Origin of the sequence: Anaerococcus sp. Marseille-Q7828 (genome assembly GCF_949769285.1) — a bacterium.
Taxonomy (GTDB): domain Bacteria; phylum Bacillota; class Clostridia; order Tissierellales; family Peptoniphilaceae; genus Anaerococcus.
Genome location: NZ_OX458331.1, coordinates 519,041 through 749,726 on the forward strand (window position 1 = coordinate 519,041; position 230,686 = coordinate 749,726).

At 34.5% G+C, this 230,686-nt stretch carries 221 protein-coding genes, 1 pseudogene and 2 other annotated features (1 of these 224 only partly in view); of the genes and pseudogenes, 166 read left to right on the forward strand and 56 right to left on the reverse strand.

The features are described from left to right. Nucleotides 1-11: 11 nt before the first annotated feature. Entirely contained in the window at nucleotides 12-2,195 is a 2,184-nt protein-coding gene (locus QNH69_RS02500; protein WP_282929039.1) for an ABC transporter substrate-binding protein, read from the reverse strand. 180 nt (nucleotides 2,196-2,375) lie between these two features. Beyond that, nucleotides 2,376-4,343 (reverse strand): peptidoglycan amidohydrolase family protein, encoded by a 1,968-nt coding sequence (locus QNH69_RS02505; RefSeq protein ID WP_282929040.1) that lies wholly within the window; start codon nucleotides 4,341-4,343, stop codon nucleotides 2,376-2,378. 224 nt (nucleotides 4,344-4,567) lie between these two features. Here QNH69_RS02505 and QNH69_RS02510 point away from each other — a divergent pair, with 224 nt between their 5' ends. Further along, nucleotides 4,568-5,539: a hypothetical protein gene (locus tag QNH69_RS02510; RefSeq protein WP_282929041.1), complete on the forward strand. Its 972-nt coding sequence runs from the start codon at nucleotides 4,568-4,570 to the stop codon at nucleotides 5,537-5,539. 101 nt (nucleotides 5,540-5,640) lie between these two features. On the opposite strand, the gene QNH69_RS02515 is transcribed toward QNH69_RS02510, so the two are convergent. Then, entirely contained in the window at nucleotides 5,641-5,946 is a 306-nt protein-coding gene (locus QNH69_RS02515; RefSeq protein ID WP_282929042.1) for a type II toxin-antitoxin system RelB/DinJ family antitoxin, read from the reverse strand. A gap of 120 nt (nucleotides 5,947-6,066) precedes the next feature. On the opposite strand from QNH69_RS02515, the gene QNH69_RS02520 reads away from it, so the two are divergent. Continuing rightward, nucleotides 6,067-6,306, forward strand: coding sequence for a type II toxin-antitoxin system Phd/YefM family antitoxin (locus tag QNH69_RS02520; protein ID WP_282929043.1), 240 nt, complete (start codon nucleotides 6,067-6,069; stop codon nucleotides 6,304-6,306). A gap of 156 nt (nucleotides 6,307-6,462) precedes the next feature. Here QNH69_RS02520 and QNH69_RS02525 read toward each other — a convergent pair whose 3' ends face one another. The 8 genes from QNH69_RS02525 to QNH69_RS02560 all read right to left on the reverse strand — a co-directional run bounded on the left by QNH69_RS02525 (nucleotide 6,463) and on the right by QNH69_RS02560 (nucleotide 13,867). After that, on the reverse strand, nucleotides 6,463-7,134 hold the full coding sequence (locus QNH69_RS02525; protein ID WP_282929044.1) for a hypothetical protein: 672 nt from the start codon (nucleotides 7,132-7,134) through the stop codon (nucleotides 6,463-6,465). A gap of 69 nt (nucleotides 7,135-7,203) precedes the next feature. After that, nucleotides 7,204-7,983 (reverse strand): arginine deiminase-related protein, encoded by a 780-nt coding sequence (locus tag QNH69_RS02530; protein ID WP_282929045.1) that lies wholly within the window; start codon nucleotides 7,981-7,983, stop codon nucleotides 7,204-7,206. Between the two features lie 124 nt (nucleotides 7,984-8,107). Further along, the gene (locus QNH69_RS02535) at nucleotides 8,108-8,788 is read right to left on the reverse strand and encodes an RraA family protein (RefSeq protein WP_282929046.1); all 681 of its coding nucleotides are present in this window, start codon (nucleotides 8,786-8,788) and stop codon (nucleotides 8,108-8,110) included. A gap of 16 nt (nucleotides 8,789-8,804) precedes the next feature. After that, a complete protein-coding gene (locus tag QNH69_RS02540; RefSeq protein ID WP_282929047.1) occupies nucleotides 8,805-10,124 on the reverse strand; it encodes a sodium/glutamate symporter in 1,320 nt (439 codons plus the stop codon). A 9-nt stretch (nucleotides 10,125-10,133) separates the two neighbouring features. Further along, nucleotides 10,134-10,784 (reverse strand): RraA family protein, encoded by a 651-nt coding sequence (locus QNH69_RS02545; protein ID WP_282929048.1) that lies wholly within the window; start codon nucleotides 10,782-10,784, stop codon nucleotides 10,134-10,136. A gap of 129 nt (nucleotides 10,785-10,913) precedes the next feature. Further along, complete coding sequence (locus QNH69_RS02550) at nucleotides 10,914-11,537, reverse strand: GntR family transcriptional regulator (RefSeq protein WP_282929049.1); 624 nt, start codon at nucleotides 11,535-11,537, stop codon at nucleotides 10,914-10,916. A 145-nt stretch (nucleotides 11,538-11,682) separates the two neighbouring features. After that, nucleotides 11,683-12,186 carry a GNAT family N-acetyltransferase gene (locus tag QNH69_RS02555; RefSeq protein ID WP_282929050.1) on the reverse strand — a complete coding sequence of 168 codons (504 nt, stop codon included), beginning with the start codon at nucleotides 12,184-12,186 and terminating at the stop codon, nucleotides 11,683-11,685. Between the two features lie 85 nt (nucleotides 12,187-12,271). Beyond that, nucleotides 12,272-13,867: an ABC transporter ATP-binding protein gene (locus QNH69_RS02560; protein ID WP_282929051.1), complete on the reverse strand. Its 1,596-nt coding sequence runs from the start codon at nucleotides 13,865-13,867 to the stop codon at nucleotides 12,272-12,274. Nucleotides 13,868-14,365: 498 nt separating this feature from the next. Between QNH69_RS02560 and QNH69_RS02565 the strand changes: the two genes are divergently transcribed. The 5 genes from QNH69_RS02565 (at nucleotide 14,366) to QNH69_RS02585 (ending at nucleotide 17,951) form a co-directional block, all read left to right on the forward strand. Then, complete coding sequence (locus QNH69_RS02565; protein ID WP_282929052.1) at nucleotides 14,366-14,809, forward strand: hypothetical protein; 444 nt, start codon at nucleotides 14,366-14,368, stop codon at nucleotides 14,807-14,809. A 172-nt stretch (nucleotides 14,810-14,981) separates the two neighbouring features. Further along, complete coding sequence (locus QNH69_RS02570) at nucleotides 14,982-15,275, forward strand: metalloregulator ArsR/SmtB family transcription factor (RefSeq protein WP_282929053.1); 294 nt, start codon at nucleotides 14,982-14,984, stop codon at nucleotides 15,273-15,275. A gap of 9 nt (nucleotides 15,276-15,284) precedes the next feature. Next, complete coding sequence (locus tag QNH69_RS02575; protein ID WP_282929054.1) at nucleotides 15,285-15,509, forward strand: cation transporter; 225 nt, start codon at nucleotides 15,285-15,287, stop codon at nucleotides 15,507-15,509. Nucleotides 15,510-15,512: 3 nt separating this feature from the next. Continuing rightward, entirely contained in the window at nucleotides 15,513-17,360 is a 1,848-nt protein-coding gene (locus QNH69_RS02580) for a heavy metal translocating P-type ATPase (RefSeq protein WP_282929055.1), read from the forward strand. Nucleotides 17,361-17,567: 207 nt separating this feature from the next. Continuing rightward, the gene (locus QNH69_RS02585; protein WP_282929056.1) at nucleotides 17,568-17,951 is read left to right on the forward strand and encodes a hypothetical protein; all 384 of its coding nucleotides are present in this window, start codon (nucleotides 17,568-17,570) and stop codon (nucleotides 17,949-17,951) included. A 301-nt stretch (nucleotides 17,952-18,252) separates the two neighbouring features. On the opposite strand, the gene QNH69_RS02590 is transcribed toward QNH69_RS02585, so the two are convergent. The 16 genes from QNH69_RS02590 to dnaA form a co-directional block, all read right to left on the reverse strand. After that, complete coding sequence (locus QNH69_RS02590; RefSeq protein ID WP_282929057.1) at nucleotides 18,253-19,983, reverse strand: ABC transporter ATP-binding protein; 1,731 nt, start codon at nucleotides 19,981-19,983, stop codon at nucleotides 18,253-18,255. After that, nucleotides 19,976-21,595, reverse strand: coding sequence for an ATP-binding cassette domain-containing protein (locus QNH69_RS02595; protein ID WP_282929058.1), 1,620 nt, complete (start codon nucleotides 21,593-21,595; stop codon nucleotides 19,976-19,978). Before QNH69_RS02595 ends, QNH69_RS02590 begins: the two co-directional genes overlap by 8 nt. A 308-nt stretch (nucleotides 21,596-21,903) precedes the next feature. Next, a complete protein-coding gene (locus QNH69_RS02600) occupies nucleotides 21,904-22,143 on the reverse strand; it encodes a helix-turn-helix transcriptional regulator (RefSeq protein ID WP_282929059.1) in 240 nt (79 codons plus the stop codon). A 353-nt stretch (nucleotides 22,144-22,496) separates the two neighbouring features. Continuing rightward, on the reverse strand, nucleotides 22,497-24,077 hold the full coding sequence (locus QNH69_RS02605) for an ABC transporter ATP-binding protein (RefSeq protein WP_282929060.1): 1,581 nt from the start codon (nucleotides 24,075-24,077) through the stop codon (nucleotides 22,497-22,499). Between the two features lie 74 nt (nucleotides 24,078-24,151). Then, on the reverse strand, nucleotides 24,152-24,328 hold the full coding sequence (locus QNH69_RS02610; protein ID WP_282929061.1) for a hypothetical protein: 177 nt from the start codon (nucleotides 24,326-24,328) through the stop codon (nucleotides 24,152-24,154). A 4-nt stretch (nucleotides 24,329-24,332) separates the two neighbouring features. Further along, nucleotides 24,333-25,343 (reverse strand): radical SAM protein, encoded by a 1,011-nt coding sequence (locus QNH69_RS02615; RefSeq protein WP_282929062.1) that lies wholly within the window; start codon nucleotides 25,341-25,343, stop codon nucleotides 24,333-24,335. 868 nt (nucleotides 25,344-26,211) lie between these two features. Continuing rightward, nucleotides 26,212-27,108: a helix-turn-helix domain-containing protein gene (locus QNH69_RS02620; protein ID WP_282929063.1), complete on the reverse strand. Its 897-nt coding sequence runs from the start codon at nucleotides 27,106-27,108 to the stop codon at nucleotides 26,212-26,214. A gap of 70 nt (nucleotides 27,109-27,178) precedes the next feature. Continuing rightward, complete coding sequence (locus QNH69_RS02625) at nucleotides 27,179-27,961, reverse strand: SigB/SigF/SigG family RNA polymerase sigma factor (protein ID WP_282929064.1); 783 nt, start codon at nucleotides 27,959-27,961, stop codon at nucleotides 27,179-27,181. Next, nucleotides 27,961-28,296: an anti-sigma regulatory factor gene (locus QNH69_RS02630; RefSeq protein ID WP_282929065.1), complete on the reverse strand. Its 336-nt coding sequence runs from the start codon at nucleotides 28,294-28,296 to the stop codon at nucleotides 27,961-27,963. Before QNH69_RS02630 ends, QNH69_RS02625 begins: the two co-directional genes overlap by 1 nt. A gap of 3 nt (nucleotides 28,297-28,299) precedes the next feature. Then, the gene (locus QNH69_RS02635) at nucleotides 28,300-28,602 is read right to left on the reverse strand and encodes an STAS domain-containing protein (RefSeq protein WP_282929066.1); all 303 of its coding nucleotides are present in this window, start codon (nucleotides 28,600-28,602) and stop codon (nucleotides 28,300-28,302) included. Nucleotides 28,603-28,611: 9 nt separating this feature from the next. After that, nucleotides 28,612-31,074 carry a DNA gyrase subunit A gene (gene gyrA, locus QNH69_RS02640; RefSeq protein ID WP_282929067.1) on the reverse strand — a complete coding sequence of 821 codons (2,463 nt, stop codon included), beginning with the start codon at nucleotides 31,072-31,074 and terminating at the stop codon, nucleotides 28,612-28,614. An 8-nt stretch (nucleotides 31,075-31,082) separates the two neighbouring features. Then, a complete protein-coding gene (gene gyrB, locus QNH69_RS02645; protein ID WP_282929068.1) occupies nucleotides 31,083-32,984 on the reverse strand; it encodes a DNA topoisomerase (ATP-hydrolyzing) subunit B in 1,902 nt (633 codons plus the stop codon). Between the two features lie 26 nt (nucleotides 32,985-33,010). Further along, the gene (gene recF, locus QNH69_RS02650; protein ID WP_282929069.1) at nucleotides 33,011-34,093 is read right to left on the reverse strand and encodes a DNA replication/repair protein RecF; all 1,083 of its coding nucleotides are present in this window, start codon (nucleotides 34,091-34,093) and stop codon (nucleotides 33,011-33,013) included. Next, entirely contained in the window at nucleotides 34,093-34,299 is a 207-nt protein-coding gene (locus QNH69_RS02655; protein ID WP_282929070.1) for an RNA-binding S4 domain-containing protein, read from the reverse strand. Before QNH69_RS02655 ends, recF begins: the two co-directional genes overlap by 1 nt. 9 nt (nucleotides 34,300-34,308) lie before the next feature. Continuing rightward, nucleotides 34,309-35,421: a DNA polymerase III subunit beta gene (gene dnaN / locus QNH69_RS02660; RefSeq protein WP_282929071.1), complete on the reverse strand. Its 1,113-nt coding sequence runs from the start codon at nucleotides 35,419-35,421 to the stop codon at nucleotides 34,309-34,311. Nucleotides 35,422-35,650: 229 nt separating this feature from the next. Next, nucleotides 35,651-37,051 (reverse strand): chromosomal replication initiator protein DnaA, encoded by a 1,401-nt coding sequence (gene dnaA, locus QNH69_RS02665; protein WP_282930184.1) that lies wholly within the window; start codon nucleotides 37,049-37,051, stop codon nucleotides 35,651-35,653. Nucleotides 37,052-37,750: 699 nt separating this feature from the next. Between dnaA and rpmH the strand changes: the two genes are divergently transcribed. The 10 genes from rpmH to QNH69_RS02715 all read left to right on the forward strand — a co-directional run bounded on the left by rpmH (nucleotide 37,751) and on the right by QNH69_RS02715 (nucleotide 46,039). Then, entirely contained in the window at nucleotides 37,751-37,885 is a 135-nt protein-coding gene (gene rpmH / locus QNH69_RS02670; RefSeq protein ID WP_044567037.1) for a 50S ribosomal protein L34, read from the forward strand. 47 nt (nucleotides 37,886-37,932) lie between these two features. Then, nucleotides 37,933-38,283, forward strand: a complete 351-nt coding sequence (rnpA, locus tag QNH69_RS02675; protein ID WP_282929072.1) for a ribonuclease P protein component — start codon at nucleotides 37,933-37,935, stop codon at nucleotides 38,281-38,283. Continuing rightward, entirely contained in the window at nucleotides 38,273-38,488 is a 216-nt protein-coding gene (gene yidD / locus QNH69_RS02680) for a membrane protein insertion efficiency factor YidD (RefSeq protein ID WP_073998672.1), read from the forward strand. The genes rnpA and yidD overlap by 11 nt, the downstream gene beginning before the upstream one ends. A gap of 21 nt (nucleotides 38,489-38,509) precedes the next feature. Beyond that, nucleotides 38,510-39,262, forward strand: coding sequence for a YidC/Oxa1 family membrane protein insertase (locus QNH69_RS02685; RefSeq protein ID WP_282929073.1), 753 nt, complete (start codon nucleotides 38,510-38,512; stop codon nucleotides 39,260-39,262). Further along, complete coding sequence (locus QNH69_RS02690; RefSeq protein WP_282929074.1) at nucleotides 39,228-40,412, forward strand: protein jag; 1,185 nt, start codon at nucleotides 39,228-39,230, stop codon at nucleotides 40,410-40,412. Before QNH69_RS02685 ends, QNH69_RS02690 begins: the two co-directional genes overlap by 35 nt. A 164-nt stretch (nucleotides 40,413-40,576) precedes the next feature. Next, entirely contained in the window at nucleotides 40,577-41,941 is a 1,365-nt protein-coding gene (gene mnmE / locus QNH69_RS02695; protein WP_282929075.1) for a tRNA uridine-5-carboxymethylaminomethyl(34) synthesis GTPase MnmE, read from the forward strand. Next, nucleotides 41,928-43,823, forward strand: a complete 1,896-nt coding sequence (gene mnmG, locus QNH69_RS02700) for a tRNA uridine-5-carboxymethylaminomethyl(34) synthesis enzyme MnmG (protein ID WP_282929076.1) — start codon at nucleotides 41,928-41,930, stop codon at nucleotides 43,821-43,823. The genes mnmE and mnmG overlap by 14 nt, the downstream gene beginning before the upstream one ends. A 7-nt stretch (nucleotides 43,824-43,830) precedes the next feature. Then, nucleotides 43,831-44,454, forward strand: coding sequence for a 16S rRNA (guanine(527)-N(7))-methyltransferase RsmG (rsmG, locus tag QNH69_RS02705; RefSeq protein WP_282930185.1), 624 nt, complete (start codon nucleotides 43,831-43,833; stop codon nucleotides 44,452-44,454). Nucleotides 44,455-44,604: 150 nt separating this feature from the next. After that, nucleotides 44,605-45,105, forward strand: coding sequence for an IS200/IS605 family transposase (gene tnpA / locus QNH69_RS02710; protein WP_084593708.1), 501 nt, complete (start codon nucleotides 44,605-44,607; stop codon nucleotides 45,103-45,105). 175 nt (nucleotides 45,106-45,280) lie between these two features. Beyond that, nucleotides 45,281-46,039 (forward strand): type II CAAX endopeptidase family protein, encoded by a 759-nt coding sequence (locus tag QNH69_RS02715; RefSeq protein WP_282929077.1) that lies wholly within the window; start codon nucleotides 45,281-45,283, stop codon nucleotides 46,037-46,039. Between the two features lie 16 nt (nucleotides 46,040-46,055). Here the strand turns inward: QNH69_RS02715 and QNH69_RS02720 are convergent, their stop codons facing one another. Continuing rightward, entirely contained in the window at nucleotides 46,056-47,003 is a 948-nt protein-coding gene (locus tag QNH69_RS02720; protein ID WP_282929078.1) for a nitronate monooxygenase, read from the reverse strand. Nucleotides 47,004-47,088: 85 nt separating this feature from the next. Between QNH69_RS02720 and QNH69_RS02725 the strand changes: the two genes are divergently transcribed. The 32 genes from QNH69_RS02725 (at nucleotide 47,089) to QNH69_RS02880 (ending at nucleotide 80,406) form a co-directional block, all read left to right on the forward strand. After that, the gene (locus QNH69_RS02725) at nucleotides 47,089-48,303 is read left to right on the forward strand and encodes a nicotinamide-nucleotide amidohydrolase family protein (RefSeq protein ID WP_282929079.1); all 1,215 of its coding nucleotides are present in this window, start codon (nucleotides 47,089-47,091) and stop codon (nucleotides 48,301-48,303) included. Next, nucleotides 48,281-49,240, forward strand: a complete 960-nt coding sequence (locus QNH69_RS02730) for an AAA family ATPase (protein WP_282929080.1) — start codon at nucleotides 48,281-48,283, stop codon at nucleotides 49,238-49,240. The genes QNH69_RS02725 and QNH69_RS02730 overlap by 23 nt, the downstream gene beginning before the upstream one ends. Continuing rightward, a complete protein-coding gene (locus QNH69_RS02735; RefSeq protein WP_282929081.1) occupies nucleotides 49,233-50,138 on the forward strand; it encodes a ParB/RepB/Spo0J family partition protein in 906 nt (301 codons plus the stop codon). Before QNH69_RS02730 ends, QNH69_RS02735 begins: the two co-directional genes overlap by 8 nt. Then, nucleotides 50,113-50,676, forward strand: coding sequence for a cyclodeaminase/cyclohydrolase family protein (locus tag QNH69_RS02740; RefSeq protein ID WP_282929082.1), 564 nt, complete (start codon nucleotides 50,113-50,115; stop codon nucleotides 50,674-50,676). Before QNH69_RS02735 ends, QNH69_RS02740 begins: the two co-directional genes overlap by 26 nt. Continuing rightward, nucleotides 50,673-51,149, forward strand: a complete 477-nt coding sequence (locus QNH69_RS02745; RefSeq protein ID WP_282929083.1) for a DUF4446 family protein — start codon at nucleotides 50,673-50,675, stop codon at nucleotides 51,147-51,149. Before QNH69_RS02740 ends, QNH69_RS02745 begins: the two co-directional genes overlap by 4 nt. Nucleotides 51,150-51,254: 105 nt before the next feature. After that, the gene (gene pta / locus QNH69_RS02750) at nucleotides 51,255-52,244 is read left to right on the forward strand and encodes a phosphate acetyltransferase (protein WP_282929084.1); all 990 of its coding nucleotides are present in this window, start codon (nucleotides 51,255-51,257) and stop codon (nucleotides 52,242-52,244) included. A gap of 123 nt (nucleotides 52,245-52,367) precedes the next feature. Further along, nucleotides 52,368-53,711 carry a DUF1538 domain-containing protein gene (locus QNH69_RS02755; RefSeq protein WP_282929085.1) on the forward strand — a complete coding sequence of 448 codons (1,344 nt, stop codon included), beginning with the start codon at nucleotides 52,368-52,370 and terminating at the stop codon, nucleotides 53,709-53,711. Then, entirely contained in the window at nucleotides 53,711-54,316 is a 606-nt protein-coding gene (locus QNH69_RS02760; protein ID WP_282929086.1) for a transcriptional regulator, read from the forward strand. The genes QNH69_RS02755 and QNH69_RS02760 overlap by 1 nt, the downstream gene beginning before the upstream one ends. A gap of 172 nt (nucleotides 54,317-54,488) precedes the next feature. Next, complete coding sequence (locus QNH69_RS02765; RefSeq protein ID WP_282929087.1) at nucleotides 54,489-54,797, forward strand: thioredoxin domain-containing protein; 309 nt, start codon at nucleotides 54,489-54,491, stop codon at nucleotides 54,795-54,797. Further along, nucleotides 54,797-55,681, forward strand: coding sequence for an NAD(P)/FAD-dependent oxidoreductase (locus QNH69_RS02770; RefSeq protein WP_282929088.1), 885 nt, complete (start codon nucleotides 54,797-54,799; stop codon nucleotides 55,679-55,681). Before QNH69_RS02765 ends, QNH69_RS02770 begins: the two co-directional genes overlap by 1 nt. 113 nt (nucleotides 55,682-55,794) lie before the next feature. Beyond that, nucleotides 55,795-56,265: a MarR family transcriptional regulator gene (locus QNH69_RS02775; protein WP_044565051.1), complete on the forward strand. Its 471-nt coding sequence runs from the start codon at nucleotides 55,795-55,797 to the stop codon at nucleotides 56,263-56,265. Next, nucleotides 56,266-58,230 carry an ATP-dependent zinc metalloprotease FtsH gene (ftsH, locus tag QNH69_RS02780; RefSeq protein ID WP_282929089.1) on the forward strand — a complete coding sequence of 655 codons (1,965 nt, stop codon included), beginning with the start codon at nucleotides 56,266-56,268 and terminating at the stop codon, nucleotides 58,228-58,230. A 189-nt stretch (nucleotides 58,231-58,419) separates the two neighbouring features. Continuing rightward, nucleotides 58,420-59,403 (forward strand): Ldh family oxidoreductase, encoded by a 984-nt coding sequence (locus QNH69_RS02785; RefSeq protein WP_282929090.1) that lies wholly within the window; start codon nucleotides 58,420-58,422, stop codon nucleotides 59,401-59,403. Beyond that, nucleotides 59,393-60,352 (forward strand): signal peptide peptidase SppA, encoded by a 960-nt coding sequence (gene sppA, locus QNH69_RS02790; RefSeq protein WP_282929091.1) that lies wholly within the window; start codon nucleotides 59,393-59,395, stop codon nucleotides 60,350-60,352. The genes QNH69_RS02785 and sppA overlap by 11 nt, the downstream gene beginning before the upstream one ends. Beyond that, a complete protein-coding gene (locus QNH69_RS02795; RefSeq protein WP_282929092.1) occupies nucleotides 60,345-60,809 on the forward strand; it encodes an RDD family protein in 465 nt (154 codons plus the stop codon). The genes sppA and QNH69_RS02795 overlap by 8 nt, the downstream gene beginning before the upstream one ends. Nucleotides 60,810-60,974: 165 nt before the next feature. Then, nucleotides 60,975-63,503 carry a ribonucleoside-diphosphate reductase subunit alpha gene (locus QNH69_RS02800; RefSeq protein WP_282929093.1) on the forward strand — a complete coding sequence of 843 codons (2,529 nt, stop codon included), beginning with the start codon at nucleotides 60,975-60,977 and terminating at the stop codon, nucleotides 63,501-63,503. Nucleotides 63,504-63,570: 67 nt separating this feature from the next. After that, entirely contained in the window at nucleotides 63,571-63,831 is a 261-nt protein-coding gene (locus tag QNH69_RS02805) for a type II toxin-antitoxin system RelB/DinJ family antitoxin (RefSeq protein ID WP_282929094.1), read from the forward strand. Nucleotide 63,832: 1 nt separating this feature from the next. Next, complete coding sequence (locus tag QNH69_RS02810) at nucleotides 63,833-64,093, forward strand: Txe/YoeB family addiction module toxin (protein WP_282929095.1); 261 nt, start codon at nucleotides 63,833-63,835, stop codon at nucleotides 64,091-64,093. Between the two features lie 11 nt (nucleotides 64,094-64,104). Continuing rightward, a complete protein-coding gene (locus tag QNH69_RS02815; protein WP_044565082.1) occupies nucleotides 64,105-65,163 on the forward strand; it encodes a ribonucleotide-diphosphate reductase subunit beta in 1,059 nt (352 codons plus the stop codon). Nucleotides 65,164-65,441: 278 nt separating this feature from the next. Continuing rightward, a complete protein-coding gene (locus QNH69_RS02820; RefSeq protein ID WP_282930186.1) occupies nucleotides 65,442-65,984 on the forward strand; it encodes a TetR/AcrR family transcriptional regulator in 543 nt (180 codons plus the stop codon). Between the two features lie 14 nt (nucleotides 65,985-65,998). Next, nucleotides 65,999-68,053, forward strand: coding sequence for an MMPL family transporter (locus tag QNH69_RS02825; RefSeq protein ID WP_282929096.1), 2,055 nt, complete (start codon nucleotides 65,999-66,001; stop codon nucleotides 68,051-68,053). 10 nt (nucleotides 68,054-68,063) lie between these two features. Continuing rightward, entirely contained in the window at nucleotides 68,064-70,370 is a 2,307-nt protein-coding gene (locus QNH69_RS02830; protein ID WP_282929097.1) for a hypothetical protein, read from the forward strand. A 195-nt stretch (nucleotides 70,371-70,565) separates the two neighbouring features. After that, a complete protein-coding gene (locus QNH69_RS02835) occupies nucleotides 70,566-70,889 on the forward strand; it encodes an ATPase V (protein WP_282929098.1) in 324 nt (107 codons plus the stop codon). Then, a complete protein-coding gene (locus tag QNH69_RS02840) occupies nucleotides 70,876-72,810 on the forward strand; it encodes a V-type ATP synthase subunit I (RefSeq protein ID WP_282929099.1) in 1,935 nt (644 codons plus the stop codon). Before QNH69_RS02835 ends, QNH69_RS02840 begins: the two co-directional genes overlap by 14 nt. Then, complete coding sequence (locus tag QNH69_RS02845) at nucleotides 72,810-73,283, forward strand: V-type ATP synthase subunit K (protein WP_282929100.1); 474 nt, start codon at nucleotides 72,810-72,812, stop codon at nucleotides 73,281-73,283. The genes QNH69_RS02840 and QNH69_RS02845 overlap by 1 nt, the downstream gene beginning before the upstream one ends. Nucleotides 73,284-73,298: 15 nt before the next feature. Then, a complete protein-coding gene (locus tag QNH69_RS02850; RefSeq protein WP_282929101.1) occupies nucleotides 73,299-73,850 on the forward strand; it encodes a V-type ATP synthase subunit E in 552 nt (183 codons plus the stop codon). A 10-nt stretch (nucleotides 73,851-73,860) separates the two neighbouring features. Beyond that, nucleotides 73,861-74,925, forward strand: a complete 1,065-nt coding sequence (locus QNH69_RS02855; protein ID WP_282929102.1) for a V-type ATPase subunit — start codon at nucleotides 73,861-73,863, stop codon at nucleotides 74,923-74,925. After that, nucleotides 74,918-75,229, forward strand: coding sequence for a V-type ATP synthase subunit F (locus tag QNH69_RS02860; RefSeq protein ID WP_282929103.1), 312 nt, complete (start codon nucleotides 74,918-74,920; stop codon nucleotides 75,227-75,229). The genes QNH69_RS02855 and QNH69_RS02860 overlap by 8 nt, the downstream gene beginning before the upstream one ends. An 11-nt stretch (nucleotides 75,230-75,240) precedes the next feature. Then, the gene (locus tag QNH69_RS02865) at nucleotides 75,241-76,998 is read left to right on the forward strand and encodes a V-type ATP synthase subunit A (RefSeq protein WP_282929104.1); all 1,758 of its coding nucleotides are present in this window, start codon (nucleotides 75,241-75,243) and stop codon (nucleotides 76,996-76,998) included. Continuing rightward, on the forward strand, nucleotides 76,998-78,365 hold the full coding sequence (locus tag QNH69_RS02870; protein WP_044565096.1) for a V-type ATP synthase subunit B: 1,368 nt from the start codon (nucleotides 76,998-77,000) through the stop codon (nucleotides 78,363-78,365). Before QNH69_RS02865 ends, QNH69_RS02870 begins: the two co-directional genes overlap by 1 nt. Before the next feature lie 9 nt (nucleotides 78,366-78,374). Then, the gene (locus tag QNH69_RS02875; RefSeq protein ID WP_084593723.1) at nucleotides 78,375-79,067 is read left to right on the forward strand and encodes a V-type ATP synthase subunit D; all 693 of its coding nucleotides are present in this window, start codon (nucleotides 78,375-78,377) and stop codon (nucleotides 79,065-79,067) included. Nucleotides 79,068-79,083: 16 nt separating this feature from the next. Beyond that, the gene (locus QNH69_RS02880; RefSeq protein ID WP_282929105.1) at nucleotides 79,084-80,406 is read left to right on the forward strand and encodes a hemolysin family protein; all 1,323 of its coding nucleotides are present in this window, start codon (nucleotides 79,084-79,086) and stop codon (nucleotides 80,404-80,406) included. Between the two features lie 59 nt (nucleotides 80,407-80,465). Here QNH69_RS02880 and QNH69_RS02885 read toward each other — a convergent pair whose 3' ends face one another. The 3 genes from QNH69_RS02885 to QNH69_RS02895 form a co-directional block, all read right to left on the reverse strand. Next, the gene (locus QNH69_RS02885) at nucleotides 80,466-81,785 is read right to left on the reverse strand and encodes a sialidase family protein (protein WP_282929106.1); all 1,320 of its coding nucleotides are present in this window, start codon (nucleotides 81,783-81,785) and stop codon (nucleotides 80,466-80,468) included. Between the two features lie 9 nt (nucleotides 81,786-81,794). Continuing rightward, complete coding sequence (locus tag QNH69_RS02890; RefSeq protein ID WP_282929107.1) at nucleotides 81,795-83,453, reverse strand: FAD-dependent oxidoreductase; 1,659 nt, start codon at nucleotides 83,451-83,453, stop codon at nucleotides 81,795-81,797. A gap of 140 nt (nucleotides 83,454-83,593) precedes the next feature. Continuing rightward, on the reverse strand, nucleotides 83,594-84,067 hold the full coding sequence (locus QNH69_RS02895; RefSeq protein ID WP_282929108.1) for a PTS sugar transporter subunit IIB: 474 nt from the start codon (nucleotides 84,065-84,067) through the stop codon (nucleotides 83,594-83,596). 261 nt (nucleotides 84,068-84,328) lie between these two features. Here QNH69_RS02895 and QNH69_RS02900 point away from each other — a divergent pair, with 261 nt between their 5' ends. The 9 genes from QNH69_RS02900 to QNH69_RS02940 all read left to right on the forward strand — a co-directional run bounded on the left by QNH69_RS02900 (nucleotide 84,329) and on the right by QNH69_RS02940 (nucleotide 97,843). Then, nucleotides 84,329-86,077 (forward strand): ABC transporter ATP-binding protein, encoded by a 1,749-nt coding sequence (locus QNH69_RS02900; RefSeq protein ID WP_282929109.1) that lies wholly within the window; start codon nucleotides 84,329-84,331, stop codon nucleotides 86,075-86,077. Further along, nucleotides 86,077-87,798 carry an ABC transporter ATP-binding protein gene (locus tag QNH69_RS02905; protein WP_282929110.1) on the forward strand — a complete coding sequence of 574 codons (1,722 nt, stop codon included), beginning with the start codon at nucleotides 86,077-86,079 and terminating at the stop codon, nucleotides 87,796-87,798. The genes QNH69_RS02900 and QNH69_RS02905 overlap by 1 nt, the downstream gene beginning before the upstream one ends. Before the next feature lie 15 nt (nucleotides 87,799-87,813). Further along, nucleotides 87,814-88,395, forward strand: coding sequence for an MptD family putative ECF transporter S component (locus tag QNH69_RS02910; protein WP_282929111.1), 582 nt, complete (start codon nucleotides 87,814-87,816; stop codon nucleotides 88,393-88,395). Further along, complete coding sequence (locus QNH69_RS02915) at nucleotides 88,396-89,091, forward strand: energy-coupling factor transporter transmembrane component T (protein WP_282929112.1); 696 nt, start codon at nucleotides 88,396-88,398, stop codon at nucleotides 89,089-89,091. Next, nucleotides 89,085-90,491 carry an ABC transporter ATP-binding protein gene (locus QNH69_RS02920; protein WP_282929113.1) on the forward strand — a complete coding sequence of 469 codons (1,407 nt, stop codon included), beginning with the start codon at nucleotides 89,085-89,087 and terminating at the stop codon, nucleotides 90,489-90,491. The genes QNH69_RS02915 and QNH69_RS02920 overlap by 7 nt, the downstream gene beginning before the upstream one ends. Beyond that, nucleotides 90,481-91,440 carry an AraC family transcriptional regulator gene (locus tag QNH69_RS02925; protein ID WP_282929114.1) on the forward strand — a complete coding sequence of 320 codons (960 nt, stop codon included), beginning with the start codon at nucleotides 90,481-90,483 and terminating at the stop codon, nucleotides 91,438-91,440. Before QNH69_RS02920 ends, QNH69_RS02925 begins: the two co-directional genes overlap by 11 nt. Further along, nucleotides 91,430-94,042 carry a hypothetical protein gene (locus QNH69_RS02930; RefSeq protein ID WP_282929115.1) on the forward strand — a complete coding sequence of 871 codons (2,613 nt, stop codon included), beginning with the start codon at nucleotides 91,430-91,432 and terminating at the stop codon, nucleotides 94,040-94,042. Before QNH69_RS02925 ends, QNH69_RS02930 begins: the two co-directional genes overlap by 11 nt. Before the next feature lie 140 nt (nucleotides 94,043-94,182). Next, nucleotides 94,183-94,369: a binding site (T-box leader), on the forward strand. Nucleotides 94,370-94,422: 53 nt separating this feature from the next. Further along, nucleotides 94,423-96,345 (forward strand): threonine--tRNA ligase, encoded by a 1,923-nt coding sequence (thrS, locus tag QNH69_RS02935; RefSeq protein ID WP_282929116.1) that lies wholly within the window; start codon nucleotides 94,423-94,425, stop codon nucleotides 96,343-96,345. A gap of 127 nt (nucleotides 96,346-96,472) precedes the next feature. Then, nucleotides 96,473-97,843 (forward strand): MATE family efflux transporter, encoded by a 1,371-nt coding sequence (locus QNH69_RS02940; protein ID WP_282929117.1) that lies wholly within the window; start codon nucleotides 96,473-96,475, stop codon nucleotides 97,841-97,843. A gap of 57 nt (nucleotides 97,844-97,900) precedes the next feature. On the opposite strand, the gene QNH69_RS02945 is transcribed toward QNH69_RS02940, so the two are convergent. The 3 genes from QNH69_RS02945 to QNH69_RS02955 are packed head-to-tail and all read right to left on the reverse strand — an operon-like array spanning nucleotide 97,901 to nucleotide 101,409. Continuing rightward, nucleotides 97,901-98,638, reverse strand: a complete 738-nt coding sequence (locus tag QNH69_RS02945) for a hypothetical protein (RefSeq protein ID WP_282929118.1) — start codon at nucleotides 98,636-98,638, stop codon at nucleotides 97,901-97,903. Continuing rightward, a complete protein-coding gene (locus tag QNH69_RS02950; protein WP_282929119.1) occupies nucleotides 98,628-99,497 on the reverse strand; it encodes a hypothetical protein in 870 nt (289 codons plus the stop codon). The genes QNH69_RS02945 and QNH69_RS02950 overlap by 11 nt, the downstream gene beginning before the upstream one ends. After that, nucleotides 99,484-101,409: a hypothetical protein gene (locus tag QNH69_RS02955; RefSeq protein ID WP_282929120.1), complete on the reverse strand. Its 1,926-nt coding sequence runs from the start codon at nucleotides 101,407-101,409 to the stop codon at nucleotides 99,484-99,486. The genes QNH69_RS02950 and QNH69_RS02955 overlap by 14 nt, the downstream gene beginning before the upstream one ends. A gap of 216 nt (nucleotides 101,410-101,625) precedes the next feature. Here QNH69_RS02955 and QNH69_RS02960 point away from each other — a divergent pair, with 216 nt between their 5' ends. After that, nucleotides 101,626-101,811, forward strand: coding sequence for a hypothetical protein (locus QNH69_RS02960; protein ID WP_282929121.1), 186 nt, complete (start codon nucleotides 101,626-101,628; stop codon nucleotides 101,809-101,811). 73 nt (nucleotides 101,812-101,884) lie between these two features. Here the strand turns inward: QNH69_RS02960 and QNH69_RS02965 are convergent, their stop codons facing one another. Beyond that, nucleotides 101,885-102,814 carry a haloacid dehalogenase-like hydrolase gene (locus tag QNH69_RS02965; RefSeq protein WP_282929122.1) on the reverse strand — a complete coding sequence of 310 codons (930 nt, stop codon included), beginning with the start codon at nucleotides 102,812-102,814 and terminating at the stop codon, nucleotides 101,885-101,887. Nucleotides 102,815-102,934: 120 nt separating this feature from the next. Here QNH69_RS02965 and QNH69_RS02970 point away from each other — a divergent pair, with 120 nt between their 5' ends. Next, nucleotides 102,935-103,294 (forward strand): hypothetical protein, encoded by a 360-nt coding sequence (locus QNH69_RS02970; protein WP_282929123.1) that lies wholly within the window; start codon nucleotides 102,935-102,937, stop codon nucleotides 103,292-103,294. 49 nt (nucleotides 103,295-103,343) lie between these two features. Here QNH69_RS02970 and nagE read toward each other — a convergent pair whose 3' ends face one another. After that, entirely contained in the window at nucleotides 103,344-104,867 is a 1,524-nt protein-coding gene (gene nagE / locus QNH69_RS02975) for an N-acetylglucosamine-specific PTS transporter subunit IIBC (RefSeq protein ID WP_282929124.1), read from the reverse strand. A 98-nt stretch (nucleotides 104,868-104,965) separates the two neighbouring features. After that, nucleotides 104,966-105,829: a hypothetical protein gene (locus QNH69_RS02980; RefSeq protein WP_282929125.1), complete on the reverse strand. Its 864-nt coding sequence runs from the start codon at nucleotides 105,827-105,829 to the stop codon at nucleotides 104,966-104,968. Nucleotides 105,830-105,899: 70 nt separating this feature from the next. On the opposite strand from QNH69_RS02980, the gene QNH69_RS02985 reads away from it, so the two are divergent. From QNH69_RS02985 to QNH69_RS02995, 3 genes are all read left to right on the forward strand, one after another. Next, nucleotides 105,900-106,550 (forward strand): hypothetical protein, encoded by a 651-nt coding sequence (locus QNH69_RS02985; protein ID WP_282929126.1) that lies wholly within the window; start codon nucleotides 105,900-105,902, stop codon nucleotides 106,548-106,550. A 26-nt stretch (nucleotides 106,551-106,576) separates the two neighbouring features. Continuing rightward, the gene (locus QNH69_RS02990) at nucleotides 106,577-107,482 is read left to right on the forward strand and encodes a CPBP family intramembrane glutamic endopeptidase (protein ID WP_282929127.1); all 906 of its coding nucleotides are present in this window, start codon (nucleotides 106,577-106,579) and stop codon (nucleotides 107,480-107,482) included. 93 nt (nucleotides 107,483-107,575) lie between these two features. After that, nucleotides 107,576-108,550: a CPBP family intramembrane glutamic endopeptidase gene (locus QNH69_RS02995; protein ID WP_282929128.1), complete on the forward strand. Its 975-nt coding sequence runs from the start codon at nucleotides 107,576-107,578 to the stop codon at nucleotides 108,548-108,550. Between the two features lie 76 nt (nucleotides 108,551-108,626). Here the strand turns inward: QNH69_RS02995 and uraA are convergent, their stop codons facing one another. Next, a complete protein-coding gene (gene uraA, locus QNH69_RS03000) occupies nucleotides 108,627-109,892 on the reverse strand; it encodes a uracil permease (RefSeq protein ID WP_282929129.1) in 1,266 nt (421 codons plus the stop codon). Nucleotides 109,893-110,027: 135 nt separating this feature from the next. On the opposite strand from uraA, the gene QNH69_RS03005 reads away from it, so the two are divergent. The 6 genes from QNH69_RS03005 (at nucleotide 110,028) to QNH69_RS03030 (ending at nucleotide 116,162) form a co-directional block, all read left to right on the forward strand. After that, nucleotides 110,028-111,257 carry a dicarboxylate/amino acid:cation symporter gene (locus QNH69_RS03005; protein ID WP_282929130.1) on the forward strand — a complete coding sequence of 410 codons (1,230 nt, stop codon included), beginning with the start codon at nucleotides 110,028-110,030 and terminating at the stop codon, nucleotides 111,255-111,257. 315 nt (nucleotides 111,258-111,572) lie between these two features. Next, on the forward strand, nucleotides 111,573-113,444 hold the full coding sequence (locus tag QNH69_RS03010; protein WP_282929131.1) for a PTS sugar transporter subunit IIA: 1,872 nt from the start codon (nucleotides 111,573-111,575) through the stop codon (nucleotides 113,442-113,444). 13 nt (nucleotides 113,445-113,457) lie between these two features. Beyond that, the gene (locus tag QNH69_RS03015; protein WP_282929132.1) at nucleotides 113,458-113,892 is read left to right on the forward strand and encodes a PTS sugar transporter subunit IIA; all 435 of its coding nucleotides are present in this window, start codon (nucleotides 113,458-113,460) and stop codon (nucleotides 113,890-113,892) included. A gap of 1 nt (nucleotide 113,893) precedes the next feature. Beyond that, the gene (locus QNH69_RS03020; RefSeq protein ID WP_282929133.1) at nucleotides 113,894-114,169 is read left to right on the forward strand and encodes a PTS sugar transporter subunit IIB; all 276 of its coding nucleotides are present in this window, start codon (nucleotides 113,894-113,896) and stop codon (nucleotides 114,167-114,169) included. Between the two features lie 2 nt (nucleotides 114,170-114,171). Next, complete coding sequence (locus QNH69_RS03025) at nucleotides 114,172-115,410, forward strand: PTS ascorbate transporter subunit IIC (protein ID WP_282929134.1); 1,239 nt, start codon at nucleotides 114,172-114,174, stop codon at nucleotides 115,408-115,410. Between the two features lie 8 nt (nucleotides 115,411-115,418). Further along, nucleotides 115,419-116,162: an SIS domain-containing protein gene (locus QNH69_RS03030; RefSeq protein WP_282929135.1), complete on the forward strand. Its 744-nt coding sequence runs from the start codon at nucleotides 115,419-115,421 to the stop codon at nucleotides 116,160-116,162. Nucleotides 116,163-116,288: 126 nt separating this feature from the next. On the opposite strand, the gene QNH69_RS03035 is transcribed toward QNH69_RS03030, so the two are convergent. Beyond that, nucleotides 116,289-117,194, reverse strand: a complete 906-nt coding sequence (locus QNH69_RS03035; RefSeq protein WP_282929136.1) for an L-lactate dehydrogenase — start codon at nucleotides 117,192-117,194, stop codon at nucleotides 116,289-116,291. Between the two features lie 88 nt (nucleotides 117,195-117,282). Continuing rightward, nucleotides 117,283-118,554 (reverse strand): glucose-6-phosphate isomerase, encoded by a 1,272-nt coding sequence (locus QNH69_RS03040; RefSeq protein WP_282929137.1) that lies wholly within the window; start codon nucleotides 118,552-118,554, stop codon nucleotides 117,283-117,285. A gap of 242 nt (nucleotides 118,555-118,796) precedes the next feature. Between QNH69_RS03040 and QNH69_RS03045 the strand changes: the two genes are divergently transcribed. From QNH69_RS03045 to QNH69_RS03115, 15 genes are all read left to right on the forward strand, one after another. Then, the gene (locus QNH69_RS03045; RefSeq protein WP_282929138.1) at nucleotides 118,797-120,260 is read left to right on the forward strand and encodes a carbohydrate ABC transporter substrate-binding protein; all 1,464 of its coding nucleotides are present in this window, start codon (nucleotides 118,797-118,799) and stop codon (nucleotides 120,258-120,260) included. A gap of 67 nt (nucleotides 120,261-120,327) precedes the next feature. Beyond that, nucleotides 120,328-121,221: a sugar ABC transporter permease gene (locus QNH69_RS03050; RefSeq protein WP_282929139.1), complete on the forward strand. Its 894-nt coding sequence runs from the start codon at nucleotides 120,328-120,330 to the stop codon at nucleotides 121,219-121,221. Nucleotides 121,222-121,230: 9 nt separating this feature from the next. Beyond that, nucleotides 121,231-122,103 carry a carbohydrate ABC transporter permease gene (locus QNH69_RS03055; protein WP_282929140.1) on the forward strand — a complete coding sequence of 291 codons (873 nt, stop codon included), beginning with the start codon at nucleotides 121,231-121,233 and terminating at the stop codon, nucleotides 122,101-122,103. Then, nucleotides 122,100-124,265, forward strand: a complete 2,166-nt coding sequence (gene gnpA, locus QNH69_RS03060) for a 1,3-beta-galactosyl-N-acetylhexosamine phosphorylase (RefSeq protein ID WP_282929141.1) — start codon at nucleotides 122,100-122,102, stop codon at nucleotides 124,263-124,265. Before QNH69_RS03055 ends, gnpA begins: the two co-directional genes overlap by 4 nt. 191 nt (nucleotides 124,266-124,456) lie before the next feature. Then, nucleotides 124,457-125,566 (forward strand): sn-glycerol-3-phosphate ABC transporter ATP-binding protein UgpC, encoded by a 1,110-nt coding sequence (gene ugpC / locus QNH69_RS03065; protein WP_282929142.1) that lies wholly within the window; start codon nucleotides 124,457-124,459, stop codon nucleotides 125,564-125,566. Between the two features lie 10 nt (nucleotides 125,567-125,576). Next, nucleotides 125,577-126,605, forward strand: a complete 1,029-nt coding sequence (gene galE / locus QNH69_RS03070) for a UDP-glucose 4-epimerase GalE (RefSeq protein ID WP_282929143.1) — start codon at nucleotides 125,577-125,579, stop codon at nucleotides 126,603-126,605. Then, nucleotides 126,602-127,522, forward strand: a complete 921-nt coding sequence (locus QNH69_RS03075) for a sugar phosphate nucleotidyltransferase (RefSeq protein ID WP_282929144.1) — start codon at nucleotides 126,602-126,604, stop codon at nucleotides 127,520-127,522. Before galE ends, QNH69_RS03075 begins: the two co-directional genes overlap by 4 nt. A 1-nt stretch (nucleotide 127,523) precedes the next feature. Beyond that, entirely contained in the window at nucleotides 127,524-128,954 is a 1,431-nt protein-coding gene (locus QNH69_RS03080; protein ID WP_282929145.1) for an arylsulfatase, read from the forward strand. A 127-nt stretch (nucleotides 128,955-129,081) separates the two neighbouring features. Next, nucleotides 129,082-129,615: a MarR family transcriptional regulator gene (locus tag QNH69_RS03085; protein WP_282929146.1), complete on the forward strand. Its 534-nt coding sequence runs from the start codon at nucleotides 129,082-129,084 to the stop codon at nucleotides 129,613-129,615. A 147-nt stretch (nucleotides 129,616-129,762) separates the two neighbouring features. Beyond that, a complete protein-coding gene (locus QNH69_RS03090) occupies nucleotides 129,763-130,986 on the forward strand; it encodes an aminotransferase class I/II-fold pyridoxal phosphate-dependent enzyme (RefSeq protein WP_282929147.1) in 1,224 nt (407 codons plus the stop codon). Nucleotides 130,987-131,022: 36 nt separating this feature from the next. Beyond that, nucleotides 131,023-132,438, forward strand: a complete 1,416-nt coding sequence (locus QNH69_RS03095; protein WP_282929148.1) for an APC family permease — start codon at nucleotides 131,023-131,025, stop codon at nucleotides 132,436-132,438. A gap of 193 nt (nucleotides 132,439-132,631) precedes the next feature. After that, the gene (gene rbr / locus QNH69_RS03100) at nucleotides 132,632-133,225 is read left to right on the forward strand and encodes a rubrerythrin (protein WP_282929149.1); all 594 of its coding nucleotides are present in this window, start codon (nucleotides 132,632-132,634) and stop codon (nucleotides 133,223-133,225) included. A gap of 136 nt (nucleotides 133,226-133,361) precedes the next feature. After that, entirely contained in the window at nucleotides 133,362-134,084 is a 723-nt protein-coding gene (gene nagB / locus QNH69_RS03105) for a glucosamine-6-phosphate deaminase (RefSeq protein WP_282929150.1), read from the forward strand. A gap of 117 nt (nucleotides 134,085-134,201) precedes the next feature. Then, nucleotides 134,202-134,411, forward strand: a complete 210-nt coding sequence (locus QNH69_RS03110) for a helix-turn-helix transcriptional regulator (protein WP_282929151.1) — start codon at nucleotides 134,202-134,204, stop codon at nucleotides 134,409-134,411. Further along, nucleotides 134,404-135,102: a DUF3169 family protein gene (locus tag QNH69_RS03115; protein ID WP_282929152.1), complete on the forward strand. Its 699-nt coding sequence runs from the start codon at nucleotides 134,404-134,406 to the stop codon at nucleotides 135,100-135,102. The genes QNH69_RS03110 and QNH69_RS03115 overlap by 8 nt, the downstream gene beginning before the upstream one ends. A 65-nt stretch (nucleotides 135,103-135,167) precedes the next feature. On the opposite strand, the gene brnQ is transcribed toward QNH69_RS03115, so the two are convergent. Then, nucleotides 135,168-136,511: a branched-chain amino acid transport system II carrier protein gene (brnQ, locus tag QNH69_RS03120; RefSeq protein WP_282929153.1), complete on the reverse strand. Its 1,344-nt coding sequence runs from the start codon at nucleotides 136,509-136,511 to the stop codon at nucleotides 135,168-135,170. Between the two features lie 64 nt (nucleotides 136,512-136,575). Next, nucleotides 136,576-136,803 (reverse strand) — a binding site (T-box leader). 119 nt (nucleotides 136,804-136,922) lie between these two features. Beyond that, on the reverse strand, nucleotides 136,923-138,155 hold the full coding sequence (locus tag QNH69_RS03125) for an aminopeptidase (RefSeq protein ID WP_282929154.1): 1,233 nt from the start codon (nucleotides 138,153-138,155) through the stop codon (nucleotides 136,923-136,925). 195 nt (nucleotides 138,156-138,350) lie between these two features. On the opposite strand from QNH69_RS03125, the gene pepF reads away from it, so the two are divergent. From pepF to QNH69_RS03195, 14 genes are all read left to right on the forward strand, one after another. Continuing rightward, entirely contained in the window at nucleotides 138,351-140,150 is a 1,800-nt protein-coding gene (gene pepF, locus QNH69_RS03130; RefSeq protein WP_282929155.1) for an oligoendopeptidase F, read from the forward strand. 32 nt (nucleotides 140,151-140,182) lie between these two features. Then, nucleotides 140,183-140,848 carry a formate/nitrite transporter family protein gene (locus tag QNH69_RS03135; RefSeq protein WP_282929156.1) on the forward strand — a complete coding sequence of 222 codons (666 nt, stop codon included), beginning with the start codon at nucleotides 140,183-140,185 and terminating at the stop codon, nucleotides 140,846-140,848. Nucleotides 140,849-141,065: 217 nt separating this feature from the next. Further along, nucleotides 141,066-142,547, forward strand: a complete 1,482-nt coding sequence (gltX, locus tag QNH69_RS03140) for a glutamate--tRNA ligase (protein ID WP_282929157.1) — start codon at nucleotides 141,066-141,068, stop codon at nucleotides 142,545-142,547. Nucleotides 142,548-142,549: 2 nt separating this feature from the next. Beyond that, on the forward strand, nucleotides 142,550-143,971 hold the full coding sequence (gene cysS, locus QNH69_RS03145) for a cysteine--tRNA ligase (RefSeq protein ID WP_282929158.1): 1,422 nt from the start codon (nucleotides 142,550-142,552) through the stop codon (nucleotides 143,969-143,971). Further along, complete coding sequence (rlmB, locus tag QNH69_RS03150; protein WP_282929159.1) at nucleotides 143,971-144,675, forward strand: 23S rRNA (guanosine(2251)-2'-O)-methyltransferase RlmB; 705 nt, start codon at nucleotides 143,971-143,973, stop codon at nucleotides 144,673-144,675. The genes cysS and rlmB overlap by 1 nt, the downstream gene beginning before the upstream one ends. Continuing rightward, a complete protein-coding gene (locus QNH69_RS03155) occupies nucleotides 144,662-145,189 on the forward strand; it encodes an NYN domain-containing protein (RefSeq protein WP_044565162.1) in 528 nt (175 codons plus the stop codon). Before rlmB ends, QNH69_RS03155 begins: the two co-directional genes overlap by 14 nt. Before the next feature lie 37 nt (nucleotides 145,190-145,226). Beyond that, the gene (locus tag QNH69_RS03160; RefSeq protein ID WP_282929160.1) at nucleotides 145,227-146,300 is read left to right on the forward strand and encodes a sigma-70 family RNA polymerase sigma factor; all 1,074 of its coding nucleotides are present in this window, start codon (nucleotides 145,227-145,229) and stop codon (nucleotides 146,298-146,300) included. Nucleotides 146,301-146,531: 231 nt separating this feature from the next. Continuing rightward, nucleotides 146,532-146,909 carry a GntR family transcriptional regulator gene (locus tag QNH69_RS03165; protein ID WP_282929161.1) on the forward strand — a complete coding sequence of 126 codons (378 nt, stop codon included), beginning with the start codon at nucleotides 146,532-146,534 and terminating at the stop codon, nucleotides 146,907-146,909. After that, complete coding sequence (locus tag QNH69_RS03170; RefSeq protein WP_282929162.1) at nucleotides 146,902-147,768, forward strand: ABC transporter ATP-binding protein; 867 nt, start codon at nucleotides 146,902-146,904, stop codon at nucleotides 147,766-147,768. Before QNH69_RS03165 ends, QNH69_RS03170 begins: the two co-directional genes overlap by 8 nt. Continuing rightward, nucleotides 147,749-148,378: an ABC-2 transporter permease gene (locus QNH69_RS03175; RefSeq protein ID WP_282929163.1), complete on the forward strand. Its 630-nt coding sequence runs from the start codon at nucleotides 147,749-147,751 to the stop codon at nucleotides 148,376-148,378. Before QNH69_RS03170 ends, QNH69_RS03175 begins: the two co-directional genes overlap by 20 nt. Before the next feature lie 71 nt (nucleotides 148,379-148,449). After that, complete coding sequence (locus tag QNH69_RS03180) at nucleotides 148,450-148,677, forward strand: type II toxin-antitoxin system RelB family antitoxin (protein ID WP_282929164.1); 228 nt, start codon at nucleotides 148,450-148,452, stop codon at nucleotides 148,675-148,677. Next, the gene (locus tag QNH69_RS03185) at nucleotides 148,670-148,933 is read left to right on the forward strand and encodes a type II toxin-antitoxin system RelE/ParE family toxin (protein ID WP_282929165.1); all 264 of its coding nucleotides are present in this window, start codon (nucleotides 148,670-148,672) and stop codon (nucleotides 148,931-148,933) included. Before QNH69_RS03180 ends, QNH69_RS03185 begins: the two co-directional genes overlap by 8 nt. 146 nt (nucleotides 148,934-149,079) lie before the next feature. Further along, entirely contained in the window at nucleotides 149,080-149,910 is an 831-nt protein-coding gene (locus QNH69_RS03190; RefSeq protein WP_282929166.1) for a nucleoside hydrolase, read from the forward strand. Next, on the forward strand, nucleotides 149,907-150,410 hold the full coding sequence (locus QNH69_RS03195) for an FUSC family protein (RefSeq protein ID WP_282929167.1): 504 nt from the start codon (nucleotides 149,907-149,909) through the stop codon (nucleotides 150,408-150,410). The genes QNH69_RS03190 and QNH69_RS03195 overlap by 4 nt, the downstream gene beginning before the upstream one ends. A gap of 163 nt (nucleotides 150,411-150,573) precedes the next feature. On the opposite strand, the gene QNH69_RS03200 is transcribed toward QNH69_RS03195, so the two are convergent. Next, nucleotides 150,574-152,100 (reverse strand): chloride channel protein, encoded by a 1,527-nt coding sequence (locus QNH69_RS03200; protein ID WP_282929168.1) that lies wholly within the window; start codon nucleotides 152,098-152,100, stop codon nucleotides 150,574-150,576. 136 nt (nucleotides 152,101-152,236) lie between these two features. Here QNH69_RS03200 and QNH69_RS03205 point away from each other — a divergent pair, with 136 nt between their 5' ends. The 7 genes from QNH69_RS03205 to QNH69_RS03235 all read left to right on the forward strand — a co-directional run bounded on the left by QNH69_RS03205 (nucleotide 152,237) and on the right by QNH69_RS03235 (nucleotide 158,073). After that, nucleotides 152,237-152,749 (forward strand): aromatic acid exporter family protein, encoded by a 513-nt coding sequence (locus QNH69_RS03205; RefSeq protein ID WP_282929169.1) that lies wholly within the window; start codon nucleotides 152,237-152,239, stop codon nucleotides 152,747-152,749. Between the two features lie 80 nt (nucleotides 152,750-152,829). Beyond that, a complete protein-coding gene (locus tag QNH69_RS03210) occupies nucleotides 152,830-153,552 on the forward strand; it encodes an ABC transporter ATP-binding protein (RefSeq protein ID WP_282929170.1) in 723 nt (240 codons plus the stop codon). Next, a complete protein-coding gene (locus QNH69_RS03215) occupies nucleotides 153,545-155,203 on the forward strand; it encodes a hypothetical protein (protein WP_282929171.1) in 1,659 nt (552 codons plus the stop codon). Before QNH69_RS03210 ends, QNH69_RS03215 begins: the two co-directional genes overlap by 8 nt. 81 nt (nucleotides 155,204-155,284) lie before the next feature. Next, nucleotides 155,285-156,280: a hypothetical protein gene (locus QNH69_RS03220; protein WP_282929172.1), complete on the forward strand. Its 996-nt coding sequence runs from the start codon at nucleotides 155,285-155,287 to the stop codon at nucleotides 156,278-156,280. A gap of 200 nt (nucleotides 156,281-156,480) precedes the next feature. Further along, entirely contained in the window at nucleotides 156,481-157,152 is a 672-nt protein-coding gene (locus QNH69_RS03225; protein WP_282929173.1) for a hypothetical protein, read from the forward strand. Between the two features lie 194 nt (nucleotides 157,153-157,346). After that, nucleotides 157,347-157,556: a hypothetical protein gene (locus QNH69_RS03230; RefSeq protein ID WP_282929174.1), complete on the forward strand. Its 210-nt coding sequence runs from the start codon at nucleotides 157,347-157,349 to the stop codon at nucleotides 157,554-157,556. Between the two features lie 223 nt (nucleotides 157,557-157,779). After that, complete coding sequence (locus QNH69_RS03235) at nucleotides 157,780-158,073, forward strand: hypothetical protein (RefSeq protein WP_282929175.1); 294 nt, start codon at nucleotides 157,780-157,782, stop codon at nucleotides 158,071-158,073. Between the two features lie 152 nt (nucleotides 158,074-158,225). Here QNH69_RS03235 and QNH69_RS03240 read toward each other — a convergent pair whose 3' ends face one another. Further along, the gene (locus QNH69_RS03240; protein WP_282929176.1) at nucleotides 158,226-158,897 is read right to left on the reverse strand and encodes a hypothetical protein; all 672 of its coding nucleotides are present in this window, start codon (nucleotides 158,895-158,897) and stop codon (nucleotides 158,226-158,228) included. A 67-nt stretch (nucleotides 158,898-158,964) separates the two neighbouring features. Here QNH69_RS03240 and QNH69_RS03245 point away from each other — a divergent pair, with 67 nt between their 5' ends. From QNH69_RS03245 to QNH69_RS03255, 3 genes are read left to right on the forward strand one after another with little or no spacing between them, the layout of a single operon-like run. Then, nucleotides 158,965-159,510, forward strand: coding sequence for an ECF transporter S component (locus tag QNH69_RS03245; protein ID WP_282929177.1), 546 nt, complete (start codon nucleotides 158,965-158,967; stop codon nucleotides 159,508-159,510). 41 nt (nucleotides 159,511-159,551) lie between these two features. Next, nucleotides 159,552-159,971, forward strand: a complete 420-nt coding sequence (locus QNH69_RS03250; RefSeq protein ID WP_282929178.1) for a PPC domain-containing DNA-binding protein — start codon at nucleotides 159,552-159,554, stop codon at nucleotides 159,969-159,971. 10 nt (nucleotides 159,972-159,981) lie between these two features. Continuing rightward, nucleotides 159,982-160,611 carry a CpXC domain-containing protein gene (locus QNH69_RS03255; protein ID WP_282929179.1) on the forward strand — a complete coding sequence of 210 codons (630 nt, stop codon included), beginning with the start codon at nucleotides 159,982-159,984 and terminating at the stop codon, nucleotides 160,609-160,611. 11 nt (nucleotides 160,612-160,622) lie between these two features. Here QNH69_RS03255 and QNH69_RS03260 read toward each other — a convergent pair whose 3' ends face one another. After that, nucleotides 160,623-161,120 (reverse strand): hypothetical protein, encoded by a 498-nt coding sequence (locus QNH69_RS03260; protein ID WP_282929180.1) that lies wholly within the window; start codon nucleotides 161,118-161,120, stop codon nucleotides 160,623-160,625. A 9-nt stretch (nucleotides 161,121-161,129) separates the two neighbouring features. Then, on the reverse strand, nucleotides 161,130-161,570 hold the full coding sequence (locus tag QNH69_RS03265; protein ID WP_282929181.1) for a LytTR family DNA-binding domain-containing protein: 441 nt from the start codon (nucleotides 161,568-161,570) through the stop codon (nucleotides 161,130-161,132). A 98-nt stretch (nucleotides 161,571-161,668) separates the two neighbouring features. Between QNH69_RS03265 and hemZ the strand changes: the two genes are divergently transcribed. Continuing rightward, on the forward strand, nucleotides 161,669-162,973 hold the full coding sequence (hemZ, locus tag QNH69_RS03270) for a coproporphyrinogen dehydrogenase HemZ (protein WP_282929182.1): 1,305 nt from the start codon (nucleotides 161,669-161,671) through the stop codon (nucleotides 162,971-162,973). Nucleotides 162,974-163,003: 30 nt separating this feature from the next. Here the strand turns inward: hemZ and QNH69_RS03275 are convergent, their stop codons facing one another. Further along, nucleotides 163,004-163,864: a C39 family peptidase gene (locus QNH69_RS03275; RefSeq protein WP_282929183.1), complete on the reverse strand. Its 861-nt coding sequence runs from the start codon at nucleotides 163,862-163,864 to the stop codon at nucleotides 163,004-163,006. 174 nt (nucleotides 163,865-164,038) lie between these two features. On the opposite strand from QNH69_RS03275, the gene QNH69_RS03280 reads away from it, so the two are divergent. From QNH69_RS03280 to QNH69_RS03320, 9 genes are all read left to right on the forward strand, one after another. After that, nucleotides 164,039-164,962 (forward strand): glycosyltransferase family 2 protein, encoded by a 924-nt coding sequence (locus tag QNH69_RS03280; RefSeq protein WP_282929184.1) that lies wholly within the window; start codon nucleotides 164,039-164,041, stop codon nucleotides 164,960-164,962. A gap of 33 nt (nucleotides 164,963-164,995) precedes the next feature. Then, nucleotides 164,996-166,408, forward strand: coding sequence for an aminoacyl-histidine dipeptidase (locus QNH69_RS03285; RefSeq protein ID WP_282929185.1), 1,413 nt, complete (start codon nucleotides 164,996-164,998; stop codon nucleotides 166,406-166,408). A gap of 121 nt (nucleotides 166,409-166,529) precedes the next feature. After that, entirely contained in the window at nucleotides 166,530-166,799 is a 270-nt protein-coding gene (locus tag QNH69_RS03290) for an HPr family phosphocarrier protein (protein WP_282929186.1), read from the forward strand. A gap of 139 nt (nucleotides 166,800-166,938) precedes the next feature. Beyond that, nucleotides 166,939-167,670, forward strand: coding sequence for a Fe-S cluster assembly ATPase SufC (gene sufC, locus QNH69_RS03295; protein WP_282929187.1), 732 nt, complete (start codon nucleotides 166,939-166,941; stop codon nucleotides 167,668-167,670). A gap of 3 nt (nucleotides 167,671-167,673) precedes the next feature. Then, on the forward strand, nucleotides 167,674-169,086 hold the full coding sequence (gene sufB / locus QNH69_RS03300) for a Fe-S cluster assembly protein SufB (RefSeq protein WP_282929188.1): 1,413 nt from the start codon (nucleotides 167,674-167,676) through the stop codon (nucleotides 169,084-169,086). Further along, nucleotides 169,086-170,126: a SufD family Fe-S cluster assembly protein gene (locus QNH69_RS03305; protein ID WP_282929189.1), complete on the forward strand. Its 1,041-nt coding sequence runs from the start codon at nucleotides 169,086-169,088 to the stop codon at nucleotides 170,124-170,126. The genes sufB and QNH69_RS03305 overlap by 1 nt, the downstream gene beginning before the upstream one ends. A 1-nt stretch (nucleotide 170,127) precedes the next feature. Next, complete coding sequence (locus tag QNH69_RS03310) at nucleotides 170,128-171,348, forward strand: cysteine desulfurase (RefSeq protein WP_282929190.1); 1,221 nt, start codon at nucleotides 170,128-170,130, stop codon at nucleotides 171,346-171,348. Between the two features lies 1 nt (nucleotide 171,349). Continuing rightward, a complete protein-coding gene (sufU, locus tag QNH69_RS03315) occupies nucleotides 171,350-171,769 on the forward strand; it encodes a Fe-S cluster assembly sulfur transfer protein SufU (protein WP_282929191.1) in 420 nt (139 codons plus the stop codon). 1 nt (nucleotide 171,770) lies between these two features. Next, a complete protein-coding gene (locus QNH69_RS03320; protein ID WP_282929192.1) occupies nucleotides 171,771-171,956 on the forward strand; it encodes a hypothetical protein in 186 nt (61 codons plus the stop codon). 390 nt (nucleotides 171,957-172,346) lie between these two features. On the opposite strand, the pseudogene QNH69_RS03325 reads toward QNH69_RS03320, so the two are convergent. From QNH69_RS03325 to QNH69_RS03350, 6 genes and pseudogenes are all read right to left on the reverse strand, one after another. Continuing rightward, a pseudogene (locus tag QNH69_RS03325) lies at nucleotides 172,347-173,216 on the reverse strand (IS3 family transposase); the annotation flags it as partial. Continuing rightward, complete coding sequence (locus QNH69_RS03330; RefSeq protein WP_282929193.1) at nucleotides 173,204-173,743, reverse strand: helix-turn-helix domain-containing protein; 540 nt, start codon at nucleotides 173,741-173,743, stop codon at nucleotides 173,204-173,206. The gene QNH69_RS03330 and the pseudogene QNH69_RS03325, both read right to left, overlap by 13 nt. 55 nt (nucleotides 173,744-173,798) lie before the next feature. Next, nucleotides 173,799-174,068 carry a hypothetical protein gene (locus tag QNH69_RS03335; RefSeq protein ID WP_044565193.1) on the reverse strand — a complete coding sequence of 90 codons (270 nt, stop codon included), beginning with the start codon at nucleotides 174,066-174,068 and terminating at the stop codon, nucleotides 173,799-173,801. 10 nt (nucleotides 174,069-174,078) lie between these two features. Beyond that, entirely contained in the window at nucleotides 174,079-174,348 is a 270-nt protein-coding gene (locus QNH69_RS09315) for a YbaK/EbsC family protein (RefSeq protein WP_349252253.1), read from the reverse strand. Then, complete coding sequence (locus QNH69_RS03345; RefSeq protein ID WP_282929194.1) at nucleotides 174,246-174,563, reverse strand: YbaK/EbsC family protein; 318 nt, start codon at nucleotides 174,561-174,563, stop codon at nucleotides 174,246-174,248. Before QNH69_RS03345 ends, QNH69_RS09315 begins: the two co-directional genes overlap by 103 nt. Then, entirely contained in the window at nucleotides 174,563-175,036 is a 474-nt protein-coding gene (locus tag QNH69_RS03350; protein ID WP_282929195.1) for a dihydrofolate reductase, read from the reverse strand. The genes QNH69_RS03345 and QNH69_RS03350 overlap by 1 nt, the downstream gene beginning before the upstream one ends. 189 nt (nucleotides 175,037-175,225) lie before the next feature. Here QNH69_RS03350 and QNH69_RS03355 point away from each other — a divergent pair, with 189 nt between their 5' ends. From QNH69_RS03355 to fsa (QNH69_RS03470), 24 genes are all read left to right on the forward strand, one after another. Next, complete coding sequence (locus tag QNH69_RS03355; RefSeq protein WP_282929196.1) at nucleotides 175,226-176,350, forward strand: galactose ABC transporter substrate-binding protein; 1,125 nt, start codon at nucleotides 175,226-175,228, stop codon at nucleotides 176,348-176,350. Between the two features lie 63 nt (nucleotides 176,351-176,413). Next, the gene (locus QNH69_RS03360) at nucleotides 176,414-177,910 is read left to right on the forward strand and encodes a sugar ABC transporter ATP-binding protein (protein ID WP_282929197.1); all 1,497 of its coding nucleotides are present in this window, start codon (nucleotides 176,414-176,416) and stop codon (nucleotides 177,908-177,910) included. An 8-nt stretch (nucleotides 177,911-177,918) separates the two neighbouring features. Then, on the forward strand, nucleotides 177,919-178,950 hold the full coding sequence (gene mglC / locus QNH69_RS03365; protein WP_073998524.1) for a galactose/methyl galactoside ABC transporter permease MglC: 1,032 nt from the start codon (nucleotides 177,919-177,921) through the stop codon (nucleotides 178,948-178,950). 71 nt (nucleotides 178,951-179,021) lie between these two features. After that, nucleotides 179,022-180,338, forward strand: a complete 1,317-nt coding sequence (locus tag QNH69_RS03370; RefSeq protein ID WP_282929198.1) for an alpha-L-fucosidase — start codon at nucleotides 179,022-179,024, stop codon at nucleotides 180,336-180,338. A 16-nt stretch (nucleotides 180,339-180,354) separates the two neighbouring features. Then, a complete protein-coding gene (locus QNH69_RS03375) occupies nucleotides 180,355-181,278 on the forward strand; it encodes a BadF/BadG/BcrA/BcrD ATPase family protein (RefSeq protein WP_282929199.1) in 924 nt (307 codons plus the stop codon). 158 nt (nucleotides 181,279-181,436) lie between these two features. Then, nucleotides 181,437-181,889: a galactose-6-phosphate isomerase subunit LacA gene (gene lacA, locus QNH69_RS03380; RefSeq protein ID WP_282929200.1), complete on the forward strand. Its 453-nt coding sequence runs from the start codon at nucleotides 181,437-181,439 to the stop codon at nucleotides 181,887-181,889. Between the two features lie 10 nt (nucleotides 181,890-181,899). Further along, nucleotides 181,900-182,430 carry a galactose-6-phosphate isomerase subunit LacB gene (gene lacB, locus QNH69_RS03385; RefSeq protein ID WP_282929201.1) on the forward strand — a complete coding sequence of 177 codons (531 nt, stop codon included), beginning with the start codon at nucleotides 181,900-181,902 and terminating at the stop codon, nucleotides 182,428-182,430. A 92-nt stretch (nucleotides 182,431-182,522) separates the two neighbouring features. Next, complete coding sequence (locus QNH69_RS03390) at nucleotides 182,523-183,272, forward strand: DeoR/GlpR family DNA-binding transcription regulator (RefSeq protein ID WP_282929202.1); 750 nt, start codon at nucleotides 182,523-182,525, stop codon at nucleotides 183,270-183,272. Nucleotides 183,273-183,303: 31 nt separating this feature from the next. After that, on the forward strand, nucleotides 183,304-184,563 hold the full coding sequence (locus QNH69_RS03395; protein WP_282929203.1) for a Gfo/Idh/MocA family oxidoreductase: 1,260 nt from the start codon (nucleotides 183,304-183,306) through the stop codon (nucleotides 184,561-184,563). 86 nt (nucleotides 184,564-184,649) lie between these two features. Next, nucleotides 184,650-185,783 carry an SIS domain-containing protein gene (locus QNH69_RS03400; protein ID WP_282929204.1) on the forward strand — a complete coding sequence of 378 codons (1,134 nt, stop codon included), beginning with the start codon at nucleotides 184,650-184,652 and terminating at the stop codon, nucleotides 185,781-185,783. A 20-nt stretch (nucleotides 185,784-185,803) separates the two neighbouring features. Then, nucleotides 185,804-186,931, forward strand: a complete 1,128-nt coding sequence (nagA, locus tag QNH69_RS03405) for an N-acetylglucosamine-6-phosphate deacetylase (RefSeq protein ID WP_282929205.1) — start codon at nucleotides 185,804-185,806, stop codon at nucleotides 186,929-186,931. Continuing rightward, nucleotides 186,928-187,857 (forward strand): hexose kinase, encoded by a 930-nt coding sequence (locus QNH69_RS03410; protein ID WP_282929206.1) that lies wholly within the window; start codon nucleotides 186,928-186,930, stop codon nucleotides 187,855-187,857. The genes nagA (QNH69_RS03405) and QNH69_RS03410 overlap by 4 nt, the downstream gene beginning before the upstream one ends. Continuing rightward, on the forward strand, nucleotides 187,854-188,840 hold the full coding sequence (locus tag QNH69_RS03415; protein ID WP_282929207.1) for a tagatose 1,6-diphosphate aldolase: 987 nt from the start codon (nucleotides 187,854-187,856) through the stop codon (nucleotides 188,838-188,840). Before QNH69_RS03410 ends, QNH69_RS03415 begins: the two co-directional genes overlap by 4 nt. A gap of 180 nt (nucleotides 188,841-189,020) precedes the next feature. Next, complete coding sequence (gene fsa / locus QNH69_RS03420; RefSeq protein ID WP_282929208.1) at nucleotides 189,021-189,674, forward strand: fructose-6-phosphate aldolase; 654 nt, start codon at nucleotides 189,021-189,023, stop codon at nucleotides 189,672-189,674. A gap of 289 nt (nucleotides 189,675-189,963) precedes the next feature. Next, nucleotides 189,964-190,692, forward strand: coding sequence for an amidohydrolase family protein (locus QNH69_RS03425; RefSeq protein ID WP_282929209.1), 729 nt, complete (start codon nucleotides 189,964-189,966; stop codon nucleotides 190,690-190,692). Nucleotides 190,693-190,699: 7 nt separating this feature from the next. Continuing rightward, the gene (locus QNH69_RS03430; protein ID WP_282929210.1) at nucleotides 190,700-191,074 is read left to right on the forward strand and encodes a PTS sugar transporter subunit IIA; all 375 of its coding nucleotides are present in this window, start codon (nucleotides 190,700-190,702) and stop codon (nucleotides 191,072-191,074) included. 13 nt (nucleotides 191,075-191,087) lie between these two features. Further along, on the forward strand, nucleotides 191,088-191,573 hold the full coding sequence (locus tag QNH69_RS03435; protein ID WP_282929211.1) for a PTS sugar transporter subunit IIB: 486 nt from the start codon (nucleotides 191,088-191,090) through the stop codon (nucleotides 191,571-191,573). 17 nt (nucleotides 191,574-191,590) lie between these two features. Beyond that, the gene (locus QNH69_RS03440; RefSeq protein ID WP_282929212.1) at nucleotides 191,591-192,349 is read left to right on the forward strand and encodes a PTS sugar transporter subunit IIC; all 759 of its coding nucleotides are present in this window, start codon (nucleotides 191,591-191,593) and stop codon (nucleotides 192,347-192,349) included. 1 nt (nucleotide 192,350) lies between these two features. Then, the gene (locus QNH69_RS03445; RefSeq protein ID WP_282929213.1) at nucleotides 192,351-193,163 is read left to right on the forward strand and encodes a PTS system mannose/fructose/sorbose family transporter subunit IID; all 813 of its coding nucleotides are present in this window, start codon (nucleotides 192,351-192,353) and stop codon (nucleotides 193,161-193,163) included. 10 nt (nucleotides 193,164-193,173) lie between these two features. Continuing rightward, nucleotides 193,174-193,890 (forward strand): amidohydrolase family protein, encoded by a 717-nt coding sequence (locus QNH69_RS03450; RefSeq protein ID WP_282929214.1) that lies wholly within the window; start codon nucleotides 193,174-193,176, stop codon nucleotides 193,888-193,890. A gap of 3 nt (nucleotides 193,891-193,893) precedes the next feature. Then, entirely contained in the window at nucleotides 193,894-194,859 is a 966-nt protein-coding gene (locus QNH69_RS03455) for a hypothetical protein (protein WP_282929215.1), read from the forward strand. Then, entirely contained in the window at nucleotides 194,852-195,637 is a 786-nt protein-coding gene (locus QNH69_RS03460) for a BtpA/SgcQ family protein (RefSeq protein ID WP_282929216.1), read from the forward strand. Before QNH69_RS03455 ends, QNH69_RS03460 begins: the two co-directional genes overlap by 8 nt. Before the next feature lie 21 nt (nucleotides 195,638-195,658). After that, nucleotides 195,659-196,369 carry a GntR family transcriptional regulator gene (locus QNH69_RS03465; protein ID WP_282929217.1) on the forward strand — a complete coding sequence of 237 codons (711 nt, stop codon included), beginning with the start codon at nucleotides 195,659-195,661 and terminating at the stop codon, nucleotides 196,367-196,369. A gap of 90 nt (nucleotides 196,370-196,459) precedes the next feature. Continuing rightward, entirely contained in the window at nucleotides 196,460-197,113 is a 654-nt protein-coding gene (gene fsa, locus QNH69_RS03470; protein WP_282929218.1) for a fructose-6-phosphate aldolase, read from the forward strand. 28 nt (nucleotides 197,114-197,141) lie between these two features. Here the strand turns inward: fsa (QNH69_RS03470) and QNH69_RS03475 are convergent, their stop codons facing one another. Continuing rightward, the gene (locus QNH69_RS03475) at nucleotides 197,142-197,789 is read right to left on the reverse strand and encodes a hypothetical protein (protein ID WP_282929219.1); all 648 of its coding nucleotides are present in this window, start codon (nucleotides 197,787-197,789) and stop codon (nucleotides 197,142-197,144) included. A 126-nt stretch (nucleotides 197,790-197,915) separates the two neighbouring features. On the opposite strand from QNH69_RS03475, the gene tkt reads away from it, so the two are divergent. The 4 genes from tkt to QNH69_RS03495 all read left to right on the forward strand — a co-directional run bounded on the left by tkt (nucleotide 197,916) and on the right by QNH69_RS03495 (nucleotide 202,052). Next, nucleotides 197,916-199,907: a transketolase gene (tkt, locus tag QNH69_RS03480; protein ID WP_282929220.1), complete on the forward strand. Its 1,992-nt coding sequence runs from the start codon at nucleotides 197,916-197,918 to the stop codon at nucleotides 199,905-199,907. Between the two features lie 107 nt (nucleotides 199,908-200,014). Then, nucleotides 200,015-200,575 (forward strand): chromate transporter, encoded by a 561-nt coding sequence (locus tag QNH69_RS03485; RefSeq protein WP_282929221.1) that lies wholly within the window; start codon nucleotides 200,015-200,017, stop codon nucleotides 200,573-200,575. Then, a complete protein-coding gene (locus QNH69_RS03490) occupies nucleotides 200,565-201,122 on the forward strand; it encodes a chromate transporter (RefSeq protein WP_282929222.1) in 558 nt (185 codons plus the stop codon). Before QNH69_RS03485 ends, QNH69_RS03490 begins: the two co-directional genes overlap by 11 nt. A 12-nt stretch (nucleotides 201,123-201,134) precedes the next feature. Continuing rightward, entirely contained in the window at nucleotides 201,135-202,052 is a 918-nt protein-coding gene (locus QNH69_RS03495) for a DMT family transporter (protein WP_282929223.1), read from the forward strand. Nucleotides 202,053-202,091: 39 nt separating this feature from the next. On the opposite strand, the gene QNH69_RS03500 is transcribed toward QNH69_RS03495, so the two are convergent. Then, nucleotides 202,092-203,312 carry a diphosphate--fructose-6-phosphate 1-phosphotransferase gene (locus QNH69_RS03500; protein WP_282929224.1) on the reverse strand — a complete coding sequence of 407 codons (1,221 nt, stop codon included), beginning with the start codon at nucleotides 203,310-203,312 and terminating at the stop codon, nucleotides 202,092-202,094. Next, complete coding sequence (locus QNH69_RS03505; RefSeq protein WP_282929225.1) at nucleotides 203,312-204,133, reverse strand: Cof-type HAD-IIB family hydrolase; 822 nt, start codon at nucleotides 204,131-204,133, stop codon at nucleotides 203,312-203,314. Before QNH69_RS03505 ends, QNH69_RS03500 begins: the two co-directional genes overlap by 1 nt. A 256-nt stretch (nucleotides 204,134-204,389) precedes the next feature. Here QNH69_RS03505 and QNH69_RS03510 point away from each other — a divergent pair, with 256 nt between their 5' ends. The 20 genes from QNH69_RS03510 to QNH69_RS03605 all read left to right on the forward strand — a co-directional run. Further along, entirely contained in the window at nucleotides 204,390-205,052 is a 663-nt protein-coding gene (locus QNH69_RS03510) for a hypothetical protein (RefSeq protein WP_282929226.1), read from the forward strand. Nucleotide 205,053: 1 nt separating this feature from the next. Continuing rightward, nucleotides 205,054-206,745 (forward strand): DUF4091 domain-containing protein, encoded by a 1,692-nt coding sequence (locus QNH69_RS03515; RefSeq protein ID WP_282929227.1) that lies wholly within the window; start codon nucleotides 205,054-205,056, stop codon nucleotides 206,743-206,745. Next, entirely contained in the window at nucleotides 206,742-208,622 is a 1,881-nt protein-coding gene (locus QNH69_RS03520; protein WP_282929228.1) for a PRD domain-containing protein, read from the forward strand. The genes QNH69_RS03515 and QNH69_RS03520 overlap by 4 nt, the downstream gene beginning before the upstream one ends. A 2-nt stretch (nucleotides 208,623-208,624) precedes the next feature. Continuing rightward, nucleotides 208,625-209,935 (forward strand): maltose-6'-phosphate glucosidase, encoded by a 1,311-nt coding sequence (locus QNH69_RS03525; RefSeq protein ID WP_282929229.1) that lies wholly within the window; start codon nucleotides 208,625-208,627, stop codon nucleotides 209,933-209,935. Continuing rightward, nucleotides 209,935-211,119 carry a PTS transporter subunit EIIC gene (locus tag QNH69_RS03530; RefSeq protein ID WP_282929230.1) on the forward strand — a complete coding sequence of 395 codons (1,185 nt, stop codon included), beginning with the start codon at nucleotides 209,935-209,937 and terminating at the stop codon, nucleotides 211,117-211,119. Before QNH69_RS03525 ends, QNH69_RS03530 begins: the two co-directional genes overlap by 1 nt. A 13-nt stretch (nucleotides 211,120-211,132) precedes the next feature. Continuing rightward, nucleotides 211,133-211,465, forward strand: coding sequence for a PTS lactose/cellobiose transporter subunit IIA (locus QNH69_RS03535; RefSeq protein ID WP_282929231.1), 333 nt, complete (start codon nucleotides 211,133-211,135; stop codon nucleotides 211,463-211,465). Further along, the gene (locus tag QNH69_RS03540) at nucleotides 211,462-211,779 is read left to right on the forward strand and encodes a PTS cellobiose transporter subunit IIB (RefSeq protein ID WP_282929232.1); all 318 of its coding nucleotides are present in this window, start codon (nucleotides 211,462-211,464) and stop codon (nucleotides 211,777-211,779) included. The genes QNH69_RS03535 and QNH69_RS03540 overlap by 4 nt, the downstream gene beginning before the upstream one ends. A gap of 10 nt (nucleotides 211,780-211,789) precedes the next feature. After that, nucleotides 211,790-212,923 carry an ABC transporter ATP-binding protein gene (locus tag QNH69_RS03545; RefSeq protein WP_282929233.1) on the forward strand — a complete coding sequence of 378 codons (1,134 nt, stop codon included), beginning with the start codon at nucleotides 211,790-211,792 and terminating at the stop codon, nucleotides 212,921-212,923. Between the two features lie 28 nt (nucleotides 212,924-212,951). Then, nucleotides 212,952-214,004, forward strand: a complete 1,053-nt coding sequence (locus QNH69_RS03550) for an ABC transporter permease subunit (RefSeq protein ID WP_282929234.1) — start codon at nucleotides 212,952-212,954, stop codon at nucleotides 214,002-214,004. 22 nt (nucleotides 214,005-214,026) lie between these two features. Beyond that, the gene (locus QNH69_RS03555) at nucleotides 214,027-215,748 is read left to right on the forward strand and encodes an extracellular solute-binding protein (protein WP_282929235.1); all 1,722 of its coding nucleotides are present in this window, start codon (nucleotides 214,027-214,029) and stop codon (nucleotides 215,746-215,748) included. 10 nt (nucleotides 215,749-215,758) lie between these two features. Then, complete coding sequence (locus tag QNH69_RS03560; protein ID WP_282929236.1) at nucleotides 215,759-216,667, forward strand: carbohydrate ABC transporter permease; 909 nt, start codon at nucleotides 215,759-215,761, stop codon at nucleotides 216,665-216,667. A 1-nt stretch (nucleotide 216,668) separates the two neighbouring features. After that, nucleotides 216,669-217,544, forward strand: a complete 876-nt coding sequence (locus QNH69_RS03565) for a metallophosphoesterase family protein (RefSeq protein WP_282929237.1) — start codon at nucleotides 216,669-216,671, stop codon at nucleotides 217,542-217,544. Between the two features lie 8 nt (nucleotides 217,545-217,552). Beyond that, a complete protein-coding gene (locus QNH69_RS03570) occupies nucleotides 217,553-219,673 on the forward strand; it encodes a GH92 family glycosyl hydrolase (RefSeq protein WP_282929238.1) in 2,121 nt (706 codons plus the stop codon). 46 nt (nucleotides 219,674-219,719) lie between these two features. Next, on the forward strand, nucleotides 219,720-223,208 hold the full coding sequence (locus QNH69_RS03575; RefSeq protein ID WP_282929239.1) for a glycoside hydrolase family 2 TIM barrel-domain containing protein: 3,489 nt from the start codon (nucleotides 219,720-219,722) through the stop codon (nucleotides 223,206-223,208). Nucleotides 223,209-223,332: 124 nt separating this feature from the next. Next, the gene (locus QNH69_RS03580) at nucleotides 223,333-224,814 is read left to right on the forward strand and encodes a PTS transporter subunit EIIC (protein WP_282929240.1); all 1,482 of its coding nucleotides are present in this window, start codon (nucleotides 223,333-223,335) and stop codon (nucleotides 224,812-224,814) included. Continuing rightward, nucleotides 224,783-225,955 carry an N-acetylglucosamine-6-phosphate deacetylase gene (nagA, locus tag QNH69_RS03585; protein WP_282929241.1) on the forward strand — a complete coding sequence of 391 codons (1,173 nt, stop codon included), beginning with the start codon at nucleotides 224,783-224,785 and terminating at the stop codon, nucleotides 225,953-225,955. The genes QNH69_RS03580 and nagA (QNH69_RS03585) overlap by 32 nt, the downstream gene beginning before the upstream one ends. A gap of 140 nt (nucleotides 225,956-226,095) precedes the next feature. Beyond that, nucleotides 226,096-226,968 (forward strand): alpha/beta hydrolase, encoded by an 873-nt coding sequence (locus QNH69_RS03590; protein ID WP_282929242.1) that lies wholly within the window; start codon nucleotides 226,096-226,098, stop codon nucleotides 226,966-226,968. A gap of 1 nt (nucleotide 226,969) precedes the next feature. Then, entirely contained in the window at nucleotides 226,970-228,304 is a 1,335-nt protein-coding gene (locus tag QNH69_RS03595) for an acetyl-CoA hydrolase/transferase C-terminal domain-containing protein (protein WP_282929243.1), read from the forward strand. A 185-nt stretch (nucleotides 228,305-228,489) separates the two neighbouring features. Next, nucleotides 228,490-230,364: a BglG family transcription antiterminator gene (locus tag QNH69_RS03600; protein ID WP_282929244.1), complete on the forward strand. Its 1,875-nt coding sequence runs from the start codon at nucleotides 228,490-228,492 to the stop codon at nucleotides 230,362-230,364. A gap of 2 nt (nucleotides 230,365-230,366) precedes the next feature. Beyond that, nucleotides 230,367-230,686, forward strand: partial view of a PTS lactose/cellobiose transporter subunit IIA gene (locus tag QNH69_RS03605; RefSeq protein ID WP_282929245.1) — the 5' portion only. It continues 10 nt past the right edge of the window; 320 of the gene's 330 nt are visible here — the first part of the coding sequence; it begins with the start codon at nucleotides 230,367-230,369; its stop codon lies off the right edge, out of view.

Genomic DNA, 230,686 nt, shown 5'->3' on the forward strand with positions numbered 1-230,686 from the left:
TTTACTAGGTGTTATTCTCCTAGACTTATGGCGTTGATTTGGTCGTTTAGGTGCCATACTGGACTCATGATATCAAATCCCTTTACTCTGTTTGAGTATCCTGTGTGGTAGATATTTGAGTATAGTGGAATTTCTGGTAGGTAGTCATTGTACCAAATTTGGAATTCTACCCACTTGTCTAGGAAGCCTTCTACATCAGATGGATCTGTTTTTCTCAAATCTTCAGTGATTTTGTCAGCTTCTGGGTCATTTGTTCTTGTCTTGTTAAAAGGACCTTCTTGTGAGTAGTATAGCCATGGGTCAAATGGTACACCGAAGTCTGATCCCATGTTGAATGCTGTGTAGTCTGGGTCTTCTTTTGGATAGTTGTATAGCTCTATTAATGTTGAGAAGGAACCAGATGTTACATTGTATTCCATACCAGCTTGGGCTGCATTTATTGGTAGTTGGTTGGAAATAAGGGTTGTGATTGGTGATTGGTCTGAGCCATATTGGTTTACTACCAATCTCTTACCATTTTCATCGTATCTGTAGTAGTCAAATCCTTCTAGGTCTCCCTTGAAGTTTTCTTCTAGTTTTGCCTTATCCCAAGGTGTTTTGCCATCTTTTTCATATTTGTATGGAGTTTGGTCTAGTAGTTCATTAGCCTTGTCTATATTTAATGTGTAGTTGATCATTTCGCCTTCTACATCAGCTCCACGTTCCTTATACATCCATTGGCTTTGACCGTACATACCATTGGTTACAACACCATAGCCACCTGCATATGATGCAACGAATTCGTTTCTATCCATTAGGTAAGCTATAGCTTGGCGGACTTCCTTGTATTGAGTTGGTCCCCTATCTGTTAGGAAGGTGATGTTACCATAACCATTTCTTTCAAAAGATCCTATTTGGATTTTGCCTTCATCAGCAGCCTTTCTCATTTGGTCGATTTTTCCACCGGTGTTTTCATCTTCCCAAACGTCTATATCTCCATTTTCTAGTAGGTCTACTGCTATGTTATCGTTTATTACTTGGAGGATGATATTTGGAATTGTAGCCTTATCTCCTCTGAAGTTGCCAGGATAATTTTCATTTAGGCTAAGTTTTGTCATATTGTTTTTAAATGATTCGAACTTATATGGTCCTGGCGTAACTTCTGGCTTAAATCTATATTCTTCTGTTTCAAAGATAGCTGCCTTGTCTATTAGTAGGCGAGTTGGGTCTATGTCACCTTCCTTGCTGGCTTCAAGTTCTGCTATTTTTTCGTCACGATCTTTGAGGTCTTGGTCGTATTCTTCCTTTTCCTCGCTACCATCTTCTGGCACTTCTGGGTAATATTCTTCAAATTCTTCCTTTAGTTTTCCAATTCTTGTATCTACTGATTGGATAAACTCTTCTTTATCTTGATCTGTCACTTCATAGCCATCTTTTACTTTTAAGCTCTTACCATTTTCAGCTACTTGAAGATTTGGAGCTATGTAGTGAAGTGGTCTAGCTCCCTCATTTGATAGGGATTGAACGTCAAAGTATGGTAGTTCTTTTGCATCTATAGTCACGCTAAAGCTATAATCATCTATTTTTTCTAGACCTTCTAGTTCATTTGAATCATTATTGTGGAAGGCCTCATAACCTACTAGTCCATCGTCACCTATTTGTAGAGAACCAGTCATGGAAATGTAGTTGTAATCAGATTGTAAAAGTGTCAAAAATAAGAAATCATCAGCTGTAAGTGGCTCTCCATCTGACCATTTTACATCATCTTTTAGCTTAAATGTTACTGTCATTGAACCATCGTCATTGTTTACACTTGTTGGTTCTTCAGCTAAAACTGCCTTGTTCCATTGCCATTGTCCGTTTTCATCTTGGACATAGGTTGTGAAACCATTGTTGCCCTCTATACCTAGAAGTCTACGAGTTTTAACGTCGTTGGCGTCATTACCAAATCCTTGGATGAAATCACCATTCATTGATCCAACACCAACTACTAGGGTGTCGTTTGATGTTTGGCTTTCAAAGTTATCCAAATCTTCTTTGGCATCTTGGTCAAGCTCATTTTCTTCTTGGCTATCAGTTGATTCATCTGTACTTTCCTTGCTTGTTTGTACATCTTCGCTTGGGTTAAGAGAATCTGTATCTGATCCTCCACAGGAAGCAAGGGTTAGAGAAAGGCCTAGGGCCATTACAGATGAAAATACTTTTTTTATTTTCATTATTATTTCTCCCTTAAATTGTTTTTCTACGACTTATAGTATACGATAAATATAAATATTATCAATTTTTGTAAATTTATGAATATAAATGAATATTTATTTTCAATCTTTTACACATTTACAATTCGACAAAAAAACACACCCTAAGAATTACTCCTAGAGTGTATTGATATGATTATATTATTTCTTATTAAGATAGGTGTTTGCAGAGCTTCCACCTACAAGTCTAAAGTATTTTACAGGAAGTCCTCTAGAATCGCCCATGTAGCCCTTACGAGGTGTTACTGCTACACCATTTTTACTGTAGGACATATGTATGATTGTATCATCTGTTGGGTTTAGGATAAATCCAGTGTGGCCTGCTGCTCCTGCAGATCCACCTGGCGTACCTGCAACGAAGATGTCACCATACCTGATGTCAGATTCTTTTACTTCATACATTACCTTGCCCTTTGCTCCCATTTGGAATAGGGTTTCGGTATTGCCTACCCATGCGTTCTTATCTAGGAATCCACCGTATATTAGTGACCTATATACTGCTGATGAGCAGTCTGCTTGGCTGGCTGTATTTCTGCCTGCACCCATATTGTAGGTTAGCTTGTTAGCTCTGGCATTGAACATCCATTCTATAACTTTATCAACAGATTTTTCACCTGGGATGTTGTTATCTTCTTTTGTAGCTATACCATTTTCATCGACATTGTATACTACACCTTGTTGTGTAATTGTCTTGTTAGCGGTTAGGCCATTTGATGTGAAATAGTAGTATTTGTCATCTATCTTCCATACGCCTTCTTTTACATATCCATTTTCGTTAGTGTGGTATTTTTGACCATTGTATGTTACCCATGAATTCTTAGGATTTTTTACTAGGCCGTTCTTGTCGATATTATAGTATTTTCCACCAGCAATTATAGATGTATTTTGGAATAGAACACCTTGGTCATCAAATACGTATGTATTTTTGCCTTCGCTAAATAGACCCTTTATAATAGAGCCGTTTTTATTTGTTCTATATGTCTTACCACCAAGGTTGAACCAATAATTCTTTCTATTAGTTGCTATACCATTTCCATCTACTGTGTAGAATCTTGATTCTGTTAGAACTTTTTTATTTGTTTTTAAAACTCCGTCGTTGTCAAAGTAATATGTTTTGTCGGCAATCTTAGCTATACCTTTTAATAATTTTCCATTATTATCGTTATAGTATTTTTTCTTGTTGATTGTTACCCATTTATTTTTTGGTGCAACCATCTCGCCTTCGCTTCCAATATCATAATGAGATTCATTTGTTACTAGAAGTCTGTTTAATTGTAAGATACCATCGTTGTTAAAATAGTATTTTTTGTTTTTGATTTCTTTGATACCTCTTACAATATGACCAGTTTCATCTGAATAGTATAGGTTTGCGCCCATTACTGTCCAGTATGCCTTTGGATTTGTAGCATTACCCTTGCTGTCGATATTGTAGAATCTATCATTAACTATAACTTGTGCATTTGTAACTAACTTATTGTTTTCGTAATATTTTGTTGTATTCTTTTCCTCAACTATAACACCTGTTGCCTTTGGAGCATAGTAAACTTTTTGATCAATATTTGTTTCTTCTGTGACAGTTTGATCTTCAGTATTTTGATTGTCAGTAGTTTTATTATCAAGGGATTGACTATTTTCGCTTGTTTTAGCATCAACATCGTCAATCATTGTTAAAATTTCGTCAAGATTTGTATCGTCATAGTAAACTAGGTCATTTCTTTGTTCTTGATCTTCTGATTCTTCGTTGATTTCATCAGTTAATTCTTCTTGCCTAGTTTCAGCTTCTTCGTTTTCTTCGTTATCGATACTTGTATTTTCTTCTTTTTCTTCTAATTCTAGCTCTGGCTCTTTATTTTCTGAGATAGCTTCTTCATTCTCATCAAGACTTTGGCTACTTAGCATGATATCTTCATTGCTATCTTCATAGCTATCTACTTGATCTTGGCTGATTGGTTGTACTTGATCATTTAAGCTAGCATCAGAACTTTCCTCAGTGCTTAGTTCAACATTCAGATCGTATCCTTCATCAGCATATGCATTTTCAGAAAGAGTTACAGCTTGAGATACAAATAATGTTGAGGCAAGCAATAATGTTTTATTAATTTTCTTCATATTTTATTACCTCACTTTTATTACAATATAATTACAATAAGTCTATTTTTTTAGTTTACAGACCTATTATAAACCATTTAAAATCTAATTGCAACAAAAAAGTTACAAATATTTGCGTAATTTATATTTTTTACCCAAAAAAATTAAAAAATAATTACAAATATGTATTTAACTACAAAAAAATAAAGAAACGTGATAGAATTATAATAACTTAAGGAGGCCATATGACTTACAAAAAAATACTAGCAAGCCTTGCACTAATAGCTGTTTTAAGTGCTTGTAACAATAAAGAAGCAAAAAATGTCCAAAATGTAGCAAATGATGAAGAAATATCTCAAGCTCTTGAGGATAATAATACAGAATCTACAGCAGAAGATAAAAAAGGTGAAGAAAAACCTATCACAGAAAAAGAAGCTGACACAATCGACTATGATAAGTGGAGAGATATGATAGTCGAGTTTGGTGAATTTGACCAAGATTTTGCCGATGAGCTATCTGATGAAGAAATTGATACAGTAGTAGGAAAAGCAAAAGAACTAGCAGAAGAAACTGGCTACTGGGATCAAAAGGACTTTGTATTCCAAGAATTAGCAATTGAAAATCCATACCAATCTAGCAAATTCCCTCTAGATTCAATATCAGCTAAATACAACCAAGAAGCTGCCGAAGAAGGAGAGCTTACAGATAGGTTCAACTACGAGAGAACTTTGATGGGAACCTGGGGCTATCCAGCAGATAAGGTTTGGGCAACAGATGATTATTACATCCAAGAAGCTCTAAAGATTGCCTATATGGAAAATGAAAAATTATACTTTGACGATTATATAAAAAGAGCTGCAGATATCCTATTTTTGAATAAACTTTCACCAGAAGAAGAAAGCGATGAAAGTACCGAGGCAGAAAATACTGAAGATTCATCCGACACTTCAAAAGAAGAAGACGAAAAACCTAAAAAACCAACTATGAGAAGATTTGGCTCAAGCCAAACTGACTACGATGCCATCAAAGCAGCAATGGTACAATACTATGAATTTTCTCCATCTGTAGTAAATCAAATGACAAATGAAGATATAGACAAGGCCTACACCCGTGCCATGGATAGGCTAGAAGAAACAGGATTTGGCGATATAGGACTAATATTTGACGAACTAGGCAAGATGTACCCAGGTGCATCAACCATGTATCCAGGTGAATAAAAATTAGGGGCTAAAAGCCCCTTTTATAATTTCTAATATTCTAAAATAGTCTTGTTTTGCATTGAATATTCTAATTCGCCACTAAAATTCAACTTCAAAACTCATAGATTGTACTTTCTATAAAAATCTTCAAAAACTTCACTGGTAGGTACAGTTTTCCCATTTTCTATATCTCTATAACCTTTTGCTAATTCTTCAAGTAAGTCTTCCTCACTCATATCCTCTACAATAGGTAAGTTAGGTCTAGTAAGCTTTACTTCCATAGGAATCCCATTCTTCTCAACTATTTGCCTGTAGTACATATTGATAGCAGTAGAAACAGGTATGCCTAGCTTTGCCAAAATTTCCTCAGCTTGTTTCTTAATTTCCGGTTCAATTCTTACATTAATAGTATCAGTTTTGCTCATAAACTCATCTCCTTATAAGGATAATACTATCTGTAATGCAATTTGCAATACATTTTTATAGGATGTATAATAGTATATATTTATCCTATTTGTGGTATAATAAATGTAAGGAGATTAAAAATGAAGATAGATACAAAAACAATGGTTTCTATAACAGAAGCAAATCAAAATTTTTCCAAAGTAGCAAGATTAGTTGATGAAAAAGGCTCTGCAGTTATTTTTAAAAATAATGAACCTAAATATATAATGGTTCCTTATGAAGAAGACGAAGAAGAATATATATCTGAAGATGAATTAAAGAAAATTTCAGATAAATTTTTAGAAAAAAATAAAAAAGCCTATAAAAAGTTGGCTGAATAATTAGATTTTTTAAAGAAGATATAATATTTCTAGGCGAGCAACTCACTAACAAAATAGCGGAGATAAGTCTATAAGAGTTCTATTATTTTTTATCTGTAAATTCTCCTTACAAAACATTCGAGCTAATAATCATATCAATAATACAAAAGCATGAGACTAGGAAAACTTATTAGACTCATGCTTTTTATAATATTTGATGTAAGTATCGTAAGAACTTTTAATATTTATATCAAACATATCCTTTAATTCTGTGGCAAAGTAGTCTGTGTCGTCTGCCTCAAAGAATATTTTATCATATTTGTCAAAAAGGAAAGTTAATAAGGCACTGAGGAAGGCTCTTCTGCTTTTTGAATCGGATTTGCTATTAGCTAGGTAGGCAATTTCATTTTCTTCTACAAAGGCACAAATTGTTATGACCCCATCTTCTCTCATATAGATTGCTTCCTTGGGAAGAGTACTTACAAAGTCATCAAAACTTGCAGTTAGTGGACTAATATCATAGTGAACTAGAGCGTAATAATCATAAAGAATTTGGCAACATTTCTTGTATTCCAAACTCCCATATTGACATTGGCAAATATCAACCTTTTTAAGAGGATATTTAAGATTCTCCTTTGTAACTTCGACTTCATAGCACTTTCTCTTTAATATAAAATCATTTTTTTCCAATAGATCAATCAAATTATCATTATCAGAATCCACTCCTATTTGTAGGGGCTTTTTGTATTTATCCAGCAAATGATCAAAATCATTGATAGTGGATATCTCTGAATTTTCTATATTTAAATATGTATGTTTATTGTGAAATTTATTAGTATAAGTTTTCATATTAGATCCCACTTCTATAGTACTTTAAAAAAACTGATAGATCCAAAAACACTACTATCAGTTCTTAACTTAGAATCTCAATGATAAGCAAGTCAAAGATCCATCTATTTTCTTAAATTCATCAGTATTAACAACTTTAACAGGATATCCTAGAGATTTGATGTGTTCAAGTGTTTTTGGGAATCCATCTGGTACTAGGACTGTGCCGTTGATATATAGGCTGTTGATGGCATATAGTTCTTCTTTTGGAACTACAAAACGGTTGAAGTCTTTGAAAGCTTCTTCTTCATTCATCTTTTCGCTTACAAGCATATTGTTATTTTCTAGATAAATAGCAAAGTCTTTCAAGTGTAGGCCTTCTGTTACAGGAACTGTAGAAGTAGTATAACCATACTTTTCAACAATTTGGCTAAATTGCTTAGCACCCTCAGCATTGGTTCTATCAGATTGGCCGATGTAAATATGTTTATCAACAACCATAACATCTCCACCTTCCATTGTGCCTGGAGCTTCGATGTAGAATATTTGATCATCTGAATAATATTTCTTGATAGCTGGCTCTATCTCAAATTTTTCACCATTTCTGCTTTCTCTAGGAGAATTGGTAATAATAGCACATTCCTTCAAAACTACAGCAGGGTCTTCAACAAAGCAAGAATCAGGATATTCTTCCAAAGCTTCCAAAACAAGAGCCTTGACACCCAAACTTTCAATAGTCTTTACGTATTCAGCATGTTGGTTGATAGCATCCTCATAAATAGGCTTATCCTCACTAAACATACCAGTACTAATACCCTCTATCATAGACTTACTTGGTTTTCTTACAATTATATTTTTAAATTCTAGCATGGTATCCTCCGTATTTAAAATTATATCTGAGGTTAAATAATATTATACCCAATACTAGAATATTAACTTTTAAAGTTTATACTTTCAAAAAAAGATAATGCCATCGCTAGCATTATCTTTTCAACTAATCAATAACTTTAACTCCAAGATTTTTTAGGGTTTCATCAACCCATGGTCTGTCGTAAGTTCCATCAGTTTTCATAGTTTCAAGGATTTTTTCTTCCTTTTTGTTTATTTCCTTTACTTTTTTTATTACTTCAGTTACATCTTCTGGTTTAATTACAACTATACCGTCACTATCTCCTACTAAGATATCCCCTGGTCTTATTGCTTGGCCCCCTAGAGATATTTCTGTCCCTATTTCTCCAGGACCATTTTTGTATGGGCCGTTTGGGGAGATTCCTGTTGCATAGATTGCCATATCATCCCATTTTTCTAGCTCATCACTATCTCTAACGCAACCATCTGTTACCATTGCAGTAACTCCCCTAAGCTTACAGTAGTTTGCCATTAGTTCACCAAAAATCGCTCTATTTGTTGTTCCTAGGGAGTCTATTACTATTACATCTCCTGGATTTGCTAGATCCATGGCTTTGTGTAAGAATAGATTATCTCCTTGTGCAACTCTTACTGTGAATGCCGGACCTATTAATCTAGTTTTATTTAATGGTCTAATGCTTTGATCCAAAGATGATGTTCTTCCCATTGCATCATCAAGATTTGCTACTGGGAAATCTTTTAATTGGTCTATTAATTCTCTTTCTGGTCTTTCAAATTTTAGATTAATTATATTATTAAAACTCATTTTCGCTCTCTTCTATTTATTTTCTATCAGCACTTCTTCTAAATATAAATGCTATTGTATAAAATACGAGCATTATTCCTAATCCTATCCCTAATAGTTTGATTGCTCCATTTTCCCCCATAGCAAGTGCTGGACCTAGTGTTATCATTCCTACCCAGATTGGCATAAAGAAAAATAAGAACATTCCTGATGAGTCACCTGATGCTGATTGACCTTTTGAGTCTACGCATCTTAAAAGTGTCATTCCTGTTGCAGCATTTCCTGTACATTGGCCAAACATATTTACCATTTTTTCAAACCACTCATCTTTACAAAAAAATTTACAACCAAAAATATAAAGTGGTGTTAGAATTGCAAACATCACTACACAATAGATTATAATTGGTACTATGTATGACACCATAGCGGCTGAATTTATTGTTCCTACTGCTGCTACAATTAGATATTCTAGGGCAAATCCTGATATATTTGTAACTGTTGTCTTATCTACATATTGGTCAGCTCCTGTTTTTACCATTAATGGCCAAATTATGATGGCGCCAATAATGCCAAGAACTATATCATTCACTTTGCTAAATCCTTCAGTGATGTATGTTGCTCCTAATTCTCTAATAGCATATCCGAGCATTATACAAAGTGCTATAAAAGCCATTTGTAGAGCAATTGGGTTGATTCCTGCTGTTGAAGTTTTTACTCTACCAATTGGAACTTGCTTTTCAACTGGTTTTACACCACCAAAATAATCGGCTGGTAATTTTTCTGGTTTATCAACGTATTCAGTATAACCTTTTCTTATACCCCAGTTTACTATTGGCATTCCTATTGATAGGGCTGATACAAGACCAATTGTAGATGTTATCATGGCAATACCCATAAAGTCGGGATATCCACCTTCTATGAATAATTGAGCTGCTGATCCTGCTGCACCGTGACCTGCAAAAAATGAATAGATTGAAACCAATCCCCAGTTTGGTGGTAAACCTTTCCATATTTTAGAAAGTAACAGTCCAACTAATACTCCGAAAAACAATTGAGCTCCATATGTAGCTGCACCCACAAAGGTATAATCAGCATAAGATCTTGCTCTTTTGACATTTAAATCAGCACCAAACACTAAACAGGTAAGTATAATTATTATTAAAAAAGATGGATATTTCGATACTCCTTCAGATATAGGTACCACATTTAATATTTGTGGACCCATAATTAGCAAAAGTAAACCACCAATTACTGAAGATGGTATAAAAACTTTTTGTAATATTGTAACTTTTTCTCTTATGAACCATCCTAATAGCAAAAACAAGCTCAAGTACATAAAGTCTAATATTAATTTCATTGATTTCTCCTAATTTTCTTTAGTTTGTAATTTGTGGTAGCCAAATTTTTCTCTTGCTTCTTTTAAGCTAGAGCCATTTTTTATAGCTGCTTCGATTTGAGATTCTTTTTCGTGGATACTGTTAGCAATTTCTAGTACTTCTTCACACTTTTCAAAAGGAATTACTATAACACCAGAAGCATCACCTAGAATTATGTCACCATTCTTAACTCTAATATCAGATATTTGGATATCTTCATTTACAGCTCTTACTTCAACTCTATCTTTTCCGGTTCTCATATAATAACCTTTAGAATATATAGGATAATCAAGTTCTCTTATAGTAGGAACATCTCTACAAACCCCGTCTATAACCGTTGCTTCTATATTATGTTCTTTAGCATAGAATGACATAATGTCTCCCCAAACTGTACAGTCGGTTCTACCGTCATTGTCAATTACAACAACTTCTCCTTCTTTTACATCATCAATAAAATCTCCAACAGTGCCTTTAACTAATCCACAAGGCATATATGCTACTGTAAACGCTTTTCCGCATATCTTATGTTTATGGTCAATAGGTTTAATACCATGCAATGCGCATTCTATTCCTATCTTATCCATTGCATCAGAAACTGTAGCAGTATCTAATTTTCTAAACTCCTCTACAAAATCTAACATCAAATACCTCCAATTCAAAAATATTGTGTATACATATTGTATACAATCAGTATACCAAAGGTGCTATTTATTGTCAAATAAAAAACTAATGATATAAATATCATTAGTTTAAATAAAATTATAATATTTTTACATTAATGAAGCTTCAATTGCACTCTTCTTAACACTATCTAAATGAATTTTCAACGCTTCTATGGCTAAATCCTTATCTTTTCTACTAATTGCTTCTATTATTTTCATATGCTCATTTATAGTTTTTTCCGATCTATTAGGATCTTTGGAAGCAATAGTTCTATATACGCTAACTTGTTTATTAAGTTTAATTAATATTTCCGATAGAGTTTCATTATTAGCCTTGTTAATAAAATAATTATGGAAATCTTCATCTAATTTTCTTGCTATTTCCCATGAAAAATTTTTTTCTAAATTAATATACTTTTCTTTTAAGTTTAATAAAATATATTCATCTAAAGAATCGAAAGATTTCTCTAAAGCTAATACTTCTAATGACGACCTAACGTCGTAAATGTTTTCTATATCTTTTGTAGTAATTTGTCTTACAAACGTACCCTTACCAGGATAACTTATTACAAAACCATCATTTTCTAGATCTTTTAGTGCTTCTCTAACTGGAGTCCTGGATACATGTAATCTTTCAGCAAAAACAGTTTCGACAATGGGATCTCCACTTTTTAACTTTCCATTTGATATTAGTTCTTCAATATATAAATATACTTTATCTTTTAATCTCATTATAACTCCCACAAGACTCTTTTATAATTATATTTATCTTAATACTCTTATTCATTCTACCTCAAATCACGATTATCAGCAGTTCATATATATAATACAAACTAAAAATATTATAAATCCAAATATATTATCGTAGAATAAAAACCTATATTTGATAACTAATATTTCTCTTTATAAAATACATATTCAAATCGTCATCATTAATGCAAGTATCTCCAGCTTTTACAATTTCACCCTTGTAGTAAATTCCTTTGCCATCGGGAATAAATCCATTTTTGATGTACATTCTTTGTGCTTTACCATAGTCTGGATTAAGTCCAACGCCGATACCCACTTGTGAACCATTTGCTTTTTTGATTATAGCATCCAAAAGTTCCTGACCTATGCCTTTATTTTGATATTTTTCGAAGACGTTAAAGTCTTTGATTTCAGGGATTTTGGCATTCTTAAATGGACCTGAACTTGGATTTTTTACTAGAGTGATATATCCTTTAACTTGGTCATCATTTTCATACACTAAAACTATACGATCCCCCTTGTTTTGTTCTTGTAAATATGTATTTAAAATGTCAGTTCTCTCATCCCAACCTTGGTCGGCAAAATTCTTGTTTATTTGCCCTATGTGGTCTACTGTCATTTTTACTATCATAAGCTCCCCCTTTATTACTATTATATTAGTTTAATGTTTCACATGAAACAAAAAAGCCACGATTTTTATCGCGACTTTGGAAGTTTTACATTTTCCCATATACTTTCATTCTCCCCTCATCCATATGTATTAATTCATCAAATCTTGATAGATTCTCTTCTGATAGATCGTGGGTGATTTCAATTATTATCTTATCTTGTAAGTTTAATAGATAATCTTTTATTATATTGCTTGTTTTGTGGTCAATACTAGCAAAGGGCTCATCTAAAAGTATTATTGGTCTATCGGCTACTAGCATACGTACTATGCCTACAATTTGCTTTTCTCCTCCACTTAGCTTATTTATATCCTCATAATTTATGATTTTGTTTCTCATTTTTTCGTTTAGGACCATCAAGAAATTGTTTACTAATTTCGTATCGGTCTCCATACTTTTGAAAATACTAATGTTGTTTATAAAATCTGTTCTAAATAGATATTCATATTGTTTGAGAGAGAATATGTATTCGTCCAAATCGTCTATAGGATTCCCATCTATATAAATTTCCCCAGTTTCTGCTTCTAGGCTTCCATCAATGAGTTTTAATAGGCTAGATTTGCCAGATCCGCTATGTCCAAGAATAGCATATCTTTTATTTTTCTCAAATACATAGTTTACCTTATCTAAGGAAAAATTATCAAATGTGATAGATAAATTCTCTAAGCTTAGCTTATCGACTTTCTTATCTTCCCATTTGTCTTTTTCTTCTATTAGGTCTCCATTAATGAAATCCATAGTTTCATCAACTAATTCTTGGGTAGAATTTATAAGATTTATGCAACTTAGAATATCATTAATAGGATCTAGGAAACTAGTAGTGTATCCAAAAGCTGCTATTCCAACTCCAACAGTGATTTTCCCTTGAGCCAGAAGTATAGCTACTATAACAAAGGTATTAAATTCTACTAGAAATATACCAAAAGCTCCTGCTAAATCTGAAATAGTTTTAAACTTACCAAACTTATATCTTTTGTCCTCACTATCAGTAAGATATGACCTATGCTCGTTATTAATATTCTTAAAAGTCACTCTATTGATTCGTGATTTACCAGATAATAAGTCAAGAACCTTATCAAAGTATCTCTTTATGCTAGCTATTTGCTCTCCCCTTAAAAATGACAATCTCTTTTTGAAGATTTTAGGGATAAATACAATTAAGACAGAAGATAATAGGACAACTATACTTATCCTATAATCTACAAAAACAAGCAAGGTTGTTAAAAATACTATAATATTTAGTATAGATTTATAGAGATCTATGTAGGCACTTAGATAATCCTCGTCTATTGCTTCCACATTCTCAGTAAAAATCACTAAGTAGTCAGCAACTTTTCTTTTGTTAAATTCGTGGATGTCTAAAGAAGAAATATGCTTAAACAAATCATCTTTAATCTTTACAAAAAACAACTTAGAAACTTTCCACTCGTATAACCTAGATATGTATTGGAAGAATAAATTTAGAAGAATCAATAATACATAAATGCCAATAAGTTTAAAAACAAGACTTAAACCTTCTTCTAAAATATAATCAAATAAATATTTGTTAACCAATGGAAATATTGCCACAGTAATTGAGTACAATAAAGTAAATATGATTTGTATTATAATTGGAATTTTCAATTTTCGTATATATTTTTTCATTATTTATTCTCCGATAATAATTATTTAACTTTATTTTAATCGGTAAATAAAAAACATGCAAACAATTATAATTGCATTCATATTTTTTATACTATATGTCTTTCATAATTTTAATTTGTAATTCTAGATATACATACAGGTGTTTATCTGATACAAGCATAATTTACTAGTTGACAATACATTCCTACTACTTTTTAACAATTTCCTCTTAAAAAAGATAATCTCTTTTTAAATATTTTAACTATAGATACTTATAAAGATGGCAAAAAAATCATAGATATCAGAGACTTAAAAAAGCTTAAAAAAAGCAAAGTCCCTATAAGCATAAAGACCAGCACTAAAGTGCGTAATCTTCTCAGATACTGCGACCGCTACTCAGATGGTAAAGCTATCAGTATATACCGAGGACATCAGCCTTATGATGATACAGAGCTACGCACCGTAAAAGGCTGGAGGAAGATATATAGAAAGCCTATATCTGACGATTATATCTTTTATATGCGTGCAAACAGACAAGGCGGAGAGTGGTGTGATTACTGCTTTTATGAGGATACTGTAGAGCTATCAGAAGACGAAAAAGAGCTTATAAGAGCAGAAAGACGAGAGGAAAGAAGACTACGAGAAGCTCGTAAAAGGCGAGAAGAGTATCAGTGCAAAAGGGCAGAGGGCTACTGGAAAACAGCTTGGCAATGGCTTTCTGAGGATCAAAGAAAAGTCGAAGATGACTCTTATCCTGAGGAAAGATATAACTTGCTCTATGATGAAGCTGCAAACAGCTTTGAGCAAGCAAAAAAGCCTTTCTATTACTATAGTGAGTATGACACGGTAGAGGTAAGCGAAGAAGAGTATGAAGAGCTTAAAAACCAATATATATCAAGGTTTGGCGGCTGGGAAAAGATAGACCTAGAGCACACAGAATACAATGGAAAAAAATTGTATTAATTAGACGGGGGATTCTGTCTTTTTTGTTAAAGAGTAAAAATCCCGCTTGGAAAGGTAAAAAAACAGAAGTCAAATATTCATATATTAAAATTATTCACATATAAATTTGACATTAGAAAGACATATGCTATAATGTTCATATAAACATATGCTCATATGAACGGAGGTGATAATGATAACTATCAAAGATGAAGAAATTTTATTTGATTTAGCTGATCTTTTTAAGGTTTTTGGTGATTCGACTAGGATTAGAATCATGAATGTGCTTTTTAGTGGACCTACTTCTGTAGGCGAAATTGCAGAAGTCTTGGATATGAGCCAGTCAGCTATAAGCCACCAGCTAAAGAGCTTGAAGGATAACAATTTGGTCAGTTCCAAGAGAAGTGGCAAGTCAATATACTACGAACTTGCCGATGACCACGTCAAGACAATTTTTATGACAGGATTAGAACATATTAATGAATAGGAGAATATAATGAAAGTTAAATATAAAGTAGAAAGTGATAACCTATGTCCAAATTGTGCAGCGAAGATTGAAGAGGCTGTTAAGAAAATTGATGGAGTGAATGATGCCAACCTATCATTCCTAACTTTGAAGCTAAAGATGGAATTAGCTGATGATGCTAATGAAGATGCCATTTTTGATGAGGCAAATAAACTAGCTGATAAACTTGAGCCAGGGACTGTCTTAGTGAGGTAGGATATGTTTGAGTCTATGACAGATGCTCACAAAAAGGAGCTGAGTAAACTTATAGCTATAGGTATTTTTACTGCTATATTAGCAGTATTAAGTAATACTATAGGTGAAAATATATGGATTGTGGGTGGGTTTTTATTAGCCTACTTGCTATCCGCATGGCATGTTTTGATAAAAGGGTTTAAGGGAATCATCCGTGGCCAGGCCATGGGTGAGGACTTCCTTTTGTCTATAGCATCAATTGCAGCCTTCATCCTAGGCCAATATATAGAAGCAATTGCTGTAATACTTTTTTATAATTTTGGTGATTTATTTGAAAATATAGCAAGCCATAAGTCCCGCCAAAACATAGAAGGACTCCTAGACTTAGTGCCTGATGTGGCCAATAAGGTAAACCCAGATGGTTCTACTACAGAAATCGACCTAGATGATGTAGAAGTAGGAGATATCCTCCTGGTTCGTGATGGTGAGAAAATTGGTGTGGATGGTGTCGTTATAGAAGGTCATGGCCTCCTTGATACATCCTCTGTCACTGGAGAATCCATGCCAGTAGAAGCCGAAGTAGGGTCTGAGGTTATATCTTCATCGCTTCTTACTGAGGGTATTATCAAAATACGCGCCCAAAAAGAATTTGATGATTCTGTTGCAGCAAAGATTATGGAGATTATAGAAGATTCCGCAGAAAGTAAGTCTGAAAGTGAAAAGATGGTAACAAGATTTGCCAAAATCTATACCCCAATTGTTGTAGCTATTGCGCTTATAGTAGCTATCATCCCTCCCCTATTTTTTGGAGGAGATTGGTATGACTCTATATTCTTGGCAGCTACATTTTTAGTAATATCATGCCCATGTGGCCTAGTATTATCAGTCCCACTAAGCTTTATGTCAGGCCTAGGACTAGCTAGTGAAAATGGAATCCTTATAAAAGGAAGCCAGTATTTTGAAGGACTAAAAAATGCCAAAGTCCTATTATCAGATAAGACCGGAACCCTTACTACAGGGAATTTCAAAGTAAAAGATATAGAATATTTTACTGACCATGATAAGGAAAAAATACTCGATTATATATACAATATCGAGCTAATGAGTACCCATCCTATCGCAAAAGGGATAGTAAAAAGTCTAGACCGTGATGAAAAACATGATTTGTTTGAAGAAGTGACCAATGAAAAGGGCCTTGGTGTAAGAGCTACTAGCAAGGATGGAGACCTAATCAAGATAGGTTCTGCTAGATTTATTGGCTATGATGGAGAAGAAAATGACAGGGCAATCTATGTATCTATAGATGACAAGCTTGCTGCAAAAGTAATAATCGAAGATGAAATCAAAGACCAATCATTTGAAACTATAGAAAATCTTCACAACCATTTTGAAAATATAGCTGTAGTATCAGGCGATGGCAAAAATGCAGTTGAAGAAACAGCCAAAGAACTTGGCCTAGATGACTACTACGCAGAAGTCATGCCAGACCAGAAGCTAGAAATTATGAAAGGCTACCAAGATAAAGGACTTCCTACAGTCTTTGTAGGAGATGGTATCAACGACGCCCCAGTCCTTACCAATGCAGATGTTGGTATATCAATGGGAGAAACAGCATCTGACCTTGCTATAGAATCATCCGATATACTCGTAGTTAACGGAGAGTTTAGCCAGATGAGCAAGCTAATGAAAATCTCAGACCTTACCAATAGGACAGTAAGGCAAAACGTGATTTTCATAATGGCTGTCAAAATAGTAATCCTAATAGCAGGACTACTAGGATATGCAAATATGTGGCTAGCAATATTTGGAGATGTTGGAGTTACAATAATAGCAGTCCTATGGGCAATGAGGATACTAAAAAAGAAAATATAAATACATTCCCTAGGAAAGTCATGAACTTAACTAGGGATTTTTTTATTGCAAAAATAGCTTAAAACGATAAAAAAATAAAGACAAATGCCAGTTTATGCTGGGATTTGTCTTCGGTCTGATCAGACAACTTTGTCTGAAGACAAAATTATGATAAAATATAAAATCGAGGTATAGTTCAGGAGTAGAAATGAATAAAGGGAGAAATATATGAATAAAATATTTGCAATATTATTAGCAACAAGCCTAGTAGGCGGTGCGGGATATGCTAAAAACATGGACAATACGCAAAATGAAACTGAATCAAATATATGTATAAATGAAGATTCTTATTATCACAATCACATGCACAGAGACTGCGAAAACCATATGGCAGACTATTGTGATGAAACATACAAAAGTGAAGGCTACCAAGCTTGCAAAGATTTTATGAACGAAAACTACATGGATATGCAAACATGCAAGCACTCCACCAATAAAAACTCTTATGATACTTGCCATAGAGTAGGAGAAGAGAAAAGAAATAAAAACCATCATCATATGTCAAGGAAATTTTCTAATAGAAATGATGAATGTAAGAAACATATGAGATAATCTAGAACCCACAGTATTAATTGTGGGTTTTTTATTTGGAAAATTAGAGGAAAAAGTAAAACGAAGTGGACTTCCTTGAGCGGAGCAATAGCGAAGTCGAAAGGTCTAGCTTTTTACCTCCGTTCATTACAATTATAACCTATTTTACTCGATTTTAATACACTTGTGACTAAATAGGGTATAATGCAATTAATACAGAAGATAAAAGGACAACTATGCTTATCCTATAATCTACAAAAACTAGTAAAGTTGTTAAATATACTATAATATTAAGGATAGATTTATTTATATAGTGCCTAGATTAGTTAACTTTTGAATAATTATCATAATAATTAGTGTACAAGTCTCTATATATTTCTGAATTTTTCATCGCATCTTTATGAGAAGTAAATATCTCTAATTTACCATCATTTATAAACCATATCTCATCTGCTTGATGTACTGAAGATAGTCTGTGGGAAACTAAAAAAACTATATTATTATCCCTAAGCTTTGTAACCGCTTTATAGATATCCCTTTCTTTTTCCAAGTCTATTGACGCCGTTGGCTCATCCAAAATTATTATATTGCGTTTGTTATAGATAGCTCTTAATATAGCAACTTGCTGACCTTGACCTCCTGATAATTCTACATAATCTTCACTAAGTTCTTTTCCTATCCTTTTTCCCAAATCAAAATTAAGTTGCCAGTTTAATAAATCAAGTAGCCAAGGCATTTTATTATCATAATCTTTTCCTACTTCTGTTCTTATATTTTCAAGACTAGTAAAGTCTTTTATTAGCTTAAAATCTTGGAAAACAGGACTTATATGTGAGTAATTTATTCTATCTGTATCATAGCCATTATAAGAGATGTAACCTTGATTTGGCGTATACATTCCTGCTATAAGTTTTACTAAAGTAGATTTCCCACAACCATTTTCACCTATTATTACTATTAATTTATTTTCATTTACATCAAAATTTATGTCTTCTAAGACATTCTTATGATTATATGCAAATTTTAAGTCCTTTGAAGTTAAATGGATTTCCTTAGTGTTTATGATTTCTAAAGGTGATTCACTAGGGTCTGGGAGAGACAAAAACTCTATAATAGGCTTAGAAAATAGAGAATATCTCCAAAAATCAATCAATGATTCTGAAATATCTTTTATAGCATTTGTTATCTTAAATATTGCCATAATAAGTATTGCAAAATAATCTATATTAAATTTTCCATTATAAAGCTCAACTACACCAGTAATTAAAACAAAAAAGTATATAAGGATATCAGTAAGATCTGATAGTGTATCCCTAATGCCCATTCTATTATAGAAGTCAGTAAATATTTCTATAGTTTTGTCAATATAAATCTTGCTTGATTTAATAATATTAGTTTCCATAGCATTTGCTTTAATATCAATAAATCTATCATCTTCAAGTGGTATATATTGGTAGTACCATATCCAGTTGTTGATAGGTGCAAGCTTATTATAAAATTCTTCATCTTTCTTTGAATATAATAACCTTATGTAAAAGTTTATAAAAACCAATATCAATACTACAAATCCTGTCCAAAAAGATATGCTAGAAATTATAAATGAAGTTACTATGATAATACTGATACCTTGGATAATATTTACCAATGCCTCTATCATATTCTCTAAGGCATACTGATTACGCAAGGAATAATTAGCTCTCTGTTGAAGGTCATAAAAATCCTTTGATTCGGTTACTTTATAAGATATCGACATTGATTTATCGATTAATTCTTCCTCAACTTGATATATAAATTCATTTCCAATCTTTACAGATTGTGTACTAATATAAGCATTTATTAACTTCAACAAGCACAAAAATATAAAAACATAAATAGCTTTATCAAGTGAATCTTTATTAGCTATAAAATTGGTAATAAGTTCTATAAATTTGAAAAATCCATAAGCCTCAATAGAACTTATTACAACATTTAATATCAAAATTCCTATAAATTTCTTATTAGTCTTACTAGCTCTCCTTATGAGCGATAATGAAGTTTTTATACTATCAATCATCTATTGCTCCTTTCATTAGCTCTTCAGATATATCTAGTAAGTGCTTAAAATAAGGAGAATTTTCTTTAAGATAATGATAAGTCCCAGAATTTTCTACCTTTTTATCTCTAATAACTATTATTCTATCTACTACATTAGTTATAGATATCCTATGTGATATTATTATATATCCTCTATCTTCAAATTCAGAAAGAATATTATAGAATTTAATCTCTTTGTCAATGTCTAAGTTAGATGTAGGTTCGTCAAATATTAACATCCTTTTATTAGATAAAAGTGCTCTTAGTGTTACAATTAGTTGCTCTTGTCCACCTGAAGGTATGAAAGCATCATCAAAAAACTCGTTACCTATATGATCTTCAAGTTCAAGGTATCTAAATTTCGACTTATTTTCAATCTTATTTTTATGTATGTAAGATTTTATAAACTCTATATCTCTATTTTGCTTATTATTGAAAAAAAGATTATCCGCTAGGCTACCAGGAAATAATTTAGATGTTTGGAATGTTGACGCGAAATAATTAATCCTATCATCAGCTGATATATTTTTGCCATCAAATAATATTTGCCCGCTAGTTGGCTCAAGCAATCCTATTAATAACTTTATAAATGTTGTTTTACCAGCACCATTTTCTCCAATAATAGCTATTTTCTCATCAGAAGTGAAGCTCACACTTAAATTTTCTAAAGCAAAATCACTAGATCCTGGATACTTGTAAGATACATCAATAAAATCAACCTCAAACTTATTTGTTATATCTAATTCATTGAAAACTTGAAGATTTTTATTTAAAACTTGATCATACCTTTCAAAAAGATTAGAGTTTTTCTTAATAGATGAATAGCTCTCTAATACTTTCATAATAGACTCACTAAATAGGTAATACATATTTAATATAATTACGAAATCACTAACTAAAATATTTTTATGTCTTAATAATAGTATTGCTAGAATAGATATATCATTTAAAATTAGAAGCAAACTAATATATATCTTAACTTTAAGACTTAGTTTTGATTTTCTATCAAAAATATCAAATAAGTCATCAATTACATTCCTATATCTTTTAAGAATCATATCTTTAAGGTGAAAAACCCTAATATCTTTGCTATATTTACTATTAGTAGTAAGTGAGTGGTAGTAATCTTTTCTATTTTCTATATCTCCTAAATCTTCATCTTCAAGTAAATCAAAGCTATTGATCTTATCTTTAATTGGGAAAACTAAAATCGCTATAATTATACTTATAAGAAGAATTAATATAGAGTATCTTCCTATAAAAAAGCCACTAAATACTGTTAATATAAAAAAAGGAACTATCTCAATAAATCCATTTATTGCTTCTTGATATCCTTCTATATCAGAAGAAAAAAAACTTAGCGTCCTTTGGTAGCTACTTACAAATTTTTCGTCTTCAAAAGACCTATACCTATTATTTATAGCTTTCGAATTTATATCAAAAAGGTAGTTCATTCTAGACTCAAAAGAAAGAAAGGAAACCTTACTACTAAGCATATTATAAGCTACTTTACTTATGCACATTATAAGTCCAATAATTATAATAATCCTAATTAGCTGGTTCAAATCAAAACCAGCCTCAATTTGTTTCATTACATATCCCAATACATAAGTATCTAGAAAAAAACTAATAATATTAAAAATCCAAAAAACTACAATATAGAAAAAATTACATCTAAAAAATTTATTAATAAGATTTTTCATTCTATTACCAGCTCATACTTTTCACAATATTCTAAGTCACTAAACTTACCCATATCCGCCATGTACGATAGATTTTTAATACTAGAATAATGAATTTCTAGTATATATTTCTTATTTTCATAATGAACGAGAAAACCAGCTGTATTTTCAATACCATCATCAATAAATTTGATAAACGAAGAATTATTATTTAGCATTTATAATTTATAAGATGGTGAGTTTGGATAATCAAAGAATATTCTACTTATATCAATTGAAAGTTCCCTACAAATAGGGATTAGTGTTGAAACATTGGGATCACACAGATTTTTTTCTATTTTTCTTATAGTTTCTACTGATACTAAAGATATGATTGCTAATTCTTCTCTAGAAATATTTTTCTCTTGACGTTCATATCTTATTCTTTTACCAATATAGGAAAAATCATAGTCATTCATTTTCCACCTCACTTAAACTATAAACTTAGCTTTTGTTTATATTATAGCATATGGTATCAGAATAATGAAAACCTTTTATTGATGGTTATTTTAAATACAGATATAAGAAAGGACTATGTAAAAATTTTATTGTCTATGCTTACAATTTAATCTGTGTACCATTTTGATTTAGAATTATAAAGTCTGATATAATCTGAATTATTTAACTTTTTTTAATCCGTAAATAAAAAACATGCAAACAATAATAATTGCATGCATATTTTTCATAATTTTAATTTGTAATTCTAGATATACATACAGGTGCTTATATGATACAAGTATAATTCGCTAGTTGACAATACACGCCCACTACTTTATAACAAATTCCCCTCATCCATTTGTATTAATTCATCAAATCTCGATAGGTTTTCTTCTGATAAATCATGGGTGATTTCAATTATTATCTTATCTTGTAAGTTCAGAAGATAATCTTTTATTATCTTGCTTGTCTTGTAGTCGATGCTAGCAAATGGCTCATCTAAAAGGATTATTGGTCTATCGGCTACTAGCATACGTATTATGCCTACAATTTGCTTTTCTCCTCCACTTAGCTTATTTATATCCTCATAGTTTATGATTTTGTTTCTCATTTTTTCGTTTAGGACCATCAAGAAATTGTTTACTAATTTCGTATCGGTCTCCATACTTTTGAAAATACTAATGTTGTTTATAAAATCTGTTCTAAATAGATATTCATATTGTTTGAGTGAAAATATGTATTGGTCCAAATCATCTATAGGGTTACCATCTATATAAATTTGTCCAGTATCTTTTTCTAGACTTCCATCAATGAGTTTTAATAGGCTAGATTTTCCAGATCCGCTATGTCCGAGAATAGCATATCTTTTATTTTTCTCAAATACATAGTTTACATTATCTAAGGAAAAATTATCAAATGTGATAGATAAATTCTCTAAGCTTAGCTTATCGACTTTCTTATCTTCCCATTTATCTTTTTCTTCTATTAGGTCTCCATTAATGAAATCCATAGTTTCATCAACTAATTCTTGGGTAGAATTTATAAGATTTATGCAACTTAAAATATCATTAATAGGATCTAGGAAACTAGTAGTGTATCCAAAAGCTGCTATTCCAACTCCAACAGTGATTTTCCCTTGAGCCAGAAGTATGGCTACTATAACAAAGGTATTAAATTCCACTAGAAATATACCAAAAGCTCCTGCTAAATCTGAAATAGTTTTAAACTTACCAAACTTATATCTTTTGTCCTCACTATCAGTAAGATATGACCTGTGCTCATTATTAATGTTCTTAAAAGTTACTTTATTGATTCGTGATTTACCAGATAATAAGTCAAGAACCTTGTCAAAGTATCTCTTTATGCTAGCTATTTGCTCTCCCCTTAAAAATGATAATCTCTTTTTGAATATTTTAGGGATAAATACAATTAAGACAGAAGATAATAGGACAACTATACTTATCCTATAATCCACAAAAACTAGCAAGGTTGTTAAAAACACTATAATATTAAGGATAGATTTATAGAGATCTATGTAGGCACTGAGGTAATCCTCGTCTATTGCTTCCACATTCTCAGTAAAAATCACCAAGTAATCAGCAACTTTTCTTTTATTAAATTCGTGGATATCTAAAGAAGAAATATGCTTAAACAAATCATCTTTAATCTTTACAAAAAATAACTTAGAAACTTTCCACTCATATAGCCTAGATATATATTGAAAGAATAAATTTAGAAGAATCAATAATACATAAATGCCAATAAGTTTAAAAACAAGACTTAAACCTTCTTCTAAAATATAATCAAATAAATATTTGTTAACCAATGGAAATATTGCGACAGTAATTGAGTACAATAAAGTAAATATGATTTGTATTATAATGGGAACTTTTAATTTTCGTATATAATTTTTCATTATTTATTCTCCGGTAAGAATTATTTTTTTAATAAGGACTCTTTGTTAAAAGGGTCCTTATTAATAAAAATAATCTATCCAACTTTCTTTTCTTGATTAACAGATTTTATTTCCAGTGGATTATAATATGGTGTTGATGAGTTTTTTCCTCTACATTGTCCTCTACAAGCGGATATAACCAGTATTTCACCTTTTTTAAGTACTGGAATCGATAGTTTTTGGACACCATTTTCTAATTTTTTATTATCCATAAATTTATCTCATTTCATAATATTTATTGTAACGTGCTAAGGCAACTGATTTGCACATAGCAGAACAACCATAGATATTTCCTGTTTCTGATAAAACAGTTCCTGGACATCTTTCACATAAATTTTCTAATTTACAATCGTTACACTCATTATTTTTTGATTTCTTTTGATTTCTTACATATCTAAAATAATTTGAATTCCAAATATCTTGGATACTATTTTTATATATATCACCAACTTCAAGGTAATATCCATTACAAGGATATACCTTTCCGTTACTTGATATAAATAAGCTATGTCTTAGTGTAGGGCACATATATTCATCAGTATTATTTATAAACCTAAAATTAGCAGCTTTATCAATTTCCTCAATTATATGTATCAATTTATTTTCAGGAATGAAATATTGTAAAGGAGTTTCTTCGCCATTAGATTTAGTAAATATTGATGGTGAAGTAGTAAATGAAAATCCCATATCATCACAATAATTTTTTACTTCCATAAAATCCTCATAATTGTATTTTAGTATAGGAGTTTTTATTTCTATTGGGATTTTGTATTTATTAAGATTATTCACACCATTCAGAGCTGCTTCAAGTGACCCTTTTACTTGAGTAATTCTATCATGCACTTTTGCATTCATAGAAAAAATAGTGAGTGAAAAATCAGTAATATAAAGCTCAGAAAGATCTTTAGCAATCTTTTCAGTAATTAAGGATGCATTGCTCAAAATATTAACTCTAAAACAAAGATCTCTAGCGTACTTTACAATTTCCATAAAATCTTCTCTTTTAAAACATTCTCCACCTGTAAATACAATTTGGTGAACGCCCATTTGTCTAAGATTTAATAATATTTTCTTTATTATATCTATTGGAATTCCATACTCAGTATATGATGGAATATAGCAATGTTTACATCTCCAATTACATAAAGAAGTTATTTCAATAGTGCAGCTAATTGGAATTTCATTTAGAAATGCATCATTAATAACTTTTTCATAATTAGCTTTCATAAATGAGTTCCTCTTCTAATAACTTATTAATGAAATCATACACTAATTTAGTTATACTTATTGAAGTATCATTACAATATTTTGCATCAATACTAAGGATTATATCATTTATATTTTTCTCATCAGATATTCCGATCCATATGTCTACAGCAATACCCTCTATAAAGTACAATTCGTTTTTTCTTTCATCCACTATATAAATATAATTATTCATATATTGCCAAGAAATATATCTCTGAATGTGATACTTTTTCAATATAATACTATTGGTCAGAGAAATCATTTATTATATCCTTTCTCTTTCAGATTGTTTAATTAAATTTTTAGTCATTTGATTCTCATTAGTTTGGCTTTTATTTCTAAAAACTCTTTACTAGTTAGGGTTTCAAATAACATTTTGTTTTTACACAATTATTCGCACTTTATCATTAAATATCTTAGTTTACACTAGTCCATTTCGACTTAACTTAATAAAAAAAATTCTATACGATAACTGACAATTGCCCTGGAACTAGAATATAGAGTCTATTGAAAGACCCTAGTTTAAAACCGTTTTAGGATTTATAATTAATATCTACATAAATTGAATAATATGTAGTTCTAATTTATCTTGTCAAATGCAAGAATAATAGTTAGTATCAATTCCATATGTAAACACAGGTTTAGCAGTATCGCTATCGTCTTTGCTCATTGGGAAAATTATTGAAAATACTAACAATAAACTTAATATTTTTTTCATAATACCATCCTTAATATTAGCTTTTCAATTAATCATGATTAATTTGTCCGTTTAATTAGATATCTTAATATAATTATAAATAATTTCTCCATAATAGAAAACCTGCACTTGTGCAGGTCTAAGCAGGTATTATTCTTGTAAAATTTCATCAATACTTAAAATTAGAACTTTCTTTAAATCATTTTTTAATAATAAATCACACAATTTTAGTGAGGAATCTAAATAAAATCTATAGTCAAGTTCTCCAATTTTATATTTAGATATTCCTATCATATAGTATAGCAATGGGAAGCTATTATAATTACTTATTTTTGATCCTTCTTCTATCCCAACTTTGCACAAAAGTATGGTATTGGTATACTTTTTTTCAATATAGTAGTATCTAGCCAAATTATAACAAATCTTTGGAAATAGTTTTGATTCTGTAGGAGTGACTTCTTTTAAATGATTTAATATTTTAAACGCTTTTTCATTATCTTCTATATCTATATAATATTCAGATAGAGATTGAAGAATTCTTATTTCTAGTTCATTATAATTTGAGCTCTCACTTAATAAATCTTCTGATTTTATAGTCAAGCTCAGTGCATCTTCTAAATATTTTTTATATAAATTTAAATTTTTATCTTTAGATCTTGACAAACAAGCTTGGAAAAACAATAGATACTGGTCTAATTTGATTTTATAGCTAGTAGGTAATGTATCTCTGTAATAAGTAAGTTGACTAATGTATTCAAAAATATTATCTAAATTATTTTGATCAAGTTCTTGGCTTGCTTTCTCTAAAATGTTCTGTAGATCTTGCCAAGATGACCCTTTTTTTGTTTTAAGTAGCAATTCCCACTCTATACCTAAAACTTTAAAGATTGGGACAATTGAATCTAATCTAGGTAAGTTGTAGCCATTCTCAAGCCTCCTGATTGTGTCAATAGAAACATTGGACTTTTCTGCGAGTTCAGCTTGTGAAATCCCCATTTCTTTTCTAATTCTTTTTACTTCACTTCCTATGTAATCATATTCTGCCATTTGATTTTCTCTTTCTACTACTTGTTTGTATTAAAAACCACACCATAGCTTAATTGCTTGGTGTGGTTTCTTAGATATTTTCCATTTTTTCTAGTTCCATGGTGAATTTTTGTAGGATCTTTTTTTCTATTCGACTTACTGTCATCTGGGAGATGTCTAGGGTGTTGGCTATGTCTATTTGGGTTCTGCCCTCGTAGTATCTTAGTTCTAGAATCTCTTTTTCCAAATCGTTTAGCCTTGCTGTTGATTTTTCTATAAGATCTGATAGTTCTATGGAGTCGAAGTTCCTGTCTTCTTCTCCTATCATATCAGCCAAGTCTATGGAGTTTTCTCCTTTTTGGACTTGGTATTTCATATCAAGACTTTGTGGAGCGTAAACTTTGCTTGCTTCCATGGTTTCTAGTATGGTTTCTTCGTCTTCGCCCAAGTAGTCTGCTATGTCTTTTACTGTTGGGGTTCTTTGCAGTTCTTGGGGTAGGACTTTTTTGGCGTTATTTATTTTTTTGTAGAGGTTTTGGATTCTTCTTGGGACTCTGATGACCCAACCCTTGTCTCTAAAGTAGCGTTTGAGCTCACCCATTATTGTCGGTGTTGCAAATGAAGAAAATTCGTAGCCCTTACTTGGGTCAAATCTTTCTACTGCAAAGATTAGTCCAAGGCTTGCTACTTGGTAGAGGTCTTCTTTTTCGATGCCCTTTCCTACGTATTTGTTGGATAGGATATCTACTATATACATATGCTCTTCTATTAGTTCATCGCGAAGTTTTATATCACGAGTTTGGTAATACTCCTCAAATTTCTTCTTGATTTGCTCTTTGTATTCTTGATCAGTTAGATCTTTTTGCTTTGTCATTAGCTTGCCCTTTTTATGATTTTAATTTCTCCGCTTGTGATTTCAACTTCATCTGCAAGTTCTTGTAAAATTAAATCACGCATTTTTAGTGCACGTTCGTCTAGGCTCTTATCCTTGCCTATAACTTTGATTTGAAGGTTTTTATCTTCTGGCAAAAATTCTATTTTTATGTCCTCATCGCTAAGCTTGTAGTTGATTGCCTCGCTTACTACAACTCTAAGGTCTTCAACTTCTTCTATATTAAATCCTAGATCACTTGCAAGGGAAGCGGTAAATAATCTTATGGATTTTAGATAGATTTTGCGAGCTGGGATTGTTATGGTAATTTTATCCATGATTTACTCCATATCAAATAGATCGGATAGATCAGTAATTTTGAATAATTTTTTGATATTTTCTTTTGTATTTATTATTTTTACTGATTTGCCATTTTCTTTTTGTTTATTGTAGATAAGCATAAACATACCAAGGCCTGTTGAGTCTAGGTAGTCTAGGTCTTGTAGGTCAAATACTAGGTCTTTGTTGGCATCTATTTTTTCTTCTATGAATTCTTTGAAGTCTTCTTCTGAATAGACATCTAGGTCACCAACAAGTTTTACTGTCTGAATATCATCTTCAATTTTTATTTCTTTATCAAACATTTTCTTCCCCTATTTAATATCTTCTCTTTGGACATCGTATGCGCCATCGTCGTATTTGGTTACTGATACTATTCTATCTTTATCGTCTTTCATATTTTTGAGGGTGACTCCCATGGTGTTTCTTCCTGTTGTAGAGACATCTTTTGCTCTGATTCTTATTATATCACCTCTTAAGGAAACCATCATTATGTCTTCGTCTATATCTACTGGGATAGTGTCTACTACAAAGCCTGTCTTTTCTGTTACTTTGTGGCATCTGATTCCCTTGCCGCCTCTGTTTTGGTTTTTGAAGTTGTTAAATGATGTCTTCTTGCCAAAGCCATTTTCTGTTACAACTAGTAGGTAGGTTTCCTCACCTCTGATGTTCATTGCTACTACTTCGTCATCTTTGGCTAGTTTTATAGCACGGACTCCACGAGCTTGGCGGCCCATACTTCTCACATCTTCGGTGTTAAATTGGATGGTCATACCGTTTTTAGTTGATATTATTAGTTCTTCTTCTTTTTCTATGTGGCGGGCAGATATTAGCTTATCGCCTTCTTCAAGGCCTATAGCTATGATTCCATTTCTTTGGATAGATGTGAAATTATTTGCATCAGTTTTCTTAATTTTACCATTTTGTGTTTGAAGTACAATCTGATCGTCTTCTTTTAGCTCAGATAGAGGCATAATCTCTGTTATTTTCTCTCCTGAGTTTAGGGATAGAATATTGATTATGGCTTGGCCACGGCTTGTCCTAGATCCTTCTGGGATAGCATAACCCTTTAGGCTATAGACTCTACCAAAAGATGTGAAGAATAGTAAGTCTTCGTGGGTGTTTGTAGTCATGATGCGTTTGATATAGTCATCTTCCTTGGTATTTGCCGCAGAAATTCCCTTGCCTCCCCTGTTTTGTACCTTGTAGGTATCTACTGGTAGGCGTTTGATGTAGCCATCATTTGTTAGGGTGATTAGTATGTCTTCTTCTTCTATAAGCTCTTCTATATCTATATCGCCTTCATCAGCTACAAGCTTGGTGCGACGTTCATCTCCGTATTTTTCCTTAATCTCATTTAATTCTGTTTCGATTAGGTCTATAAGCTTCTCTTCTGAATTTAGGATTGATAGAAGATAGGTAATTGTCTCTTCAAGTTCCTTGTTTTCGGCATTGAGTTTTTCAATTTCTAGTCCTGATAGACGTTTCAATCTCATATCTAGGATAGCTTGAGATTGGAGGTCTGTTAGGCCGAATCTTTCTAAAAATATCGCCTTAATCTCGTTGTCATCATAGGAAGAACGGATGATTTTGATTATCTCATCGATATTATCTATAGCTATTATCAATCCTTCTACTATGTGCTTGCGAGCCTTTGCCTTGTCTAGGTCAAATTGTGTACGTCTGGTTACTACATCTTTTTGGTGGTCGATATAGTATTTGATTAATTCCTTTAAGGTTAGAATTCTTGGTATACCATCAACTAAAGCAAGGTTTATGATACCAAATGTTGTCTCTAGTTGGGTGTATTTATAGAGGTTGTTTAGAACAATATTAGCATTGTAATCGCGTTTGATTTCAATTACAATCCTCATTCCCTTTCTATCTGATTCATCACGGATATCAGATATACCATCTATTCTTTTTTCTTTTACAAGGTCGGCAATCTTTTGTATGAGTTTAGCCTTATTTACTTGGTAAGGGATTTCTGTAACGATAATTCTCTCGCGGTTTTTCTTGAAAGGTTCAATACTAGCTATACCACGAAGTTTAACCTTACCACGACCTGTTTCGTAGGCATCCTTGATTCCTTTTTTGCCAAGGATCTTTGCCCCTGTTGGGAAGTCCGGTCCCTTGATAATTTTGTTTAATTCTTGGATGCTTATCTCAGGGTTTCTCATGTAGGCAATAGAAGCATCTATGGCCTCATTAAGGTTATGTGGAGCCATATTTGTAGCCATACCTACGGCTATACCGTTAGAGCCATTGACCAAAAGATTTGGAAATCTTGATGGTAGGACCACCGGTTCTTTTTCTTCTTCGTCGAAGTTTGGTACAAAGTCTACAGTATTCTTATTGAGATCTCTTAGCATTTCTTTGGCGATTTTTGACATACGGACTTCTGTATAACGCATAGCCGCTGGATCATCACCATCTACAGAACCAAAGTTACCTTGACCTTGGGCTAGGGGATATCTGGTTGAGAAATCTTGGGCAAGACGTACTAGGGCACCATAAAGTGCTGTGTCACCGTGAGGGTGATACTTACCCATTACCTCACCAACTACTCTGGCAGATTTTCTGGTTGGTTTGTTTGGATCAAGACCTAGACCTTCCATACCATAGAGGATTCTTCTGTGTACTGGTTTTAGTCCATCACGTACATCTGGAAGTGCACGAGATACTATTACAGACATAGAATAATCCAGGTAGGCATCCTTCATCTTTTCTTCTAGGTCTACATTTATAATATTGTGTTCATTGTTAATTTCAGTCATCTTGCCTCCTATACGTCAATATTATTTACGTATTTGGCGTTTTCTTCTATGAATTCACGTCTTGGTTCTACCTTTTCTCCCATAAGTAGGCTAAAGGTGTCATCTGTACTTGTTGATTCTTCGTTTTCCAAGACCCTAAGCAATATCCTGTTGTCTGGATTCATGGTTGTTTCCCAAAGTTGCTCAGCATTCATCTCACCAAGACCCTTGTAGCGGTTGATCTTGTAATTTTCGCCTTTGATATCTCCTAAGACCCTATCTCTTTCGGCATCTGAGTATACATAACGTTCAGACCTACCGTGGGTGATTTTGTATAAAGGTGGTTGGGCAACATAAACATGGCCATCATCTATCAACTCTTTCATATACCTATAGAAGAAGGTCAATAGTAGGGTTCTGATATGAGCACCGTCGACGTCGGCATCTGTCATGATGATTATCTTGCCATAGCGAAGTTTTGATATATCAAATTCCTTGCCAACTCCTGTACCAAAGGCTGTTATCATTGCCTTAATCTCTTCTGAATTTAATATGCGGTCTATATTTGCTTTTTCTACATTTAGGATCTTACCACGAAGAGGAAGTATAGCTTGGATGCGATTATCACGTCCACCCTTTGCTGAACCACCAGCTGAGTTACCTTCGACTATAAATATTTCATTTTCGGCAATATCTGTAGATTGGCAGTCAGCCAATTTTCCTGGAAGTGTTGCACTATCAAGTATAGAACGCTTGCGGGTTAGGTCTCTTGCCTTTCTAGCAGCTTCCCTTGCTCTTCTTGATTGAAGAGCCTTGTCAAGGATGGTTTGGGCAACTTTTGGATTTTCTTCTAGGAAGCTTTCTAGCTTGGATGAGAAGAAGCTATCCACAGCCCCACGAACTTCAGAGTTACCAAGTTTTGCCTTGGTTTGACCCTCAAATTGTGGTTCAGATATCTTTACTGATACTATGGCTGTCATACCCTCTCTGACATCTTCACCTTGGAGGTTTTCTTCGTTTTCTTTGATAAACTTATACTTTCTAGCATAGTCATTGACTCCACGAGTTAAGGCAGACCTAAAACCTGATAGGTGGGTACCTCCTTCTGGAGTAAGGATATTATTTGCAAAAGTTAGGATATTTTCAGAATATGAGTCTGTGTATTGGAAGGCAATCTCTATTTCTGTATCTTCTTGACTTCCAATAAAGTGTGGGATTTCTGGCATTATAGAGTCTTTGTTGCGGTTTAAGTAGCCAACAAATTCACTAACTCCACCGTCGTATTTGAATGTTTGGGAAGATTCATCTCTTTGATCTTCAAATATGATTTGTACGCCAGAATTTAGAAAGGCCATTTCGCGGAATCGGCGTTCTAGGGTCTTTTTGTCATATACTGTTGTATCAAAGATTTCTGGGTCAGCCTTAAAGCTTATAGTTGTACCAGTTTCGTTAGTTTCTCCCAAGACTTCCAAATCACTCGTAGCAACTCCACGTTCAAAGGTCATGCGATATAGGTGACCATCTCTTTTGACTTCTGCTATAAGGTATTCTGATAAGGCGTTTACTACAGAAACACCTACACCGTGAAGTCCACCTGAAAAATGATAGGCTGATGAGTCAAACTTACCACCAGCGTGAAGAACTGTAAGAACAGTCTCTAGGGTTGATTTGTGAGTTTGTGGGTGTTCTTTTACTGGTATACCTGATCCGTCATCTTCTACTGTTATAATATTATCTTCTGATACGGTCACTTTTATGTAATCGCAACGGCCGGCAAGAGCCTCGTCTATAGAGTTGTCTACAACTTCATAAACTAGGTGGTGTAGACCTTTTTCACTAGTTGAGCCTATATACATACCAGGTCTTAGTCTAACTGGCTCTAGTCCCTCTAAGACCTTAATATTACCGGCATCGTAATTATTTTCTGTCATAATTTTCCTTTCTAAAATCTCCCTTATCATAAGTTTTGATAGATTTTGCCATTATTTATGTATCTAAGGGAAGACTTATCCACCATATCCAAGCTCTTGGTATTGGTAGCTGTAATAATTGTCTGGTAGCCCTCTAGGTTTTCTAAGAGGAAGTGGGATCTTTTTTCGTCAAGTTCTGAGAAAACATCATCAAATAAAATGACAGATTTATCACCTGTCACTTCCCTTATCAATCTTACTTGGGCTAGTTTTATATTTAGTATTGCTGATCTTTGCTGGCCTTGAGATCCAAAATTTTTGATTAGCTTATCATTTATGGTGATTTCTATCTCGTCTTTGTGGATGCCAGCTTTTGTCGTCTGATACTTTTTGTCTAGGTCATAGGATTTTATAAACTTTTGGTAATAATCTTCTTGGCTAGTGGCCATTATATCAGGCCTATAGTTTATTTTTAAATCCTCTTTGCCTTCTGAGAGCAAATCATGATATTCATTAGCAAATCTTCCTATAAGTTCAGTAATCTTAGCCCTCTTCTTATAGATCCTATAGCCAAAACGGCAAAGATTTTTGTCGAAGGCTCCTACTTGGTCCTCAAAATATGGACTTTTTTGGTTTTTCAAAAGTTTATTTCTCTGAAAAATAAGCTTATCATATTGTTTTTTGATCTGCTTATAGGAAAAATCTACACTTATTATTATATCATCAATTAGGTCTCGCCTTAAATTTGGTCCCTCTTTTATTATAAGCAAATCTTCTGGTGTAAAAAGCACCAAGGAAAAGAGGGCCTTTAAGTCTTTGTTTCTCTCATATTTTACTTCATTTACATAGATATTCTTATTGTTTTGGTCAACATTTATGTAAACGTGCTTAAAATACTTATCTTTTCTAATAATGCCTTCAAGGGACATCCTCTCCTTATCAAAGGAAATAATGTCCTTATCTCTAATCTTCTTAAAGCTTGTAGCATTGGCCAGATAATAAAGGGATTCCAACAAATTTGTCTTGCCCTGGGCATTATCGCCTATAAAGATATTTATATCCTTAGAAAATTCTACATCTGCCTTATCATAATTTCTAAATGAATCTAAGCTTATATTTTTAATCCACATTATAAAATAGTAATTTTGACATCATCAAAGATTAGCCAGTCGCCTTTGTAGAGTTTTTTGCCTGGAGAAAAGCAATCTTCTCCATTTACTATTACTCCCTCATCTTTGATCACTGCCTTGGCAATACCACCAGATGGGAGCAATTGGGTAACTTTTAGCAAATCTTTTAATGTTATCATTTCTGTTTGAAATTCTAATTCTTCCATAGTTTTTTCCTAATTTGCTAGCCTTACTGGAAGAACTAGGTAGGTAAATTCTTCATCTTCGTATTTGCTGTCAACTGGATCTATCAAGCATGGATTTAGGGAAGATTTGAAATTAAGTTTGATCTTGTCGCTGTCAAAGGCTCTGACACCCTCTTGCATATATCTAGCATTGAAGGCTATGTTAAGGTCTGGCCCTTCTTGGTCTATTTCTATAACTTCTTTTACATCTCCTATTTCAGAATTTGATTTGATAATCATGTGGTTTTCGGCAATTTCTATTCTGATAAGATTTGCCCTACCTGGGTCTGACAAAACTTGGGCACGGTCTAGGGCAGATACTAGCTTAGCCTTGTCAACTATAACACTCGTTTCTGATGTTTTATTAATGATATTTCTGTAGTCTATATAGTTTTTATCTATTACTCTGCAATACATAGTAGTGTTTTCAGCTTGGAAAACTAAGTCATTTTCATTTTTATATATTTTGGTAATAGAATCATCAGCTATAATCCTTGACCATTCCATAAGAGATCTCTTTGGTATGATAAATTCGCTATTTTCGTATTCTGATTGGTAGTCCATAGAGTTTTTCTTTAAGGCTACCCTGTAGCCATCAAGAGCCACCATATTTAGACTAGCATCTTTTAGCTCAAATAGAATTCCTGTAAGAGCTAGCTTAGTTTCATCTAAGCTTGTAGCAAATTCTGTTTGTAGAATTGATCTTTTTAATTTATCATTTGATATCTCTAGTGGTGATGTATCTGGAAGTTCTAGGTCTTGTTTTTCAAAATACTCAAAGGCAAGAAGGTTGAAGTTAGAATTTTGACTTCTTATAGAGATTTTGCCATCCTTACTTTCTATCTTTACAATGTCATTAGGAAGTTTTCTAATGATATTAGTAAATAGATTTGCCTTTAAGGCCATCTCGCCTTCTTCCATTACTCTTGCTTCTATAAAGGTCTTGATTGTGATTTCTCCATCAAAAGCAGTCAGTGAGAGTCTATCTTCTTTTGCTTCAAAGTATATTAATTCATGAATTTGTATATTGGTGTTTTTGGATACTGCCCTGTTGGCAATATTGATAGCATTTATCAGCTCATTTTGTTTAACTTCAAATTTCATGGTGTCTCCTCATATAACTATATATATTTAGTAGTATTAGTAGTAGGGCCTGTATATATGTGGAAAAGTCAAGTAAAGCTTTATATCAAGCCATTACTTATACAAAAGATCCTGTGGATAAACCAAGTATAAGTTGGGACTTTATCCACATATCATTTTGAGATTATTTTTATAAATTTTAAATTTACTTATCCACAAGCTTATCCCAAAAGTTATGCACATTTTGCCCTTAGTCAGTCAAAGAATTTCTCAAATCTTCTACTTCTGTTTTAAAATCTTCGTCGCTTTCCATCTGATCTTTTACCTTATCTATGCCATGCATGATGGTAGTATGATCTCTTTCAAAAGCATTTGAAATAGTAACAAGGGATGAATCGGTCAAATCTCTTGATAGGTACATGGCTATATGCCTTGGATTGACTATCTCCTTTTTCCTGCTCTTGCCCTTTAGGTCGGAAACTTTTATAGCATATTTCTCTGCTACCTTTTTTTGTATATCGCCTATATTGATGTGCTTTCTCTTGTGGATGGACCTTGTATTGATCCCCTTTGTCGCATCTTCAAGGTTTATGGTATTTCTCCCATCTCCCTTGGCGTAGGCAATGGCTGTTGATAAAGCACCTTCCAAATCTCTAATGTTTGTATCGATATTTTCAGCTATATAGGTCAATATTTCATTATCTATAAAGGCACCTAATTCATCAGATTTTTTCTGGAGTATGGCAACCCTTGTCTCAAAATCTGGTTTTTGTATATCAACGGTAATACCCCAAGAAAACCTTGAAAGTAACCTATCTTCCAAGTCTTTGATCTCAAGAGGAGGTCTATCTGATGATAGGACTATTTGCTTATCAGCATAGTATAGGTCATTGAAGGTGTGGAATAATTCCGTTTGTGTACCTTCCTTATTAGATAGAAACTGGATGTCGTCTATAAGGAGGATATCTGCTGACCTGTACTTGTCCCTAAATTCTTGGTTTAAATTTTGGTTTTTGGACCTGCTAGTTGGCTGGATACTTGCTATAAGCTCATTTGTAAAGCGTTCACTAGATATATACATGACATATAAGTCGTCGCGTTCTTCAAGGATCTTATGGGCTATGGCCTGCATCAAGTGAGTTTTGCCAAGGCCCGAATCTCCATATATAAATAGAGGGTTGTAGACCTTATTAGGGTGGCCATTTATGATATTTTCAGTAACTGCACTGGCAACAGCTAGGGCGTATTGGTTGGATTTGCCTTGGATGAAGTTTTCAAAGGTGTAGTTCCTATCCAAAAGTGGCTTTGGATACTTGTTTACTCCCTTTATCCTCATCTGCCCATCGTCATCAAAGTTATTGCCCAAGGTCAAGATTCTAGAATATGAATCAGAATCCCTTGCAACAACCACGACCTTATAGTGGCCAGGCTCATCTTTTGTAATCCTATCCAAGCTTTCTTGGAGGGACGGGGTCCATATCTTATCGTAAACGAAAATCATATTGGACTTTGGTATTTCCAAATACAGAGTATTTTCATAGAGATTTAATGGTTTTAAAATATCTATCCATGTGTAATATTGACTCTCATCTGGAATATTCATTTTCATTTCATTTTTTAATTCATCTGTAATGTATTCTAAATTGATCATCATCAAGCCTTTCTTAGTAAAAATCTTTCCACAAGTATAAAGACCTATATTTAAAGGATTAGACCAAATAATAGGACTTATCCACTAATGTGGATTAAATTGTGGATAAGTTGAAAAATTTTAAATAAAGCTCTATTTTATGAGATTAAAATTATAAAAAATCGAGAAAAATAAAAAAAATTAAAACTTTTCCACAAAAATATAACCTATGAAAAGCAAAAACTGGCTTTTCCATATATTTTTACACCTCAAATTATACTATAAAATAGAGATTTGTACAAGTTATCCACATCTTGTTAATAAGTTTTGGGAAAACTCCCCAAGAAAATTATTATTTAAGATTTTTAATTGTTGATATGTGGATAAGTCTGTGTATTTATTTATAGTTTTTATAATTTTATTTTGATTTTGTCCATATAATGGGATTTTGATTTTTTTATACTCACATATATTAATTTTTTTTCATTTGGATAAGTGTTCAAATATTGTTGATAAAAATTCTTCCCAAAATATTTATCCACATTGAAAAAATATAAGAGAATTCTCTAAAATTTGGTATATTTATAAGGAAAATCCAAGAATTTTTATTCATGGCAAATATTCATAGCTAATTTAGGATTAAAAGAGCTAAAAAACCTTGACAGAATAGCTATTTCTACATATAATAATATGAGTCAAAATTTATGAGGAGGTGTAATAATGAAAAGAACCTATCAACCAAATAGAAGAAAAAGAGCTAAAGATCATGGTTTTAGAAAAAGAATGTCAACACCAGGTGGCAGACGCGTTATTAAAGCTAGACGTAAGAAAAACAGAAAAAGACTTTCAGCTTAATTTATAAGCCATAAGTTTTGCTTTTTTACTTAGATTTAAGGACATAGATGGAAAAGCGAATAAGTTTAAGAAAAGATACTGACTTTCAGAGAGTATACAAAAAGAATCAAGCTTTTTTTAATAGAGACTTTACTGTATTGATCAAAAACAATGGCCTCTCCCATCCCCGCTTTGGTTTTCCTATAAGCAAAAAGATTGGTAAGGCCAACCAAAGAAATAAACTTAAGAGAAAACTACGCGATATAGTAAGGAATAATTACAAAAATCTCAATGGAGTTGATATTGTTATCATTCCAAAAAAGCATGTCACAGAATTTGACTACATCAGACTTAAGAAATCTCTAGGTCACGTACTTAGCAAAGCATTTAAAAAGAATAAGATTTTTTATGTTAAATAAAATTTTTATAAAAATCATTATATTTTATCGAAACTACATTTCTCCACAACTTGGCTTTGGAAAGTGCAAATATCATCCAACCTGTTCTAGCTACGCTATTGAGTGTTTTAGAAGGTATGGATTTGTAAAAGCATTTTTGATGTCTGTGTGGAGAATTTTACGATGCAATCCTTTTTCCAAGGGTGGATATGACCCTGTCCCTTAATTTATATTATATGGAGAGATTATGATAAATTTTTTAGCTAGCATTTTGGGCAAGCTAATGAGATGGATATATGATTCGCTATCAGCAACCGGTGTAGAACCAGAAAACATTTCTTATTATGCCATAGCAATCATTATTATGACTCTTTTAGTTTCCCTAATCACAATACCAGTTACAATTTCCAGCCAAAAACAGGCTGAACAAACTCAAAGAATAAAACCTAAGATGGATGAAATCCAAAAGAAATATTCCTATGACCAACAAATCATGCAAAAAAAGATGCAAGAGCTATATAAGGAAGAGGGTGTCAATCCAGGTATTTCATCTTGTCTTATGATGATTTTTCAACTTTTAATCCTCTTTGGATTATTTAGAGTTATGAACGATACAAAAACCTTTGTCTTCCCTGAGGGCATAGAAAATCTTAGAAGAGATTTCTACTGGGTGCCAGATCTAACACTTGCAGACCCACTATGGTTCGGTTTGCCATTACTTACAAGTATATCCCAATTTTTGGTAACCCTATTTTCAATGAAGACTAACCCTCAAATGAGTGAAGGACCAATGAGTGCCATGAATAAATCTTTTTTATTTATGCCACTAATTTTCTTTATGACCTTTATCAGACTACCAGCTGGTCTTCCACTTTACTATACAATGAGTTCTCTTATCAGACTTATTATTATGGTAATAATGCATTACACAGTTAAAAAACCAAAACAATTAAATGAGGTAAAAGATGAAAAAGTCAATAATAAAACAAGCAAAAAATAAAGAAGAAGCTATCAGATTAGCCTTAAATGAAATTGGTAAAGACAGATCAGAAGTTGAAATAGAAGTCATAGAAGAAGGATCTGCTGGATTTTTGGGCCTTGGCAGCAAGGATGCTGTTGTAAAAGTAATATATGATGAGAGTGTAGAAGAAAGCTTATTTGATTTTGAAGAAGAAATCAAAAGAGATAGCTCTAAAGGAAATTCATACAATATTTCTAAAAGATCAGAGTATTACAAAAACGAAGCTTCTGCAAATTACAAAAGTGATGATCAGCCAGAAATCCCTAGCCAAAAGGAAGACTACCAATATGATTCTGCTGCCTTTGAAGATTCTATAAAAAGCATCAGGGGCGAGGAAGAAGACTTAGGAGAATACTCTAGACTTCAAAAAATCAATTCTTACCAAGAGAATTCATCAAAAGAAAAAAAGGAAAATCCAGACTTATCCCAAGTTTTGGACCACAACATTGACTCTATAACTAATGATGGCTACAAGATAGAAAGACGTCCAGAGCCAGTTTTTGAAGAAGAAAAACCACAAGACGAATCTAGTGAAGATTTAGCAGAAGATTCAATAGAAGAATCAAAAGAAGAAAGCAAAGATGAGTCAATAGCAAGAGTATTTACTGCAGGTGCAGATTCTTCTAAGGTGAATATTGCCAAGGAAAAACAACAATCTGACATTGACAAGTACTACAAGGCCAAGGAATTTTTAGAAGAAATCTTAGAGCAAATGCACTTCGAAAATGCTACAGTTTATGGCAACTTAGAAGGATCAATCATCAAACTTGATGCCAAGGTTGATGAAAATGACACAGGCATTGCCATAGGTAGAGGCGGCCAAACTCTAGATGCCATAGAGCTTTTGATTAGAAAATCTATTGATTCAAGGGCAAACAACCTCAGAGTAAATGTAGATATCAATAATTACAAAAAACGTAGAGATGAAAAAATTGTAGAACTTGCAGCAGACACTGCAAGAAAAGTTCAAAGAAGCAAGAAATCTTGGAACTTAAAATACATGAACTCCTACGAAAGAAGACTAGCCCACGAAGAAATTAGCAAACATGAAAATGTAACTAGCCACTCAGAAGGCATAGAACCAAAACGTTATGTAGTTGTTTCTTACCTAGAAGATGAAGAAGAATAATGCTGGACCCAGAGGGGTCCTCTTTTTTTGCCTGTAAAACACTAAAGCAAATCGCCATAAATTTATAAAAAGCCTTACAAACATTGACATTTTAATATTTTCGCTTATAATCTTTATGTTACAAACCACGGGTCAAAGACGTGGATATACGAAAAGGAGAATATATGAGTGAAGCTACTATAGCAGCAATTTCCACTCCAACTGGTACCGGTGGTATATCCATTGTTAGGATGAGTGGAGATAAGAGCAAAGAAATAATTGATAAAATTTTCTCTCCCCTTGCTGGTGGTCCAATAGATAGAAAAAAGGACAACCGCAGGATGAGATATGGAAATATTGTGGACGGCGATGAAGTAATAGATGAGGTTATGGTTTCCTTTATGGCAGGGCCTGCCACCTACACACGCGAAGATATCGTAGAAATCAATTGCCATGGTTCCTTTATTTCTGTCAAAAAGATATTAAACCTGGTTTTGGATTCTGGAGCAGTTTTGGCCGAGCCTGGTGAATTTACTAAACGTGCCTTTTTAAATGGTAGGATAGACCTATCCCAAGCTGAGGCAGTTTTGGATATTATAAATTCAACCAACGACATGAGCCAAGCCCAAGGAATCAACCAACTTCGTGGGTCACTAAAAGACGAGATTGAGAAAATAAGACAAGTCCTACTTGAAGCCCTATCACGTCTGGAATACTCCATAAACTTCACAGAAGATGGTGAAGACCTAGAACCAGATGAGATAATAGCTTATATGGACCAGGCCAAAGCTCTAATTGATAAATTATTAAACACTTCCAATAAGGGAAAAATTATAAAGGATGGTATAAATACAACTATTATTGGCAAGCCAAATGTGGGCAAGTCTTCCCTATTAAATGCCCTCTTAAAAGAAAATCGCGCCATTGTTACAGATATCCCTGGTACTACTCGTGACTTGATCAGTGAATATATCAACCTTGGATCTTTTACCCTGAAGATAAACGATACAGCTGGTATCCGTGATACAGAAGATATTGTAGAAAAAATTGGCGTAGATAAGTCAATAGAGCTTTCCCAAGCTAGTGATCTTATAATAGCTATTTTTGATGCATCAAGAGAATTTGACCATGAAGATGAAAAAATCCTAGACCTTATCAAGGATAAAAACACTATCATAATCTTAAACAAACAAGATTTGGATACTAAATTTGATAAGTCAAAATTTGCTCTGGACCTTCCTATAATAGAAGCTTCCATGACAGAAAATATAGGCATAGATAAGCTGGAAGAAACTATAACAGATATATTTGATACTAGTGAAATCAATCGCGAGTCAGTTTTGATTACAAACACTCGACATGAAAGACTTTTAAATTCTGCAAGAGAAAAATTAGCCTCTTCACTTAAAGATATAAGGATAGGCATACCTCTTGATGCAGTAGAAGTTGACCTAAGAGGATCATATGACGACCTGGGTCTAATAATAGGTCAATCAGTTTCAGATGAGATAATGGATAAAGTATTTAAGGAGTTTTGTGTTGGAAAATAAATATGTACAAAAATCCTATGATGTAGTTGTAATTGGTGCAGGCCATGCAGGTTGTGAAGCAGCTCTAGCCTCTGCTCGCTTGGGTATGTCTACCCTAATCCTTACAACAAGTCTAGAGTCAATAGCAGATATGCCATGCAATCCAAACATTGGTGGAACAGGCAAGGGTCACTTGGTACGTGAAGTTGATGCTTTGGGTGGACAAATGGCTAAGATTATTGATGAGACCTTCATACAATCTAGGATGCTAAACACCAGTAAGGGTCCAGCTGTTCACTCACTTAGAGTTCAAGCTGACAAGAGAAAATATCACGAAGTAATGAAAAAGGTCCTAGAAGATCAAGAAAACATTGACATCTTCGAGCAAGAAGTTGATAAGATAAATTATGAAGATGGCAAAATTGTTTCATGTGAAACAATTCAAGGGGCAATCTTTCCATGCAAGGCTGTCATAGTTTGTACAGGAACTTACCTCAATGGAAAGATTCTAATAGGAGAATTTGAAAAAGTTTCTGGCCCTCATGGTCTTTCTGCAGCAACACATCTATCTGATTGCTTAGAAGAAATGGGATTTTTTCTAAGACGTTTTAAGACAGGAACCCCAGCTAGGGTTGACCGCAAGACTATAGACTTTTCGAAAACAGAAGTTCAAGCAGGTGATGGTGAGATTGTTCCATTTTCTTTTGCTAACGAAGATTTAGATTTTTCTGGAGCAAAACAAGAAAATTGTTATCTAACCTACACAACGCCAGAGACGAAGAAAATCATCATGGATAACATCGACCGCTCCCCTATTTATGGTGGCAAGGTAAAAGGAATTGGACCTCGTTATTGCCCATCCCTTGAAGATAAGATGATTAGATTTGCAGATAGGGATACCCACCAGATTTTCTTAGAACCAGAGTCTTTGTCAACTGATGAAATCTACGTTCAAGGTGCATCTTCATCTATGCCTCAAGAAGTTCAGATGGAATTTTACAAAACTATCATTGGTCTAGAAAACGCCAAGATAATGAGACCAGCCTATGCCATCGAGTACGATATGATTGATACACGCGAGCTTAACCTTACTTTGGAATCAAAGGCTTATTCTGGCTTATATTTTGCTGGCCAAATCAATGGATCTAGTGGCTATGAAGAAGCTGCCAGCCAAGGTCTTATGGCAGGAATAAATGCAGCACTTAAAATCAAGGGCCATGATCCATTTATCCTTGACCGTTCAGATGCCTATATTGGTGTTCTTATAGATGACTTAGTGACTGAGGGAACTAATGAACCTTATCGTATGATGACAAGTAGGTGCGAATATCGTTTAACCTTGCGCCAAGACAATGCTGATCATAGGTTGACTGAAAAAGGCTACAAGATTGGTTTGGTAGACGAAGAACGCTATCAAAAAATGCTTAGCAAATACCAAGCCATTGAGAATGAAAAAGCAAGACTTAAAAAAATAATGATGACGCCAACCAAAGAAACCAATCAAAAGTTAGAAGAACTAGGATCAAACCCACTTGTAACTGGAGTTTCTTTATACGATTTAATAAAAAGACCAGAACTTGATTATAAAACTCTCGCAGTATTTGACCCAGATAGACCTGAGCTTCCAAAATTCCAACAAATTCAAGTTCAAACTGAAATCAAATACGAGGGTTATATTGCCAAACAAATGGCTGATATAGAGAAATTTAAAAAACTTGAAGCAAAGAAATTGCCAGAAGATATCGACTATGAAAAGATTGCAGGACTTAAAAAAGAAGCGGCTATAAAGTTAAATGATATCAAACCAGATTCAGTTGGACAAGCTAGTAGGATTTCTGGAGTTAGCCCTGCAGATATAAATGTACTGCTCATTAGATTAAAGACAGGAGAAGTTAGTGGATAAGGAAAAAATGTATAAAATTTATACTGACTATTTATTGGAAGTAAATTCTCATACCAATTTAACAAGTATTACAGATCCAAAAGAAATTGAGATTAAACACTACCAAGATTCACTTTCTGTATTACCTTATATAAAGGAAGGTTCTAAAGTATTAGACATAGGAGCTGGTGCAGGATTTCCAGGCATACCATTACGTATAGAAAAAGACATAGACCTAACTCTTATAGATAGCGTTAACAAAAAAGTTAACTTCATGAATGAAGTAATTGAAAAGCTTGGTCTTGATAAGGCCATTGCTATTCATACAAGGGCAGAAGATTTTGCTAAGGAAAAACGTGAAACTTACGATGTAGTTGTAAGTCGTGCTGTAGCAAATATGTCCACCTTAACAGAATACTGCCTACCTTTTTTAAAAACAGGCGGTATATTTATAGCATTAAAAGGTCCTAAGGCTGATGAGGAATTAGAACAAGCTAAAAACGCTATAAAGGTCTTGGGCGGCAAGGTTAAAAAGATTGACCGATTTGACCTAGATGGCAACGAGAGAGTAAATATAATCGTCGAAAAAGTTCATCCAACAAAAAAACAATATCCAAGGGGAAAGAATCTCCCTAAAAAGAATCCTTTGTAAAATTCAAAGGATTTTTTGTTGCGTTCACTTAAGTGAGTTGAGCGAACGAATGTGAGCGAAACAAAAAACCACCTGCTATGCAGGTGGAGGGATTAAGCTTTAGCTTCAAGACCAAAAAATTCTCACTTGTAATATAATTGTGATAACCACATGCACAATAAAAACAAGGAGAATAAATTGGACAACAATAGTTTATCACATACAAAATGGAGATGTAAATATCATATAGTATTTGCCCCGAAATTTAGAAGACAAGAAATATATGGGAAACTAAAAAAAGACATAGGTCAAATACTACGAGAACTATGTCAAAGAAAAGGAATAAACATAATAGAAGCGGAGCTGTGCCCAGATCATGTCCATATGCTTATAGAAGTACCACCAAAATATAGTATCTCAGAAATAATGGGATATCTAAAAGGAAAAAGTTCACTAATAATATTTGATCGACACGCAAACTTAAAATATAAATATGGAAACAGACATTTCTGGTGTAGAGGTTATTACGTAGATACAGTAGGGCGAAATGAGAAAATGATAAAAGAATATATACAAAATCAACTAAAAGAAGACTATTATGCGGATCAAATAAGTATCAAGGAATACTATGACCCGTTTACGGGAGAGTCAGTAAAAAGAAGCAATAAATAAACTGCTTAAGCAGAAGCTGAGAAAGTGGTGCATGTGGAGATAATACTCGGAGCCCCAATAGGGGCGTGCCGGTATTCGCGCCTTCTAGGCGCTGTGGAAACTACCAGCTAAGCTGGTAGTTCTGATTTCACATGAAACATTTGGGTATATATGTAAAAAAGATGAAAGGAATATTATGAGTAAAACAAAGGAATTTTTAAAAATTATTGGAAGCCTAGTCTTGCTTATTATTTTAACGGCACTTGTTGGAGTTTTTCTAGGTTTAGCAGGATTTAATCCTAATACTTCCGGTGCAGGGATTATCGTCGTACTACTCTCACAACTTGTATTTGGAGTTTGCACTTATTTGATTATTAAGAAAAAAAATCTATATATAAACGACAGGGGTATTTTAAAAGACTCTTGGAAGATGATAATTATTGGTCTTGGAACAGCTGGTTTTGGAAATATACTTTTAAGCCAGGTAGTAATGGCCCTTGGTGAAGATAATGCCTTGGTAAAAAATTCATATGACATGCTAAACACAGCTTTTGGCACAACCAATACTTTTGAAACAGTAATTCAAATACTAGTATTAGTTATCGTAGCACCTATAGTAGAAGAGTATCTTTTCAGAGGATATGTATTTGCTGAGTGTAAGAAGATGTTTTCTTTACCAGCATCACTTATTTTAAATGGTTTGCTTTTTGGCCTCTTTCATATGAACCTATTGCAAGGTATTAATACATTTTTCCTAGCAATTGTTCTATCACTAATTTATTATCATAGGGCAAATATAAAGGATAATATTATAGTTCATATGAGTAATAATGCAGTGGCTGTTTTGCCAGCCTTTTTTCCAAAAGCACTTACAGTCATATCTGCCATCACTATCATTTCTATAATATTTGGACTTTACTTTTTGGTAAAAATTTGCAGAGAAAAATCAGCCTAAGGGCTGATTTTTTATCTTAGAAAAACTTCTTTGCTTTTTCTATATCTTCTAAAGCTTTATTGTATTCTTCTTTTAGTTCTTCAAATATTTCTGCAACACTTTGTTTTTCATCTACAAGACCAATAGAAGTACCAGCCATCATAGAGCCTGTTTTTCTATCGCCCTCAAAAACTGCACGTTTTAAAGTACCTGTATAAAGTTTGATAAACTCTTCTTCATTTGCCCCACGTTTTTCGTATTCCAAACTTTGTTTGGTCATATCATTGGCGATTTGTCTTACTGGATCTCCTGCCAATGTTCCTGTGATATCTGTTTCGTATTCTTTGGCTTCTATTATAGCTTCCTTATAACCATCGTGAACTTCACACTCATCAGCTACTAAAAATCTTGTTCCCATTTGTACTCCAGCTGCTCCCATAACTTGGGCTGCAAGTACTTGAGCGCCATCAGCGTACCCTCCTGCAGCTACTACTGGAAGTTTGGTAGCCTTGATAGTTGGTATAAGGGAAGCCATAGATGTTGCTTTAGATAAGTGACCTCCTGCTTCAAGACCTTCTAGTATTACACCATCTGCCCCAAGGTCTTCACATTTTTTGGCCATTTTTGAATTACCAATCAAACAGTATACTGTTTTACCCGCTTCTTTTAATATAGGAACATATTTGGCAGGATTTCCACCAGAAATAGTCACAAATTTTACATCAGAATTTTTGATAAATTCTAATTTCTCTTCTCTGTCTGGCTCTATCAATACTAGGTTAACACCAAAGTACTTGTCATCATCTATCAATTCTTTGGCAATTTCATATTCTTTTATAAATTCATCGGTAAAAAGTCCGCCTGTTCCTACTAGGCCTAGACCACCTGCATTTGAAACTGCTGCCGCCAATTTGCCACGCGATATGCGCGCCATCCCACCTTGTATGATAGGATATTTTATATTCAATAATTCTGCTATATTCATATATTTCTCCTTTGATAAGTTTATACCCTATTATATTTTTTCATATCATATCTTTGTGGTATACTATATTAGAAATGGAGTAATTATGGATGCACAAATTTTTTCAATAGGAACAGAAATATTACTAGGAAATATAGTAGATACAAATTCAAAATTCATAGCAGAAAAATTAAGAGAATTAGGAATAAACTTATACAAGATGGAAACCATTGGTGATAATTTTGACAGACTTGTAGAAGCTTTTAAAGCTTGCGATGGCAAAGTAGATTTTGTTATAAGTAGTGGCGGACTAGGACCAACGCCAGATGATTTGACCAAGGAAGCTGTAATCAAAGCCTTGGGATTAGAGTCTGACCTTCATAAAGAATCATATGATGCCTTGGTAGATTATTTTAATGGAAGTAAGAAAAAGGCATATGAGAATATCAAGCAAGCTATGTTTCCAAAAGAAGCAATAGTTTTGAAAAATCCTGCTGGCACAGCTCCCGGAGGAATTTTTACTTCAAAGACAGGTACAAAATATATAATTATGCCAGGTCCACCAAATGAGATGGAGCTCATGTTTACAAATGAAGTAGTGAAATACCTACCCCATGATGCATATATGAAGTCAGTATTTGCTCAAATTGCACTATTGGGTGAATGGGAAATGGCTCGAAAAATAGATCTTGATAGAGAAAAACCTACTATTAGCCCATACATAACAAGCGAGGGACCAGTGTTAAGAATTACTGCCAAAGATAAGAGTGAATCTGAAGTTGATAGGCAGATTAATAAGGGAATAGCAATAGTAGAAGCAAATCTTTCTCCCTATTTGATTACCTGTGAAGATATAAAAAAAGAAGAAGTGCTAATTAATTTGCTAAAAGAAAGAGAAGAATGCATATCAACAGCTGAATCAATTACCGGTGGTCTCATTGCGTCATCAATTATCGATATCCCTGGTGCAAGCGACGTGCTAAAAGAATCTTATATAGTATATTCCAACCAAGCAAAAGAAAAACTATTAAATGTTTCATGTGAAACAATTAAGAAGTATGATGTAGTGAGTGAAGAAGTTTTAGTTCAAATGTTAGATGGCCTGTACCAAATAAGTCAAAGTGAACTTAGCATTGCAACTACAGGCTATGCCCACACAGGAGAGGTATTTTTAGGGGTCTTATATAAAGGAAAGAAATACATAAAACATTTGCAACTTAATGGTGATAGAAACAGAGTAAGACTAAGAACAAAGAATCATGCAATAGATATGGCGATTTTAATTATGAGAGGTGTATATGAAAGTAATATCAGTATTTAATCAGAAGGGGGGAGTTGGAAAGACAACCACTGTTGTAAACCTAGCAGTAGCCCTTGCAAACTTATCTAAAAAAGTCTTGGTAGTAGATATAGATCCTCAAGCTAATACAACTTCCGGATTGGGTCTAGATAAGTACAATATAGATACTTCTTTGTATGACTTATTTTATGCTAATGAAGAAGTTGAAATGGTAGAGGATAATGAAACTTTAGAAGAAGTTGATGTTCTTTCTGATGATGGAACTGAAGAAGAAAATGACCAAGTAAATATAGAAGAAGTAAACAAAGAAACCTATGAAGTAGAAGAAGGTGATTCTAATGAGGAAAAATCTGATAATTTAGAAGAGATAGAAGAACCGGAATCCATTGACATTAATGAATACATAAGTCAGACAAAATCAGGTGTAGATATTATCCCATCTGAAGCAGCTCTTTCTGGTCTAGAAGTAGAATTGGTAGCCCTTGATCCAATAGAGCGAACCCAACAATTAAAGGGATTGCTAAAAGATGTAGAAGGTTATGATTATGTACTAATCGATTGTCCTCCATCCCTAGGTCTTCTTTCAATCAATGCCCTAGTTGCTAGTAATTCAATTGTAATTCCTGTTCAGGCAGAATATTATGCCCTCGAGGGAATATCTGAATTGATGAATACCTTTAATCTTGTAAAAAAACAACTTAATACAGACTTAGAAATAGAAGGTGTCCTACTAACTATGTTTGATAAGAGAACATATCTATCCTATGAAGTTGTTGAAGAAGTTAAATCATATTTTAAAGATAAGGTATTTAAGGTAATGATACCTAGAAACCCAAGACTTGCTGAGGCACCAAGCCACGGTCTATCAACTATTGAATATGACATAAAATCACCTGGTGCTTATGCCTACCAAATCCTAGCTAATGAAATAAATGAAAGTGAGAGTGTAAATGAGTAATAGAAGAGCCTTAGGTAGAGGTCTTAATTCACTGATTCCAGAAAACAACAAGGAATTAAAACCAGTATTTAATTACAACAAAAAACCAGATGAAAATAAACAATCATCAAAAGAAATATCATCAAACGAAATTACTAGAATACCACTTAATAAAATCAAAGCTCGTGAAAACCAACCAAGAAAGTCATTTGATGATGAAAGTCTTAATGATTTAGCTTCTTCTATAAAAGAATACGGCCTACTTAACCCTATTGTAGTAACTAAAAAAGATGACCACTACGAAATCCTTGCCGGTGAACGTAGGTACAGGGCTAGCAAACTTGCTGGTTTAGAAGAGATAGATGCTATTGTTAAAGAATTTGATCAAAAAGATGTTGATGTATTGTCATTAGTCGAAAACATTCAAAGGGAAGATCTTAAGGCACTTGAGGAAGCACAAGCATACCAAAAACTATCCAAGGACCATAAGATGACCCAAGAGCAGATAGCAAAAACCGTAGGTAAATCTAGATCTTATATAGCAAATACTTTAAGGCTATTAAACTTATACGATATAGAAAAAAGAGCCTTAAATGATGGAAAAATATCTCCAAGCCAAGCTAGAACTCTTCTATCAATAGAAGACCCTAATCAAAGAAGCTTAACATTGAATGATTTTATCAATGGTAGCACCAATATAAGAAAAGTTGAAAGAAAGGTTTCGACAAAAACTGAAAAGAAGGAATTAGGCCCAAACATTGATGATATATTGTTTGAAGATTTGAAAGAAAAGTTTATGGAAAAACTTGGTTCAAAGGTCAATGTCAAGAAATCTGGCAAGGCTTACAAGGTTACTATCGATTGTTATTCTATAGAGGATGTAGAAAAGATCTATGACAAACTTACAAAAGCTAATTGACATGGATATTCCGACTCTCATCAAGCAAACAAGAGCCAAAGAAGCTAATCCTGGCGGAGGAGCAATCTTAATATTAATTTCAAATCTCGCCATAAATCTAATGCTTATGATGGATAAAAATGATTGGAGAGAGTATAAAGAATTAGCTGATGTTTCACATGAAACAATTTTAAAATCTTCTGATAAACTTTCTATCTTAATGCAAGATGATGTAGATAATTTTGATTCGCTTATGAAAGCATACAAAGATGGATCTATAAACGATCAAAATTATGTAGATGCATCTAGGCCTTTATTAGATATGATAGATATTAATCGACAGGCTTTGGAAGTCTTAGCATTTTATTTGACATATGGCAAGAAATCTACCCTTACTGATGGACAGATTGCAAATGACTTGTTAAGAACGGCTAGCTTAGCTGGTCTTCCAACCATTAAGATAAATCTAGGTCAATTTAAAGAAGAGGAAGTTATTAAAGAAAAAATCGAAAATCTTTATCAAAAGAATAAGTTAATAATTGAAAGAAGGAATAAATGACACTAGTATATGTTATTTTAGGAATCTTAGCGGTTCTAGTAGTTGTAGAATTTGCTATGATTCAGTCTATGAACAATAAACTTAGACGACAAAAACAAAGATACGACCACCTACTTAGAGGTTCAAGTGAAGATGTAAATTTGGAAGAATTACTATTGACCTTAAATGATCAGATAGAGTCATCCAATAAACAATTGAGATCTGTTGACCAAAGATCTATTGAAGCCAAAGATACAACTATGGGAGCTATATCCAATATGGCCGTTGTCCATTACAATGCCTTTGAGGGTCAGACTTCTGAACTATCTTTTTCCTTATGCTTATTAGACAATTTCCATAACGGAATAATTCTTACCAATCTTTATGGCAATGATGGATCTAATATATATTTAAAAGAAATTACCAACGGACAAACCAAGGTTGATTTATCAAAGCAAGAAGATGAGGCTTTAAAAAGAGCAAAAGGAATGTGAAAAGATTAACTATTATTTGTTTTATCTTTTATTTATAAATCAAGGCTTGTTAATTACTAGCAATTGGGTATAAAATATAATAAGACTTTATAAATAGGAGGAATTATGTCAAATTCATCAATATTAGAAATGGCTACAAAGGCTATTGATGGTAAGAATCTAAAAATCGTTTTTCCAGAAGGTACAGATAAAAGAATCCTGGAAGCAGCTATCAAACACAAGGAAGATGGACTTATCCACCCAATTGTATTAGGAGATAAGGGCCAAATACAAAAAGTTGCCGATGAAAACGGTCTTCATCTAGCAGATCTTGAGATTATAGATCCACAATATGACGAAAACTTTAATTTCCTAGTAGAAAAATTTGTTGAAGCTAGAAAAGGTAAAGCTACAACAATGGATGCTGAGTATATGCTCAAAAAAGATAACAACTACTATGGGGTTATGTTGGTAAAAGCAGGTCTTGCAGATGGTATGGTATCAGGTGCTATAGGTACAACAGGTGATACAATCAGACCAGCCCTACAACTTATCAAGACTAAACCAGGAGTATCAAGAGTATCTGGAATCATGGTTATGATAGGACCAAATGGAGAACAATTAATATTTGCAGATACAGCAGTAAATATTACCCTTGAATCTCAAGAAATGGCAGAAGTTGCAGTAGAATCTGCAGAAACTGCTAGAGGATTTGGCATGGATCCAAGAGTTGCTCTACTATCATTCTCTACAAAGGGATCTGCAAAACATGACCTAGTAGATAAGGTAGTAAAAGCTACTAAAAAAGCTAAGGAACTTGCACCAGATTTACCACTTGATGGAGAATTACAATTTGATGCTGCAATAGATCCAACTACTGCAAAAAATAAAGCACCAAAATCAGATGTAGCTGGTACAGCAAATGTATTTGTATTCCCAGACCTACAAGCAGGTAATATTGGTTACAAGATTGCCCAAAGACTTGGTGGTTACAAAGCTCTAGGCCCAATACTTCAAGGATTAAATGCACCAGTAAACGACCTATCTCGTGGATGTTCCGCTCAAGACGTTTACGAAATTGCAATAATCACAGCAAGCCAAGCAGTAAATAAATAAATTTATTAAACTTTGGATAGACGATACTATTAAGGAGACAATCAATTTGATTGCCTCTTTTTTTAAAAACAAAAGGAGCAATATATATTTTTTGAAAACATAAAGGAAAATACCAAGGCAGTTTTGCCTATAGTAATTTTGGTATACATATTAAATATTTTTGTTGGCCTTTCGACATATCTTCTTATTAAATTTACCCTTGGAGCGCTTGGAGTAATTATAGGCCTATCTATATTCCTATCTGGGGTGGATCTATCTGTTTCAAAGATAGGTACTATTATGGGTGATTTTTTGGGAAGATTTGATAAAATTATAAAAGTTATAATATTTGGAATCTTTATTGGTTTTATAATTTCTATTGCTGAGCCAGATCTATTAATACTTGCCAATCAAGTAAGCCAAGCAATAGGAATATCACCATTTCTTATAGTAATAATCATATCTCTAGGTGTAGGGCTTATGATTTCCATAGGCTTATACAGGATTTTTAAGGAAATCTCTATTTCATTGCTAATGTGGATAGTATACACGATAGTGTTTATCCTAATGATTTTCACAAGCGATACTGGTCATGCTATAGCCTACGATGCTTCTGGGGCAACTACTGGCGCTATGACAACTCCATTTATAATTGCTCTGGGCCTAGGAGTTGCCAACCTAAAGGGAAATCTAAACGAAGATAACTCCTTTGGCTTAGTTGGTATAGCTTCAGCGGGACCAATTCTTGCAGGACTTGTGATGAGTTTGTCTATAGGAGATAAGCCAATGGAGATAGCTGATATCGCCCATGCATCCGCCCTAGTATCGGGACTTAAAAACTCTACTTTTGCAATACTTCCGATTGCTATAGTGTTTTTTTCCGTGAATGCATTTTATTTTAAACTATCAAAAGATGAGCTAGTAGAAATAATATTGGGACTTTTATACACCTACATTGGTCTAATAATATTTTTGACCTCGGTAGAAGGAGGCTTCATGGACTTGGCTAGAGAACTTGGCCAGGGACTAAGTGATTCTAAATTCTTGCCAATAGTAGCTTTTGTCATGGGCCTAGTAGTAGTCCTTGCAGAGCCGGCAGTGGCAGTATTGGCCGAGCAAGTAGAAGATGTTACAGCAGGTTCCATACCTAGAAAGAATATTTTACGTGCCCTATCCCTTGGTGTTGCCTTTGCGGTAATGCTTGCTATAATTAGGATAAAATCTGATGGCTTTGCCCTATGGATGGTCATAGTACCAGGATTCTTACTAAGTTTGATCATATCAAGGAAAGTCCCACAGATATTTGCTGGAATTGCCTTTGACTCAGGTGGAGTAGCATCTGGACCAATGACAGCAACCTTTATCTTAGCCTTTTGCCAGGGAGTTGCTGGAAATGTTGCAGATGGATTTGGGGTTATATCATTTGTAGCAATGATGCCAGTACTTACAATTATGATAATGGGATACCTATACAAAGGAGGACATTAATGCAGCTTTTAAGAGTAATAATGCCACGTGGAAAAGGCAGTGAATTTATGAAAATATTAAAGGATGATGGAGCCATGGGAATTGCTTGTTTCTATGGTTATGGATCAGCCACCAGTGCTATATTAAACGCCCTCCATACAGATAGAATAAGAAAAGAAATCGTTATGGCCATCATGGATGAAGAAAAAAGTAAGAAAATCTTGGATGATATAAAGGAAAAATTAAAGCAAACAAACACAGCCATAGCATTCACATCGCCACTTGATTACAAAGGAGAAGATGAATTGAATATAGAATATGTAGCCATGTATGTAATAGTAGATAGGCAAGAAGGACAAAAAGCAGTAAAAATCGCCCAAGATAATGGAGCAAAGGGAGCAACCTTAGTCCACGGACGAGGAGCTGGCAGACAGCAAAAGTCTATACTTCTAAATATGAACATAGAACCAGAAAAAGATATTGTAATAATGTTAGTTAAAAAAGAACTAATGGGCCCAATAAAAAACGCCATATATGAAGAAATGAATTTAGAAGATGAAAATAAGGGTATAATATATTCACTACCAGTAATGGAAGTCAGGGGACTAATAGAACAAGGAAGCTAGACTAAAATATCCCTACTAGGCTAATAGTTTTTTCATCTAAATATGCCTATAATGGCCTATTTACTATTTGATGGAAAATTTAGCTAGCATAGTAGATAGCTTACTAAAAAAGATCAAACAAGCAACTATGGTTGATTGCCCCAAACTCATAGATAAACATAAGGAGAAAAAAATGCGTGAATTAGACTCAATGGAATTTGTAAATTTAGTAGAAAATGGATCTGGACTTGCTTTAGTTGATTTTAATGCAACATGGTGTGGACCATGCAAGATGCAAGCACCAATTCTTCAAGAACTTTCTGAAGAAGTATCATATGATATCTATGGTATAGATGTAGATAATTCATCCGATATAGCATCAAAATACAATGTAAATGCAGTACCATCACTAATGATTTTCAAAGATGGAGTCCTAAAAGAAACTCTAGTAGGTTTCCAAGCCAAAGATGTCCTAGAAAAGGCAATGGGAAAATACTTATAATGAGATATGACTTAGCAATTATAGGCGCTGGTCCAGCAGGACTGAGCGCCTTATTGAATGCAAAAATAAGAAATAAATCCGTAATAATATTTGGCACAGATTCGCCTAGCCTAGAAAACAGCGAATCAATCAAAAACTATCTGGGCTTTGGAGATGTATCTGGCAAAGAATTAAATGATGCCTTCAAAAAATCTCTAGATCCCTATGATTACGAAAAATCAGATCAAAAAGTCCAACAAGTATATGCCATGGGCGATTATTTTGGCCTTATGCTAAAAAATAATGACATGGTAGAGGCCACATCAGTCATAGTTGCAACTGGTATAGAACTTAAGAAAGATTTGATCAACGAAGATAAGTTTTTTGCCAAGGGAGTTTCCTATTGTGCGACCTGTGATGCTGCCCTTTATAAGGGGAAGAAAGTTCTAGTCATTGGCTACAATGAAGAAAGCCTCGAGGAAGCAAACTTTACATCAGAGATTGTAGATGAGCTTATTTTTGTAAATATGTACAAAGATGATATCAAGCTAAATGATTCTATAGAAGTCATAAGTGGAGAAGTTCCAGTAGAATTTATTGGAGAAGATAGGGCAAGTGTTTTGAAATTTAAGTCAGGAAAAGAGATATCTGCTGATGGATTTTTTATAATAAGAGATTCATCAAAGCCATCCCGTCTAGTTCCATCTATAGAAACAGATGATGAACATATAATAGTCCATGACAATTGCAGAACCAATATCCGTGGCCTATATGCAGCAGGAGATGTTGCTGGTAGACCTTATCAAATAAATAAGTCAGTTGGCCAAGGTCAAGTTGCAGCCCTTGATGCAGCTAAATACATTAGCCTTCTCAACAAGGATAGCTTCGATAAATCTACTTGGTAAGCATAAAAAACTTTTTTAAAAAGAAGTCGTTTTATAAATAATATTTTATATTTGAAAATAATGAAAAATTATGTAAAATATAGCTAGATGAATATTTTTATCTAGGAGGAAGTATGGCTACAGAACATATTGATTTTTTTGAATTTAACAATTCTATATTCTCGATGATAAGAGAAATATCTCACAAAATAGATATATTATTACAAGACACTGCAACAGAGCTAGGAATAACAACCCTACAACTAAAGATGCTCATAACCCTATATTCAGCAGGAAAAGAAGTATCTATAGGAAACTTGGGCAAGGCCATTGGAGTGACTGGTGGAAATATATCAAATATATGCAAAAAATTAGAAAAACAAGGGTTCGTTGAAAGAATAAGATCTGTCGACGATGAGAGAGTTGTAAATGTTATTTTAACTGACAATGGAAAGTCAGCAGCAGAAAAAGTTGGTGTATACTTTGATCAAATCAGATCAGACATACCAAAAGATAATATAAATGTAAACTTGCAAACTATTGTTGATGAACTAGATGCTCTGGATGAACTACTTGATAACTATATCTCAAGGAGCGGATTATAGATGAACGATAAGAAAAATAAATCCAATAAACCCTTTTTATATTATTGGATTGTAGCGGTAGTATTATTTGTTATAATACGCTATGCCCTAAACCCAATTGCCGCAAAAGATGGAGCCAAAGAAGTATCTTACAGCCAATTTGTGTCAATGATTGAAAAAGACCAAGTAACAGAAGTATATAAGGACGACACCAAGTATACCTTCAAAGCTAAGGTTGATGGTGAAGAAAAGACTTACGAAACTGGTCTATGGGCAGATACAGACCTAACAGATAGACTACTTGACGCCAAAAAAAGAAACGATAAATTGACCTTTGGCAAAAAAATAGAAACATCCATGAACCCATGGCTAACACTATTTATAACCTCAATATTGCCATTATTTTTAATCTGGGGGATATTCTGGTTTGCATCAAGGTCACTTACAAAGACAATGGGTGGCCGAGGCGGCGCCGACTTTATGAACTTTGGTAAGTCAAATGCCAAGGTATATGTAGAAAATAAAACCGGTAAGACTTTTAAGGATGTAGCAGGCCAAGAAGAAGCTAAGGATTCTCTATTTGAAATAGTAGATTTTCTTCACAACCCAGGTAAGTACAAAGAGATTGGTGCCAAGGTTCCAAAGGGAGTGCTACTAGTAGGACCTCCAGGAACAGGTAAAACTTTATTAGCAAAAGCTGTAGCTGGTGAAGCTAATGTACCATTTTTCATCATCTCTGGATCAGAATTCGTTGAGATGTTTGTAGGACTTGGTGCAAGCAAGGTTCGTGACCTATTCAAACAAGCCAAGGAAAAGGCACCATGTATAGTATTTATAGACGAGATTGACGCTATAGGTAAAAAACGTGATGTATCTGGTTATTCTGGCAATGACGAACGTGAGCAAACTCTAAACCAATTGCTAAACGAAATGGATGGATTCGATGCCACAGAGGGAGTAGTTCTTCTAGCAGCAACAAACAGACCAGAAATCTTAGACCCAGCCCTAACTCGCCCAGGACGTTTTGACAGACAAGTTCAAGTAGAACTTCCTGACAAAAAAGGCCGTGAGGACATATTAAAAGTACACGCAAAAGTTGTAAAACGTGAAGACGATATAGACTATGAAGAGATAGCAGCAAGAACAGCTGGTACAAGTGGTGCCGATCTTGCCAATATAGTAAACGAAGGTGCCCTACGTGCAGTTCGTGAAGGCCGCAAAAAGCTAAGCCAAGAAGACTTGGAAGAATCTATAGAAGTAGTAATAGCTGGCCAACAAAAGAAAAATGCAGTTATTTCTGATGATCAAAAGAAAATCATTGCCTACCATGAAGTAGGACACGCCCTAGTAGCAGCAATTCAAACTCACAAGACACCTGTTACAAAAATAACAATTGTTCCAAGAACAGGTGGAGCTTTGGGCTACACTATGACAGTAGACAAAGATGAAAAATACATCATGACCAAAGAAGAAATCTTTGATGAGATTTGTACCTTGGCAGGTGGACGTTCTGCAGAAGAGCTTATATTTAACACCAAGACTACCGGTGCAAGCAACGATATAGAACGTGCCACAGCTATGGCAAGATCAATGGTAACTATCTATGGTATGGACGAAGACTTCGACTTTATGCAATTAGAACAAATCCAGGGCAGATACCTAGGAGGCGAGAGAGGACTAATAGTCTCAAGTGGTACTGGAAATAAAATTGACGAAAAAGTTCAAAAAATTATTTCCGCAGCCCACATGAGAGCCATAGAAATCCTAAAAGAAAATATGGATAAGCTTCACGAGATTGCAGACTTCTTACTAAAAGAAGAAACAATCACTGGTGAACAATTTATGGAAATCCTAAATCGCAAAAATATTGCTCAAGTAGATCAAGCAGAAGTAATAGAAAATACTGATGTGGATGTAAATGACTTGGACGACGGCGAAAGCCCAAAAGAAGATTTGCCACCAATAAGTAGCGAAAGCGAAGAATAAACAAAAAACTGCCCCAATAAGGCAGTTTTTAATTTATGTAAATAGGCCACTATGGACCTATACATTTCAATTATTTTTTAGTGTTAACGATAATTGTCATGCACTAATATTATACTTATCAAATAAATTGTGGCAACGATAATTTCATATTGATAAAATATCTGATATACTCTTACAAAGGAGCTAATGATGAAATTTGATGATTTAAAAAAACTAATTAAAGATGCCCTCCTAAAGGCGGGCTTGTCCGAAGAGGATGCTGAGCTTTTGGCCCAAGTTCACACAGAATCTTCAAGAGATGGTGTTTATTCTCATGGACTAAATAGAGTACCCAAATTTATAGAACTTGTAGAGGATGGTTCCATAGATATACATCAAAGACCAACCTTGCTAAAGTCTATGGCAATGGTCGAACAATACGATGGCAACTTTGGCATGGGAGTAAAGAATGCAATCTTTGCATCAAATAGGGCAAAAACCTTGGCAAAGGAATATGGACTGGGTCTAGTTAGCCTAAGAAATACCACCCACTGGCAAAGAGCAGCTACATACACTATGAATATTTGTGAGGATAATCTCATAGGAATAGCTTGGTCTAATACTGACTCCAATATGCCAGCTTGGGGATCAGATAAGATCAATATAGGTAACAATCCTCTTTCTATTGCAGTACCCTATGGTGATTTTGTTTTGGATATGGCTATGAGCCAGTATTCTTTTGGCAAGCTCCAAGTTACTGCGTCAGCAGGAGAAGAACTAGCCTATATTGGTGGCCTAGATAAGGATGGCAATGAAACTAAAAAACCAGAGGATATTATTAATGGAGGCCTTGCCTATCCAATGGGATATTGGAAAGGATCTGGACTTGCCATAGCCCTAGATATACTGGCAGCAATCCTAGCTGATGGGAACACCACCTATGATGTGGACAAGATGGATAAGGGTATGTGTATAGGGATTAGCCAAGTATTTATCGCCATAGACCCGAAGAATTTTACTGAAGATTTTAAGGGGAAAATGAGTGATACTATTGCCTACATCAAGGATGGGTCAAGCAAGACTACTTATCCGGGAGAAAGAATGATAAGAAAGAGAAAAGAGTCCTTAGATCAGGGCATAGAAGTTGACGAAGAATATGTGAAAAAGTTAAAGGATTATATAAATGGAAAATAAAAAAAGATGGTTAGCAGCAGGATTAGCCTTATTAGTTTTACTAGTTTCCTTATTTACTGAGGGAAACAAGATTGATGAAAATAAAGTCAGAAAAGATGCCTTGGATAAATTTTACCAAATGGAAGAGGAAGTATTATACGGTTCTAATCCTATGGAAAAAATCTCTATAATAAATGTTGACGGAGTTATTGCCAATGATAGCAATAACGATACAATTGTAGATCAGCTAGAAGATGCTCGCAAGGATCCAAGTGTAGTTGGTGTTATCATGCACATAAATTCCCCAGGCGGATCTGTTTATGCTAGCGAGAAGATATATAAGGAAATCAATAAACTTAAAGAAACAAACAAACCTGTCTATGCAGTAATGCAAGAACTTGCAGCAAGTGGTGGCTACTATATATCTGCTCCATGCGATAAGATTTTCGCATCAAATGAGACCTTTACAGGTTCAATAGGAGTTATAATGCAGTCATATTCTTTAGAAGGATTATTTGAGAAATATGGCATCAAGGAACAAAATATCACAACCGGCAAGATGAAAGATGCAGGCTCTCCTGGCAAAGCTTTGGATAAGGAAGAAAGAGAATATTTACAAAATCTTGTCGACTCAGCCTTTGCTCGCTTTGTAAAAGTTGTTGCTGATGGTAGAAATATGTCAGAAGCTGATGTTAGGAAACTTGCTGACGGTAGAATCTATGATGGAAGCCAAGCTGTAGAAAATGGATTAGTTGACTCTATAGGAGATTTGGAAGCTGCCTATAAGGAAATGGCAAAAGAATACAATTTGTCAGATCCACTTGCGGTAGAAAAAGTTGATGTATTTTCAAACTTTAGCAAATACTTACCAGGATTCAAATCAAATAAATCAGACCTAGAAGTATTGGAAGAAATGATGAAGGCTGAAGGGCTAAAGCCAATGTATCTTTATGGAGGTTCTTATGAATGAGAAACCATCCTTTGTCTATGCTGGATTTTTCATAAGACTAGTAGCCTTTGCCATTGATATGGTTGTTGTTTACGCTTTGAAAAGAATTGTCACAAGTTTTGTTGACCCAAACACTACAATTGCCTTTAATTTACACGTAGAAGTCTTAGTGTATTGGGTAATCACTCTGGCGTATTTCACCCTCACCACATATTTTAATAAAGGCCAAACACTGGGCAAGATGATTACAAACATTCGAGTTGTTTCCATAGACGGAAGCGATTTAAATTTCCTACAAATTGTTTCACGTGAAACATTTGGAAGATATGTTCAAAACAAGTTTATGTTTTTGTATTTGATAGTTGGCTTTGCTCCTATGAAACAGTCACTAATGGATATACTTTCAGACACTGTTGTAGTAAGGGAAAATGTTAGTTCGTATTTCACCAACAAAGATTTAGAAATAGTCACAAATTAATATAAAATTAAACTGACAAACGCCTTAAAAATTGGCAAAGATTGAAAACAAGGCCTTATCCTAAATTTTCAAAAGCATACTATATGTGGTATAATTTAATAAGAAATCTAGAAATAAACACTATATCTAGTGTTTATTTTTCTTTGTTAAAATTGAGGAGTAATAATGGAAATAATTAAAAGGGATGGGACCTATGTTCCGTTCGAACAAGAAAAAATTGAGCTAGCCATAAAAAAATCTTTTGCTTCTGTAGATTCTATGGTTACTGACGAAAAGCTAAGGTATATGTCAGACAAAATCGTAGCAACTATCAAGGAAAAATATCCCAAAGACCACACAGTTACAGTAGAAGAAGTACAAGATTTAGTTGAGCTAACTCTCATAGATGAAAATTATTACAGAGAAGTAAAATCTTACATCCTATACAGGGCCAAACACAATATGGATCGTAAGGTTATTACTGATTTTGAAAACTTTATTACTGATAAAGAAGTTCTAAGAATACTTGAAGAAATCCAAGAAGAGTTTGACAACCAAAGATATCCTATCGAATCTTTATATTTGAAATTTGAATCTTTCACCAAGGCAAATATGACAGAAATGGACCACTTAAAAGCCCTAATCCGTGCTGCAAGTGAACTTACAAGCAAAGAAGGTCCAGATTGGGAAATCATTGCAGCTAGGTTTTTGATGCACGAAATCAACCTAGAGATCGAAAGAAACGAAGAAAGATTTGATATCTATGACTTCAAATCCAAAATTGAATACCTCACTCAAGCAGGTCTTTATGGAGAATATATCTTAGAAAACTACAGCTCTGACGACCTTGATGAACTAGGAAGCTACCTTAACAAGGACCGCGACAAGTTGTTTACATTTTCAGGTCTAGACTTAGTAAAGAAAAGATATCTTATAAAGACCTTTACTGGGGACATCATAGAAAGTGTCCAAGAAATGTTTATGGGCATTGCCATGCACCTAGCCATTCCAGAAAAAGACAGAGTGGCCTTTGCCAAAAGACTTTATGATATTCTATCAAGCCTAAAAGCAACTATGGCAACCCCAACAATGACCAATGCTAGAAAGCCATTTAACCAGCTTTCAAGCTGCTTTATAGACACAGTTCCAGATACTTTAAAGGGAATCTACCGTTCTATAACAAACTTTGCCGAAGTTTCCAAACATGGTGGAGGTATGGGACTTTACTTTGGTAAGGTTCGTGCCAATGGGTCTGATATCCGAGGTTTTGAAGGAGTTGCAGGTGGGGTTATCCGCTGGATAAGACTTGCCAATGACACAGCTGTTGCTGTAGACCAACTAGGAGTACGCCAAGGCGCTGTTGCCTGCTATCTAGATATCTGGCATAAAGATATACCAGAATTCTTGGCCCTAAAGACCAACAACGGAGATGACCGTATGAAAGCTCATGACATCTTCCCGGGCGTATGTGTACCAGATTATTTCTGGGAACTTTGTAGGGATGATATAAACGCAACCTGGCATATGTTTGACCCACACGAAGTGGACAAGAAATATGGTAAGGCCCTAGAAGATACCTATGGAGATGAGTGGAAAGAATTCTACCTAAAACTTGTTGAAGACAAAAATATTTCTCGCCGTACCATGCCTGTAAAGGAAATGGTAAGATTACTAATCAAATCATGGACAGAAACAGGTACACCATTTGTCTTTAATAGAGATGCAGTAAATAGGATGAACCCTAACAAACACAAGGGCATGATTTATTCATCAAACCTATGTACAGAAATCGCCCAAAATATGAGCCCATCAGAGACAGTTTCAACAGAAATAGTAGATGAAAATGGCGATTCAATCATAGTAAACAAGACAAAACCTGGAGACTTTGTTGAATGTAACCTAGCAAGTCTAACACTTGGAGCTCTTGACGTAAACGATCAAGCAGAGCTTGAAGAAACTGTAAGAACTGTAGTCCGTGCCTTGGATAATGTAATTGATTTAAACTACTATCCAACACCTTATGCAGAAGTAACCAACAAGAAATACCGTGCCATTGGCCTTGGAACAAGTGGCTACCACCACATGCTAGTAAAAAATGACATCAAATGGTCAAACAAAGAAGCTCACGGAGCCTTTGTCGATAGGGTCTATGAGGATATCAACTACTATGCAATCAAAGAGTCCATGGAAATAGCCAAAGAAAAAGGATTCTACAAAGAATTTGAAGGATCTGACTGGCAAAATGGTGATTACTTCAAACTTAGAGACTATAAGAGCGATAGATGGGAAGAACTAAAAGCAGAAGTTGGCAAAAACGGCCTCAGAAATGGCTATCTAATGGCCATAGCTCCAACAGGATCAACATCAATCATATCCGGCACATCAGCAGGAGTTGACCCAATCATGAGCCGCTACTTCCTAGAAGAAAAGAAGGGTGCCATAGTACCAAGAGTAGCACCAGGGCTTACAACCAAAACCTTCTGGCTCTACGAAAACGCCCACGACATTGACCAAAACATCTCAATGGAAATGGCAGGAGTAAGACAAAGACACATAGACCAAGCCCAATCAATCAATATTTATATAACAACAGAATACACCATGAGACAAATTCTAAATGTCTACATCAAAGCATGGGAATCAGGAGTAAAATCAATCTACTATGTAAGAGGCAAGAGCCTAGAAGTTGAAGATTGTGATTCTTGTGCAAGCTAGGAATAATATCCTTTGATAATATACTTATACATTGTATAGTATTTGTATATAAAAAGGAGAATTATTTATGGCGCAAACACAAATAAACGTACGTGTAGATTCTGACACAAAAAAAGATGCTGAAAGAGTATGTTCAGATATAGGCATTTCCTTGTCATCAGCAATTAACATATATTTAAAGAAAATTGTAAGGGAAAATAAAATACCTTTTGAGTTAGAAGCAGATCCATTTTATAATCCAAAGAATCTAGAAAAACTTGAACAATTAATAGATGATTATGAAAATGGAAGGTTAGATATTGTAAATCATGGACTAATAGAGGAGTGATTTGAGAAGTATTGAGTGGATTTTGCCAGCTTGGGAAGATTACCTGTCACGGCAAAAGCAAGATAAGAAAATATTTAAAAAGATAAATGAGCTAATAAAAGTTAGTTTAAGAACGCCTTTTGAAGGAATTGGAAAACCAGAACCACTTAAGTCAAACTATGCAGGTTATTGGAGCAGGCGAATAAATCAAGAGCATAGAATGGTTTATAAAGTTTTGGATGATAAAATAGTAATTATTGCATGTAAGGGTCATTATATATAAAGGAGCATCAAATGGAAGAAAGTAAAAACAGAGAAGTTGGTAAGCGTGGGATTTTTAATGAGGATGGGGATATTGATCTTTCTAAGAGAAAGATTATCCAAGGTAATACCACAAATCTAAACGATTTTAATAATCTAAAATACACCTGGACTAGCGATTGGTATAGGCAAGCTATGAACAATTTCTGGATTCCAGAGGAGATCAATTTAAATCAAGATATCAAAGACTATCGCAATCTTGACGAGCACGAGAAGTTTGCCTTTGATAGGATAATTTCATTTTTGACCTATCTAGATTCTATACAAACAGCAAATCTACCAAATCTACAGACCTACATTACCGCAAATGAGATAAATCTTTGCCTATCAATTCAAACCTACCAAGAGTCTATCCACTCTCAATCATATTCATATATACTAGATACAATCTGTTCGCCAGAAGAGCGCAGCAAGATCTTATATATGTGGAAAGATGACGAGCATTTGCTTCACAGGAATGAATATATAGGCGACCAATACAATCATTTCCTAGAAAGAGATGATGAGTTTAACTTTATGAAGGCCATCATTGCAAATTATATCCTTGAGGGTATATACTTCTATTCAGGATTCTCATTTTTCTACAACCTAGGACGTAACGGCAAGATGCCAGGAACTGTCCAAGAGATAAGATACATCAACCGTGATGAAAATACTCACTTGTGGTTGTTTAGGTCATTAATCAACGACCTTAAAAAAGAAAGACCTGACTTATTTACAGAAGAGCACATCAAATATTACACAGAGATGCTAAAAGAAGGTGTAGAAGAAGAGATTGCTTGGGGCAAATACGCTATTGGCGATAATATTGCCGGCCTCAATGGCAAGATGATTGAAGATTATATCAAATACCTAGGAAATCTTAGGGCAAAGGGCTTAGGCTTTGGACCAATCTATGAAGGATATAAAGAAATACCAAGCTCAATGAAATGGGTAGATGAATACTCAGATCCAAACCAAGTGAAGACAGATTTCTTTGAAGCAAAAGTATCTGCTTACTCTAAATCATCAGTAATAGAAGATGACCTATAAAATCTAAAATTTTATTTCTTATAAAAGACTGGACACAAAATCCAGTCTTTTATTGTGTCCAAAATGATTGAAGTCTATCATTTTGGTCAAAAAATATACATCAACTATAGTCAAATACAAGCTTTATCAAAATAATAAAAAAATTTTTAAAAAAAGTTGAACAGTGTTCATTATGCCGGTATCATACTTTTATAACAACAAATGAACATTGTTCATTTATAAAAAAAGGAGGGATTGGATTGGTAATTTATAAATCGAATGATAAGAAAGCGTTGATTATGGATGCGGCTATTAGAGTTTTTCAAAGAAAGGGTCTGGAGAAGACTTCTGTTAGAGACATTATGAAAGAAGCCGGCTTTGGACTTGGAACTTTTTATCTTTATTATAAGGACAAAAACGACCTTAAGGAGAAATTAGTTTTAGATTTGGCTAGCTCTATTATTATCAATGCTGAGAATTCTTGCATGGGCGAGGATCCGATCGAAAGATATATATCTTTTGTCGATTATATTATCGATTATCTGATTGCCAATCCATTCGAACTAGACCTTCTTAGCAAAAATATTACTTGGGCACTTTATACCGAGATTGAAAATGATCAGAAGTTAAGGGAAGCTGACTCGACTCTGAAATTTATCCTAAACAAATATGAGAATTTATTTTCGCACTCATTTACAGAGCCCCAACAGCTTTACATACTTTCTCTTACTATAGAAAACATCATTTCCACTTGCAAGAGTGCCTTGATGGAAGAATCCGTTCTTTCAATTGATGAGATGAAACCAGTTTTGTTTGCTGTTATTAGAAAAATATTTAAGTAAACGGGAGATTAATAATGAAAAGAATTGCAAATTATATTTCACATCATGCAAAGTTAGTCCTCTTGATAATGACATTGTTGCTTATCCCATCATGGATAGGCTACAAAAACACTGGTGTGAACTACGACATTCTCTCCTACTTGCCAAGTGACCTTGAGTCTACCCAAGGCCAAGAAATTCTAGATAAAGATTTTAAAAATGCTGCTACTGGCATGTTGATCCTAAAGGGGTCCGACCACGATGCAGATAAGCTTAAGAAAGAAATTCTAGAAATTGATGGTGTTGAGGATGTCATTTCAAAATCCTCTATTGTGGGGGATACAGTACCAAATGATTTTTTGCCTGAGGATATAAGAGATGCCTTTTATGCAGAAGATTCGACTCTTTTGATGATCAAATTCGAGGAATCATCATCTTCATTTAAGACTATGGAGGCCATTGACCAAATCAAGGCTATTGAATCAAAGGAAAAATACCTATCTGGTATGTCTTCATTAGTAAAAGATACTAAGGAATTGATCGACCACGAAACTCCTATATATGTAGGGTTGGCAGTTGCTCTTGCCCTTGTTGTTTTAAGTTTGGCAAATGAATCAACTATCATACCTTTCCTATTTATGTTAAATATCGGCTATGCTATATTGTATAACTTTGGTACAAACATATTTTTGGGAGAGATTTCATATATTACAAAGGCAATTGCAGCAGTATTGCAACTAGCTGTAACCACAGACTATTCAATATTCCTTTACCACAGATATGTCGAAAAGAAAAAGACTACAGAAAATAATGAAGATGCCATGGCAAAGGCAATACAATCAACTGTTGCATCAATATTTGCATCTTCTCTTACTACCTTTGCAGGATTCTTAGTCTTGCTTTTGATGAGACTTACTCTTGGTCGTGACATTGGTCTTGTAATGAGTAAGGGTGTGCTTTTGGGACTAATATCAACAGTAGTAGTACTTCCACCAATGCTATTGCTATCAGAAAAATTGGTCAACAGATTTAACCACAAGGTCCTATTGCCAGAATTTGATAAGACTTCAAACTTTACCTTAAAGTACAGAAAAACATTATTTATAGTTTTCTTAGCCTTATTTATACCTGCAGTATATGGTTCAAATCATACCGACCTTTATTACAACTTAGACAGATCCTTGCCACAAGATTTGGATTCTATAGTAGCCTTAAACAAGATGAAAAAAGACTACGATATGGCTTCAACTCACTTTATAGTAGTAAAAGAAGACCTAAGCAAGCAATCTATCAACAACATGGTTGAAGAGCTGGAAGATGTCGATGGTGTGAACAACGTCCTTAGCGTAAACTCTGCTACAGGCTTAACTCTACCATCAAGTGTCTTGCCAGATAAGTTACAAGACAACTTTGTGAAAAATGGCTACCAGATGATTATGCTAAACTCCAAATACCAAACAGCTTCACCAGAGGTAAATAAGCAAATAAGTGAGATTAAAAAGATTGTAAAAGCTCACGATCCTGATGGATATTTGACAGGCGAAGCAGTCCTAACTAAGGATCTGACAGAAATATCTGACCGAGACTTCAAGATGGTAAATATTGCATCAATTGCAGTTGTATTTGTCATAATAGCCATAGTATTTAAGTCATTTGCCATACCAGTTATACTAATAGCAGCCATAGAACTTGCCATATTTATAAACATGGGAATTCCTTTCTACACAGGAAAGACAATACCATTTATAACATCAATCATAATTGGTGTAGTACAACTTGGTTCAACAATCGACTATTCAATATTAATGACAGACAGGTTCTTGTTTGAATACAAAAAAAGAAAAGATAAGAACGAGGCCCTAGCTGTTGCAACAAAAGAGACAGCAAAATCAATAGTAACATCTGCCCTATCATTTTTTGCGGCAACTATCGGCGTAGGTATATATTCAAAAATGGAAATAGTATCAACTATATGTATATTTTTGGCAAGAGGAGCTATAATTTCAATGCTTGTAATTATAATCTTCCTACCAGCAATCATTAGTATTACATTCCCATTTATCAAAAAGACTACTAAAGGCTTAAACTAGGAGGAAATTAATGAAAAATAAATTCGTCAAAGCACTTGCAGTTCTAACAGTATCTTCAGTCTTGGGAACAAATGTATCCTATGCTGCAAGTGATAACTTAAAGAAAAGTGAAACAATATATGTCACAGTGGAAGATGGCAAAATTACAGACCAAACAGCATCTGTTTGGCTAAACTCAGATAAAAATATCAAGGCAAAGGATAAATCAAATCTAAAAGATATCAAAAACCTTGAAACAGACCAAGAAGTCAAGACAAATGATGGCTACATCAACTGGAATGAAGAAGACGAGGATATCTACTACCAAGGCAAATCTGATCAGAAGCTTCCAGTAGATGTAAAGGTGACCTATTATCTTGATGGCAAAGAAATATCATCAAAAGACCTAGAGGGCAAAAGCGGTCATCTAAAAATAGTAGCAAGCTCTACAAACAATATCAGCAGCCAAGCTGTCATAGACGGCAAGGAGAAAAAAGTATACTCTCCATATGCAGTTGTAACTGTGATGAGCTTTGATTCTGACAAAGTTACAAATATACAAGCTGCTGATGGCAAAATTGTAAAAGATGGCAAAAACGACATAGTAACAGGTCTTTTAACTCCTGGTCTAAGGGAAAACTTAACAGATGTCCTAGAAGCTGACAAACTTGATAGATTCAAAGAAAGCCTAGAAATAGAAATGGATGTCACAGATTATAAAGTAAGTGAAATCTATGCAGTAATTACTAACGAATTCTTCCAAGAAGACAACAATCTAGCTTCCCTAGATGACCTAAATGATGGCATAGGAGAATTAGAAAGCAATATAGATAAGCTAGTAGATGCTGGAGATAAACTAAATGACGGTGGCCAAAAATTAAACGATGGCCTAGGCAAATTTGCTGATGGAAGCGAAAAACTTAGCGATGGCTCAACAAAACTAGTAAACTCTTACGAAAAATTTGCCAATGCCTTTAAAGATTTGCCAGCAAAAACTCAAGAAATCTCAGGAGCTGTAACAAAGCTTAACCAAGGTGGCTCTTCACTAAATGCTGGCATAGGCCAATACACCGAAGCTGTTAGCCAGATCAATGCAAACATGGATAAGCTAAATAAGGGTGCAAATGACCTTGATCAAGGTGCAGGCAAACTTGACGCAGGACTTGGTGAGTTATCAGAAGCTACAGGAATGCTAAGAGAAAAGACATCAGCTATCTCTGGAACTGAAGGCATAGCAACCCTAGGTAAGTCATTAGCAGATCTCCAAATTGGCCTAGATGACTTTGGCAAAAATGTTAAGCCACTAGCAAATGGCGTAAGTGAACTTGACGGTGGTCTAGGCAAACTAGAAGAATCATCAGCTTCCCTAAGCCAAGGAATAGAAAAACTAAATCAAACAGCTCAAAATGCACCAAGTGTATCAGCTTCAGTAGAAGACATTATAGCTAAGGCAACTGCCATAGAAGGTATTGCAGCAAGTCTTGAAAGCAAAGATGTTGATGGATTATATGCTGATGAAATCTATACCCTAAGACAATTAGAAAGTGGCCTATACGCCCAAGCTGAAAACCTTAAAGCAAGTGCCCAAGTAAACGGAGCTATTAGTCAAGGCTTGGCAGGTCTTGACCAAGGATCCAAAGAATTAAATGCAGGAATCAGCCAAGCTCATAAGGGAAGTGCTGAGCTAAGTCAAAAATTAAATGCAGCTAGTGGACAGCTAGAAGAAGCATCAGGCAAACTTGCAGCAGGAGTGGGTAAGCTAGACAAAGGCCTATCAAACTCTGACTTGGTAAAACTAGGCCAAGCTATAGGTCAAATGGACGATGCAACTAAAGAATTAAAACAAGGTTCAGAAAAGTTAAAAGCAGGAACTAGCCAAAACAAAGAAGGTGTAGCAAAACTTGCTGGCGCTATGGACCAACTAAATGGAAAATCATCCGACCTAAAAGATGGATCACAACAACTATCTGACGGCCTAGCACAATTTGAAGAAAGATCAAAAGCTTTATCCAGCCTTGGAGATATCAATGAAAAAGCTATTGATCCAATGGGCAAGGGAATAGGCGACCTAAACAATGGTATCCAAGAGCTAAGAAATGCAGCCCTACAAATCAAGGAAGGTTCAGACACCTACCAAGCAAATTACCAAGAATTTAACCAAGGTCTAAAGGATTACAAGACTAAGGGAATAGATGAACTTTCAAACAAAACAGGAGATGTCCAAAAAATCTCAGATATCCTAGATGAGATGTCAAAACTATCCAAAGAAAACAATGCAATCTCTGGCTCAACAGAAGACTTTGAAACAAGATCTAGAATTATAGAAAAGATTAAGTAGAAAAACACAAGTGAATCCAGATTGATTTGGATTCACTTATTTTTTTCAATATATAAGTTAAGAAAAATAAAAAAGGGAAAACATTTTATATTTTTACAAAAAATAGAGGTTGAATATTGATAAATCTTAATCAAAGCCTATTTTAGACTATATATTTATGGTATAATTTAATTAATGTTATTTAGGGGGTGAAAAATGGCAGACGATATATTACTTAAGATCAAAGAAGCTGAAGAAAATGCAAGCTTAAGTGTCAGCAATGCCAAAGATCAAGCAACGCAAATGGTAAAAGATGCCAAAGATCAGGCAAATGCTGAATACAAGAGAATAATCTCTGAAGCCAATGCAAAAAAAGCCAAATTGATTGAAGATGCAAATAAAAAAGCTCAACTAGACAAAGAGCCTATACTAGAAAAGGCCAAGGCTAGTTCCAAAAGTATTATTGACAATCAAACTAGTGATATAGATCAATTAATAAGTGAGCTTACAGAAAGGATAATTAGAGATGGCAATAGTTAAAATGGATAAGTTTAACTTGCTAGCCTTTGACTCTGATAGAGAAAATCTTTTAAATATCCTACAAGACTTTAACTACGTTCATTTTAACGATTTGGTCCTAGAAAATGATGAAGACTATTTGACCGAAATTAGGGCGACAAAAGAACTTGCTCAAATAGACGAATCTATCAACAAGGTAGATTATGTTATAAAACTAATAGAAGACTATAACAAGAACTTGCCAGAAGAACTCAATACCGAGACAAGTGAGATGTCTATAGAGGAAGTCAACAAAAAGGGCTCAAACTTCGGTTTCGATTTAATTTATGAGAAATTAAGAGACCTAGTAACCAGTCGTGAAAAACTAGTTAATGCCAAAGAGAACTTATCTTCTAGAGTAAACGACCTATCCCCTTGGAAAGATATAGATATAAATATCAACAAGCTTTATAATTCCGATAGGTTTTTCCTAGAAACAGGAACAATTTCATCTAGATTTTACCAAAGCTTGCAAGAAGCCTTGGTAGAGCGTGGTCTTGATGGAAGCCTTGTTTATAAGATTAGCGAGCGCGATGGAAACTACTATGTAGTAGCTGTCTCAACTCTAGCTTGTAAGGAAGAATTTGAAGATGTATTAAGAGAATATGGCTTTAGCAAAGTTAAAATTGGTGCAGATGATAATATAGCAACCTACCTAACTAGCCTAAACGAGCAAAAAGATGAAAAAAACACTGAGATTGAAAAAATAGACGAGCAAATCAGAGGAATGGCAAAATATTTGCCTGACCTATACGTCTACCAATCTTATGTAAGAAACCAAAGAAAAAAGGAAGAATCTAGCGAAAATTTCCTAAAAACTCGCCAGATGAATATCATAGAAGGCTATGTGCCAAGTGATATGACAAGTGCCTTTAAGGCTGATTTGGACAAAACTTTGGGCGAAAAATACATATTAGATGTAAAAGAAGCCGAAAAAGAAGATCCAAATGTTCCAATCATCTTAAAGAACAACAAGCTCATAGAGCCTTATGAAGGCGTGGTTGAAACCTATTCTTTGCCAAAGTATAGCGAGCTAGACCCAACAGCTATAGTAGCACCTTTTTATACAATATTTACAGGCTTTATGATAGGTGACTTGGGATATGGACTTCTCGGAGTAATAGCAATATTACTAGCACTTAAACTTAAGAAGTTCCCAAAAAGCACTGAACAAACCCTAAAGCTTTTCCTTAGAATCTCAATATCAACTTGTGTATTTGGATTTCTATTCGGATCAGTCTTTGGTGGAATAATCGATGTGCCATTTGGCTGGATAGATACGACAAAAGACATCAACACCCTTATAGTTATGTCCTTAATTATTGGTGGCATAAGTTTATTCTTTGCCCTTGGCGTTAAAGGATATATGGCCATACGCGATGGACACCCAGACGGTCTATTTTTTGATGTAATAAGCTGGTACATGGCAGTAGGTGGAGCTATAGCTCTAGCCCTTACAAAAAGCCCAATAGCAAAATACGTCATGATAGCAGGCATGGTAATAATAGTTCTATTTGCAGGACGTGCTATAAAATCATGGGGCGGAAGAATAGCTTCCGGTGCCTATGAACTTTACGGAATAACATCTTGGATAGGAGACTTTGTATCTTTCCTAAGACTTATGGCCCTAGTATTATCTGGTGGTTTTGTAGCTTATTCTGTAAACTTAATTGTAAAGATGATGGCAGGCAGTGGCATAGGCGGACTTATTGGAGGAATCATAGTATTTGTAGTATTCCAACTATTTAATATGTTCCTATCATACTTATCAGCTTATGTACACTCACTAAGATTAATTTATGTAGAAATGTTTAACAAATTCTACGAAGGTGGCGGAATCAAGTTCCGTGAGATGGTCGAAGACACAAAATTTATTAATATCATTAGAAAAGGAGAAAAATAATGAGTGAATTTTTTATTGAAAACGGTGGAATAGTATTTGCAGTATTGGCAGCAGCTCTTGCAACACTTTTATCAGGTATGGGATCAGCAAAGGGTGTAGGTATGGCAGGTGAAGCTACAGCAGCTTTGACAGTAGACCAACCAGAAAAATTTGGTAAAGCCCTTGTACTACAACTTTTACCAGGTACCCAAGGTCTTTATGGCTTTGTAATTGGATTCTTTATCTACCAACAAATTACAGGTGGGGACGCTATTACATTTGAAAAAGGCCTTTACCTATTAATGGCAGCTCTTCCAGTAGCAATCGTAGGTTATGCATCAGCACAAAGACAAGCACGTGTTGCTATCGCAGGTGTAAACATCCTTGCTAAAAACGAAGATGAATTCGTAAAAGGTGTTGTTTATTCTGTAATGGTTGAGTTATACGCAATCCTAGGCTTTGTAATCTCTCTACTTCTAGTACTAAACGCATAATATTAGGAAAAGATTATGAATAATCTTGAAGTAATATTAGAGTCAATTATTAACGAAGGAAATACTAAAAGAGATCAAATCTTAAGAGAGGCCCAAGAAAAGGCTGACGAAATCATATACCAATCGAAAAACGAAGCAGAGATCAAAGCACGTGAGATTATCGATAAGGCAAATAGAGAAGCAGAAACTATCCTAGCAAATGAAAATGTTTCAGCAAAAAGAGAATCTAGAGATATAGAAATTTCTGCAAAAAACAAGGTTATAGACCAAATAGTAGATACGCTTTTAGAAAATCTAAAAAATATCGACGAATCTTCTTACAAAAACTTTGTTTTAAATACTATAAAAAACTCTGATATCAAAAGTGGGGACCTGCTTTTGGCAAAAAACTACAAGAATGCCTTAAAAAACGAAGATTTCCATGGCTTTAAAGTATCAGATGAAAGCGTAGAAGATGGTTTTGTGATCAAATCTGGAAAGATTGAATACGACAACAGATTTTCTTCAATAATAAAATACAATATTGACGATATAAGAAAACAAATTTCAAGTGAAATTTTTAAATAAGGAGGGCTAAATGAACAGAGATAACTATATAGGTGGATCTATCTCAACAAGAATATACGAAAATAACCTCCTTAGCCAAAATGACTTGGAAAGACTAGTTGACTATGACTCTCTAAGCGAAGTTTTAAACGCCCTAAGCGATTCTTCTTATAGGGAAAGCATTCAAGCCCTTAGTAGGGATGAAGAATACGAGAAAATCCTAGATGATGAGCTTAAGAAATCCTACAAATTAATCGAAAATACAGCTAGCGATAGCAATATTTTGGATTATTTTAGGGAAAGATACAACTTTCATAACCTAAAGGTCCTATTAAAGGAAATTATCCAAAAGGAAAACTATGCAAATCTTTATAGCGACCTAGGAAATATAGACTTAGCCTACATCAAAAAGGAACTTCTAAATGAAGATGCTATAGAAAAAGATTTCTTGGAAACACTAGATATAGAAGGCTATGAGCCTTTCAACAAATCGGACAACCCAAGCGAATCTTACCTAGAAGATGCCAAGAAAGCATTGGCTATATTTGATGAGAGCAAAAATCCAAAAGACTTGGAAATTAGCCTTGATAAGGCTTATTACGAGAAGCTTTTAGAAGATGCCAAGGCAATTGAGCTTAAAGAGTTGACTCGCTTTACCAAAGAGAGAATTGACCTTATCAATCTAAAGACAATGCTTAGAGTAAAAAGCAAAAATTCTGACATTGAGGAACTTAATAGCGCTCTCATTGATGGAGGCTATATAGAAAAAGAAAGATTTGATGAGATTTTCCCACAAGAAATAGATCAAATCGTGGTAAGTCTTTCTAATGAAAATATCAACAAGTACGTAGTTAACGCCATAGATGGCGATAAGACTATGGATCAAAACCTACTTGACCTTGAAAGATCAATTGATGACCATCAAATGGACTATTCAAGGCTGGCCAAACAAATGACCTATGGACCAGAAGTTTTGATGAACTATATAATTTCAAAAGAAGCAGAGATTAAAAACTTGAGGATTATACTCGTATCAAAGTTAAACAATCTGCCAAAAGACTTTACCCTAGAAAGGTTGCGTGAAACATATGTATAGAGTAGCGGTAATCGGAGATAAGGACTCAGTTCTAGCCTTTAAGGCACTCGGTGTAGAAGTATATACAGTTATAGATGGAGATGAGGCAAGTGAAAAGATTAAAGACCTTGCCAAAGAAGAAGTTGGCGTGATTTTTATCACAGAAAAATTTGCCCAAGAAATTCCATCTACAATTGACAAATATAGAGATCAAATGACTCCAGCAATTATCCTAATCCCAGGAAACACAGGTTCCATGGGCATAGGCCTTGCTGATATCAATAAGTCAGTAGAAAAGGCTGTTGGAGCCAATATTTTAGACTAAAGGAGCTTAATTTGAAAGAAGGTAAAATTACTAAAGTATCAGGACCATTGATAGAAGCTAGCGGCCTATCTGATGCTAACATCTATGACGTGGTTGAGGTATCAAAAGATAAGCTCATCGGTGAAATAATAGAGATGAGAGGAGATGTTGCAAGTATTCAGGTTTATGAAGAAACAACAGGTATAGGCCCTGGAGATGTTGTAGTATCAACAGGCCACCCTCTATCAGTTGAGCTTGGACCAGGAATGCTTCGCCACATGTACGATGGTATCCAAAGACCACTTAAAAAACTTGAAGATTTGGCTGGTAACTTCCTAAAAAGAGGAGTTACATCACCAGCTTTATCTCGTGAAACATTATGGGAATTCAATCCTACTGCCAAGATAGGCGATGAAGTTGTGGCAGGAGATGTCCTAGGTACTGTTGAAGAAACACACGTACTTACTCACAAAATCATGGTACCTTTTGGAGTAAGTGGAAAAATAAAAGATATAAAATCTGGCGAATACACAGTTGAGCAAACAGTAGCTGTTATAGAAACAGAAGATGGTGATAAAGAAATCAACATGATCCAAAAATGGCCAGTAAGAAAGGCTCGTCCATCAAGAAGAAAACTTGATCCAAACGAACCACTTATCACAGGTCAAAGGGTTATAGATACATTCTTCCCAGTTGCTAAGGGTGGTACTGCAGCAATACCAGGACCATTTGGATCTGGTAAGACAGTAGTTCAACACCAGGTTGCAAAATTTGCCGATGCTGACATGGTAGTATATGTTGGTTGTGGTGAACGAGGCAACGAGATGACTGACGTACTTAACGAATTCCCAGAACTAATCGATCCAAAAACTGGCGAATCAATCATGGAGCGTACAGTTCTTATAGCAAATACTTCAAATATGCCAGTAGCTGCCCGTGAAGCAAGTATCTACACAGGCATCACTATTGGTGAATACTTCCGTGATATGGGCTATAACGTTGCTATGATGGCGGATTCTACAAGCCGTTGGGCAGAAGCCCTTCGTGAGATGAGTTCACGTCTAGAAGAGATGCCTGGTGATGAAGGTTATCCAGCATATCTAGCCAGCCGTATAGCAGACTTCTACGAAAGATCTGGTAAGGTTGAAGTTTTAGGAAATCGTGACGAAAAAGGTTCATTAACAGTAATCGGAGCTGTATCTCCTCCAGGTGGAGACCTTTCAGAACCAGTTACCCAAGCAACACTTCGTATAGTAAAAGTATTCTGGGGACTAGACTACGACTTATCTTACCAACGTCACTTCCCAGCTATCAACTGGTTGACATCTTATTCTCTATACCAAGACAAGATGGATAGCTATATTGACTCAAATGTCAACGAAGATTTCTCAACAATGAGAAAACGTGCTATGAGCTTGCTTGCCCAAGAGTCTTCACTCCAGGAAGTTGTAAGACTTGTAGGTCGTGATGCCCTAAGTGATGATGATAAACTAAAACTTAACGTTACAAAATCAATCAGAGAAGACTATCTACAACAAAACGCCTTCCATGATGTTGATACCTATTGTTCACTTCACAAACAAAATGTCATGCTTGACTTGATTTTGTACAATTACGACAGATCTATAGAAGCTCTTGCAAATGGAGTAGACCTATCTGAAATAGAAAAACTTCCAGTTCACGAGAGAATCACTCGTGCTAAATTTGTAAGCGAAGAAGAAATAGAAAAATTAGCAGACATCAAAGAACAAATTGACCAAGAAATTGGAAGCTTGCAAAAGGAGGCATAATGTTAAAAGAATATAAAACAGTTACAGAAGTCGTTGGCCCTCTTATGCTTGTTGAAGGTGTAGAAGGTGTCAACTTTGATGAACTTGTAGATATTGAAATGCAAACAGGCGAACGCCGCCGTGGTCGTGTTATAGAAATCGAAGAAGGCCGTGCCATGGTCCAACTTTTCGAAGGATCAACAGGTATCAATCTTGCCGCAACTAGCGTTAGATTTCTAGGTCGTCCACTAGAACTTGGTGTATCAGAAGACATGGTTGGCCGTGCTTTTAACGGACTTGGCGAACCAATAGATGATGGCCCAGCTATCATTCCAGAGGAAAAAAGAGACGTAAACGGAACAGCCATCAACCCTGTAAGCCGTGACTACCCATCAGAATTTATTCAAACAGGTATTTCTACCATAGATGGACTAAATACCCTTGTTCGTGGACAAAAGCTTCCTATTTTCTCAGGAAACGGACTTCCACACAATCAAGTAGCAGCACAAATTGCCCGTCAAGCGAGAGTGCTAAACGATGATGAAGGCTTTGCTGTAGTATTTGCAGCTATAGGTATTACCTTTGAAGAAGCACAATTTTTCCTAGATGACTTTAGAAAAACTGGAGCTTTGGACCGTTCAGTATTATTTATGAACCTTGCTGATGACCCAGCAATTGAACGTCTATCAACACCAAAAATGGCTCTAACTTGTGCAGAATACCTAGCTTATGAAAAAGATATGCAAGTACTTGTTATCATGACAGACATGACCAACTACGCAGAAGCTTTACGTGAGGTATCAGCTGCCCGTAAGGAAGTACCAGGCCGTCGTGGATATCCAGGATATCTTTATACAGACCTTTCTACAATCTATGAAAGAGCTGGCAAACTTCGTGGCAAACCAGGAACTATCACACAAATTCCTATTTTATCAATGCCAGAAGATGATATCACCCACCCAATCCCAGACCTAACAGGCTACATCACAGAAGGACAAATCATCCTTAACCGTGAGCTTTATAACCAAGGTGTGGAACCACCAGTTTCTATCCTTCCATCCCTATCCCGTCTTAAAGATAAGGGTATAGGAAATGGCAAAACTCGTGAGGACCATGCTGATACTATGAACCAAATTTATGCAGCATATGCATCAGGTGTTGATGCCAGGGAACTTCAAAAAATCTTGGGTGACTCAGCACTTTCTGATGCTGACCTAGCTTTTGCAGAATTTGCCAAAGAATTTGAAGAAAAATACATCAACCAAGGATATTACACCAATAGGTCTATAGAAGAAACTCTAAATCTTGGTTGGGAATTATTAAAGATTATTCCAAAATCAGAACTTAAGAGAATTGACGACGTCCTAATTGAAAAATATATGGATTAGGTGATAAAAATGGCAAGACTAAAAGTAACGCCAACTAGGATGAACCTAAATACCCTCAAGAAAAGACTAGGCACAAGCAAACGTGGATACAAATTATTAAAAGACAAGCAAGATGAACTCATGCGTCAATTTATGATACTAATCCGCGAGAATAAGACCCTAAGAGAAGAAGTAGAAAAAGAGCTTTCTGACTCCTTCTCTGACTTTCTTATAGCAAGTGCCTTTATGTCTCCAGAGGCTATGGAAGCTGCAGTAAGCTTTCCAACTCAAAAAGTTGGTGTAGATATAGATGTAAAAAATATCATGAGCGTTAGGATTCCACAAATGGAATTTAAGGTCGACCAAGACGAAAACGCAAGTATGTTTTCCTATGGCTATGCCGAAACGTCAGCAGGACTCGACCAAGCAATCATTGGCCTTAACGAAGTAATGGAAAAACTACTCAAATTAGCTGAAATGGAAAAGACCACTCAACTAATGGCAGATGAGATAGAATCAACACGTCGTCGTGTTAATGCTCTAGAATACCGTACAATTCCAGACTTGGAAGAGACAATCAAATACATTAGAGCAAAACTAGAAGAAAATGAAAGAGCTACTATTGCTAGACTAATGAAAGTAAAAGATATTATTTCTGACCCAGATGTTACAGATACTTTAAATGAAAAGCAATTTGTAGAAGATAATAGAACTTACATTTAACAAGGAGAGATGATAAATGGAGGCTGGGCCCTATTTTACTTTAAAAAACGCAGCTATAATCCTTTTACTAATAATATTAAATGCGATTATAAGAGCTGTGCACACTAGTCTTATATCACTAAACTCAAATAGACTAAAAGAAATCTATGAAGAAGAAGGAGATAATAAGACTAAATCCCTTCTAAAAATAATCAGCGACCAAGATAAGCTAAACCAATCATTTGATTTGATTGATATGATCATATCATTTGTAATAATAACCTATTTTATAAGTCGCTTACCTTATGACCATATTTTAGAAGGAAGGATGAGCACATATATTGTCTTATCCATTATAATTTTTGCTATAATTAAAATAATATTTATAGACAAAATTCCAAAGCGTATAGGAGTCAGAAACCCTATGCAACTTGCAATGGCAACAAACTTTCTAAGCCGATTAATACTTGGAATAACTGCACCTTTTGTAAAATTTACTAATGCTGTCACAAACTTTTTTATGAACATATTTGGCATAGAAGCCAAGGCTGTAGAAAAGGAAGTGACCAGCGAGCAGATTAGGTCCATTGTCCAAGTAGGAGAAAACCAAGGCATCATCCGTCCCATGGAATCTAGGATGATCAATTCCATCATGGGCTTTGACGATCTCATAGCAGAAGAGATTATGACCGCAAGGACAGATGTCTTTATGATAGATGTCAACGATATGGAAAGAACTTGGCTAGATGAGTTTTGCAAGATTAAACATTCTAGGATACCAGTTTATGAAGACGAAGTAGACAATATCTTGGGCATAATCTTTACCAAAGACTATCTACTAGAAGCAAGTCGTGTTGGTATCAAAAATGTCCACCTAAGAAGTCTTATAAAACCAGCATACTTTGCACCAGATAAGATTGAAACAGACAAGCTTTTCTCAGATATGCAAATTAAACGCATCCACATGGCCGTTCTAATAGACGAATACGGAGGCTTTGCTGGGGTTGTAACCATAGATGACCTACTAGAAGAGATAGTAGGAGACCTAGACGAAGGTGAGTCATATATCCACGAATTTAGGGAAAATAGGCAGGGAGTCTATGTAGTAAAGGCTTCTATGTCTATCAAAGACCTAAACGAGAAAATCCCAATAGAAATAGACGAAGACAACGAAAACTACGACTCTTTGGGAGGCTTCATAATAGACAGGCTAGGTTATATACCAGACGCTGGCGAAAACGTCGCCTTTGACTACAATGGCTACGAAATCAAAATCCTATACATAGAAGACAATAGGATAAAAGCTTGTAGGATAAGAAAACTAAAAGAAGATAAGCAAGAAACAACTTTGGAAGAATAATAAAATGGATGGTTAAAGTCCCGTATTGCTAGGGGACAAGTAACCATCTATTTTTTATTTTACAAATCAAAGAGCCATTCCTGGTCAAATTCTGTATAGCAAATAATATCTTTTTTCTCTCCGTCTATCAATTCTTCTTGTTCGTAAAGAAGAGCGTAGGTGTCTTTTTTGGGGCTGTGAGCTAGGCACGAATATCCGTAGTGCTTGTCATTAATCATCTTTCTTCCTACAAATTCTAGCATGCCATCATTTTTTACTTCAAGGATTTTGATAGAGCCGTTGGTTCTATCTGGGCCGTCTGGATTTGATAGGAGTATATATTCTCTCTTATTTCTTTCGATTTTTAATACTGAGACCATGCAAGTTGATGTAGAATCAAAGTCAACTTCCCTAAGTTCTGAGAAAGTCTCTCCCATATCCTCTGATACGGCATAGAGAACCTTGCCAGAAGTATTTCTCACAAATATCATAACATGGCCATTGTTAAGCTCAACAAGCTGGCTTTCAGATGTATTGAATTCCAAATCTCCAATAAGTCCGTCATTGGAAAAATTGATAGACCTTGACCTGTGAAAAGTCTTGCCTTCATCGTCAGTGTATATAACTTCTACATTTTCCTTATTGTAATCATCGCCTATGGAATAGTAGGTGGGGAAAAGCAAACGACCACTAGTAAGTGCAAGTCCTACCCCAGGGCAAGCTCCAAGAAATTTCATTCTAGGATCTGCAACTTGCCTAGTAATATCTACTGGGCATTGCCAAGTTCTACCCTTATCAGTTGAATGTGTCAGCCAAAGATGGGAAGTTTGGTGGATTTGGTAGTCTGACGTGTCCTTATAAATATTGCCGATGACCTTATCATCTTCATATATATTATAAAGATTAGTAAATGGCATGGTATCAGTCATCTGTATATTTAAATTTGTCTTCTTATCCATATTATCATAGACACTTCCATCGTCTTTTACATAAAATTCATTGCCATCTCTATCAAAAATTATTAAATATTTTTCCCCGCCAACTTTTTTGTAGGATTCTTGATTTTTGGCAGCCCAAAAGTTGCCACCAGACTTGAAGGCATCAATAAGCATATAGAGCTTATCACCACTTTCAACTAGGCACATGTCGATATTAAAGGGAGCATTGGTTGTACCTTTAGCATCCATATCAATGACTTTGGTAAAATCAGCAAAATCTTGGCCAGGCTTTTTAAAAAGCAAAACTGGATTAATCTTTCCCCAGTCTGACCTAGTATCAAGCCTTTGATCAGATCCAGCAACTATAGTTCCATCATTGAGCATCAAAAGAGATGGAATCCTATAAAAGGGCGAATCATTAAGTCCTGGATAAAAAAGTGGTATTGGTGATGATTTGTACACATTTGCCTCCTATTCTTCTTCACAAACTAAGTCAAGTTTAAGGTATTTGGCGTATTTACGCAAGTATACCATGCCTCCGTCTAGCATGTAGACGTTTTCTGTGCCCCTATTTTTAAGTCTTTTTATGGTATTTGATGCTTTTGCTCCTGTTTGGTCGTATATTAGGACTTTCTTATCTTTAGGAATTTCAAATTTTTCAATATCGCCTGTAAATAGTTCTGCTCCCTTTATATGACATTGCCTATAGGCAGTTTCGTTTCTTATGTCATATATTTTATAAGCAGAGATAATATCATTTAGTTCTGATATTCTTACATGAGGGAGCCTTCCTTCTTTTATATTTATGGCCTGAGATCCTATGACATTGTTGATATCTTCGGTTGTTGAGTAATATGGCTGGTAGCCAAGTTCTAGGTCGTAGAGGTCATATATAGTTCCACCCATTTTTATAAGACTTCCTATTACATCGATTCTCTTGTCGACTACTCCTTTTCCTAGGGCTTGGGCTCCGTAGATTTTGCCATTATTTTTGTTAAATAATAGTTTCATATAGACCATTTGTGCCTCTGGCATTATCCCTACTATGTCTGTGTGGGAGATGAGCGTTGTGTCATAATCATAGCCCAATTCCTCTAATTTTGCTTCTCCAAGACCAGTTACTCCTATATTTAAGTCAAAGGATTTTAAGAGGAATGTACCTATAAATGATTGTTTTTTGCTTTTTTCTCCTCCTAGGAGATTGGCTACATATTTTGCCTGCCTATGGGCTGGCCAAGCTAGTTTTAGGTTCTCTTTTTCACCTGTAAAGAAATTTTTGACATCAATAACATCACCTATGGCAAAGATGTTTGGATCTGAAGTTTTGTAATCATCATCTGTTACTATGGAACCTTTTTCTGTTATCTCTAGGCCAACATCTTTTGCAAGCTTGTTATTTGCAGCCATTCCAAGACCAAGTATTACCATATCTGCAGGGACTCTTTTGCCTGATGCAAAGATAGCTTCTTTGTCAGTAATTTCCACTAGTTCTTTTTCATGTATTATATTTACACCATTTTCTATGATGTTTTCTTCTATAAATGGCTTGAGTTCATCATCTATGACTCCAAGGATTTTGCCACGGATGAACATATTTATCTGAGTATCTTTTAGTTCGTTTAGGGCGTGGACTGCTTCTATAGCAATGAAGCCACCACCAGCAACGAAGATTTCTTTTGGATGATTATTTTCATAATAGGCTCTGATATTTTCCACATCTACTACATTTCTGATGGTAAAGACATTGTCTTTGTCAGTTCCCTTTATAGATTTAGGTATATTGGCGTGAGCCCCTGTGGCTAGTATTAGGTAGTCGTAATCTTCTTCAAATTCTTGGCCGGATTTTTGGTTCAAAACTTTGATGGATTTGTTTTCCCTGTCGATTGCAAGGACTTGGTGGTAGTTTTTTGCCTTTATATTGTATCTTTTGGCAAAGCTCTCGCTGTCCCTGTGGACCAAATCTTGGCTGTTTTTTATTTGGTAGGATAGGTAGTAGGGCAATTCGCAGTTGCCAAAGCTCATATCCCTGTCTTTTTCGTACATTACTATTTCTATATTCTCATCGAGGCGACGCAGTGAAGTGGCAAGGGTTGCTCCTCCTGCTACAGCTCCTACTATTATAACTTTCATTTTTTCTCCTCCCTTGTCCAGTTCTTAGTAAATATTTACCCCAAATAAAAAAAGGAGCCTAACGCTCCTTAAATGCATCCAAAACCCTCATTTTGGATTTTATTATTTTACCTAAGCTTTGTAAGCTTTGGCTCTATCATTTATTTGAAAAGTTGGTCAAAATCGATAGATTGATCATTTGGTAGAGTTCTAAAGTCTAGTTTTTTACCATTAGCTTCGATTTTCTTAAATGTATCAATATCATTTTGATCTACGAATACACTTTCATTTACCTTTTCTTTGCCACTTGTTTGGTGAATATTTCCTATGTTAACTGAGCCGATTTCAACTCCATCTTCAATTAATTTTAGGGCATCTTCTGGAGTTTCCACCAAAACTAGGGCATCCTCTTCTTCAAGGCCTTTGATTTTTGTACTAGCTTCGCTTAGGCCAAAGAAATATGATTTTGATCCCATTGGTGTTACCAAGTCCATAAGATGTTGTTGTTTTTCGTCTTCACTTACGAGGTCGTTTGCTACAACTATTACATCAGCGCCAACTTCTTTCATCCAATTTCTGGCTACTTGACCGTGCAATAGTCTATCGTCAATTCTTAATAAAACTGCTTTTGCCATAAATTTTCCTCCTATTTACTTAATCCCTCATATTTTCTTATATTTTATATTCAATCATTTTACCTTAAGACATATGTATTGTCATATTATTTTTTCCTACTTAGTAAAATTCATTAATTATTTATAAAAATTATAAAATTTTATAAAAGCTTGAAGATTTTTGAATAAAATACGATTTTTGGCAAGTATAATAGATAATTTTTGATATACTATATAATGATATTGATTATCAATATACATCGATTATAAGGAGGTATACTTTTGAAAATATATAATAAATTATTTTCTTATATTCCAGATAAAAAAATTAATGGTATATTATCAGTTGTTTTTACAGCCTTAGGATGTTTTGTCCAATTTTATGCTTACTATTTAATTTGGCAAATACTTGAAAGTGTTTTTACAAAAGGAGATTATTTAGGTGTAAAATTTAGTGCATCTTATGTATTAAATTTATTTATAGTACAAGCTATATTATACATAGTAGGGACTTGGATGAGCCATTTAGCGGCTTTTAGCTTGGAAACGAGGCTTAGGGAAAAAGGAATTAAGAATTTAATAAATGCTTCGAATACATTTTTTGATACTCATCAGTCAGGAGAAGTTAGAAAAATTATAGATAACAATGTTGAGCAAACTCATATGAGTGTCGCTCACTTAATACCTGACCATACAGCAGCAATTATTACACCGATACTATTGCTGATCTTGGTTTTTAATATAGATCTTTATCTGGGCATATTTTTCGTAATAATTGTTTTAATATCTATGTTTTTACTTTATAAAATGTCTGGTGAAAAAGAATTTACCATAGCTTATATGAAAAAATCTGATGAACTTAATGGCCAGGCTGTTGAATATGTCAGAGGATTGCCGGTTGTAAAGATTTTTAATGCTCCACTCATAGGTTTTAAAAAGTTATATAGGACTATTAACGACTATAGAGATATGGTTTACGCTTATTCTATGTCTTGTAGGTTGCCCTTTGTAAGTTTTCAATGGGTATTAAATATTTTTATAATTACGCCTATATTTATTGCTATTTACATGGTAGTGAGAAATGGCGCTGATCCTTATCTTTGGTCTGCTAAGCTTCTATTTTTTACCTTGTTTATGGGTTTATTTTTCTCAGATTTGATGAAGATTATGTATGTCGGCATGTACAACGTAGAGGCAACTACAGCAGTAGACAATCTCGAAAATCTATTTGATGAGATGAATGCCAATAAAATTACTTATGGAAATGATGATTTTATAGATAATTATTCTATAGAATTTAAAAATGTAAGTTTTTCTTATGAAAAAAAGACCAAGATAATAGATAATTTATCTTTTAAATTAGACGAAAATAAAGTTTATGCCCTAGTAGGTCCATCTGGAGGCGGTAAATCAACTATTGCAAAACTTATTTCCGCTTTATATCCTATAGATTCTGGGGAAATACTTCTAGGTGATAAAAAAATTTACTCTTATAAAAAAGAGACCTTGATGGATAATATTGGCATGGTTTACCAAAATCCAAAACTATTTCAAGGAATTTCAATTTTTGAAAATGTAAAACTTGCAAAAAAGGATGCAAGTGACAAGGAAGTTTATGAGGCTTTAAGACTTTCTAAGTGTGATCAATTCATAGATAAGTTTGAAGATGGATATGATTCTATAATTGGAGCAAGTGGGGTCAATTTATCAGGTGGAGAGATACAAAGAGTATCTATAGCAAGGATATTTCTAAAAGATCCTAAGATCATTGTTTTAGATGAAGCATCGGCTGCAGCAGATCCAGAAAATGAATATGAACTTCAACAAGCCTTCAAAAGTCTAATGGAAGGCAAAACAGTCATTATGATAGCTCACAGATTATCTTCTATTCGTGGAGTTGATGAGATTTTAGTAGTTGAAGACGGAAATATCATTGAGCGAGGAAGTCATGATTATTTGATGGAAAATGGAGCCAGGTACAAACAATTTGTAGATTTGTATGATGAAGCCAACCAATGGAGGATAAGCTAATGAAAGATTATTTAAAAAATAGATTTGCTCTAACAGCTGAGGGTGCAAAGGGAACATCAATAGCTATTCTCTATTCAACCCTTAAAAACCTATCTTTTATGTTGCCTATATTTTTACTAATGTATACAATCCAGGGGCTGTTGGGTCTTGGGGACTTTTCTCTTAAAGCTACTTTAATGTTCTATATAATTGTAGCTATTATAATGGCCTTGGTACTTGATAAGGATTATAAGACAACCTATAACGAGACCTACAAAGAAAGTGCAAATTTAAGGATTAGTCTTGCTGAGAAATTAAAAGATTTGCCCCTATCATTTTATGCTAGCCACGATCTTACAGATTTATCCCAAACTATAATGAAGGATGTAGAAACTATAGAACACTGTCTAAGTCATTCCATCCCAGGATTTTATGGTTTTATAATTAGTTTTTGCATCGTTTCAATTTTGTTATTAATAGGAAATGTTAGACTAGCCTTGGCTATAATTATTCCGATTTTAGCAAGTATATTGTTGACATTTTTATCTAAAAATAGGCAAAAGAAAGCGACAGGAGAATATTACAAAGATCAAAGAGAATCTGCTAGGATTTTTCAAGAGCTTATAGACTCATCTACAGAAATCAAAGCTTATAATTTAAGCGAAAGCAAAGAAAAAGAAGCGATTAATTTTGTAAATAAGCTTGAGAAAAAACACGTTGCTACTGAAATATCTCAAGTTATACCGGTAACACTTTCACAAATAGTGGCAAGATTTGCTTTGGGTTTTGCCATATATTTTGGCTTAAAGGAACTTATTGAAGGTAATATAAATATTCTATACTTTTCCGGCTACTTATTTGCTGCGGCAAGGCTAATAGACGGAGTAGATCAATTTGTAACATACTATGGAGAATTTATGTATATAGATTCACCAGTTGAAAAAATTAAATCCATCGAATTGGCGAATATGCAAGAAGGTCAAAGAAGTGATATAAAATCTTTTGATATTTCTTGTGAAAATTTGGAGTTTTCCTATAAAGATGGCAAGAAAGTAATAGATGGTATTTCCTTTAATAGTTACCAAGATAAAGTAAGCGCCTTGGTAGGACCATCTGGTTGCGGAAAAACAACTGTACTTCGACTCTTATCAAGACTTTATGATTATGATAAAGGAAAGATATCTATAGATGGCAAAGAAATAAGCACCGTGGACACTAAGGATTTATTTGGCCACATATCCATGGTATTTCAAGATGTAATATTATTTAATGGAAGCGTTATGGATAATATAAGGCTTGGAGACTTATCCGCAAGTGATGATGAAGTTTTGAAAGCTGCAAGACTTGCCAATTGCGACGAGTTTGTAAACAAACTTCCAATGGGATATAAAACTCTTATTGGAGAAAATGGCTCAAACTTATCTGGAGGAGAGAGACAGAGGATTTCAATAGCTAGGGCATTTTTAAAAAATGCAGAAATAATTTTGTTAGACGAAATAGCAGCTTCTTTAGATGTAGAAAACGAAAAGTATATCCAAGAGTCTTTAAATGAACTAACAAAAAATAAGACAGTAGTGCTCATATCTCACAGAATGAAGTCAATTCAAAATGTAGATCAAATTATAGTTATGAATGAGGGGAAAATCGAAGCTTTAGGAACTCATGAATTTCTTTTGGACAATAGTAAAACTTACGCAAAAATGATAGAAAGCTCAAGGCTTTCTGAGGAGTTTGTATACTGATGGAGGTTTTTATAAGTGAATAAATTTAATGTACGAGATTTAGTAAATGCAGGAGTATTTTCTCTTTTGGTCGTTATGGCAGTATGGCTTGCTGGCATGATAGGTTTTATACCTGTCCTCATGCCTCTCGTCCCTTTTGCCTGTTGCTTGGTATCAGGGCCTGTTTTTATGCTATATTCAACAAAAATAGACAAATTCGGCATGATTTTGATAATGGGCATTATTTTTGGCTTAGTATTTTCTTTAAGTGGTCATGGAGCACTTACTCTTCCACTGATTGTTATCATTGCATTAGTTTCAGAATTTATAATGAAAAAAGGTAATTACAAAAGCATAAAATATGCAAGATTAACTTATATGTTTTTTTCATTATTTTCTGCTACTAACCTATTACCTTTATATATAGCTAGAGATTCATATAAAGAGAATTTGATAAGCCAAGGTTATAAAGCAGACTTTGTGGAAAAGTTAATGTCAGTAATGCCTACTTGGTCATTTGTTCCAATCGTGGCTCTTGGTGTATTAGGTGCTTATTTAGGTTGTACGCTAGGAATAAAAATACTTAAAAAACACTTTATAAAAGCAGGAATGGCATAGATGAAGCTTGATTTTAGAACAAAACTACTACTAACTATAGTAGTAGGAGTTGTTGTAATTGAAGGGAGCTTAGTACATAACTATTATTATTTAGGAATGTTCTTGTGCTTCTTACCTTATATTTTTGCCTTGGTAGATAAAAGATGGTCAATGCTTATAAAGGGAGTAGTAGTAAATACTCTCGCCATTGTAGGAAATAAATACTTATTAATACTTCCTCAAAATATATGGACTATGATATTAAACTTGTATTGTGGAATTACTATGAGTATATTACCAGGCTTTATGATGGGTTATTATACAATTAGCACTACTACTATGAGTGATCTAGTTTATGCTCTAAAAAAAATAAAGTTTCCTGATTATATAATAATACCAATTTCAGTTATGTTTAGATTTTTTTATTCCATAAAAGAGGACTATAAAAAAATAAATGAGGCTATCTACATGCACGGATTGACGGCTAAAAATTTCTTTAAAGATCCAGCTAGGATTTTGGAATATAAATTTGTTCCCTTGCTAATGATAACCTCACAAACAGCTGATAATGTATCAATATCTGCAATGACAAGAGGGATGAAAGTAGGATGTGAACGTTCTAGCATTTCAAATACTAGACTTAAATTTTTTGATTATGTCTTTTTAGTATTTTCCTTGCTTTTAATAATTTTATTTATAAGGGGAAAGATATGCTAGAATTTAAAGATTTTGGATTAGACTATGAAGATGTTGACAAAAAAAGTTATAAGATATTAGAAAAGGTCAATATAAATTTTGAAAGAGGATCTGTAAGTGTAATAACTGGGGAATCCGGATCTGGTAAGTCATCTATTATCAAAGCAATAAATGGAATAATTCCAGAGATTGATAAGGCAAAATTGAGTGGGAGAATTGAAATAGATGGAAAAAATCTATTGGATATGACTATAGCAGATAGAAGTAGCTTTATATCTACGGTATTTCAAAATCCTAAAAATCAATTTTATGCGGTAAATTCTCTTGATGAGATAGCCTTTGCCTTGGAAAATAGAAATATAAAAAGAGATGAAATATTTCATATTATTGATAAGTATAGCAAGTTATTAGCAACAGAAAAACTTCTTGATAAGGATTTATTAAAATTATCAGGTGGCGAGAAACAATTAGTGGCAATTACTTCTGTAGCTGTTTTAGATAACGATATATATGTATTTGATGAACCATCAGCCTCTCTTGACAAAAAAGCAATTGAAAAGCTAGCAAGGATTATTAAAAGTTTAAAAGATATGGGCAAGATTATAATTATCGCTGAGCATAGACTTTATTATTTGAAAAATATAATAGATAAGCTTTGTATAATTAAAGATAATAAGCTCATAGAATATGGTAAAAATAAAATAAACAATGATTTGATAAAGACTTATAATCTAAGAAGATTAGATGAAATAGGAATAAATGAAATAAAAAATGGAAAATGGTTTAAGAAGACTTTGGATGATAAGTCATATGATAATAATCATGAATTAAGATGCCTTGATTTTTATTGCAAATATAAAAATAGCAAGGAAGCTTTGTTCAACTTTAGTATTTCTTTTGATCCAGGAATTTATTTTATAATAGGTGAAAATGGCATAGGGAAAACATCCTTTATTAGAAATTTGTGCAAGTTAAATAAAGGGCAAAAGTCCTTGGTTTACTATAAAGGTAAGAAAATCAAGTCGAGTGGGGATTTTATATCCCTTGTGATGCAAGATGTAAACTATCAACTTTTCACAGAAAGCGTTTATAAAGAAATTTCAATAGTTACAGATGATGAGAAAATAAAAGAAGAAAGTTTAACAAAACTTGGCTTAATAGATAAGAAAAATATGCACCCTCAAAGCTTATCTGGTGGACAAAAACAAAGGCTTGCCTTAGCTTTAGCTTACGCCAGTCCAAAAAAGATTGTTATCTTAGATGAACCCACATCTGGTCTTTGTATGAAAAATATGAAAAAGACAATTGAAATTATTAGGGAGATGAAAAATATGGGCAAGATTGTAATAATTGTAACCCATGACTATGAATTTATAAAAATGGTTGATGAGAATGTGGTGGAGTTTGTAAATGGCAGTTAAAGGTATTGAAAGTTGGGGATTTAAGCTTTGCCCTACAAAAGATAAAGAAATTTTTGACTATGAATCCATAGAATCCCCAAAAAATAAAATGAGATCTTACTTAATCTTTCCAGGAGTTTATGTAGTATATATAGACTTTAAAGAAAAATATAGTTCGGAAAATTCAATTGAAAGCAGCAACTATGGTTATAGGATTGCCTACTCTTATGAAGGCAATTATTTTACTTATATCAATAATAGCAAGGTATTAATTAATAGACAACTTTTTGTAGGTAAGTATATACCTAAAGCTAAAAAATCTTATACGAACAGAGAAAAAACAACTGCCTTTAACATAGTTATTAATCCTAACAATCTCGATATTAGTAAGGATTATTATAAAATTTTACAAACATTTGTTAATAAATATAAAAACATAAGTGATGTAGGCTACACCTCATCGGATAAAGATTTATTAGAGGCTGCAAACCAGCTTATTTTATACCTTAAAGAAGAAAATAAAAATTTAATTGCTATAAAAACTTTAGAATTAATCTGTTTAATATCAGACAGGAAGATTAGCGATAATAGAAGTAGATACTATAAAAAACAAGGTGAAGATCAAATATTTGAGATTGAAAGTTATCTTAGAAAAAATTTGGCTAATGATATTAGTTTGGATTTTTTAGTAGATAAGTTTAAAATATCAAAATCTAGCCTAAATAATAAATTTATTAGTGAATTTCAATATACTCCTATGAGGTATCTAAATATAATTAGGATGATGAAAGCTCAAGAATTGCTTATAAATACAAATAAAGAAATAGGTCAGATAGCAGAAGAATTAGGATTTGCTGAACAATCAAATTTCACTAGAAATTTCAAAATTTATTCAGGCTTATGTCCTAGCAAATATAGAAGAGTTTACAAAAAATGTATTAATAAAAAGGAGAACGTATATGACAAATAAAAATAAAAAATTAGCAACTGCACTTTTACTAGCTTTGGGTTTAAATGCCCTAAGCCCAGCAATAAGCTCATTTGCAGCAAGTAATGAAGCAAAGCCATTAGAAAAAAATGAAGAAATAAATACTAAAAATGAAGAATTAACAAAAGCAAGTGAGGAAGTCGAAAAACTACAAAAAGAAGTAGAAGAAGCCCAAAAAGATTTATCTAAGGCAGAAGAAAATTTAAGAGATAAGGAAGATAAGAAAAAACAAAGAGATGAAGAAGTAGAAAAAGCAACTATCAATTATGCTAAGGCTAGTGATGAAAAAGAAAAAGCTTACCAAAATTTAGAAGCGGCTGTAGAAGAGCAAACTAATGCTAGCGATGAATTTATAAAACTTAGTGAGTTAAAAGATAAAAACGAATTAGCAGAAAAAGAATTAGAAAAAGCAAAAAAAGATTTGGAAATTGCAAAAGATGACCAAGACAAAGCAGATAAGGAAGTAAAAGAAGCCATAAGTTCTAAAGAAGCTCAAGAAGCAAAAGTAAGCAAAGCTAAGAATGCTCTAGAAAAAGCAAAAGCAGAAGAAAAGCAAGCACAGGAAGACCTAAATAAGCTCATAGATAATCCAAAAACAAAAGAAGTAGAAGAAAATTACGAAAAAGCTAATAAAGATTTAGAAGATGCGAAAAATAAATCCCAAAATGCCCTAGAAGATAAAAAAGAAGATTTGGATAAAATAGGAAATGAAGTTGAGGGTTTGAAAACCAATACTAAAAAATCTCTGGAAAAGGTAGAGGAAAATAAGAATAATCTAGAAAATCTTTATAAAGAAATAATAACATTTGAAAGTGAAAATACAAATTTAGTAGAAATTAACAAGAGCTTAGAAAAAGCGAAAGAAGATTTAAAATGGCTTGCTCCAGGAAGCGTAGGTTACAATAAAAAACAAGAAGAAATAGATAAGCTAGAAAAGCAAGCAGAAGCATGTAACAAACTACGAGACGAGCTAAGAAAAAAATGCCATGAACTTAATGATCAGGCTAATGCAGATTTAGATTCAGTAAGGAATTATAATGGCGCAATTAGAAGCGAACATGATAAAACAATTGAACAAAGTAAGGCTATAGCAAAAAATAAACTAATAGAAGATATAAAAAATGGCAATATTACATCTGAAAATCTAGATGACAAGATAAAAGAACTTGAAGAAAGCAATAAAGATAATTATTTTCACAATGTAAAAGGGCCTTTATATGATTATGAGAAAGCCAAAGATGAGTATTGGGAATGTTGGAGAGCAGTAGTAAAAGCAACCGATGCATTTAGAGATAGTAGAGCTCAATTATATGATTGGAACTTTGCTTATCAAGCTAGCTCTATAGGTGGAACTGTCGAGAGATTTGATAAAGAATTTACTAGTCAACTAGCGAATATGGAAAAATTATCAAAAAACCTAACAGAAAAAGAAGAAATCTATAAAGAAGCTCTAGCTAAATACGAACAAGATGAAGCCTATATAGATAGTCTAAAAGAATCCAAAGAATTAATACAAAGTATAGAAAATAATAAAGAAAGAATTGAAGAGCTTAAAAAAGCTCTAGATCAAGCAAACAAAGAAAAAGAAAAAATCCAAGAAGAAATAAAGACAGCCGAAGCAAAAACTCTAGAAAAACAAAAAGAGTTAGAAGCTAATGAAAAAACAGAGCAAATAGCTAAAAAAGAATTAGAAGAATCTAAAAAAACTTTAGAAAAAGTTAATGCTTCAAAAAAAGAGGCTGATCAAAAAGTAAAAGAACTTGAAGAAAAAATATCAGAATTAGAAAAAAATCCGAGTGATGCGAACATTAATCAAAAAATAAAAGAAGCCAAGGAAAGATACGAGAAAGCAAAAGAAGAGCTTAGACAAAATATAGAAAAGGTAAAAGAAGCAAAAGAAAAAGAAGCTCAATGTAAGAAAAAATTGGATGAGGCAAATAAGGAAAAAGAAGAAGCTCAAAAAGACTTAGATGAGGCACAAAAGGAAGCTTCTGATGCCAAAGATACATTATCAGAAAAAGAGAAAAATTTAGCTGATGAAAAAACTAAAGAAAAAATACAAAGAAGTAAAAAATCTCTTAAAGAGCTAGTAGAGATCAGCAAAAAAATAGATGATGAAAATTTAAAGAAAGTAATTGCAGAAATAGATCTAGCGCTAAAAAATAATGATTTATCAGCAGAAGACTTAATTGAACTAAATAATAAATTAATAGAAGCAATTGCAAATGCAAAAAACAAACCATCTAAGCCAGTGAATCCACAAGAATCTGATAAGTCACATGGCTCAGAAAAAGATGATTTAAATAAAAAATATTCTTACGACATAATTTATGTAGGCAAGGGATATAAAAATATTAAAGAAGGCTACTATAAGAGATCTAGCTTACAAAATAATCTTTTTATGGTTAAGAAATCATTAAATGCCCTAAAGATTAAAGCCTTGGCAGCTCAGTATCTACTAGACTACACACCAAAAACTGTGATAAATGTAAAAGGTAAATTAGAAAAACTAATTGAAGAGAGCAGAGCTTTAGAAAAAGAGGCTGAAGAATTTATAAAAGAATATGAAAAAATTCTAGGATAAAAGTTGAATAAATAGAGATATTAATTTAAGTCGAGATATTTTTTTACAGAGATATTTTGTGTATAAAACTTATGGCTAAAGGTATTGCTTATATATTATAATTTGCAAAAGTTTATTTTGAAGGTAAACTAATCTATATATTATTAACTTTGATAGGGAAAGTAGAGATTGGAATTTTTACAGAGAGAGACGATTGCTGAGAAGTCTTAAAAGGAAGATTGTCGAAGACCACCCTGGAGTTTTTTAAGAAATTAAAACGTCTGGTCGCGTTAAGACCTTTAATGAGCAAAAAATTAGGTGGAACCACGGATATAACCCGTCCTTTTATCGGAAACGATAAGGGACGGTTTTTTATTTGTGAAAAAAAGTTAGGAGAGATTATGATTAAAATTACATTGCCAGATGATTCTGTAAGAGAATATGAAAATGGCGTAAAAGTTGGAGAAGTTACAAAAGACATTTCTGAAGGCCTATACAGGGCTGCCCTTGGGGCTGTTGTAAACGGCAAAGTCATGGGCTATGCTGAACCAATCACAGAAGATAGTGACTTTAGAGTAGTAAAATTTGAGGATAAGGAAGGCAAGGAAATATTCTGGCATACAACAAGCCATGTTATGGCTGCTGCTATCAAGAAACTTTGGCCAGATACTAAATTTGCCATAGGACCTGCTATAGGAGATGGCTTCTACTACGACATGGACGTAGACCACAGATTTGTTCCAGAAGATTTCGAAAAAATCGAAAAAGAAATGCTTGCTATAGCAAAATCTGACCAAAAACTTGAAAGAGTAGAAATTTCAAGAGATGAAGCTCTAAAGATGTTTGAAGAAGAAGGTCAAGACTACAAAGTAGAGCTAATAAATGACCTTCCAGCAGATGAAATGATTACCCTATATAAGATGGGTGATGTATTTACAGACCTTTGTGCAGGTCCACACCTTGAATCAACAAAGAAAATCAAGGCAGTTAAGCTAAAAACAATAGCTGGTGCATATTGGAGAGGGGATTCTGACCGCCAAATGCTACAAAGAATCTACGGTATTTCTTTTGAAAAGGCTAGCCAACTAAGTGAATGGGAAGAATTACAAAAAGAAATTGAACGCCGTGACCACAGAAAGATAGGAAAAGAAATGGACCTATTTGCCTTCCACGAAGAAGGACCAGGATTCCCATTCTTCCATCCAAATGGAATGATTCTAATGAACGAACTACTAGACTGGTGGAGAGGTGTTCTTGAAGAACGTGGATATGGAGAAATCAAAACTCCACTTATAATGAATGAAGAATTATGGCATAGATCAGGTCACTGGGACCACTACAAAGAAAATATGTACTTCACAAAAATTGACGAAGAAGACTATGCTATAAAACCAATGAACTGCCCAGGATCAGTTTTGACCTACGCATCTAACCAACATTCATATAGGGACCTACCAATCAGACTTGCAGAATTTGGCCAAGTTCACAGACACGAACTATCAGGAACCCTACATGGACTATTCAGGGTAAGAACATTTACCCAAGATGATGCCCACGTATATTGTTTGCCAAGCCAAATCAAAGAAGAAGTTTACAAGATGATTGACCTTGCAGACCTTCTATACTCAACATTTGGTTTCAAATACACACTAGAGTTATCAACAAGACCAGATGATTTTATGGGAGATATCAAAGATTGGGACTTTGCCGAAGAACAACTAAAGGCAGCCCTTGAAGAACGTGGTATGGAATACGAACTAAACCCAGGAGATGGTGCATTCTACGGACCAAAGATTGACTTCCACCTAGAAGATGCAGCAAAAAGAACCTGGCAATGCGGAACTATCCAACTAGACTTCCAATTACCACAAAACTTTGATTTAACATATGTAGATGAAAATGGTGAGAAGAAAAGACCAGTAATGCTTCACAGAGCTCTCCTTGGATCTGTAGAAAGATTTATAGGAGTACTAACAGAACACTTTGCAGGAAGATTCCCACTATGGCTAAACCCAGAGCAAGTAGTAATCATCCCAGTATCTGACAAATTCCTAGATACAGCTCACAAACTACAAGATAAAATCAGTGATGGTGGATTTAGAGTAAAGGTAGATGAAAGAAGCGAGGGAGTAGGTTACAAGATCCGTCAAGCACAATTAATGCGTGCAAACTATATGTTAGTAGTAGGAGAAAAGGAAGAAAGCTCAAAGCTACTAACAGTAAGAAATAGAGATGGTGAGGAAACACCAGAAGTAAGCTTAGAAGAATTTATCGAGAAAATATCAGAAGAAAGCAAAACAAAATCAGTAAAATCAGCATTCTAATTGGATGATAAGCTGAAAATCCTAGGATAATTTCCTGGGATTTTTGCTTTAAAGCATAAAACATCTTGACAGAATTTTACTAAATGGTTTATTGTATAAGCTTATACAAAAAATTAGTGGAGAAATTATGACAGACATACAAGATATACAAATAAAAGAAAACAAAATGGGAACCATGCCTGTAGGTAAACTTCTCTTACAGATGTCCATACCTATGGTAATCTCTATGCTAGTCCAATCAATCTATAACGTAGTAGATTCCATCTTCGTAGCACAAATCTCCGAAGAAGCCCTCACAGCAGTATCCCTAGCCTTTCCAGTACAAAATATCCTAATAGCCTTTGGAGTAGGTATAGGAGTAGGTTCATCAGCCCTCTTGAGTAGGTTTTTGGGAGAAAATAACAGAGAAAGAGTAGGATCTGTTGCTAGACACGGAGTAATCCTTGCCACGATCCTATCAGTAGTATTTGCCGTTCTTGGAGTGCTTTTCACAAATTCATACGCCCTAGCCCAAAAGCAAAACGAAATTGTCACAAACTATACAAAGGAATACCTATACATAGTGACAATATTTTCTGCCGGCATATTCTTTCAAATACTAGCAGAAAAGCTCCTCCAAGCCACATCACTAACCAACTATACGATGATAACCCAAATATCAGGGGCTGTCCTAAACCTAATCATTGACCCAATTCTAATCTTTGGCCTATTTGGATTTCCAAGGCTTGAAGTAAAGGGAGCAGCAATAGCCACTGTCCTAGGCCAAGTTGGAGGAGCCTTGATAGGCCTATACTTCAACAAGACAAAAAACAAGGAAATCAAATTTACATCAGACAAATTCAAATTGCACGCTGACATAGTAAAGCAAATATTTTGGATAGGAATCCCATCCATAGTAATGTCAACTATAGGTTCCATAGTAGTATTTGTCCTAAACCAAATCCTAAACAAATTTGGATCATCAGCCATAGCAGCATATGGAGTAATGTTTAAATTCCAATCATTTGCTTTCTTGCCAGTCATAGGCATATCAAATGCCCTCACAACCATAGTAGCCTATAACTACGGAGCAAGAAAAAAGGAAAGGATCAAAGAAGCAATAGGACTTGCAATGAAAAGCTCCTTTGTCCTAGTATCCATATCAATCCTAGTAATGTGGATATGGCCAGAACAACTTTTAGGCCTCTTTAACGCAACAGAAACAATGATAGAAATAGGAGTGCCAATGATGCGCATAGTAAGCCTCTCTTACTTTGTAGCAATCCCATCAGTAGTAGCAGTAGGAGGAGTATTCCAATCCCTAGGCAATTGGCAAGTAGCAATACTCCAATCCTTCCTAAGACAATTCATAATACTAGTACCAATATTCTACGCTCTATCCCTAACAGGTGACTTAAACATAGCCTGGTGGTCATTTTTCATAGCAGAATTCCTTGACTCTATTTTATGTATATGGTGGCTAAAAAAAGATATTAGAAATAAGATTGATGTTTTGTAAGATGTAAAAAAAGATGAGATTTTTAAGGATCTCATCTTTTTAGTCTAATGGATATGTTTACCTATACATTTTTAATGCTTTCATTATTTCATCTGAAAGGTCCTGCTTGGTCATTAGCGGACTTTGAATTATTGGATAATTTTTGTTTAATTCGAAAATAACTCTTCTTCCATACCTTGGGTCTTTTTCGTGCAGGTCTGGTCTATCTTTAATCCTTGATTTCATTATTTCAGATAGGCCCTTTTCTTCAATTATTGCTAGAAAATTCATAGTGAATTGTCTATTTTTAAAAACTGATGTTTTTAGAATATAGTTGTATAAATCTAAGTTCTTAACTATGATTTCTATATACTTTTCTTCTTCCTCTCTATTTTGGGGCTCAGAATCTTGGATATATTCAGCTGCAATAACACACTTGTAAATATAATTCTCCCAGTCGAATTTCCTAGTTACAATCCTATTAAAATCTTTAAAGTCTTTTATCAGTTCCCCGTAATCTTTAATTATCTCATCCCTTTTTGTAATTTCCCATGAGTGCCAAAATCTTCCGCTCAAGTGGATACTTCTATCTGTATTTATATAATGGTCTAAAATTGTAGATATAGCTTTTTTAAAGTCATCTTGTTTCTTAACTTCATCCATAGTGGCAATGTATATAGGAAAATAAGGTGCATCTTCAAGATTTATTATTTCTCCTGAAAAATAATCTTTATCTTCTGAAATACTGTTATTCATAAAGTCGTGATATAATTCCTCGTTTTTTTTATAATTCTTATCCAGAAGCCTAATCTTCACCAATTAGCACACCTACTTCCTTAACAAAATTTCCAATTAAATTTGGAGATAGACAATAAATCACCTTGTCAATATCTTCTTTTTTTATATAATCTATATTCTTATCTTCTAGTAAAATTGCTAGCTTATTAAATAACACATTATCTCTATCAATATCTCGTACAAAAATGCCTTCTTCATTATCGTTATAAACATCAAGTAGGGTTTGATCTATAAGATATTCAAAAGCTCTACACAAGCCAATATAATAGTACATGTTTAATAAGGAGTGACTACTAAATTGGTTGTCAAACATTATTCTTTTGTTATTAAATACCAATAAAATAGTTTCTGAATTGGAATCTATTTTAATTCTAAAGTCCTCATCGAGATTTTCATCGATATCGTACTCAAATAAATCTATAGGATTATTAGAAATAGCTTCCATTGTTACTAGATTAGAATATCCTAAAATCGCATATCTTTCCGCTTCAATCATGCCTTTAAAATTTGTATAAAAATCGTTCAATTCATCACAAAGCAAGAATGATATATTTTCTTTAGCATGTATCTGGAGTTGGGCATCGAATTTATTATTTAGATTTATCCTAGAGCTAGGTATTGTAATAGAACCCTCATTATTATTAATTTCAAAAATTTTGCTATCTGTTTCTGAGATTACAAGTATCATAGCTGCTTTTCTATCAATAAGTAAGTTTTTTATAAATTGAGAATTTATTAATGTACTATAATTTATAATATAATTATTATCTATTCTTTCTATATTTTCTATATCTAACTCAATAGTATTGTCTATATAAGAATCATTATCTAAGGATAAGATTGGATATGGAAATGATGCATTTTTAGTATATATCATTATTAATTCCTACCTTGTAAATGTATTTCAAAGATCTATTACCATTATTAGTAAATTTAAAGATTAAATTAATTTTTTTATTATATATTTTAACATCATAAATTTTATCTTCATCAAATTTATATATGTCACCTGATTTATAATCTGATATTTCTTCATAGCATTTTATAAGATTTAGCTCATCATCATACTCTTTTCCATCGCCATCTATGACTTTTAAACTTATGTCTACGCTATCTATTTTATTAAATTCATCAATATCTAAAAAGTTAATTTCCAGCATTTCATAAGTTCCAGCAACAGCTCTCTTTATTGATTCTGGCTGCATTACAAAAATTCCTTTAGAGCTTTCAGATGTTGTTTTTAGCTTTCTTGGTTTTCTCTTTCTTTTACTTTCTGGAGTACTAGCTTTTTCGCCAGAAGTTTTCCTTTCGGATCGTGATTCTTTTTTCACTCTCTTGTTAATTTTTATATTATCACCACCTATTTCGATAGTTTGTGTACTACTTTTTATAACTCTACTAAAGTCAAGATTTGCCTTGTAAAACAACTCATCAGTATTTAACTTTCCTTGTGGTTGATCATAAACAGAAAGATTTTCATCGATAACTTTTCTAATTTCTTTTTCTATTCCATTAATAAATTTGATAGCTTTGTTTTGACTTTCTTTATCTCTTAGTGATTTAGCACTTATTTCAGTATGAGACTTATTTTCAAGGGTTTTAAGATATTCATCTTCATTTGGTCCACCAATAATTACTGCTGTATAAGGAGCCCTTACTTTGCCAGGAACTTTATGATCTTCAATTTTCATCCCAATTGATCTAAAGATCGCTGTTCGTCCTGAATTTATTTCTTTATCATGTGCCATAAAATACAAATCAAAATTATAACTTTCATTGTACTTAGCTGGCAGCTCTACTTTAATTGGTTGAGCATCATATTCTGTGTATGCTTGGAGATATCTAGGTGTAAATTCAATTTTAAGCTCATCTTCGTCATCAGTTGGGTAAATTTTTTCATCATTTACAAGATTTTTTATAGTATCCTTATTTATGATATATTTTTGTTTATCAAAAATCACTTGAGCAATTAGTTTTTCTTTTAATATTGCTATAAAAAAGTTGTTGATTATAGATTTGACTATATCTATTGGGTCACTAGTAAATCTTATATATGGAATGATTATTTTTAGACCACGAGTACTCTTATGAAAAATCTCATGGAAATCTTTATTTATTAAAGGAATTCTATCTTTCAAGGAGGTGTTTTCAATTAGGAAACCAGTCCCTCTATATGACTTATTATTATATTTGTGGTCAAATAGCTCTACAGAACCACCTAAGTTTTCAACTCCATTTTCATCATGATTAGCAAAATACATTAAATGGATATCGGATGCTGAATTTATAGCTATTTTACCTACACCATGTGAACCTCCTCTGGATTGTTCGCTTACATTGGTTGATGCTCCATGAATACCTGTGTTGTACGCATAAATTTCATATGGAGTCAACACATCTGTAGTTTTTGAAGTTGATAGACCAGTCGTGTTTCTGTCTTCAAGAGTTAGAACATCAATAGTTGACAATTTTTCTAATTTTTTCATGTGGTCAGTTATTTCTAAAGTATAGTTATTTCCTGGATTCAGAGATTTTATGTGTTCAAAAACACTTTCAATACCTGGCAAGTCTTTTTTTTGCACCGAAGTGCTGCTAATAATAACTTCAACTGGTTTAGTCATATCAAGCTGAGCATCAAGTGAATTTTGAACTACTTCTCTAATTGTAGACTCAGAAGTAAATTTCTTTGTTGAATTATCACCAATTATGTCTCTGAAGTATTCTAAGCTTTGATTAAAACTATGACTTTGAGTATGTTCTGTACCAATAAAGGCGAATATTTCTTTCATAAACTATCCTTCCAAATTATAAATAGTGTTTAATTTATATTATTTTTAAGCTATTGCAAAGACGGTATATTCTTCATAGTATAATTAGATCATAAAAACATCATTTGATCAAATTTTATAGTTACATTAGTGTAAGAAGATCTAAGATATAAACTTCAAAGCCATTGACTAAGAAAAAAATTGATCATATAATACGATCAAAAATTAGGAGGGATTATGAAAGTTTCTTATAATAGAATTGAGTATCTTGAAAGTGAAATAGAGGTTGATGAGATTGTTTTGTACGAGAATTTTGATGGGGATTTGATTTCATATATTAGATTTTATGAGGACCAGTCAGAGGATTCCTACGAGAAAATCCAAAGGGTTGGAGTTTTTGATATTGGTATTGAGTTACTTTAAATAGATAAAATAACCCAGTGCCCAACATTTTATTCTAGATTTTGAGCATTGGGTTATTTTAATTGCTATAACTTTATTCCTCCCCATTCCTAAAGTTACTCGAACTCATTTGGTACATTTGCCATCTTACTCCTCTGATGGCTACTCCCATGGTGTAGATGTTTTCTGGCAAGGATATGCCGTTCATTGCGTCTCCTATGTGTTGGAGGTGGGCGCCGTTTGCTTTTGCTGCTAGGGCGATTTGTCTTATGGTGTTTTCATCGCTTGTTTCTTGGCTGGTTCCTATGGCTGACATGATGAGGACTTTTTCTTCTATATTTTTGCTTGTGTTGTAGTCATAGACATAGTCTGCTATTTCTTTTAGATCATCTTCGTTAAAGTGTGGGACTGTATATGGTGCTGGGACTAGGAGTATGTCTGTGCCTGCTTTGATGAAGTCTTTGGCTATTTCTAGGTTCATTACAGGTCCGTCCGTTCCTGCAGCGTGCATTTTGCCTGCTATGACAAGGCCTTTGAAGTTTTCTTTGGCTTCTTTTATGGCTTCTAGTATTTGACTATTGGTTACTCCTGTTCCTGGGTTGCCTGTTAGGCATATGAGATCTAGGCCAAGGTCATTTGCTAATTTGTAGTTTTCTATGGATGCAATCCTGCCTTTTGGTAGTTCTTCTCTACTTTGGGTCATTTCTGCATTAGTATCTACTGGCTCTAGGTTGACTCCTAGGGGTCTGGATGTTGCGCGTTTTAGCCATGCCAAGTGATTTGATGCTTCTTCTGGTACGCCGTTTATTGTTGGGTTTTCTAGGTCTAGGGCATTTAGTAGTAGTATGTCTGCTCCAAAGGCTCTTTCTATTTCGGCATTTGTAAGTCCTCCGATATAGGGTTGGGCTGATACGACTGATTCTGATACTATTACCCTGCCTTCTGATGCTAGTATGGCTTGTTTTAGTTCCATAGGGCTAGCTTTGAGGTAATCTGCTCCTTGGTAGTTTAATAATCTTTTCATTTTATTCTCCTTTTTGATATTTTACCCAATTAAGATCTAAGTATTAAATTGGGGGGTATATTATAATTAACAATATTAGCCAGAGAATCTATTTTCCAATAACATAAAGGGGTGGTATAAATGAAAAACAAATATAGAAATCTAAGACTCATTCTCTTTGTGATTTTCACTATAATGTATTATGTTCTTGGGGTGTTTTTTAAGGATGATAACTTAAAATGGATTTTATATATTGCTTTAATAGGAAGTATTGTTCTTGGAATTTCGCTATTAATTTTTGATATTAGAAAGTTAGAAACTAATAAAAAAAGACTTTTTTCGTTTCTATTATTGCTTATAATATCCTTATCCCTACAATATATGCTAGAAACTTATTTCTATAATTTTAACCTATCTGTAAAAATTATAATGATAATAGCCTTTATAATTTTTTATAGCCTTTATATTAATTTTGAAGTATTTACAATCAAATATAAGTAAACAAATAAAGAAAGACCGGTTATCCAGTCTTTCTATTTTTTAAATATTCTTATTTACCCAAAAGTTTTACAAATTCATCATATACTGCTTGAACTTGTGGTCCTATGATTACTTGGACTGCTTTTGGACCTGGTTTCATAATTCCTGCAACGCCAGCTTCTTTGATTTTGTCGTCATTTACTTTTGCTGGATCATTTACTGTTAGACGTAGTCTTGTTGTACAATAGCTTGTTGTATCAATATTTTCTGCTCCGCCTAGACCTTGTAAAATTACCTTTGCTGTATCAGCATATGATCCTTTTACTGTGGCTTGTTGTTCTTTTGCTTCTTGATCAACTGTCTTATCATCTGAAGAAACTTGGCCACTATTTTGAGATTTTGAGCTTCTACCTGGAGTAGCTATATCCCATTTTTCTATTAGAACCTTGAATAGGAGATAATAGATTGCAAAGAATACTAGACCCATTACAAGTAGTATCCAAATTTTTTGTGCCATTGGGTTTTTTGATGATAGCAATAAGTCAATAAGTCCTGCTGAGAAACCAAATCCTGCATATGCTTTTAGTTGTGCTGCCAAGAATACTGATATACCAGTTAGTAGAGCGTGTACAAAATATAATTGTGGCGCTACAAACATAAAGGCAAATTCTAGTGGTTCTGTTACACCTGTTAAGAATGATGCTAATGCACCTGCAATCATAAGAGCCTTAGTAGTTTTTTTGTTACTCTCATCAGCTCTTTGAGCTATAGCTAGAGCTGCACCTGGCAAACCAAACATCATTATTGGGAAGAATCCTGCTTGGTACATACCTGGATGATAGGTTGCTGTAATTGATTCTTGTACGTTATTTAAGAAATTTGGTATATCGTTGATATCAGCAAGTCCAAACCAGAATACTTGGTTTAGGGCATGGTGAAGTCCTGTTGGAATCAATAGTCTGTTAAAGAATCCATATAATCCAGCACCAAGAGCTCCCATTCCAGTTAGTGTTGTACCAAATTTTACTAGACCAGCATAAATGAATGGCCATAGGAAAATTAGAATTATTGATGCAATTAGAGCATATAGGGATGCCATAATTGGCACAAGTCTTCTTCCTGAGAAGAATGCCAAGAAGTCTGGAAGTTTTGTTGAGTGGAACCTATCGTAGGCTTTGCCGCCCAAGACCCCGGATATAATACCTATAAGTACGTTTTTGTTGTTGATGGCATCAAATGCTGCAACTCTAAATGGATCGCTTGCTGTCCATGCTTCGACGTCAATAGACTTAAGTTGGGCAACTGTTGCTGTTGATAGCATCTTTGATAAGGTTAAAAATGCTACAAGACCTGCAAGAGCACTTGCTCCATGATTTTCTTTGGCAATACCAAACGCTATACCTACTGCAAATAGTATTCCTAGATTATCTAAAACTGCTCCACCAGCAGATATGAAAAATGCTGCTATTGGTGAACCTGCACCCCAATCAACAGGGTCAATAAAATAACCAATACCCAAAAGAAGGGCTGCTAGAGGCATAACCGCAACTGGTTGCATTAGGGCTTGACCTAATCTTTGTAGTTTTTCTTTCATAACTACCTCCTCATAAAATATTAATAATGTTAAATAATTACCATTACTTCTCTATATTATCATACTTTAGAGATTTTTTAAATAATTTATTTGACAAATTAGTGTACACCCACGAAAATATAATCCAAAAATTTCACTTTTAGTTTAAATAAAATCTCACCTAGCAAAAAAGTTACTAAGATTGCCATAACTGTTACTATGAGAGGACTTGCATCAACTATGCTTGCCAATAATATGTAGTTTAGCTTGTAAGGATAGATATAGGCAAAGGTCAAATACTTACCAAAACTCCTCGTTCCCACTGGAGAATCACCCTTTAAGATGATATATGTCAGGATGAAGAGCGAGAAATATATGCCCAGGTAGAAATTTTTAGTGTAAACTAAGTAGACTTCTCCAACAAATAGGATAATTGCCAAGGGATAGAGAAACTTGTTTATTGATTTGGCTGGATTGATCCTAGTTGCCAAAACATAGAAGGCAAAGTAGACCAAGAGGTCCTTGTAGTAAAAGTCAAAAGGAATGTAGGTAGTATTGTGCATAGCAAGGTAGAGTAAGAGACCCAAAGCCGCTATAACACTTGTAATATTGGTCCCAAAGATCCTAGATAGGACAAGCTCTATGATAAAAAATATAAAAACAACAAAAATCACATCAAAGAAATTTACAATCAGATACTGGATATCTGTCAATAGATATTTGTCAACTGTAAGTTCAAAGCCCTTGGTGTAAAATATAATGAAAGTTCCATATACTATGAGAGGTAGGGCCATCAATAATACTTTTTTGCTGTCAGCAAAGGAAATATTATAGGCCAGATAGGCTATGATGTAGCAATTGATGAGCATTGTAAGCACATTTGTATTTACTTTTATTTGGTTTGTAAAAAATGGCGCAAGATATGATACTAGCAAAAGCAATAGGGCAAGGCCATCTGCAAGTTTGATTTTATATGTATTCATATGATAATGATATCACGATTTTAATATTTAGGCTATTTCTTATGGTATAATTAAAATTAGCGAGGGATTTATGGCAAGAAATTATAGTGCAAATCGCAGAAGAAGTCACACTCCGCCAAGAAGGAGAAGAATGTCGGTATTACCATATATGTTTTTGGCAATATTAATACTAGTAATTTTTTCTGCAATTTATTATTTTATAAATTTTAATGTAAATAAGAATGTTGAAAAATTGGAAAAGGCTATCAAGACTTATGATGTCACATATCTGGAGGATAATACAGATCGTCTGCCAATAATCTTGGATGTCCTAAGAAAGTCATACTCTGATGATTCGGTCAAACAAGAAGAATTTTATGATGGCAACTTCTCAAATCTAGACCTTGAAGTAATAGAGGTGACCAACAAGTCAAAGGGCAAAGAGGTAAGGCTCAATGTCAAAAACGTCAACTACATAGATATATATGATAGTGTTGAGGGGGATGAGGATCAGACTGTAGTCCACAACAATTATGTCAAAAAACTCCTTACCCCAAGTAAGGATAGGACTGTCATGGAGGCTAATATATTTTTGGAAAGAACCATAAAAGGCTACAGGGTTTATGAAACTAGGGATTTTATCAATGCAATCCTAGGTGGTGCTCTTGAATATGCGGATGATCTACCAAAGATAGAAAAAAATGCCGAAAGTGATAATGAGGATACTAGCAAGGGAAATTAGATTTTCCTTAAGAGAGAGGAAGTCCCATGCTAAAAGACAACTTTTCTATAGAGCAAACCAGAAAGACACTAAAAAAGACAAATCCAGTTTCAACTGTTGTAATTTTATTTTTGCTAATGCAAGTACCAGGGGTCATAATTGACCTTTTGCTTTCCCATATGTTATTGGAAAGTAAAGATTACTCAAATAAATTGGCAAATGCGGATTTTTTTCTGCTTGCCACTTTATTTACCACGCTATTTATAGCCTTATTAGCCTACCTATTTGCAAGATATTACCAAAAACGCAACAAAGAAAGTTTGGGGCTTACAAGTAGTGAGAAGTTAAAATCTTATCTTAAGGGCCTATTAATTGGTATTTTTATGATACTTGCAGTAGCTTTTGTGGCGAAACTTACAGGTTTTGCTGAAATCAGCTTAAATACATCCAAGATATCTTGGTCATTTTTTATAATTTTTGTATTAGGTTGGATTATCCAAGGCTTTGAAGAAGAACTTATCACAAGATCTATTTTGATGAATTTTTTTGCTGTAAACAACGGAGTAATAGGAGGGATAATAATAAACAGCCTGCTATTTGCTATCTTACATATGGGCAATACAGGTTTTGGCATCCTAGCATTTATAAATATAATGTTAATGGGTATTTTGTTTTCTCTGCTATTTTACATATCAGATAATATATTTTTCCCGGCAGCAGCTCACAGCTTTTGGAACTTTGCTCAGGCAAACATATTTGGAATGAGTGTAAGTGGTATGGATGAAGTCAAAAATACTATTTTTAAAACAAAACTTATGGGTGGCGACATCATAAGTGGAGGAGCTTTTGGCTTTGAAGGATCTATTTTTGTGACCCTTGTTGAAATTATAATGATCTTTGTAATAATAAAAATTATAAAAAGAAGAAATCTATACTTAGAAAAAATCAATTAAACTTTAGGCGGTTTCCCGCCTTATTTTTTTAAAAAAATTTGATTTTCTATAAAGTATGGGTAATTTATTATTAACTAATAAGGAGGGAATTTTATGCTCCATGATAACTACTCAATAAGAGAAACTAAGAGAACAATGAAAGATAAAAATCCTGTAATTACTGTTCTTTTACTTCTTTTATTCATGCAATTGCCTATGTTAATAGTTGGTGTTATTTCAGGTTTAGTCATTTCCTTTTCTAATCCAAGCTTAACGGAAAATCCACAATCTATGAGGAATTATTTAAACACCATAGATAGCGAATATAGGTTATTGGGAATGCTATTTTTAACTATTTTAGTCAGCATTTCTGTCTATATTTTTGCAAAAAAAATTCAAAAAAGAAATAAAGAATCTCTGGGACTTACTAGCTCAAATAAATTCAAAAACTACATAAAAGGATTATTGCTTGGCCTAGGAATGATTGGCGGGGTTATTCTCATACTAAAAACCATGGGACTTATTGAAATCAAGTCAAATATAGCCAATATTTCTCCGATCATTTATCTCTTTATAATAATTGGATGGATATGCCAAGGCTTTGAAGAAGAGCTAGTGACAAGGTCTATTTTGATGAATTATTTTGCTGCTAAATATAGCCCTTTGGTCGGTATAATATCAAACGCTCTGATATTTTCCCTCTTGCACTTGGCTAATAATTCTTTTGGATTTTTGGCTGCTATTAATATTTTCATAGTTGGTATACTATTTTCCCTATTATTTTATGTATCAGATGACATAATGCTTTCGGCTGCAGCCCATAGTTTTTGGAATTTTGCCCAAGGCAATGTTTTTGGTATCTCAGTAAGTGGCATGACTACTAGCAAAAATACTATTTTCATCTCTAAGTTATTAGGAAATCCAAGTCTAACTGGTGGAGCTTTTGGCATCGAAGGAGGCTTGGCAACTACGATAGTTTTGACTATAGTAACTATCTATCTAATCAAAAAAGCCAAAGAGAAGTCATTAGTCTACAGCAGATATAACAAGCAGAATCAAGAAGAAAATTCCTCAGAAAAAATAAAATAGACAAAACAATTTATGAAAAATCGAATATATCAAAGAAAAAGGAGTCTTGTTTTTTTTACAAGAACTCCTTTATTTTTTATTCCAAATTTGATAGACCAGATTTTTTGATTAAGTGTATCATTAGAGAAAGTATTACAGCTATTACTGATGATAAAACCATACCTGATAGCTCTATAGATCCAAACTGGATGGATAGGCCAGAAAGGCCTGCTATAAATATGACGCTGGTTAATATCAAATTGTCAGACTTTGAGTAGTCAACTTTTTGGTCTACTAATAATCTAATACCACTTGTACCAATCATTCCATAAAGCAAGAAGGTTACTCCGCCTATGACGTTGCCTGGAATGGTTGATATTAGTGCAGAAAGAGGTCCTATGAAAGCCATAAGTATTGATATAATCGCAGCTCCACCAATAACCTTGACCGAATAAACCCCTGTGATAGCCATTACTCCTATGTTTTCTCCATAAGTTGTTGTAGGAACTCCACCTATCAGACCAGAAAGGGCAGTAGAAAAGTTATCTGCAAATATTGACCTATGAAGACCAGGATCCTTAATCAAATCTTGGCCAATGATGTTGCTTGTTACAACTTGGTGGCTGATGTGTTCTGCAGCAATAACCAAGAGAACTGGCAGCATGGCAAAGATGGCCTCAGGTGAGAATTTTGCCAATTGGAAAGTTGGGAAAGTGAAAAATTGTGCCTCTCTAACTGGTGTAAGGTCAACTTGACCGTTGAAATAAGCTACTATATAGCCGACAATAATTGCAATCAATATTGGTATAGTTGACAAGAATCCCTTAAACATAATAGATCCAAGTATAGCAGTAAGAAGAGTTACCAAAAATACAAGCCAATCAGTAGCTGCTACTGTATCAGTCATAATATTAGCTCCAATTGATCCACCAGAAATTGTATTTCCGGCAAGTTCAAAACCGATTAGCGCAACAACAGCTCCCATGGCAGCTGGTGGCAAAACTATATCAATCCAATCAGTTCCTTTTTTGTAAATTATATAGGAAAGTAAACAACCTAGAATCCCTACAGCTACAAAGGCGCCCTGAGCGTATTCAAAACCCTGGGAATTGATAATGGCAATTCCTGGCGCAAGAAAAGCGAAAGAAGATCCTAGGTAGGCAGGAGCCTTTCCCTTGGTAATCAATATAAATAATAGCGTTCCGATTCCATTCATCAAAAGTACAATCCCAGGATTAATCCCAAATAGTATTGGAACCAAAACTGATGCTCCGAACATAGCAAAGGTATGTTGGAGAGCAAGAGGGACTAGTAATTTTGCTGGTACATCCTCATCTACCTTATAAATTTTTTTCTTTTCCATAAGACCTCCATATTTTATCTCAAATCTTCGACATTTTATACCAGCAAAGAAAATTTGTCAAATTTTTTAAAAACTTTACAAAGTAAAAATTTGGGATAAAATACTAATAATTTAATAAGAAAGGAAGGACGAACTATGACAGAAAAAAAACAAGGAAAGAAAAGCACCCTAGCAAGAAATATCTTTATTGCACTGGTTCTGGCTATTATTGTTGGTCTACTAATGCAAAATCAGGCTGAATTTTTATCTACATATATTAAGCCATTTGGAGATGTTTTCCTCAATCTACTCAAATTTATTGTTACTCCTATTGTTTTGTTTTCTATTATCGGCGGAATAATTTCCATGAAAGACATCAGAAAAGTTGGTGAAGTTGGTGGATTTACAGTTATTTACTATTTCTTAACCACAGCTTGTGCCATTGTTATCGGTCTAGGTTTGGCAAATATTTTTAAGAAATTTTTCCCAGTTATATCAACTAGTGATCTAACTTTTGAAATGACAAATGAAGTTTCAATTATGGACACATTAGTAAATATTTTCCCAAGTAACTTCATAGCTCCTATGGTTGAAAACAATATGTTACAAATCATAGTAATGAGTTTGATCATTGGTTTTTCAATACTTATGTTAGAAAAAACCAAACAAGTCAAGGCTATTGAAACTATAGAAATCCTCAATGATATCTTTATGAAAGCAATGGGACTAATTCTAAGACTTTCACCAATTGGTGTATTTTGCTTGCTAGCACCAGTTATAGCAGCAAATGGTCCTGTAATTATCGGATCCCTTGCATCAGTACTTTTAGTAGCCTACCTTGCTTATGCACTTCATGCTTTGATAGTATATTCATTTACCATTAAAACTTTAGGTGGCCTAAGTCCGGTAGAATTTTTCAAGAAAATGTCTTCAGCTATGATATTTGCTTTCTCATCAGCATCATCAATGGGAACTTTGCCAATAAATATGAAATGCTGCGAAGACCTTGGAGCTGACCACGATGTGACAGCCTTTGTACTTCCACTTGGTGCAACAATAAATATGGACGGAACAGCTATATATCAAGGTGTTTGTGCAGTATTTATAGCAGCTTGCTATGGCATAGACTTAACAATTGGTCAGATGATTACAATTGTAATCACTTCAACGCTCGCATCAATAGGTACAGCAGGAGTTCCAGGATCAGGAATGATCATGCTTGCCATGGTTTTACAATCAGTAGGCCTTCCAGTAGAAGGAATTGCCCTAGTAGCAGGAGTTGATAGAATATTTGATATGGGTAGAACAGTACTAAACATCACAGGTGATGCATCAGCAGCTATCATCAACTCAAATAGACTAAGAAAAAAGGGAAAAATAGCATAAAATAGTTTAATTAAAAAATAAAGTATGTTCATTATCAAAATAATGTAAACATACTTTATTTTTTGTATTCTATTGTATTCATTTAGATAAATTTTTATAAAAATATCTATTGAAATATAAGTAAGTATAAATGGCTTCATGTAATGAAGCATATTGTTCTAGAATAAAGATTGCAAACGTTTTATAATGTTTATAGGAGGTGATTAAATAAATTATAAAGATTTAATATTTCTTAAATATATTTGTGAATCAGAAGATAATCAGCATATAGACATTCTATCTGATATATTTAGTGTAAGTTCTAGGTCAATTAGAATGACTGTAGATAGATTAAATATAATTATTAATAGAATTGAACCAACTTACTATATTTCAATTTACAATGGCTTAGTTAGTATTAATAATCATAATTTGTATGAAATAATAATTAAAAATTTAGATGTTAGTTTTTATAGATTAAATGTATATGAGAGAGTTAAATGTACAACATTACTGTTGATTTTAAGTACAAAGTATTTAACTTATCAAGAAATTTCAGATATTTTACAGATATCTAGAACCACCTTAATATCTGATCAAGAAAAATTAATTGATTATACTATGTATAACAATTTAAATGTTGAAATAAATGTGGGAAAGGGGCTAATATTAAATTCGGATGAGGAAATATTAAGATCATATATTTTAGATTTCTTAGATAATAATAATTACCTATATCAAATAATTTATAATGGAAAATTCAAAATAGAAATTTTAGAAAATGATATTTTAAAAGATATTCATACCAAAATTACGGAAAAAATTAATACTTTAGAAAATAAGTATAGATTAGAATTTTCAAAAAAATCTTATTTTAAACTTGTCAATTTTCTAACGTTATTTTCAACAAGAATTATATTAAACAAATTTATTAAATATTATGAAAAATCTAGTGTCTCTGAACTAAGTGAACATGTAATTAAAATCATTGAGAATACAACAAAAATAATACTCCCAAATAGCGAAAAATTTTATATTAATAATTTTGTAGAGAGCTTAGAATATAGATTTAGAATTGTTGATAGTTTTAAGTCACCGAATACTCAAGTAATAGCTAGAAAATTTATAGAAAGAATTTCTAATGAACTCAATATTCCTTTTCAAGAAGACTTTGATCTTTTTAGTAATTTATCTATGCATCTTCAAAGAAATGAAGTTACTATAACACATTACGATAAATTAATGATAGAAGGATTTCCTAGGTCCATTAGTGATGATATCATAAAGGCTGTCATAAATAACATAACTATCTTGGAATCTTATTACAATAAAATATTTGATGATTATGATATTAATTATATTTCTATATATTTTTTAACTTCTTACGAGATTATGAGATTAAATGAACTAAAGAAAATGAGAGCGGCTTTGTTAACTGATTTAGGATTGGGAACAGAAAAATTTCTAAAGGTTCGAATTGAAAATAGTTTTGGAATTCATGTAGATAAAATTATTAGTAGTCATGAGGTTAGTTTGATTGATTTATCTGATATTGATGTTATATTTTCAACTGTAAGTATTGAGTTAGAAAAAACAATACAGATAGATCTAAATATTGGATTTTCTAGCGAAAATATTTCTAATATTAATAATTTCTTGGATCATTTGATTATACGAAAGATGGATAAAAAAAGCAAAGAAGACTTTAAAGACAATGCTTTTCCAACAACGTATTCAGAAGGATACGGATTAAGTATTACAGAATTTTTAAATAAAGAATTTATAAAAATTAAAAATTACGAACCAAATTGGGAAAAAGCTATTAAAGAAGCAGGTTCTATTTTAAAAGATAAAGGTTATATAAATTATAAATATATAGATGAATCTATAGACAATATAAAAAGAAATGGGCCTTATGTAATAATTACAGAAGGAGTAGCTTTGCCACACTCAAATATATCAAATAATGTAAAAAAAACTGGATTTTCTTTGTTAATTATAAAAAATCCAATTGAATTTGGTGTAAACTCTGGAGAATTTATAAATTTTGTTATTTTCTTTGCTACCTTAAATCAGAGTGACCATTTAAGAGCTCTTTTTGAATTATCCAATCTGTTTAATGATAATAAATTTAAGAAAGAATTACTATTGGCTAATAAACCTGAAGAAGCAGCAAATATTATTTATAAATATGTAGATAAATTTTGATAAAGGAGGAATGATGCTATCTGATATTTTATTTTTAGAAAGAATGAGTAAAGTTGACAAGGTTAATGATTGGGAAACAGCTATAGAAATTGCTACTAAGCCACTAATAGATGACGAGTCAGTAAAAAGTGAATATGTAAATGATATGATTTCTAGTATAAATAAGTATGGCCCATATATAGTAATAGATGATTACATAGCAATACCACATGCTATTTCAGAAGAGAATGTAAATAAACAATCAATGAGTTTGTTATCGATCAAAGAACCAGTTGATTTACTAGGCAATCCAGTAAAACTTTTTATTGTACTAGCCCCAGAAGATAGAGATAGTCATATGCAATCATTAGCGGAACTATCAGAATTGTTGATGGATGAAGAGAAAAAAGATATTTTTATAAATGGAAGTTTAGAAGAAATTAACGAATTAATAAAAAAAGGAGCATAAAATGAAAGTATTGGCAGTTTGCGGATTTGGAGTAGGCTCAAGCATGATTTTAAAAATGAGTGCTGAAAAAGCTTTAAGAAATTTAGATGTTGAAGGTGATGTAGAAAATACAGACTTATCAGGAGCAAGAGGCAGTGATGCAGATTTAATCTTGACTAGTAATGAACTTGCTAATGAATTAAAATCATCAGTAAATGTACCTGTTATCCCAATAATGAAATACATGGATGTTAACGAAGTAGAGTCTAAGATAAAAGAATTTATTGACAAGGAGTAATTATGAATTTTATAACACAAAACATTTTGAGAAATCCACCTGTGTTACTTGGTCTTATCGCATTAATAGGACTATTATTACAAAAAAAATCAGCATCAGATATTATCAAAGGGAGTTTAATGGCTGCTTTTGGGATGATAATACTAGATACTGGCGTAGGTATGTTAGTAGGAACTATTTCTCCGATAAATGAAGCTTTCTCACAGGCAATTAATGGTAGCGTAGGGGAAGGATTAAATGATATTACCTTCACTGCTAATTTTGGGGGAGAAGTAGGATTAGCAATGTTTATTGGATTAGTTATCCATCTTCTAATTGCAAAATTCACACCTATTAAAACAATATTTTTAACTGGACATATGATTTGGTGGTTTCCATTTATATTTGTGGCAGCGGGGGTCGAAGCAGGCTTAAAAGGAACAGCTCTAATTGCTTCTGCAGCAATATTATCAGCATTGTATTGGTCTATAATGCCTTGGGTTTTAAGAAAATATGTATTTGATGTAACAGGTGACGAATCTTTCACATTAGGGCATCCTACAGGAGTATTGTCATTAATAGCTGGATCTATAGCAAGAGCTGTAGGAGATAAGAGCAAATCCACTGAAGACATAGACTTTCCGAAAAATTTATCATTTTTTAGAGAAGTTCCAATAACTGGTGGTATTGTTATGATGCTTATTTGGATTATTATTGGATTAATTATACCATCTCTAACTGAAAATAATCTAATTTTCGAATCTTTAAATCAAGGTTTGAAGTTTGGAGCAGGTTTATTGATAATGTTGCAAGGTGTTAGAATGCTAATTAATCAAATCGTACCAGCATTTCAGGGTATCTCAGAAAAGATTGTACCAAACGCAATACCAGCTTTTGATTGTCCAGTAATATTTAACTATAAACCTAATGCTGTAATTATAGGATTCATAACTTCAATGGTTGTATCTACTGTTACCTTAATAGTAGTAAATAAATTAGGAATATTTCACACATTCTTACTACCTTTAGTAATTACGTGTTTCTTTGAATGCGGTGCCGCTGCTGTTATTGCAGAAGGTCAAGGTGGTATGAAAGGATGCATTATAGGAACAGCGGTATCTTCAATAGTTATGATTTTTGTTTTGGGTATCTCAGCTGATCTTTACTCAAATACTATTTCTAACTGGATGTTAATTTTCGGTGGGAACGACTTTTCTATATTTGGTAGCTTGGCAAAATTGATTTTATCAATATTTAGTTAGGAGATTTAATGAATTTTAAATATTATGATAGAATTTCATCTATAATAAAAACAGTACAAAATGAAGAAATTAAAGGTATGGAAAAGTCTGTTGACCTTTTAAAGCAGGCTATATTAAAAAAGAAAAATATATATGTTTTCGGATCATCTCATGCTGGTATCCTAACTCAAGAACTATACTATAGAGCAGGCGGGTTAATGACTATAAATCCAATTTTTCCTAAGGAAACAATGCTCGATACCACTCCCATTACAAGAACATCAAAAATGGAGAGATTAGAAGGTTATGGCGAGATAATTGGGAAAGAAGTTAATTTTTCTGAAGGCGATTTATTACTTATTCATTCTGTATCGGGCAGAAATCCCCAAACTATAGAAGTTGCAATGGAAGCAAAGAAAAATAATGCAACAGTGGTATGCATAACCAATCTTGAATACAGCAAGTCTGTAACATCTAGACATAGCTCAGGAAAGAAGCTATATGAAATAGCAGATGTGGTGCTAGATAATCATGGAGATATAGGTGATGCATCGGTATACATTAAATCTTTAAAAAGCAAAGTGACACCCACGAGTTCTATAATTTCGATATATCTAGCGCAAGAAATTATAACTCAATCTATAATTGAACTTACAGAGGAAGGATTTACTAATATACCAATATTCTATAGTGCTAACCTTGATGGAGGGGATGAACTTAATAGAAAACTGTATGAAGAATATAAGGATAACATAAAGTACAAGATGTACTAAACATCACAGGTGATGCATCAGCAGCTATCATCAACTCAAATAGACTAAGAAAAAAGGGAAAAATAGCATAAAAAAAGAATCCACTTTGGGATTCTATTATCAGGGCTTTTGCTAGTGCAAGGGCCCTTATTTTATTGGAGCCGTTTCTTTTATTGTTTTTACTGAATGTTCCCATTTAGCTTTTTCTTTTTCATTTAGTTTTAGGTGGAAATCGCGGATTACTCCATTTCTTCCTACTACGGCAGGGTGGCCTATGTAGCAACCATCAACTGGTGAATATGAAGAAACTGCAAGTATTGTTTTGGCATCTTTAAATATTGTCTCTACTACTATTGCTGTAGCATTTGCTATACCGTAAGATGTGTATCCCTTAGCCTTGATTGTCTCAAAAGCTTTCATTCTTGTTGATTCTTCTATATCTTCGATAGTCTTTTGGTCCAAAAGATTTGTTATTGGTTCATTTGCTATATAAACATTTGACCAAGCTACAAATTGGCTGTTTCCATGTTCGCCTATGACATAACCGTCTATAGAATTTGGGTCTAGGTCCACAAATTTTGCTACAGCATTTTTCATCCTTGCTGTATCAAGGATTGTTCCTGTTCCTATGACTCTCTCGCGAGGGATCTCGGTTAGTTTTTGCATATATTCTGCTATTACATCACAAGGATTTGTAATAGATACTAAAATTCCATCAAATTTTGATTTTTTAATTATTGGAGCCCATTCTTCTACGCAAGTTTTGGTATATTTGAACTCTTCTAAGCGGTCAGAATGTTTTTGCAAGATACTAATATCACCAGGTGCAAAAATTATAATATCACTATCATCTAGATCGGATGTTTTTCCTGCTATTAAATTTACATTACCATCACGTTTGACCATGCCATCAGATAGGTCGTTTACTTCTGCTTGAGCGAGTCCTTCTTTTTTGTCAAATAGGGCAAGAGTATCGCAAAGTTGTCTTTCTATCAAAGTATAGGCAACTGTAGCCCCTACATTTCCTAAGCCAATTAGAGAAATTTTTTTCATTATCCACCTCTTATTAATTATTCAATACTAAGTGAAAAAAAGAGCCGTAACGCCAGGCTCTTTTTAGTGCACTCTTACTAATTATATTTTAATATCCTGGTTTGCCAAGTAATTTAAACATTTGTGCCTTATATTCTTCTACTCCTGGTTGGTTAAATGGATTAACTCCAAGCATATAGCCTGAAACACCAACAGCTATTTCAAAGAAATAATATAGCTTTCCTATGGATTTGGCGCTAACTTCATCTAGGATTATACGAATATTTGGCACATTTCCACCTACATGGGCAATTGTTGTACCTTCCATGGCTTGTTTGTTGACATAATTCATTGTTTTGCCAGCTAGGAAGTTTAGTCCATCTAGGTTGTCTAATGTTTCTTTGATTTCTATATCTTTTTTTGCGTTTTCAATTTCTATTACTGTTTCAAATAGGTTTCTCCTACCATCTTGTATCATTTGTCCAAGTGAGTGGAGGTCTGTCGAGTTATTTACAGATACTGGGAAGATTCCGTTTCCGTCTTTTCCTTCACTTTCAGCAAATAGTTGCTTCCACCATTCTGCAATATATTGTAATTTTGGTTCGTAATTTACCAAAACTTCTATATCTTTGCCATCTTTATAAAGCATATTTCTAACAGCTGCATACTTGATAGCTTCATTTTCAAAATTTTCTTTTGTGTAAAGGTCTCTGCCTTCAGCAAAGCCAGCCATAAAGTCATCTATATCTATGCCACAAGCTGCAAGTGGCAATAATCCTACTGCTGATATTACAGAAAAACGACCGCCTATATCATCTGGAACTACAAAAGTTTCGTAGCCTTCAGAACTTGCCAAGTCTTTCAAAGCTCCCTTTTCCTTATCAGTTGTAGCATAAATTCTGCCCTTAGCTTCTTCTTTGCCATATTTTTCCTCAAGGGCTTCTTTCAAGAACCTAAAAGCAATAGCAGGTTCTGTTGTTGTACCTGACTTTGAAATAACATTTACTGAAAAGTCCTTATCTTTGAGATAATCAAGCAAATCAGCCATGTATTCACCAGAAATATTGTTTCCAGCGTAAACAATTTTAACTTTTCTATCAGAGTTAAAATACTTATCTAAGGCAAATTCTGTAGCTTTGATACCTAGGTAGGAACCACCAATTCCTACAGAAACCAAAACTTCGCTGTCATTTTGAATCTTTGCCGCAGCTTTTTTTATCCTCTCAAACTCTTCCTTGTCATAATTGATTGGTCTATCAATCCAACCCAAAAAGTCATTACCTTCACCTGATCCATCCATAAGAGTCTTAAAGGCATCCATGGCTTTTTCTTCATAATTGTTGATATCTTTTAAGTCAACATTAGTAAAATCTAATCTCATCATAGCCTCCTTCATAACTACTTATTTTATACCCAAACTTTGGTAAATAGCTAGTTATAGGGGAAAGTTTTGGAGAAAATGTTATCTCTTAATTTAACAAATGACCCTTAATGGACATAGAATCTTTGAAATCAGCAAAAGAATACCACTTTCAGAATGTGAAAAGGTTTCACTTATTAATTGACAAAAGACTGGTTGTTTTCTATAATAAGCTTACGACATACTATATTAAGGAGGAAGGTATGAAAAATATTAAGATGACACTGCTTGCTGTAATAGCAGCATTTACATTTGCGGCTTGTGGAAATAATTCCACAGATACAAAGCCAGAAGATACAAAAACTGAAGATCAAGCAGCTACAGAAACTACTGATGATGCTAAAGAAGATCAAGAAGCTACAGATGAAGAAAGATCTGAAGATACAAGCGAAGAGGCTACAGGAGATAAAGATTTTGCAGGCAAAACCTTGACACTTGCTGGTCTTGACGGAGGTTATGGTACAGCTGGTTGGGAAAAAGTTATAGCTAACTTTGAAGAGATGACTGGTGCAAAAGTAGAATATAGATTTGAGAAAAACATCTACGATACAATCAGACCAGAAATCCAAGCAGGTAACGCTCCTGACGTAATTTATAACTCACTTGGCCAACAAACAGCTTTAACAGAAACTATGCTTAAAGAAGACATGGTAATGGAAATTACAGATTTATTGGATAAGACTATTCCTGGGGAAGACCTTGCTGTTAAAGATAAAATTGGTGAAGGTTTTGTAAACAACTCTATTACAAATCCAAATGGTGATGACAAAATGTATCTTGCTCCAATATTCTATGCTCCAACTGGACTTTGGTATAACAAAGCTCTATTTACAGAAGGTGGCGGAGAATATGAACTTCCTGAAACAATGGAAGATTTCTTAGCTTTAGGAGAAAAAGCAAAAGAAGATGGAACAAGCCTTTTTACTTACCCAATTTCAGGCTATCTTGACACATTTACCTTTGCCTTAATGTATGAAATCGGAGGTCAAGAATTATTTGACAAATTAACAAATTATGATGTTGAAGCTTGGAAAAACGAGGCAACACCATTATTTGAAACAGTGGGTAAAATTGTAGATAAAGACAATCTAAATCCAAACACAGTAGCTCAAGCTAACAAAGAAGGATTTACTCAAAACCAACTTTCAGTAATGAAAAATGAATCATTATTTATGCCAAATGGAACATGGGTAGTTGAAGAGATGGAAGATGCAGAAGGTGTAGCAGACGGATTTGAATGGGGCTTTATGCCACTACCATCATTAGATGGATCTGATAGATATGCATTCTCATGGATTGAGCAAATTTTTGTATCAAAAGATGCCAAAGAACCAGAACTTGCAAAAGAATTCCTAGCTTACCTATATTCTGATGAAGCAACAAAAGCATTTATCGAAAATGGTGGTGCAGTTCAACCAATAGATGGAGTTGAAGAATTAATTACAAATGAAAATCAAAAATTATTCTATTCAATTTATGATGACGGTGCAAAACCAGCAGTAGGTGGATGGGCAGCTGCTCCAGCAGTTGAAGGTGTTGACCTAAAAACAATCTTCCTAAACTCAGTTGACTCAGTAGCAAATGGTGATATGACTGTTGAAGAATGGCAAAACAGCGTAGTAGATGCCATCCAAAGAATATCTGATGCTATCGAAGCTAGCAAGTAATTTTTGAATAATATAAGAAAAAATAGAGGGTGGCGTTAGCTGCCCTTTTTATGCCTTAGGAGTTATTATGAAAAATAGCAAACAAAAGAGAAAGTTCATAACTTTAGGTCTTATACCAGCTTTCCTCTTGTATATAGTCTTTATAGTATATCCAACTCTAAATGTTTTTAAGGAGAGTTTATATAAGACTGGTGGACTTTCTGGGAAAAAAGAATTTGTCGGATTAAATAACTTTAAAATTTTATTTAAAGATCCAAATTTTATTAGATCTTTTCAAAACACAATTTTTCTCATAGTTATAGTTACAATAGTAACTATGTTTATGGCTATACTTTTTGCATCTATATTATCTAGAGAAAAGTTTAAGGGGCAAAACTTTTTTAGAGTTATATTTTATATACCAAATATTTTATCCATAGCAGTTGTAGCATCTATTTTTGCTGCTATTTATGGCATGGATCAAGGGCTTATAAATGGATTTATGCAATTAATAAAAAGTGGAAATCACACCAATACTCCATTTTTGGGAGATAGGCTATATGTAGTTTATTCCATAGCAGGGGCTATGATTTGGCAAGCTATCGGTTACTATATGGTGATGTATATGTCAACTATGAGCCAGATTCCAGAACACTTATACGAAGCTGCCAAAATAGATGGGGCAGGTCGAATCAAACAATTTTTTGATATAACTTTACCCCTAAGCTGGGAAACAGTTAGAACTACTCTTACTTTTTATGTAATTTCTAATATAAATATCGCTTTTCAAATCATTAAAGCCCTAACTGGTGGAGGACCGAATGGTGCTAGTCTAACCTTACTAAACTATCAATTTGAACAAGCTTATACTAACTCGGCCTATGGATATGGACTTGCTATCGGTGTAGTAGTATTCCTTTTCTCATTTTTGCTTACAGCTTTGATAAGCCGTATTACAAAAAGAGATATTATGCAGTACTAGGAGGATAAAATGCGCGAACAATCAAAATTATTTAGGGTATTTATCTACCTTTGCCTAATACTACTAGCTTTATCAATTATAATCCCAGTTGTTTGGGTTTTTATGGCAAGTATAAAATCAAATCCAGAATTTTATGGCAATCCTTGGGCTTTGCCAAAGGGAGTTTATCTAGAAAACTTTAAAGACGCTTGGCAAGCTGCCAACATGGGAGAATACTTTCTAAACTCTGTTGTTGTAACTGGTCTAGCATTAATACTACTACTAGTTATTGCAACTCCATGTGCATATATTTTGGCTAGGATGAATTTTAAGGGTAAAAAGTTTTTAACTATACTTATGAAAGCAGGACTATTTGTAAACCTATCTTATATTGTTATACCAATATTCTTGCTGTTGAGATCTTGGAATATGAATCTATCCGGTAACTTTTTGCCGAGTGGATTTTTCCTAAATAATAGGTTTATACTTGCTTTGATTTATGCGGCAAACGCCATTCCATTTACAGTATATCTCCTATCAAATTTCTTTAGCTCTATTAGCAAATCATACGAAGAAGCAGCCTATATCGATGGGGCAGGATACTATAGAACTATGGTTGATATTATGATTCCTATGGCCAAACCTGCTGTGATTACTGTGATTTTATTTAACTTTTTAAGTTTTTGGAATGAGTATATACTTGCACTTACACTTATGACAGATCCAAATAAGAGAACCTTGCCGGTAGGACTTATAAATCTTCAACAAGCAGCCCGTGGGGCGGCAAATTATGGCAGACTCTATGCAGGGCTCGTAATTGTAATGATTCCAACGCTAATTATTTATATTTTAGTTCAAAAACAACTTACCGAAGGAATGATGGTAGGAGGAGATAAGGGATGAGTAATGAAAAAAAGACAAAGGGGCGCTTGACCCTTCCTAGTGAAGAAAATTTCTTTTATGAAACTAATGAACTTCTACAAAGACTTGGTGCGGATGCATTGAGAGATTCGGATGGTACCAAATTACCAGACGAAATTAAAGACTTAGATGCAGAAATTTATACAACATATTTTGTAGCCCGTGACTTAAATGAATTTGCAAATGCCCACTTAGATGAAGTTACGAGATTTTATCTAACAAGTAAGTTTATAACAGCAACAGAAAGAGAAACCACAATTGACCTGCTAGATGGTTATTATGAGGAACAAATTGACCTAGACACAAGCCATGACCCAAAAAAATGGTGGGAAGTTATAAATAGGACGACAGGTCAAGTTGTTGAAAGCGACAAATGGGAATATGATAGTGAAAGTAAATCTGTAAAGATAAAGACAGATCCGTTTAATGTGTATTCTGTATCATTTTTGGCCCTAGGAATCTGGGATCCAACTCAAATGTATAACCATATTACCAATGATTGGGGAGATTCAGTTGCACATCATATCCCGGTTGATGCTAGGTATAACAATACTTTTACCTATATGAAAGATAGTCTGGAAAAATGGTTAGAAGAAAATCCAAAGACAGATGTAGTAAGGTTTACAACATTTTTTTACCACTTTACTTTAGTCTTTAATGACAAGGCCAAGGAAAAATATGTTGACTGGTTTGGCTATTCAAACACAGTTAGTCCAAAGGCTATAGAAGAATTTGAAAAAGAATATGGCTACAGATTACGCCCAGAAGTTTTTGTTGATGAAGGATATTACAACTCAACATTTAGAATACCATCTAAAGAATTCTTAGACTACATGGAATTTCAACAAAAATTTGTAAGTCAAAGAGCAAAAGAATTGGTGGATTTAGTTCATGCCCATTGCAAAAAAGCAATAATGTTTTTGGGGGACAACTGGATTGGAACAGAACCCTACGGTAAATACTTTAAGGATATAGGGCTTGATGGAGTAGTTGGCTCAGTAGGAGATGGCCTAACACTTAGACTAATATCAAATATTGACACTCCAATGACTGAGGGAAGATTTTTACCATACTTTTTCCCAGATACCTTCTATGAAGGAAATGACCCAACTATTGAAGCAGTTGATAACTGGACAAAGGCAAGACGAGCTTTGATTAGAAAGCCACTTGATAGGATTGGCTATGGTGGATATCTATCCTTAGCCTATAAATTCCCAGATTTTATTGACTACATGGAAGAATTGGTAAATGAATACCGTGAACTCTACGACATAGTAAGCCAAAGTAAACCATATTCATCAGCAAAAGTTGCTATCCTTAACTCTTGGGGATCACTTAGAACTTGGGGTGCCTATATAGTAGCTCACGGTCTTTGGTCAAAACTATCATATTCATACATGGGTATTTTAGAATCCCTATCTGGTATGGATATGGATGTTGAATTTATTTCTTTTGAAGATGTAAAAGATGGAATCGATTCAGATATCGATGTAATAATAAATGCGGGGGATGCTTACACAGCATTTTCTGGCGGGAAAAACTTCTTAGATCCACAAGTGGTGGCAAATATTAGAGAATTTGTCTACAATGGCGGAGGATTTATAGGAGTTGGTGAACCTTCAGCAATTGTAGCAAACGGAAGATTCTTTCAACTTGCAGACATCCTAGGTGTAGATGTTGAAAAGGGATTCTCCCAAGGCCACAAAAAATATTTCACAGATATTACAGAAAATCATTTTATAACTGAAGATGTAAAATCTGACCTAGAACTTGGCGAAATCAAGCCAAATGTTTATGCAATCAGCGAAGATACGGATATTCTAGCCTTTGATAACCATGAAGTTTACATGGCAGCAAATGATTTTGGCAAGGGACGTGCTTTTTATATAACAGGACTTCCTTATTCTTTCCAAAACACAAGAATACTAAAAAGAGCCATACACTTTGTAAGTCACAAGGAAGATACACTTAAGAAATACTATGCAGATGATTGTCGCCTTGAAGTAGCGGCATTTGAAAGTCTTGGCAAATATTGTGTAATCAATAATTCACTTGAAGATGTAAGTTCAAAAGTTTACGATAAAGATGGCAATGCAAATGAAATAAGCATAAAAGCTGGTAAACTTATTTGGATTGAGGAGTAAGTATGGATTATTATAAAAAAGAGAAAATAAACAACCTAATGCTTTTTGCCATATTTGTACTAGGGATAATCTTGCAATTTAAAGGACACGCGAGAACAGGGTATCCGGCCTTGGGCCTACAATTCATATCCCTTTTCTTGTTACTCTTAGTACTTTATATATACAACAAGAAGCATAAATAAGGAGCAATGATGGCAGGATTAACTTTTAAAAATATTTATAAAATATATGACGGTAATGTCACAGCTGTTGAGGATTTCAATCTTGAAATCAAAGATGAAGAATTTATTGTCTTTGTTGGTCCATCTGGTTGTGGCAAATCAACAACCCTTAGAATGGTGGCAGGACTTGAAGAGATATCAAAGGGAGAACTTTACATCGGAGATAAGCTAGTAAATGATGTAGAGCCAAAAGATAGGGACATTGCCATGGTTTTTCAAAACTATGCTCTTTATCCACAAATGACAGTTAGGGAAAATATGTCCTACGCTCTAAAAATTGCAAAAGTTCCAAAAGACCACATAGACCAAAAGGTAGATCAAGTAGCAGCGGTCCTAGGACTCGAGCCATATCTTGATAGAAAACCAGCAGCCCTTTCAGGTGGACAAAGACAAAGGGTTGCCCTAGGACGTGCTATTGTCCGTGACCCACAAGTTTTCCTAATGGATGAGCCACTTTCAAATCTTGATGCAAAACTTCGTGTCCAAACAAGGGCAGAAATTACTAGACTTCACGAGCAACTTGATACAACCTTCATCTACGTAACCCACGACCAAACAGAAGCTATGACCATGGCTGATAGGATCGTAATTATGAATGATGGTAAAATACAACAAGTTGATACACCAACAAATGTCTACCAACATCCAAAAAACCTATTTGTAGCAAGCTTTATAGGTTCTCCACAAATGAATCTAATATCAGCTACAATTTCTGAAGAGACTGATGGATTTTATGCAAATACAAAAACTTACAAGTTTAAAATCTCAGATGATAAGGGTAAGGCACTAAAAGAAAAAGATTGGATAGGCAAAGAACTAATGCTTGGTATTAGACCAGAACATATCTACGATGCCTATAGGAAAACCGATTCTATAATCCACGGTGAAGTAACTTTTATCGAACTACTTGGTTCATCTCAATTTGTATATATGAACGTTGGAGCTGACCAAATGCTTGCAACATTAAATATGGATACCCAGGTCCATAAGGGGGATAAAATAGAGCTTTACCTGGATACAGAAAAAATGAATTTCTTTGACTCATCCAGCCAAGAAAATATACTTTTTGATTTAGACTGAAAGGATAAAAATGACACGAGTATTATTGACAGGTGGGGCAGGCTATATTGGTAGCCACACAGCTGTAGAACTTTTAGAAAGTGGATATGATGTTATTGTTTATGACAATCTTGTAAACTCATCAAAGATTGCTCTTGATAGGGTGGAAGAGATTACTGGCAAAAAACTTACTTTTTATGAGGCTGATATTCTAGATACAGAATTTCTAAAAGAAGTTTTGACTAAAGAAAAAATTGATGTGGTAATCCACTTTGCAGCCCTTAAAGCTGTTGGCGAATCAGTTAAAAAACCACTCAAATATTATCACAACAATCTAACAGGAACCCTAAGCCTACTTGAAGCTATGGAAGAAGTTGGTGTGAAAAACATCATCTTCTCATCATCAGCTACAGTTTATGGCGATCCAGAGACGTCTCCAATTACTGAAGATTTTCCAAAAGGCACTTGCACCAATCCATACGGTTGGTCCAAGTCCTTTATGGAACAGATTATGACTGACCTAAATACGGCAGATCCAGACTTTAAAGTAGTTTTGCTAAGATACTTTAACCCTATAGGGGCTCACAAATCTGGGCTTATTGGAGAAGACCCACAAGGAATTCCAAACAACCTTTTGCCATATATCTCCCAAGTTGCGGTTGGCAAGCTACCACACTTACATGTTTACGGTGATGACTATGACACCCACGATGGGACTGGAGTCAGGGACTATATCCACGTAGTAGATTTGGCCAAGGGCCATGTACTGGCAGTCGACAAGATAGATGAGCTTGGCGGAGTAAGTATTTTCAATCTTGCTACAGGTAATGGTTACTCAGTTTTAGATGTTCTCCACGCTTTTGAAAAAGCATGTGGCAAAGAAATTCCATACCAAATTGAGGCCAGAAGAGAGGGCGATATAGATAAGTCTTATGCAGATGCGACCAAGGCCAAGGAAGTACTAGGATGGGTTGCAGCAAATGGTATAGATCAAATGTGCCAAGATGCATGGAAGTGGCAAAAAATGAATCCAAATGGATACGAAGCGGAGGAGAAATGAAGACAACATTAGTAGTATTAGCAGCAGGAATTGGCAGCAGATATGGCGCAGGCATCAAGCAACTGGCAAAAATGGATAATAATGGCTATACAATCATTGATTATTCTATATTTGATGCCAAAGAAGCTGGCTTTGACAAGGTTGTATTTATCATAAGAGATGAAATAGAAGATGACTTCAAGGAAATAATCTGCGATAGGATTTCTGAAATTATGGAAGTTGAATATGCTTATCAAAGGCCAGAACTTCCAGGTGGATTCAAAAATCCAGAAGGTAGAACCAAGCCATGGGGCACAGTTCAAGCCTTAATTCCTACTAGAGAATTTGTAAATGAGCCATTCTTGGTTATAAACGCTGACGATTATTATGGCAAGAAAGTTTTCAAAGACTTGCATGACTTCCTAGTAAATCCAGCAAATGCCGACAAGGACAAATTACAAATCGCCATGGCAGGCTACAAGCTAAAAAACACCCTATCAGACAATGGAACAGTAACACGTGGCGTTTCTGTAGGAGATGAGAACAATAAACTAGTAAAAATCCTAGAAACTCACGAAATAAAACTAGAAGAGGATGGCTCTCTTTCAAGCAAGGAAAATCTCGATTCTGACTTACTTAACCTAGAAAGTCTAGTTTCAATGAATATGTGGGCAAGTTACCCAGAATTTATCGACCTATGCGAAGAATATTTTGAGAAATATCTAGAAAGAAACAAAGACAATCTAGATAAAGCAGAATACGTCTTGCCAGAAATGATAGGTGAATTCATAAAAGAAAATAAGGCAGAAATCACAATCCTTCCAACCAATGACAAGTGGATAGGCATAACCTACAAAGAAGACTTAGAGCCAGCCCAAGAAGCCTTCAAAGTAATGTTTGCAAATGGGGAATACCCAACAGATATTTGGTCAAAATAATATGAAAAAGAACATTGTATATATCATAGCCGATCAATTGAGATATGATTTCATCAATATCAACGGCAATGAATATATAGACACTCCAAATTTAAATATGATGGCAAGTGAGGGATACAACTTTACCAACACCTACACAGCGGTATCCTCATGTATATCTGCAAGAGCTGCTATTCACACTGGGCTTTCACAAGAAAGTCATAAGAGAGTAGGCTATGAAGATGGTGTGAAATGGGATTATGAAAATATGTTGGCAGAAGTTTTTTCCCAAAATTGTTACCACACCCAATGTGTAGGCAAGATGCACGTATATCCAACAAGAAGTTTGTGTGGATTTAACAATATTATCTTGCATGATGGATACTTGCACCATAGCCGCAAGGCAGGTGGAGCTTATGGGGAAAATTTTGAGCAAACTGACGATTATCTATATTGGCTAAAAAATGAATTTGGTATGGAGGCTGACCTAATAGATTCGGGTATATCCTGCAATTCTTGGAATGCCCGTGCCTTTAGCTTGCCAGAATATGCTCATCCAACCAATTGGGTAACGAGTCAGGCTATAGATTTTTTAAGAAGACGTGACCCAGAAAAGCCATTTTTCTTAAATATATCCTATGTAGCACCACATTCACCACTAACACCACCATCATATTATTTTGATAAATACAAAGACAAGGAAGTTTTGCCTATAATCCATAGTGATTGGGATTTCTTTAATGACAAAAATTACAATATAAATGCTATTTATGGAGATATAGGCGAAGAGAAAATCAAAAATGCTAGGCGAGCTTATAGTGGCTTGGTAGAACAAATCGATCACCAAGTAGGAAGATTCTTAATGAAACTTGGAGAGTACGATTTATTAGAAGATACCATTATAATCTTTGGTTCAGACCACGGAGATATGATAGGTGACCACAATTTCCTAAGAAAATCTGTCCCATACCAAGGGTCTATCCACATACCATTAATAGTATATGACCCAGGTAAAAACTTGGGAGAAAATGAGACTAGCAATCTTGATGAAATAGTAGAACTAAGAGATATAATGCCAAGCTTACTAGACTTCTGCGACCTAGAAATACCAGAAAGTGTAGAAGGCAAATCAGTAAAAGATTTAATCAAAGGCACAAAAGAAAGTCAGAGAGACTACCTTCACGGCGAACACGCTTATGGAGACCTATCAAACCACTACATCCTTGATAAAAATTACAAGTACATTTGGTACAGCCAAAGTGGCAGAGAACAACTTTTTGATATGAAAAATGATCCAAAAGAGCTCAATGATCTTATGGAAGATTCTACAAATGATGATTTAATAAAAGACTACCGAAATAAGCTAATCAAAGAACTAAAAAACAGACCAGAAGGCTATGTAAAGGATGGTAAGCTTGTAGTGGGTTGTGAGATTAAAGATACTTTGGGATAAAAAGTGAGCCTAGTTAGGATAAATTAATCTTAGCTAGGATTTTTATTTAACTTATTACTGTTAATGGCCTTAACAATTAAACTTTTAATATTAAATATTTAGGTGTATGGTAATTTTGAGGTGTTATATGAAAAGAGATATATATGAGGAAGAAATATTAGACAACTGGGCTAGTTTTGATGATTCTAGAGAGGAAACAGATAGGAAATATGAAAAGCTTAGCATGCTTTTGGATCCCATGTATGATTTTGTTCTAGCATTTTCAAACTATTATAATACAAGAAGAAATTATGGCATAGGTCCAGATCTTACCATGATTGAAGTTCACATTCTAACACAGATAGCTGACAATCCAGGTATCACAGTGACAGAACTTGCAGAAATATGGCATAGATCCACTTCGGCCATATCACAAACAGTTAGAAAGTTGATGAAACAAGATTTAGTTTATAGGGAAAATTCTAAAGAAAATGGTAAGATTTTTAATCTTTATACAAGTGAATTTGGAAATGAATTAGCTCTTAGTCATAAAAAATATGACAATATAGATATATTAAAAACAAGAAAGAAACTTTTAAACGAATTTTCAGTAGAAGAGTTGCTTGCCTTTGACAAGGTGTGCAAGGCCTATACTGATATTCTATGGAATCATACAAAATAGAATAAACATACACTTAAAAATAGCCAGAAGATACGAAAAAATTCATATTCTTATTGCTATTTTTTTTGTTTAGATATATAATATGAACGAGACAGTTTAGAACCTTAACTATTTAATATGTTAACAAGCGCATTAGAAGGGGGATTTATGAAATACGATTTTGATAATAAAGTTGACAGATCAGGAACAAATGCCGCAAAATTGATAGGTTACAAGAGTTATATTTTTCATGCCGACGATACCATGGAATTACCATTTAAAGATGATGAATTTATACATTTATGGGTAGCAGACATGGAATTTGCTTGTGCACCAGAAATACTGGATGCTATCAGAGCTAGGCTTGATAGACAAATATTGGGTTACACAGTAAATTCAGACTCAAGATTATATGATGCACTGAATACTTGGTGCAAAGAGAGATACGATTTTGAATTTAAAAGGGAAGAATTAGTATTATCTGCGGGTGTAGTGCCAGCAATAGTTAGACTGATTAGTTACATTGTAAAAGATAACGAAAAGGTACTATTCAACACACCAGCTTACGGTCAATTTGCAAATGCTTGCCGAATAAACCAAAAAGAGTACATAACAAGTGATTTGATAAAAGATAAAGATGGGAAATATACAATAGATTTTGAAGATATGGATAAGAAGATGGCCCAAGCTGACGTACCTTTGTTCATACTTTGCAATCCTCATAATCCAACAGGTAGATCATGGAGTGAGGAAGAGTTAGAAAAAATAACTGAATTAATTAAAAAACATGATATGTGGGTTATATCAGATGAAATTCACTGTGACCTAAGAAGAGCAGATGCTTCAAAGCATATACCTCTAGGAAAAGTAATGCCAGATTATGATAAATTAATTACATGTATGGCAGCAAGCAAATCATTTAACGTTGCAGGTCTATCTGAATCATCAATCATAATAAGAAATGAAAAATTGAGAAAACAATGGCTATTTTATAGCGATGGCCTAGTAAATCCACTAAGCCACGAAGGAACAATAGCAGCTTACACAAAGGGATCTGATTGGCTTAAAGAATGTAATGAATATTTAGATGGAAACTTTGAATTAGTTAATACCTATTTAAAGGAAGAATTGCCTGAAATAATAATAACACCATCAGAAACCACATATCTAGCATGGGTAGACTTCTCAAACTACTTTGAAGAAAATGAAAAAGTAGAACTATTCTTTGCAACAAAAGCAGGAGTTCTCATAGAAGCGGACAAAGCATTTGTAGATAACGCTAATAGGATGGTAAGAATAAATATAGCTTGTCCAAGAGACTATTTAAAAGAGGGTCTTGAAAGAATGGTCGATTCAATAAAAAATAAACATGACGAACCATTTTTTGATTAAACTTCTAAAACAACTTAATAATTAAAGAGGGAAAATATGAAAGAAAAAGTAACATTTGAATCGACAAGCAATCAAAAAGTTGTAAAAAATGAAGAAAGAAACCTAGGTTTGTTAAATGTATTTAATTTAGGATTTGGTGGTGCAATAGGATCAGGAATATTTGTCTTGCTTGGTCTTGCTATAGGGGCTACTGGTAAATCAATTATAATATCAGTGTTGCTAGGAATAGTTGTGATGACTTTGGCCTATTTTTTCAATATTCTTCTAGCATCTATGTTTATGTTGCCAGGAGGAGACTATGCACAGAAAGCTATAGCTATGAATCCATTCTTCACAGGTCTAAGCGCTTATATTACAGTAATAAGTGGGTTAGCTGTATCAATGTATTCGTTAGCTGCAGTTGATTATGCATCTATTGTATTTCCAGTCTTGGGAGAATATAGCAAGCTTGCATCTGTATTAATAGTTGTGATTCTATTTGCATTTAGTTACAAAGGTTCAAAATTTGCATCAAATATCAATAGTGTGATGACATTTGTATTGCTTTTATCAATATTGATATTTATTATAAAAGGACTTCCAAAGGTTCAATCTGGATATTTTTCAGATCCTAATTTTTATTTAAATGGGAAATCTGGTTTAATCCAAGCTATGGTTCTTATGGGATGGGCTTGCCAAGGCACAACTATGGGACCTGTGGCTGTACAAGCTGTTACAAAAGATTCTAAAAAAACAGTTCCAAAAGCTATTGGACTAGTTGCTTTAGCAATAGCGGTTGTTTATGGATTAATGTCAATTGTTGCATCTGGAGTTTTGCCTATATCTGAAGTAGGTGGACAAAACCTATCTATAGTGGCAAATGAAATCTTTAGTAGACCTGTATTTGTAATATTCATTATTGGGGGAGCAGTGTTTGCAATTTTAACTTCAATGATGTCTCTGATAACATGTCAAAGATACCCTATGTTAAATATAGCCAGAGATGGTTGGCTCCCTTCAGTATTTACCAAAACTAATGACGAAGAGTATCCATATGTAATATATATGTTATATTTTGTAATCAGCTTATTGCCAATTTTCTTTAATGTAGACCTTGGAGCTATAGTATCTATGGTAATGATACCAGCAATGATACTAAACACTTATATGAACTTTGCGTGTATAAGAATAATTGATGAAAATCCTGAGCAATGGGAAAAATCATCAATGAGAACGAATACAGGATTTATGAAATTTTTATGCGTACTTGCTTCTTTGTGTGCCGCTTTTGTAGGATTCCAACTATTTAGAAATCTAAAAACAAATGAAATGATTGTAATGCTAGTAATATTACTAGTAATATCATTACTTTCAGTATTTAATATAAAGACAGGTAGAGTAAGCAAAGAACAACTTGATTTAAGAAAGAAAAAAATACTTGAAGAAGCATATGCAAATGAAGAGTACTTGTAAAAGCATGAGTGGTAGGATATTCTTATTATCCTGCTACTTTTTATTTAAAAAAAGTTATAATACTCGGTCAATTGATTTTGATAATCATTATATATAATGATAAAGAATTTGGTTTAATATTTGACAATTATAATTATAAATCCTATAATTGTAGTAGACATAGAAACAATATAAATTTAAAAGGAGTTTACATATGACAGAATTAAAAGGAACAAAAACAGCTCAAAACCTTATCACTTCTTTTGTTGGTGAATGCCAAGCTAACATGAGATATACATATGCAGCAAAAACTGCTAAAAAAGAAGGCTATGTTCAAATTTCTCGTATTTTTGAAGAAACAGCAATGAATGAAAGAGAACATGCTGCAAGATTCTACAAATTCCTAAAAGAAGAATACAAACTTGAAAATATCGAACTTAACGAAGAATATACAAGCTGGCCAGTAATTTGGCATGATACAGCAACAAACCTACAAGGTGCTATCGATGGAGAAAATGACGAAGCAGAAAATATGTATCCATCATTTGCAGACGTTGCTGAAGAAGAAGGCTTCCCAGAAATAGCTAGAGCATATAGACACATTGCAAAAGCTGAAGAAGCTCACAGAAATAGATATCAAAAATTAAAAGACAATATAGACGAAGGTAAAGTATTCAAAAAAGACGAAAAAGTTGTTTGGATGTGCGGTAACTGTGGTTATCTAATAGAAGCATACGAAGCTCCAAAGATTTGTCCAGCATGCGCTCACGGTCAAGAATACTTTGAAGTAGCTAGATTTAACTATTAATAGTAAAAGAGCAGGGAGAAAATCCTTGCTCTATTTTTTTGCCTATTTATAAAAAAATTGAAAGTAAAAGTACTTTCATATTAATTGCTTGCTCAAAGAAGTATAATATAAGCAAAAAGTGATGAAAGGATAAGAAATGAAAGTAATAGTATCAAAAGATTATGACGAAATGAGCAAAAAAGCTGCTGATCTTATCGTCAATATGTTGATTGACAAACCTCAAGCAAAATTTGGTTTTGCGACTGGATCTACACCAATCGGTCTATATGAAAACCTAGCTAAGGCTGAAAAAGAGGGTGAGATTTCCTTCAAATATTCAAAAAGTGTAAACCTAGACGAATATATTGGCATTGACAAGGAAAATGACCAATCTTACCAATATTTTATGAACGAAAACTTATTTAACAAAGTAAGTTTCAAGGAAGGAACAACTCACTTGCCATATGCACCAGAAGCAGACGAAAAATATGCCAAGGAATATGACAAACTCCTAGACGAATTCGGCCAAAGAGATGTACAAATCCTAGGACTTGGCCCAAACGGTCACCTAGCATTTAACGAACCAGCAGAAAAACTAAACCAAAGAACATCTATCATCAAGCTAACTGAAGAAACAATCAAAGCAAATTCAAGATTCTTTGAAAGTGAAGAAGATGTTCCAAAATATGCTATATCAATGGGTATGGCCGACGTATTTAATGCAAAAATGCTAGTTGTTCTTGCAAGCGGCAAGAATAAACACGAAGTTGTTAAAAGAATCATAGAAGAAGGTACCATTTATCCAGAATTCCCAGCAAGCTTCCTACACCTACACCCAAATGTATATTTGTTTGTTGATGAAGATGCTTACCAAGGCTAAAATATAAAATTTCGGCATGATATTTTTCATGTCGATTTTTTTTATTTTTAATTGACAAATAAAGTTGTCAAATATATAATAATGACAAAGATACTTGTCAAAAATAAGGAGGATTGATTGAAATTAGTTAATAATCTTTCCAAATTGAGAAAGGAAAAAGGAATTAATCAAACAGATTTAGGAAGGATGGTTGGAGTATCAAGGCAAACCATAAGCCTTATAGAAAGAGGGGATTACAATCCTTCCGTTATGGTTGCTCTGAGTCTTGCTAAAGTTTTTGACGTGAGTGTTGAGGATATTTTTACTTTGGAGGAAGATGATGAATAAGAAAAAATTTGTTTTATTGTTAATAGCTGGACTTTTAGTGGGTGCATTTTCTGGAATGTTATTTGAAAATATAGGCCTAACAGAATTGGGAGAAAGTATTAAAATTTTCCTAATCAAGAATGTTTTTATTATAGTTATATCAGTTATGATAATTAGTATATTAATTTCATATGGATTTTATAGGAAATCTAAGATAGTTATAGAAAAAGGACTTGAGAGCGAAGATCCTATACCTACAAAGTATACTAATATAAGCTTGATGGTAAGAGATATAAGTATATTTATAATTTTTGGTCTCGGGTCTATGTGGGGCATGGCAATGGGTGTCTATTCTCCAGAATCTTGGATTAATCTAAGAGAAATGGTGATTCTCATAGGTTTTCTTATAGTTTACATAATACTTATATCAGTGATTTTTCAAAAAAATTATGAGCTTATCCAAAAGATAGAGCCAAATAGAAAAACAGATACTCTTGATTTTAAATTTAATAAAAAATTTATAGAAGAATCTGACGAGATGAAAAAAAGCGAGTATTACGAAAAAGGCTACAAGGGATACCAGGCTATAATACTAACAAATTTCATAATGCTAGTTATTTTAGCTGGTCTTTCTTATTATACAGACGTAGGAATCTTAGCTCCACTTCTTATAGCTATATCATCTATAATAGGAATAATTGCAAGCAAATAATTATTCCTTAGATTTTAAAGCCCCTTATTAACCATATGATAATGGAATAATAAGGGGTCTATTTTTTAGTATTCTTTTCCTACTTTGCGCGGTTCTCTTATGGTGGAAACTACCTTTACAACTAGAGTCGTAAGTACTAGAACAACCATTGTTGGTAGAAGCCATGATAGGCCCTCTTCGTATAGAGGTAGGGATTTTACTAGGTCTGTGAGAACTAATATATTTACCTTAAATGTTTTGTTTAAAACTTCTATTAGTGGTAGGACAACTGATACAAAAGCACTTGCTAGATAGGACTCTCTAGGGTAGTTTACATAATCGTGGCTTATGCCCATAACTATTAGAATTAGAGCCACTGGATATATTATTTGTAGGACTGGCACTGAGAATTCTAATAGTTTGTTTAAACCAAAGTTTGCCATTATAAATGAGAATAGAGTCCAGACAAAGACCCATCCCCTGTAGGATAGCTTGTGGTTAAATAATTTTTCGAAGTATTCTCCACCACTAGTTATGAGGCCGACACAAGTTGTAAGGCAGGCTAGGGAAAATATTGATGCTAGTAGGACTAGTCCGAAGTTACCAAGGACAAGTTTTACTGATTCGCTTAGGACTTGGGCTTCATTTTCAAGACCTGAAAATCTTGCTGATCCAATCATACCTATATTTGCAAGCATGGCATAGACCATAAATAATACTAGGCCTGCAAGAAGTCCCGCTTTTATCTGATATTTGCTAATTTCTTTTTCATCTGTCACGCCAAAGCGTCTGATAGCCATAGCTATTACAAAGCCAAAGTTTAAGGCAGCTACAGCATCCATAGTATCATAACCTGCCAAAAACCCTTTGGTAACAGGACCAGTTAAGTAATCTCCCGTTGGAGCAGCTATATTTTTATCCATACTAACAACTTTTATAAACATAATAGTTATAAGTGCTAGGAGAGTTGGTGTAAGGAATTTGCCAACTCTTCTAACAAGTTTATTTGGCTTTAGGCATATTGCCAAAGCTATGGCAAAAAATACTAAGGTATATAAAAATCTTGCAAAGCTTAGGCTCATAGTATCTGGAATATATGGAGCTATGGCCATTTCAAATGGAACTGATCCAGCCCTAGGTATACCTAGACCAGGACCTATGGATAAGTATATAGCAGTAGTAAATACAACTGAGAATGCTGGGCTAACTCTATTTGCAAGATTGGTTAAACCCTTAGTTTTGCCTACTACTATGGAACCTAGCACAGGAAATATTACAGCAGTAACGCAAAAGGCTAATAGTGAAATATAAGTAGCAGAACCTGCTTGATTTCCTAAAAGAGGTGGGAAAATTAAATTTCCAGCTCCAAAAAATAATCCAAACAGCATTATGCTTACTTGTAAAAACTGACTTGTCGATAATTTTTTCATAATATCCTCCAAAAATTTTTTAATACAATATTTATCCAATAAAAAACGCCCTATGTCTACATAGACAAAGGACGAAAAAATCCGCGTTACCACCTTAATTCTTATACAAAAATAAGCGCTCAAGCATCTAACAATGCCGGGTTTTGATAACGCCAACCATGGCGACACCTCTTACTAACTTCAGAAATGCAAAAGAAAAATGATTTTCGAACTTACTTCTAAGATTGGATCTCACCAAACTCCAACTCTCTGTGCTTATATATAAGCCTACTCTTTTTTTCGTAATTTTTATAAATAATTATTGTTGGATACATTATAAGGCTTTAAAATTTATTTGTCAAAAAAACTTTTTGATTTATAGCAATAAAAAGAACTCTCAAAATAAATACTTTGAGAGTTCTATAGCTTAAATTAAATTGCCCAGTTACCATCTACAAATATTGGGTATTCTTCCTCGTTTTTGTAGGCTGTGATTTTGAGGTCGCTTGTTCCTACCATGAAGTCTTCGTGGATTAGGGAGTCGTTGATTCCTCTTGCCTTTAGTTCGCTATCTTCAAGCTCTGCTCCACCTACTACACAAGTTGGATATGCCTTGCCTAGGGCGAAGTGGCAGGATGCGTTTTCGTCAAATAAGGTGTTGTAGAATAAAATGTTTGAGTTTGAGATTGGGCTATCGTATGGAACTAGGGCGATTTCACCTAGGTTTTTGCTACCCTCATCAGAATCTAACATTTTTGCTAGTGTATCCTTGCCTTCTTTTGCATCAAAGTCTACTACTTTTCCACCTTGGAAAGTAAATTCAAAGTCGTTGATTACGACACCGTTATAAACAAGTGGTTTTGATGCAACTAGTCTGCCATCTACTCCATCATATTGTGGAGCTGTGAAAACTTCTTCTGTTGGCATATTTGGTATGAATAGGTCACCCTTGGCATTTTTTGAGCCAGCGGACATCCAAATATGATCTTTTGGAAGTTTGACCCAAAGGTCTGTGCCATTTTTAGACTCATAGTGAACCTTGTCAAATTGGTGGTCGTTTAGGTATTTTGCCTTTTCTTCGAGTGTTTCAATGTGATTTGACCAGTTTTCTTTGGTTTCTTCCCAAGAATCCGTAACTCTTGATACGTCAAGAATTGTATCCCAAAGCTTATCATAAGCTTCATATTCGCTAAGGTCTGGGAATACTTTAGCTGCCCATTTTTTGGTTGGAACTGATATTACAAGCCAACTTACAATGTCGTTCATGGTGTATTTTACAAATTCTTTGGTAGCTTTAGAATTTTCACGAACTGCTTCAGAAATTTTTGCCTCATCAAGGCCCTTCAATAGATCTGGGTCTTCGGCATAGATTGAAATTCTATTTGATTTTTTGTCAGCTATTTGATATTTTAATTTTTCGATCTTCCAAGCAGGCACTTCATTTAGTGTTTCTTGGTCTTGGTTTTCATAAGTTAATCTTGTAATAGCATCATCTCTCCAATCAATAGAAACATTTCTTGCACCTTTTTCATAAGCAGCTTTTGTAATAAGTCTAGCAAGCTCTGGGTTTTCAACAGGAGAAGTGATTAATACATCTTCACCATCTTTAACATTAACACCAAACTCAACAGCAAGCTTGGCAAAATTTTCAATTCTTTTGTCCATAAATTCCTCTTTCCTTAATTAAAAGTTCTTTTATATAGATTGTATTTTAAAAAAATATTTTCACAAATTTTAATCAAGATGATTGCCTTAATAATTAGATTTATTTATTAAAGTTTTTTAGCATTAACTTCTAATCTCATTAGGGTAAAATAGATACTAATAAAGGTTTTTATAGAAATATGAAAGAAGGAATGTATGAAAAAAAGAAATGAAGTTGATGTTAAGGAAACTTGGGCTATTGAAGACCTTTTTGAAAGTGATGAGGTTTTTCTAGCTAGTATCGAAGAGCTCAAAAATATGGCAAATGATTTTGCTAAAAATCACAAGTCTTTTGAAAGTGCGGAAGATATCTATGATGCGTTAAATGAATATTCTAATATCCATGCCCTTGCTGATAGGCTTGGAACTTTTGCTGGAATTAGCATGGAAACTGATACTACTGATGCATCTATGGCAAAAAGATATGCAAATTTTGCTAATGAAATGAGTAAGGTTGATGCTTCTTTGAGCTTTTTTGGGTCAATGCTTGCCAAAACTGATAATAGTTTACTAGAAGAAACTAAGGAAAAATATCCAGAATACACATATTACTTGGATCAAATTATCAAAAACTCTAAGTACTTATTAAGTGATGAGACAGAAAAAGTTTTGGCAAATCTCATGCCAACCTTTGATGCTCCTTACAAAAACTACAATGATATGCGTTATGGGGATATGGACTTTGAAGATTTTGAATACGAGGGTGAGAAGATTATCCTAAATCACAATACTTTTGAGGAGTTCTTGGAATCTGATCCACGTGATGATTTGCGCCGTGATGCTTTCAAGAGATACCACGATGTTTTGAGAAAATATGAAAATGCAGATGCTTCTGTTTATATGACCCATGTAGAAAATGAAAAGAGAAATTCTGATATCCGTGGCTACGAAACAGTATTCCACTATCTTTTGAGTATGCAAGATGTGGATTTTGATATTTATGAAAATCATATAGACACTATTATGAAAGAACTTGCTCCTCATATGAGAAAATATGCGGGAATTATCAAGAAAGTTTATGGTCTTGACCAAATGACCTATGCTGATTTGAAACTAGATATTAATCCAGATTTTGAACCAGAAGTAACAATTGACCAAGCTCGTGATTACATTGTAGAAGGGCTTTCAAATCTTGGTGAAGAATACAGCAGTGTTTTAAACCGTGCCTTTGATGAAAGATGGATTGACTACGCACAAAATATCGGGAAGAGAACAGGTGCCTTTGCATCTGGACCTTATGGATCACATCCATTTATCATGACAACTTACAACAACAAGATGAGCCAAGTTATGACTCTTGCTCACGAATTGGGCCATGCTGGACAATTCTACTTTACAAATAAAAATCAAAATGCCATAAACTCTGATATGTCTATGTACTTTGTGGAATCACCATCTACTGCTAACGAAATCACTATGGAAAGATTTTTGTTAAACAAGGCAGAAGATGACAAAGAAAAACTTTGGGTTCTATCAACAATGATTTCTAAAACCTACTACCACAACTTTGTAACTCACTTTATAGAGGCTGCTTTCCAAAGGGAAGTTTATAGAAAAGTTGAAGCAGGCGAAAGTCTGACAGCAGCAGATTTGGACCAAATATTTAAGGAAAAACTGGAAGAATTCTGGGGCGATGCAGTTGTATTAACTGAAGGAGCTGAGCTAACATGGATGAGACAACCTCACTATTATATGGGCTTGTATCCTTACACATATTCTGCAGGACTTTCTGTAGGAACAGTTATCTCTGATAAAATAGTAAATGGTACAGAAGAAGATAGAGATAGATGGTTAGAGGTACTTAAAACTGGAGGTTCTATGGGACCAATCGAACTTGCAGCAAAAGCAGGAGTTGATATGACAAGTACCAAGCCAATCTCAGAAACTGTTGCCTTTATTGGATCAATCATAGATCAAATAGATGAACTTTGCGAAAAACTAGGCATGTATAAATAATAAATTTAACCTTAAGGAAATAGGTGAGGCTTATGGATAAGTTTGATGGGCAAAGTTCCCAAATGATTAAAAATCTCGTTTTGGGGATAATGGCTGGCATAATTGTTGGCTTTGGAGCAACGATTATGATTGTAGTTGACAATCAGTACTTAGGCGCTTTCCTATTTGCAGGTGCCTTATTTATCATTTTAAGTTTAAAATATAATTTATTTACTGGCATGGTTGGATATTTTTTCTACAAGGAAAAATCTTCATTTAGCAAACAATTGATTATAGTTTTGCTGGGTAACCTTATAGGGACATTTGTTATGGCCAATCTTATGCGCCTAACAAGGCTTGGGCCAATTCTTATTCCAAAGGCTCAAGCAATTTGTGCTACTAAGCTAGATGATGGATATTTATCAGTATTTTTGCTAGGCGTTTTTTGCAATATGTTTGTTACAAATGCCACTCACCAGTTTAAATACAATCCCTATCAAGTAGGCAAGTATTTGGCCATATTCATATCTATTATGACTTTTGCCCTATCAGGCTTTGAGCATAGTATTGCGGATAGTTTTTTTCTATTCTTATCAGGCATATATAGTAAAGAAGCTTTGATGTTCTTTGCTATAGTACTAGTAGGCAATATTATTGGTGGACTAATCATACCGACAGTCGCACTTTTCTATGATGAGGACTTCCGATTGCCAGGTTAAAAAATTAAATATAAAAAATTTATTGACAAAGTTGATTTTTGGAGTATACAATGTTATACTTAAATAAGCTAAGATGTGGAGGGAGTGTTATGCACTCCCTTTCATTATCTTTAAAGTTTCAAATATTTATTATCAAAAACGGCAAAATATATTATAATTAATAAAGAACAATGATAATAAAATAATAATAATTGAAGTTAGTAACAAAGGAGTAATGATGAGTGACGTTAGAGTAAGATTTGCCCCATCTCCAACCGGTTACCTACACATCGGTGGACTTAGGACAGCATTATTTAACTATCTATATGCAAGACATACTGATGGAACAATGATTTTAAGAATAGAAGATACTGATAGGACTAGATTTGTAGAAGGAGCTTTGGAAAACTTATTGAAAGCTTTGGCTTGGTCTGGTGTTGAGATTGATGAAGGGGTTGTCCTTGATGAAAATGGCAAAGTAACCGAAAAAGGTGAATACGGCCCATACATCCAATCTGATAGGGTAAAAGCTGGTATCTATGATAAATATATAGAAAAATTAATTGATGAAGACAAGGCTTACTATTGCTTCTGCTCACAAGAGAGGGTTGATGCAGTTCGTGACCAACAAAAGGCCGATGGTCTTACACCAAAATATGACGGTTTGTGCCGTTCTATACCAAAAGAAGAAGCTAAACAAAGAGTAGCAAATGGTGAAGAATATACAGTTAGATTAAAACTTCCACATGACCGTGAGATTTCATTTGAAGATAGGATCAAAGGAAAGATTACTTTTAATACAAATGATATGGACGACCAAGTTCTTATCAAACGAGATGGCTATCCAACCTACCACTTTGCGGTAGTTGTAGACGACCACTTGATGAAGATAACTCATGTAGTTCGTGGAGATGAGTGGATATCATCAACACCAAAACACGTTTACCTATACGAAGCTTTTGGCTGGGATGCACCTGAATATATCCACCTACCAACCGTACTAAATGAAAACCACAAAAAATATTCAAAACGTAACGGCGATGGAATGGTTGAAGACTTCATAGAAGAAGGCTACACAGCAGAAGGTTTGATCAACTTCCTAGCACTTTTAGGATGGTCACCAGATAGCGAAGAAGAAATCTTCTCTATGGAAGAACTAGCTAAACAATTCGACTTTGACAGAGTAAACAAAACTGGAGCAGTATTTGATAAGAGAAAACTAGACTGGGTAAATGGTCACTATGTTCGTGAAATGAGCGTAGAAGATTTGGCAAAAGAAATCAAACCATTCATGGTAAAAGCCGGCCTAATTAGCGAAGATTATTCTGATGAAAAGATGAACTTACTTGCAAGTACCTGGCAATCAGCAATTGATAAATTCTCAGATGCTCCAAGCTTATCAAAAAATTATTATATAGAAGATAGCGAAGTTAACTTTGACGAGGAAGCACGCGAAGTTCTAAAAGAAGAAGATTCAAAAAAATTAGTAGATGCTTTCTTAGCAAAACTTGCTGAAGTTGACGAATTAGACCAAGAATTTGCATCAACAATTATGAAAACCCTACAAAAAGAAACAGGCATCAAGGGCAAGAACTTGTGGTTCCCAATTAGGGCGGCCATCACAGGATCAGTTCACGGCCCAGACCTTACAAGTGTAATGCTAATAATGGGCAAGGAAAAAATTGCTAATAGATTAAATTATGTAAAGGAAAATTTATAGAAATGAAAATTCATAACACGCTCACGAGAAAGACAGAAGAATTTATACCAATAGAAGAAAACAAAGTAAGAATGTATGTCTGTGGGCCTACTGTTTATGACTATATGCATATTGGAAATGCAAGGCCTTTGGTAGTCTTTGACACCTTTAGAAGGTATTTAAAATACAGGGGTTACGATGTGACCTATGTAGTAAACTTCACAGATGTTGACGATAAGATTATCAACAAATCTATCGAAGAGGGTATCACAACAAAAGAAGTAACTGACAGATACATTAAGGCCTACATGGAAGATGCCCACGATTTAAATCTTGACGAAGAAGATACCATCCACCCAAGGGCAACAGAGGTGATGGATGATATCATAGAATTTGTAGCTGACCTAGTAGAAAAGGGTGCAGCCTACGAATCCGATGGAGATGTTTACTTTAGAGTGGAAAAGGCCAAAGACTACGGCAAACTTTCTGGCAAGAATGTAGAAGACTTGCTCCACGGTGCAAGCAACAGGCTTGAAGATACTGACACAAGCAAAAAAGAAAGCCCACTAGACTTTGCCCTTTGGAAGAAGACAAAAAAAGAAGGCGAAGTTGCCTGGGACTCTCCTTGGGGCAAGGGCCGTCCAGGTTGGCACATAGAATGCTCAACCATGAGCAAGAAAATCCTTGGAGAAACCATAGACATACATGCTGGAGGGGAAGATTTGGAATTCCCTCACCACGAAAATGAGATTGCTCAATCAGAAACATTAAACGAAAAGACCTTTGCCAACTATTGGATGCACAATGGCATGATCCAAGTAGATGGAACAAAGATGAGTAAGTCCTTGGGCAATTTCTTCACCCTCCACGATATCAAAAAAGAATATGACCTCATGGTAATCCGTTTTTGGCTTTTAACAACCAATTACCGTCAGCCAATCAACTTCACTCGCGAGATAATTGAAGGCGCATCAAAGTCCCTAGATAGGATAAACAATGCTGTATTTAGACTTGAAGACTTGCTAGCAAAGGCAAGTGGAGATGAGATTTTAGATGATGAAAAAGCTTTATTAGATGAGCTTAATGGCTTTGAAAACAAATTTATCGAAGTCATGGACAATGACCTAAACACAGCTGATGGCATTACAGTGATTTTTGATTTGGTAAAATTTGCTAATACAAAAATAAATGAAAGCAATACCAAGGCATTAATCAAGACAGTACTAGACAAATTCTTAGAACTTGAAGAAGTCTTGGGTATCAAAAATATCAAAAAATCCCACGAAGGCATTGATGAAGATAAGATTCTAGCCTTAATCGAAGAAAGAACAGCTGCCAAGAAAAACAAGGACTACGCAAGGGCTGATGCTATCCGCGATGAACTTGACCAAATGGGGGTTGCCATAAAAGATACGCGCGAAGGCGTCAAATGGGAGCTTAAGTAATGGATAAGATTTATGGCAGAAAGCCAGTTCTTGAAACTATTGATGCTGGCGTTGAAATAAAAAGAGCCTATATAATCGATCAAAAAACACCTATAGTAGGAAAAATCATAGACAAACTTACTAGAGCAAAGGTTGAAATCAAATTTGTAGACAAAAACTTTTTTAGAGATGTAGAAGGCAACCACCAAGGTGTGATGATTGAAGTTGACTCATTCAAATATGGATCCTTGGATGACGTAAAAGACTCAGAAAGACTTATATTGCTTGACAAAATAGAAGACCCACACAACCTTGGAGCCATCATCAGATCTGCCGAAAGCTTTGGCTTTGATGGAGTGATCATACCAGAACGCCGCTCAGCCAAGGTCAGCCCTACAGTATATAAGACAAGTGCTGGAGCTATAAATAATATTAAGATTGTTATGGTAAAAAACCTCAACCGTGCCATGGAAGAATTGAAGGACCAGGGTTTTTGGATATATGGTTTGGCAGGAGAGGCAGAAAGCTCTATTGACCAAACTGACCTAAAGGGAAAAGTTGCCCTTGTTGTTGGTAACGAGGGAGATGGCCTAAGCAGGATGGTAAGAGAGCACTGTGATATGCTAGTCAAAATCCCTATGCAAGGCTTGGTCAATAGCCTCAATGCATCAGTAGCAAGTGCAATCTCCATGTATGAGCTAGTAAGGCAAAATGGCTTTAACTAAGAAAAACATCACCATTATAGATGGATATAATGTGATAAATGCTTGGCCAGAACTAAAAGAACTAGCCAAGCAGAACTTGGCAGATGCAAGGCTTGCCCTTATAGAAGAATTGGCAGAATATATGTCTATGAGTGGGGAAGAAGTCATAATAGTCTTTGATGCCTACAATCTCGATAGACCCAAAGAGACAATCGAAGAAAAATATGGTATGGAAATTGTCTACACAAAAAGATTTCAAACGGCCGACACCTACATAGAAAAGCAAATTTTAAATATAGGTCGTAGGCACAATCTAAAGGTAGTCACAGATGATGGGCAGATACAAATACTAGCCACAAGTAAGGGCGCAAGCAGGATGACTTCAACTGAGCTAAAAGCTGATATTTTTAACAATCATTCAAAGATAAAACGAAAAAGAAAAGCAGATTTCAACCGCAATTTCAAGTCGTTCCCCCTATCAAATGAATTGATAGAAAAAATCGACCAAATGAAAAAGGATTTGGAATCTAATTAGCGATACAAGGTAAAATAAATTCACTAAAAGGTAAGATATGGATAAAATAAATTTAAAAGAAGAAGCGACACTTGAGAAAATTCGTTCATTCTTCAACTCCGAAGATATGAGTGAAGAGGAAATCTCAAGTGTCCTAGAAGAATTATCAGAAGAAGAAAAAGAAGAACTAGAAGAATATCTACTAGAAGAAGAGATCATCATAGAAGAAGAGGAAATCGACGAAGATAGCGAAATCGAAGATGAAATAATCGATGAAGTCGATGATGAAGAGGACGACGCCCCTATAAAAAGAGCAGAATCCACAGCTATAACCCCACTTTCTAGAAAAGATATGATGAAACTATCCGACATGACCAATGAAGAGATAGTAGAACAATTCCAAGCAGGCAACCAAAATGCCTTAGCAGCCCTAGTAGAAAAAAACCAAGGTCTTGTAAGAAGCCGTGCATCATACTTCTATAGATCTCACGGCAATGACCTAGACCTAGAAGACCTAGTCCAATCAGGTATGCTTGGTATGATAAGAGCAGCAGAGAAATTTGACCTAAGCCTAGGCTACAAATTTACAACCTATGCCTACAAATGGATAGACAAGGCAATCAGAAAGGCCATCAACAAAGAAGGCCACACCATAAGGATACCTGCTGGCAAATACTTGAAACTAAATAAACTAAAACAAATCCTAAAGGCAAATCCAGAAGCAAGCGATGACGAGATATATAAGATCTTGGAAAAAGAAGGTATAGACAAAAAACAAGCAGACGACCTATTCCTAATAAATAGAAACCAAGTAAACTCAACATCTCTAAACATCAACCTAGACAGCGAGGACTCCACAGGTGATGAGCTAATGGACATGGTAGGAGACGAATCAACTCCAGTTGACGTTCTGATCCTAGAACGTGACATGGAAAATTTCCTAATGAAAGCCCTAGACCAACTAACGGAAAGAGAAAAACAAATCATAATCTACCGTTACGGCCTAGACAACGAAAAACCAAAAACTCTAGAAGAAATAGGCACAATCTACGACCTATCAAGAGAGAGAATCAGACAAATAGAAAACCAAGCCTTAGGAAAATTAAAAGAGTTTTCTGACAGCGAAAACTAGAAGGGACTGTTGCAAAATAGATAAATCGTTCCTATATAATTCGAGCACCCTCCCAGAAAGTTTGGCCTCCCTAAGCCGGCGGGCTAAACCTCAAACTTTCTGGGAGTGCACTCCAATTATGGAACGATATATATCTATCAATTTGCAACAGCCCCTTTTTTGTGCATTGTTTTAAAATAAGCATTGACAGATTATAACTGTTAATATACACTATATACAGATGGAGGATATATGGATATAAAAATAAAGTACTCGAGTAAAGATCCGATATATTTACAAATCAAAAACCAAATAAGAGATGCTATTTTAAATGACCAGCTGGATATTAATGAACCCTTGCCTTCTATAAGATTTTTGGCAAAAGAGCTTAAGGTTAGTGTTATTACTACAAAAAGAGCCTATGACGAACTAGAAAAAGATGGACTAATTAACACCGTTCCAGGCAAGGGTTCTTTTATCAAAAGCCAAGATCCCAAGATCGTTAGGGAAAAAATTATGATTAAGATAGAAGAATATGTAAAAGAAATTAATGATTTAGCTAAGATTGCTGATATTTCAAAAGAGGAAATAGTATCCTTATTCGATATATTGGAGGACTATGATGGATGATATAATCAAGCTAAAAAATGTTGAAAAAGAATTTGTTGGATTTAAATTAGGACCATTAGACCTAAATATCAAAAAGGGAACTGTAACAGGTCTTATTGGAGAAAATGGAGCAGGGAAATCAACAACCTTAAAATTACTCTTGAATGCCCTAAAGAAAGATAGAGGAACAATTGAAGTATTTGGCAAAGATATAAATGATCTTAGTGAAGAAGAAAAATATAAAATTGGATTTGTCTACGATGATTTATATTTGCCCGATACTATGGATATTGGTGAAATAGAAACATTTCATGAAAAGCTTTATAGGGACTATTGGCAAGAAGATGTATTTTATGGTTTTGTGAATAGATTCGATTTGCCAGAGAGGCAAGCAATAAAATCTTTTTCTCGTGGTATGAAAATGAAATTATCTTTTGCTTTGGCCCTATCTCATAATGCTGAACTATTAATATTAGATGAGGCAACTAGTGGCCTTGATCCAGTTGCAAGAGATGATTTTTTGGATATTCTACTTGATTTTATCCAAGATGAGAATCACACAGTTTTAATATCTTCTCATATTTTGTCTGATTTAGAAAAAATAGCTGATTACATAGCCTTTATTCATAAGGGAGATTTATTATTTAATGAAGAAAAAGATAGACTAATAGATATTTATGGCTTAGTTTCATTAAATGATGACGAATATGAAAGTTTGGATAAAAATGCAATTATTGCAGTCAGGAAACACAAATTTGGCCGTGAATGTTTGGTGGTAAGAGACAAAATGCCAGATGGGATTGAACTAGAAAATCCTAGTATCGAAGACATTATGGTATATATGATAAAGGAGGCCTACAATGAAAGCCTTGATATATAAAGATATAATTGCATTTAAAAGATATTTTATTATTATAGGGATGTTTATATTATTATTAACATATTATCAATACAAGCAAGGTCAATTATTGATATCAACAGGTTTTTTTGCCCTAATACCAATAGCACTTTTAAATGGATTATTTGACGCAGATATAAAATCAAGCTCTGATAAATATATAGTAGGAATGGGGATAAATAAAAGAAAAATTGTTTTATCCAGATACATTATTATATGGATATTTACTGGATTAGCAATCTTAATTGGCATTATGGGAAGATTGATGGCAAACAAGCTTGATAAATTTTCAATTAGCCTTCTTATATCAATTATAATTTTATCATCAACTCTAATACCACTAATCCAACTCCCCCTAATGTATAAATTTGGAAGTCAAAAAGCTAGAACAGTTTTTATATTTATATATTTTTCTATCTTTATGATAGTGAATTATTTGTGGGAAAATGAAGAATTAGTAATTAGATTTCTACAAGAAAATTTATTAATTGGTAAAAATCATGTAGGCTTAGTAATTTTACTTATAGCTCTTGTTTTAAATGCCATATCTTTAATTGCTTCTATCAAAATTTATGAAAACAAGGAACTATAGTTCTATTAATACTTTGGTTGAAAAATCACGGCTTAGTAGTACAGTTGTATTACAAATATAGGGGGGATTTTATGGATACAGTTGTAAAATCAATTAGATTTACCAAAGAAGAAGAGAGAGCTATTAATGAATACGCTGATTTTGCCAATAGGAGTTTTTCTGATGTGGTGAAATCTGCCATCCTTGATAAGCTAGAAGATGAATACGACATAAAAGTTGGCGAAGAGGCTTACGAAGAATATTTAAAGAATCCAGTTTCTCACCCAATAGAAGAATTATTTGAGGAATTTGATGTGTAGTTTTGAAACAACTGATAGATTTAATAAACAATTAGGCAAAATTGATAAGTCAAATGCTAGGTTAATTCTAAAATATATTAAAAATAAGATAGGGAATGTAGAAAATCCTTGGATTTATGGAGAGACACCAGGGGAAGATACAGCTGGCATTGTGAGGTACAGGATTGGAGACTATAGACTTATTTGCAAGATAGAAGATGGCAAGCTTCTAATTCTAGCTTTAAGCCTAGGCCACAGGAGAGAAATTTATAGATAAATATGAGATATTTGTTTTTGTATGTAAATAAATATAAAAATCTATGAATTAAGAATTTATACTTTTTATCGATCACAGGGCAGCTAAGCTGTCCTTTTTATGGTAAAAATGCCTTATCTTAGTATAGTAGAAAAAAGTGAGGTATTATGGATTACGAAAAACCATTTTTATATATAGATACAAATTTTGCTCCAGATGAGGCCTTGATGACTTATATGGCTACAAAGTCTTATGATTTTGAGCTTGTGGCTTTGTCTACTGGATCTGGGATGATGAATACAAAACTTGCTGCTGAAAATATTGTCGGCCTTATGGCTGATGATGGCCTATATTTATCGGTGGCTGCTGGTGAGGATTTTTCTCCTTACCATCATTTGGATAAGGAAATTTTTACTACAAGAAAAGACTACATAGAAAATATGCCTGCCTATGAAAATATAATTGATAAGGCCAGTGATTGTGGCAAACTTGATATCATTGCTACAGCAGGTCTTACAAATATTGCCAAGGCCATAGAGGAAGCCCCTGAGATAGAGGATTATATATCCCATATTTTTATCCTTGGTGGGGAATGTGATGGCGAAGTTTCAGAAACTTTTATAGAAGACCCAGCATCTGTTGATAAGATTTTAAATTCTAGTATTGACTTATTTTTATTACCCATAGAAATAGCTAATCAGTTTAGTCTTTCTGATGGTATGATAGAAAAATTGTCAGGTCAAGATAAGAATCTGGATATAATCTTAGATGAGTTTAAGAAAGATAATTATAGACTCCTTAAAGCCAATCTTTTGATGTATTTGATGCTTATGCCTGAGGCCTTTATCTTTGAGGAGTCAGGTTTTGGAATTCATGTTGACGATTCTGAGGGAGAGATGGGAAGTCTTTATAGGACTGATACAAGGAAGAAAAACTATAGGGTCACTAGGGTAAATGAGGATACTTTCTACGACTTTCTCATGGGGAGCCTAAAGTGAAATTTAAGAAACCTGGCCTTAGAATAGTTAAGACCTTCATAGCTGTCACTCTTGCTATGCTGATTTCATCTTTTAGACCAGGAGAGGGCTTGCCTTTTTATAGTGCTATTGCTGCCATAATTTGCCTAAAATCTGACGTGGAAGGATCCCGCGAGATTGGTATAAATAGGGTGATTGGCACCATGCTTGGTGGTTTGTGTGGTTTGCTATATCTTTTGATAGTGCCTGCAAATTATCTGCCAAGGGCATTGGAACTTATTTTGATTAGTTTACTAGCATCAATCATTATTTGGGTAATGGCTATGGCTGGCAAACCTAAGGCTATTTCCATCATGGCCATAGTATTTTTGTCAATTACTATAAACCACGGCAACGAGGGCAACTTGCCATTTCTATTTGCCTTTAATAGGACCTTTGACACTATGGTTGGAGTAATTATGGCCATTGTGGTAAATTGGTCAGATTTTGAGATAAGGGAAAATTATAATAAGAATCATTAATAAAATAAAGGGGCTGTTGCAAAATAGATAAATCGTTCCTAAATCATTCGAGCACCCTCCCGAAAAGTTTGGCCTCCACGAGCCGGCGGGCTAAATCTCAAACTTTTCGGTAGTGCACTCTAATGATGGAACGATAAATATCTATTAATTTGCAACACCTTTTTTATTCATATTTTAAAAATTTGTCTATATCTAGGGCATCTGTGGCATCTTCAAGGACTGTCAATTTGTCAGCTGATTGTATATAATCATCGGCATTTGGAACAAACTCCTGGCCATCTCTTTCTATAGATAAGACGATGACGTGTTTTGGAAAGTCGATTTCCCTTAGTCTTTTACCAACAACTTCAAGATTTTCTGTCATAGTGTATTCAAAAATAGAATAATTGCCAAGTTCTCTTTCGACTGGACTTAGTAAATTCTTGTCCTTTAATTGTCTTTCTAGAAGTGTGTCATAGATTGGAGCCACTTTGAAGGCTTCTGCTATGTAGTATGAGACTATCACAACTATTGAAAGGGCTATGAGATGTTCAAAGGTCTTTGTCATCTCTGATACTAAGATTATTGAAAGTATAGGGCTTCTTACAACAGATGCAAGTATGCCACTCATTCCTAATATGAGGAAATTTATATAAAACTGATCTATAGGTACAGCATTTCTTAGCATAGAAAATATCAAAGATCCACAACAGCCGCCTATGACAAGGACTGGCAAGAAAATACCACCTTGGACCCCAGATCCGTAGCAAAAAGTTGTATAGAAAAGCTTAGCTAATAAGATCATCAGTATATAAACAACAGAAAATTTGTTCAAGGACATTTCTTCCAAAAGTCCGTGTCCTCCACCAGTAGCCTTAAAAAATGTAAAGCCAATAAGGATTGTAACAGCCATAAGTAGACCATATTTTGATATTGGTGAGCTTAATTTCTTGAACATATCTTGGAATTTTACAATCAAAGTATTGTAAAAAACTCCAATAATTCCTGTGAGGATTCCTATAAGTATTGCAACCCAGATTAATTTCATTGGCAAAGACTCGGCTACTGCAAAGGAGAAGGCAGTCTCTGGTCCCATCAAGACAAAGGATATGAAATTTGCTGTAATTGATGCAATTAGGGCTGGCAAAAGAACATATTTGGAATAAGACTTGTGCAGCTCCTCAATGGCAAATATACAACCTGCTAAAGGAGCGTTGAAAGCTGCAGCAAGGCCAGCGGCAGCTCCTGCAGTGATTAAATATTTTATTTCATCAGGTTCTCTTTTAAGAAACTTGCCAACAAGCTTGGCACTTGCTCCACCTATCTGGATAGATGGACCTTCACGACCGAGGGAAAATCCCATGAGATTGCCCAGGCCTCCACCTATGATTTTTGAAGCAATAGTAGGAACTTCTTCCATTTGGAATTTGCCAAGTATTTCTGCTCGGATTTGGGGAATACCACTTCCTCCAGAAAGAGGCGCCCATTTTAAGAGCTTATAAATTGTATAAGAAGATATAATTGCAATCGCTAATAATATTAGTATAGATTTTATGTTAGAATCAGCATACAAATAGCCCCTGTAGATATCCATCTTTGAAATAATGAACCTATAGAGGACTGAAAATAAGCCTGCGAATATACCGACTATTATCGAATCGACCAATATTCTAAATATTAGTTTCCTTTTGTCATCAAAATGATTTTTCATTTTCACCGTCCTTAAATTTACTAGATAAATTTATTATACTGGAATATGCCCCTATTACTTAATAATTATTCTATTTTAAATAAATCACCTATATGATACAATCTATTTCAAATACAAATATCTTTTGGAGTAATAAATGAAATTAAAAAAACCTGGACTTAGAATTATTAAAACTTTGATAGCCTTAAACCTTGCCCTATTGATATCTTACTTTAGGCCTGGGGAAAGTTTGCCACTTTCTAGTGCCATAGCTGCTATAATTTGCCTGCAACAAGATGCCCAAGAAACCAAAGAAGTTGGTATAAATAGAGCCCTTGGAACAGTAATAGGTGGTATATGTGGTTTATTATACTTGTTGATAGTGCCACCACTTTTTTTCCCCAAAGCCATTGAGTTATCAGTAATATGTATCATCACTTCTATTATAATTTGGATTATGTCTATGCTTGATAAGCCAAAGGCCATAGTGATGACAGCCATAGTATTTCTATCAATCACTGTAAACCATGTCGATTCAGTTGACTTGCCCTATAGCTATGCCTTTAACACAACATTGGATACAATGATAGGAGTTTTACTTGCGTTTTTGATAAATAGTCATGACTCTAATCATGAAAAGAGTGAAGAAAAAGCTGAAGTTACTGATTAAATCTTGTATTTTTAAAACTATATAATTCATATTTTAAATATATTTATCCCTATGATAGAATTTAGCTAAAGGAGGCGAAGATGATTGAAGTAAAAAATTTTACAAAAGCTTATTCCAACGGCAAAATTGCTGTTGATGACATATCTTTTGATGTAAGAAATGGTGAAATATTTGGTTTTCTAGGACCAAATGGAGCAGGTAAATCTACTACTATAAAGTCTATTGTTGGTATCAATTCCATCACTAGTGGAAGTATCACCATGGGCGGGCTCACTATGGATGAGGACCCAATATCCTATAAGAAGCAATTCTCATACGTACCTGACAACCCAGAACTATTTGAAAACTATTCTGGTTATGAGTACATAAATTTTTTGGCTGATATATACGGAATAGACGAGCAAACGCGAAAGGCACGACTTGATTATTATTTGGAATTTTTTGATATAAGGATGGCCATGGGAGACCAAATAGAAACATATTCTCACGGTATGGCCCAAAGACTTGCCCTTATAGGGGCTCTTATCAATGACCCAGATCTACTAATTCTTGATGAACCTATGGTAGGTCTTGATGCCAAAAGCGCCTACAATTTGAAAAATATCCTAAGGCAAAGGGCCAAAGATTGCAAATCTATTTTCTTTTCAACCCACGTTATGAGCGTGGCCCAAGAACTTTGCGACAGGATTGCCATCATTAATAAGGGCAAAATCATAGCCTTGGGAACTTTTGACGAGATCAAAAACCAATCAAGCCACAAGGAAAACCTAGAAGCAGTATTCTTGGAGCTTACTGATGAATAATATAAAAACTATAGCAAGATATGCCTTCTGGGAATCATTCTTTCCTTTTTTTAAAAACAAAAAAATTGCAAATTTGCCCAAAAACCATTTTTTAAGGGTGATAACCCTATTGTTTGGATATGCATTCATGGCATATTTTGCCTATATGATTATGTTTGTTGTAGGCAAGATATTTCTTCCTAATCCTGATGGGGATGCCATGTATTTTACTTATTTTGGCATAATGGTAAGCCTAACTATTTTGGTTTTTCACATGCCACAAATCATATCCAATATATTTTCTGACAAAAAAATAAGTATTTATAAGACCCTACCCTTAAAGCCAGGCGAGCTTTTTATTGGCAAGGTTTTGGGTGATGTGCTTTCATTTGTAGATTATTTGTTATTTTTACTAATAACTTTTATTATTTATTTTATCAATAGAGGCTTTTCCGTAAAGATATTGGTATTTGCCTTGGTAAATTTCTTTAGCCTGATTTTTACGACCTATGGGCTGTTGACATTTTTGATTTTAATCCTCATGAGATTTACCAATGTTGGAGAGCATAGCAAACTTGTAAAGACTATTGGTTATGTAATACTTTTTGCTATATTGGGAGTATTTTATGCCTACCCTATGTTAAATGACAATGGATCTTCTGCAAGAGAAACTGGACAAGCTATATCTATGGCTATTGAACAAATAGAGGGTATTTCAAATGTGTTTTTCACATCCAAACTTTTTGGCAAGGCTGTAGGTGGAAATCTTTTTAATAATATAATCTATACTTTGGTATTTCTAGCCTCATCAGCCTTGATAGGCTATGGACTTTATAAATTTGCAGACAAAAATTATTACCATAGCCTTGGCAAAGAGTCTTCTAAAAACCATAAAAATAAGGGAGAAGAAAATCTTTCTAAGGTTAATCTTAAGGCGCATTCCCAAGTTTCTGCAATATTTAAAAGAGATATAAAAACCCTATTTTCCAATGTGGTTTTCCTAGCTTCAACCATACCTATGTTTATTATTTTTGGAACTCTGGGTGCAAAAACTGGTTCACAAATAAGAAAAGATGTTAGCAACTTTTCTTTTGCTGCACCTGAAATAAGATTTTGGATTTTCCTCATAGGATTTTTGTTAGCTCTAATGATTTGGTCAAACTCTGGCTTTGCCAACACTGCCCTATCCCGTGAACACAAGAGCTTCTATCTATTCCAAAGTCTTCCTATAGACTACAAAAAACACTTTAAGGCAAGGTTACTTGCAGCTAGCTTGATAAGTCTTGCCTTTAACCTAATTCTTACCATACTATTTATCCTCACTGTCAGATTTGGGATATTTAATGGAATTCTTCTCTTTGTGGGGATGGGTCTGGGTTCAATACTAGCAAATAGCTTTGCTTTATACACTGGGAGCAAAAATATAAAGACAAATTGGACTAAACCTGAAGAAATCACCAAGGGAGGGGTCAAGGAGCTTCTTTACTACTTTTTATCAATGATATTTATAGGATTAATCGTCCTTTTAAATGTATTATTGAGTAAATTTTTTGCCAGTACTCCTTATATTGGCTGGATAATAATAAGCATCATACTAGTGGCAATAAGCGTTCTGACTATAAGGCTTGCCTTATCCTCATACAAGAAAGGTTTCTATGATATAAACGATTAAAAAATAAAATAAGTGGGTAATTTACTAAGGAAAGGATTTTGAGAATAATTATCAAAGCTAAAGAGCTTTAAGGAGAAAATTATGAAAAACATCAAAAAATTGACAGCAGCAACACTTGCCTTGTCATTTTCATTCCTAGGTATAAATAGCTTTGCAAATCCTTCGTTAAGCCTTGCAGCAAGCGAAGCTAACGACAAGCACTTAGACCTAGGCGTAAAAAAGGCTGGCGGAGCTTACAAAGAAAAGACAGTTATAGTAAACCCTAATCAACTTCGCTACGAACAATTCTTAATGGACCTAAGAGAAGTCCGTGACAAGTCTTGGGAATCTAATGTCCCATATACTATGGGATCTAACAACGAAAAAGGAACCACTATCCGTGATATTGCCAAAGAATATGGCTATGAAACTAAAGAAGAATATATCAACGGTATAAAATGGTCAAATGATTTGGAAAAAATCGCCATTCAAAGATCTTTTGAACAAACATTCACAGGTTTAGGTAGCCAAAGACCTGACTTTTCAGACTTTACTATAGCCACAGTCAATGGAACACATTCAGACAGAGAAGTCCTTTCAGCAGATACAATCGATCCTAATATTACTGACCCAATTGGCAAATGGTCATATGCAAACTTAGTGAAAGCAGATAATAAGTCCCAATATGACTTCTTATTAGAAGAAAATGGTGTAAGGGGCGATTGGAACTCTAGTATGCACGACCTTTTAAATCCAGAATTTAAATATGTTGGATTTGCTGAGGTAAAAGAGATAGGTCAAAAAGAAACATTTGCCACAGCAGAATTTGCAAAGGATGTAGCAAACAACAATGAAGAACAAAGTAAAATAATTGGTGAGTATATCCTAAGTACTGGCAAATACAAAGAAAAAATTTCAGAAGAAGTAAGAAAAAATGTTGAAAAATCAATCCAAGAAGCTGAAATACAAATAAAAGCTGCAGAGGATTTGATTAATAAATATCCACAAACTATTAAAAATGTTAAGGGAAAATTAGTAGGACTAATCGAGGAAAGTAAAGAGCTCATAAAAGAACTTAGAGCCTTGATGGAACAATAATATTTACCATAAGGGAGCTGTTAGTTATCTAGCAGCTCTTTTCTTGTGGAGTTTTACAAAGAACACCTTATATTTATTGATAAAAAATATTGTTTATTATAAAATATCTGTAATGAAAGTGTTTTAATAAGGATAAATCATCAATAATTACAATTCTTAAATGGTGAATGATAAAAATCCTTATTGACTGAGGAGGGGAAATGAAAATAAATAAAAAAATCGCAGCGACAGGACTTGCTCTAAGCTTTGCTTTTCTTGGTCTAATGGGTAATTTTGATAGGTCATATGCGGCAGGTGTTAATAAAAACTCTGCCTTTTATAGGTCATCAAAGACTAGAGATGCATACTTAGCACTAACAGATAATCAGAGAGCAGAATTAGATAGTATGAACACAGATAAAAGGACGCCACTAACTATTGATGAGCTTTTGGCGACCAATAGATACAGCCTACCAATTGTTAGAGGCAGAGATTGGCTATATCCATTTATGCTCGATAGAAACAAAAACGGAGAAGTTGGAGAAAATTATTTCAAGGGAAATAATAGTGGATCATCAAGTGAAAACACAGGAGAAGTAGAAGAGTATGTTCCTGGAGAAGTAGAGGAAAATATACCAGAAGTAGAGGAAAATATTCCAGAAGAAGAAAATGGAAACATTCTCGAGGAAGTTGAAGCCTTAGAAAATAGAGCAAAGATAAAGGCTGATCTTGAAAAATCTATAGAAAATGCCAAAATTCAAATCGATGCTTGTGAAGATATCATAGAAAACTATCCAAAAACCATTGAAAAAGTTAAGGATAAACTAATCGGACTTTTAGCAGAAACCAAGGAATATATTAAGACAGCAGAAGAATTGCTTGAAACTTTATAAAGACAGACCAGCTATGATAGCTGGTTTTTAAATGTAAAATTTTCTTTATAAATCCTACTTTTTATTTAAAGCAGTTATAAAATAGTGAAAACATATACGCAAGATTTTAATATGAAAAAATTAAAAAATTGGCATGCTTCTAAGTTTAGCTCTTATATGTCTTGGACTAAGCATATTTAAAAATTTGAAACAATGTGTCCTATGAAAGTTCAAGCGTCTTTAGCAGCTCATATAGCTACATTCCAAGTGATTCTGCCTACAGGGAAGATACAATCTATCTTAAACAAGATGAAAATCTTAAAAAAGAAATTCTAGATACTATCAAAGAAATCAGATCTGATATCTGGGATGAGAATGTTTATTATGCCTCAAGCCCAGAAGATGTAGAAAAAAACAAGGATTAGAGAAATAGCCAAAAGATCAATTAAGATTAGTCATAAAACAATCAGAAATCCAACTCCAGGCCCTAGAAAACATTCTAGAAAAACAGTAGCCAATGTTGTTGATAAGCTTTATGATCTCATGGATGATTCCTATTATCTAATTAGAAAATCCTATGCCCTACTTGGTGAATTTGAGAATATTTATTAGAAAATCTATTTATTGCAGCTATAAAAGGAGAAGAATATGAATATCAAAAAAATATTACTTACTGCCCTATCAATCAGCCTTCTAACACCAACAGCAAGCTCGTTTGCAACTACAGAAAAAGACAGCCCGGCTTCTCGTGATATGGAATTTAAAAGATATTTGGAAGAATCTGTAGAAGAGGCTAAACGCCAAATAGAAGTTGTAGAATATTTGTTGACATATACTCCAAAAACAGTTGAAAAAGTGAGAGATAAACTTATATATATGATTGAGGTCCAAAAATTAAATATAGAACTAGCCGAAGATTTATTAGAAATTATTTATGGATAGATAGGGACTGTTGCAAAATAGATAAATCGTTCCTATATAATTCGAGCACCCTCCCAGAAAGGTCTCAACAAGCCGACGGGCTAAACCTCAAACTTTCTGGGAGTGCACTCCAATTATGGAACGATAGATATCTATCAATTTGCAACAGCCCCTTATCTATTAAAAATCCTAAAGTTAACTCCATTTACCATTTCGACATCATATGGACTATTTGAAAAATATCCTTTCAAAAATTCATACCTAAAGTCGTGGTAGGTGGATTTTTCATTTTTTGATTTATTTTCTAAATTGATTTGATTTCTTTCACTCACTTCAAAGTTCTCATGGTGGTCGTGGTCATGGCCACCCTCGCAGACATTATCTAGGGAATCTGCTGGATTTATATCTTCGTTTTCATACTTAGTATGAAGGTTGGTATTTGTAATCAAATACAAGTCCCCGATTTCATCAACTTGGGCAGAGAGGCCATTGTCACAAGGCATTCCATCAAGTAGATACATATTTAGGTCGGTAAAAATCTGGTTAAAATCATCAAAATTTTTATTCTGACCAATCTTCTTTCCAAACTCAAACATCTTTTCCTTTGGATTATTACTATGTTTTAGGGCATAATTTAATCTTTTTTCTACTACATCTATTTTTGAATCCAACCAGCCGTGGACATTGTCCTGGTCGATTAATTCTTCCAGTGGATTTTTTGAAACGGCATTGGCTATTTTATCAACTTCGCTTGTGTCATTATCTAGCAAGTAAGCTGTTATTTCATCTTGAAATTTAATTTTGTCATACATCATATAATGTATTGGACCTAAATTTTCACTCATTTAATCACCTCAATATATTATTTTACTATATTCTATGTGGTATACTATAAGTCAGGGAGGGATTAGTATGAAAAATTTAACTACAAAAAAACTTGCTTACATAGGACTTTTTACAGCTTTGGTTTTTGTATCAAATTACTTGCAAATTCCATTTGTAACACCTTTTGGCAACACTCGATTTCACTTGGGCAATGTATTTTGCCTTTTATCAGGCCTTATTCTAGGTCCAGGATTTGGGGGACTTGCTGCAGGTCTTGGTTCAGCGCTTTTTGACCTATTTGATCCGGTTTATTTTACATCAGCACCAACAACATTTTTAAATAAATTTTTATTGGCATATGTAGCTGGATGGTATTTTTATAAAAAGGGCAAAGGAATGGCAACTAAAAAATCTAATATAGTGATAGCATCTATTCTTGGTCAACTGACATACATTATCCTATATCTTGGCAAATCTTATATAAAGAATGTATACATCCTAGGATTAACTCGCCAAGCTAGCATGGTTGAAATTGTACAAAAAGCTGGAGTTTCCTTTACCAATGGTGTGATTTCTGTAATATTTGCCTCAATTCTTACAATACCATTATTAAAAGCCATCAAATTTGAATAATCATCTTGTAATTTGGGTAAAAACAAGTTAAGAGGTGTATTATGGACTATAAAAAATTTGGAAATAAAATTGTACTTAGATTAAAAAAAGGTGACAAAATTATTGAATCAATTGAAAAAATGGTAAGAGAAGAAGATATAAAGGCTTGCCATTTTGCAGGAATAGGAGCTGCAAATGAGATAAAACTTGGCCTGCTTCACCCTGGAGATAGCGAATATGCTTGGGAGACCTTTAGTGAAGATATGGAAATTACAAGTCTTGTTGGAAATGTCACAAGATTTGAGGGAGAGCCAATGGTTCATGCTCACATCACTTGTGGTAGAGAAGACTTTTCTATAATAGGCGGCCACCTAGGAGAAGGCATTTGTTCTTTGACAGTTGAGCTATTTGTAGACATCCTAGATGGAGAACTTGTCAAAAAAGCCGACCCTGAACTAAAGATTAACACCATAGAGTTTTAAGGTGGATATTATGCAGACTAGAGAAAAAACTTTTGGAATAACATGTCCATCATGTGGGCATTCTTTTGAAAAAGACCTAAATACAGCAGCATTTACAGATGATAGGAAGGCCATACTCACAAATGAATTTGGCAAAGTGACTTGCCCTAATTGCAAGCACGAATTTATCTTAAACTACAGATTTGTCTACACAGACGAAGAAACTAAGTTTATGATAGTAAATGATCCTAAATTTACCGATGTAAAAAACAGACTTGCCTTTGTATCAAGTCTTGCCATGCTGGATAAGTTTCATAAGGATGAGCAAGAGAAATATCTTACAAGAATGACCACAGATATAGAAGAAGTTCGTGAAAAAATCGTGATTTTTGAAAATTACTTGTCTGATAAGGCGGTAGAAATTCTAAAATACATGCTATTGGAAAGCGATGAATTAGAATTTAATCACGATGACCTAGAATCATTTAGGCTAATAGATCAAGATACATTCTTGCTAAGAACTACAAGTGGCCAGGAATACACCCTAGGCTTTGTAAGGCCTGTATATGACAGAATAGTTGACCAATACAAGGGCCTATTTGATGAGTCCAAGGCAGAAAAGATCGACAAGGCTTGGGCCTATGAATTTTTGAAAAAGTAAGAAAAACTGGCTTAATTGCCAGTTTTTTTGAGCCTTTGATTAACTTTTTTCATGACTTTAACTTGATTATGGATTTGCCTTATCCTTGCGACTATCGTCATGATAAATGTTGTTACAATAACTCTTTTAGTATCAAAAGATGCAGTATCTACAAAGCCCAAGGCATAGAACATAATATAGAATGGGCCAACACATATTAATAAAAATATCAGATCTACTAGGGCTGGTGGGAAATTTTCATTCTCTTCAAGTTTTAATATTACTTTAGAATAAAGTATTAGCACCAAAAGCATTGTTGCAAGTATTACTACACATTGAATCAAGTAGGCATCTTTTAGGCTTCTGCCTACTAAAAGACTCTTGCTTATAAATATATATTCTCCATTAATAATACTATTATGAAATATTACGGATAAAAAGAATATAAGACCTAGACCTGCAAAAGACCAAAGTATATAATCTTTTAATTTAAATTTTTTGTCTTCTAGAGCTTTTTCGTAATCGTACATAATCTCCTCCTAGACTCCAAGTATTTCTCTTACTTTTTTCATTGCCCTGCGAGATACAAAGCAGATATCCCCATTGTCCATTTCACAGCTTATGGTACCAAGGTACTTAAAATCAAAATTTTTGGTCTTATCCAAATTTATAATCTCAGAATTTGATATCCTTACAAAATTTTTCCCACTTAAGTAGTCTTCGATTTTATAAAGGGGAAGCTTCATAAGGTAAGTCTTTTTTTCGGTTACTGTGAATACTTTCTTGTCATTGGCATAGATTCTTATGATGTCATCCAGGTCTATGATTTCAAGCTTTTCATCATATATGCCAGACAGAATTTGTATATCATTAGACAAAATTTTCTCTTTGATATCAAGACTTTCCTGGTCCACTTTTGGAGTTTTTATTATGACTTCCTTTTCTTTCAAATTCTTATCGACTACTATTTCAACTTTCATCTCTCATCTCCTTGCTTTTATTCTATACTAGATAAATAATCAGTCAATGATATGAGGATAAGTGGTTGGTTATTTGGGATAAGTGGTACAATATTCCCATGAAAATTAACTTGCTTGATAAAAATAAAAGAAAAATTGTATATGACATCCTAAATATTTTCTATGACCACAGTAATATAGAATTTGTGGAAGAAGGAGATATTGATATACTCGATGATGAAATTGGTTTTAAGGGTAGGTCTTATCATTACCAAGATAATTACCAGCTCAAATCTACATTGTATAACATACTAGTAAAAGAAACAGGATATGAGTCGCCATGGGGGATGTTAACAGGATCTAAGCCATCTAAGCTTTTGCAAAAATATAGGGCGGATGAATTAAAAGAAAAATACTTCTTATCAGATGATAAGCTAAGCTTGCTTATAGATGTCAAGAATGAACAGGATAAACTTTCTTTTGATAAAAATTCCTTTAACCTGTATATCAATATTCCCTTTTGCCCGACAAGGTGTTCTTATTGTTCTTATCCGACTTTGGTGGGTCCTCACCACGATAGGGCTTCCTACATAGAGACCCTTTGCCAAGAAATTGATATGGTAGATTTGCCTAAATACCTATCATCCATATACATAGGAGGAGGAACCCCATCATATCTTTCTCATAAGGACCTTGAAAGACTCTTGGATAAAGTAAATCAGCGATTTTCTTCTTTTGAATATATATTTGAAGCAGGAAGAGAAGATACCCTAGATGAGGAAAAATTAAAATTGCTCAAGGATTATGGAGTGACAGGTATATCCCTAAACCCTCAAAGCTTCAATGAAAGGGTAGTAAAATCTGTTGGCAGGTCTTATGATTTTGACCATTTTCTTAGAATGTATGAAAAAGCCTTGGACCTAGGATTTGTTATAAATATGGACTTTATAGTTGGCCTAGTAGGTGAGGATGCAAAATCTTTTGACCAAAATTTTGAAATTTTAGAAAAGCTTGGTCCTGATAATATAACCTTCCACGCTCTAGCCAGCAAGGTAGGCTCCAAGTATAGGGAAAATAATAAGATGGGATCTGTAAAAGATGCCCTAATCATAAGTGAAGCCATAAAACATTTTACAGAAAAAAATTCCTACAAACCCTACTACCTCTACCGCCAGAAAAATATAATATCCAATCTTGAAAACGTGGGCTATCAAAAAAATAATACAGCCCAACATTACAATATAGCAATTAATGAAGAGCTAGAGAATATTATAGGACTTGGCATGAATGCAAATTCTAAGCTTATGAATGGAAGTAAATACAGAAATCCTAGAAACTTGCGAGATTATTTTGCTAATATTGATAGGATTGTTGAAGAAAAAAATTTAATTAAAAGGAATTATAAAAACACTAGAAAGATTTGACTGTAGCTTTCTAGTGTTTTGTTTAAAAAATTAATTAATCAGCCAAATATGGGCTATTTGATCTTTGATTTCATCGTAAGACCAAGATTTTTCACTTTTTTTCATACTATTGGGATCGTTTATGACAAATTTGCCGTCCTGATAGGAATCAATCACAAGAATATGGCCAAAGAGAGTAAATATCCCCTTGTCTACAGAAACTATGAGTGGACCTTTTTCTAAGGCATCAATCATTGCACCCTCATCATTAGAAATATCGTAGGCAGTATATCCGTAGATATTTGCCTCGTCATTAAAAAACTTCCATGCTATACCATCGTCAGTCATATAATTTTGGGCATCAAGGGCGATTTTTCCTGGATCTATGGAAGTATCTCCCTCTAATCTTGCTAGAACCATGGCCATAGATGTTGGACCACAGCCAGCAAGACCAATTACGGAATCTCCTAAGTAGTCATAGGCCCACCTGTTGTCCCATTGGAGAAAATATGGGGTACTTCTTTCAATATCTACAGATTCTCCTGGATAATACTCAAAATCTGTAATCTCATTTGAATAATTATAGACAAAGTCAATGGCATCAGGATCATTTCCTGCTAGATATATCAAGTTATCATCTAAATAATCAAAATTATCCACAAGCCATCTTGCATTGTCGTTTCCACTGTCAGCTTCTTTTTGTAAATTCCTTTTTAAGGTTCTTTTGTTATCAGTCTTGTAATCACCGTTTTTGAAAGCTTGGCTAAAAATTTCACTTACTGAATCTAAGGGAGAATCGACATAATATTTAGTTTCATTGTATCTAGTTCTTAAAAAATTATAGACTACAACTATAAAGGCTAAAAATATTATAGTCCTAAAAAAACCAAATTTTCTTTTCTTTCTTCTCATAAATTAATCCTCTGTATCACTTATGTTAAAACATATTATATCATACTTTTAATAATTGTAAAAAGTTTTTTATTTATTTAAAGATAATTTGGAAATAAAATCAATTAATCTTAAATTGACAAAACTTATCATAAATATAAAATAATAAATATAAAATACATAAGAGGTAAGGCTATGGCCAAGATAGATATTATAATCCCGGTTTACAATGGGGAGAATTTTATAGGTCAAACTATAAAATCAATAGAAGACAATAATTTTGCCGATATTAATATTATCCTTGTTGATGATGGTTCTATTGACGGGACAGAATCGCTAATCTTTAATTTGAGAGAAAAATATGGTAATATTTCATATTATAAAAAAGAAAATGGTGGAGTGTCTGCCGCTAGAAATTTTGCCATAGAAAGATCTGCCAGCCCCTATATATGTTTTTTGGATGCGGATGACCTTTATCATAAAGATTTTTTGCCAAAAATGTATGGGCAAATTGAAGCTACAAATGCTGATACTTGCACATGTGGCTATTACAAGTTATATGATAAAAAGATTGTGCCTATGAAAAGTGCCTTTAGCAAGAAGGATTTTCTAGTAGATTATCTAATCAGCAAAAATAAACTTCATATCAGCAGTTTTTTAATAAAAAGAGAAGTGATTTTTGATAATAATATTCGTTTTGATGAATCTTCTTCCTATGGTGAAGATATAGAATTTATGACTCGTGTCATAAAATATTCAAGGAAAATAGAAATAGTCCCAGAATATTTGACCTACTATAGGATTGATAGCGATAGACCGACCTTGTCGACCTTTTCTTTAGATAAGATCAAAGCTGACATAGATTTTTCTAATAGGCTAATAAATGATCAAAAGCTAAATCTAAGCCCAAGAGAAAAAGCTGCCGTAAATCACAAACTTGTGGCAAATATTGTAAATAAGCTTATGACAGGCCTTGACCTTGGCTATGATAAGAAAGAGATCAGGGAGATTTATGAAGCTAATAAGTCAATTATTACAAAGAAAACAAATGCCTTTGGCCTAAGGTCAATCAAACTTATCTTAACAATTAAAAAACTTAGAAATAAAATTGGGTATTAGTAATCTAGGACTTAGTATAAAAAGGAGAAGTAAATGGAAATTAAAGAATTAAACCCTAAAGAAGTGTGGAAATTTTTCAGCGAAATTAGCCAAATCCCTAGATGTTCAGGTGATGAAGAGGCTGTTTCAAATTATTTAGTAAATTTTGCCAAAGAAAGAAACTTACAAGTGCGCCAAGATGAGGCAAAGAATGTAGTGATAAGAAAAGCTGCATCAAAAGGCTTTGAAGATAAGCCAATTGTTGCCCTTCAAGCTCACATGGATATGGTTTGTGTAAAAGAAGATGATTCTAACCACAATTTTGACACAGATCCTATCAAATTATTAATCGATGGTGATTGGGTAACAGCTGATGGTACAACTCTAGGAGCTGATGATGGTATGGGAGTTGCTTATATCTTAGCTATCCTAGATGATGAAAGCCTAGATCACCCAGCTCTTGAAGCAATAATCACAACAGAAGAAGAAACTTCTATGCTTGGTGCCCAAGCTCTTGATACATCAGATATAAAGGCCAAATATCTTCTAAATATTGACTCTGAAGAAGAGGGATATATCACAATCGGTTGTGCTGGTGGCCTTGACTTACCAATATCTTTTGCCAAAGAATACGAAAAAGCAAGTGGTGACTTCATAAAAGTAAGCCTAGGAGGATTTGAAGGTGGCCACTCAGGTATGGAAATCCATAAGGCTCGCCTCAATGCAATCAAAGCCCTATCTCGTCTACTTCTTGACATAGATGGACTTCAAATTGCCGAGCTTTCCGGTGGAGTAAAGAGAAATGCTATAGCTTCAAATGCCTATGCAATTGTTTCTGTTGCTGATAGGGCAGAAGCGATTGATATTATAAATCAAAGAAAAGATGAAATCCTAAACGAATCCAAAGACACAGATCCAAAGGGAACAATCACAGTAGAAGAGGCAAGTTTTGATGGGGATGTTCTCAGCAAAGACTTATCAAAAAGATTTATCGACTGCCTATTTACCCTACCAAATGGTCTAGTAAAGAGACTTGAGGGTGAAACTATAACTTCATCAAATATCGGAATCCTTGAAGAAGATGACAAGGAAATCAGACTTTCTTGCATGATAAGATCTCAATTTGACTCTGCCAAACATTCTATAGCAGACCAAGTTATGAAGATAGTAGAAAATTATGGTGGAAGCGCTGAAATTGATAGCGAATATCCAGGATGGCAAAGAGAAGATACTCCGCTAATAGAACTTTCAAAGGACATTTGGAAGGACCTACACGGTGATGAAATGATAATTGCCACAACCCACGGCGGCCTAGAATGTGGTTTGCTAAAAGGAACACTAAAAGATGTAGAAATGATTTCATTTGGACCAGAAATCCACGGAGCTCACTCTCCAGCAGAAAAAGTCCACATCAAATCAGTTGAAAACAACTACAAATTCTTAGTTGAATTACTAAAAAGAATATAACTTATAGACTCACCTGAAATATGGTGAGTTTTTTCTTTATAGTGGTAACGTGGAAAATGTTTGCATTTTACAAAAAAATATTGTACTATAGTTCTATAAGAAGATCAGGAAAGGAGCTGCTATGTACGAGCAAAAAGTCACACTAACTAATGAGATTGGCTTGCATGCCAGACCTGCATCGATTTTCATCAGAGCTGCTGTAAAATTTCCGTGCGATATTACTGTAGAAAAAAATGGTAGAAGTTACAATGCAAAGTCTATCATGTCAGTTCTTAGCATGAGTGCTTCTAACGGCGACGAGCTCACCATTAAAGCAAGTGGTGATGATGAAGAAGATGCCGTAAAAGCTTTAGTTGACGTTATAGAAAATAAAATAAATCAAAATAATTAAAATTTGTAGTAATTAACGGGCAAAAGCTCGTTTTTTTATTGGAAAAAAAGAGGTAAAATGAGTAAAGAACAATGATTGATAATTCCTAGTAAAGTAGTATACTTTATACGAATTTATTTTAGAAATAAAAGAGGTAAATATGTCTGAATTATTAAAAGTAGAAAATCTTCATGTATCAGTTGAGGATACAGAGATTTTAAAAGGTATAGATCTAAGAGTAAATGCGGGAGAAGTTCATGTTGTTATGGGCCAAAACGGTTCAGGTAAGTCAACACTTATGAATACAATCATGGCAAATCCTGTTTACCAAGTAACAGAAGGAAAAATTTATTTTGAAGGCGAAGATATCACAGAAGAATCTGTCGACAAACGTGCTCGCCGCGGTATCTTCATGTCCTTCCAACACCCAGATGAGATTCCGGGGGTAAAATTAAATGATTTCTTGAGAATTTCTGAAGAACAAATCACAGGAACAAAACCACAAATGCTATCATTTAGCAAAAAACTTGCCAAAGAAATGGAAAGCCTAAACCTTTCTGAAGACTATGCAAGTAGATATGTAAATGTTGGTTTTTCTGGTGGTGAACGCAAAAAAAGCGAAATCCTCCAACTAAAAATGTTAAATCCAAAACTAGCTATGCTTGACGAAACTGACTCTGGTCTTGATGTTGATGCTGTAAGAATTGTATCAGCTGGTATAAAAGACTTCCTAAGCGAAGACAATGCAGTTATCATCATCACCCACCACAGAGAACTTTTAGAAAGCATAGATGCTGACTACGTTCATGTCATCAAAGATGGTAAGATTGCCCACGAAGGTGATGCATCACTAATGGATGAGATTGAAAAACGTGGATACGAATGGGTGTAGACTATGCCAAGTAACAATATAGAAGAAAAATTAAAAACTCTCGATCGTGGATTCTACGATTTTATCGACGAGTTTACTTATGAGAAAATAACAGAGAAGGGCATCAATGCAGATATAGTAAATGAGATATCTCGCGAAAAAGGTGAACCTGATTGGATGAGGATTAGACGTCTCAAATCCCTAGAAATATTTGAACAATTAGAAAACCCAACTTGGGGACCAGATTTATCAGAGCTTAATGTGGCTGATATCACTGCTTACGTTAAGCCAAAAACTGACAAAAAATCAAATTGGGATGCTTTGCCAGAAGAAATCAAGGCGACCTTTGATAGACTTGGTATTCCAAAGGCTGAGCAAGAGTCTCTAGCAGGAGTTGGAGCCCAATACGACTCTGAGGAAGTGTATTTTTCTATCCAAAAACACCTTGAAGATCAAGGGGTTATCTTTATGGACTTTGCAACAGCCCTTAAAGAACACGAAGATATTGTAAAAGAATATTTCCAAAGAGCTATCCCACCAACACTTCACAAATACGCAGCCCTACACGGCGCGGTATGGAGCGGTGGAACCCTAGTTTATGTTCCAGAAGGAGTAAAGGTAGACATCCCTCTTCAATCCTACTACAGGTTAAATGCACCGGGTGCAGGCCAATTTGAACACACAATGATTATTGCAGAAGATAATGCAAAAGTTCACTTTATCGAAGGTTGTTCTGCACCAAGATATAACGTTGTTAACCTACACGCAGGTTCTGTAGAAATCTTTGTTGGCAAAAATGCCGAAGTAAGATTTTCAACCATAGAAAACTGGTCAAGAAATATGTACAACCTAAACACCAAACGTGCCATAGTTGACGAAGGTGGCAAGGTAATTTGGGTTTCTGGATCCTTTGGATCAAAAGTTTCTATGCTTTATCCAACATCTGTTCTTGCTGGTGAATACGCAAGTGCAGAATACACAGGAATCACATTTGCAGCTGATGGCCAATATATAGACAATGGTTGCTCTATGATCCACCTTGCTCCACACACATATTCAACAGCCCTTACAAAATCAATCACAGCTGGAAGTGGTAAGTCTATGACTAGATCTCTTGTTCAAATGAAGAGAAATACAGCAGGTAGCCGTTCTACAGTAGACTGTGAAAACTTGATGTTAAGTGAGAATGCTCAATCAGATACTATCCCAGTTCTAGATATTAGAAATGACGATGTGGACTGTGGTCACGAGGCGAAAATTGGTTCCCTTGACCAATCACAAATCTTTTATCTAATGAGCCGTGGTATCCCAGAAGATGAGGCTAAATCAATGATAGTTCGTGGATTTGCAGAGCCAGTAAGCAGGGAGCTCCCACTAGAATATGCGGTTGAAATGAACCATCTAATTGATATGGAACTAGAAGGAGCAAATGGCTGATGAGTAAATTAAACGAAATGAGAATGTACACCTGGAACTCAACAGGGCTAAACTTTATAGAAAATAGCCTAAAAGCGCCAGATAAAAAGCCATATTTCAAAGAATCTGACACAGATGATATTAAATCCTTAAATGATGCTTTTGCTGGTAAAAATTATGGAGTTTCAGAAGAAGTTTTAAATGAGAACAAAAACTTTAGAAACTTTAGCATATACAGAGACATCAAGGAAAAAAGTGACTTTGAAGCTATTGATTTGAAATTGAACGATGAAAATAACATCCTAGTTTCAAATATAGATATCAATGCGGCAGAAGATTCGATATCTTCATTTTTGGTCAATGTAAATGGCGAAGGCGACAAGCTTTACCTAAACTCATTAATCAGAGTGAATCTAGAAAAAAGAGCCAAGGTAAAATTAGTTATAGTAACCAACTTGCCAAAGGAATCTACCAACGTACAATCAGTCGCAACGCTCTTAGATGAGGAGGCTATGCTTGATATTTCATACATTGAAATAGGGGCAAGCCATTCACTAGTAAACATCAAAAACATCCTAGAAGGCGACAGGGCAATGGTCATAGAAGATGGAGTTTACTTCAAAGAAGGAGATGAATTCCTAGACATCCTTGCAACCAACGAACACTTGGGCAATGAAACAGATTCTGATGCCATGTTCAACGGTGCTTTGAAGGATGAAGCCCACAAGAACTGGAAGGGTGTAGTTGACCTAAGACCAGGTTGTGTGAGTGCCAATGGTAAGATTGGCGATTACTCAATGATGTTTTCAGATAATGTAAAAAACAAAACTGCACCAATCCTACTTTGTGCTGAAAAAGAAGTTGAAGGAAACCACGCTGCAAGCGTAGGTAGACTTAACAAAGATATGTTATTTTACATTATGAGTCGTGGTTTTGATAAGAAACAAGCAGAATCAATGATGCTAGAAGCGACTTTTGCAAAAACCCTTGATAAAATAGAAGACGAAAGCTTAAGAGAAGAACTCAAAAAAGAAGTTCGTCAAATGAACACAAGGAATTAAGATGGATATAGAAAAAATTAGAGCTGACTTTCCTTACCTAGATAGCAAAAATGTAGGTAAGGAGGTCATCTACCTTGATACGGCAGCAACTAGCCAAAAACCAAAAGAGGTTATAGATGCTGTCGACAATTATTATAAATACCAAAACGCAAACCCACACAGGGGAGCCCACTACCTATCATATGTGGCTACGACTGCCTATGAAGAATCTAGGGACTATATACAAAAATACATAGGAGCAAAACACAGAGAAGAAGTAATATTTACTAGAAATGCTACTGAAGCTCTAAACTTAGTAGCTTATTCCTACGCTATGGCAAATCTTAAAAAGGATGATGAAATACTAATCACTATCCTAGAACACCATGCCAACCTTGTACCATGGCAAATAGTAGCAAGGAAAACTGGAGCAAAACTCGTTTATGCTTACCTCAATGATGACCATTCCCTAGACTACGATGATCTAAAAAATAAGATTAATGAAAAGACAAAAATTGTATCTTTCACTGGGGCATCAAATGTCACAGGGGAAATAATAGATGTTAAAAAGATCGTTGATTGGGCCCATGATGCTGGTGCTATTGCCATAGTTGACGGTGCTCAACTCATACCTCATCTAAAGGTGGATGTGGCTGATTTGGACTGTGATTTCCTAGTATTTTCCGGCCACAAACTACTTGCGCCAATGGGAATAGGTGTCCTTTATGGCAAAAAAGACTTGCTAGAAAATATGGACCCATTCCTAACAGGTGGAGATATGATAGAATATGTCTATGAGCAAGAAGTGACCTTTGCAGAATTGCCATACAAATTTGAAGCAGGCACCCAAGATGTAGGTGGAGTAGTAGGTCTTGCAGCAGCCATCAAATACATGGAAAATATAGGTATCGATGAGATTTACTCATACGAATCAGAACTGACTCGCTATGCCTACGATTTAATCAAAGATTACCCAAATATCAAGACCTTCTATCCGGAAAACTCAAAAACGGGGGCTGTCCTATCCTTTACTTATGATGACATCCACCCACACGATATTGCATCAATCCTCGATAGCAAGGGTCTTGCAGTAAGAAGTGGCCACCACTGTGCTATGCCACTACACAAATACCTAAATGTAAGTTCAACTGCAAGGGCAAGCTTTGCATTTTATAATACAAAAGAGGAAGCAGAAATATTTGCCAAAGAACTCTTAAATGTAAGAAAGGTGATGGGCTTATAAAATGAATATGGAAGAAATTTATTCTCAAATAATCCTAGATCATTCGAGAAACCAAGCAAACAAACACGAACTAGAAGATGCCGATGTCAAAGAGCCAGGCCACAATCCATCCTGTGGAGATGAGATTGTCTTGGAACTAAAATACGATGGAGATAAAATAGTCGATGCAGCCTTCACAGGAGACGGCTGTGCCATCAGCCAAGCTGCCACAAGCGTTATGTGTGATACAATAGTTGGTAAAAGCAAAGAGGAAGCCAAAGAACTAGCTGATATCTACATTCGCATGATAAAAAGAGAAGAAATCACTGACGAAGAGCTAGACAAACTAGGCGATGCAGTTGCCTTTATCAACATCCAAAATATGCCACAAAGGGTAAAATGCGCCCTCCTATCATGGAAGACCTTGGACGAAATAATATAAGATGAACAAGAAAAACCTAGAAAATTTGGAGTTTCTAACAAGCGCATTTACAGCTTTTTTGTTGTATTTGCTAACCTACCTTCAATACAGCAAAGGTAGGTCCTACTGGTGGTTCATACTCATAGTATCAATACTAATGACGGCAAATGCCTATGTAAAATACAAGAATGTAAAAGAGAAAAACTGAAATCCGTTGTGGTTTCAGTTTTTTTGTGTGAAAATATAAGTGACAAAATGCTCGAATAGTCCGCAAATCTTGCTGTCATCTGATTTAGCGCAAGCGAAAGAAGGATATACTCCTCAAGAGATTCTTCGCTAAAGCTCAGAATGACAGGGTAGCCTAGGACGTAATTATCTTATTTACAATAAGCCTACAGCATGAAGGATCTTCAAAAACCAAATTACTTAGGAGATTTTTTAGAAATGCAGAAGGGCTGCCTTTTACTTGTAAAGCACTAGACCCCTTGTCATCCTTGAGGCCGTAGGCCGAATGATCTCCAAAGGGAAATTGCAACAAAAAAGAGAGCCCAGGCCCTCTTGACCTGAACCCGTAAACACGGAATAATTTAATAATATTTTAAGCGGAATGTAATCTGTACATAACAGGAGACATTCCGTTTAATTTTGTCTTAATCCTATCTTCATTGTACCATTTAATATATTTTTCAATCTCATTTCTCAAATGATCATAACTTTTAAAATCTTCTCCATAATACATTTCTTGTTTTAATATCCCAAAGAAGTTCTCCATTGGAGAATTGTCTAGACAATTGCCTTTTCTTGACATACTTTGGGTTATATTCATCTTTTCTAGTTTTTTAGTCCAAGAACTATGTTGGTAATGAAATCCTTGGTCTGAGTGTATAGTTAAATATTTAATGTCTTTATTTTCTTCTAGTGCTTTTTCTAGCATTGTATTGGTTAAGTTTATTGTTGGGTGGTTACTTAGTGTATAGCTAATTATTTCACTGTTGTATAGGTCTAATATTGGTGATAGGTACAGTTTCTTTTCTTGACCTTTAATTTTAAATTCTGTTACATCTGTTAACCATAACTCATTTGGTTTACTTGCTGTAAATTGTCTTTTTACAACATTATCTGCTACTTTGCCTATTTGTCCCTTGTATGATGAGTATTTTCTTGATCTAGTTTTGAATTTAGTACATAGCAAGGATTCCTCTCTCATTATTCTTAGAACTCTTTTATGGTTAATTTTAAATCCCTTATTTTTTAATGTTAATGTTACTCTTCTGTAGCCATATCTACCTTTTGACGCTTCTACTATGGTTTTAATTTCATCTTTAACTTTTTTGTCTTTATCTACTGGATTAAGTAACTTTATCTTCCACTCATAGTATGATGATTTTGGTAATTTAGCTATGCTTAGCCATTCACCTATTTTACTTTGTGGATATTCTTTTTGTAGATTGAGGATTATCTTTGTCTTTTCCTTGCTTCTGCTTCCTCTTCTAGTAGCAAGGCTTGTAGCTTTTTTTCGTAGATTATCTTCATTTTGAGAAGTCTATTTTCTTCTCTTAGTCTTATTAATTCTTCTCTTTCACTTTCGTTTATTGGAGTATTATTCTTTTGTTTCTTATTTGATTTGGTCATATCTTTTTTAGGCCTTCCTCTGTTATCTTCTAGCCCAGATAGACCACGTTGTTGATAAGATTTCTCCCATCTGTATACCATAGATCCATTTACGAGGCTGAAATGCTCTGCAGTCTCTCTAAGCGAAGTATTATTGATTTGCCTATATTGTATTACAGATAGTTTAAATTCACTAGTATATTTATTGTTTTTTAACTTTTTAGATAAGTTATCAAAGCCTCCAGATTTATATTTGTTTATCCATTCTCTTAAGGTATCTTTGGGAACATTATATTTTTCAGCTACTTTCTCTTGCCCACCTGATTTACCTGATAAGTATTCCATTACTAATTTTATTTTAAATTCATTTGTGTATTTTGGCATACAAAAAACCCCTCCATCCGTATTCCGGATTTTGGGGTTCAGGTCATCTTCCTATTTATATATCTTCTTGTTTGATAAATACAACCTCTACTCCATCAAGAACTTTGGATGGAACTCCTGCTCTGCCTTCTGCTTTTGCCTCATCGTAACCTTTCAAATCGTCGCGGTATTTTAAAAATCTTTTTAGATTTGCCATAGATTCATTGATGTTGATTAGTTCTTGGCCCTCGTATTTTTGTGGATTCTTTTCATAGTCTTCGATTAGCGGTGTGCAAAATGGGCATTTATCGCTTACAAATATTTCTGTTGTTTTTACTTTTTCCATGGATTCTCCTTTATAATTCTTCTATATGGTATTCATACCCTATATCATCTAGGTATCTTAATAAGTCTTGAGTGCTTATAAATATTGTCTTTTCGTTGGTATTTGGGTGAAAGCTCATTCTTTCTTCATCCATAATTTCCTTATCAAAGTAAACTGTTATGTCGTGGTCTTCGTTGTTTAGAAGGCCAAATGGAGATACAACTCCTGCTGGAAGCCCATCTTTTCCATCAAAGAGTTTTCTGATGCCATTTTTACCTTTTTGCCTACTATTTCTTTGAATAAGTCCATATCCATGCGTTTTGTATCATCCATTATAAGCAAATAGAATTCTCTTTTCTTCCTATCGGTTAAAAACATGGTTTTGGTACGGACTCCCTCAACGCCCTCGATGAATTCATCCGCTTGTTCAGTTGTAAGTGCCGGTGGATGTTCTACCATCTCATATTCAATGCCAAGATCATTGATCTTATCCATTGCTAATTTGTATAAGTCCATTATTTCCTCCTATATGTTAGGTATTTAAACTTGATTTTATTTTCTTCAAAAATTTCGGATTCGTTTTTAATTTCAAAATCATCGTCAAGATCAAAATTGTGAAGGTAGGTGTCGGCATCTTTTTGGTCAAAAATTTTTGTTATGATCGCCTCATTACAATAGGGCAAAAACAAATCTACAATCTGGCTGCCACCTATTACGAAAGCTTCCTTATCCCCAACATAAGTTATTACATCTTCTATACTATGAAAAACCAAGGCATCATCTAGCTTATAATCCCTATTTCTAGTTAAGACTACATTATCTCTATTTACCAAAGCTTTTCCTATAGACTCATAGGTACTCCTACCCATGATTACAATATTTCCAATTGTGAGGTCCTTAAAATGCTTTAGGTCTTTTTTTAGATGAAAAAGCATTTCATTATCTTTGCCGATTCCCCAATTTTGGTCAACAGCTAGTATTATTTTCATGCTCACCTCCCAAATCTTACATACATACATTAAACCATTTTAGGTAAAGGTTACCATATTAATATTGACAATAAATTAATTAAGTTATATCATATGTAATAAAGAAGCAAATGTTTTCATTATTTATGCTTCAAATAAAGCACTTTCCTATACTTTAGTGCTTATATTAATATTCAACAGGAGGGTTTTATGAATATTAAAAAATTTGCAAACTTTGCCTTAGTTATGGCTTTATCTTTAGGTCTAACTGCTTGTGGTGGTAATTCAAACGAAGCACCAGCTGAAGATAACAAGGCAGCTACAGAAGCTCCAGCTGAAGAAAACAAAGAAGATTCTAACGAAGCTGAAGCACCAGCAAAAGAGGAAAATAAAGAAGAAGCTACAAATGGCGAAACTAAAAAAATCGCAGTTTTACTCTACAATGGTTCTGATACATACATAGCATCAGTTCGCCAACAATTAGAAAAACTTGATGAAGCTGATGATTCTATCGAATTTGTTTTCCAAGATGGTCAAAACAACCAAGGTACACAAACTGACCAAATCAACAACGTAGTAGCTCAAGGTGTTGATGGTATTATGCTAAACATAGTAGATATTTCAGCAGCTTCAACAGCTATGGAAACTATCAAAGCATCAGGTATACCAACAATCTTCTTTAACAGAGATATGACAGCTTCTCTAACAGATGAAGATTTAGACAATTTCTTCTTTGTAGGAACAAATGCTCCAGAAGCAGGCGTTATGCAAGGTGAAATCCTTACAGAATTGTGGAATGCTGGCGACATGGATAGAAACGGCAATGGCAAACTTGACTATGTTATGTTAAATGGTGGCCTTGATAACCCAGAAGCTCAAGCTCGTACAGAATTCTCTGTAAAAACTCTTGAAGAAAACGGCATCGAAGTAAACGAAGTTGCTTTCCAAGACGCAAAATGGGATACAAACCAAGCTAAAACAGCTATGGATACATGGCTACAAACAAACAAAGACGACATAGATGCAGTTATAGCTAATAACGATGGTATGGCTATTGGTGCAATCTCTGCTCTACAAGCTGTAGGTATGAACACAGGTTCTGCTGACGATAATATCGTAGTAGTAGGCGTTGATGCTACAGACCAAGCAGTTGCTGAAATCGACAAGGGAACAATGTCTGGTACTGTTAAACAAGATGCTGAAGGCATGGCAAAAGCTCTAGTAGATACTATTAAAAACAAATTTAATGGTGGAAACTTCAAAGATACAGAAGGATACGAACTAGGTGAAGATGGCAAATCTTTCAGAATTAAGTATCAAAAATATACTAAATAGTTAACTGGTATTAAGGGGCGGTGGCTTATTAGCGCCAGCCCCTTATATTGTATAGGGGTGTTTATGACCAATTTATTAGAAATGAAATCAATAAACAAAACATTTCCCGGGGTAAAGGCCTTAGATAATGCACAGCTAACCTTACAAAAAGGCACAGTTCATGCCCTTATGGGTGAAAATGGTGCCGGCAAATCTACCCTTATGAAATGTTTGTTTGGAATCTATACTCCAGACAGTGGGGAGATCTACATTGATGGAGAAAAAGTTTCATATAAGGACCCAAAAGATGCTCTAGACTCTGGTGTTGCAATGGTTCACCAGGAGCTAAACCAAGTATCTATGCGTTCTGTAGCAGAAAATATTATGCTGGGAAGATTTCCAAACAAGCACGGTATTATTGATAGCAAAAAGATGAACGATGAAACCAAGGCCTTATTTGATAAGCTTGGCCTAGATTTTGATCCCAAGAAAATCATAGGAAAATACTCAGTTGCAGAAAGACAATTAATAGAAATAGCCAAGGCTGTCTCCTACGATGCCAAAATTTTAGTATTGGATGAACCTACAAGTTCTCTGACTGAATCTGAAGTTGAAAAATTATTTGAAATTATTAACAGATTGAGATCAGAGGGAGTAGGAATTATTTACATATCCCACAAGATGGAAGAAATCCTTGCGATTTCGGATTATGTTACAGTCATGCGTGATGGCCAATTCATAGCTGAAAACAAAGCCAGTGATTTGACCAAAGACGAGATAATAAGACTAATGGTAGGAAGAAAGCTTGATGCTAAGGACCTAAACCCAGAATCATACGAGAGGGATGAAGTTCTATTAGAAGTCAAAAACCTAACTGGTAAATATAAACCAACTGTAAGTGATGTTTCTTTTGACCTTAAAAAAGGTGAAGTCTTGGGTATAGCTGGTCTTGTTGGATCTAGACGTACAGAACTTGTTGAGACTATTTTTGGTCTTAGACAAAAAGAATCTGGCGAAATATTTGTTTCTGGCAAGAAGGTAGAAAACAAGAATCCAGAAGAAGCCATCAAAAACGGCTTTGCCCTAGTTACAGAAGAGCGTAGGGCGACAGGAATATTCCCATATGCCAGCATAAGATTTAACTCAACTATTGCAAACTTGCGCGAATATGCCAAAAAAGGCTTTGTAAATGAAAAAGCCTTAAAGGATAGTACTACAAAAGTTATAGATTCAATGAGTGTAAAAACTCCAAGCCAACAAACAAAGATTATGAACCTATCTGGTGGTAACCAGCAAAAGGTAATCATTGGCCGCTGGCTTTTGACCGATCCAAATATACTTTTGCTAGATGAGCCAACCCGTGGTATAGATGTCGGCGCTAAGTATGAAATTTATAAGCTAATCCAAGACCTTGCAACAACTGGCAAATCAGTAATCTTCATATCATCAGAGATGGCAGAATTGCAGATGATTTGTAATAGAATCATGGTAATGAGCAATGGACGCGTTGCAGGAATTGAAGAAAACAACAAAGACTTGAATCAAGAGAAGATCATGGCCCTACAAGCCATGTATGTATAGGTGGTAAAATGGAAACTACAGAAAAGAAAAAATTTGATTTTAAAGAATTTATTTTAAACAACGCCTTGATTATCATAATCCTGGCCTTGATTATTGGAATAATCATAGTAGACCCAACCTTTATAACAAATCCAAGAAATATAATAAATATCTTATCACAGACAGCTACAAGGTTATTTATAGCCCTTGGTACTGGTGGTCTATTAATCCTTGCGGGAACTGACCTTTCAGCTGGTAGAATAGTAGGTTTCACAGCAGCTATTGCAGGAGCCTTGCTACAATCATCTGACTTCCCACAAAAGTTTTTCCCAAATATCCAAGGGGCTAATATAATCTTTGGATTGCTTGCAGCTATAGTTATCGGCGCTATATGTGGTGCCCTAAACGGTTTTGGTGTAGCTTATCTTAAACTACACGCCTTTATAGCATCCCTTGGTGTCCAACTTGCAATCTTTGGTATTTTGCAATTATTTATAGCAGCCAACCCTTATGGACCACAACCAATTGGTGGTTTTGACGAAAAATATGCCAACCTTGTAAGAGGTGGATTTAAGATTCCAGGAACTGACCTCATGTTCCCATATTTGATAATCTATGCTGCAATAGCATCTATCATCATGTGGTTTATTTGGAACAAGACAGTCTTAGGTAAAAATATGTTTGCTGTAGGTGGCAACCCAGAAGCTGCAGAAGTTTCTGGTATCAACGTTACAAAAACAATCATGATAGTCTTCATAATATCTGGTATTATGTATGGCTTATCAGGATTCTTGGAAGGTCCTAGACTAGGATCTGTTACAACAACTACAGGTGAGGGCTATGACCTAGATGCCATCGAAGCCTGCCTAATAGGTGGAGTATCATTCTCCGGGGGTATAGGAACAATACCTGGTATAGTCTTAGGTTCTATAATCCTTCAGGTTATAAACTACGGTTTGCTATACATCGGCCTAAACTCCTATGTACAAATCATCATCAAAGGAATTTTGATTATACTAACAGTAGCACTTGATACAAGAAAGAGAATCAAGAAAAAATAAAAGTAGAAAATGGCAGTGCACAGGCTGCCTTTTTTCTTGGAAATAAGGGTAAATTCTTAAAAGGAGGAGATATGACCAATTCACTTGAACAAATAAACAAGAGAACTCAATGGTTTAGAGATGCCCGTTTTGGTATGTTTATTCATTGGGGGATCTATACCATACCAGCCAGGGGCGAATGGGTTAGAAGTTTTGATAAAATAGACTTAGAAGACTATTTAAAATACATGGACCAATTTGACCCGGTTGACTACAATCCTAGAGCTTGGGCCAAGGCCGCCAAAGATGCTGGTATGAAATATATGGTTCTCACAGCCAAACATCACGACGGTTTTTGTCTCTTTGACAGCAAGTATACAGAATACAAGGCTACCAATACCAAGGCTGGTAGAGACTTGGTAAAAGAATATGTCGAAGCAGTAAGGGATGAAGGTCTTGGAGTTGGCCTATACTTTTCCTTGATAGATTGGAGCCACAAGGACTTCCCAAAATACAATGACATCCACAGCCCTCACTACAAGGACGAAAGATTTAAGGATGAGAAAATTGATTGGGATAATTACAAGAATTTTCTCCACAAGCAAATCGAAGAGATCGTCACAAACTATGGTAAGCTAGACATACTTTGGTTTGATTTCTCCTACGAAGATATGTATGGGGACAAGTGGGGCGCCAAGGAAATTGTAGAAATGGTTAGAAAATATCAGCCAGACGTGATAATGGATAATAGGCTAGAAACATCTGGTGAAGGCTTTGGTTCTATAGTTACAGAAAATCCTAGTCCATATTCTGGTGACTTTGTAAGTCCTGAGCAAATACTTCCATATGAGGGGATAAAAAATATCAATGGTGAGGATGTTCCTTGGGAACTTTGCCTAACAATGAACAATAACTGGGGCTACAATGCCAATGACAAGGAATTTAAATCATCCAAACTACTAATCAGAAAACTTGTAGAATGTGTCAGCAAAAATGGAAATATGCTTGTAAATGTTGGACCAACTGCAAGAGGATATATGCCTAGACAAAGCTTAGAGATTTTAGAAGGCTTTGGCAAATGGTTTGATAAGAACTCTGAGTCTATCTATGGTTGTGGCAGGGCAAAAGATTTGCCAAAACCAGACTGGGGCTATTACACCCAAAAAGACAATATAATCTACGCCCACATATTTGAAGCTCCAATAGGGCCATTGCCATTAATAGGTCTAGATAAAGAAGAAATTGCTTATATGACCTACCTCCACGATGGATCTGAAGTGACTGTTTCAAATTCTTGGGTAATTAAAGCATATGACAAGCTGACCTTTGCCCAAATATATCCAGGCTCCAGCACATGCCAATTGCCTGATGACACAGATACGGTAATTAAGATAGTATTAAAAAAATGATATAGAAAGGAAAATTATGACAGAAGGAATATTTTTAGGTATAGATGGCGGCGGAACAAAAACTGCTTTTTTACTAGATGTAAATGGACAAAGATACGAAGATAAGCAGATCACAATCCATCCCAAACAAGTAAGCAAGCAAGAATATTTTGACATAATAGAACTTGGTATAGGTGATGTTTGTAAGCAAGCTGGCATCAATCCATCAGATATTGACTATACCTTTGTGGCAGCCCCAGGCTATGGCCAATACCCAGACACAGAAGAGTATATCCACGAGGGAATCAGAAGAGTTCTTGGCAATGACAAGTTTACAATAGAAAATGATTGCGTCAATGGATGGGCAGGATCACTTAATGCTAAACCTGGCATAAACATAGTAATTGGTACAGGAGCAATAGGCTATGGTCGCGACCAAGAAGGAAACTCAATGAGGTGTTCTGGTTGGGGACCATTCTTGGGAGATGAGGCAAGTGGCTATTGGATTGGCCTAAAATTACTAAACTTATTTACAAAAATGAGCGATGGTAGAATAGAGAAGACCAAAATCTATGACATGGTAAAAGAAAAACTTGCCATGGAAGATGATTTTGAAATATTTGACATAACAGACAATATGAGACGCGATGAGATAGCAGCCTTATCCCGCATCCTCCACCAAGCCCTAAAAGAGAATGACCCATACGCCCTTGATATCCTAGATCAAGTGACAGACGAGATTGCCTTGGTCATAGATGCAATCACAAAGAAGCTAAACTTTGATGGAGTAGTAGACGTGTCTTTCTCTGGTGGAGTGACAAATATAGGGGAAGCGCTTTACGAAGAGATAAAAACAAAAATCAAATCCAATGTGAACATAGTAAAACCATACACAAGCCCAGTAGATGGATCTGTGATTTTAGCTAGGGAAATTTACTCTGGGAACTTGAAATTTGAATAATATTTTATCAACAAATTAACTAGCTTAGAAGCTAATACCTTCTTGGCTAGTTTTTTTAAATATCTTTAGCAAAATAGATTGACTTTAGGAGGGTAGTCTAATATAATATAAACAAATAAGAAACAAAACAAACATTTATAAACAAAGAGGAGGAAGATTTGAAAGTATATATTTCTTCAGACAATGATGGATTAATGCTAAAAGAAAGCTTAATCGAAGAAGTAAAAAATCTTGGATATGAGATCGAAGATTTGACGGAAGAAGGTTTTGACTTTGTTGATAGTGCAAAGTCTGTTTGCCAAAAACTACTAGAAGTAGACGGCATGCTAACAAGTGGATCAGACGATGCATCAGTAGGAATCCTAATCGACAAATACGGTGCGGGCTCATATATGGCTGCCAGCAAACACAAGGGAATGATTGCAGCAGAAGTAAGCGAAGAGAGAAGCTCACTTATGACCAAACGCCACAATGGGGCAAGAATTCTTTGCCTAGGATCTGGTATCGTAGGAGAAGAACTTGCAAAATCATGTGTCAGAGACTTTTTAAGCCATGGCTATGATGGTGGACGCCACCAAATCAGAATAGACATGCTTAACAAAATGCTATAGGAGGGAAAATATGAAAATAGCCTTAGGATGTGACCACATAGTAACACACTTAAAAATGGAAATATCAGACCACCTAAAAGCAAATGGTCACGAAGTAGTAGATGTAGGAACATATGACAACACTAGAACTCACTATCCAATGTTCGGCAAAAAAGTTGGAGAGCTAGTAGCAAGCGGCGAATGTGACCTAGGAGTAGTACTTTGCGGTACAGGCGTAGGAATCACAACAGCAGTAAACAAGGCCTTTGGAACAAGATGTGCCCTAGTAAGAGACTGCGCGACAGCTGTTTATGCCAAAGAAGAGCTAAATGCCAATGTCATAGGCATAGGTGGCATGATAGTAGGAAAAGACTTAGCTTGCGAAATAGTAGATAGGTTCATAGCAGCTGAATACAAACAAACAGAAACAAACAAAAAGCTAATCGACAAGATAATGGCTATAGAAGAAGAACAAGGCGAAGACAGAGAAACTCAATTTTGTAACAACGAATTCTTTGACGAATTCATAGAAAAATGGGACCGAGGCGAATACCACGACTAAAAAGGCTAGGCTAATATATAAAATGGCGTCAATTAATTTTGACGCTTTTTTTAAAAAAGAAGCAACATTATTAAATTCTAACAGGAAATGATATGTTAAAAGATGAAAGACAAGATTTAATAGTAGAACTTGTAAATAGCGAAAATATTATAGAAGTTTCTGACCTGACATCAGCCCTAAATGTCACAGAAATGACCATACGCAGAGACCTTAAAGACCTTGAGGAAAAAGGATTACTAAAGCGTATCCATGGAGGAGCAAAAAAAGTTAGAAACTTATCCAATGTTGAATATTCCAACACGGAGAAAAAGCAAAAAAATATCAATCAGAAAAAATACATATCCAAGAAAATTTCAGAAATCTTGGTTGATGATGAAATAATTTTTATGGGTCCGGGAACAACTATGGAATATGTATCAGAATATATTGATGGCAAGCACCTTACCATCTTCACCAACTCCCTATATTTATTCAATGAGCTCATAAAAATCGACTCCTTGACTATAAGACTAATAGGTGGAAAATATCGAAAAATAACAGGAGCTTTCGTTGGTCCCCTTGCCATAGATATGGTAAAAGATTTGCGCTTCCAAAAAGCCTTCATAGGAGTCAACGGTATAAGCCAAAACAACGCCTATGCCTACAACGAAGACGAAGGCTTCTTGCAAAAAATAATTTTGGACAATTCATCGGAAAAATTCATAGTAGCAGACTCAAGCAAAATCGGGGTCGAAGACTTCTACTCATTTTATAAGCTAGAGGATGTAAGTGTTATAACTGATGATAAAATAAGTAGCCAAGAACTCAAAGAGCTTTCCAAGTACACAAGAATCATAAAATAATAAATGCAAAAGCTAGCAAGGGGAAATTATAATGAGAATAGGAATTATTGGAGCAGGAGAGCGAGGAAGAATCGCATACGCTAGAGAATTAAATAAATATGATGAAGTCGATATAGTAGCTGCAGTTGAGTGGAATCAAGATAAATTGAAACTTACAGGCGAAGAATTTGGAATTGATTCAGAGTATCTTTTTGATAATGCAGATGACTTCTTAAAAAAGATGGATGAAAATAAGTTTGTCGATGCCTTGGTTATAGCAACATATGACAGGGAACACTATGACATCACTATGAAAGCATTGGACTACGATGTTGATATATTACTAGAAAAACCTATAAGCCCAAATGCCCGTGAGGTATTTAATATAGCTAAAAAAGCCGAAGATAGAGACAATGTGTTTATGATTTGTCATGTACTTAGATATGCACCATTTTACACTAAGATAAAAGAAGTACTTGATAGTGGAGCAATAGGCAAGGTTATAAACATCAACCACAATGAAAATATTGGATATTTTCACTTTGCTCATTCCTTTGTAAGGGGCAATTGGAGAAATGAAGAAGAATCTTCTCCACTTATTCTTCAAAAATCATGCCATGACATGGATATATTGCTCTTTTTCTTGGGACTTAAACCAAAGAGTATAGCATCTGTTGGAAGCTTGACATACTTTGTTCATGAAAACCAACCAGAGGGAGCAAGTGATAGATGTCTTTCTTGTAAATACCAAGATGAATGTATTTATTCAACTAAAAACTTTTATAGACAAGGCTATAGAGGCTATGGCTGGAGAAATCTAGTGAATCCAAGTCTTACAGAAGAAGGTCTAATAGAAGCCTTGGAAAACGGTCCTTATGGTAGATGTGTATGGGCCTGTGACAATACAGTTTGCGACCACCAATCAACTACAATCGAATTTGAAGATGATGTGACTGCTGTATTTAATCTTTCTGCCTTTGCTAAAAATGTTCACAGAAATATCAAAATCCAAGGAACTAAGGGCGAAATAATTGCCGATGACCACGAAAAAGAAATTATTATCAAGACATTCGGATCAAGTGAAGAAAGAGTTATCAAAGTCCAAGAGATGAACGGTGGCCATGGTGGAGGCGATGCAGCAATAATCAAAGCTTTCATGGAAGGAATAGCAGGTGATAAGGATAAGATAAAAACTGGTGCCAGCGAATCAGTTATGAGCCATTTGATGTGCTTTGCTGCTGAAGAAAGCAGAAAAAATAATAAGCTTGTGAATATGGAAGATTTTATAAGTACTTTGAATAAGGAAAATTGATCATTGCATGCATAGCTATCTTTAAGGATTTATTAAAATTGGTAAGATTAAATTAGAGGTATAAATATAGTTTGTGAGGAGGACCAATGTATTTAGAATCAGAATATATAAAAAATAATGATGCAATTAATACTTACAGCGAAATTTTTTCTCAAGGGGAAAAATGGCTCAAAGTTTATGAATTATATGAAGAGAGAAAAGCAAAAATTGATGAATTTCTATCAAAGCTTGGTGATGATGTAAGAGTCATATTCACAGGTGCTGGTACCAGCGAGTATGTAGGCAATATTGCCAGTGAATATTTGAAAAATAACGGCAAATACCAGTTTGAAAGCATTGCTACAACTGATCTAGTTTCTGCTCCATACCTACATTTTAATAAAAATCAAAAGACTCTATTAGTATCTTTTGCAAGAAGTGGAAACTCCCCAGAATCCCTTGCTGCAGTAGAACTAGGTGAAGAAATTGTAGATGATTTTTATAATCTTGCTCTAACTTGTGCCCCTGACGGTAAACTTGCCCTAAAACTAGCAGATGATGAAAAGGCATTTGTATTTATAGAACCAGAAGGCACAAATGACAAGGGCTTTGCTATGACAAGCTCATTTTCATGCATGCTTTTATCTGCACTATTAATCTTTGACCAAAGAGATGATAAGAAAGAACTTGTAGAAGATCTTTCAAATACTGGAGAAAAAATCTTGGCTGATGCAGAAAAAATCGAAGAATTAGTAGATTTTGACTTTAATAGAATAATTTACCTAGGCTCAGGTCCTCTATATAAACTATCAAATGAAGCAAGACTAAAGGTCCTAGAACTTACAGCAGGCGAAGTTGCCAGCTTATACGAATCATCAATGGGCTTTAGACACGGTCCAAAATCATTTGTTGATGAAAACACTTTGATAGTTTCATTTATTTCATCAAATCCTTACACAAGAGATTATGACCTTGATATATTAAATGAAATTGCCGCAGATAAGATTGCTCCAAAGGTGATTGCTGTAGCAAATACAGATATTGAGGGCGATTTTGACAAATTAGTTTACGAAAATGATGTTGATAACGATGTTTACCTAGCTTTGCCATATGTAATAGTTGCTCAGCTAATTAGCCTTATCACAAGCCTAAGAGTAGGTAATACACCAGATAATCCATCAAAATCAGGAACAGTGAATAGGGTTGTAAAGGGCGTAACAATCCACCCATACAATGCTTAAGAAAAAGCTTTGGAGGAAATATGTTTTATAAAGCTAAATATATTATTTTAGAAGATGAAGTCTTGAAAGACTATTTTATGGAAGTTGAAGATGGCGTTATTAAGTCATTTTCTAAAAATGAACCAGACGAATACGAGGACTTGGGAGAAATCATTGCTCCTGGTCTTGTAGATACTCACATTCATGGCTACCATGGCGAAGATATTATGAATGCTAAGCCAGGTGCCTTAAATATTATTTCTAAGGGTCTATTAGAAACTGGAGTTACAAGCTTTTTGCCAACAACTCTTACAGATTCTACAGAAAGACTAAATGAGGCTTGTAGGGTAGTTGGAGAAGAATACAAGGATGCTGAAGGTGCAAAAATAAGGGGAGTCTTCCTTGAAGGACCATTTTTCACAGAAAAATACAAGGGTGCTCAAAACGACAAATATATGTCAGATCCAGACATAGAAAAGCTTAAAAAATGGAAAGACTTGTCAGATGGTCTAGTTAATAAAATCGCCATTGCTCCAGAAAGAGAAGGAGTAACTGACTTTATCAAAAAAGCAAATGCCATGGGCGTATATGTTGCTCTTGGCCATTCTGATGCTTCTTATGATGTGGCTATCGATGCGGTTGATGCTGGAGCAAATATTTTTGTTCACACCTATAATGGCATGAGCGGCCTACACCACAGGAATCCTGGAATGGTTGGAGCTGCTATGAATTCAGAAGCTATAAGCGAGCTTATCTGCGATGGCCACCACGTAAACCCAGTTTCTGCAAACATATTGATGAATGTCAAAGGTCGTGATCACATAGCTCTTATCACAGATTGTATGGCTGCTGGTGGCATGGCTGAAGGCGACTACAAACTTGGAGAATACGATGTAATTGTAAAAGATGGTACAGCAAGATTAAAAGAAGATGGAAATCTAGCTGGATCTATCCTAAAACTTAAAGATGCAGTGAAAAATGTTGTTGACTGGGATATTGCAGATGTATTTGAAGCTATCCAAATGGCAAGCCTCATCCCTGCCAAATCTGTAGGCATCGATGATGTTTGTGGCAAGCTAAAAATAGGTTATGATGCTGACTTCATAGTTCTAAATGAAGACTTAGAACTTAAAGCAACATACATTGACGGAAATAAGGCATGGGAATGATTTTAACAATAACTGCAAACCCATCTGTGGATATTTCCTACGAACTAGATAACTTTAAAATCGACGATGTAAATAGAACTAGTCAAGTTATAAAAGATGCTGGTGGTAAGGGAATTCACGTTGGCTATGTCGTAAAAGAACTAGGTGGAGATGTTGTTCACTCTGGTTTTGTCGGCGGCGCTCTTGGCCAATATATAAAAGAAACCCTCAAGGGAAAGGGCCAAGAATCAAGGTTTGTAGACATCAAAGAAGACACAAGAAACTGTATAGCAGTCCTTCATGATGGCAACCAAACAGAAATCCTAGAAAAGGGTCCAACAATCTCCCAGGAAGAAAAAGATGAATTTATAAAAAATCTTGATAAGATAAGCGAGGGCTGTGAGATTATCAATATTTCTGGATCCTTGCCACAGGGACTGGATGTTGACTTTTACCAGACAATCATAAAATATGCCAAAGACCATAACAAATTTGTATCTGTAGACACATCTGGCAAAACTCTTGAAGCAATTATAAATGCTGACATAAAGCCGGATTTGATCAAACCAAACGAAACAGAAATAGGAGATGTTCTAGGCATTGAAGTAAACAAAGATAAACTAGGACAAATCCTATTAGAAAAACCTTTTAAAGATATAAAATATGTCATAGCATCCATGGGCAAAGATGGAGCCCTTGTAAAGGCAAATGATAAAATTTATGGGGCAAGTGTGCCAGAAGTAACCGCCGTAAACCCTGTGGGAAGCGGTGATTCATCACTTGCAGGAGCCTTATTTGCTATAAACAATGGCAAGGATGACATAGAGATTATAAAAACAAGCATGACTTGTGGCCTTTTAAATGTACTAAACAAAGAAATAGCTCACATAAATATAGACGAATTTGACAAATATTACGATCAAATAAAAGTGGAGGAAATTATATGAAAGTATCTCACGAAAAATACGAAAATCTCAAACAATTAGTAAACGAAGAAGGAGCAATTGCAGCACTTGCCATTGACCAAAGAGGATCAATGGAAAAGATGATGGGAAAAGCCAATCCAGACCTAAACAATGTCGAAGGCATAGGCAAATTCAAAGAATTAGTATCAAGTGAACTAACAAAATACTCATCATCAATACTTCTAGACCCAATCTATGGCATGAAGGGAGTAGAAGCAAAAGATAAAAACGCTGGTCTAATCATGTCCTATGAACAAACAGGCTATGATGAATACGAAGAAGGCAGACTACCGAGACTAATCAACTTCGTATCAGGACTAAGAATCAAAGAAATGGGCGCAAACGCAGTAAAAGTCCTCCTATACTACGACATAGACGAAAGCGAAGAAATCAACGACATCAAAAAAGCATGGGTAGAAAGAGTAGGCTACGAATGTGAAGCTCTTGGACTTCCATACTTCCTAGAAATCGTAAACTACGATGCAAAAATCGACGATGCTAAAGGAATCGAATACTCAAAATTACGTCCAAAAAAAGTAATAGAATCAATGAAAGTCTTCGATGACCCAAGATACAAAGTAGACGTATTAAAAGTAGAAGCACCAGTAAATATGAACTTCGTAGAAGGCTACGGAGAAGGTGAAATCCTCCACACAAGAGACGAAGCCCTTAAGTATTTCAAAGACCAATCAGACGCAACAAGCATCCCATTCATCTTCCTAAGCGGCGGAGTAAGCGCAGACCTATTCAAAGAAACCCTAAAATTTGCCAAAGAAGCAGGCTCAACATTCAACGGAGTTCTATGTGGCAGAGCAACATGGAGAGGCGCAGTAGACGTATTCGGCAAATCAGAAAAAGACGCAAAAGAATGGCTAAACACAGAAGGAAAAGACAACATAGTAACCCTAAACGAAGTAATAAAAGAAACCGCAACTTCTGTTTTTGAGAAGATTGAGGAAGAATAAGACTATTCTTGCTTTAGTAAATATATATAGGGATCTGTTCTAAGAAAAATAATTATGCCTTAAATAAGGTTTAATAATGAAGCTCTCAGAGTTAATACTTTGAGGGCTTTATTTAAATAAATAATTAAATTTAAATATTGGGGATATAAATATAATAAGTAAAATTGCAAAGGAGGCAAAATGAAGTTTTTCTTGGACACTGCAAATGTTGATGAAATCAAAAGAGTTAATGATTTGGGGCTTTGTGATGGGGTTACTACTAATCCTTCTTTGATTAACAAAGAGGGTAGGGATTTTAAGGAAGTTGTTAGTGAGATTTCTCAAATTGTTGATGGACCTGTTTCTGCTGAGGTTACTTGCTATGACTATGAAGGCATGGTTGACCAAGCCCGTGATTTGGCTAAGTGGTCTGATAATATAGTTGTAAAGATTCCTATGACAGAAGATGGTCTTAAGGCTATACACACCCTATCAAAGGAAGGGATAAAAACTAATTGTACATTGATATTTTCTCTTTCTCAAGGAATTATGGCTATGAAGGGTGGTGCAACATATATTTCTCCATTTATGGGAAGGATTGATGATATGGGAGAAAACGGAGCAGAACTTGTAGCTTCCCTTCGTGATGTGATTGATATATATGGCTACGAATCAGAAATAATCGCAGCAAGCATAAGACACATCAACCATCTGGAAGAAGCTGCTCTAGCAGGTGCACACATAGCAACTATCCCAGGTTCATTATTTGAGAAATTGTGGACTCATCCATTGACCACACAAGGAATTGAAAACTTCAAAAAAGATTGGGATAGTGTTGTAGAAAAAAATAAGTAGGAAAGATACTATAGTAGTACTTGGTAAAACAAAGTAGTAGTAGGAAGAAAAACGAAAAGTAAGTAAAAAAGAAAAAATAGTAAAATTTCAAAAATGTTTGATAAAAAACTCAATCAAATTAAAAACCAGGCGCAGATTAATTTCTTTGCCTGAGTTTTTACATTAATTAGTGGATAAAACTTAAAGTATTATAATAAAAAATTCTCAAATATTACTTGACAATTATAAAAAAATAAACTAAACTCTAATTAAAGGTTATAACGTTATAATCAATGATTGGAGGTACAGGATGAAAATTATAGATATTCATTCGCATTTCGGGCCTACTAGTTCAGGAGAAATACCAGATGTATCAGAGTTAAGAAAAGATTTAGATAAATTTGGAATCAGTAAAGTGGGTCTTAGTTGTTTATCAGGAATCTCTACTAGAGAACAAAATGATTTAATTTATGAATTGATGAAATCGAACCCAGACCTTATTGAAGGTTACGCTTTTATTAATCCTAAGGATGAAAACGCTTTATCTGAGATAGATCTATGTTTAGGGAAATATGGGATGAATGGTGTTAAATTCCATTCTTGGAAACAAGGGTATTATCCAGATAATCGACCTGAATTGTATGAAATTTTTAAATTAATTGAGAGTTATGGAGTGCACGTTCAGATGCACGTCGGAACTGCACCATTAAGTACACCTTATATTTGGGGAGAGTATGCAAAACAATTTCCTAATATTAATTTTGTATTTACGCATACTGGTTATTACGAATTTGGAATGTCGTCAATAGAAGTTGCCTCTAAAACTAAAAATGTCTGGGTTGAAACATCTGGACAAATGGATCCAGAGATATTGAAATATTCTGTGAATAAATTGGGATCCGAAAGAGTTGTTTTTGGTACAGATTGGCCATACAAGCCAATAAACATTGAAATTGAGAAATTCAATCATTTAGGTCTTACTAATAGTGATTTAGAAAATATTTTTTATAAAAATGCTGAATATTTATGGAGGTATTAAATAAGGGATGAAAATTCTATTGGTTTCACATGGGAATTTATCTAAAAGTTTAATTGATTCTGCAGAAATGCTGGTAGGAGAGACAGATGGACTTGATTATTTGATTTTTGATAAAAATATGGGGATAGATGAATTGAAGGATTCATTTATAAAATATTTATATGAGAATGAAGAGGAATTATTAATATTTACAGATATTAAAGGAGGAACTCCATTTAACGTGGCTAGTATATTAACTAATGACATGGATAAGGTTCATATTTTTTATGGAATGAATTTACCTATGATTGTGGAGGCTGCACTATATAAAGATGAATTTAGTATGGATGAACTTGTTGAGCAGATTAAAAGCAATATTTCTGATTGCATAGGATTAATATAATACGGAGGAATAAATGAACATTACAGTATTTAGAATAGATGATAGATTAATTCATGGACAAATAGTAACAGCATGGTTACATTACGCTGATGCTAAGCAAATAGTTGTTGCAGATGATAAAGCAGCAAATGATACTTTTTCTCAATCATTACTAAAGATGGCTACACCAAAAGGAATTAAGCTCAAAATAGTTGATTTATCTGAAGGAAAAAAATTAATTGAAGAAAGTGATTCTAATGATAAAACCTTATTTTTAGTTAGGGGACCAGTTGAAGCTAATTTAGTGCTTGAGAACAATGAAGTTGTTAAAACAATTAATGTTGGAAATCTAAATATGAGAAAAGGAAAAGAAAAAATATTAGACAACCTCTGGGTCTACGAAGAAGACATTAAAGCCTTCCAAGAATTAAATGAGAAACAAATTGATTTAGAATATAGGACAGTTCCAAATGATCAATCTCAATCAGTTGTAAACTTAATTGAGAAAAATAGCAAATAAATTTTAAGGGGGAAACAATGAGTATTTTATTACAAGCTATTTTGGTGGCTATATTTGTATCTATAGCTTTTATTGACTCACATACGCTACAAATTCACATATTCAGACCAATTGTAGTAGGCCCGGTAGTAGGTCTAATAATGGGAGATGCAGCAACTGGATTTGCAGTAGGAGTTCAAATTGAATTAATGTTTTTAGCTGTAATATTTGTTGGAACAGCAGCACCACCAGATCCAACAATTTCTACAGCAATAGCAACTGCATTAGCAATACTAGGAGGAGGCGGAATAGAGATTGCCATAGCAACTGCACTACCAGTGTCATTGATTGGGCAAATAGCAACAACATTCCAAAACTCTGTTATTAACGTATTGTTTATGCATAGAGTTGAAGAAGCGACTCACAAACTTGATACAAAAGGAATAGTATTAAATAACTTAGTATTTCCTATGTTGGTAAATGTTGTATTATATGGTGTCCCAACATTTTTAGCAGTATACTATGGAGCTGATTTAGTAAAAAGTATAATTGACTTTATCCCTTCCAAGGTTATTACTGGATTATCAGTAGGCGGAAGCATGATTGGTGCAGTTGGATTTGCGTTATTACTATCAACAATATCTTCAAAAAAAATGTGGCCATTTTTTGTTCTTGGATTCATATTTGCTTCATATTTAGGGGTGAATAACATTGGTATTGGATTGATAGCCTTAGTAAGTTGTGCATTTTATTATTATTTCAAGCTAGATAAAGATATTGGATTCGAGGAGGCATAGAATGTCAAAAAAACTAACAAAAAAAGATTTATGGAAAGTTTATTGGAATCAAATGAGCATTAGGGGAGCAAACAACTATGAAAGACAGCAAAATGCTGGATTTACTCAGTCAATGATCCCTGTAATCGAGAAGCTTTATGAAGATGATGAAGATAAATTAGAAGCTTATAATAGACATATGGAGTACTTTCTGACTCAGGATATGATATCAGCTGTACCGGTTGGTATCTCGGCTGCTATGGAAGAGGCGAACGCTAATAATGAAGATTTTGATCCTTCAGCAATTAGTGCAGTAAAAGCAGCCTTAATGGGACCATTAGCTGGACTTGGGGATTCCTTGTTAAATGGTACAGCAAGACCTATACTAGCCAGTATTGCTATTTCATTTGTGGCGTCAGGATTAGGTTGGATAGGACCTCTATTCTTTATAATAGGGATGGCTATAGTTTCATTAGGAATTAGATACCTTGGAGTATTCAAAGGCTATGAACAAGGAATAAAACTGGTAGATTCTCTAGCGAACTCTGGCTTAATTGATAAAATTACTGATATAGCTTCAATAGCAGCCTATACTGTTGTTGGTGGTTTTGTACCAGCTTTAGTTGAAATATCTACACCTATAACAATTGGATCTGGAGAAAGTGTTCTTAACATACAAGAAACTCTAGATGGATTAATGCCAGGATTCTTAGGCCTTGCGTACACAGGTCTTATGTATTATCTAATTACAAAGAAAAAGATGAATTCAGTAGTGTTAATTTTCATTACCATGTTGGTTGGTGTAGTAGGTGTTTATTTAGGTATATTAGGTTAAGGGTATTTATATGTTAGATATTCATGCACATATAAAAACAAAATCTCAGGATGAATTAAATAAGTTATTATCTGATATGGATGATAATAATATAAAGAAAAGAGTTATATCATCAACTTCTAATGATTCAATATTAGATAATATTAAATATATAGAGGAATGCGTGAGAAAATATCCGGAAAAGCTTATTGGTTGTGCTCTAATAAATCCTAAAAATTCAAATTCTATTTCTGATGTAGATTATGCATTGAGTTCAAGTGAAATAGAAATGATTGAATTTAATTCTTTTGAACATGCTTACTATCCAGATTTAAACGAAAATCTAGATGAAATTTTTAAGAAAATAGATGAAAAAAATATACCAGTAAAAGTGTTTACTGGTATAGGTTGTTTTGCAATACCTCAACAATGGGAAAAATACGTTGTTAAATATCCAAAAATTAAATTCATCTTCCTTCATATGGGATGTTTTGATTATGGATATACTTGTATCGATGTAGTTGCTAGGAATAGTAATGCATATATAGAGATATCTAATCAATATGAGAATCAAATAATAAAAAAAGCTTTGGATAAGATAGAAACAAATAAAATATTGTTTGGAACAACATATCCAGAAAGACTAACATCATCGTCTGTAAAACTATTAGATAATTTTAATATATCACCAGATGTAAAAAGAGATATATATTTTAAGAATAATTTAAGTTTTTTTGGGGAGGTTTAAGAAATGGAAAATTTGTTCTTTAATTATCTCAATGAAAATGATAAAATCAAAGTAAATAAAATTGACAATCATGAAATTTTAGGGGCTTCTCAACAAATAGAAATAATTTCTAATATAATGCTTAATTTGGTTGATGAAAATTTTGATTTAAATTGTACAAAACTAGTCGAAGTAATTAATAGTTTTGTTAATCATTTTATTGAATCTAGAGGAAATGCAAGTAGGGCTTTTATAAATAGCCTTAGGGAGCTAACGAGAAATGTAAATAATGATGTTGATAATTATGAAGATCTAAAAAGATTAATATCAAATAATATTAAAGAATTTAAATTGAGTACGGAAAAAAATCTAGAAAAGATTTTAGAGTATTCAAATAACGAATTAAGTGCATATACTGATATATTCCTATATGATTATTCAAGTACAGTTGAAAAAGCAGTATTATATATTTCAGAAGAAAATGATAGAAATATAAATATTTATATTTCTGAAAGTTCAGCAATTGATGGTGGGAGCCCATTTTTAAAATTGAATGATAAAAAAAATTTAAAAATACACTTTTTTCCAGATTCAGCAGCTTTATATTTTTTAAAAAAAAGTCAATGCTGTTTGATGGGAGCGGAGACGTTCTATCCTGACGGAACTGGATTTAATACAGTTGGTTCAGATATAATGGGACATCTTTGTAAAATATTTGATAAAAAACTATACTTTTTAACTCCAATGAATAAATTAGATGAAAGAAGAAACGTTGGGATAAGAAAAGAGATTGTTAGTATAGATTACAAAGATAAATATAAAAATAATGATATTTTAGATGAATCAATATTTACAATAATTCCAGAATTAATAGGAGTGAATCCGGATAATATATATGCTTATATTACTGAATTTGGGGTCATTCCAACTAATAGCATGTATTTAGTTTCTAGGGAATATATGACAAGATTGGTAGGTAAATATGAATGAAAAACTCTTAAATAAACCAGTATTAGCTATGTTACAGCCCTCATCTTTGCCAGGAACCTATAAAAATAAAGGTGAGAAAATAGATATAATCATTGAAAAAGCTATAAATGAAGCTAAAATGATAGAAGAGAATAAATTTGATGGTTTAATAATTCAGAATATGAATGACATGCCTATAAAGCAATTTTCTAACTTTCAAACAGTTGCATATATGACGCAAATAACATCTGAAATCAAAAGAAGATTTCCTAATTTATTAATAGGTGTTCTGATTAATTGGGATGGCGTTGCATCTTTAGCCGTTGCGGATGCAGTTGGGGCTGATTTTATAAGAGTAGAACATTTATACACAGGAGTTAATGTTACAAGTGGTGGTATGCTTCAAGGACAATGTACTGATATAATTGATCTAAAGATGAAAATAGGAAGCGACGTTCCGATCTTTGCTGATGTTTATGAAGTACACGGAGTTCCGCTTGGAAAGAAATCTTATGGTGAAGCAGCTTGGGAAATAGTTAATGAGGCCTTCGCAGATGGAATTTTCACTTCTGGAAAATCAGTTGATGAAAGTATAGAAATTGCCAAAGAAATAAAATCTAAAAATCTACAAGTTCCAGTTTACTTAGGCGGAGGAGCAACTGGGGATAATATTGCAGAACTTATGAAATATTATGACGGTGTAAGTGTTGCTACTTGGATTAAAGATGGTGATATGGCTAACGACATTAATCCAGAAAAGGCTAAAAAATTTATTAACGAAGTTAAAAAGAATATATGAATGTTGATGAGGGGATAGATTATGAACGTTAAAGACATTCCATTATATAGAAATGTATATTTGGATATACTAGGTAAAATACAATTAGGAGTGTATGAAAAAGATGAACTATTACCCTCAGAGACTGAATTACAGGAAAGATACCAGGTTAGTAGGATTACGATTCGTAGAGCGGTTGAGGATTTACAGCGTGATGGATTTGTAATTAAAAAACCAGGGGTAGGAACTATTATCACTAATGATAAAATAACACTAAATTTAAACAGTATAAAATCTTTCAGCCTTGAAAATAAAAACGAATCAAGTGAGCTTGTTAGTTTTAAAAAGATTATTGCTCCAGATAAAGTTAAGAAAGCTCTTAATTTAGATGATCTAGATAAAGTATATCAAATAGAAAGAATAAGAAAAATAAATGGTAGAAATATTGGGTTTCATAGAGCTTTCATACCAGAAAGACTTGCTAAATTAAGTGAAGACGATTTTATATCAGGTCATAGTTCATTATATAAGATATTGGAATCACAAAATATTAATATTACTCATGGTTATGAAACTATAGAATCTATTAATTCCAACAAATCCTTATCAGAGCTACTAAAAATTAGTACTAATACTGCCATGCTCTACAAAGAAAGAGTATCTAGTACAGATTATGAGATTGTAGAATATGTAGAAATATATTATATAGGTTCGGTTTATAAATATTACGTTGAACTTAAAAATATGAATTAAACATTAATTGACAATTATTTTTATATTATCAGAGTTGTTATTTCAAATACAATATTTATACTGACATTTGATTTTTAAAAAGGAGTAAAAATGAAATTTTTCTTAGACACAGCAAATGTAGATCAAATTAAAAGAATCAACGACCTAGGCCTATGTGATGGAGTTACTACCAATCCTTCACTCATCAACAAAGAAGGCAGGGATTTTAAGGAAGTTGTTAGTGAGATTTCTCAAATTGTTGATGGACCTGTTTCTGCTGAAGTTACTTGCTATGACTATGAAGGCATGGTTGATCAAGCCCGTGATTTGGCTAAGTGGTCTGATAATATAGTTGTAAAGATTCCTATGACAGAGGATGGTCTTAAGGCTATACACACCCTATCAAAGGAAGGTATAAAGACCAATTGTACATTGATATTTTCCATCTCCCAAGGAATAATGGCTATGAAAGCTGGAGCGACATACATCTCACCATTTATGGGAAGAATTGATGATATGGGAGAAAATGGAGCAGAACTTGTAGCATCTCTTCGCGATGTGATCGATATTTATGGTTACGAATCAGAAATAATCGCAGCTAGCATCAGACACATCAACCATCTAGAAGAAGCTGCCCTAGCAGGTGCACACATAGCAACTATTCCAGGTTCATTGTTTGAGAAATTATGGACTCATCCATTGACCACAGCAGGCATAGATGCCTTTGTCAAAGATTGGGAAAAATTTGAAGCTAGAAATAAGTAGAAAAATAGGATGAGACTTGTTCTCATCCTTATTCTATATTAGCAGCTTTCACATCAAATGTTTTAAGAATTGATTTGGTGGTGGTTTTAGTGAAGAATTCTACCAAAGGTCCCATGATTAGAACATTTAGTATGGTTCCAATACCAAGGGCTGCTTTGCCTATGAATCCAACGATTACACTGATAACGTCTGTGAAGATTCTTGCCTTACCAAGGCTCATATTTGGTTTTCTTTTGTTGATGGTTATAAATAAGGAATCATATGCTGACACCCCTATATTTGTGCTGGCATAGAGGGAAACGTTCATGGCCATTACCATTGTAGCAAGGATTAGAATTATAATCTTTGAGGCAAATGTTGGATTGGTGTATATATTTTCAAAAATATTAGCAGAATAATCTGCCACAGGTCCTATTAATATGAGGTTGATGAGAGTTCCCCAACCAATCATAGACCTATTTAAGAAAAATATAAAAATTAGTATCAGACCGTTTATGATAGGATAGACTATTCTAAATGGAGTATTGGTCATATTGCAGATACCTATTATAAGTGATGTGAATGGATCAACTCCAAGGGCAAGGATTCTCATAATCCCAATTGTTACAGCAATCATAAATGTACCGATTATAGATATTATAATTCTTTTAAGCAAATCTTTTGTTTTAGGCGACATAATATTCTCCTTTTTTGTCAGATGCTATTAGTATATCACAAAAGCTTACGATTTGCTCTTATCAAAAAAGAAATTTATATGGTATGATTATATTAGTTACACTTTTAGTTTTAGTAAGGAGTTTACATGTTTAATAAAAATGATGATAGAGCGGTAAGTGCTATACGCGCACTTTCCATTGCACAAATTGAAAAAGCAAACAGTGGTCACCCTGGACTTCCTATGGGGGCAGCCCCAATGGCTTATGTTTTGTGGAACAAATTTTTGAAGGCCAACCCAAAGAATTCAGCATGGTTTGACCGAGACAGATTTGTCTTATCAGCTGGCCATGGATCAGCTATGCTTTATTCTATGCTTCACCTTGCAGGCTATGATGTAAGTTTAGATGATCTCAAAGACTTTAGACAGCTTAATGCAAAAACGGCTGGCCACCCAGAACGTGGCCACATTGAAGGCGTTGAAGTTACAACAGGACCTCTAGGCCAAGGTATAGCTCAAGCTGTTGGTCTTGCAATTGCAGAAAAACACCTAGCAGCCCTATGCAACAAGGAAGATGCCCAAATCATCGACCACTACACCTACGCACTTTGTGGAGATGGTGACCTTATGGAAGGTATCTCCTACGAAGCAATGAGCTTGGCAGGACACTTGAATCTTTCAAAATTAATACTTCTTTACGATTCAAATGATGTTTGCCTAGACGGAGCAACAAGCACATCTTTCTCAGACGATATGAAAAAACGTGCAGAAGCTCTACACTGGAACTACCTACGTGTAGAAAATGGCAGAGATTTAGAAGAAATCTATAAGGCTATTGCTAGTGCCAAATCAAACACCAATGGACCAACAATTATTGAAATCAAAACAGTTATTGGCTATGGTTCAGCAAATCAAGGAACAAACAAAGTCCACGGTGCTCCAATTGGTGAAGAAGACTTCATCAAAGCCAAAGAAATTTACGAGTGGGCAGAAGATGACTTTACAGTACCAGAAGACATCTACAAAACTTTTGCAGATGGCATAGAAAAAACGGGTTACGAAGCAAACCAAAAATGGGATGAATTACTAAAAAAATACCAAGAAAAATATCCAGAAGATTACAAAAATCTAATGGCTGGTATCAACAGAGAATTGCCAGAAAACTTCATTAATAGTGTCAAAAAATATACTGCAGATGACAAGGCCCTAGCAAGCCGTGCATCAAATGGCGAAATCATCCAAGACTTGGCAAAAATCACACCAAACTTCTGGGGTGGATCAGCTGACCTATTCTCATCAAACAAGACAAATATCAAAGATACAGTAGCCTTCACAGACAAAACACCAGAAGGACGCAATATTTGGTATGGAGTACGTGAATTTGCCATGGCAGCCATAGGCAATGGTATCATAGCTCACGGCGGAACTTGGCACCATGTTTCAACTTTTTTCGTATTTACCGATTATTTGAAACCAGCAATCAGACTATCAGCCCTATCAAAATTGCCACTAACCTACGTGATGACTCACGACTCTGTAGCAGTTGGTGAAGATGGTCCAACTCACCAACCAATCGAACAATTGGCGATGATTAGATCAATACCAAACACCATCACACTAAGACCAGCGGATGGAAACGAGACAAGACTTGCTTGGAAGATAGCCCTTGAATCCAAAGAAAGACCAGTAGTAATGGCTCTAACCCGCCAAAACCTTACAAACTTAAAAGAAACAGAAAACATAGAAGGCATCGAAAAAGGAGCCTACATCATAAGCGATTCTTCTGAAAAACCAGAACTAATCCTAATAGCAACAGGCTCAGAAGTAGACCTTGCCCTAAAAGTAAAAGAAAAACTTGAAAGCGATGGCAAAAACATCAGAGTAGTATCAATGCCAAGTATGGAACTATTCAGAGAACAAGATGATGCTTACAAAGAAGAAGTCTTACCAAAAGAAGCCAAAAAAGTATCCATAGAAATGGGATCAACCTTCGGCTGGGCAGAATGGACAGGAACTTGTGGCCTAAACATCGGCATAGACCGCTTTGGCATCTCAGGCAAAGGCGAAGAAGTAACAGCTGAATTTGGCTTTACTCCAGAAAAAGTTACCGAAAGAATCAATCAAAAGTTTTTCAACTAAAAGTAAAAGAACTGTCTCACCTCCAAGTTAAAACTGGAGGTGTTTTTTCTTGGTGATTAAAAGTTATGGTATGGTAATTGTGTAAGAGTTAGTAGAAATGAGGAATTATGAAAGAGAAAAACAAATTATGGGAATTATTCAAATCTACCCTCTACCTTTCAGCTTTCACTTTTGGTGGGGGTTATGTTATTTTGTCTCTTATGAAAGAAATATTTGTAGAAAAATTGGGCTGGATTTCCAAAGATGATATGCTGGATATGACAGCTATTGCCCAATCTGCGCCTGGCGCTGTTGCTGTAAATGCGGCGGTTGTCGTGGGCTATGAGACCTTGGGTTTAGCAGGTATGTTTGTGGCAATTCTTGGTACTATTATTCCACCTCTTATAATAATAAGTTTGATTTCACTGGCCTACCAAGCTTTTATTACTAATAAATATATAGCACTTTTCCTTAAGGGTATGCAGGCAGGGGTTGGAGCCTTGATTATCAAGGTTGTAATCGACATGGGCCGTGATCTTCTAAAGGAAAAATCTCCCCTTGTTATAGGAATTATGCTGATTAGTTTTATCTTGGGATATTTCTTTGATGTAAATGTCATTTATATTATAGCAAGTCTTATAGTAATTGGGGCAATTTATACTCTAGCAAGGAGGAATCATGCTGCTTAAATTATTTATAAGCTTTTTAAAGATTGGTCTCTTCTCTTTTGGTGGTGGATATGCAGCCTTGCCTGTAATCCAAGAAGAAGTGGTTGAGTTAAATAGCTGGCTTAGCCTTGGTGAATTCAACGACTTGATTACAATTAGTCAGATGACTCCAGGACCTATTGCTATAAATTCGGCTACCTTTGTAGGTACTAGGATTGCTGGTTTTCCAGGGGCTTTGGCTGCGACTTTTGGCTGTGTATTGCCGTCTGCTATAATTGTAGGGACGATCTCATATTTTTATAAGAAATATAAAAACATCGATGTGATGTCAAATATTTTATACTTTTTGAGACCTGCCATCGTTTCTATGATCCTTATAGCAGGTGTGCAAATACTTAAGACGGCATTTTTTGGAGAAGAGCTTGTAGGATTTGCAAATATGGATTATTTGATGCTAGGGATTTTCATCCTTGCTTTTGCCCTCATGCTAAAGACAAAGATAGATCCAATCAAGCTAATGCTAGCTAGTGGAGGACTGTATCTTTTGATAGCAATATTAATTTTTTAGAAATGGAAGAAAATGTTAAAAAATAAGAAAATAGCTATAATAGCAACCCTCATAGCCATGCTTTTGTGGGGGTCGGCTATTCCGACAATAAAGACAACTTACCTTGAACTTGGAGTTGGTAGAGCAGATACTGGAGCTCAACTTTTCATTGCAGGAATAAGATTTTTCCTGGCTGGAGTATTGGGCTTTGTTTATTTGAAAGCTTTTAATAAAGAAAAAATAGTAAAAGAGGACATAAGCTATAAGTATATTTTGGTTCTTTCTCTAACCCAGACCTTTGTCCAATACCTCATATATTATATAGCCCTATCCAACACAGCTGGGGTCAAGGCGGCAATCATCCAATCAACCAACGCCTTTATGGTAGTTTTGATTTCTTTGGTGATTCTGCCTACAGAAAAAGTTCACCCCAAAACTATCTTTGCCATAGTCCTTGGAACTTTGGGAATAATCGTAGTAAATGGTGGCATATCCGGAATGAGTACAAATTTCAATCCTAGAGGTGAGGGGCTAATCCTCCTATCAACATTTTTCAATGCCTTATCATCAGTATATGTAAGGAAAAATGGCAAGAATCAAAATGAGTACTTGGTTACGGCAAGCCAATTTATCATAGGATCTATTCCCCTAATAATTATAGGCAAAATCCTTTATCCTCTAGGCTTGGACTTCACTCCTAAAGCAGTTCTCTTATTACTATATGGAGCCTTCATCTCAGCGACTGCATATGTGATTTGGAATACAGTTCTAAAATATCACTCTGCGAATGAAATGGGCATGTACAAACTATTTATCCCAATCTTTGGATCAATACTTTCAGTAATAATACTTGGCGAATCTTTTACAAGGAATTTGTTTGTGGGATTAGTATTAGTAATACTTGGGTCCTTGGTCTTGAATGTGGACATTAGGAAATATAGAAAGAATTAAAAAATGTTGCAGGCTTAGAAAGTTCTGCAACATTTTTTATTATAGTATAAAATCATCGAGTTTTACAAAAACTGGTAATCCGTGTTCATATTTTTGATTGACTTCACCTTCTATTAATGGCAAGGCGTAGTTCACTATTTTTTCCTGAAGGGTATTTTTATCCTTGATCCATTCTTCTGGAATCTTCTTTTCTAAATTTGCTATTTTTTCTGGACTAACTTCTGTGTATGTGACCTTGTATTGGTCAGCATCTTCTCTTACAAGTATTGGAATGAGATTTGTTTTATTTTTTGAAAGCTTTGCTGCCTTGTAGCCAAGTTCGTAGGCCTCTTTTGCATCGGTTTTACTTATTGTGGTATTTGTTCGTTGAAGAAGTGATAGCTCTACTGAACGAGATTTGATTTCTAGTTCATTTCTTATGATATCGGCAAGTCTTTCACCAACACCTGCTACGATTTTGTGGTTAAAACCATCATCGGTATTTGAGAACATAGGCTTATCGAGAAGTCTTTCCCTATCCCTGAAGCCTTCTGCAAGAGCAACTATGAGGTTATTTTCATTTTCTAGGGCCTTTTTGATTTCTTCTATGACTTCATCCAAAGATTTATTATCTTCTGGAAGATACAATAGGTTGACAACATCTTTTCCTGCTTGGTGGTTGGATAGAAGAGATGAAGCTGCAAGCCAACCAGCATTTCTTCCCATAATCTCCACAAAGGTTACTGATTTGAGATTATAGATATCTACATCAGTCCTCAAAGTAAGGAGACTATGGTTGATGAACTTGGCAGCAGATCCAAAGCCAGGGGAGTGGTCCATTTGGCATAGGTCATTGTCTATAGTCTTTGGACAACCAATCACATTTATGCCAGAAATATTGTGACAGTCCATGTAGGAATTTAGCTTCATAACGGTATCCATAGAGTCGTTGCCACCTATGTAAACCAGGCTTGTTATTTCAAGTTCTTCTAGGGTTTGGAAGATTTGTTTGTAATTCTCATCGTCCATATCATCTGAAAGCTTGAACCTACAAGAACCAAGGATTGATGAAGGGCGAGCCAAAAGTTTTTCGCTTATTTTATTTCTTATAAAGTTATCCTTATCAACTTCCCTGTAATTTCCTGAAATAATACCTTCGATTCCATTTAAGGAAAGGTAGATATGGTCAAAATTATTTTCGATAAAGGCAGAAATGGCTCCAGCAAGGGATGAATTTATAACGCTTGTTGGTCCACCGGATTGGGCAATTATGGCATTCATTAATTTTCCTCTTTCTTTAAGACAAATTTTTCTAAGTAATCAGCTATTCCATCTTCATCATTTGACAAGGTCACATAATCAGCTACTGCAAGCATGGCTTTTGAACCGTTTGCCATGACAACTCCAGTTCCTGCAGCTTCAATCATGGACAAATCATTGTCCTCATCACCGAAGGCTATAACATCTTCCATAGCAATGTCGTAGTATTTGGCAATTTCCTTTAGACTCTCGCCCTTGCTGACTCCCTTTGGCATAACTTCATAATAGTATGGAGTAGACTTTACAAGGGTGAATTTGTCAGAAAATTTATTGTGGATTTTATTTAGTGGTTCAGTGATTTTGTCAGGATGGCAGGCAAATAAAATATTATTTGGCTCGAAATCTACATTATAGCTAAGGTCTGGATCAAAGATTAATTCCATATCGTTCTTGCTTTGAGTATCTTCCAAGCGGTAGGTATCCATGGAATTGGTGTAACATTTGCCCTCATAGTATATGGTGTAATTCATATCATCAAGGTCTTCAGAAAATTCTAAAAGCTCTTTCATATCATCTAGGTCCAAAGTATGATTTATGATAATTTTCATACTTTCATAATTTGTGATTCTAGCGCCATTGTAGTTTGAAAGCAAACCGTCGTATTCATCTAATTTAAGTATTTTTGCATATTGAAAAACACCCTTTGGGTCCCTGCCGGAAGCAATAACTACTATATTTCCTTCTTTGAGAGCGTCTTCCAGAGCTTTTTTAGTTCTATCTGTAATCTCTCCTTGGCTATTTAGAAGCGTTCCGTCAATGTCAAGTGCAATAATTTTTGCCATAATCCCTCCTTTTATCTTTCAATAGATAATATACAAAAAATTAGTAGATTTTCAAATATCTATAAAATTGTAAAGTTTTAGTAAAACTTTGGTAAAATTTATAAAGTGGAAACGTTATACCCACCTTATAAACTTGGCAAGTGGAAAATAATGGGTGGAACTTTTTATTCTTATATATTATAATCAAGTTTAGAAAAATACCTAAAATTTGCAAACTAAGAGCTAAAGATACTGTATTTTGAAAGGTGGTCTTATAGTGCTTGCACAAAGATTTAAAAGACGAGTTAAAGTCAGCGTATTTATTGAAAGATTATATTATTTTATGGCAATATCAATCATGCACCTTATAAGCCTTGTTATTGGTTTGTTTTTCCTAAGCCATATAGGGTCTTTGGAAACATCCTACCAAGTGATAGATAAGATGTACCAAGCTACATACAGGGAAAAAGTAAGGATTTTCAAAACGTATCTTTCTAATTTCAAAGTTAATTTTAAAAAGACCTATCTTCGCTCTATAGGTACGACTGCCCTTATTTTTATTGGATTTGTCGATCTTATATATTTTTATATGATTGACACACCTATCCATACTGGTGCTTTTTACATCGGTATTATTTTATATTTTATTTATATTCACACACTACTACTGTCTTCATTTTTGGATACCAAGTATGATTTGTCCAAAAAAGAACTTATTAAAAATTCTGTTTCAATAATTATTGTAAATATTGTAGATTTTCTATTAATGACTATAGTTATAGGCATTATTGGCTATGCCCTATATAAATTTGCCTTTATCCTTATTTTGATATTATTTCCAGGCATAGTTTTGGAATTTACCTACTACTATTACAAGAATATTTTAGCTAAGAGATCCATTACAAATATGATTTTTAACGTAGAAAGAAGGTCAGAATAATATGACTAACTATATTGAAAATGACAATTTGCTATTCTTTGAAGGAAACTTTGGCAAGCATTATTTGAAAAGAGACTTCTATAAGTACAAAGAAAAAGATTTTGACTTTGAAGATAGGAAGAAATTCCTTTACAAAAACGACTATTACATGGGCCAATATGTAGTACTAAACAAGTCAACTACTCCTATTGCTATTGAAATAGAAGTAAGCGATTTGATCTGTGGGTCAAATACTATAAAAAAGGAAGATATAGAGATTAGATTTACCAAGGATACCCTATGTTCTATAGGCGTTGGCTATGAGTGGGGAGTTTTGCCAGATTTTCCAAAGGAAAATATCCCAGATATATTGGACTATACTAAGAAAACAGACCTTGAAGAAAATAACTTGCGAGGATTTTACATCTTTATAAAATCAGATGCTAAAGCAGGAATTTATAAGGGCGACATAAGTATTAAAGGAACTAATCTTATTCTTCCAATAGAAGTTGAAGTAATAGACCTAGAAGCCTATAAAAATGACTTCGCCATCAATCTCTGGCAGTATCCTTTTACAGTGGCTAGGTACTATGGCATATCCGATGATGAACTTTTTAAAGAAAAGCATCTAGACATATTAAGAGAACACCTAAGAGTTTATAAATCTATTGGTGGTAACTCCATCACTACGACCATTGTAGATGACCCTTGGTACCAGCAGACTTATGACAAATATCCATCCATGGTAAGAGAAATCACCAAAGACGGGGAAGTTACTTATAACTTCACCTACTTTGATACTTACGTAGACTTGGCCCTTGAGGAGGGCATAGATGAGCAAATCATGGCCTTTTCCTTGGCTGATTGGTATGAAAATGATAGAAAAGATGAGGGCTTGGTTTTAGGGCTCAAGCCAGGAAGTAAAGAATGGGAGGAATATTGGGATTCTTTCTTGGATATCTTCATAGACCATTTGGATTCTAAGGGATACTTTGACATCACCTATATAGCAGTAGATGAGAGAAGCCCAGACATATTAGAAGCTGTTCTAAAAGTTTTATCCAAACATAAAAACAAGGACGGCAAGACTCTAAAAATCGCCAGTCAATTGGGATATAAGAAAGGCTATGTAGATATATACGATAGGCTTGATGACATATCCTTTGGCTTTGTAGATATTAACTATGAAAATAAGGATTATATAGACAAACGTGGGGACAAGCTTACGACAATCTATACTTGCACAGGTATGTATCCAAATTCTTTTGCCAGATCTATGCCAATTGAAAGTGATTGGACTATTCTTTATGCAAATTCTATAAATGCAAATGGATATCTGAGATGGGCCCTCGATGCTTGGGTCAAAGAACCCCTAGAAGATACCAGCCATTGGTGGTGGGAAGCAGGAGATACATTTTTGATCTATCCTGCAGAAAAAGATGCAAAAGTCAAAAAACCACGCACATCACCAAGATTTGAACACCTAAGATATGCAAGGTCCATGGTAGGAAAAATCAACTACCTAGTAGAAAACTTGAATGAAGATTACAAAAATGAATTTATTTCAAAAGTAAAAGCTATGAATCCAAAAGCCTATATCACTACTTCTATGGGGACAAAAGAAGCTGACGAAAAAGTCAGAGATGACCTATACGATGAAGTCATAAATATTTACAATACTATTTATGAATATAGCAAGAAATTAGAACAATGATTGAAACTAGACAAAAAGAAATATTTGATTACTTGAGTGCTGATGACTCCTACCATACTTCTGAAGAAATAGGATCAGCCCTAGAGATTTCTCCTAGTACAGTCAAAAAAGAAATAGCCTATCTCAATAGCGTAATTGAAGAAAATGGTGCAAAAATCAAGTCAACCAAGGGCAAGGGCTACAAATTTAAAGTTGTAGACGAGAAATCATTCACAGAGTTTTTGAAAAATGATTGGCGAAGATACGCTTACTATCATTCAATCAATAGTTCGGTAGATTTTAGGATAGAAAATATTATCAAGCTATTCCTCTTTTCAGATACTTATATTAGACAACAGGATATAGCAGAGAAATTTCACCTAAGCTTATCTCAAGTAAACAAAGACATCAAGAAAATAAAAAAGATACTAGAAAAATACAACTTGTCCTTATCCAGCAAACCCCACTATGGTATGAAAATCATCGGCGATGAAAAAGACATAAGAATTGCTATAAAAAATGAAATAGGGGAAGAATCATATATCTTTGATATAGATAAGGATAGAAAGATTTTAAATACCATAGAAGAAGTTGTAGAAGAGCTAAACTTTAACCCAGTATTTAATATGCCCTATGTCGAGGTCAAAAACCTCATCATACACATATATATTGCTATTCTTAGGATTAACCAGGGCATTACTATAAATCTTCCCATTGCCCTAGAAAACAAAGTGATCCTCTACGATGAATTTGAATTTGCCAAAAAGATTGTAGAAGAGCTAAATCAAAGACTAGATATAATGATTCCTCAAGATGAAATCCACTACATCGCCATGCACCTTATAAGCAAAAATAGGATTGGTGATATAGAAAAGATTTCCCTTGAGATAACAGAGCTTACCGAAGAGATGCTAGAAGAAATATATAGGGTGAGCAAATATGAATTTAGAGGAGATATTGACCTATATCTATCCCTAAGCCAGCACTTGGCAGCTTTGCTAGAGCGTATGAAATATGGTTTTGAGATGAAAAATCCTATTCTTGATGATATCAAATCTCGAGGACTAGCCTACCATCTGGCAACTATTGGCATAAGTGTCATAAATAACAAATACAATACCATAATCAAAGAAGATGAGATTGGTTATATTGCCCTCCATCTTTTAGCATCAATGGAAGATAAATCATCTCCAAAGAAGAACATTTTGATAGTTTGTGGGTCTGGCAACGCCAGTGCAAGACTTCTCAGAGCTCAGATTGAAGATAAGTTTAAGGGAGCCTACAACAAGCTAGACACCTTGGATATTACAAGATTAAAGAATGATTCTATAGAAGGCTATGACATCATAATTTCTTCAGTTGACCTTAATATCGAAACAGACATACCAATTGTCTATGTAGATATACTTTTAAAACAAAGAGATTATATGAACATCAACAAGGCCTTTGACCAGGAGGAATTAGCAGAAATTTACAGCATTTTTGAAAACTCTATACACATCCGCACAGATCAGATAGATGATTTTGAAAGTGCCATGGATTTCTTGGCCAAAACTATAAGTCAAAAGATAGGAAGTAGCCCATCTTATATCAAAGATCAATTGATAAAAAGAGAAGAGCTCAACTCGACTGGTATAGGCAAAATTGCCATACCCCATATGATGGAACAAGCTGATAGCCATACTTTTTCTGTACTTGTTATCAGCGATAAGCCAATCAAGTGGAAAAATGGGGAGAAAATTCAAATAATGTATTCCTTGATAGTTGGCAATAGTGAAGAAGATTTGAAATTATACTATAAAAAATTGGGGAGGTTTTTGGGAGAAGAAAAGTTAGTTGAAGAAGCTATAAAAAGTAAAAATATGCTGGAATTTTGCGAAATATTTATGAAAGGATAATTATGGACAAACTAAAAATTGCTATAGCTGGTGCAGGTAGTGGTTACACACCTGGCATAATCTTATCAATACTAAACCACGATGATTTGGACGTTTTTGAAATCAGGCTTTATGATAACGATCAAGTTCGCAACGACGATATGGCACTTATCATAGATTTTGTAATCAAAAAACGAGGCTATGATGTAAAGATTATAAAAACTGAAGATCCAAAAGAAGCCTTTACTGGCATCGACTTCGTATTTAGCCAAATCAGGGTTGGTAAAATCGACATGCGTGAAAAGGATGAAAAAATTCCACTTAAATACGGTCTAGTTGGTCAAGAAACTTGTGGCCTAGGTGGCTTTGCCTATGCCTTAAGGTCTATGGGCGGATTCTTAGAGCTTGTTGGATATATCCAAGAGTACGCTCCAGATGCATGGATATTAAACTATACCAATCCAGAATCTGTCATATCAGAATCTGTAAGAAGAAAATTCCCTCATGCCAAGATCATCAATGCTTGCGACATGACCATAGGAATAGAAGAGATGATCTGCAAGTCCTTTGGCTATGATAGGAAAAACTTTATTCAAACATATTACGGACTCAATCACTTTGGCTGGTATAAGGAAATCTATGATACAAAGCTTAAAAGAGATGTGATGCCAGAGATAATCCAAAAGATTATAAATGAAGGATTCGATGTATCTGAAGAAGACCCAGATTGGGCAAAGACATGGATATCCTACAGCCATCTTGTGGAAATGTTCCCTGATAGATTGCCAAATAACTACCTAGAATATTATTTGTTCCCAAATATGATTGTAGATTCAGCAGACATAAATTATACCCGTGCCAATCAAATAATGGATGGCAGATACAAGAAAATCAAAGAAGTATCAAATGCTATAAGAAATAATCCAGACCTAGAAGAGATTGATTACGATTCTACTTCCCACGGCCAATATATAGTAGACATTGCTGCAAGTATTCTCCATGACAAAAATGACAGATTTATGCTAATAGTTCCAAACAAGGGGGCTATTCCAAATCTTAGAGACGATGCAGTTGTAGAAGTCCCTTGCTATGTCAATGCCAGGGGAGCTGAGCCAATCAGCCTAAGGGAAGATATACCAGATTTCCATAAGGGACTTATGGAAGCCCAAGTAGCAGCAGAAAAACTCTTGGTAGATGCATTCTTTGAACATTCATACTACAAAGCCCTCCAAGCCTTCTCTTTAAACCAATCAGTTCCAAATGCTGATGTTGCAAAAAAAGTTTTGGATGAATTAATAATAGCAAATGAAGGCTACTGGCCAGAGCTAAAATAATGAAAAGGGAGATAATTAGCCCAAAGATAGAAGGCAAACTCCTAGAACTTGCAGGCAAAGTGGAGATGAATCCTTACTTACAGGCTATCAAAGGAGTGGCAAAAAACCTACTTGCCCTTACTGTAGTTGGATCCATCCTAGCCTTAGCAAGCAAGAATTACTTGGTTGATATAACCGGTATAAGTGTTGGTCTAATAGGGATTGTCTTTATCATAAATTTGAATGCTGAGATAAATAAAATTTTGAGAAATGAAGCAAACAAATACCTACTAATAAATTTACTTGCCATAGTAGCCCTCCTATTTGGCAAAAGTGAATTTGACTTAAGTAAGCTTGGTACAATGGGAATAATTTTAAGCCTAATATTTGTGCCCATCAATATAAAGTTTGCAAGAAAACTCGAAAATATTCTAGGTCAAATTCTTGGAGAGAAAATCCCTTTTGGGGCAAAAGAAAAGCTCGTAGAAGTATTGGCCCTCATAATTATTGGCCTTATTTATACAATGCTCTCATATTTATCGGAAAAAATATTTGCTATGTCCTTGGCATCTGCCATATTTTTCATAGCAAATCCAGTATTAAATATCTTTGACCAACCGCTAGTGCTTGGGGTTTTGGTTTTTATTATACAATTATATTGGTACTTAGGAGTTCATGGAGATTCTATAGTAGATCCCTTTATACTGCCCTTAGCCATAAGAAACATCAACGAAAACATAATAAATTGGTCCAGAGGTCTTGAACTTGACCATATATTTACAGAGACATTCTTGAGTAACTTCTTGTTACTATCAGGCTCAGGTCTAACTATTGGACTTATAATAGTGCTTTTGCTAAAGAAAGACAATCATTTCTATGAACTTGGGCAAATAAGTATAAAACCAGCCCTTCTGGGGATTAACGAAAATATAGTCTTTGGCATACCACTTACAAAAAACAAAGACTTTTTCATACCCTTTGTTCTAGGCCCATCCCTTGTGGCAATCCTAGTAAGTCTAGCCTTCAAATATGGATACATAGGAAAGGCGATCATACAACCAGTTGGTGGTTTGCCATTTTTCTTGCAAGGATTTTTGATGAATTTGTCCCTAAAATCCATACTTGCTCAACTTGTAATTATAGGCCTTGCTACTTTGATGTACAGTCCTTTTGCCTACAAGCTAATCAAAGAAAATAACAATTAAAGGAGTAGCCATTATGGCTTTAGATGAAAAACAATATGAAGATATCTTCAGCATGATTATATTGGCTGGAGATGCCAGAGCTTATGCAAGCGAAGCATCAAATCTGGCTGATGACTATGATTTTAAATCTGCTGAAGAAAAGCTAAAACAAGCTCGTGAAAAACTCGTAGAAGCCCACAATATTCAAACGTCATTTATGAATAAGGAGGCTGGTGGAGAAGACACAGATATAAATATATTTTTAGTCCATGCCCAAGATCATTTTTCCATGGCAAGCATGGCCATTGAATTTGCTGAAAAACTTATTAGAGTTTATAAAAAAATACAAGGAGGTGAGAATATTTGAAAAAAGCTTTGATAATTTGTAACGCGGGAATGAGTTCATCACTCATGGCTGATAAGACCAGTGCTTATTTTAAGGACAATGGCAAGGATATAGAAGTTGATGCCACAACAGTGATGAAGGCAGACAATTCTATAGAAGATGGATCATATGACCTATACTTAGTCAGCCCACAGATGAAACTTCATTTTGACAAACTAAAAGATTTAGCCGATAAGAACAATAGAGATATTTTACAAATTCCAGCTGATTGCTATACTCCTATTAAAACAGGAATTGAAAAACTAGCTGATTTGATAGAAGAGGCAATCGGATAGGAAGGATGCTATGAAAGAGATACGATTAGAACATATTTACAAAGATTATATTCCAGGGACTCATGTTATTAAAGACTTCAACCTCACTATCAATGAGGGTGAATTCATAGTATTAGTTGGACCATCAGGCTGTGGCAAGTCTACTCTTCTTCGCATGATAGCAGGACTTGAAGATATCACAGCTGGCAAGCTTTATTTTGATGACGAACTTATGAATGATGTCCACCCTAAGGATAGGGATATAGCAATGGTATTCCAAAACTATGCCCTATATCCACAGATGACAGTAGCAGAAAATATGGGCTTTGGTCTAAAAATGCAAAAAGTCCCACAAAAAGATATTGACGAAAGAGTAGATAAAACTTCCAAGGTCATTGGCCTAGAAGATTATCTTGATAGGCTTCCAAAAGAATTATCTGGTGGACAAAGGCAAAGGGTAGCCCTAGGACGTGCTATCTCTAGAAACCCAAAAGTCTTTCTCATGGACGAGCCACTAAGTAACCTTGATGCTAAGCTAAGGGTTCAAACAAGGTCTGAGATATCAAATATTTCCAAGCAATTGGACAACACTACAATATATGTAACTCACGACCAAGTAGAGGCTATGACTATGGCAGATAGGATTGTCTTGTTAAAAGACGGAATAATCCAACAAGTAAGCTCTCCACGTGAGATTTACTTATATCCAGTAAACAAATTCGTAGCTGGTTTTATGGGTTCACCTGCCATGAACTTTTTTGATGTCAAAGTTACAAATGAAGGCCTAGTTCACGGCAAGACCTTGATAAAGGCGCCAAGAGAAGTCATAGACTATCTGATGAGCACAGATTACGCTGGCAAAAACATTACCCTGGGTATCAGACCAGAAAACATATTCTTGGATAAGGGAATTGACCACACTTCTGATAGATACTCACCAATAGATATAGAAGTAAAGGTTGCAGAGCTACTTGGTTCTGAAACACTCTTACACTTTGACCTAGAAGATAAGCCAATCATTGCAAAAATCATAAGTCTTGAAAACTTTGAGAGAGGTCAACATATCAAACTTGCAATAGATTTTGATTTTGCACATTTCTTTGACGGTGAAAGTGAAGAAAGAATTGATATACCAAACCACGGAGCTTACAGAAATATTATATAGATAAAATTTGTAAAGAAAGGAGGTAAAGATGGATAGTAGCAACACTAATAACTTAGGTGGAACAGTCAATCCTGAAGGTGCCATGGCTATGAGTGAAGCTGGAGATGAGATCAAAAACAAAGCTAATGCTAATAGTAATCCAGATCATGATCCTAACTTTCATCCGAATAAGAGAAGTTTTAAACAAGAATTTAATAGGTACAAAACATTTTACTTTATGCTAGTACCTGCTATACTCTTCTTTTTGATATTCTCCTATTGGCCAATGACAGGAAACTTACTAGCTTTTAGAGAATTTTCCTTTAACTCAGGTATGTATGGCAAGGGCTGGGTAGGACTAAAATACTTTAGAGAATTCTTCACTGCTCGTGAAACCCCAATGTATATCAAAAATACTTTGATAATATCAGCTCTAAAGATGTTTGTATACCTACCATTCCCAATAATAATGGCCATGATTTTCAATGAAATCGGCAATAAGAGAGCAAGATCTGCTTTCCAAAGTATATCTTACTTGCCATATTTCATATCTTGGGTTGTTGTAGTTGGTATGTTAAACAAGCTCTTTGCACCAAACACAGGCTTAATAAACATATTCTTAAAGCAAACTGGGCTAACGGATGGGTCGAGATTTTTCATGATGGAACAGTCTTTCTTCTATCCAGCAGTCTTGTGGAGCCACACTTGGAAGAATATTGGCTGGGACTCAATAATTTATTATGCAGCCATCATGGGCATATCACCGTCACTTTATGAAGCGGCCGCCATAGATGGAGCTAACCGTCTGAAACAAACAAGGTATGTAACCTTGCCGGGTATAACCAGAACCATAGTTTTATTATTTATAATATCTCTAGGTGGCATACTCGCAGCAGGATTTGACCAAATTTATTTGATGCAAAATCCAGGTAACTATCAAGTATCAGAAATAATTGATACCTATATAGTAAAAACTGGTCTAGAAAAAGCAAGATACGGCCCTGCAACAGCAGTAGGCTTGGTACAAGGTCTGGCAGGACTAATACTGACAGCAGTAGTAAACAAAGTTGCAGATAAAATTGGCGATAACGCCCTATGGTAAAAATTGAAATCAAGGAGAAAAAATGAATTTCACATTTAAAAAATTATCAATACTAGCATTGTCACTTACAATGCTGCTTTCATCTTGTGGAAACAAAGATAATTCAGCAAACAAAGAAGGCTCTGGAACAAGTACAGAAACAAGTGAACAAACAGACAAGCCAGATACATGGATAGCTGATAGGGAAATTGACCTACTAGTATTCCAAGAAGGTTCAGACGTTGGTGAAGGAACAATGAGTCCAGAAATCGCCGACTACATCAAAGAAAAAACAGGTATAACTCTAAATATTCAAGCAGTAACAACAGAAAATGCTTATGAAGCCCTAGCAGCAGGCCTTGCTTCTGGAGACTTACCAGATGCTATAGCTTACTACCTAAACAACTCAGGTAGACCAGAATTCCCAATTCTATTGAAAGCTGCTAATGAAGGTATGTTCCATGATATAGCTCCATATCTAAAAGAGGGCAAAATCTATGGCAAATACTTTGAAGATGGATACCTACCAAGCGATACAAAAAGAAATATCATGATGAGAGATGATTGGGATGGAGCAACATACCTAGTTCATATGTCTATTCCAAGAAATCCTGCAGACCCAGACCCTAAATATGTAGGTGGTTTATACATCAGAAAAGATATAGCTGAAGATCTTGGTGTAGAAATGGATTCTATCCACACAGCAGAAGAGCTTGAAGAAGTCCTAAGAAAGATCCAAGAAGGTGACTTCAAAGATGTAAACGGAAACCCAGTAGTTCCACTTGGTCCAACAATTTGGGGTGGTTCAGATAGACCATGGCCATACAGAAACCTAATCTGGGAAGGTCAAGGAGCACAAAAAATCCTAAAAGATGAAGATGGCAATATCAAACACGAATCTATGACAGATTATGCAGAAAAACGTGTTGAACTTGTACGTCGTTGGTTAAAAGATGGACTAATGCATCCAGAATATTACACAATAGAAGAAAACAGAGCTCGTGAAGGAATATTAAATCAAGGATATGGTATCATAGCAGATACCCACTCTAGAATGGTAGAAATGCAAAATATGGCATATATTCCACTAGGAGACCTAGACAGAGCTGATGGAACAAGCAACATGGTGGTTCCATATAAATCTGGTTATTCAGGATGGGCTATACCATCAACAACAGAAAATCCAGAAGAAATTGTTAAATTTGCTGATTGGCTAGCAGGCCCAGAAGGTAAACTTCTATACTTCTACGGTCTTGAAGGTAAACACTATGACCTAGTAGATGGCAAACCAGTTCCTAAGAAAGAATTAGTTGAATTAATGGCTGAAGATCCAGATGCAGCTAAAAAAGAAGGATTCAGAGGCGTTGGAGCTTACTGGGGCGAACACTTTGCTTATACAGATATGGCTAACCTTGAAGACTTTGGCGAAACATCTTGGGGTGATGAATCTAGTGATAACGAAGATAGTGCCGCTGTAAAATACATCGAAATGTATGATTTCGACAAAAAATACGAAGAAAAAACAGTAATTGACGGCTTGCACCCAGCTGCATACCTATATGAATTTGAAGGCGACGATGGCGGACTTGCTCAAGCTATGCAAGAATGGGATGAAGATATAGTAAAAGCTTACTATGCAACAAGCGAAGAAGAAGCTAAGGCAATTATAGAAGAATCAAGAAGAAAACTAAAAGATGCGGGTATTGAGGACTTCTGCAAATTCTTAAAAGAAAAAGAAGATGAGGGAGACACAATATTCTATTAAGGAGTAAATGATGGATAAGGCAAAAAAATATATGCAATCTAGCACTTGGGCCCAGGTAATATTTTATATAATCTGTATAGCCCTATCGCTAGCTATCATATTACCATTTCTCCATATATTGGCATTATCATTCAATGCCGGAACGGATTCTGCTCAGGGAGGAATAACATTCTTCCCTAGGGAATTCACCACTGAAAATATTGCTCAAGTATTCAAGCAAGACAACCTAATAAATGCATTTTTTATATCTGTATTTAGGACAGTTCTAGGAACAGCTCTTGGCGTGTTTTTGATGTCTATGGCTGCTTGGGCACTTACAATTCCAGGACTACCAGGTAGGTCTAAGATAACATTTTTTATATTTTTCACTATGTTATTTGGTGGAGGAACTATACCATACTACCTAGTATTAAGTGAGCTTGGCCTTACTAATACTATTTGGGTCTACATCTTCCCGTCCTTATACAGTGTTACCAACATTTTGCTCTTAAGGTCAGCCTTTATGCAGGTTCCTATGAGCTTGGTTGAAGCAGCACGTATTGATGGGATGAGTGAATTTAGGATATTTACTGACATGGTGTTTCCAATGAGCAAACCAACCCTTGCTACAGTAACCTTGTTTACCGCAGTAGGCCATTGGAATGACTGGTTCTCAGGATCATTTTATGTGAGAAATGCAAAGTTAAAACCACTTGCAACAATCTTACAGGATATGTTGACCCGTCAACAAGGTCTGTCAAATATCCTCCAAAAAAACTCTGGAGCTGCAGGTTACCGTGCCCTAGAAAATGTCAAAATCACTGGAGAATCTTTACAAATGGCTACAATAATCGTAGTAATTCTCCCTATAGTTATCTTCTATCCATTCATACAAAAATATTTTGTAAAGGGTATAACTATCGGATCTGTAAAGGAATAATATGGAAATAAAAGAAAATAAATTTAGAATACTTCAACTTACTGATACTCACTTTGGCAACTTGCCAGAAGCAGATGATGATATCAGAACCTATAAATTATTAGAAAAAATAATCGTAGATACCAAGCCTGACCTTATCATCCACACAGGAGATGTGATGTGGTCTGATGGTGTCAAAAACGCCGACATAGTTTTCACTAATGTCATGAAATTTATAGACCAATTTGATATCCCCTTTGCTCTAACCTTTGGCAACCATGACACAGAGGAGATAGTAAGTCGCGAGGATTTGAGAAATATTTATGAAAAAAACATCCGAAACAAACCGAAAAAATCGGATGTTTTTCTCACTGGAGATAGAGAATCTTACACCATAAACTTAGAGAAGGATGGAGAGCTTGTCACTGTCCTATATATGATAGACTCTGGCGAATTTGACAGATTTGGCTATGGCAAATATGACTGGGTATTGCCTGAACAGGTGGAATGGTTTAGGGAAGTGTCAGATAAGTATAAGAAAAATGACGGTATAAAAAGAAATATCATCTTCCAACACATACCACTTCCAGAATATAGGGATGTTGTTGATGATTTATTGGATGGATACTGTGCTGAAGAAGACAAAACTATATCAGCACCATTTATAAACACAGGCCTATTTGCCAATATGCTCTTAAATGGAGAAACATGGGGCATTGTAGTAGGCCACGACCATGACAACAACTTTGATGCAGTAAAATATGGCATCCACCTATCCTATGCAAACTCAAGTGGCTATCAAACCTATGGCGATTTGCCAAAGGGAGGAAGTATCATTGAGATAAATCTAGATCCTTATGAGATTACAAAGACAAATGTTACTTATAGTGATATATAGGGGAACTAATGAATTCAATAATTAATGAAATTTTAGCAAATAAGAAATTTACAGATACTAGAATTGGAACTGATAGTCTTAGAGAATTTTCTAATGGTAACACTCTTCCATTGTTAGGAACCCCTCATGGCTTAAACTATTTTGCAGTCCAAACAGATGGTAGAAGTTCTTGGTTTTTCAATCCAAATGAAAAAGAATTCCAAGGATTCAGATTAACTCACCAACCAAGCCCTTGGATGGAAGACTTCTCTTATATGACAATCTTGCCATTTTCAAAGGACCTCGATACTGAGTATCAAAAGGTCTATTACGATACTGATAAATCAATATTTAGACCAATAGTTAACAAAATAATTTATGATTCAGGGGACGAAGCTATAATAACAGCTGATGAAGAAGCAGCTATCATAAACTTTAAGGCAGATAGCGAAGTTTCTTTTAAAATAACAGGACCTGGCATAGATTTTAGAAAAGAAGATGGGAAGATTCTAGGCCAAGTTATAAACTATTCCGGTTGCGAAGATGAAGACTTTACCATGTATGTGGAAATTCGCCTAGACTGTGACTTTGAACTAGAAAATATCGAAGGATATTTTTATATCAAAACCAAAGCCAAAGAAGCTAATTTGAAACTTGCAACATCTTTCATATCAGAAGACCAAGCGACCTATAATTATGAGAAAGCTTGCGATGATATATGCGATATGATAGGATCTGCAGCTAGCAAGTGGGAGGACTACCTTGGTATATTTGATGTAGAGCTTACTAGAGAGTCTAGCCAATATGACCAATACGAGGTCTATGATAGGGAAAGTCAAGTATCAATGTTCTATCATTGTGTCTATAGGTCTTTCCTATTTCCTACAAAATTCTATGAAATAGACAGAGGTGGCAATGAAGTCCATTACAACACTCTAGCAAAAGAAGTGAGAACTGGGAAACTATACACCAATATTGGTTTTTGGGATGGTCAAAAGACCTTATTCCCACTTTTAAGCCTTGTTGCTACAAAGGACTACGAAGATATATTGGAGGGAGTATATAACTCTTATAAGGAAACAGGATTTCTCCCTAAGTGGCTATCTCCAGATGAGAGAGGGCTAATGCCAGGAACCCTTGTTGACAGTGTCATAGCTGATGCTATAACAAAGGACATTGGAAGTGATTTGGCTGATGATTTATTAAAAGCTATGATAGATTCTTCAGAAAAAGAATCTGACGACCCTCACTATGGCAGATATGGTGCTTATGAATTTAGGGAAAATGGATATATTTCATCTGACAAACACGAATCAGTAAACCAAACCCTAGACAACTGTTTGTCTGATTTTTCAATAGGGGTAGCTGCCAAAAAACTTGGCTACGATGATTTGGCAGAAAAGTATCTAAGTTATTCCCACAATTGGACCAATCTTTTTGATCCAGATACTAAGTTCTTAGTAGAAAAAGATAAAGATGGTAAATTCAAAGAAAGCTTCGATCCCTACGATTGGGGCTCACCTTACACCGAGGGTGGGGCTTATCAAAACTCTTACAATATGTATCATGATTTTGACAAACTAATAGAACTCTTTGGATCGAAAGAAGCTTTCAAAGAAAGACTAGATGAACTGGTAAATGCTGATTCTAATTTTAACATAGGCCATTACGATTGCATTATACACGAAATGCTAGAAGTTGAGACAGCACACTTTGGCCAAGTCGGCATATCCAACCAACCTAGTTTTCACTTGCCTTACCTCTATCACTTTGTAGATAGGCCTGATTTAAGTCAATATCTGGTGAAAAATCTCCTATTAAACTATTTCAGATACGACTTTAAAGGATATCCAGGTGATGAGGACAATGGGTCAATGAGTGCTTGGTACATTCTTTCTGCCCTAGGTATCTATCCAGTATGTCCTGGTACAAGTGAATATATGCTAGGAATTGGCTTATTTGATAAGGTCAGTATAAAGCTTGCTAATGGCAATACACTTAAGATACTAGTAGAAGAGAACTACCATCATAAGAAATTTGTCGACACTATAAAAATAGATGGCAAAGTCATAGAAGAGAGGAGAATCTCCCACGATGACTTTATAAATGCCAAAGAAATTGTCTATAGGCTAAATATAATAGGAAAATAAATAAGATCTCGGTTTTTCCGAGATTTTATTTGTATAGGATACAAATATGTACAAAGAAACAACACAATATATAGATAACAAAGGACTTATAAAATTTGATGATAATTGGAAGTTTTCTTTCGGACCTATAATTGGAGCAGAAAAGCCAAACTTTTATCATTCTTCTTGGCAAGAAATAGATTTGCCCCATGATTTTTCTATTGATCAAGCCTATTCCAAGGCAGGAGAGGCCCAGTCAGCCTATAAGCTTGGTGGCATAGGCTGGTATAGGAAGTTTTTTAGGATAGAAGATATCAAAAATACTTTCATTTATTTTGACGGCATATATTCTGATGCCTATATCTATATAAATGGTGAGTTTATCGGTGACCACCACTATGGCTATACTCCTTTTATCATTGACATTAGCTCTTACCTATACGAAGATAGGGAAAATTTATTGGCTATCAGAGTAGAAAATCACATACCAAATAGCCGCTGGTATTCAGGATCGGGCATCTACAGGTCGGTATATATATTAAATTATGATGACGTTTTTGTAGAGCCTTTTACTTTTAAAGTTGGCAATTCTGATTTGCGTTTAGATAAGGTAAATCTATCTTATAGCTTTAAGCTTAGAAATACGACCAATAGGCAAATGAAGCTTAAGACCATAGTTAGAGTCAAAGACAAAACGACCAAAGACCTTATTGGCCTTGATGAGAAAAATATAGTCATTGAGGAAAATCTGGATATCAAAGAGACCTTTCCTATAGATTATCCCAAACTTTGGGATGTCGATAATCCAAACTTGTATGAGATTAATCTACAATTACTTGCTTCTGACAAGTGCCTATATGAGAAAACTATTGACTATGGATTTTCATATATTGACAAGGACCCCGACCTAGGATTCTTCCTAAATGGCAATCCTACTAAGCTAAAGGCAGTTTGCCTTCACCACGACCATGGTGCCTTGGGTGCTTGTGATTATGAGGAGGCTATATTTAGGCAACTAAGCCTACTTAAGAAGATGGGGGCAAATGCAATAAGGATTACCCACAATCCAGGCTCTAGAAAGCTTATAGATTTGTGTAACAAGATGGGCCTTATGGTAATAGAGGAAATGTTTGATGGTTGGGTTTTGCCAAAAAACAACGACTACAATGACTATTCCCTATATTTTGACAAGAAAATATCTGATGCTTCCTTGTATATGTCCGATAAAAATATGACTTGGGCTCAATACGACCTAAGGATGACTATCCACAGGGATTACAATGACCCTTCTGTTATTATGTATTCTCTGGCCAATGAAGTCTTGGGCGGTACATCATGGATTGGAGCAAAGAATTATCCGGAAATTGGAAATATGCTTATCAAAACCCTTAGGGAAATAGATCAAAAAAGGCTAATCACCATAGGAGATAATGTCCTTAGAGATTGGGATAATCCTATATTTGTAGCTATCGAAGATAATATCACTGCAAACAATGGCTTAGTCGGCATCAATTATGGAGAAGATGAAAGGCTTGACCAGATGCATGAGGACCACAAGGATTGGTGCTTGTGGGTATCTGAGTCATCATCTGCCATCAACTCAAGGTCAGTCTATGACATTACAGAAAATAATGAGACCAAGGGTTTTGAGCTCACTTCTTATGACGAGTCAAAAGTAGGTTGGGGGTCCTTGTCAAGTGAATCCTGGTACAGGACTATTATTCGTGACTTTGTCATAGGTGAGGCTATTTGGACAGGCTTTGACTACCTGGGAGAGCCAACTCCTTGGAATGGGATGATAAGAGGAGATATCTTTGGCTGGCCAGCTCCCAAATCTTCATACTTTGGCATCATTGATACAGCTGGTATTCCCAAAGACAGATATTATTTCTATATGTCTCAGTGGTCAAAAGAAAATGTCCTTCACCTAGTCTCATCTTGGAATAAAGACCGGGTAAAAATCATTGACGGCAAAGTTAGGATTGATATTTACTCCAATGCAAAAAAAGTTGAACTATTCTTCAAAAACGAAAATGGAGAGATAAAATCATTGGATGGCAAAACTTTCGAAAAGCACACGACCAAGGCAGGTCACACTTATCAGAAAGTTGCTGGAGAAAGTGGACATAGGTCACTTTATATGACATGGCTAATCCCATATGAAGAGGGCACAATCTTTGCCAAAGCCTATGATGAAGATGGAAATATTATTGAAAATACTATAGGCAGATCTCGCCTATCTACCACCAAAAATCCTTACAAGTTAAAAATTGACCTAGACAATAAAAGCGCTGAAAAGCAGGGCCTTAATTACTTTATGATTTCAGTTCTTGACCAAGATGGCAATCTAATTACTAATGCAGACAATGAAATCAAAGTTGACATATCAGATCCAGACACAAGTTTGCGCCTAGATAATGGCTGTCCTTATGATATGACAAGCTTTTTTACAAATAAGAAAAAGGCCTATGCGGGTAAGCTTCTTGCCATAACAAAAGCAAGCAAAGCGAGTACAGATAAGCTTTCCATTAAAGTATTAGCAGAAGGACTTGTTGGTGATGAGATTGAAATTGATTTGCCAAAAAATACAGCAAATTCAGCTTATGGCTATCAGAAATATTACAATATAAGCCGCAAAGATGAGCTAGAGTTAAAAGATACTATCTATAGCTATAAAGATGCTAAGAATATAAAGGTAGCTTGGGATAGGGAGATTAGCACTTCTGATGGACTTATAGTAAATGGAAGATTAGAAAATAATGATTCTATCACAGTTTATGTAAATTATATAGATGACATAATTGACATCTTAAATATAAACACAGCAATTTTCCCAAATGAATTGCCAAAGCTACCAAAGCAAGTTCCACTAATTAGCAAAGATGGGAAGGTCATTGCTTGCGGCTTAGAAGTTACTTGGGATGGTTTAAGGGAAGATGAGATCGAAAAGGAAGGATATTTATCAAAGAATTATTATCTAAAATGGAAAGATAAAACACTTGTAGGCAAGTCCAATATTAGGATAAGGAAAGAAGATTATTTCCCAGATACCTATATAGAAAACTTCACCATGGAAAAGGAAGTAGGCGATGGTTTCATATACTATGCCTTTGACTCCCAACAAACTATTGGAGAGATTGAATTTGTAGGTGGATTTGAGGGGTCCATTTATGTATCCGAATATGGAAGCGAAGATAAGTGGGAAGAAGTAAGAGACTATGAGATGGAAAAAAGAGATGATTCCATAGTCTACAAATTTGATCACTTGCTGGCAACCTATGTAAAGATCCTTGGGGACGATCTAGAAGATGAGAGAATAAAAATCTTATCCCTAAAATATATCTCTGAAATCAGCCCTTCCCTAGAAATAGATAAGATTATCATAAACGGCAAGGCCTGTTTATATGAGGATGATATAAAATTCGATGGCGAAATAAAGTCCTTAGAAATAGTAGCAAAAGACAATATTTCCTATAATTTTATTAAGGAAAGCGGGACATTGATACTAGTTTCTGAAGATAATAAAAATATAAGAAGTCTTACTATAAAATCTTAATGATTTATACTAAGGGACTTAATTAAAATACTTTGCAAAAAGGGTATGAATTCTAGTAAAGGAATTTTGCAAAAAGTAGGCTTTGATAAAATATCAAAGCACAAAATTAAATAAGGAGAGTACTATGAACAAATCATTGAACAAATTTAGCGATAAGCTACAGATTTTTGGCAGATCGATGCTACTGGGTATTTCTGCTCTACCAGCAGCAGCAATACTTAATAGGCTAGCTGATGGTGACTTGTTAAATATTCCATTTTTGAAGGAAGCTGCATGGACAATATTTGCTATATTGCCACTAATATTTGCAGTATCGGTAGCAGGCGGAATAACCAAAGATAAGCACATAGCAAGCGGTATTGGTGCCGTTATTGCCTTTAATATCTTGGTTAGAACATTACGACCAATGGGAGATACAGACCTTAACTCCTTTGGCAGAGCGGCTATTCCTACCATAGAATCCAATATTTTTGTTGGTATTGTGGCAGGTCTTATAGCAGGAATTTCTTATGAGAAATTTAAGGACAAGACCCTACCAAAGGGACTAGAATTCTTCTCAGGTCGTAGACTTGTTATTATAATGAGTTCGTTTTTTGCAATTATAACAGCATTAATTTTCTCATTCATATTCCCAGCTTTAGATAAGGCTATCCTATCTTTAGGCCAAGCCATGGGCAATATGAAAGCTGGTCCATTCTTATTTGCATTTTTGAATAGACTTTTGATACCAACAGGTTTGCACCACATCATTAATATCTACATCCAAATGCAATTGCCATCAAGCCTTGCAGAATTTGCAAGTGTTACAGGTGAAATCCCAAGATTTTTCGCTGGAGACCCTACAGCTGGTACTTTTGTAAGCGGAATGTTCCCAATGATGATGTTTGGTCTTCCAGGGGCAGCTTTGGCTATGTATAAGACAGCTTACCCAGAAAATAAAAACAGAGTTAAGGGTCTACTTTTAGGGGCAGGCTTTACTGCATTTTTAACAGGAATTACAGAACCAGTTGAGTTCTCATTTATGTTTGTATCCCCACTACTATTTGTAATGCACGCCCTATACACAGGACTTGGAACAGTTATTATGAATATTATTGGATCAAAAATGGTAGGTGTTGGAGGCTCTGGTATCATTGACTACATCTTGCAATTTAACAAAGGAACCAAGCCACTTTTAGTAATACCAGTTGGATTACTTATCTTTGCCCTATACTATTTCACCTTCAAATATGTCATAGAAAAAAGAAATATAAAGACACCTGGTAGGGAAGATAAGACCATACAAAATGTAAATACTGAAATAAAACTATCTGAAAAAGCAAGACTCGTACTAGAATATATAGGCGGAGCAGAAAATATAGTTGAATTTGAGAATTGTATAACAAGACTTAGATTAAAACTAAAAGATCCATCAAAGGTAAATGTAGAAAAACTAAAAGAAATCGGCATCATCGAAGTTATGAAGATGTCAAACAACAACGTTCACCTTGTAGTTGGTCTTGAGGTTGAACAATTGGCCAATGAAATTGCACCACTATTAAAGGATGAAAAAATAGTACCGAAAGGAACAACAGATGCTAGCCAAATGTCAGACCTACAAGGTTAAGAAACTTTATACTGGCGAAGAAATCCTAGAAAACCAAGAAGTATCTATAGAAAATGGCATAATCAAATCTATAAAAACACTAGAAGATGTTGATAACGACGATATTATGATTCCAGGTTTCATAGATATCCATAACCACGGTGGATACGGTATTGATTACCTTGAAGATGACAAGGAAAAATACCAGAGACTACAAGTTTTGCAGGCTAGTGAGGGAATAACATCGCTCGTCGCTACCCTTGGTCTAAGTAGCAAAGAAAAAACATTTACTGCTATCGATAAGCTTAAATCCTATATAGAAAATCAAAACGATAAGGGTGCTAAAATTATAGGCATCCACCTTGAAGGTCCATTTGTAAGCAAAGAAAAAGGAGGGGCTATGGATGAGAGTCTCGCCATAGACCCTGACCTTGACCTTATGGGTGAATTTATAGAAAAATCTGCAGATAATATTTCTATTGTGACTCTAGCACCAGAGCTTGATGGAGCCATGGATCTTATAGAATATTTGCTTGATAAAAATATCATACCAGCTGCCGGCCATACCGATGCCAAGGAAGCAGACATGGTAGATGCCTTTGATCATGGTCTGCGCCAAGTGACTCACCTATTCAATGCTATGAGGGGCTTTCACCATAGGGATATAGGAATTGTAGGAGAAACTCTTACAAATGATTATATATATGCGGAAATGGTTGGCTGTGATGGCCTATCCATCAATCCAAAAGCTTGGAAACTAGCCTTTTCTATGAAGGGTCCAGAAAAAATGGTCATAGCTACAGATGCATTGATTCTAAAGGGCTTGCCAAATGGTGAGTACGAGTGGATGGGCAAAAAGATTAGATTTGAAGATGGCTTTGCCTATACCAACTACCATGGGGAAAATAGATTACCTGGAAAACCAATGACTTTTCCAGGATCGATAAAAAACATTATGGCATTTACTGGCGCGACTATGGAAGATATAGTAACCATGAGTGCTGTAAATCCAGCTAAAAGGCTTGGTCTTGACCACAAGAAAGGCAAGATTAAAGTTGGCTTTGATGCCGATCTTAATATCATAAACAAAGATTTTGATATATTAGATACTATCATAGCTGGTAAGAGCAACTTAGAAGATTACGAAAAATATAAGTTTTAATAAATAGGGTTTGTTACAAATTTTGTGGCAGGCCCTTTTTGCTATAAAAATTATCATTAATTAATCTCTTATAAGGGTATCAAGATAAGAAGATGATTAAGTATTTTATCAAGATAATATAGTAAAAAAAGGAGGAAAATTTGTACGATTTAAAGAAAGTAACAATACCATCAGGAGAAACTATAGCATATAGGAATTGTGGAAGTGGAGATAAGGTAATTTTGCTAATCCACGGCAACCAATGCTCATCTACAATTTATAATGAATTTATGGGAAGATATGAGGATAAGGCTAGTGTATATGCCGTAGACCTTGCTGGTTTTGGAGAATCTACATACAATAATCCTCACAAAAAAATGGAAGATTGGGCCAAGGATGTCAAGGAATTTATGGATGAGTTAGAATTAGAAAATGCCATGGTAGTAGGCCATTCTGCAGGAGGTGGAGTTGGACTAAAACTTGCCACAGACTATCCAGACAAAGTAGGAGAACTTGTTCTCATAGCATCTGTTGGAGTCAAAGGATTCTACTTACCAATGGTAGATGAGAATTTCCTCCCAATAGAAGGAAAATTTGCTAGAACTTATGAAGAAGTAGCAGGCCATCCATCAATGATATTTGTAGAAAATCTCATCAAAAACAAGGACAAAGTTGCAACTAAACAAATGTGGGATGCAAGCCTTTATAACCTAAAAGCACCAAACGATGATTTGTATGAAATATACATGGACGAATTTTTCAAGGAAAGATGCTTTACAGACATAAGCGTAGCTCTTTGCCAATTTAATATAACAAATGAAGAAGGAGACGGATCTATAGAAAAAATCACCTGTCCAACAACATGGATCCACGGCAAAAAAGACCAAGTTGTCCCATTTGTAATCGGCCAAAACTCTGCAATATATTTCCTAAACGAGCTAGACTTCATAGCCATAGACCAGGCAGGCCACATGGTCTACAACGACTGTCCAGAAGAATTTTACGGTCATATTGACGAGATTGTAGAAAAGTAAAATGACAGATAACAAAACAATTTATGATCAAAAAGTAAAGACGGCGGAAGAGGCTCTTGATTTAATTAAGGATGGCGACTATATTTTCTCAGCGCAAGCTACAGCAGAACCAATTGAGATTATGTCCAATCTCCAACACTTAAAGGAGACTGGAGTTAAGGATTGTGTTTTGATAACTTGCTTACCACTTAGAGATTATGATTATTTTCATGACCAAGAGATGAAGGGTATCCTTGATCACCACGCTTGGTTTATGTCAGCTGGTCTTAGAAAATCCTACCAAGAGAAACTAGTTAGCCCGGTTCCACAAAGATCTACAACCATACTTGGCAAAACTCTAAAGAGAATAGAAAAAGAAAATAGAAGACCAGTGGTTATCTTAACCGTATCTCCAATGGATGAACACGGATATTTCTCAACATCTGTTTCAAATGTCTATGAGATGGATTTGATTAATGAAGGAGCCTTGACCCTTGTTGAAGTAAACCCAAATTTCCCAAGAACATTTGGAGATAACCACGTTCACGTTTCTAGGGTCGATGCTATAGTTGAGGCAAATCATCCAATTCCAACTGCAAAAATAGCTCCTTATGGTGAAGTAGATGCTAAAATCGGTAAATATATTGCAGAATATATCGAAGATGGGTCAACAATCCAACTTGGTGTGGGCAATATCCCAAATGCAGTAGCCCACGAGCTTAAAAGTAAGAAACACTTGGGTATCCACACAGAGATGTTTACAGAAACTATGATAGATTTGATAGAATGTGGGGCTGTGGACAACTCACAAAAGGGATTGTTGAATGGATATTCTGTAGCATCATTCACCCTAGGTAGCCAAAGACTCTACGATTATATAGACAACAACCCAGCTGTGTTATTTAAATCATCTACATTTACCAACGACCCATACACAATTGGGCTAAACAACAAGTTTGTATCTATAAACGCAGCTCTTGAAATAGACCTATATGGTCAAGCAGCCTCAGAGACTGTGAACGGATTACCATTTTCTGGTACAGGTGGTCAATCAGAGACTGTAAATGGAGCCCAAAGATCAAATGGTGGCAAGTCCTTCTTGGCTATGCATTCAACATATAGAAAAAAGGATGAAAATGGAAATGAAAAGACTTACTCAAAGATAGTACCACATCTAGCAATAAACCAAGCAGTTACAACATCTAGAAACGACACCAACTATGTAGTAACAGAATATGGAGTGGCTGATTTGACAGGGCTAACCATAGGAGAAAGAGCAAAAGCTCTAATTGCCATAGCCCATCCAGACTTTAGGGAAGAATTGACTAAAAAGGCAGAAGAACTACAAATTTGGTAAAAAATAAATATACTAAGCGAGGATTAGCTTTATAAATAAAGCTATATGTCCTCGTTTTTTATTTCGATTAAATTTGCCGTTATAATTAGTATTATAAACTCCTCACACATAGATAAAACTAGCTAAGGAAATTTAGTATGTAGAAGTGTTATCGTTTTCCTTATATAATATAGATAGGTGATGAAATGATTGAGACTAGACTAAAGCAAATATTTGATTTTTTGACAAAAGATTATGACTACCACACATCTGAAGAAATTGCTGATAAGCTCAAGCTTAGTAGCAAGACTATACAAAAAGAGATTTCTATATTAAATACCCACATAAAAGATAGTGGCGCATTTATAGAATCATGCACAGGTTGTGGTTACAGATTTGAAATCAATGATGAAGAAAAATTTAAGAAATTCTTGAAAGACGACCGGTACAAGCACGCCTACTTTGTTCAAGATAGTGTAGACAAGGAAGCAAGGATTGAAAGTATCACACGCTTATTCTTGTATTCCAACTCATATATTAAACAACAAGAAATAGCAGATACATTTTACATTAGTCTATCTCAAGCCCAAAAAGATATTGCGCAAATTAAGGTCATTTTGAGCAAGTACAATCTAAGCCTAGAATCAAAACCCTACTATGGGATGAAAGTTGAGGGTGAAGAAAAAAACATTCGCCAAGCAATAAAAAATGAAGTTGGTATAGATCCAAGCATCTATGAAAATAATGAGCTTTTCAACCAAATTCAAGAAATAATAGCAGATATAGACTATGGACCATCATTTTATATGCCATATGTTAATTTTAAAAATCTAGTACTCCATATCTATATTTCTATACTTAGGATAAGAGATAATAAGATCATAGAACACCCACAAGAGCTTCAAAAAAAGATTGTATCCTATGAGGAATTTGAAATAGCTAATCTGATTGTAGATAACTTAAATGAGAAACTTGATATGGAAATCCCCTACCAAGAGCTAGTCTATATAGCCATGCACCTGGTAGCAAAAAACACTATCACAAAGCACGAGAAGCTATCAACAGAAGTATCGGCCCTTGCCCAAGAGATGATAGATACCATCTATGAAGTAACCAAATACGACTTTAGGTCAAATATAGACCTCTATTTTTCCCTAAGTGCCCACCTAGGACCTCTATTAGAGAGAATAAAATATGGATTTGATATGAAAAATCCAATACTTGATGATATAAAGGAAAATCAAGTTGCATTTTTCATAGCAACCATTGCATCAAATGTCATAAATGAAAGATATGACACAAAACTATCTGAAGATGAAATAGGATACATTGCCCTTCATGTAATGACAGCAATGGGTAATAATTCAGACCTAAAAAAAGATATACTAGTAGTTTGTGGCAGTGGCAATTCTAGCGCTCAAATAATGAAAAGTCAGCTTAAAGCCAAATTTGCCAATCAAATTAATAAGCTTGAGCTAACTGACATATCCAAAATCGACGAATATCGATTGGACGATTATGACTTTATCGTTTCATCAATAAACCTAGATGTTCAAACATCAACACCAATAGTATATGTCGATATACTATTTAAACAAAAAGATATCAAAAATATCGAATGTGCAATGAAAGGAGGCGGCTTAGAAGAGATAAGTAAAATCTTTAGGAATTCTGTCCTGCTTAAAGATGTTGAGATAAAAAATATGGACCAAGCCCTAGAGCTCCTAGCAGAAACGGCTAGCCCAATAACAGGTCTAGACAAGGAAGATATCATAAGTCAATACAAGCAAAGAGAAGACCTGGGATCAACTGCCCTAGTAACAGACGTAGCCTTGCCACACATACTCCAACAAGTAGATGCCGAAAGCTTTTCCATAATACTCATACCTAAAAAAGAGCTAGCTTGGAATAATGATAAAGTTGGCCTCATATATTCCTTGTTCGTTGGCAAAGAGATAGGAGATATGTCCCTATACTACGACAAACTGGGAGACTTTTTGATTAATGATCAGGCTATATCAAAGGCAAAGAAGGCAGAAAGCACGACAGAATTCATGAATACTTTTATCAAGGGGGAATAGTTATGAATAATCAAGAAATGTATGAGATAGCCTTTCAAATCATAGTTCATGCTGGAGAATCCAGGTCGCTGTCCACAGAGGCAATGGATGCGGCAGAAAAATATGATTTTGAAAAGGCTGAAGAATTGCTTGAAAAGGCAAACGAAGAATTTTTAGCTTGTCACCAAATCCAAACGGATATGCTAACAAGCGAAGCAAACGGCGAAAAAAACGAAATAAATGTTATATTTATCCACGCCCAAGACCATCTAACAATGGCAACTATGGCAATGGATAACGCCAAGAGATTAGTAACAATGTATAAGAAAATGAAAGAAAATGA

Bases quoted from the DNA above. Each gene is read 5' to 3' on its own strand.
- QNH69_RS02500 (WP_282929039.1), bottom strand. From the start codon at position 2,195: ATGAAAATAAAAAAAGTATTTTCATCTGTAATGGCCCTAGGCCTTTCT.
- QNH69_RS02505 (WP_282929040.1), bottom strand. From the start codon at position 4,343: ATGAAGAAAATTAATAAAACATTATTGCTTGCCTCAACATTATTTGTA.
- QNH69_RS02510 (WP_282929041.1), top strand. From the start codon at position 4,568: ATGACTTACAAAAAAATACTAGCAAGCCTTGCACTAATAGCTGTTTTA.
- QNH69_RS02515 (WP_282929042.1), bottom strand. From the start codon at position 5,946: ATGAGCAAAACTGATACTATTAATGTAAGAATTGAACCGGAAATTAAG.
- QNH69_RS02520 (WP_282929043.1), top strand. From the start codon at position 6,067: ATGAAGATAGATACAAAAACAATGGTTTCTATAACAGAAGCAAATCAA.
- QNH69_RS02525 (WP_282929044.1), bottom strand. From the start codon at position 7,134: ATGAAAACTTATACTAATAAATTTCACAATAAACATACATATTTAAAT.
- QNH69_RS02530 (WP_282929045.1), bottom strand. From the start codon at position 7,983: ATGCTAGAATTTAAAAATATAATTGTAAGAAAACCAAGTAAGTCTATG.
- QNH69_RS02535 (WP_282929046.1), bottom strand. From the start codon at position 8,788: ATGAGTTTTAATAATATAATTAATCTAAAATTTGAAAGACCAGAAAGA.
- QNH69_RS02540 (WP_282929047.1), bottom strand. From the start codon at position 10,124: ATGAAATTAATATTAGACTTTATGTACTTGAGCTTGTTTTTGCTATTA.
- QNH69_RS02545 (WP_282929048.1), bottom strand. From the start codon at position 10,784: ATGTTAGATTTTGTAGAGGAGTTTAGAAAATTAGATACTGCTACAGTT.
- QNH69_RS02550 (WP_282929049.1), bottom strand. From the start codon at position 11,537: ATGAGATTAAAAGATAAAGTATATTTATATATTGAAGAACTAATATCA.
- QNH69_RS02555 (WP_282929050.1), bottom strand. From the start codon at position 12,186: ATGATAGTAAAAATGACAGTAGACCACATAGGGCAAATAAACAAGAAT.
- QNH69_RS02560 (WP_282929051.1), bottom strand. From the start codon at position 13,867: ATGAAAAAATATATACGAAAATTGAAAATTCCAATTATAATACAAATC.
- QNH69_RS02565 (WP_282929052.1), top strand. From the start codon at position 14,366: ATGCGTGCAAACAGACAAGGCGGAGAGTGGTGTGATTACTGCTTTTAT.
- QNH69_RS02570 (WP_282929053.1), top strand. From the start codon at position 14,982: ATGATAACTATCAAAGATGAAGAAATTTTATTTGATTTAGCTGATCTT.
- QNH69_RS02575 (WP_282929054.1), top strand. From the start codon at position 15,285: ATGAAAGTTAAATATAAAGTAGAAAGTGATAACCTATGTCCAAATTGT.
- QNH69_RS02580 (WP_282929055.1), top strand. From the start codon at position 15,513: ATGTTTGAGTCTATGACAGATGCTCACAAAAAGGAGCTGAGTAAACTT.
- QNH69_RS02585 (WP_282929056.1), top strand. From the start codon at position 17,568: ATGAATAAAATATTTGCAATATTATTAGCAACAAGCCTAGTAGGCGGT.
- QNH69_RS02590 (WP_282929057.1), bottom strand. From the start codon at position 19,983: ATGATTGATAGTATAAAAACTTCATTATCGCTCATAAGGAGAGCTAGT.
- QNH69_RS02595 (WP_282929058.1), bottom strand. From the start codon at position 21,595: ATGAAACAAATTGAGGCTGGTTTTGATTTGAACCAGCTAATTAGGATT.
- QNH69_RS02600 (WP_282929059.1), bottom strand. From the start codon at position 22,143: ATGAATGACTATGATTTTTCCTATATTGGTAAAAGAATAAGATATGAA.
- QNH69_RS02605 (WP_282929060.1), bottom strand. From the start codon at position 24,077: ATGAAAAATTATATACGAAAATTAAAAGTTCCCATTATAATACAAATC.
- QNH69_RS02610 (WP_282929061.1), bottom strand. From the start codon at position 24,328: ATGGATAATAAAAAATTAGAAAATGGTGTCCAAAAACTATCGATTCCA.
- QNH69_RS02615 (WP_282929062.1), bottom strand. From the start codon at position 25,343: ATGAAAGCTAATTATGAAAAAGTTATTAATGATGCATTTCTAAATGAA.
- QNH69_RS02620 (WP_282929063.1), bottom strand. From the start codon at position 27,108: ATGGCAGAATATGATTACATAGGAAGTGAAGTAAAAAGAATTAGAAAA.
- QNH69_RS02625 (WP_282929064.1), bottom strand. From the start codon at position 27,961: ATGACAAAGCAAAAAGATCTAACTGATCAAGAATACAAAGAGCAAATC.
- QNH69_RS02630 (WP_282929065.1), bottom strand. From the start codon at position 28,296: ATGGATAAAATTACCATAACAATCCCAGCTCGCAAAATCTATCTAAAA.
- QNH69_RS02635 (WP_282929066.1), bottom strand. From the start codon at position 28,602: ATGTTTGATAAAGAAATAAAAATTGAAGATGATATTCAGACAGTAAAA.
- gyrA (WP_282929067.1), bottom strand. From the start codon at position 31,074: ATGACTGAAATTAACAATGAACACAATATTATAAATGTAGACCTAGAA.
- gyrB (WP_282929068.1), bottom strand. From the start codon at position 32,984: ATGACAGAAAATAATTACGATGCCGGTAATATTAAGGTCTTAGAGGGA.
- recF (WP_282929069.1), bottom strand. From the start codon at position 34,093: ATGTGGATTAAAAATATAAGCTTAGATTCATTTAGAAATTATGATAAG.
- QNH69_RS02655 (WP_282929070.1), bottom strand. From the start codon at position 34,299: ATGGAAGAATTAGAATTTCAAACAGAAATGATAACATTAAAAGATTTG.
- dnaN (WP_282929071.1), bottom strand. From the start codon at position 35,421: ATGAAATTTGAAGTTAAACAAAATGAGCTGATAAATGCTATCAATATT.
- dnaA (WP_282930184.1), bottom strand. From the start codon at position 37,051: ATGATCAATTTAGAATACATTACAGATGAATTAAAAAATGAAATGAAA.
- rpmH (WP_044567037.1), top strand. From the start codon at position 37,751: ATGAAAAGAACCTATCAACCAAATAGAAGAAAAAGAGCTAAAGATCAT.
- rnpA (WP_282929072.1), top strand. From the start codon at position 37,933: ATGGAAAAGCGAATAAGTTTAAGAAAAGATACTGACTTTCAGAGAGTA.
- yidD (WP_073998672.1), top strand. From the start codon at position 38,273: ATGTTAAATAAAATTTTTATAAAAATCATTATATTTTATCGAAACTAC.
- QNH69_RS02685 (WP_282929073.1), top strand. From the start codon at position 38,510: ATGATAAATTTTTTAGCTAGCATTTTGGGCAAGCTAATGAGATGGATA.
- QNH69_RS02690 (WP_282929074.1), top strand. From the start codon at position 39,228: ATGAAAAAGTCAATAATAAAACAAGCAAAAAATAAAGAAGAAGCTATC.
- mnmE (WP_282929075.1), top strand. From the start codon at position 40,577: ATGAGTGAAGCTACTATAGCAGCAATTTCCACTCCAACTGGTACCGGT.
- rsmG (WP_282930185.1), top strand. From the start codon at position 43,831: ATGTATAAAATTTATACTGACTATTTATTGGAAGTAAATTCTCATACC.
- tnpA (WP_084593708.1), top strand. From the start codon at position 44,605: ATGCACAATAAAAACAAGGAGAATAAATTGGACAACAATAGTTTATCA.
- QNH69_RS02715 (WP_282929077.1), top strand. From the start codon at position 45,281: ATGAGTAAAACAAAGGAATTTTTAAAAATTATTGGAAGCCTAGTCTTG.
- QNH69_RS02720 (WP_282929078.1), bottom strand. From the start codon at position 47,003: ATGAATATAGCAGAATTATTGAATATAAAATATCCTATCATACAAGGT.
- QNH69_RS02725 (WP_282929079.1), top strand. From the start codon at position 47,089: ATGGATGCACAAATTTTTTCAATAGGAACAGAAATATTACTAGGAAAT.
- QNH69_RS02730 (WP_282929080.1), top strand. From the start codon at position 48,281: ATGAAAGTAATATCAGTATTTAATCAGAAGGGGGGAGTTGGAAAGACA.
- QNH69_RS02735 (WP_282929081.1), top strand. From the start codon at position 49,233: ATGAGTAATAGAAGAGCCTTAGGTAGAGGTCTTAATTCACTGATTCCA.
- QNH69_RS02740 (WP_282929082.1), top strand. From the start codon at position 50,113: ATGACAAACTTACAAAAGCTAATTGACATGGATATTCCGACTCTCATC.
- QNH69_RS02745 (WP_282929083.1), top strand. From the start codon at position 50,673: ATGACACTAGTATATGTTATTTTAGGAATCTTAGCGGTTCTAGTAGTT.
- pta (WP_282929084.1), top strand. From the start codon at position 51,255: ATGTCAAATTCATCAATATTAGAAATGGCTACAAAGGCTATTGATGGT.
- QNH69_RS02760 (WP_282929086.1), top strand. From the start codon at position 53,711: ATGCAGCTTTTAAGAGTAATAATGCCACGTGGAAAAGGCAGTGAATTT.
- QNH69_RS02765 (WP_282929087.1), top strand. From the start codon at position 54,489: ATGCGTGAATTAGACTCAATGGAATTTGTAAATTTAGTAGAAAATGGA.
- QNH69_RS02770 (WP_282929088.1), top strand. From the start codon at position 54,797: ATGAGATATGACTTAGCAATTATAGGCGCTGGTCCAGCAGGACTGAGC.
- QNH69_RS02775 (WP_044565051.1), top strand. From the start codon at position 55,795: ATGGCTACAGAACATATTGATTTTTTTGAATTTAACAATTCTATATTC.
- ftsH (WP_282929089.1), top strand. From the start codon at position 56,266: ATGAACGATAAGAAAAATAAATCCAATAAACCCTTTTTATATTATTGG.
- QNH69_RS02785 (WP_282929090.1), top strand. From the start codon at position 58,420: ATGAAATTTGATGATTTAAAAAAACTAATTAAAGATGCCCTCCTAAAG.
- sppA (WP_282929091.1), top strand. From the start codon at position 59,393: ATGGAAAATAAAAAAAGATGGTTAGCAGCAGGATTAGCCTTATTAGTT.
- QNH69_RS02795 (WP_282929092.1), top strand. From the start codon at position 60,345: ATGAATGAGAAACCATCCTTTGTCTATGCTGGATTTTTCATAAGACTA.
- QNH69_RS02800 (WP_282929093.1), top strand. From the start codon at position 60,975: ATGGAAATAATTAAAAGGGATGGGACCTATGTTCCGTTCGAACAAGAA.
- QNH69_RS02805 (WP_282929094.1), top strand. From the start codon at position 63,571: ATGGCGCAAACACAAATAAACGTACGTGTAGATTCTGACACAAAAAAA.
- QNH69_RS02815 (WP_044565082.1), top strand. From the start codon at position 64,105: ATGGAAGAAAGTAAAAACAGAGAAGTTGGTAAGCGTGGGATTTTTAAT.
- QNH69_RS02820 (WP_282930186.1), top strand. From the start codon at position 65,442: ATGGATGCGGCTATTAGAGTTTTTCAAAGAAAGGGTCTGGAGAAGACT.
- QNH69_RS02825 (WP_282929096.1), top strand. From the start codon at position 65,999: ATGAAAAGAATTGCAAATTATATTTCACATCATGCAAAGTTAGTCCTC.
- QNH69_RS02830 (WP_282929097.1), top strand. From the start codon at position 68,064: ATGAAAAATAAATTCGTCAAAGCACTTGCAGTTCTAACAGTATCTTCA.
- QNH69_RS02835 (WP_282929098.1), top strand. From the start codon at position 70,566: ATGGCAGACGATATATTACTTAAGATCAAAGAAGCTGAAGAAAATGCA.
- QNH69_RS02840 (WP_282929099.1), top strand. From the start codon at position 70,876: ATGGCAATAGTTAAAATGGATAAGTTTAACTTGCTAGCCTTTGACTCT.
- QNH69_RS02845 (WP_282929100.1), top strand. From the start codon at position 72,810: ATGAGTGAATTTTTTATTGAAAACGGTGGAATAGTATTTGCAGTATTG.
- QNH69_RS02850 (WP_282929101.1), top strand. From the start codon at position 73,299: ATGAATAATCTTGAAGTAATATTAGAGTCAATTATTAACGAAGGAAAT.
- QNH69_RS02855 (WP_282929102.1), top strand. From the start codon at position 73,861: ATGAACAGAGATAACTATATAGGTGGATCTATCTCAACAAGAATATAC.
- QNH69_RS02860 (WP_282929103.1), top strand. From the start codon at position 74,918: ATGTATAGAGTAGCGGTAATCGGAGATAAGGACTCAGTTCTAGCCTTT.
- QNH69_RS02870 (WP_044565096.1), top strand. From the start codon at position 76,998: ATGTTAAAAGAATATAAAACAGTTACAGAAGTCGTTGGCCCTCTTATG.
- QNH69_RS02875 (WP_084593723.1), top strand. From the start codon at position 78,375: ATGGCAAGACTAAAAGTAACGCCAACTAGGATGAACCTAAATACCCTC.
- QNH69_RS02880 (WP_282929105.1), top strand. From the start codon at position 79,084: ATGGAGGCTGGGCCCTATTTTACTTTAAAAAACGCAGCTATAATCCTT.
- QNH69_RS02890 (WP_282929107.1), bottom strand. From the start codon at position 83,453: ATGAAAGTTATAATAGTAGGAGCTGTAGCAGGAGGAGCAACCCTTGCC.
- QNH69_RS02895 (WP_282929108.1), bottom strand. From the start codon at position 84,067: ATGGCAAAAGCAGTTTTATTAAGAATTGACGATAGACTATTGCACGGT.
- QNH69_RS02905 (WP_282929110.1), top strand. From the start codon at position 86,077: ATGAAAGATTATTTAAAAAATAGATTTGCTCTAACAGCTGAGGGTGCA.
- QNH69_RS02915 (WP_282929112.1), top strand. From the start codon at position 88,396: ATGAAGCTTGATTTTAGAACAAAACTACTACTAACTATAGTAGTAGGA.
- QNH69_RS02920 (WP_282929113.1), top strand. From the start codon at position 89,085: ATGCTAGAATTTAAAGATTTTGGATTAGACTATGAAGATGTTGACAAA.
- QNH69_RS02925 (WP_282929114.1), top strand. From the start codon at position 90,481: ATGGCAGTTAAAGGTATTGAAAGTTGGGGATTTAAGCTTTGCCCTACA.
- QNH69_RS02930 (WP_282929115.1), top strand. From the start codon at position 91,430: ATGACAAATAAAAATAAAAAATTAGCAACTGCACTTTTACTAGCTTTG.
- thrS (WP_282929116.1), top strand. From the start codon at position 94,423: ATGATTAAAATTACATTGCCAGATGATTCTGTAAGAGAATATGAAAAT.
- QNH69_RS02940 (WP_282929117.1), top strand. From the start codon at position 96,473: ATGACAGACATACAAGATATACAAATAAAAGAAAACAAAATGGGAACC.
- QNH69_RS02950 (WP_282929119.1), bottom strand. From the start codon at position 99,497: ATGATATATACTAAAAATGCATCATTTCCATATCCAATCTTATCCTTA.
- QNH69_RS02955 (WP_282929120.1), bottom strand. From the start codon at position 101,409: ATGAAAGAAATATTCGCCTTTATTGGTACAGAACATACTCAAAGTCAT.
- QNH69_RS02960 (WP_282929121.1), top strand. From the start codon at position 101,626: ATGAAAGTTTCTTATAATAGAATTGAGTATCTTGAAAGTGAAATAGAG.
- QNH69_RS02965 (WP_282929122.1), bottom strand. From the start codon at position 102,814: ATGAAAAGATTATTAAACTACCAAGGAGCAGATTACCTCAAAGCTAGC.
- QNH69_RS02970 (WP_282929123.1), top strand. From the start codon at position 102,935: ATGAAAAACAAATATAGAAATCTAAGACTCATTCTCTTTGTGATTTTC.
- nagE (WP_282929124.1), bottom strand. From the start codon at position 104,867: ATGAAAGAAAAACTACAAAGATTAGGTCAAGCCCTAATGCAACCAGTT.
- QNH69_RS02980 (WP_282929125.1), bottom strand. From the start codon at position 105,829: ATGAATACATATAAAATCAAACTTGCAGATGGCCTTGCCCTATTGCTT.
- QNH69_RS02985 (WP_282929126.1), top strand. From the start codon at position 105,900: ATGGCAAGAAATTATAGTGCAAATCGCAGAAGAAGTCACACTCCGCCA.
- QNH69_RS02990 (WP_282929127.1), top strand. From the start codon at position 106,577: ATGCTAAAAGACAACTTTTCTATAGAGCAAACCAGAAAGACACTAAAA.
- QNH69_RS02995 (WP_282929128.1), top strand. From the start codon at position 107,576: ATGCTCCATGATAACTACTCAATAAGAGAAACTAAGAGAACAATGAAA.
- uraA (WP_282929129.1), bottom strand. From the start codon at position 109,892: ATGGAAAAGAAAAAAATTTATAAGGTAGATGAGGATGTACCAGCAAAA.
- QNH69_RS03005 (WP_282929130.1), top strand. From the start codon at position 110,028: ATGACAGAAAAAAAACAAGGAAAGAAAAGCACCCTAGCAAGAAATATC.
- QNH69_RS03010 (WP_282929131.1), top strand. From the start codon at position 111,573: ATGACTGTAGATAGATTAAATATAATTATTAATAGAATTGAACCAACT.
- QNH69_RS03015 (WP_282929132.1), top strand. From the start codon at position 113,458: ATGCTATCTGATATTTTATTTTTAGAAAGAATGAGTAAAGTTGACAAG.
- QNH69_RS03020 (WP_282929133.1), top strand. From the start codon at position 113,894: ATGAAAGTATTGGCAGTTTGCGGATTTGGAGTAGGCTCAAGCATGATT.
- QNH69_RS03025 (WP_282929134.1), top strand. From the start codon at position 114,172: ATGAATTTTATAACACAAAACATTTTGAGAAATCCACCTGTGTTACTT.
- QNH69_RS03030 (WP_282929135.1), top strand. From the start codon at position 115,419: ATGAATTTTAAATATTATGATAGAATTTCATCTATAATAAAAACAGTA.
- QNH69_RS03035 (WP_282929136.1), bottom strand. From the start codon at position 117,194: ATGAAAAAAATTTCTCTAATTGGCTTAGGAAATGTAGGGGCTACAGTT.
- QNH69_RS03040 (WP_282929137.1), bottom strand. From the start codon at position 118,554: ATGAGATTAGATTTTACTAATGTTGACTTAAAAGATATCAACAATTAT.
- QNH69_RS03045 (WP_282929138.1), top strand. From the start codon at position 118,797: ATGAAAAATATTAAGATGACACTGCTTGCTGTAATAGCAGCATTTACA.
- QNH69_RS03050 (WP_282929139.1), top strand. From the start codon at position 120,328: ATGAAAAATAGCAAACAAAAGAGAAAGTTCATAACTTTAGGTCTTATA.
- QNH69_RS03055 (WP_282929140.1), top strand. From the start codon at position 121,231: ATGCGCGAACAATCAAAATTATTTAGGGTATTTATCTACCTTTGCCTA.
- gnpA (WP_282929141.1), top strand. From the start codon at position 122,100: ATGAGTAATGAAAAAAAGACAAAGGGGCGCTTGACCCTTCCTAGTGAA.
- ugpC (WP_282929142.1), top strand. From the start codon at position 124,457: ATGGCAGGATTAACTTTTAAAAATATTTATAAAATATATGACGGTAAT.
- galE (WP_282929143.1), top strand. From the start codon at position 125,577: ATGACACGAGTATTATTGACAGGTGGGGCAGGCTATATTGGTAGCCAC.
- QNH69_RS03075 (WP_282929144.1), top strand. From the start codon at position 126,602: ATGAAGACAACATTAGTAGTATTAGCAGCAGGAATTGGCAGCAGATAT.
- QNH69_RS03080 (WP_282929145.1), top strand. From the start codon at position 127,524: ATGAAAAAGAACATTGTATATATCATAGCCGATCAATTGAGATATGAT.
- QNH69_RS03085 (WP_282929146.1), top strand. From the start codon at position 129,082: ATGAAAAGAGATATATATGAGGAAGAAATATTAGACAACTGGGCTAGT.
- QNH69_RS03090 (WP_282929147.1), top strand. From the start codon at position 129,763: ATGAAATACGATTTTGATAATAAAGTTGACAGATCAGGAACAAATGCC.
- QNH69_RS03095 (WP_282929148.1), top strand. From the start codon at position 131,023: ATGAAAGAAAAAGTAACATTTGAATCGACAAGCAATCAAAAAGTTGTA.
- rbr (WP_282929149.1), top strand. From the start codon at position 132,632: ATGACAGAATTAAAAGGAACAAAAACAGCTCAAAACCTTATCACTTCT.
- nagB (WP_282929150.1), top strand. From the start codon at position 133,362: ATGAAAGTAATAGTATCAAAAGATTATGACGAAATGAGCAAAAAAGCT.
- QNH69_RS03115 (WP_282929152.1), top strand. From the start codon at position 134,404: ATGAATAAGAAAAAATTTGTTTTATTGTTAATAGCTGGACTTTTAGTG.
- brnQ (WP_282929153.1), bottom strand. From the start codon at position 136,511: ATGAAAAAATTATCGACAAGTCAGTTTTTACAAGTAAGCATAATGCTG.
- QNH69_RS03125 (WP_282929154.1), bottom strand. From the start codon at position 138,155: ATGGACAAAAGAATTGAAAATTTTGCCAAGCTTGCTGTTGAGTTTGGT.
- pepF (WP_282929155.1), top strand. From the start codon at position 138,351: ATGAAAAAAAGAAATGAAGTTGATGTTAAGGAAACTTGGGCTATTGAA.
- QNH69_RS03135 (WP_282929156.1), top strand. From the start codon at position 140,183: ATGGATAAGTTTGATGGGCAAAGTTCCCAAATGATTAAAAATCTCGTT.
- gltX (WP_282929157.1), top strand. From the start codon at position 141,066: ATGAGTGACGTTAGAGTAAGATTTGCCCCATCTCCAACCGGTTACCTA.
- cysS (WP_282929158.1), top strand. From the start codon at position 142,550: ATGAAAATTCATAACACGCTCACGAGAAAGACAGAAGAATTTATACCA.
- rlmB (WP_282929159.1), top strand. From the start codon at position 143,971: ATGGATAAGATTTATGGCAGAAAGCCAGTTCTTGAAACTATTGATGCT.
- QNH69_RS03155 (WP_044565162.1), top strand. From the start codon at position 144,662: ATGGCTTTAACTAAGAAAAACATCACCATTATAGATGGATATAATGTG.
- QNH69_RS03160 (WP_282929160.1), top strand. From the start codon at position 145,227: ATGGATAAAATAAATTTAAAAGAAGAAGCGACACTTGAGAAAATTCGT.
- QNH69_RS03165 (WP_282929161.1), top strand. From the start codon at position 146,532: ATGGATATAAAAATAAAGTACTCGAGTAAAGATCCGATATATTTACAA.
- QNH69_RS03170 (WP_282929162.1), top strand. From the start codon at position 146,902: ATGGATGATATAATCAAGCTAAAAAATGTTGAAAAAGAATTTGTTGGA.
- QNH69_RS03175 (WP_282929163.1), top strand. From the start codon at position 147,749: ATGAAAGCCTTGATATATAAAGATATAATTGCATTTAAAAGATATTTT.
- QNH69_RS03180 (WP_282929164.1), top strand. From the start codon at position 148,450: ATGGATACAGTTGTAAAATCAATTAGATTTACCAAAGAAGAAGAGAGA.
- QNH69_RS03185 (WP_282929165.1), top strand. From the start codon at position 148,670: ATGTGTAGTTTTGAAACAACTGATAGATTTAATAAACAATTAGGCAAA.
- QNH69_RS03190 (WP_282929166.1), top strand. From the start codon at position 149,080: ATGGATTACGAAAAACCATTTTTATATATAGATACAAATTTTGCTCCA.
- QNH69_RS03200 (WP_282929168.1), bottom strand. From the start codon at position 152,100: ATGAAAAATCATTTTGATGACAAAAGGAAACTAATATTTAGAATATTG.
- QNH69_RS03205 (WP_282929169.1), top strand. From the start codon at position 152,237: ATGAAATTAAAAAAACCTGGACTTAGAATTATTAAAACTTTGATAGCC.
- QNH69_RS03210 (WP_282929170.1), top strand. From the start codon at position 152,830: ATGATTGAAGTAAAAAATTTTACAAAAGCTTATTCCAACGGCAAAATT.
- QNH69_RS03215 (WP_282929171.1), top strand. From the start codon at position 153,545: ATGAATAATATAAAAACTATAGCAAGATATGCCTTCTGGGAATCATTC.
- QNH69_RS03220 (WP_282929172.1), top strand. From the start codon at position 155,285: ATGAAAAACATCAAAAAATTGACAGCAGCAACACTTGCCTTGTCATTT.
- QNH69_RS03225 (WP_282929173.1), top strand. From the start codon at position 156,481: ATGAAAATAAATAAAAAAATCGCAGCGACAGGACTTGCTCTAAGCTTT.
- QNH69_RS03235 (WP_282929175.1), top strand. From the start codon at position 157,780: ATGAATATCAAAAAAATATTACTTACTGCCCTATCAATCAGCCTTCTA.
- QNH69_RS03240 (WP_282929176.1), bottom strand. From the start codon at position 158,897: ATGAGTGAAAATTTAGGTCCAATACATTATATGATGTATGACAAAATT.
- QNH69_RS03245 (WP_282929177.1), top strand. From the start codon at position 158,965: ATGAAAAATTTAACTACAAAAAAACTTGCTTACATAGGACTTTTTACA.
- QNH69_RS03250 (WP_282929178.1), top strand. From the start codon at position 159,552: ATGGACTATAAAAAATTTGGAAATAAAATTGTACTTAGATTAAAAAAA.
- QNH69_RS03255 (WP_282929179.1), top strand. From the start codon at position 159,982: ATGCAGACTAGAGAAAAAACTTTTGGAATAACATGTCCATCATGTGGG.
- QNH69_RS03260 (WP_282929180.1), bottom strand. From the start codon at position 161,120: ATGTACGATTACGAAAAAGCTCTAGAAGACAAAAAATTTAAATTAAAA.
- QNH69_RS03265 (WP_282929181.1), bottom strand. From the start codon at position 161,570: ATGAAAGTTGAAATAGTAGTCGATAAGAATTTGAAAGAAAAGGAAGTC.
- hemZ (WP_282929182.1), top strand. From the start codon at position 161,669: ATGAAAATTAACTTGCTTGATAAAAATAAAAGAAAAATTGTATATGAC.
- QNH69_RS03275 (WP_282929183.1), bottom strand. From the start codon at position 163,864: ATGAGAAGAAAGAAAAGAAAATTTGGTTTTTTTAGGACTATAATATTT.
- QNH69_RS03280 (WP_282929184.1), top strand. From the start codon at position 164,039: ATGGCCAAGATAGATATTATAATCCCGGTTTACAATGGGGAGAATTTT.
- QNH69_RS03285 (WP_282929185.1), top strand. From the start codon at position 164,996: ATGGAAATTAAAGAATTAAACCCTAAAGAAGTGTGGAAATTTTTCAGC.
- QNH69_RS03290 (WP_282929186.1), top strand. From the start codon at position 166,530: ATGTACGAGCAAAAAGTCACACTAACTAATGAGATTGGCTTGCATGCC.
- sufC (WP_282929187.1), top strand. From the start codon at position 166,939: ATGTCTGAATTATTAAAAGTAGAAAATCTTCATGTATCAGTTGAGGAT.
- sufB (WP_282929188.1), top strand. From the start codon at position 167,674: ATGCCAAGTAACAATATAGAAGAAAAATTAAAAACTCTCGATCGTGGA.
- QNH69_RS03305 (WP_282929189.1), top strand. From the start codon at position 169,086: ATGAGTAAATTAAACGAAATGAGAATGTACACCTGGAACTCAACAGGG.
- QNH69_RS03310 (WP_282929190.1), top strand. From the start codon at position 170,128: ATGGATATAGAAAAAATTAGAGCTGACTTTCCTTACCTAGATAGCAAA.
- sufU (WP_282929191.1), top strand. From the start codon at position 171,350: ATGAATATGGAAGAAATTTATTCTCAAATAATCCTAGATCATTCGAGA.
- QNH69_RS03320 (WP_282929192.1), top strand. From the start codon at position 171,771: ATGAACAAGAAAAACCTAGAAAATTTGGAGTTTCTAACAAGCGCATTT.
- QNH69_RS03330 (WP_282929193.1), bottom strand. From the start codon at position 173,743: ATGCCAAAATACACAAATGAATTTAAAATAAAATTAGTAATGGAATAC.
- QNH69_RS03335 (WP_044565193.1), bottom strand. From the start codon at position 174,068: ATGGAAAAAGTAAAAACAACAGAAATATTTGTAAGCGATAAATGCCCA.
- QNH69_RS03345 (WP_282929194.1), bottom strand. From the start codon at position 174,563: ATGGACTTATACAAATTAGCAATGGATAAGATCAATGATCTTGGCATT.
- QNH69_RS03350 (WP_282929195.1), bottom strand. From the start codon at position 175,036: ATGAAAATAATACTAGCTGTTGACCAAAATTGGGGAATCGGCAAAGAT.
- QNH69_RS03355 (WP_282929196.1), top strand. From the start codon at position 175,226: ATGAATATTAAAAAATTTGCAAACTTTGCCTTAGTTATGGCTTTATCT.
- QNH69_RS03360 (WP_282929197.1), top strand. From the start codon at position 176,414: ATGACCAATTTATTAGAAATGAAATCAATAAACAAAACATTTCCCGGG.
- mglC (WP_073998524.1), top strand. From the start codon at position 177,919: ATGGAAACTACAGAAAAGAAAAAATTTGATTTTAAAGAATTTATTTTA.
- QNH69_RS03370 (WP_282929198.1), top strand. From the start codon at position 179,022: ATGACCAATTCACTTGAACAAATAAACAAGAGAACTCAATGGTTTAGA.
- QNH69_RS03375 (WP_282929199.1), top strand. From the start codon at position 180,355: ATGACAGAAGGAATATTTTTAGGTATAGATGGCGGCGGAACAAAAACT.
- lacB (WP_282929201.1), top strand. From the start codon at position 181,900: ATGAAAATAGCCTTAGGATGTGACCACATAGTAACACACTTAAAAATG.
- QNH69_RS03390 (WP_282929202.1), top strand. From the start codon at position 182,523: ATGTTAAAAGATGAAAGACAAGATTTAATAGTAGAACTTGTAAATAGC.
- QNH69_RS03395 (WP_282929203.1), top strand. From the start codon at position 183,304: ATGAGAATAGGAATTATTGGAGCAGGAGAGCGAGGAAGAATCGCATAC.
- QNH69_RS03400 (WP_282929204.1), top strand. From the start codon at position 184,650: ATGTATTTAGAATCAGAATATATAAAAAATAATGATGCAATTAATACT.
- nagA (WP_282929205.1), top strand. From the start codon at position 185,804: ATGTTTTATAAAGCTAAATATATTATTTTAGAAGATGAAGTCTTGAAA.
- QNH69_RS03410 (WP_282929206.1), top strand. From the start codon at position 186,928: ATGATTTTAACAATAACTGCAAACCCATCTGTGGATATTTCCTACGAA.
- QNH69_RS03415 (WP_282929207.1), top strand. From the start codon at position 187,854: ATGAAAGTATCTCACGAAAAATACGAAAATCTCAAACAATTAGTAAAC.
- fsa (WP_282929208.1), top strand. From the start codon at position 189,021: ATGAAGTTTTTCTTGGACACTGCAAATGTTGATGAAATCAAAAGAGTT.
- QNH69_RS03425 (WP_282929209.1), top strand. From the start codon at position 189,964: ATGAAAATTATAGATATTCATTCGCATTTCGGGCCTACTAGTTCAGGA.
- QNH69_RS03430 (WP_282929210.1), top strand. From the start codon at position 190,700: ATGAAAATTCTATTGGTTTCACATGGGAATTTATCTAAAAGTTTAATT.
- QNH69_RS03435 (WP_282929211.1), top strand. From the start codon at position 191,088: ATGAACATTACAGTATTTAGAATAGATGATAGATTAATTCATGGACAA.
- QNH69_RS03440 (WP_282929212.1), top strand. From the start codon at position 191,591: ATGAGTATTTTATTACAAGCTATTTTGGTGGCTATATTTGTATCTATA.
- QNH69_RS03445 (WP_282929213.1), top strand. From the start codon at position 192,351: ATGTCAAAAAAACTAACAAAAAAAGATTTATGGAAAGTTTATTGGAAT.
- QNH69_RS03450 (WP_282929214.1), top strand. From the start codon at position 193,174: ATGTTAGATATTCATGCACATATAAAAACAAAATCTCAGGATGAATTA.
- QNH69_RS03455 (WP_282929215.1), top strand. From the start codon at position 193,894: ATGGAAAATTTGTTCTTTAATTATCTCAATGAAAATGATAAAATCAAA.
- QNH69_RS03460 (WP_282929216.1), top strand. From the start codon at position 194,852: ATGAATGAAAAACTCTTAAATAAACCAGTATTAGCTATGTTACAGCCC.
- QNH69_RS03465 (WP_282929217.1), top strand. From the start codon at position 195,659: ATGAACGTTAAAGACATTCCATTATATAGAAATGTATATTTGGATATA.
- fsa (WP_282929218.1), top strand. From the start codon at position 196,460: ATGAAATTTTTCTTAGACACAGCAAATGTAGATCAAATTAAAAGAATC.
- QNH69_RS03475 (WP_282929219.1), bottom strand. From the start codon at position 197,789: ATGTCGCCTAAAACAAAAGATTTGCTTAAAAGAATTATAATATCTATA.
- tkt (WP_282929220.1), top strand. From the start codon at position 197,916: ATGTTTAATAAAAATGATGATAGAGCGGTAAGTGCTATACGCGCACTT.
- QNH69_RS03485 (WP_282929221.1), top strand. From the start codon at position 200,015: ATGAAAGAGAAAAACAAATTATGGGAATTATTCAAATCTACCCTCTAC.
- QNH69_RS03490 (WP_282929222.1), top strand. From the start codon at position 200,565: ATGCTGCTTAAATTATTTATAAGCTTTTTAAAGATTGGTCTCTTCTCT.
- QNH69_RS03495 (WP_282929223.1), top strand. From the start codon at position 201,135: ATGTTAAAAAATAAGAAAATAGCTATAATAGCAACCCTCATAGCCATG.
- QNH69_RS03500 (WP_282929224.1), bottom strand. From the start codon at position 203,312: ATGAATGCCATAATTGCCCAATCCGGTGGACCAACAAGCGTTATAAAT.
- QNH69_RS03505 (WP_282929225.1), bottom strand. From the start codon at position 204,133: ATGGCAAAAATTATTGCACTTGACATTGACGGAACGCTTCTAAATAGC.
- QNH69_RS03515 (WP_282929227.1), top strand. From the start codon at position 205,054: ATGACTAACTATATTGAAAATGACAATTTGCTATTCTTTGAAGGAAAC.
- QNH69_RS03520 (WP_282929228.1), top strand. From the start codon at position 206,742: ATGATTGAAACTAGACAAAAAGAAATATTTGATTACTTGAGTGCTGAT.
- QNH69_RS03525 (WP_282929229.1), top strand. From the start codon at position 208,625: ATGGACAAACTAAAAATTGCTATAGCTGGTGCAGGTAGTGGTTACACA.
- QNH69_RS03530 (WP_282929230.1), top strand. From the start codon at position 209,935: ATGAAAAGGGAGATAATTAGCCCAAAGATAGAAGGCAAACTCCTAGAA.
- QNH69_RS03535 (WP_282929231.1), top strand. From the start codon at position 211,133: ATGGCTTTAGATGAAAAACAATATGAAGATATCTTCAGCATGATTATA.
- QNH69_RS03545 (WP_282929233.1), top strand. From the start codon at position 211,790: ATGAAAGAGATACGATTAGAACATATTTACAAAGATTATATTCCAGGG.
- QNH69_RS03550 (WP_282929234.1), top strand. From the start codon at position 212,952: ATGGATAGTAGCAACACTAATAACTTAGGTGGAACAGTCAATCCTGAA.
- QNH69_RS03555 (WP_282929235.1), top strand. From the start codon at position 214,027: ATGAATTTCACATTTAAAAAATTATCAATACTAGCATTGTCACTTACA.
- QNH69_RS03560 (WP_282929236.1), top strand. From the start codon at position 215,759: ATGGATAAGGCAAAAAAATATATGCAATCTAGCACTTGGGCCCAGGTA.
- QNH69_RS03565 (WP_282929237.1), top strand. From the start codon at position 216,669: ATGGAAATAAAAGAAAATAAATTTAGAATACTTCAACTTACTGATACT.
- QNH69_RS03570 (WP_282929238.1), top strand. From the start codon at position 217,553: ATGAATTCAATAATTAATGAAATTTTAGCAAATAAGAAATTTACAGAT.
- QNH69_RS03575 (WP_282929239.1), top strand. From the start codon at position 219,720: ATGTACAAAGAAACAACACAATATATAGATAACAAAGGACTTATAAAA.
- QNH69_RS03580 (WP_282929240.1), top strand. From the start codon at position 223,333: ATGAACAAATCATTGAACAAATTTAGCGATAAGCTACAGATTTTTGGC.
- nagA (WP_282929241.1), top strand. From the start codon at position 224,783: ATGCTAGCCAAATGTCAGACCTACAAGGTTAAGAAACTTTATACTGGC.
- QNH69_RS03595 (WP_282929243.1), top strand. From the start codon at position 226,970: ATGACAGATAACAAAACAATTTATGATCAAAAAGTAAAGACGGCGGAA.
- QNH69_RS03600 (WP_282929244.1), top strand. From the start codon at position 228,490: ATGATTGAGACTAGACTAAAGCAAATATTTGATTTTTTGACAAAAGAT.